At 57.5% G+C, this 226,483-nt stretch carries 224 protein-coding genes, 1 tRNA gene, 1 pseudogene, 3 riboswitches and 1 other annotated feature (2 of these 230 cut by a window edge); of the genes and pseudogenes, 174 read left to right on the plus strand and 52 right to left on the minus strand.

Annotation, left to right across the window (positions count from 1 at the left end; all coding sequences use genetic code 11):
- The 4 genes from MJO47_RS10980 to MJO47_RS10995 form a co-directional block, all read left to right on the plus strand.
- On the plus strand, positions 1-1,138 hold the 3' end of the coding sequence (locus MJO47_RS10980; protein WP_253961167.1) for an AsmA family protein. 1,262 nt of this gene lie to the left of the window's left edge; the window shows 1,138 of its 2,400 coding nt (coding positions 1,263-2,400); its start codon lies beyond the left edge, outside the window; it ends in the stop codon at positions 1,136-1,138.
- A gap of 56 nt (positions 1,139-1,194) precedes the next feature.
- Positions 1,195-1,686: a ferritin family protein gene (locus tag MJO47_RS10985; protein WP_253961168.1), complete on the plus strand. Its 492-nt coding sequence runs from the start codon at positions 1,195-1,197 to the stop codon at positions 1,684-1,686.
- A 154-nt stretch (positions 1,687-1,840) separates the two neighbouring features.
- Positions 1,841-2,467, plus strand: a complete 627-nt coding sequence (gene upp, locus MJO47_RS10990) for a uracil phosphoribosyltransferase (protein WP_253961169.1) — start codon at positions 1,841-1,843, stop codon at positions 2,465-2,467.
- Between the two features lie 41 nt (positions 2,468-2,508).
- Positions 2,509-3,795 (plus strand): uracil-xanthine permease family protein, encoded by a 1,287-nt coding sequence (locus MJO47_RS10995; RefSeq protein WP_253961170.1) that lies wholly within the window; start codon positions 2,509-2,511, stop codon positions 3,793-3,795.
- A 76-nt stretch (positions 3,796-3,871) separates the two neighbouring features.
- On the opposite strand, the gene MJO47_RS11000 is transcribed toward MJO47_RS10995, so the two are convergent.
- The 5 genes from MJO47_RS11000 to tmk all read right to left on the minus strand — a co-directional run bounded on the left by MJO47_RS11000 (position 3,872) and on the right by tmk (position 9,654).
- The gene (locus MJO47_RS11000; protein WP_253961171.1) at positions 3,872-5,263 is read right to left on the minus strand and encodes a TatD family hydrolase; all 1,392 of its coding nucleotides are present in this window, start codon (positions 5,261-5,263) and stop codon (positions 3,872-3,874) included.
- An 86-nt stretch (positions 5,264-5,349) separates the two neighbouring features.
- Entirely contained in the window at positions 5,350-6,882 is a 1,533-nt protein-coding gene (metG, locus tag MJO47_RS11005) for a methionine--tRNA ligase (protein ID WP_253961172.1), read from the minus strand.
- A gap of 17 nt (positions 6,883-6,899) precedes the next feature.
- Entirely contained in the window at positions 6,900-7,934 is a 1,035-nt protein-coding gene (ricT, locus tag MJO47_RS11010; RefSeq protein WP_253961173.1) for a regulatory iron-sulfur-containing complex subunit RicT, read from the minus strand.
- Between the two features lie 107 nt (positions 7,935-8,041).
- On the minus strand, positions 8,042-9,010 hold the full coding sequence (gene holB / locus MJO47_RS11015) for a DNA polymerase III subunit delta' (RefSeq protein WP_253961174.1): 969 nt from the start codon (positions 9,008-9,010) through the stop codon (positions 8,042-8,044).
- On the minus strand, positions 9,007-9,654 hold the full coding sequence (gene tmk, locus MJO47_RS11020) for a dTMP kinase (RefSeq protein WP_253961175.1): 648 nt from the start codon (positions 9,652-9,654) through the stop codon (positions 9,007-9,009). The genes holB and tmk overlap by 4 nt, the downstream gene beginning before the upstream one ends.
- Positions 9,655-9,839: 185 nt before the next feature.
- Here tmk and rnc point away from each other — a divergent pair, with 185 nt between their 5' ends.
- The 21 genes from rnc (at position 9,840) to holA (ending at position 30,985) form a co-directional block, all read left to right on the plus strand.
- Positions 9,840-10,541 (plus strand): ribonuclease III, encoded by a 702-nt coding sequence (gene rnc, locus MJO47_RS11025; RefSeq protein WP_253961176.1) that lies wholly within the window; start codon positions 9,840-9,842, stop codon positions 10,539-10,541.
- A gap of 11 nt (positions 10,542-10,552) precedes the next feature.
- On the plus strand, positions 10,553-11,578 hold the full coding sequence (locus MJO47_RS11030) for an elongator complex protein 3 (protein WP_253961177.1): 1,026 nt from the start codon (positions 10,553-10,555) through the stop codon (positions 11,576-11,578).
- Positions 11,575-12,477, plus strand: coding sequence for a GTPase Era (gene era / locus MJO47_RS11035; RefSeq protein ID WP_253961178.1), 903 nt, complete (start codon positions 11,575-11,577; stop codon positions 12,475-12,477). Before MJO47_RS11030 ends, era begins: the two co-directional genes overlap by 4 nt.
- A 39-nt stretch (positions 12,478-12,516) precedes the next feature.
- Positions 12,517-13,842, plus strand: coding sequence for a ribosome biogenesis GTPase Der (gene der / locus MJO47_RS11040; protein ID WP_253961179.1), 1,326 nt, complete (start codon positions 12,517-12,519; stop codon positions 13,840-13,842).
- An 84-nt stretch (positions 13,843-13,926) separates the two neighbouring features.
- A complete protein-coding gene (locus MJO47_RS11045) occupies positions 13,927-15,192 on the plus strand; it encodes a DUF4388 domain-containing protein (protein WP_253961180.1) in 1,266 nt (421 codons plus the stop codon).
- A gap of 60 nt (positions 15,193-15,252) precedes the next feature.
- Positions 15,253-15,621 (plus strand): response regulator, encoded by a 369-nt coding sequence (locus tag MJO47_RS11050; protein WP_371926670.1) that lies wholly within the window; start codon positions 15,253-15,255, stop codon positions 15,619-15,621.
- A gap of 9 nt (positions 15,622-15,630) precedes the next feature.
- Positions 15,631-17,697, plus strand: coding sequence for a chemotaxis protein CheA (locus MJO47_RS11055; RefSeq protein WP_253961181.1), 2,067 nt, complete (start codon positions 15,631-15,633; stop codon positions 17,695-17,697).
- Complete coding sequence (locus tag MJO47_RS11060; protein WP_253961182.1) at positions 17,690-18,496, plus strand: ExeA family protein; 807 nt, start codon at positions 17,690-17,692, stop codon at positions 18,494-18,496. The genes MJO47_RS11055 and MJO47_RS11060 overlap by 8 nt, the downstream gene beginning before the upstream one ends.
- A gap of 21 nt (positions 18,497-18,517) precedes the next feature.
- Entirely contained in the window at positions 18,518-19,225 is a 708-nt protein-coding gene (locus MJO47_RS11065) for a chemotaxis protein CheW (RefSeq protein ID WP_253961183.1), read from the plus strand.
- A gap of 18 nt (positions 19,226-19,243) precedes the next feature.
- Positions 19,244-19,615 (plus strand): response regulator, encoded by a 372-nt coding sequence (locus MJO47_RS11070; RefSeq protein WP_253961184.1) that lies wholly within the window; start codon positions 19,244-19,246, stop codon positions 19,613-19,615.
- Positions 19,616-19,626: 11 nt separating this feature from the next.
- Positions 19,627-20,151 carry a chemotaxis protein CheW gene (locus MJO47_RS11075; RefSeq protein WP_253961185.1) on the plus strand — a complete coding sequence of 175 codons (525 nt, stop codon included), beginning with the start codon at positions 19,627-19,629 and terminating at the stop codon, positions 20,149-20,151.
- A gap of 45 nt (positions 20,152-20,196) precedes the next feature.
- Positions 20,197-21,099 (plus strand): response regulator, encoded by a 903-nt coding sequence (locus MJO47_RS11080; RefSeq protein WP_256502621.1) that lies wholly within the window; start codon positions 20,197-20,199, stop codon positions 21,097-21,099.
- A gap of 19 nt (positions 21,100-21,118) precedes the next feature.
- Entirely contained in the window at positions 21,119-23,140 is a 2,022-nt protein-coding gene (locus tag MJO47_RS11085) for a HEAT repeat domain-containing protein (RefSeq protein ID WP_253961187.1), read from the plus strand.
- Between the two features lie 4 nt (positions 23,141-23,144).
- A complete protein-coding gene (locus tag MJO47_RS11090; RefSeq protein ID WP_253961188.1) occupies positions 23,145-24,029 on the plus strand; it encodes a protein-glutamate O-methyltransferase CheR in 885 nt (294 codons plus the stop codon).
- On the plus strand, positions 24,026-25,096 hold the full coding sequence (locus MJO47_RS11095) for a chemotaxis response regulator protein-glutamate methylesterase (RefSeq protein WP_253961189.1): 1,071 nt from the start codon (positions 24,026-24,028) through the stop codon (positions 25,094-25,096). Before MJO47_RS11090 ends, MJO47_RS11095 begins: the two co-directional genes overlap by 4 nt.
- 86 nt (positions 25,097-25,182) lie before the next feature.
- On the plus strand, positions 25,183-26,010 hold the full coding sequence (locus MJO47_RS11100) for a GAF domain-containing protein (RefSeq protein ID WP_253961190.1): 828 nt from the start codon (positions 25,183-25,185) through the stop codon (positions 26,008-26,010).
- 14 nt (positions 26,011-26,024) lie between these two features.
- A complete protein-coding gene (locus tag MJO47_RS11105; RefSeq protein WP_253961191.1) occupies positions 26,025-26,405 on the plus strand; it encodes a response regulator in 381 nt (126 codons plus the stop codon).
- Positions 26,406-26,535: 130 nt separating this feature from the next.
- Positions 26,536-26,754 carry a translation initiation factor IF-1 gene (gene infA / locus MJO47_RS11110; protein WP_225072229.1) on the plus strand — a complete coding sequence of 73 codons (219 nt, stop codon included), beginning with the start codon at positions 26,536-26,538 and terminating at the stop codon, positions 26,752-26,754.
- A 158-nt stretch (positions 26,755-26,912) separates the two neighbouring features.
- The gene (gene leuS, locus MJO47_RS11115) at positions 26,913-29,468 is read left to right on the plus strand and encodes a leucine--tRNA ligase (RefSeq protein WP_253961192.1); all 2,556 of its coding nucleotides are present in this window, start codon (positions 26,913-26,915) and stop codon (positions 29,466-29,468) included.
- Entirely contained in the window at positions 29,465-29,977 is a 513-nt protein-coding gene (locus MJO47_RS11120; RefSeq protein ID WP_253961193.1) for an LptE family protein, read from the plus strand. The genes leuS and MJO47_RS11120 overlap by 4 nt, the downstream gene beginning before the upstream one ends.
- A 15-nt stretch (positions 29,978-29,992) precedes the next feature.
- Positions 29,993-30,985: a DNA polymerase III subunit delta gene (holA, locus tag MJO47_RS11125; RefSeq protein ID WP_253961194.1), complete on the plus strand. Its 993-nt coding sequence runs from the start codon at positions 29,993-29,995 to the stop codon at positions 30,983-30,985.
- 78 nt (positions 30,986-31,063) lie between these two features.
- Here holA and rpsT read toward each other — a convergent pair whose 3' ends face one another.
- Positions 31,064-31,327, minus strand: coding sequence for a 30S ribosomal protein S20 (gene rpsT / locus MJO47_RS11130; protein WP_253961195.1), 264 nt, complete (start codon positions 31,325-31,327; stop codon positions 31,064-31,066).
- Between the two features lie 269 nt (positions 31,328-31,596).
- Between rpsT and murJ the strand changes: the two genes are divergently transcribed.
- From murJ to MJO47_RS11145, 3 genes are read left to right on the plus strand one after another with little or no spacing between them, the layout of a single operon-like run.
- Positions 31,597-33,168: a murein biosynthesis integral membrane protein MurJ gene (gene murJ / locus MJO47_RS11135; RefSeq protein WP_253961196.1), complete on the plus strand. Its 1,572-nt coding sequence runs from the start codon at positions 31,597-31,599 to the stop codon at positions 33,166-33,168.
- Positions 33,165-33,698: a methylated-DNA--[protein]-cysteine S-methyltransferase gene (locus MJO47_RS11140; RefSeq protein WP_253961197.1), complete on the plus strand. Its 534-nt coding sequence runs from the start codon at positions 33,165-33,167 to the stop codon at positions 33,696-33,698. Before murJ ends, MJO47_RS11140 begins: the two co-directional genes overlap by 4 nt.
- A 24-nt stretch (positions 33,699-33,722) precedes the next feature.
- Complete coding sequence (locus MJO47_RS11145) at positions 33,723-34,370, plus strand: DUF2238 domain-containing protein (protein ID WP_253961198.1); 648 nt, start codon at positions 33,723-33,725, stop codon at positions 34,368-34,370.
- On the opposite strand, the gene MJO47_RS11150 is transcribed toward MJO47_RS11145, so the two are convergent.
- The 4 genes from MJO47_RS11150 to MJO47_RS11165 form a co-directional block, all read right to left on the minus strand.
- A complete protein-coding gene (locus tag MJO47_RS11150) occupies positions 34,363-34,839 on the minus strand; it encodes a tRNA (cytidine(34)-2'-O)-methyltransferase (protein ID WP_253961199.1) in 477 nt (158 codons plus the stop codon). The genes MJO47_RS11145 and MJO47_RS11150 overlap by 8 nt on opposite strands.
- Positions 34,840-34,848: 9 nt before the next feature.
- Complete coding sequence (locus tag MJO47_RS11155) at positions 34,849-35,733, minus strand: lysophospholipid acyltransferase family protein (RefSeq protein WP_253961200.1); 885 nt, start codon at positions 35,731-35,733, stop codon at positions 34,849-34,851.
- 173 nt (positions 35,734-35,906) lie between these two features.
- Positions 35,907-37,193, minus strand: coding sequence for an O-acetylhomoserine aminocarboxypropyltransferase/cysteine synthase family protein (locus MJO47_RS11160; protein ID WP_253961201.1), 1,287 nt, complete (start codon positions 37,191-37,193; stop codon positions 35,907-35,909).
- Between the two features lie 206 nt (positions 37,194-37,399).
- Entirely contained in the window at positions 37,400-38,683 is a 1,284-nt protein-coding gene (locus tag MJO47_RS11165; RefSeq protein ID WP_253961202.1) for an O-acetylhomoserine aminocarboxypropyltransferase/cysteine synthase family protein, read from the minus strand.
- A 198-nt stretch (positions 38,684-38,881) separates the two neighbouring features.
- Between MJO47_RS11165 and MJO47_RS11170 the strand changes: the two genes are divergently transcribed.
- The 10 genes from MJO47_RS11170 to MJO47_RS11205 all read left to right on the plus strand — a co-directional run bounded on the left by MJO47_RS11170 (position 38,882) and on the right by MJO47_RS11205 (position 45,501).
- On the plus strand, positions 38,882-40,552 hold the full coding sequence (locus MJO47_RS11170; protein ID WP_253961203.1) for an NFACT family protein: 1,671 nt from the start codon (positions 38,882-38,884) through the stop codon (positions 40,550-40,552).
- Between the two features lie 79 nt (positions 40,553-40,631).
- Positions 40,632-40,718 (plus strand) — tRNA-Leu (locus MJO47_RS11175).
- Positions 40,719-40,816: 98 nt separating this feature from the next.
- The gene (locus MJO47_RS15655; protein WP_371926671.1) at positions 40,817-41,008 is read left to right on the plus strand and encodes a DUF6538 domain-containing protein; all 192 of its coding nucleotides are present in this window, start codon (positions 40,817-40,819) and stop codon (positions 41,006-41,008) included.
- Positions 41,009-41,115: 107 nt separating this feature from the next.
- Positions 41,116-41,766 carry a nucleotidyltransferase domain-containing protein gene (locus MJO47_RS11180; protein WP_253961204.1) on the plus strand — a complete coding sequence of 217 codons (651 nt, stop codon included), beginning with the start codon at positions 41,116-41,118 and terminating at the stop codon, positions 41,764-41,766.
- Positions 41,744-42,166: a hypothetical protein gene (locus MJO47_RS11185; protein ID WP_253961205.1), complete on the plus strand. Its 423-nt coding sequence runs from the start codon at positions 41,744-41,746 to the stop codon at positions 42,164-42,166. The genes MJO47_RS11180 and MJO47_RS11185 overlap by 23 nt, the downstream gene beginning before the upstream one ends.
- 250 nt (positions 42,167-42,416) lie before the next feature.
- Entirely contained in the window at positions 42,417-42,596 is a 180-nt protein-coding gene (locus MJO47_RS15660; protein WP_371926673.1) for a DUF6538 domain-containing protein, read from the plus strand.
- Positions 42,597-42,839: 243 nt separating this feature from the next.
- The gene (locus tag MJO47_RS11190) at positions 42,840-43,496 is read left to right on the plus strand and encodes a Crp/Fnr family transcriptional regulator (protein ID WP_253961206.1); all 657 of its coding nucleotides are present in this window, start codon (positions 42,840-42,842) and stop codon (positions 43,494-43,496) included.
- Between the two features lie 154 nt (positions 43,497-43,650).
- The gene (locus MJO47_RS11195; protein ID WP_253961207.1) at positions 43,651-43,983 is read left to right on the plus strand and encodes a nitrous oxide-stimulated promoter family protein; all 333 of its coding nucleotides are present in this window, start codon (positions 43,651-43,653) and stop codon (positions 43,981-43,983) included.
- Between the two features lie 119 nt (positions 43,984-44,102).
- Positions 44,103-44,888 (plus strand): ATP-binding protein, encoded by a 786-nt coding sequence (locus tag MJO47_RS11200; protein ID WP_253961208.1) that lies wholly within the window; start codon positions 44,103-44,105, stop codon positions 44,886-44,888.
- Between the two features lie 157 nt (positions 44,889-45,045).
- A complete protein-coding gene (locus tag MJO47_RS11205) occupies positions 45,046-45,501 on the plus strand; it encodes a hypothetical protein (protein WP_253961209.1) in 456 nt (151 codons plus the stop codon).
- Position 45,502: 1 nt separating this feature from the next.
- On the opposite strand, the gene MJO47_RS11210 is transcribed toward MJO47_RS11205, so the two are convergent.
- Complete coding sequence (locus MJO47_RS11210; protein ID WP_253961210.1) at positions 45,503-45,886, minus strand: hypothetical protein; 384 nt, start codon at positions 45,884-45,886, stop codon at positions 45,503-45,505.
- 201 nt (positions 45,887-46,087) lie between these two features.
- On the opposite strand from MJO47_RS11210, the gene MJO47_RS11215 reads away from it, so the two are divergent.
- The 6 genes from MJO47_RS11215 (at position 46,088) to cmoB (ending at position 49,427) form a co-directional block, all read left to right on the plus strand.
- On the plus strand, positions 46,088-46,468 hold the full coding sequence (locus MJO47_RS11215; protein WP_253961211.1) for a hypothetical protein: 381 nt from the start codon (positions 46,088-46,090) through the stop codon (positions 46,466-46,468).
- A 12-nt stretch (positions 46,469-46,480) separates the two neighbouring features.
- Positions 46,481-47,032: a nitroreductase family protein gene (locus MJO47_RS11220; protein WP_253961212.1), complete on the plus strand. Its 552-nt coding sequence runs from the start codon at positions 46,481-46,483 to the stop codon at positions 47,030-47,032.
- A complete protein-coding gene (locus tag MJO47_RS11225; RefSeq protein WP_253961213.1) occupies positions 47,029-47,334 on the plus strand; it encodes a rhodanese-like domain-containing protein in 306 nt (101 codons plus the stop codon). Before MJO47_RS11220 ends, MJO47_RS11225 begins: the two co-directional genes overlap by 4 nt.
- A gap of 89 nt (positions 47,335-47,423) precedes the next feature.
- Positions 47,424-47,699, plus strand: a complete 276-nt coding sequence (locus tag MJO47_RS11230) for an antitoxin (protein WP_253961214.1) — start codon at positions 47,424-47,426, stop codon at positions 47,697-47,699.
- A gap of 23 nt (positions 47,700-47,722) precedes the next feature.
- On the plus strand, positions 47,723-48,463 hold the full coding sequence (gene cmoA / locus MJO47_RS11235) for a carboxy-S-adenosyl-L-methionine synthase CmoA (protein ID WP_253961215.1): 741 nt from the start codon (positions 47,723-47,725) through the stop codon (positions 48,461-48,463).
- Positions 48,456-49,427 carry a tRNA 5-methoxyuridine(34)/uridine 5-oxyacetic acid(34) synthase CmoB gene (cmoB, locus tag MJO47_RS11240; protein WP_253961216.1) on the plus strand — a complete coding sequence of 324 codons (972 nt, stop codon included), beginning with the start codon at positions 48,456-48,458 and terminating at the stop codon, positions 49,425-49,427. Before cmoA ends, cmoB begins: the two co-directional genes overlap by 8 nt.
- A 41-nt stretch (positions 49,428-49,468) precedes the next feature.
- Here cmoB and MJO47_RS11245 read toward each other — a convergent pair whose 3' ends face one another.
- From MJO47_RS11245 to MJO47_RS11255, 3 genes are all read right to left on the minus strand, one after another.
- Positions 49,469-50,173: a response regulator gene (locus MJO47_RS11245; protein ID WP_253961217.1), complete on the minus strand. Its 705-nt coding sequence runs from the start codon at positions 50,171-50,173 to the stop codon at positions 49,469-49,471.
- A gap of 255 nt (positions 50,174-50,428) precedes the next feature.
- Positions 50,429-50,659, minus strand: a complete 231-nt coding sequence (locus MJO47_RS11250) for a hypothetical protein (RefSeq protein WP_253961218.1) — start codon at positions 50,657-50,659, stop codon at positions 50,429-50,431.
- A gap of 44 nt (positions 50,660-50,703) precedes the next feature.
- Complete coding sequence (locus MJO47_RS11255; RefSeq protein WP_253961219.1) at positions 50,704-50,919, minus strand: hypothetical protein; 216 nt, start codon at positions 50,917-50,919, stop codon at positions 50,704-50,706.
- Between the two features lie 403 nt (positions 50,920-51,322).
- Between MJO47_RS11255 and MJO47_RS11260 the strand changes: the two genes are divergently transcribed.
- Positions 51,323-51,724 carry a PaaI family thioesterase gene (locus MJO47_RS11260; protein ID WP_253961220.1) on the plus strand — a complete coding sequence of 134 codons (402 nt, stop codon included), beginning with the start codon at positions 51,323-51,325 and terminating at the stop codon, positions 51,722-51,724.
- Positions 51,721-52,425 (plus strand): MgtC/SapB family protein, encoded by a 705-nt coding sequence (locus tag MJO47_RS11265; RefSeq protein WP_253961221.1) that lies wholly within the window; start codon positions 51,721-51,723, stop codon positions 52,423-52,425. Before MJO47_RS11260 ends, MJO47_RS11265 begins: the two co-directional genes overlap by 4 nt.
- A gap of 69 nt (positions 52,426-52,494) precedes the next feature.
- Here the strand turns inward: MJO47_RS11265 and MJO47_RS11270 are convergent, their stop codons facing one another.
- Positions 52,495-52,812, minus strand: a complete 318-nt coding sequence (locus MJO47_RS11270) for a cytochrome c (RefSeq protein ID WP_371926696.1) — start codon at positions 52,810-52,812, stop codon at positions 52,495-52,497.
- 85 nt (positions 52,813-52,897) lie between these two features.
- A complete protein-coding gene (locus MJO47_RS11275; RefSeq protein ID WP_253961223.1) occupies positions 52,898-53,170 on the minus strand; it encodes a cytochrome c3 family protein in 273 nt (90 codons plus the stop codon).
- A 329-nt stretch (positions 53,171-53,499) separates the two neighbouring features.
- Here MJO47_RS11275 and rsgA point away from each other — a divergent pair, with 329 nt between their 5' ends.
- From rsgA to MJO47_RS11320, 9 genes are all read left to right on the plus strand, one after another.
- The gene (gene rsgA / locus MJO47_RS11280) at positions 53,500-54,411 is read left to right on the plus strand and encodes a ribosome small subunit-dependent GTPase A (RefSeq protein ID WP_253961224.1); all 912 of its coding nucleotides are present in this window, start codon (positions 53,500-53,502) and stop codon (positions 54,409-54,411) included.
- Between the two features lie 201 nt (positions 54,412-54,612).
- Positions 54,613-55,020: a thioesterase family protein gene (locus tag MJO47_RS11285; RefSeq protein WP_253961225.1), complete on the plus strand. Its 408-nt coding sequence runs from the start codon at positions 54,613-54,615 to the stop codon at positions 55,018-55,020.
- The gene (gene cobO, locus MJO47_RS11290; RefSeq protein WP_253961226.1) at positions 55,017-55,559 is read left to right on the plus strand and encodes a cob(I)yrinic acid a,c-diamide adenosyltransferase; all 543 of its coding nucleotides are present in this window, start codon (positions 55,017-55,019) and stop codon (positions 55,557-55,559) included. The genes MJO47_RS11285 and cobO (MJO47_RS11290) overlap by 4 nt, the downstream gene beginning before the upstream one ends.
- A gap of 23 nt (positions 55,560-55,582) precedes the next feature.
- Entirely contained in the window at positions 55,583-55,987 is a 405-nt protein-coding gene (locus tag MJO47_RS11295) for a cobalamin B12-binding domain-containing protein (protein WP_155876404.1), read from the plus strand.
- 122 nt (positions 55,988-56,109) lie between these two features.
- A complete protein-coding gene (locus MJO47_RS11300) occupies positions 56,110-57,264 on the plus strand; it encodes an acyl-CoA dehydrogenase family protein (RefSeq protein WP_253961227.1) in 1,155 nt (384 codons plus the stop codon).
- Positions 57,265-57,289: 25 nt separating this feature from the next.
- The gene (gene meaB / locus MJO47_RS11305) at positions 57,290-58,243 is read left to right on the plus strand and encodes a methylmalonyl Co-A mutase-associated GTPase MeaB (protein ID WP_253961228.1); all 954 of its coding nucleotides are present in this window, start codon (positions 57,290-57,292) and stop codon (positions 58,241-58,243) included.
- Between the two features lie 197 nt (positions 58,244-58,440).
- Positions 58,441-59,085: a flavodoxin family protein gene (locus tag MJO47_RS11310; RefSeq protein WP_253961229.1), complete on the plus strand. Its 645-nt coding sequence runs from the start codon at positions 58,441-58,443 to the stop codon at positions 59,083-59,085.
- Positions 59,086-59,238: 153 nt separating this feature from the next.
- Positions 59,239-60,150, plus strand: coding sequence for a DUF362 domain-containing protein (locus tag MJO47_RS11315; protein ID WP_253961230.1), 912 nt, complete (start codon positions 59,239-59,241; stop codon positions 60,148-60,150).
- Positions 60,150-61,685 carry a 4Fe-4S binding protein gene (locus MJO47_RS11320; protein WP_253961231.1) on the plus strand — a complete coding sequence of 512 codons (1,536 nt, stop codon included), beginning with the start codon at positions 60,150-60,152 and terminating at the stop codon, positions 61,683-61,685. The genes MJO47_RS11315 and MJO47_RS11320 overlap by 1 nt, the downstream gene beginning before the upstream one ends.
- Positions 61,686-61,769: 84 nt before the next feature.
- Here the strand turns inward: MJO47_RS11320 and MJO47_RS11325 are convergent, their stop codons facing one another.
- The gene (locus MJO47_RS11325) at positions 61,770-62,195 is read right to left on the minus strand and encodes a MerR family transcriptional regulator (protein WP_253961232.1); all 426 of its coding nucleotides are present in this window, start codon (positions 62,193-62,195) and stop codon (positions 61,770-61,772) included.
- A gap of 321 nt (positions 62,196-62,516) precedes the next feature.
- Here MJO47_RS11325 and MJO47_RS11330 point away from each other — a divergent pair, with 321 nt between their 5' ends.
- The 23 genes from MJO47_RS11330 to MJO47_RS11440 all read left to right on the plus strand — a co-directional run bounded on the left by MJO47_RS11330 (position 62,517) and on the right by MJO47_RS11440 (position 86,900).
- Complete coding sequence (locus tag MJO47_RS11330; protein ID WP_253961233.1) at positions 62,517-64,076, plus strand: acetyl-CoA hydrolase/transferase C-terminal domain-containing protein; 1,560 nt, start codon at positions 62,517-62,519, stop codon at positions 64,074-64,076.
- Positions 64,077-64,080: 4 nt separating this feature from the next.
- On the plus strand, positions 64,081-64,806 hold the full coding sequence (locus MJO47_RS11335; protein WP_253961234.1) for a hypothetical protein: 726 nt from the start codon (positions 64,081-64,083) through the stop codon (positions 64,804-64,806).
- Between the two features lie 80 nt (positions 64,807-64,886).
- Complete coding sequence (dctP, locus tag MJO47_RS11340) at positions 64,887-65,870, plus strand: TRAP transporter substrate-binding protein DctP (RefSeq protein WP_253961235.1); 984 nt, start codon at positions 64,887-64,889, stop codon at positions 65,868-65,870.
- Positions 65,867-66,394, plus strand: a complete 528-nt coding sequence (locus MJO47_RS11345) for a TRAP transporter small permease (protein ID WP_253961236.1) — start codon at positions 65,867-65,869, stop codon at positions 66,392-66,394. The genes dctP and MJO47_RS11345 overlap by 4 nt, the downstream gene beginning before the upstream one ends.
- Positions 66,395-66,404: 10 nt before the next feature.
- A complete protein-coding gene (locus MJO47_RS11350; RefSeq protein ID WP_253961237.1) occupies positions 66,405-67,718 on the plus strand; it encodes a TRAP transporter large permease subunit in 1,314 nt (437 codons plus the stop codon).
- A 37-nt stretch (positions 67,719-67,755) separates the two neighbouring features.
- On the plus strand, positions 67,756-68,223 hold the full coding sequence (locus MJO47_RS11355) for a universal stress protein (protein ID WP_253961238.1): 468 nt from the start codon (positions 67,756-67,758) through the stop codon (positions 68,221-68,223).
- Between the two features lie 13 nt (positions 68,224-68,236).
- On the plus strand, positions 68,237-68,782 hold the full coding sequence (locus tag MJO47_RS11360; RefSeq protein WP_253961239.1) for a DUF6125 family protein: 546 nt from the start codon (positions 68,237-68,239) through the stop codon (positions 68,780-68,782).
- A 37-nt stretch (positions 68,783-68,819) separates the two neighbouring features.
- Entirely contained in the window at positions 68,820-72,071 is a 3,252-nt protein-coding gene (gene icmF / locus MJO47_RS11365; protein WP_253961240.1) for a fused isobutyryl-CoA mutase/GTPase IcmF, read from the plus strand.
- Positions 72,072-72,130: 59 nt separating this feature from the next.
- Positions 72,131-72,664: a nitroreductase family protein gene (locus MJO47_RS11370; RefSeq protein ID WP_253961241.1), complete on the plus strand. Its 534-nt coding sequence runs from the start codon at positions 72,131-72,133 to the stop codon at positions 72,662-72,664.
- A 12-nt stretch (positions 72,665-72,676) separates the two neighbouring features.
- Complete coding sequence (locus tag MJO47_RS11375) at positions 72,677-73,843, plus strand: Xaa-Pro peptidase family protein (RefSeq protein ID WP_253961242.1); 1,167 nt, start codon at positions 72,677-72,679, stop codon at positions 73,841-73,843.
- Positions 73,844-74,020: 177 nt separating this feature from the next.
- Positions 74,021-75,202 carry a thiolase family protein gene (locus tag MJO47_RS11380; protein ID WP_253961243.1) on the plus strand — a complete coding sequence of 394 codons (1,182 nt, stop codon included), beginning with the start codon at positions 74,021-74,023 and terminating at the stop codon, positions 75,200-75,202.
- A gap of 14 nt (positions 75,203-75,216) precedes the next feature.
- On the plus strand, positions 75,217-76,062 hold the full coding sequence (locus MJO47_RS11385) for a 3-hydroxybutyryl-CoA dehydrogenase (RefSeq protein ID WP_253961244.1): 846 nt from the start codon (positions 75,217-75,219) through the stop codon (positions 76,060-76,062).
- A gap of 16 nt (positions 76,063-76,078) precedes the next feature.
- The gene (locus MJO47_RS11390; protein ID WP_253961245.1) at positions 76,079-76,861 is read left to right on the plus strand and encodes an enoyl-CoA hydratase/isomerase family protein; all 783 of its coding nucleotides are present in this window, start codon (positions 76,079-76,081) and stop codon (positions 76,859-76,861) included.
- A gap of 30 nt (positions 76,862-76,891) precedes the next feature.
- Positions 76,892-78,031 carry an acyl-CoA dehydrogenase gene (locus MJO47_RS11395; protein ID WP_253961246.1) on the plus strand — a complete coding sequence of 380 codons (1,140 nt, stop codon included), beginning with the start codon at positions 76,892-76,894 and terminating at the stop codon, positions 78,029-78,031.
- A 57-nt stretch (positions 78,032-78,088) separates the two neighbouring features.
- Positions 78,089-80,068, plus strand: a complete 1,980-nt coding sequence (locus tag MJO47_RS11400) for a (Fe-S)-binding protein (protein WP_253961247.1) — start codon at positions 78,089-78,091, stop codon at positions 80,066-80,068.
- A 2-nt stretch (positions 80,069-80,070) separates the two neighbouring features.
- Complete coding sequence (locus MJO47_RS11405) at positions 80,071-80,847, plus strand: electron transfer flavoprotein subunit beta/FixA family protein (protein WP_253961248.1); 777 nt, start codon at positions 80,071-80,073, stop codon at positions 80,845-80,847.
- Between the two features lie 25 nt (positions 80,848-80,872).
- On the plus strand, positions 80,873-81,787 hold the full coding sequence (locus MJO47_RS11410) for an electron transfer flavoprotein subunit alpha/FixB family protein (RefSeq protein ID WP_253961249.1): 915 nt from the start codon (positions 80,873-80,875) through the stop codon (positions 81,785-81,787).
- 9 nt (positions 81,788-81,796) lie between these two features.
- Complete coding sequence (gene cobO, locus MJO47_RS11415; RefSeq protein WP_253961250.1) at positions 81,797-82,321, plus strand: cob(I)yrinic acid a,c-diamide adenosyltransferase; 525 nt, start codon at positions 81,797-81,799, stop codon at positions 82,319-82,321.
- Between the two features lie 31 nt (positions 82,322-82,352).
- On the plus strand, positions 82,353-83,078 hold the full coding sequence (locus MJO47_RS11420; RefSeq protein ID WP_253961251.1) for a 4Fe-4S double cluster binding domain-containing protein: 726 nt from the start codon (positions 82,353-82,355) through the stop codon (positions 83,076-83,078).
- Positions 83,063-83,878: a CoA transferase gene (locus tag MJO47_RS11425; protein ID WP_253961252.1), complete on the plus strand. Its 816-nt coding sequence runs from the start codon at positions 83,063-83,065 to the stop codon at positions 83,876-83,878. The genes MJO47_RS11420 and MJO47_RS11425 overlap by 16 nt, the downstream gene beginning before the upstream one ends.
- Positions 83,879-83,932: 54 nt before the next feature.
- Positions 83,933-85,093: an acyl-CoA dehydrogenase family protein gene (locus tag MJO47_RS11430; RefSeq protein ID WP_253961253.1), complete on the plus strand. Its 1,161-nt coding sequence runs from the start codon at positions 83,933-83,935 to the stop codon at positions 85,091-85,093.
- A 21-nt stretch (positions 85,094-85,114) separates the two neighbouring features.
- Entirely contained in the window at positions 85,115-86,083 is a 969-nt protein-coding gene (locus MJO47_RS11435) for a CoA transferase subunit A (RefSeq protein ID WP_253961254.1), read from the plus strand.
- A 1-nt stretch (position 86,084) separates the two neighbouring features.
- Positions 86,085-86,900, plus strand: coding sequence for a CoA-transferase subunit beta (locus MJO47_RS11440; protein ID WP_253961255.1), 816 nt, complete (start codon positions 86,085-86,087; stop codon positions 86,898-86,900).
- 112 nt (positions 86,901-87,012) lie between these two features.
- Here the strand turns inward: MJO47_RS11440 and MJO47_RS11445 are convergent, their stop codons facing one another.
- Positions 87,013-87,495: a transcription elongation factor GreAB gene (locus tag MJO47_RS11445; RefSeq protein WP_253961256.1), complete on the minus strand. Its 483-nt coding sequence runs from the start codon at positions 87,493-87,495 to the stop codon at positions 87,013-87,015.
- A 56-nt stretch (positions 87,496-87,551) separates the two neighbouring features.
- The gene (locus tag MJO47_RS11450; protein ID WP_253961257.1) at positions 87,552-87,797 is read right to left on the minus strand and encodes a hypothetical protein; all 246 of its coding nucleotides are present in this window, start codon (positions 87,795-87,797) and stop codon (positions 87,552-87,554) included.
- Positions 87,798-87,928: 131 nt separating this feature from the next.
- Here MJO47_RS11450 and MJO47_RS11455 point away from each other — a divergent pair, with 131 nt between their 5' ends.
- The 5 genes from MJO47_RS11455 (at position 87,929) to MJO47_RS11475 (ending at position 93,468) form a co-directional block, all read left to right on the plus strand.
- On the plus strand, positions 87,929-88,597 hold the full coding sequence (locus MJO47_RS11455; RefSeq protein WP_253961258.1) for a class I SAM-dependent methyltransferase: 669 nt from the start codon (positions 87,929-87,931) through the stop codon (positions 88,595-88,597).
- 3 nt (positions 88,598-88,600) lie between these two features.
- A complete protein-coding gene (locus MJO47_RS11460) occupies positions 88,601-89,563 on the plus strand; it encodes a DUF808 domain-containing protein (protein WP_253961259.1) in 963 nt (320 codons plus the stop codon).
- A gap of 54 nt (positions 89,564-89,617) precedes the next feature.
- Entirely contained in the window at positions 89,618-91,255 is a 1,638-nt protein-coding gene (locus MJO47_RS11465; protein ID WP_253961260.1) for a sensor histidine kinase, read from the plus strand.
- Positions 91,255-91,953, plus strand: a complete 699-nt coding sequence (locus tag MJO47_RS11470; RefSeq protein WP_253961261.1) for a response regulator — start codon at positions 91,255-91,257, stop codon at positions 91,951-91,953. Before MJO47_RS11465 ends, MJO47_RS11470 begins: the two co-directional genes overlap by 1 nt.
- A gap of 189 nt (positions 91,954-92,142) precedes the next feature.
- Positions 92,143-93,468, plus strand: a complete 1,326-nt coding sequence (locus MJO47_RS11475; RefSeq protein ID WP_253961262.1) for an anaerobic C4-dicarboxylate transporter — start codon at positions 92,143-92,145, stop codon at positions 93,466-93,468.
- 74 nt (positions 93,469-93,542) lie between these two features.
- On the opposite strand, the gene dmeF is transcribed toward MJO47_RS11475, so the two are convergent.
- The 4 genes from dmeF to MJO47_RS11495 all read right to left on the minus strand — a co-directional run bounded on the left by dmeF (position 93,543) and on the right by MJO47_RS11495 (position 96,903).
- Entirely contained in the window at positions 93,543-94,514 is a 972-nt protein-coding gene (gene dmeF / locus MJO47_RS11480; RefSeq protein ID WP_253961263.1) for a CDF family Co(II)/Ni(II) efflux transporter DmeF, read from the minus strand.
- Between the two features lie 87 nt (positions 94,515-94,601).
- Positions 94,602-95,090, minus strand: coding sequence for a hypothetical protein (locus MJO47_RS11485; RefSeq protein WP_253961264.1), 489 nt, complete (start codon positions 95,088-95,090; stop codon positions 94,602-94,604).
- 2 nt (positions 95,091-95,092) lie between these two features.
- On the minus strand, positions 95,093-95,632 hold the full coding sequence (locus tag MJO47_RS11490) for an FMN-binding protein (protein WP_253961265.1): 540 nt from the start codon (positions 95,630-95,632) through the stop codon (positions 95,093-95,095).
- Between the two features lie 68 nt (positions 95,633-95,700).
- Entirely contained in the window at positions 95,701-96,903 is a 1,203-nt protein-coding gene (locus MJO47_RS11495; protein ID WP_253961266.1) for a porin family protein, read from the minus strand.
- Between the two features lie 298 nt (positions 96,904-97,201).
- Here MJO47_RS11495 and MJO47_RS11500 point away from each other — a divergent pair, with 298 nt between their 5' ends.
- Both MJO47_RS11500 and MJO47_RS11505 read left to right on the plus strand, forming a co-directional pair.
- Positions 97,202-98,974 (plus strand): copper resistance system multicopper oxidase, encoded by a 1,773-nt coding sequence (locus tag MJO47_RS11500; RefSeq protein ID WP_253961267.1) that lies wholly within the window; start codon positions 97,202-97,204, stop codon positions 98,972-98,974.
- A gap of 23 nt (positions 98,975-98,997) precedes the next feature.
- Positions 98,998-99,846 carry a copper resistance protein B gene (locus MJO47_RS11505; RefSeq protein WP_253961268.1) on the plus strand — a complete coding sequence of 283 codons (849 nt, stop codon included), beginning with the start codon at positions 98,998-99,000 and terminating at the stop codon, positions 99,844-99,846.
- Positions 99,847-99,884: 38 nt separating this feature from the next.
- Here MJO47_RS11505 and MJO47_RS11510 read toward each other — a convergent pair whose 3' ends face one another.
- Positions 99,885-101,897, minus strand: a complete 2,013-nt coding sequence (locus MJO47_RS11510) for an LTA synthase family protein (protein WP_253961269.1) — start codon at positions 101,895-101,897, stop codon at positions 99,885-99,887.
- A gap of 200 nt (positions 101,898-102,097) precedes the next feature.
- Here MJO47_RS11510 and MJO47_RS11515 point away from each other — a divergent pair, with 200 nt between their 5' ends.
- From MJO47_RS11515 to MJO47_RS11595, 17 genes are all read left to right on the plus strand, one after another.
- Complete coding sequence (locus MJO47_RS11515; RefSeq protein ID WP_253961270.1) at positions 102,098-102,361, plus strand: GSU3529 family protein; 264 nt, start codon at positions 102,098-102,100, stop codon at positions 102,359-102,361.
- Positions 102,358-102,990, plus strand: coding sequence for a methyltransferase domain-containing protein (locus MJO47_RS11520; RefSeq protein WP_253961271.1), 633 nt, complete (start codon positions 102,358-102,360; stop codon positions 102,988-102,990). Before MJO47_RS11515 ends, MJO47_RS11520 begins: the two co-directional genes overlap by 4 nt.
- Positions 102,991-103,253: 263 nt before the next feature.
- Positions 103,254-104,102: a cation transporter gene (locus MJO47_RS11525; RefSeq protein WP_253961272.1), complete on the plus strand. Its 849-nt coding sequence runs from the start codon at positions 103,254-103,256 to the stop codon at positions 104,100-104,102.
- Between the two features lie 231 nt (positions 104,103-104,333).
- Complete coding sequence (locus MJO47_RS11530) at positions 104,334-104,858, plus strand: Fe-S-containing protein (protein ID WP_253961273.1); 525 nt, start codon at positions 104,334-104,336, stop codon at positions 104,856-104,858.
- A complete protein-coding gene (locus MJO47_RS11535) occupies positions 104,858-106,045 on the plus strand; it encodes an FtsX-like permease family protein (RefSeq protein WP_253961274.1) in 1,188 nt (395 codons plus the stop codon). Before MJO47_RS11530 ends, MJO47_RS11535 begins: the two co-directional genes overlap by 1 nt.
- Positions 106,046-106,066: 21 nt before the next feature.
- Complete coding sequence (locus tag MJO47_RS11540) at positions 106,067-106,774, plus strand: ABC transporter ATP-binding protein (protein ID WP_253961275.1); 708 nt, start codon at positions 106,067-106,069, stop codon at positions 106,772-106,774.
- A 7-nt stretch (positions 106,775-106,781) separates the two neighbouring features.
- Positions 106,782-107,063, plus strand: a complete 282-nt coding sequence (locus MJO47_RS11545; protein ID WP_253961276.1) for a zinc ribbon domain-containing protein — start codon at positions 106,782-106,784, stop codon at positions 107,061-107,063.
- The gene (locus tag MJO47_RS11550; protein WP_253961277.1) at positions 107,047-107,349 is read left to right on the plus strand and encodes a hypothetical protein; all 303 of its coding nucleotides are present in this window, start codon (positions 107,047-107,049) and stop codon (positions 107,347-107,349) included. The genes MJO47_RS11545 and MJO47_RS11550 overlap by 17 nt, the downstream gene beginning before the upstream one ends.
- A 26-nt stretch (positions 107,350-107,375) precedes the next feature.
- Positions 107,376-108,515: a nitrogen regulation protein NR(II) gene (locus MJO47_RS11555; protein ID WP_253961278.1), complete on the plus strand. Its 1,140-nt coding sequence runs from the start codon at positions 107,376-107,378 to the stop codon at positions 108,513-108,515.
- Positions 108,516-108,842: 327 nt separating this feature from the next.
- Positions 108,843-109,067 (plus strand): DUF2061 domain-containing protein, encoded by a 225-nt coding sequence (locus MJO47_RS11560; protein ID WP_253961279.1) that lies wholly within the window; start codon positions 108,843-108,845, stop codon positions 109,065-109,067.
- 22 nt (positions 109,068-109,089) lie between these two features.
- Complete coding sequence (locus tag MJO47_RS11565; protein ID WP_253961280.1) at positions 109,090-109,800, plus strand: phosphoadenylyl-sulfate reductase; 711 nt, start codon at positions 109,090-109,092, stop codon at positions 109,798-109,800.
- Positions 109,801-109,848: 48 nt separating this feature from the next.
- A complete protein-coding gene (cysD, locus tag MJO47_RS11570) occupies positions 109,849-110,754 on the plus strand; it encodes a sulfate adenylyltransferase subunit CysD (RefSeq protein ID WP_253961281.1) in 906 nt (301 codons plus the stop codon).
- Positions 110,754-112,574 carry a sulfate adenylyltransferase subunit CysN gene (gene cysN, locus MJO47_RS11575; RefSeq protein WP_253961282.1) on the plus strand — a complete coding sequence of 607 codons (1,821 nt, stop codon included), beginning with the start codon at positions 110,754-110,756 and terminating at the stop codon, positions 112,572-112,574. Before cysD ends, cysN begins: the two co-directional genes overlap by 1 nt.
- A 61-nt stretch (positions 112,575-112,635) precedes the next feature.
- Positions 112,636-113,931 (plus strand): nitrite/sulfite reductase, encoded by a 1,296-nt coding sequence (locus MJO47_RS11580; protein ID WP_253961283.1) that lies wholly within the window; start codon positions 112,636-112,638, stop codon positions 113,929-113,931.
- Positions 113,932-113,966: 35 nt separating this feature from the next.
- Positions 113,967-114,920: a cysteine synthase A gene (gene cysK, locus MJO47_RS11585; protein ID WP_253961284.1), complete on the plus strand. Its 954-nt coding sequence runs from the start codon at positions 113,967-113,969 to the stop codon at positions 114,918-114,920.
- Between the two features lie 78 nt (positions 114,921-114,998).
- A riboswitch (SAM riboswitch) is annotated at positions 114,999-115,123 on the plus strand.
- Positions 115,124-115,233: 110 nt separating this feature from the next.
- Positions 115,234-116,391 carry a PLP-dependent aspartate aminotransferase family protein gene (locus tag MJO47_RS11590; protein WP_253961285.1) on the plus strand — a complete coding sequence of 386 codons (1,158 nt, stop codon included), beginning with the start codon at positions 115,234-115,236 and terminating at the stop codon, positions 116,389-116,391.
- Positions 116,392-116,430: 39 nt separating this feature from the next.
- Positions 116,431-117,579 (plus strand): PLP-dependent aspartate aminotransferase family protein, encoded by a 1,149-nt coding sequence (locus MJO47_RS11595; protein WP_253961286.1) that lies wholly within the window; start codon positions 116,431-116,433, stop codon positions 117,577-117,579.
- A gap of 115 nt (positions 117,580-117,694) precedes the next feature.
- Here the strand turns inward: MJO47_RS11595 and hcp are convergent, their stop codons facing one another.
- From hcp to MJO47_RS11610, 3 genes are all read right to left on the minus strand, one after another.
- A complete protein-coding gene (gene hcp / locus MJO47_RS11600; RefSeq protein ID WP_371926697.1) occupies positions 117,695-119,308 on the minus strand; it encodes a hydroxylamine reductase in 1,614 nt (537 codons plus the stop codon).
- A 326-nt stretch (positions 119,309-119,634) separates the two neighbouring features.
- Positions 119,635-119,886, minus strand: a complete 252-nt coding sequence (locus MJO47_RS11605) for a DUF3820 family protein (protein WP_256502630.1) — start codon at positions 119,884-119,886, stop codon at positions 119,635-119,637.
- A gap of 89 nt (positions 119,887-119,975) precedes the next feature.
- Positions 119,976-120,434, minus strand: a complete 459-nt coding sequence (locus MJO47_RS11610) for a peptidylprolyl isomerase (protein ID WP_253961288.1) — start codon at positions 120,432-120,434, stop codon at positions 119,976-119,978.
- 206 nt (positions 120,435-120,640) lie between these two features.
- On the opposite strand from MJO47_RS11610, the pseudogene MJO47_RS11615 reads away from it, so the two are divergent.
- The 8 genes and pseudogenes from MJO47_RS11615 to MJO47_RS11650 all read left to right on the plus strand — a co-directional run.
- Positions 120,641-120,829 (plus strand): annotated as a pseudogene (locus tag MJO47_RS11615) (Rdx family protein); the annotation flags it as partial.
- 137 nt (positions 120,830-120,966) lie between these two features.
- Positions 120,967-122,214 carry a tetratricopeptide repeat protein gene (locus MJO47_RS11620; protein WP_253961290.1) on the plus strand — a complete coding sequence of 416 codons (1,248 nt, stop codon included), beginning with the start codon at positions 120,967-120,969 and terminating at the stop codon, positions 122,212-122,214.
- 12 nt (positions 122,215-122,226) lie between these two features.
- On the plus strand, positions 122,227-124,920 hold the full coding sequence (locus MJO47_RS11625; protein ID WP_253961291.1) for a heavy metal translocating P-type ATPase: 2,694 nt from the start codon (positions 122,227-122,229) through the stop codon (positions 124,918-124,920).
- 3 nt (positions 124,921-124,923) lie between these two features.
- Positions 124,924-125,400 (plus strand): TIGR00725 family protein, encoded by a 477-nt coding sequence (locus MJO47_RS11630; protein ID WP_253961292.1) that lies wholly within the window; start codon positions 124,924-124,926, stop codon positions 125,398-125,400.
- A gap of 6 nt (positions 125,401-125,406) precedes the next feature.
- Positions 125,407-126,444: a bifunctional oligoribonuclease/PAP phosphatase NrnA gene (locus MJO47_RS11635; protein WP_253961293.1), complete on the plus strand. Its 1,038-nt coding sequence runs from the start codon at positions 125,407-125,409 to the stop codon at positions 126,442-126,444.
- A gap of 80 nt (positions 126,445-126,524) precedes the next feature.
- The gene (locus MJO47_RS11640; protein ID WP_253961294.1) at positions 126,525-127,604 is read left to right on the plus strand and encodes an N-acetylmuramoyl-L-alanine amidase; all 1,080 of its coding nucleotides are present in this window, start codon (positions 126,525-126,527) and stop codon (positions 127,602-127,604) included.
- A complete protein-coding gene (gene rph / locus MJO47_RS11645) occupies positions 127,601-128,335 on the plus strand; it encodes a ribonuclease PH (RefSeq protein ID WP_256502631.1) in 735 nt (244 codons plus the stop codon). The genes MJO47_RS11640 and rph overlap by 4 nt, the downstream gene beginning before the upstream one ends.
- A 1-nt stretch (position 128,336) precedes the next feature.
- Positions 128,337-128,933 (plus strand): XTP/dITP diphosphatase, encoded by a 597-nt coding sequence (locus MJO47_RS11650; protein WP_253961295.1) that lies wholly within the window; start codon positions 128,337-128,339, stop codon positions 128,931-128,933.
- A gap of 75 nt (positions 128,934-129,008) precedes the next feature.
- Here the strand turns inward: MJO47_RS11650 and MJO47_RS11655 are convergent, their stop codons facing one another.
- The 17 genes from MJO47_RS11655 to MJO47_RS11735 form a co-directional block, all read right to left on the minus strand.
- Positions 129,009-130,247, minus strand: coding sequence for an Ig-like domain-containing protein (locus MJO47_RS11655; protein WP_253961296.1), 1,239 nt, complete (start codon positions 130,245-130,247; stop codon positions 129,009-129,011).
- Complete coding sequence (locus MJO47_RS11660; RefSeq protein WP_253961297.1) at positions 130,244-130,726, minus strand: hypothetical protein; 483 nt, start codon at positions 130,724-130,726, stop codon at positions 130,244-130,246. The genes MJO47_RS11655 and MJO47_RS11660 overlap by 4 nt, the downstream gene beginning before the upstream one ends.
- 5 nt (positions 130,727-130,731) lie before the next feature.
- Positions 130,732-132,969, minus strand: coding sequence for a putative Ig domain-containing protein (locus tag MJO47_RS11665; protein ID WP_253961298.1), 2,238 nt, complete (start codon positions 132,967-132,969; stop codon positions 130,732-130,734).
- A gap of 153 nt (positions 132,970-133,122) precedes the next feature.
- Positions 133,123-133,206: riboswitch (cyclic di-GMP riboswitch) on the minus strand.
- A 347-nt stretch (positions 133,207-133,553) separates the two neighbouring features.
- Positions 133,554-134,144, minus strand: a complete 591-nt coding sequence (locus tag MJO47_RS11670; protein ID WP_253961299.1) for a methyl-accepting chemotaxis protein — start codon at positions 134,142-134,144, stop codon at positions 133,554-133,556.
- A gap of 8 nt (positions 134,145-134,152) precedes the next feature.
- Positions 134,153-134,686, minus strand: coding sequence for a cytochrome c3 family protein (locus MJO47_RS11675; protein ID WP_253961300.1), 534 nt, complete (start codon positions 134,684-134,686; stop codon positions 134,153-134,155).
- Positions 134,687-134,743: 57 nt separating this feature from the next.
- Positions 134,744-135,640, minus strand: a complete 897-nt coding sequence (locus MJO47_RS11680; RefSeq protein ID WP_253961301.1) for an NHL repeat-containing protein — start codon at positions 135,638-135,640, stop codon at positions 134,744-134,746.
- A 2-nt stretch (positions 135,641-135,642) separates the two neighbouring features.
- On the minus strand, positions 135,643-136,917 hold the full coding sequence (locus MJO47_RS11685; RefSeq protein ID WP_253961302.1) for a cytochrome c3 family protein: 1,275 nt from the start codon (positions 136,915-136,917) through the stop codon (positions 135,643-135,645).
- Positions 136,918-136,927: 10 nt separating this feature from the next.
- The gene (locus MJO47_RS11690) at positions 136,928-138,907 is read right to left on the minus strand and encodes a cytochrome c3 family protein (RefSeq protein ID WP_253961303.1); all 1,980 of its coding nucleotides are present in this window, start codon (positions 138,905-138,907) and stop codon (positions 136,928-136,930) included.
- 71 nt (positions 138,908-138,978) lie between these two features.
- Positions 138,979-141,021: a peptidyl-prolyl cis-trans isomerase gene (locus MJO47_RS11695; protein WP_253961304.1), complete on the minus strand. Its 2,043-nt coding sequence runs from the start codon at positions 141,019-141,021 to the stop codon at positions 138,979-138,981.
- Positions 141,022-141,094: 73 nt separating this feature from the next.
- Positions 141,095-144,505: a hypothetical protein gene (locus MJO47_RS11700; protein ID WP_253961305.1), complete on the minus strand. Its 3,411-nt coding sequence runs from the start codon at positions 144,503-144,505 to the stop codon at positions 141,095-141,097.
- Positions 144,477-145,052: a GNA1162 family protein gene (locus MJO47_RS11705; RefSeq protein WP_253961306.1), complete on the minus strand. Its 576-nt coding sequence runs from the start codon at positions 145,050-145,052 to the stop codon at positions 144,477-144,479. Before MJO47_RS11705 ends, MJO47_RS11700 begins: the two co-directional genes overlap by 29 nt.
- A gap of 74 nt (positions 145,053-145,126) precedes the next feature.
- Positions 145,127-147,283, minus strand: a complete 2,157-nt coding sequence (locus MJO47_RS11710) for a hypothetical protein (RefSeq protein ID WP_253961307.1) — start codon at positions 147,281-147,283, stop codon at positions 145,127-145,129.
- A gap of 8 nt (positions 147,284-147,291) precedes the next feature.
- On the minus strand, positions 147,292-148,695 hold the full coding sequence (locus MJO47_RS11715) for a YncE family protein (protein WP_253961308.1): 1,404 nt from the start codon (positions 148,693-148,695) through the stop codon (positions 147,292-147,294).
- Positions 148,696-148,740: 45 nt separating this feature from the next.
- Positions 148,741-149,916 carry a cytochrome C gene (locus MJO47_RS11720; RefSeq protein WP_253961309.1) on the minus strand — a complete coding sequence of 392 codons (1,176 nt, stop codon included), beginning with the start codon at positions 149,914-149,916 and terminating at the stop codon, positions 148,741-148,743.
- A 155-nt stretch (positions 149,917-150,071) separates the two neighbouring features.
- Positions 150,072-151,223 carry a hypothetical protein gene (locus MJO47_RS11725; RefSeq protein ID WP_253961310.1) on the minus strand — a complete coding sequence of 384 codons (1,152 nt, stop codon included), beginning with the start codon at positions 151,221-151,223 and terminating at the stop codon, positions 150,072-150,074.
- A 32-nt stretch (positions 151,224-151,255) separates the two neighbouring features.
- Positions 151,256-151,340, minus strand: a riboswitch (cyclic di-GMP riboswitch).
- Positions 151,341-151,459: 119 nt separating this feature from the next.
- Positions 151,460-152,506, minus strand: coding sequence for a 6-bladed beta-propeller (locus MJO47_RS11730; RefSeq protein WP_253961311.1), 1,047 nt, complete (start codon positions 152,504-152,506; stop codon positions 151,460-151,462).
- 348 nt (positions 152,507-152,854) lie between these two features.
- The gene (locus tag MJO47_RS11735) at positions 152,855-153,580 is read right to left on the minus strand and encodes an energy transducer TonB (RefSeq protein WP_253961312.1); all 726 of its coding nucleotides are present in this window, start codon (positions 153,578-153,580) and stop codon (positions 152,855-152,857) included.
- Between the two features lie 315 nt (positions 153,581-153,895).
- Here MJO47_RS11735 and MJO47_RS11740 point away from each other — a divergent pair, with 315 nt between their 5' ends.
- Positions 153,896-156,358, plus strand: a complete 2,463-nt coding sequence (locus MJO47_RS11740) for a TonB-dependent receptor plug domain-containing protein (protein ID WP_253961313.1) — start codon at positions 153,896-153,898, stop codon at positions 156,356-156,358.
- On the opposite strand, the gene MJO47_RS11745 is transcribed toward MJO47_RS11740, so the two are convergent.
- On the minus strand, positions 156,355-159,477 hold the full coding sequence (locus MJO47_RS11745; protein WP_253961314.1) for an LVIVD repeat-containing protein: 3,123 nt from the start codon (positions 159,475-159,477) through the stop codon (positions 156,355-156,357). The two genes, MJO47_RS11740 and MJO47_RS11745, sit on opposite strands and share 4 nt — an antisense overlap.
- Positions 159,478-159,534: 57 nt before the next feature.
- Positions 159,535-161,982: a response regulator gene (locus tag MJO47_RS11750; RefSeq protein ID WP_253961315.1), complete on the minus strand. Its 2,448-nt coding sequence runs from the start codon at positions 161,980-161,982 to the stop codon at positions 159,535-159,537.
- Positions 161,983-162,168: 186 nt separating this feature from the next.
- On the opposite strand from MJO47_RS11750, the gene MJO47_RS11755 reads away from it, so the two are divergent.
- Positions 162,169-163,671 (plus strand): SDR family oxidoreductase, encoded by a 1,503-nt coding sequence (locus MJO47_RS11755; RefSeq protein ID WP_253961316.1) that lies wholly within the window; start codon positions 162,169-162,171, stop codon positions 163,669-163,671.
- A 131-nt stretch (positions 163,672-163,802) separates the two neighbouring features.
- Complete coding sequence (locus MJO47_RS11760; protein WP_253961317.1) at positions 163,803-164,111, plus strand: hypothetical protein; 309 nt, start codon at positions 163,803-163,805, stop codon at positions 164,109-164,111.
- Positions 164,112-164,308: 197 nt separating this feature from the next.
- Here the strand turns inward: MJO47_RS11760 and MJO47_RS11765 are convergent, their stop codons facing one another.
- The 3 genes from MJO47_RS11765 to MJO47_RS11775 all read right to left on the minus strand — a co-directional run bounded on the left by MJO47_RS11765 (position 164,309) and on the right by MJO47_RS11775 (position 166,086).
- Positions 164,309-164,641 carry a type II toxin-antitoxin system RelE/ParE family toxin gene (locus tag MJO47_RS11765; RefSeq protein WP_253961318.1) on the minus strand — a complete coding sequence of 111 codons (333 nt, stop codon included), beginning with the start codon at positions 164,639-164,641 and terminating at the stop codon, positions 164,309-164,311.
- Positions 164,638-164,907 carry a type II toxin-antitoxin system ParD family antitoxin gene (locus MJO47_RS11770; protein ID WP_253961319.1) on the minus strand — a complete coding sequence of 90 codons (270 nt, stop codon included), beginning with the start codon at positions 164,905-164,907 and terminating at the stop codon, positions 164,638-164,640. The genes MJO47_RS11765 and MJO47_RS11770 overlap by 4 nt, the downstream gene beginning before the upstream one ends.
- A 225-nt stretch (positions 164,908-165,132) precedes the next feature.
- Positions 165,133-166,086, minus strand: a complete 954-nt coding sequence (locus MJO47_RS11775; RefSeq protein WP_253961320.1) for a L,D-transpeptidase family protein — start codon at positions 166,084-166,086, stop codon at positions 165,133-165,135.
- Between the two features lie 197 nt (positions 166,087-166,283).
- On the opposite strand from MJO47_RS11775, the gene MJO47_RS11780 reads away from it, so the two are divergent.
- From MJO47_RS11780 to MJO47_RS11970, 39 genes are all read left to right on the plus strand, one after another.
- A complete protein-coding gene (locus MJO47_RS11780) occupies positions 166,284-168,050 on the plus strand; it encodes an autotransporter assembly complex family protein (RefSeq protein ID WP_253961321.1) in 1,767 nt (588 codons plus the stop codon).
- On the plus strand, positions 168,044-172,201 hold the full coding sequence (locus MJO47_RS11785) for a translocation/assembly module TamB domain-containing protein (protein WP_253961322.1): 4,158 nt from the start codon (positions 168,044-168,046) through the stop codon (positions 172,199-172,201). The genes MJO47_RS11780 and MJO47_RS11785 overlap by 7 nt, the downstream gene beginning before the upstream one ends.
- Positions 172,202-172,313: 112 nt before the next feature.
- Complete coding sequence (gene ndk / locus MJO47_RS11790; protein ID WP_253961323.1) at positions 172,314-172,727, plus strand: nucleoside-diphosphate kinase; 414 nt, start codon at positions 172,314-172,316, stop codon at positions 172,725-172,727.
- Positions 172,728-172,861: 134 nt separating this feature from the next.
- Positions 172,862-173,899: a 23S rRNA (adenine(2503)-C(2))-methyltransferase RlmN gene (gene rlmN, locus MJO47_RS11795; protein WP_253961324.1), complete on the plus strand. Its 1,038-nt coding sequence runs from the start codon at positions 172,862-172,864 to the stop codon at positions 173,897-173,899.
- A gap of 48 nt (positions 173,900-173,947) precedes the next feature.
- Positions 173,948-174,811 carry an S-methyl-5'-thioadenosine phosphorylase gene (mtnP, locus tag MJO47_RS11800; RefSeq protein ID WP_253961325.1) on the plus strand — a complete coding sequence of 288 codons (864 nt, stop codon included), beginning with the start codon at positions 173,948-173,950 and terminating at the stop codon, positions 174,809-174,811.
- 50 nt (positions 174,812-174,861) lie between these two features.
- Positions 174,862-175,770, plus strand: coding sequence for a PfkB family carbohydrate kinase (locus tag MJO47_RS11805; RefSeq protein WP_253961326.1), 909 nt, complete (start codon positions 174,862-174,864; stop codon positions 175,768-175,770).
- 58 nt (positions 175,771-175,828) lie between these two features.
- Positions 175,829-176,578 (plus strand): lipopolysaccharide assembly protein LapB, encoded by a 750-nt coding sequence (locus tag MJO47_RS11810; protein ID WP_253961327.1) that lies wholly within the window; start codon positions 175,829-175,831, stop codon positions 176,576-176,578.
- A gap of 23 nt (positions 176,579-176,601) precedes the next feature.
- On the plus strand, positions 176,602-177,429 hold the full coding sequence (locus MJO47_RS11815) for a purine-nucleoside phosphorylase (protein WP_253961328.1): 828 nt from the start codon (positions 176,602-176,604) through the stop codon (positions 177,427-177,429).
- A gap of 142 nt (positions 177,430-177,571) precedes the next feature.
- The gene (locus MJO47_RS11820) at positions 177,572-177,973 is read left to right on the plus strand and encodes a response regulator (protein ID WP_253961329.1); all 402 of its coding nucleotides are present in this window, start codon (positions 177,572-177,574) and stop codon (positions 177,971-177,973) included.
- Positions 177,974-178,005: 32 nt separating this feature from the next.
- Complete coding sequence (locus MJO47_RS11825) at positions 178,006-178,455, plus strand: universal stress protein (protein ID WP_253961330.1); 450 nt, start codon at positions 178,006-178,008, stop codon at positions 178,453-178,455.
- Between the two features lie 193 nt (positions 178,456-178,648).
- Positions 178,649-179,392, plus strand: coding sequence for an isoprenyl transferase (locus MJO47_RS11830; protein ID WP_253961331.1), 744 nt, complete (start codon positions 178,649-178,651; stop codon positions 179,390-179,392).
- A gap of 7 nt (positions 179,393-179,399) precedes the next feature.
- Positions 179,400-180,188 (plus strand): phosphatidate cytidylyltransferase, encoded by a 789-nt coding sequence (locus MJO47_RS11835; protein WP_371926698.1) that lies wholly within the window; start codon positions 179,400-179,402, stop codon positions 180,186-180,188.
- Between the two features lie 12 nt (positions 180,189-180,200).
- Positions 180,201-181,358, plus strand: coding sequence for a 1-deoxy-D-xylulose-5-phosphate reductoisomerase (locus MJO47_RS11840; RefSeq protein ID WP_253961333.1), 1,158 nt, complete (start codon positions 180,201-180,203; stop codon positions 181,356-181,358).
- A gap of 11 nt (positions 181,359-181,369) precedes the next feature.
- Positions 181,370-182,698, plus strand: a complete 1,329-nt coding sequence (gene rseP / locus MJO47_RS11845; protein WP_253961334.1) for an RIP metalloprotease RseP — start codon at positions 181,370-181,372, stop codon at positions 182,696-182,698.
- Between the two features lie 2 nt (positions 182,699-182,700).
- Positions 182,701-183,420 (plus strand): tRNA (adenosine(37)-N6)-threonylcarbamoyltransferase complex dimerization subunit type 1 TsaB, encoded by a 720-nt coding sequence (gene tsaB / locus MJO47_RS11850; RefSeq protein WP_253961335.1) that lies wholly within the window; start codon positions 182,701-182,703, stop codon positions 183,418-183,420.
- A gap of 73 nt (positions 183,421-183,493) precedes the next feature.
- Positions 183,494-183,712, plus strand: a complete 219-nt coding sequence (locus tag MJO47_RS11855) for a YdcH family protein (protein WP_253961336.1) — start codon at positions 183,494-183,496, stop codon at positions 183,710-183,712.
- 216 nt (positions 183,713-183,928) lie between these two features.
- Positions 183,929-185,779, plus strand: a complete 1,851-nt coding sequence (gene ilvD / locus MJO47_RS11860; RefSeq protein WP_253961337.1) for a dihydroxy-acid dehydratase — start codon at positions 183,929-183,931, stop codon at positions 185,777-185,779.
- Positions 185,780-185,848: 69 nt separating this feature from the next.
- Complete coding sequence (gene ilvB, locus MJO47_RS11865; protein ID WP_253961338.1) at positions 185,849-187,546, plus strand: biosynthetic-type acetolactate synthase large subunit; 1,698 nt, start codon at positions 185,849-185,851, stop codon at positions 187,544-187,546.
- Positions 187,547-187,581: 35 nt separating this feature from the next.
- Positions 187,582-188,076 (plus strand): acetolactate synthase small subunit, encoded by a 495-nt coding sequence (ilvN, locus tag MJO47_RS11870; protein ID WP_253961339.1) that lies wholly within the window; start codon positions 187,582-187,584, stop codon positions 188,074-188,076.
- A gap of 114 nt (positions 188,077-188,190) precedes the next feature.
- Positions 188,191-189,207: a ketol-acid reductoisomerase gene (gene ilvC, locus MJO47_RS11875; RefSeq protein ID WP_253961340.1), complete on the plus strand. Its 1,017-nt coding sequence runs from the start codon at positions 188,191-188,193 to the stop codon at positions 189,205-189,207.
- A 76-nt stretch (positions 189,208-189,283) separates the two neighbouring features.
- Entirely contained in the window at positions 189,284-189,928 is a 645-nt protein-coding gene (locus MJO47_RS11880) for a phosphatidylserine decarboxylase family protein (RefSeq protein WP_253961341.1), read from the plus strand.
- A gap of 140 nt (positions 189,929-190,068) precedes the next feature.
- Positions 190,069-190,297, plus strand: a binding site (T-box leader).
- A 145-nt stretch (positions 190,298-190,442) separates the two neighbouring features.
- The gene (locus MJO47_RS11885; protein ID WP_371926699.1) at positions 190,443-192,020 is read left to right on the plus strand and encodes a 2-isopropylmalate synthase; all 1,578 of its coding nucleotides are present in this window, start codon (positions 190,443-190,445) and stop codon (positions 192,018-192,020) included.
- 131 nt (positions 192,021-192,151) lie between these two features.
- The gene (locus MJO47_RS11890) at positions 192,152-193,432 is read left to right on the plus strand and encodes a 3-isopropylmalate dehydratase large subunit (protein WP_253961343.1); all 1,281 of its coding nucleotides are present in this window, start codon (positions 192,152-192,154) and stop codon (positions 193,430-193,432) included.
- A 35-nt stretch (positions 193,433-193,467) separates the two neighbouring features.
- Positions 193,468-194,004, plus strand: coding sequence for a 3-isopropylmalate dehydratase small subunit (gene leuD, locus MJO47_RS11895; RefSeq protein ID WP_253961344.1), 537 nt, complete (start codon positions 193,468-193,470; stop codon positions 194,002-194,004).
- 268 nt (positions 194,005-194,272) lie between these two features.
- Positions 194,273-195,361 (plus strand): 3-isopropylmalate dehydrogenase, encoded by a 1,089-nt coding sequence (gene leuB / locus MJO47_RS11900; RefSeq protein ID WP_253961345.1) that lies wholly within the window; start codon positions 194,273-194,275, stop codon positions 195,359-195,361.
- Between the two features lie 59 nt (positions 195,362-195,420).
- The gene (asd, locus tag MJO47_RS11905; protein WP_253961346.1) at positions 195,421-196,518 is read left to right on the plus strand and encodes an aspartate-semialdehyde dehydrogenase; all 1,098 of its coding nucleotides are present in this window, start codon (positions 195,421-195,423) and stop codon (positions 196,516-196,518) included.
- A 63-nt stretch (positions 196,519-196,581) separates the two neighbouring features.
- On the plus strand, positions 196,582-197,583 hold the full coding sequence (locus tag MJO47_RS11910) for an aspartate-semialdehyde dehydrogenase (protein WP_371926700.1): 1,002 nt from the start codon (positions 196,582-196,584) through the stop codon (positions 197,581-197,583).
- A 74-nt stretch (positions 197,584-197,657) separates the two neighbouring features.
- Positions 197,658-198,467: a tRNA pseudouridine(38-40) synthase TruA gene (gene truA, locus MJO47_RS11915; protein ID WP_253961347.1), complete on the plus strand. Its 810-nt coding sequence runs from the start codon at positions 197,658-197,660 to the stop codon at positions 198,465-198,467.
- 41 nt (positions 198,468-198,508) lie between these two features.
- Complete coding sequence (locus MJO47_RS11920) at positions 198,509-198,961, plus strand: universal stress protein (RefSeq protein WP_253961348.1); 453 nt, start codon at positions 198,509-198,511, stop codon at positions 198,959-198,961.
- 130 nt (positions 198,962-199,091) lie between these two features.
- Entirely contained in the window at positions 199,092-199,520 is a 429-nt protein-coding gene (gene rplM / locus MJO47_RS11925; RefSeq protein WP_253961349.1) for a 50S ribosomal protein L13, read from the plus strand.
- A gap of 21 nt (positions 199,521-199,541) precedes the next feature.
- Positions 199,542-199,934 carry a 30S ribosomal protein S9 gene (gene rpsI / locus MJO47_RS11930; protein WP_253961350.1) on the plus strand — a complete coding sequence of 131 codons (393 nt, stop codon included), beginning with the start codon at positions 199,542-199,544 and terminating at the stop codon, positions 199,932-199,934.
- Positions 199,935-200,020: 86 nt separating this feature from the next.
- On the plus strand, positions 200,021-201,055 hold the full coding sequence (gene argC / locus MJO47_RS11935) for an N-acetyl-gamma-glutamyl-phosphate reductase (protein ID WP_253961351.1): 1,035 nt from the start codon (positions 200,021-200,023) through the stop codon (positions 201,053-201,055).
- 162 nt (positions 201,056-201,217) lie between these two features.
- The gene (locus MJO47_RS11940; RefSeq protein ID WP_253961352.1) at positions 201,218-201,958 is read left to right on the plus strand and encodes a TlyA family RNA methyltransferase; all 741 of its coding nucleotides are present in this window, start codon (positions 201,218-201,220) and stop codon (positions 201,956-201,958) included.
- Positions 201,958-202,737 (plus strand): SAM-dependent methyltransferase, encoded by a 780-nt coding sequence (locus tag MJO47_RS11945; protein WP_253961353.1) that lies wholly within the window; start codon positions 201,958-201,960, stop codon positions 202,735-202,737. Before MJO47_RS11940 ends, MJO47_RS11945 begins: the two co-directional genes overlap by 1 nt.
- A gap of 11 nt (positions 202,738-202,748) precedes the next feature.
- Entirely contained in the window at positions 202,749-203,870 is a 1,122-nt protein-coding gene (locus tag MJO47_RS11950; RefSeq protein ID WP_253961354.1) for a metallophosphoesterase, read from the plus strand.
- Between the two features lie 9 nt (positions 203,871-203,879).
- The gene (locus MJO47_RS11955; RefSeq protein WP_253961355.1) at positions 203,880-206,099 is read left to right on the plus strand and encodes an ATP-binding protein; all 2,220 of its coding nucleotides are present in this window, start codon (positions 203,880-203,882) and stop codon (positions 206,097-206,099) included.
- Positions 206,074-206,421, plus strand: a complete 348-nt coding sequence (locus MJO47_RS11960; protein ID WP_253961356.1) for a histidine triad nucleotide-binding protein — start codon at positions 206,074-206,076, stop codon at positions 206,419-206,421. Before MJO47_RS11955 ends, MJO47_RS11960 begins: the two co-directional genes overlap by 26 nt.
- Before the next feature lie 89 nt (positions 206,422-206,510).
- Positions 206,511-207,956 (plus strand): HD domain-containing protein, encoded by a 1,446-nt coding sequence (locus MJO47_RS11965; RefSeq protein ID WP_253961357.1) that lies wholly within the window; start codon positions 206,511-206,513, stop codon positions 207,954-207,956.
- The gene (locus MJO47_RS11970) at positions 207,949-208,989 is read left to right on the plus strand and encodes a polysaccharide deacetylase family protein (RefSeq protein ID WP_253961358.1); all 1,041 of its coding nucleotides are present in this window, start codon (positions 207,949-207,951) and stop codon (positions 208,987-208,989) included. Before MJO47_RS11965 ends, MJO47_RS11970 begins: the two co-directional genes overlap by 8 nt.
- A 22-nt stretch (positions 208,990-209,011) precedes the next feature.
- Here the strand turns inward: MJO47_RS11970 and MJO47_RS11975 are convergent, their stop codons facing one another.
- Complete coding sequence (locus MJO47_RS11975) at positions 209,012-209,923, minus strand: glucosaminidase domain-containing protein (protein WP_253961359.1); 912 nt, start codon at positions 209,921-209,923, stop codon at positions 209,012-209,014.
- A gap of 121 nt (positions 209,924-210,044) precedes the next feature.
- Here MJO47_RS11975 and MJO47_RS11980 point away from each other — a divergent pair, with 121 nt between their 5' ends.
- From MJO47_RS11980 to MJO47_RS11990, 3 genes are all read left to right on the plus strand, one after another.
- Positions 210,045-210,461: a secondary thiamine-phosphate synthase enzyme YjbQ gene (locus tag MJO47_RS11980; RefSeq protein WP_253961360.1), complete on the plus strand. Its 417-nt coding sequence runs from the start codon at positions 210,045-210,047 to the stop codon at positions 210,459-210,461.
- A gap of 7 nt (positions 210,462-210,468) precedes the next feature.
- Positions 210,469-210,633, plus strand: a complete 165-nt coding sequence (locus tag MJO47_RS11985) for a hypothetical protein (protein ID WP_253961361.1) — start codon at positions 210,469-210,471, stop codon at positions 210,631-210,633.
- A gap of 141 nt (positions 210,634-210,774) precedes the next feature.
- Positions 210,775-211,203: a hypothetical protein gene (locus MJO47_RS11990; protein WP_253961362.1), complete on the plus strand. Its 429-nt coding sequence runs from the start codon at positions 210,775-210,777 to the stop codon at positions 211,201-211,203.
- 17 nt (positions 211,204-211,220) lie between these two features.
- Here the strand turns inward: MJO47_RS11990 and MJO47_RS11995 are convergent, their stop codons facing one another.
- Both MJO47_RS11995 and mazG read right to left on the minus strand, forming a co-directional pair.
- Positions 211,221-211,616, minus strand: coding sequence for an FxsA family protein (locus MJO47_RS11995; protein ID WP_253961363.1), 396 nt, complete (start codon positions 211,614-211,616; stop codon positions 211,221-211,223).
- Positions 211,617-211,880: 264 nt separating this feature from the next.
- The gene (mazG, locus tag MJO47_RS12000) at positions 211,881-212,576 is read right to left on the minus strand and encodes a nucleoside triphosphate pyrophosphohydrolase (RefSeq protein WP_253961364.1); all 696 of its coding nucleotides are present in this window, start codon (positions 212,574-212,576) and stop codon (positions 211,881-211,883) included.
- 199 nt (positions 212,577-212,775) lie between these two features.
- Here mazG and MJO47_RS12005 point away from each other — a divergent pair, with 199 nt between their 5' ends.
- The 19 genes from MJO47_RS12005 to MJO47_RS12095 form a co-directional block, all read left to right on the plus strand.
- Positions 212,776-213,324, plus strand: coding sequence for a DUF177 domain-containing protein (locus MJO47_RS12005; protein ID WP_253961365.1), 549 nt, complete (start codon positions 212,776-212,778; stop codon positions 213,322-213,324).
- 76 nt (positions 213,325-213,400) lie between these two features.
- Positions 213,401-213,580 (plus strand): 50S ribosomal protein L32, encoded by a 180-nt coding sequence (rpmF, locus tag MJO47_RS12010; protein ID WP_253961366.1) that lies wholly within the window; start codon positions 213,401-213,403, stop codon positions 213,578-213,580.
- An 18-nt stretch (positions 213,581-213,598) separates the two neighbouring features.
- Positions 213,599-214,615 carry a phosphate acyltransferase PlsX gene (gene plsX / locus MJO47_RS12015; RefSeq protein WP_253961886.1) on the plus strand — a complete coding sequence of 339 codons (1,017 nt, stop codon included), beginning with the start codon at positions 213,599-213,601 and terminating at the stop codon, positions 214,613-214,615.
- A 47-nt stretch (positions 214,616-214,662) separates the two neighbouring features.
- Complete coding sequence (locus MJO47_RS12020; protein WP_253961367.1) at positions 214,663-215,643, plus strand: beta-ketoacyl-ACP synthase III; 981 nt, start codon at positions 214,663-214,665, stop codon at positions 215,641-215,643.
- 30 nt (positions 215,644-215,673) lie between these two features.
- The gene (fabD, locus tag MJO47_RS12025) at positions 215,674-216,600 is read left to right on the plus strand and encodes an ACP S-malonyltransferase (protein WP_253961368.1); all 927 of its coding nucleotides are present in this window, start codon (positions 215,674-215,676) and stop codon (positions 216,598-216,600) included.
- Positions 216,601-216,608: 8 nt separating this feature from the next.
- A complete protein-coding gene (gene fabG, locus MJO47_RS12030) occupies positions 216,609-217,346 on the plus strand; it encodes a 3-oxoacyl-[acyl-carrier-protein] reductase (RefSeq protein WP_253961369.1) in 738 nt (245 codons plus the stop codon).
- A gap of 68 nt (positions 217,347-217,414) precedes the next feature.
- Positions 217,415-217,648: an acyl carrier protein gene (acpP, locus tag MJO47_RS12035; protein ID WP_155876248.1), complete on the plus strand. Its 234-nt coding sequence runs from the start codon at positions 217,415-217,417 to the stop codon at positions 217,646-217,648.
- 154 nt (positions 217,649-217,802) lie between these two features.
- Positions 217,803-219,035 (plus strand): beta-ketoacyl-ACP synthase II, encoded by a 1,233-nt coding sequence (fabF, locus tag MJO47_RS12040; RefSeq protein ID WP_253961370.1) that lies wholly within the window; start codon positions 217,803-217,805, stop codon positions 219,033-219,035.
- A 21-nt stretch (positions 219,036-219,056) separates the two neighbouring features.
- Positions 219,057-219,512: a ribose 5-phosphate isomerase B gene (gene rpiB / locus MJO47_RS12045; RefSeq protein ID WP_253961371.1), complete on the plus strand. Its 456-nt coding sequence runs from the start codon at positions 219,057-219,059 to the stop codon at positions 219,510-219,512.
- A 109-nt stretch (positions 219,513-219,621) separates the two neighbouring features.
- Complete coding sequence (glyA, locus tag MJO47_RS12050; RefSeq protein ID WP_253961372.1) at positions 219,622-220,875, plus strand: serine hydroxymethyltransferase; 1,254 nt, start codon at positions 219,622-219,624, stop codon at positions 220,873-220,875.
- Complete coding sequence (locus MJO47_RS12055) at positions 220,872-221,345, plus strand: cytidine/deoxycytidylate deaminase family protein (protein ID WP_253961373.1); 474 nt, start codon at positions 220,872-220,874, stop codon at positions 221,343-221,345. Before glyA ends, MJO47_RS12055 begins: the two co-directional genes overlap by 4 nt.
- Before the next feature lies 1 nt (position 221,346).
- Positions 221,347-221,814, plus strand: coding sequence for a transcriptional regulator NrdR (gene nrdR, locus MJO47_RS12060; RefSeq protein WP_253961374.1), 468 nt, complete (start codon positions 221,347-221,349; stop codon positions 221,812-221,814).
- A 53-nt stretch (positions 221,815-221,867) separates the two neighbouring features.
- Positions 221,868-222,992 carry a bifunctional diaminohydroxyphosphoribosylaminopyrimidine deaminase/5-amino-6-(5-phosphoribosylamino)uracil reductase RibD gene (ribD, locus tag MJO47_RS12065; protein ID WP_371926676.1) on the plus strand — a complete coding sequence of 375 codons (1,125 nt, stop codon included), beginning with the start codon at positions 221,868-221,870 and terminating at the stop codon, positions 222,990-222,992.
- Positions 222,977-223,627, plus strand: coding sequence for a riboflavin synthase (locus tag MJO47_RS12070; protein WP_253961376.1), 651 nt, complete (start codon positions 222,977-222,979; stop codon positions 223,625-223,627). Before ribD ends, MJO47_RS12070 begins: the two co-directional genes overlap by 16 nt.
- Positions 223,628-223,660: 33 nt before the next feature.
- Complete coding sequence (locus MJO47_RS12075; protein WP_253961377.1) at positions 223,661-224,866, plus strand: bifunctional 3,4-dihydroxy-2-butanone-4-phosphate synthase/GTP cyclohydrolase II; 1,206 nt, start codon at positions 223,661-223,663, stop codon at positions 224,864-224,866.
- A 43-nt stretch (positions 224,867-224,909) separates the two neighbouring features.
- Positions 224,910-225,374 carry a 6,7-dimethyl-8-ribityllumazine synthase gene (gene ribE, locus MJO47_RS12080; protein ID WP_253961887.1) on the plus strand — a complete coding sequence of 155 codons (465 nt, stop codon included), beginning with the start codon at positions 224,910-224,912 and terminating at the stop codon, positions 225,372-225,374.
- A gap of 4 nt (positions 225,375-225,378) precedes the next feature.
- Complete coding sequence (gene nusB / locus MJO47_RS12085; RefSeq protein WP_253961378.1) at positions 225,379-225,843, plus strand: transcription antitermination factor NusB; 465 nt, start codon at positions 225,379-225,381, stop codon at positions 225,841-225,843.
- Complete coding sequence (locus MJO47_RS12090) at positions 225,840-226,292, plus strand: M17 family peptidase N-terminal domain-containing protein (RefSeq protein WP_253961379.1); 453 nt, start codon at positions 225,840-225,842, stop codon at positions 226,290-226,292. The genes nusB and MJO47_RS12090 overlap by 4 nt, the downstream gene beginning before the upstream one ends.
- A gap of 52 nt (positions 226,293-226,344) precedes the next feature.
- Positions 226,345-226,483, plus strand: partial view of a homoserine dehydrogenase gene (locus tag MJO47_RS12095; protein ID WP_253961380.1) — the 5' end (the start) only. 1,172 nt of this gene lie beyond the right edge of the window; only the first 139 of its 1,311 coding nucleotides appear in the window; the start codon lies at positions 226,345-226,347; its stop codon lies beyond the right edge, outside the window.

Consider the following 226,483-nt stretch of genomic DNA (forward strand, 5'->3'; position numbering starts at 1 on the left):
CAAGGGGGATACCGTCGATGCCCAGCAGCTTGAGGTGAAAATGGGGGACACCACGGCTGCCATTGACCTGAAAGTCACCAACCTTTTCGGTAAACCGCTGCGCATTGAAAACAGCCTCACCGCAGACCGACTGCTGCTTGATCCCTTGCTGCAGGGTGGGAAAGAAAAAGAAGCGACCGCCGGCGCCGGTGGCACGGCTGCCGGGAAGGCAGCTAAGGACCAAACAGCCGATATCGGCCCCTTCGATTTGCCGCTAGACGTTACCGGCGAGGCGCGCATCGGCCAGACGGTCTATCGCGGCATGAAAATTGAAAACTTGTTCGCCCAATATCATCTGAAGAACAATGTTTTTACTCTGGAAACTCTTACCGGGGATGTGGCTGGTGGAACCTTTACGGAAAAAGCCGTAGTTGATCTCGGGCAAAAAGGCCTGGCCTATGATTCGGCCTTTCGCCTGCAGGGGGCCCAGATGAGTCCCATCTTGACGGCGTTTTTGCCCAAATCGGCCGATACGGTTCATGGTGGCCTTGATCTTAATCTCACTTTGAAAGGCAAAGGGGTCTCTTCGGCTGACCTGCGTCGCAATCTCTCGGGTGCGGGTGATTTTCTTTTTAAGGACGGTAAATTGTCAGGCGGCGCCCTGGTCAAGGGTCTGTCTGATTTTTTGGCTATTGAGGAACTGCGAGAGCTGAACGTGCGCGAATCCGCCGGCAGTTTCACCATTGAAAAAGGCAAGTTTCTGATTCAAAGCACTTTGGCCGGGAGCAACGCGCGGTTTAGCCCCAAGGGATCTTTGGGCATGGATGGTTCCCTGGATCTCTCCCTTGACCTGCGTCTTTCCCCCGAGTTGTCGCGCAAGCTGGACAGCAAGGGGACGGTCAGTCAATTCCTGACCGATGCAGACGGTTGGGGACTCGTTCCCCTGCGGCTGGCCGGGACACTCGACAAGCCACGCTTTGGTCTTGATACCTCCGCAGCCAAGGAACAGGTTAAAGAAAAAGCCGCCCAGGAACTGCAACGCCAGTTGGAAAAAAAGCTGTTTAAAACGGACGACACCGCCGAGGGCGAAGCCGATCCGGCCAAGGATGCCGGCAAGAAGGTGCTGGAAGACACCATCCGCGGTTTGTTTGGCCGTTGACAGGCTGCCGCCATCATGTTAGAGACCTGAAAAAAAGACAGGAGATCCTTATTAAGATGACTGGACTGGAAGAATTCAGCGGTTTTGAAGTAATTCGCGCCGCCATGGAAGTGGAAAAACAAGGGCATCGGTTTTACTCCACCATGTCGGCCAAGGCCAAAAGTCCCCTCGCCAAGGAAATTTTCACCTGGCTGGCCCAGGATGAAGTCGGGCACCTGAAAACCCTGGAGGATCTGGCGCCGAAATACGAGGATGGCGCCTTCTGGGAGAGCGAGGAAGTATTTCTCCCCTACCTGCGCCGGTTCTCCGCCAGCGAGATATTCCCTTCGCCGGCCCGCCTGGAAGAGGTGCTGAAAAAAGACGATTCCGACCTGGAAGCTTTGGACCTTGCCATTGAAGCCGAGGAACGTTTTGCCGAATATTTCCACAAGGCTGCCACTCAGGCGCGCACCGAGGACGGTAAGGAAGCTTTCACCTGGCTGGCCGCCGAGGAGGATCGCCACGCTCGCGTCCTCAAGGAGCGCAAAGCCAAAATATTGGGCCAATAGGCGCTTTGATCATCCTGTTTTTCAAAAGCACCTCCTCCGGGAGGTGCTTTTTTGTTATCGGCTGCCACATATTCTTGACCCCTTGGCCGCATTGCAATATTCTCTGTCCCCGAAAAGATGATGTTGACGAGCATAGCGATTCAAGGAGGCACCCGTGGCGGTTATTGAAGTGACCCATCCCCTCGTTCGGCACAAACTGGGGCTCATGCGCAGAAAGAATATCAGCACCAAGGATTTCAGGGAGCTCGCCTCGGAAGTGGCCCGCCTGATTACCTATGAGGCCACTAAAGACCTGGAGACGGAAACGGCGGTCATTCAGGGCTGGGCCGGGCCGGTCGAGGTAGAACAGATTAAAGGGAAAAAAATTACCATTGTGCCTATCCTGCGAGCGGGGCTGGGGATGATGAACGGGGTCCTCGATCTGATTCCCGGTGCCAAGGTGGGGGTCATCGGCCTTTACCGGGACGAGGAAACCCTGTTGCCGGTCAGTTATTATCAGAAATTTACCCGCAAAATGGCGGATCGAACAGCCCTTGTCCTCGATCCGATGCTAGCCACCGGCGGCAGCGTCGTGGCCGCTATCGATATGTTGAAAAAATCGGGCTGCCAGAGAATCAAGGGACTTTTTCTCGTCGCCGCCCCGGAAGGCATTGAGCGCCTGCAAACCGCCCACCCCGATGTGGACATCTATGTGGCTTCCGTCGATGAAAAACTCAATGAGCAGGGCTATATTCTCCCCGGACTCGGCGATGCCGGAGACAAAATCTTCGGCACCAAATAGATTTCTTCTCCTCTATTTCACTCTTTAACAGGAAGGTCAGGATGACTGAACGAACCTCTTGTTCGGATTATAATTTCCGACTCAAAGACAGCCTGCTCGGCGCCCAGATGCTATTTGTCGCCTTCGGAGCCCTTGTTTTAGTGCCCTTGCTGACCGGTCTCAATCCGAATGTGGCTCTTTTTACCGCCGGCGTCGGAACCCTGCTTTTCCAATGGATCACCGGGGGCAAAGTTCCCGTCTTTCTGGCTTCCTCCTTCGCCTTTATTGCGCCGATCATCTATGGCGTGCAGACCTGGGGGATTGCCTCAACCATGTGTGGTCTGGTGGCCGCAGGGGGCTTTTATGTGCTGCTCAGCCTGTTCGTGCGCTGGCGAGGAACCCGGGCCATCGCACGCATTTTCCCGCCCATTGTCACCGGGCCGGTGATCATGGTCATCGGACTCATTCTGGCGCCTGTCGCCGTCAATATGGCTTTGGGCAAGTCCGGTGATGGCGCCATCGTTCTGGTTGAAGGCTCGACGGCCATGATCGTCTCCATGACCTCTTTGGGGGCCACGCTCCTGGCCTCCCTCTTTGGCCGGGGCGTCGTGCGCCTCATCCCCATCTTGTGCGGGCTGGTGGTTGGCTACCTGTTGGCGCTTTTCTTCGGCATTGTCGACTTTTCCCGGGTCGCCGAGGCGGCCTGGCTGGCGATGCCCGCTTTCGTCCTGCCCGAATGGAATGCCGCGGCGATCCTGTTCATGATCCCGGTGGCTATCGCGCCGGCGATTGAACACTTTGGGGACGTGTTGGCCGTCAGTTCGGTGACGGGTAAAAACTATCTGAAAGATCCCGGTGTTCACCGCACCCTGCTCGGGGATGGTTTAGCCACTTCCATGGCCGCCATGCTGGGTGGACCTCCCAATACCACCTATTCGGAAGTGACCGGGGCCGTCGCTTTGACCAAGGTCTACAATCCCGCCGTTATGACCTGGACGGCTCTGGTCGCCATTGTGCTGGCTTTTGTCGGCAAGGTAGGCGCCCTTCTGCAGTCGGTTCCCGTGCCGGTCATGGGGGGCATTATGTTGCTGCTGTTTGGCGCGATCATGGTCGTTGGTCTCAACACCCTGGTTCGGGCCGGACAGGATCTGCTGGAACCACGCAATCTGGCCATTGTCTCTCTCGTGGTTGTCTTTGGGGTAGGGGGGATGAGTATACCCCTGGGTTCGGTCACTCTTTCAGGCATTGGTCTGGCCGGGATTCTCGGGGTGCTGCTGAATCTCATCCTTCCCCGGGGGGATAAAACTTCCGGTGAGGATGGGGCACGGGGGCCGGCGGTACCCCATTAGATTCGGCCGCCTCAAAAAAAATGAGCCTGTCAGGTGCCTGACAGGCTCATTTTTTTTGAAGTCGATGGGGTCGAGATCAGCCGAGATCGTTGTAGGGTCGCGCCCTGAATTCGACCCCCAGGTCTCGGGCCACGTCGGCGCAGGCCTCCATGTCGATACCGGGCATGGCGACGGCGCTGGCCGTCACCGAGGGGATATGGGCTAAGGCCTCGTGCAGAAAGGCTTTGACGCCCTCATAGGCCGGCAGGCCGAATTGGGAGTGACAGATGCGCTGGTAGGTTTCGGCGTCGGCTGCGTTGAGGGAGACGGAAATGGCGTCCACCAGGCCCTTGAGCTCGGGCAGGATGTTGCGGCCGTACACCAGGTTGGCTTGCCCGTCGGTGTTGATGCGCACCTTGGCGCCACGGGCCTTGAGCCAGGCGGCCACTTCCTTGACCGTCTCCAGGCGGATGAGGGGTTCGCCGTAACCGCAGAAGACGATTTCACTGTAGCCGGCCGGGTCACCGATCGCCGCGATAATCTCCTCTGCGGATGGCTCGTGATCGAGTTGCAGACCATGGCCTTTGACGGTGAAGTCTCTAAATTTGGCGCAGAAGGCGCAGCGGTTGGTGCAGCGATTGGTGATGTTGAGATAGAGGGCGTCGCGGATGCGGTAGGCGATGCGGCTGGCCGCATCGGACTCCCCGATGCCGAAGAGCCGGAAGGCGTTGAGATTGGTCACTCGACAGACGTCCTCAAGAGATAATCCCTTGATTTCCGCGATCGTTGCGGCGGTATGTCGCACCAGGGCCGGTTCGTTTCTCTTCCCCCGTCGGGGCTGGGGAGCAAGGTAAGGGCAGTCGGTCTCGACGAGAAAATGATCTACCGGAATCAGCCGGATCAGATCGCGAACTTCCTCGTTTTTCGGATAGGTGATGGAGCCTGGAAAGGAGATGAGAAAGCCCAGGTCGATGCAGGCGCGGGCCATGGCCAGATCGCCGCTGAAGCAATGGACGACGCCGCCAACCTCAGTGGCCTGCTCCTCCCTCAGGATCTGCAGCACCTCGGCGTGGGCATCCCTGTCGTGAACGATAATGGGCTTTTTGAGTTCGCGGGCCAGCCGGATCTGCTGGCGAAAGGCCAGACGCTGAATATCCCTGGGGCAGCGATCGCGGTAGAAGTCCAGGCCAATTTCACCTACCGCCACCACGCGGTTCTTCTCCAGCACCCAGGTTCGCAGCTGCGCCAGCGCCTTCTCGTCCAACTGGGCGGCATCGTGAGGATGGATGCCGACGGCAGCGTAGATGAAAGGGTGTTTTTCGGCTATCTGAAGATTTTGTAGCGAACTGTCCAGGTCGCAACCCACGGTGAGGATGTAACGAATGCCCTCTTGGCGGGCCCGACTGATGACTTCCTCCCGGTCGTGGTCGAATTGTCCGTTGTCCAGATGCGCGTGGGTGTCGATGAGCCAAGGTTGCTGTTCGGTCATAACCATCTCTCTTGAAAAGCAAGGGGGCACCAAAAAGCGCCCCCCGGGGATAACCTGCGAAGTTGTCGGTGAGCCAATCGGAGCGATTAATCCTGTTCGATACGGGGGAACAGAGGGGTCGCTTTCTGGATACGGGTGCCGGGGCGCAAGCCGCCCCAGGCGCCTTTTTCTTCCAGGGACTGGCTGGCCGGATCGATCCCGAGGATTTCCACCATTTTCTGGGCCGTATCGGGCATGAACGGTTCGATGAGCAGGGCAACGAGACGCTGAATCTCCATGAGATTGTACATGACGGTGCCAAGGCGGGGCCGGAGGCTCTCGTCCTTGGCCAGGGCCCAGGGCGCCGTATCATCGATGTATTTGTTGCCGGCACTGATGAGGTCCCAAATCAGCTGCAGGGCCTTGTTGAAGGCCATGGCGTCCATGTGGTCGTCGACCCCCCGCAGCGTTCCGGGGATGCGGTCGAGCAAGGGTTTGTCCATGTCGTCAGCGGCTGTCGGCTCGGGAAGGATACCATCAAAATACTTGTTGACCATGGCCGAACTGCGACTCATCAGGTTGCCGAGATCATTGGCCAGGTCGGAGTTGATGCGATGGATGAGGGCGGCGTGGGAAAAGTCGCCGTCGAGCCCGAAGGGAACCTCGCGCAGCAGGAAGTAGCGGATGGCGTCAACCCCGTACTTGTCGATCAACATGTTGGGTTCGACGACGTTGCGCAGACTCTTGCTCATCTTCTGCCCCTCGACGGTCCACCAGCCGTGGGCGAAGACCTTTTTAGGCAGAGGCACGCCGGCGGCCAGTAGAAAGGTCGGCCAGTAGACGGTGTGGAAACGCAGAATGTCCTTGCCGATGACGTGGGCGTCGACGGGCCAGAACTTGGCAAAGTTGCCGTCGGGGTCGTGGGGATAACCCAGGGCGGTGATGTAGTTGGTCAGCGCGTCGAACCAGACATAAATGACGTGCGCGTCGTTGCCCGGTACGGGGATGCCCCAGGAAAAAGTCGTGCGGGAGATGGAGAGATCGCGCAGTCCCTCCTTGACGAAGTTGAGTACCTCGTTGCGCCGGCTTTTGGGCTGGATGAAGTCAGGGTGCTCCTCGATATGGCGGATCAGCTGCTCCTGGTATTTGCTCATGCGGAAGAAATAGGACTCCTCCTTGAGCTTGTCCGTAGGACGTCCGCAGTCCGGGCAGTTGCCATCGAGAAGCTGGGTCTCGGTCCAGAACGTCTCGCAGGGGGTGCAGTACCAGTCCTCATATTCACCGAGGTAGATATCTCCCTTGGCTTCGATACGGCGGAAGAGTTCACGGACCCCCTCTTTGTGCCGTTCCTGGGTGGTGCGGATAAAGTCGGTGTTTTCGATGTTGAGTTTTTCCCACAGCGACTGGAAGCGTTTGACGACGCGATCGGCCAGTTCCAAGGGAGTTTCCCCGGCCGCCTGGGCCGCTTTCTCGACCTTCTGCCCATGCTCATCCGTACCGGTCAGAAAAAACACCTCATACCCGCGGGACTTTTTGTAGCGGGCAAGCACATCACAGGCTAGGGTAGTATAGGCGTGGCCGATGTGAGGGACGTCGTTGACGTAATAGATGGGGGTTGTTATGTAGAAGTTTTTGCTCATGTTTGACGCTCCTGAGGTTATTTCTTTTTGGGACGACGACGGCCTCTGCGGCGTTTGCGGGGGCTGGCGGCCCCTTCTTCACCGGCGGGCTTGGATGGTTCCGCAGCCTGAGGTTTCCGGCCTTCCGGCCGGGGTTGTGAGGGCTTGCTCTCGCCGGCCGGGCGAGGCTTACGATTTCTGGAGGAGTCCCGACGGCCTCCTTCCGGACGCCTTCCTTCCTTGGCTGGAGGCGGGGAGGGCAGGGTCCCTGATTTTTCTGCCTGATCCAGATCGTCGGCGGTCACTTCGCGGGTCTGTCCATCACCGAAACGAATGGTGACTTTCTGAGCCAGAATATTCTGGTCGATTACTTCGCCTTCCTGACCATCCACCTGGATCTTGCGCCCGCATTTGGGCAACTGCTTGCGCAGGGAGCAGTAGGTTTCGAATTCATACCCCAGACAGCAGAGGAGGCGGCCGCACTGCCCGGAAATTTTGCTGGGATTGAGGGCCAGACCCTGCTCTTTGGCCATACGCACGGAGACGGGGGCGAAGTCGGTCAGGAAGGTACAGCAGCACAGTTCCCTTCCGCAGATGCCCAGTCCGCCAATGAGTTTGGCTTCATCGCGCACGCCGATCTGGCGCATCTCGATGCGGGTGTGAAAGTGATGAGCCAGATCCTTGACCAGTTCGCGGAAATCGATGCGACCATCGGCGGTGAAGTAAAAGATGATCTTGGATCCGTCGAAGAGATATTCGGCCCGTACCAGTTTCATCTCCATCTTGCGCTCGCTGATGCGGGCGGCGCAGATGCGAAAAGCCTCCTTTTCCCGGTCGGCGTTGGCTGCCGCCAGCGCCAGATCTTCATCGGTGGCAATGCGGATGACGTTTTTAAGCTCCTTGGCGGCCTCTTTTTCGTCGATCTCCCTGGGAGCCTGCACGACCGTACCGAGGGCGCGGCCCCGGTCTGTTTCCACCACCACGCGCATATTGGCTTCGAGGGGGAGGTCCTGGCTGTTGAAATCGTACTGCTTTCCCGCCGTGCGGAATTTAACCGAAGTAATTCGGATCATGGTTCTCTGTCGTTTCCTCAATGTGGAAGGTGTGGCGCAAGATGCCCATAAATGACGGGTCCATTTGCATAGAACGGATCTCAGCCGGTCGTGAATGGCGCCTTGCCTCAGGCAGCCAGACGCATGAGCAGAACCTCCATGGCCAGCAGTTTGTTGACGTTACGATCGGCTTGCCGCCGACTGACGGCGATGGCTTCCAGTTTTGCCAGCAGGGTGGCCGTGCTTTCACGTTTCGCTACCCGCTGGATCTTTTCCAGCAGGTCGATGTTGACCAGTTCGCTTTCAGGCATCCCCTGCTTGTACAGAAGCAGGTCGCGATAGAAGGCCTGAAAGAGTTCAAGAATCTCCTGAAAACGTTCCTTCTCGCCGGCAATTTCTTCGGCCAGTTTGAACAGGGCGATAATGCTCCCGGGGGATAAGGCGGTAAGAGCCTTAAGCAACTCCCGTCGCTGATCGAGAAAAAGATCCTTGTCCTTGCCCAAGGCTTTTTTGAAGCTCCCTTCCGAGAGGGCTGCCAGAATATGTCCCTGAGACTCGTTCAGCCCCAGCTTCTCCTGCAGGGCCTGCTGCAGAATGGCTCGCGGTACAGCATAAAAGGGAATCTGCTGACAGCGTGACCTGATGGTCGGCAGCACCCGTTCTTTCTGGGAGGACAGCAGGATGAGGAGGGCCTCCCCCTTGGGCTCCTCCAGAGTTTTCAGGAGGGCGTTGCCGGCGGCGGGATTCAATTTTTCGGCCCCGTCGATCAGGCAGATTTTTTTCAATGCTTCCAGCGGACGAAAGGACAGCTCCTTCTGGATCATCCGCACCTGTTCAATTTTAATGGTGGCCCCATCGGGTTCCAGAATGTGGAGATCCGGGTGATTGTGGTGATCCACCTTGCGACAGGCGGTGCACGTGCCGCATCCCGTGCCGTTCTGGCAGAAAATGGCGCGGACAAAAGCCAGGGCCATCAAGCGTTTGCCGATGCCATCTGCCCCGTGGAACAGATAGGCATGGGCCAGGCGACCCGAGGCGATGGCTCGTCGCAGCAGGTCTTTCTGTCTGTTGTGCCCAAGCACCTGACCGAAAGTCATGACGGCATACTCAGAATCTGTCGTTGTCCCAGCGCTTCACCGATCCGCCTGGCGACGGTTTCCTGCGAACCGAGAGCATCGATGACCAAAAAACGGTTTTGCGTGGTGGCCAACTCCAGGTACCCCTGCCGGACGCGGCGATGAAAGGTGAGGGATTCCAGCTCGAAGCGGCCCTCATGTTCGAGCGTCTGCACGGTGTTGCGGCTTTGCGCCCGCCGCAGGCCTTCTTCGGCCGGCATGTCCAGCAGGATGGTCAGGTCGGGACAGGTCTCAGCCGCCGCCAGCTCATTGAGGCGGTGAATGAGCGTTTTGTCCAGTCCCCGCCCATATCCCTGGTAGGCGCAGGTGGCATCGGTAAAGCGGTCACACAGGACGGTCTTGCCTGCTTGCAGCGCCGGCCGGATGACCTCATCGACATGCTGGGCCCGGGCCGCGGCATACAGCAGCAGTTCCGACCGGGGCACCAGGGCCTGGTTGCCGGGATCGAGCAGAATCTGGCGGATGGCATCCGCGATGGGACAACCGCCAGGTTCGCGCGTAGTGACCACATCGACCCCCTGTGCGGCCAGATTTCGGGCAAGCAGGCGCAGCTGGGTGGTTTTTCCGCAGCCTTCGATGCCTTCGAAAGTGATAAAGAGGTTCATGGTATCCAGGCTGATGACAAGAATATCTTTTAAAATTCGACATTATAGTGAATGGAACCGCGCGGAATCAAGGAAAAGATTCCATCCTCAGGGTAAACATTGATAAGACCATGGGAATTTAGTATACTCCGAGCCGATTTGACCACTTGGAGGGCCCGTGCGGGTTCTTTTTGAAACGAGAAACGATGCAGCTTCGAGAATGTGAACAGCGCCTGTGCCAAAAGCTGGACTACCGTTTTGCCCGGGCCGACCTTTTGCGTGAGGCTCTGACGCACAAGTCCTACAGCAACGAACAGGCCAGGATCGACCTGCCTTTCAGTGAACGTCTCGAATTCCTCGGGGATGCGGTGCTTGATCTGGCGGTCAGTGAACATATTTTCAGCCGCTATTCCCACTTGCCGGAAGGAGAGATGACTCGGGTGCGGGCCGAGGTCGTGCGCGAAAAGGGCTTGGCGACCATCGGCAGAAAGCTGGATATCGGGTCCTGCCTATTGCTCGGGAAGGGGGAAGAGCGCAGTGGCGGTCGACAGAAGGACAGTCTGCTTGCTGATGCCTTTGAGGCGTTGCTGGGGGCCATCTTTACCGATGCGGATTATGTCGCCCTCAAGCCGATTGTCGATCGCCTGTTTGCCGAGGAGATCGCCCGGTCGGTAAAATGCAAGACCGGCGTCGACCATAAGACCCGGCTGCAAGTTTTACTGCAGGGACAGTACAATCGGACGCCGTCCTATTTTCTGGTCAGTGCCGAAGGACCTGATCATGAACGCCTCTATACGATTGAGGTCCGCTTCGACGACCAGACCATCGGGCAGGGGAGCGGGCGGACGAAAAAAGCGGCGGAACAAGAGGCGGCCCGGGAGGCCCTGTTGAGAGTGGAAAGCCCCTAGACGCTGAAGGTATGCAGGTTTTTCCTTTCTTTATACCCCACGAAGGATGTCCGCATCGTTGCCTCTTCTGCCAACAGGAAAAGACTTCCGGTCATAAGGCGGCCCCGGTGCCCCTTGGCGTGGCCGATGCGTTGAACCGACTGCTGCCTCCCGTCGGCGACGGGGATATCGCCTTTTACGGCGGGTCCTTTACCCTGCTGCCAGCGACGCGCCAGCGGGATTACCTGGAGGTCGCCGCCCGATTTGTCCGGGCCGGACGCGCCGGGGGGATTCGCATCTCGACCCGGCCTGACGGTCTGGAAAACCGCCATCTTGATGTTCTGGACGGATTTCCGCTGCGCACGATTGAAATCGGTTGTCAGTCCTTTAACCACGAAGTCTTGGCTCGCTCTGGCCGAGGCCACTGTGCCGAAGCGGCGGTTGGAGCCACGGCGAGAGTCCGGCGCGCCGGGCTGGCGGTGGGCTTGCAGCTGATGCCCGGGCTCCCCGGCGGCGATCGAGCCGAAGCCCTCTCATCCCTGCAAAAGGCTTTGGGGCTGCGGCCAGATTTTCTGCGCATTTACCCGACCGTGGTCCTGGCCGGCAGCGCCCTGCAGACACTATTTGACCGCGGACAATTTCAGCCGCTCGGTCTGGATGAGGCGGTCGAAATTTGCGCGGAGATGCTCTGGCGCTGCCGGCAGGCCGCAGTGCCCGTGATTCGCCTGGGCCTGCAGCCGACCCGGGAACTCGACGGCCCGGCGGGGGTAGTGGCCGGCCCCTATCATCCCGCCTTCGGACAGCTCGTGTGTTCGCATCTCTGGCGGAGAGCGTTGCTGCGGGTGGTGGAAGAGACTTCGGAACAGGTGGTCTTTGTCTGTTCGTCCGAGTTGTCGGATGCCCTGGGGCAGCGTCGCCAGAACCTGGAATTTATTCGAACCCGCAGAGGGGATTTTGCCATTTCCGGGCAAAAGGACATCCCCCGCGGGACACTGCATGTTGGCTCCGAGTCATTTTCCCTTATGGAACTGGCCGCTTACGAAGGATTTTGTCATTGAACACGGAACAGCCTACCTTTCGCTCCGGTTTCGTCTCGATTATCGGGCGTCCCAATGTCGGCAAATCGACTCTGTTGAACCGGATACTTGGACAGAAGATCGCCATCGCCTCGCCCAAGCCCCAGACGACCCGCAACCGGATTCTCGGTATTCACAACCTCGATGACGGCCAGATTCTCTTTCTGGATACTCCGGGTATTCATCGTGCCACCGGCAAGCTCAATCGCTATATGGTCGATCAGGCCATGGCGGCCTGTGCTGATGTCGATGTCGTGCTCTTTCTGATCGAGGCGACGGATCGACCCGGGGGAGGGGATGACTTTATTCTTGATGTCCTCTCGCGCAGTTCGGTACCCGTTATTCTGGTCATCAACAAGATCGACCAGGTGGCGCCGGAGGCCTTGCTGCCTCTGATCGAAATTTATGCGCAGAAGCGCGATTTCGCTGCCATTATCCCCATCTCGGGTTTGAAGGGCCGCGGGGTAGACGCTCTGGTCAAAGCCACGTACGACCTGCTGCCGCCCGGGCCGCGCTACTATCCCGAGGACATGGTCACCGATTTGCCCGAGCGCTTCATCGTCGCCGAAATGGTGCGCGAGCAGATCCTCAAGCAGGTGCGGGACGAGGTGCCCTACGGCGTGGCCGTCGTGGTTGAAAGCTTTACCGAAAAGCCGGATAAGGATCTCGTGGTCATCGCCGCGGCGATTCTGGTGGAGCGGGAACCTCATAAAAAAATCATCCTCGGCAAAGGCGGCGAGAAGATTCGCGCCATCGGCAAGGCGGCCCGGGTCGATATCGAAAGGATGCTGGGAACCCGCGTTTACCTCGAGCTGTTTGTCAAGGTACAGAAAAACTGGACGGAATCCGACAAGCTGTTAAAAGAGTTCGGCTACGAATAGCACCTGAAGTCATTTACGGAAAGAACGGAAAACACAGACATGAGTCCACTCGTTGCAATCGTCGGCCGCCCCAACGTCGGCAAGTCCACGCTCTTTAACCGCATTCTCGGGCAGCGTAAAGCCATCGTCGAGGATTTCCCTGGCGTCACCCGGGACCGCAACTACGCTGAAGTCACTAAATACGCCGCGCCCTTTATCCTCATGGATACGGGCGGTTTCGAGCCGGCCAGCGAAGAGCGGCTGCTGGTTCAGATGCGTGAGCAGTCGCAACTGGCCGTGGAAGAGGCCGATGTGATTCTCTTCGTCCTCGACGGACGGGAGGGGCTTACTCCCTCCGATGAGGAAGTTGCTACCATGCTGCGCCGCGTCGACAAACCTGTGCTCTATGTGGTCAACAAGGTCGATGGTCCCAGGCAGGAGGAGGCCATGGCCGAATTCTATGCGCTGGGACTGGATGAACTCCACCCTGTTTCGGCTGAACACGGCCTGGGGGTAGGGGATCTGGTCGATGCGGTGCTGACCCATCTTCCCCCGCCAAAAGCGCCGGAGCCGGAGACGGAGGAAGTGCGTCTGGCGGTTATCGGTCGTCCCAACGTCGGCAAGTCTTCCCTTGTCAACCGCCTGCTGGGGTACGAGCGCGTCGTGGCCAATCCCCTGGCCGGCACCACCCGGGACAGTGTCGATACTCCCTTTACCTACAATCAGAAACGCTATGTCCTGATTGATACGGCCGGCATCCGTCGCAAGGGGAAGGTCAGCCAAAAGCTGGAAAAGTTTAGTGTTATTCAGGCTCTAAAAGCCATGGACCGCTCTCATGTGGTTCTGGTGGTCATTGACGCCGAAGAGGGGGTTACGGATCAGGATCTGACGGTGGCCGGTTATGCCTATGAAAAGGGCAGGGCCGTCATCCTGGTTGTCAATAAGTGGGACAAAATTGAAAAAGACAACAAAACCCTGCGGCAGTACACCGAAAAACTGCGGATGAGCTTCAAGTTCCTCCCTTTTGCGCCGATTCTTTTCGTTTCGGCTCTGACCGGTCAACGGGTGGCGAAAATCATGGGTGAAGTCGAGGCTGTGTCTGCCGAATTCAACCGCCAGGTTCCCACCGCCGCCCTGAACCGAATTCTTGAAGAAGCGGTGCGCAGTCATGCGCCTCCCATGATTCAGGGAACGCGGCTTAAATTCTTCTACATGACCCAGACCCAGGTGCGGCCGCCCACCTTCGTGGTTTTCGCCAATAAGGCTGAAGGGATCCACTTCTCTTACGAACGTTACCTGCAGAATAAACTCCGGGAGGCTTTCGGTTTTGAAGGCGTTCCTATCCGGCTGATTTTTCGAGACCGCGAACGCAAAGGCCAGGGGTAAAAAGCCTTTACTTGGCCCAGGGGCTGGGATATATTGTTTTCTATTTAATTTTGAACCCTTACGTCAATTCGGCACTGGACCGCCATGAGTTTAGTCGGAAATCTTGAAGACCTGGGCCTGGGAGAAATTCTCCAGATTGTCAGCCTGAGCCGCAAGTCAGGGGTGCTCTCGCTGAACAGTCGCGGCCGGCAAGGTTCGATTTATTTCAAAAATGGGCAGGTCATCCGGGCGGTATCCAGTACCGTTCCGGAAAATCTCGGCGATCTCCTCGTGCGATCCGGGGTTGTTCCCCTGGATACGCTCCACGCGGCTCTCGAGCGCCAGCGACAGAGCGGCGGCACCCTGCGTTTGGGCGCCATCCTTGCTGAGCATTACGCCGTGGCCGCCGTGGAAATCGAAAATGTGGTCCGCCAGCAGATCGAAAAGCTGGTATACGGGTTTTTTGGCTGGACGGAGGGGACTTTCGCTTTTGAACTCCGGGAGCCGGAGTCTTTGGGCGGGACACGGGTTGACCCTTTGCAGTTTATGCTCGACCAGGGGCTCAATCCCCAATGGCTGGCCATGGAAGGAAGTCGACTGCTAGATGAAAGGCGTCGACAGGAGCAATCGGCTCAGGCGAAGGATGAAAATTTTCTTTGGAGTGTCGACTCGGATTTGCCACCGGCGGGAACTTTGCCGGGGATGGCCGGCTCTGCCTTCGCGACAGACACGATGAAGAGGGAAGAAGGTTGTCCGGGGGGCAAAGAACCTGCCACTCTGGTCAACTTTGGTGCCGAACTGCTGGCCGAATTGGGCGAAGAATCTCTCGGGATGCCCGTCAAAGGGCCCGAATCCCCTGGGCTTCGTCTGCTCAAGGGCATGCTGCAGGAATTGAGTAATCCGTCTCTCGGCGGCGGGGTTATTCTGCTGGTACTACGATTCGCCAGTGAGCTGATGAACCGGGCTGTCATTTTCCTGGTTAAAGAGAAGGAAATCGTTGGCCTGGGGCAATTTGGCATCGCCGCCGGTGAAAGCGCGGATTTGAGAGTGCGGCGCATGAAAATTCCCCGGTCCGAACCTTCGGTTTTCCACCGGGTCATTGAAGAGAAGACGGTGGAAAAAGTTCCCTTGGGGACGGGATATTGGGACACCTACCTGAAAGACCAGCTGGGCGGAGACAGTCCGGTCGACGTTTTTCTTGGCCCGATTATCAGCGACGGTATGGTTGTTGCTGTTCTTTACGGTGACAATCTTCCCGAGAAGAAGCCGATCGGCAACACGGAAGCCCTCGAAATTTTTCTGTCTCAGGCCGGACTGGCCATGGAGCGGACCCTGACGGACAGACGAGGGTATTCAAGAAGCGCGGGCTGATTTTGCAGGCGACGCTGTGGTGTCCGCTGATTTTATACCTCGTAATGTGAGGCTTGTAACGTGCCAAAGAAAATACTGATTACCGAAGACTCGCCGACCATGCGCTCGCTCATCGTCTCCACCATCGAGGCGATTGGCGACTTTGAGGTGATCGAGGCGTCCAACGGGTTTGAGGCCCTGCGGGTCCTGCCCCGCGAAAAGGTGGATCTGGTCGTCACCGATATCAATATGCCGGATATCAACGGTCTGGAACTGGTCAGTTTTATCAAGACCAATCCCAACTACCAAGCCACCCCCCTCATCATTATCAGCACCGAAGGGAGTGAGCGGGACCGGGAAAAAGGGATGGCTCTCGGGGCAAACGAATATCTGGTCAAGCCTTTTTCCCCTGAGCAGCTGCAGGAGTTGATTCGAAAATACCTGGGTTAGGAGGGGATTTTGTCCGGCAATTCATCATCGCGCGCCATTAAAGACTTTCTCGCGGAGGCCGAGGAGATCATCGAGAAGCTGAGTATCGATCTCATGGCTCTCGGTGATGGAAGCGACGGGCGTGAAACGGACCCCGATCTGCTCAACAGCATTTTCCGCAGCGCCCATTCCATTAAGGGGCTGGCGGGCATGTTCGGTTTCGATGATATCAGCTCACTATCCCATACCATGGAAAATCTCCTTGACCATCTTCGGCTGGGCAAGGTTTCCCTGTCTCCCGTCCTCGTCGAAACGCTTTTTGAGGGGCTCGACCTGCTTCTTCGATTAGTCAACGGCAAAGGGGAGTCGGAATCCTTCGCTCTGGACTGTGCCCCGGTCCGGGAGCGTATCGAAGCGCTGCTGAAGGGGCCTCCACCCAAGGCCGCTGATCCTATCCAGACCCTCTCCCTGGATCCAGCCGTTCTCAATGTGCTCACCGAATACGAGGAACACCGCCTTCGCGACAATCTCGAAAAAGGACGTCACATCTTGTTGGTCAAGGTGGCCCTTGCCCTGGCCAGTTTTGATCAGGAACTGGGTGAGATTTCCGACCTACTCAAAAATAGCGGCGAAGTTGTCAGCACTTTGCCATGCGCCGGGGATATTTCGGACAAAATCGCTTTTCAGATTCTGGTCGCCACGCCCCTCTCCCACGCCGAGCTCCGCGAAAAGCTCGACCGTCCCGATGCCGACATCGACATCGTTAGAGATGCATCCTCAACTGCCCCCCGACCTCCGGCAGCGATCCCGGCGTCGCCGCCGGCGGTCAGTCCTCCCGGAAAGGCCGAAGTCATTCCGGAGCCTGCTGCTGAGTCGGAGGGGACCGGGGCGTCTCTGCGTTCGATCAGCCGAACTGTGCGGGTCGATATCGATAAGCTCGATTACCTGATGAATATTGTCGGCGAACTGGTTTTGTCCAAAGGGGCGGTCTCCATGTTGTGCGATCAGCTCAAGGCCGAGAACAGCCCGATCGCCGGCGAATTGCAGAAGGTCACCCGGGTGCTGGAGCGGCGTCTTCACGATCTGCAAAAAGGGGTCATGGATGTGCGCATGGTCCCCGTGTCACAGCTCTTTGAAAAGGTCATCCGGATTATCCGGCGGGTGGCCAACGAGCAGGGAAAAAAGGTCGAAGTGGATATGCGGGGCGCCGATACCGAGCTGGACAAGCTCATCGTGGAAGATCTTTCTGACCCCCTCATGCATATCATCCGCAATGCCGTCGACCACGGGATAGAGTCGCCGGAAGAGCGTCGGATGGCGGGAAAACCTGAAAAGGCCTGCATTTGCCTGTGGGCCTCCCAAAAAGGGAACCACGTCGTCATAGAAATTCGTGATGATGGACGGGGTATCGATCCCGACCGGGTGCGGATAAAGGCTCTGGAAAAAGGGCTGATCAATGCCGAGGCCGAATTGTCGCGGGAAGACGTTTTCAATCTTATCCTGACTCCCGGTTTTTCTACGCGCGATGAAGTTACCGACTTGTCGGGCCGCGGCGTCGGCATGGATGTGGTCCGGAACAACATTGCGGCCCTCTCCGGCATGCTCGAACTCGACAGCACCTTCGGCCAGGGCACCACAGTTACCATCACTCTTCCGATCACTCTGGCCATCATCAAGGCCTTGGTTGTCAAGGTCAGCGGCAAGGCCTATGCCATCCCCATCAACTCCGTCATGGAGACTCTCCTGGTCGAGTCGTCCTCGATCCGCACCATCGAGCGCCACGAAGTCATTGATCTGCGGGAGCATACGCTGCCTCTGATGAGACTGAGTCACCTGTTCCGGCTGCCGAGTCAGGAAAGTGTGTCCAGCAAGCTGTTCGTGGTTGTGGTGGGGCTGGCCGATAAAAAGATGGGGATTGTGGTCGACGATCTGTTGGGCCAGCAGGACGTCGTCATCAAGTCCCTGGGCAACACCCTGTCTTTTGTTCGGGGAATTGCCGGTGCCGCCGATCTCGGTAACCAGAAGACCGTGCTGGTCCTTGATGTCGGTGGTCTTATGAGCGAGTCCCTGCGAGGAGATTCTTCTTTCTATGTATGAAGACTTCTACGGGTTTTCCGAACGACCCTTCAGCAAGACGCCCGATCCGCGTTTTCTCTATCTGAGCCGGATGCATCGCGAGGCACTGGCGCGCCTGACCTACGCCGTGGAGGAAAGAGATCTCGTGCTGCTTACGGGCGGCATCGGCTGCGGCAAGACAACCCTTTCCCGCGCCCTGATGGATGAGCTGGGAGAGGGCTTTCGGGTTATTCTTTTTATTAATCCGCGTCTTACACCCATGGAATTTCTCCGCTCTCTGGCCCTGCGCCTCGATATTGCCGAACCTTCCCGCTTTAAAACCGATCTCCTCGAAGAGATCGGCGCTGCCCTCTACCGTTTTTATCAGGAGGGGGTCTGCCCGGTTCTGGTGATCGACGAGGCCCAGCTGGTTCCTCACAAGGAAACTTTCGACGAGATTCGGTTGTTGACCAATTTTCAGCTGGACGATCAGAATCTGATGAGTATCGTCCTGATGGGGCAGCCGGAATTGAAAAAGCGGCTGGCCCACCGGTCCTTTGAACCGCTGCGTCAGCGCATCGGCATGCAGTTTGATTTACAGCCCCTGCAGCTGGAAGACACCAGGGCTTACCTCGATTTCCGGCTTGCCGTGGCCGGCGGTTTGCCTGGCCTTTTCGCCGATAACGCCGTGCAGCTGATCCACCAGGCCTCGGGCGGGGTGCCGCGAAAGATCAACCAGATCGCCTCACTGGCTCTGCTGGAGGGGTTTGGTCGGGAAGCCCGCCCTATCGATTCCTCGATTCTGGAGTCGGTAATGAACGAGCTGGATCTTCTCATCTAGGCAGAACAGGAATCTGTGCGTATGGATCTCGCTGATATCCGAAAAAAAGCCAAGGCCCGCAAGGCCGAAAAAGACAGGTCCGCCTCTTCGCCCGGCGCGGCGGAGGTGAAAAAGGCACGTCTTCCGGCGATACAGGTTCAGGGTGTTCCCGCGCCGCCGCTTGACTGGGCTTCCCAGGAGGGTGCAGAACCGGCGGAAGATCCCCTGGAAGCCCTGTTTAATTATTGCCCTGAAATCGACCTGGCTACCGAGGAAGCCTATGCCGAAGGGCTGGCGGCGTTGTCGAGGGAGGACCGGGAAGAGGTTGAGCAGTGGCTTACCTTTCCGGTGGGTAACGAAGAGTATGCCTTAGACATCGACCACGTCAGTGAAATCATCAAATGGCGCCAAGTGGAAGAAATCCCCCGGGTCCCCGATTTTGTGCTGGGGATCATTTCACTGCGTGGACAGGTCGTCCCCGTGTTTGATCTGCCCAGACGCATGAAGCTGGGTGCGGTTGAAGTTTCTCCCGCTTCCCGTATTATTGTATGTCAGAAGGGGGAGCGCCATGCCGGTCTGTTGGTCGATGGGATCAATCAGGTCGTTAAAATGCCTGTCCGTAAAACGGAACCTCCCCCAGCGATGCTTTCGGGCCTCGACAGGGATATGGTCAAGGGAGTGGGCCGTTATCAGGATCGCATGATATTTATGTTGAATTTAGACCACGTTCTCGATGCAGAACGTAGCTGACGGGAAAGGAGCACTCTCGTGTCCAAAAAAAGGATTCTGATCGTTGAGGATGAAGAAAGTCTTCTAAAGCTTGAAAGCATCCTGTTGACGTCGAAGGGATACGACGTCACGGGGGTGACCAATGGGCAGGCTGCCCTCGATTCCTTGGCCGAGAATCCTTCGGACCTGGTGCTTCTGGATATCATGTTGCCGCAGATAGACGGGTTTGAAGTCTGCAGAAGGATCAAGGAGAATCCCCAGACCCAGCATATCCCCGTTATTATGCTCACGGCCAAAAAGAGTCGTGAGGATATGGCGCGGGGCGAAAAGGTCGGGGCGGACTGGTACATCACCAAGCCCTTCAAGTCAGTTATGGTCATTGAAACCATTCAGCGCTTTTTGGCCAAATGAGTCATAGGGTTTTGCCTCAGTCTGCCGGTTCCGCTGACGGAGAAAGGGAGCTTCAGGAGATCCAGCTGGCCTGTTTCAGGGTAGGGGAGCAGATGTACGCCCTGGACATCCGGCGCATCAAGGAAATCATCCGCCCCCCCAGATTGACCCCCATTCCCAAGGCGCCACCCTTTATTGAAGGCGTCTTTACTCTACGCAATGTCGTTATTCCCGTGCTGGATTTGCGCAAACGCTTCGGCCTGACCGTCGCAGACGGTCTGAAGAAAGAGCGCCTTCTTGTGTGCGCCCTCTTTGGCAAAATCCTCGGACTTCGGGTGGATGAGGTCACGGAAGTCCGTCGCTACACCCGCAAGGAAGTCTATCCTTCGCCTTATTTTCTTAAGGGGCCCGGCACCGAGTTTTTTGCTGGAGTCTGCCGTTATGACGATGACCTGCTGATGATTCTCGATCTGGAAAAGGTGCTTTCCTCCCGGGAAAAACTCGATCTGGAAAAAATCCCTCAGCTCCCCGATGATCCGTTTGAAGAGATGGAATGACCCGCCGGTTGTTCCTCCCCGTTCCCGATTATTCAAGGGGTTTTCATGATAATAACCTGCCCCGCGTGCTCGGCCCGGTTTCGATTGGCCGAGAACCGGTATATCGACAAAAAACGTTTGACTCTGCGGTGTGCCCGCTGCCAGAAGGTATTCCAGGTTGATATTTCAACCCGGCGGAATACCGATACCCCTGACCTCTCTTTGCTCAGAATTCTGGTGGCTCATGGGGACCCTCAGCTTTGCGCCACCATCCGGGAGGTCTTGAATCGTTCGGAGATGGCCTGCCGTGTCTGTTCCGACGGGGACCAGGCTTTGTCCCTCATGGAGCAGGAAGCCCCCCATATCGTTGTCCTCGATGTCGCTTTGCCTGGTCTTTACGCCTTTGAAGCCGTCGAAAAAATTCGCCGTCGCCCCGGGCTTGAGCACGTTAAGGTGCTTTTGGTCTCTTCTGTCTACAACAAGACGGCCTACAAGCGAACGCCGGTCTCGCTCTATGGCGCCGATGGCTATATCGAAAAACATCACATCCCCGGCGATCTGGTTTTCAAAATCTCCCAGTTGCTGGCTGGTGAGAGGCACCCGTCTTCCTCTTCCGCAACTGAAGTCGCCGGGAGTGACCGGAAGAGCCCATCCGTGGCTGCCTCCTTTGTTGAGCGGATGAAAGACCGGATCCATGACCTTGAAGAACAAGAGGGTGGGGAGACCGAGTCAGAAAAAGCCCGACGTTTTGCCCGGATCATCGTGGCGGACATTGCCCTTTACAGCCAACCGAAGGTCGATGCGGGCGTTGTAAACGGCAATTTTTTCGAGGCCATGGCGCCGGAGATCGCCGAAGGGCGGAGGCTGTTCGAAGAACGCTTCAGCAGCGCGGCCGGACAGCAGGTTGAATTTTTTCAACAGGCTTTATCTGATTTTGTCGCAAGCCGCGAGAAAGAGCTTCTTCCCTGATCTGATGAGAGGCAAAAACGTGCATTCCCAAGTAACCCCTGAGGATATCAGGCAAAATCTCAATTCTTCCCTGGAGGAAGAGCGTCTTGATGGCCTGCGGGCGCTGCGCGGATCCTTTGGCGAGGAGTGGCTTCCCCTGTTGTACAGGGCCATGGGCGATTCGAGTTGGCGGGTCCGTAAAGAGGCTGTTGAAATTTTTTTGGCGCAGTCCGAGGCGCCGAACCATATCCCTGGTGTCATCGCTCTTCTTCACGCCGATGACAACGCGGGGGCGCGCAACGCCGCCGTCGAAATTCTCACGCGGCTGGGACGCCAATCGCTGTCTTGCCTCTTTGCCGAAATGAATACAGAGGACCGCGATGTTCGCAAATTCATCCTGGACATCCTGGGCGAAATCCGCGATACGTCGGCGGTCCCGCTGATGATCGAAGCTTTGTCCGACAGCGATGGTAATATCAGGGCGGCGGCGGCGGAAAACCTTGGGAAAATAGGCTCTCCGGCAGCTGTTGGGCCGCTTCTGGAGTTGATGGAGGAGGCCGATCTCCTGTTGCGCTTTACCATTTTACAGGCCTTGGGACAGATCGGGACCGACGTCCCTGCCGCGTCCCTGCTGAAATGGAGGCAGGAGCCGCTTCTGCGCAAGGCGCTTTATGACTGTCTCGGACAATTGGGTGGCGTGGAGGTCGTTGATGAGCTGGTGCAGGGGCTTTTTGACGACAGGCCCAATGTGCGGCATTCGGCCCTGCTGGCTCTCGAAAAGGTGGAGAGGCGTCATCCGGGTGAATTAACCGCCCGACTGCCGGCGCTCATGCGCAAAAAACTGGCAGAAGCTCTAGCCCCCCTTCTGGAGGATAACCCCGATCGGCTGAGGCGGTCCGCTCTATATCTTGTTGGCGCGTTAAGAAATGAACAGACCGCATACCGGCTCCTTCCTCTCCTGGCCGAGGAAAGTCTGCGTGAGGCCACCACCAGGGCGCTGATTTCCATGGGAAGAAATGCCGCCGCAGCGTTGATGGATCACTGGCCGCATGCCGAAGCGTATCAGCGGCCCTATCTGGCCTATGTCGTCGGAATGACGGGTTGCGTTGAAGGACTGAACCATCTTCTCTCCGCCGTACAATCCGAAGATGCCGACCTGCGCGCCGTATCTGCTCAAGCTCTCGGGGCGCTCGGGGTTGAACAGGCTGTCTCGCCGCTGGTGCCGTTACTGGAGGATCAGAGCCAGGCGGTACGAGCCGCTGCCCTGGAAGCTCTTTCGACCCTTGGGGGCAAATGTCCGGAAAAGGTCTATGGCGCCCTGCAGAAATTGCTTGGCTCGGATGATTTCCAGTTAAGGACCGCCGCCGTTACGGTGATCTCGCGTCTCGACGTCCCCGCAGCTGAATCAGCTCTCGTTTTCGCTCTTAAGGATGAATCCTCCCAGGTGAGACAGGCTGCCGTGAAGGCGCTTGGGAAATGCTGCGGCGGCCGGCACCGCGATAGTTTGCTGCTGACTTTGACCGATGAAGATCCCGAGGTGCGACGCATGGCTGTCGATGTTTTCGCCCGATCGGCGGGGCGGGATGCTTTCGAACCCCTCTCCCTGGTTGTGCAGGACGAGGATCTTTGGGTCCGGGTTTCGGCCGTCCGTGGGCTGGGCGCCACTGATCATCCTGAGGCCCAAAGTCTGCTGGTCCGGGCCCTGAACGATCCGGTCGGTCTGGTGGTGATTGCTGCCCTGGAAACCCTGGCCGAACAAAACCCGGAACAGGCCACGCCCTTTTTGGTGAAAGCCTTATCTCATCCGGACGCAGAGGTTGTTTGCGCCAGTCTCAAAATCCTGGCCGCGGCCGGTCGACAGCGGGAGATCGAATCGGCGCAGTCCCATCTTTGTCAGCATCCCGCTTCGGAGGTTCGTCTAGCCTATGCCCGGATTCAGGCCGAAGAGGCAGGGGGGCGGGCGATTGCTGTTCTGCGCGAAATGAGCAGGCAGGAAGGGGACGATCTCGTCCGCCGTCAACTCGAGACGTTACTGGAAGATGTTGCAAGGGGGACACGCTAGGATTATGTCATTTTTGTTCTCTTCTCCCAGCATCGCCATGTCGATGGACGAGTTCCAGTTGATCCGGGATTTTGTCTATCATTATTGTGGTCTGAACTTTTCAGAAGATTCCAAATATCTCCTGGAGAAGAGGCTTGGCAAACGACTTCAGCATCTGCAACTGGATAGTTTCAGGGACTACTACTATTATCTTCGCTACAACAAAGATAAAGATCAGGAGTTGACTGAACTCATCGATTTGCTGACGACCAATGAAACCTATTTCTTTCGGGAGGATTTTCAGCTCAAGACGCTGACCGAAGAAATTTTGCCCGAAATTGCCCGCCAGAAGGAAAAAGACAAAGACAGACGTATTCGGATATGGAGTGCCGGATGTTCTTCCGGTGAAGAACCGTACACCATCGCCATGCTACTGCTCGACAGCCCCCTCCTGGACGATTTTCAGGTAGACATCATCGGCACAGATATCAGTCAGCGCGTTTTGCAGCTGGCTCGCAAGGGCGTTTACGGGACCTCTTCATTCCGTGCGACCCCTCCTGATTATCAGCAGCGTTTCTTTGACGCCGCTGACGGGAAATTCCGTATCAACGATCGGGTCAGGAATCTGGTGACGATCAGCCATCTCAACCTTTTTGACGCGCCTCGCGTTGCTCTTCTCGGCCGGATGGACATCATTTTCTGCCGGAATGTCATTATTTATTTCGACATGGCCGCCAAAAAAAAGGTGGTAGACAGTTTCTTTCAGCGTCTCCGACCTGGAGGCTTCTTGTTGCTGGGCCATTCGGAATCGCTGATGAACATTACCAACGTCTTCACCCTGCGCCATTTCACCCATGATATGGTGTATCAGCGACCGTCCCAACCGGGTTTTGAAGGGGGCGGGGCATGAATAATCAACCTGTTCGCGTCCTTGTTGTGGATGATTCGGCTTATAATCGGCGGGCCATCACCAAAATGCTCGAAGATCTTCCGGGCGTCAAGGTAGTGGGCTATGCCTGCGATGGAGAAGAGGGGTTGCGCAAGGTCTTCGATCTGAAACCGGACCTGGTTACCCTCGACCTCGAAATGCCGCGGATGGATGGGTTTTCTTTTCTCCGCATCATCATGCAGAACAGGCCAACGCCGGTTATTGTTGTTTCGGCCCGAACCGATGATGAAAACGTCTTCAAAGCCCTGGATTTCGGTGCCGTCGATTTCGTTTCCAAGCCTACCGCCCGCATCTCCACGGAATTGCTTTCCATTAAAGAGGACCTGCATCGAAAGGTCCGCGCGGTGGTTTTGACGGATATGCGCAAAGTGCTTCGTCGGCCGCTCGGGCAGGGAAACCGCCCGGTCCCGGAGGAGGCGCCAATCAGGCACCGTCGGCGCAATGCAGGCAGTCCCTCTCTCACCCAAATCGTTATCGGCGCTTCAACAGGAGGTCCGCCGGCTTTGCAAGCCATCCTGTCGCAGATCAACGAAAAGATTCCCGTCGGTATTGCTATTTCCCAGCATATGCCGGCCGGGTTTACCCATGCTTTTGCCGAACGCCTGAACAAGGTTTGTGCGCTCGAGGTCAGTGAAGCGCAGACCGGGGATGTCATGGAGCCGGGCCGCGTGCTGATCGCGCCGGGGGGACGTAACCTGACCTTTGTTGAAGACGCCGGACGTATTCTGGCTCACGCGCGCGACCCCGGTGCGGACCAGCGCTATGTTCCCAGTGTTGACGTCATGTTCGAGTCGGCGGCTCGTGTTTATGGCCCGAATCTTCTCGCTGTCGTGCTGACGGGTATGGGCAATGACGGGGCCAAAGGTGTTGTCTCCGTCAAGGAAGTGGGTGGACAGGCCTTGGCGGAGGCGGAAGAGAGCAGTGTCGTTTTCGGCATGCCCAAAGAGGCCATAGCGACGGGTCGGGTCGATAAGGTTGTCCCTCTTCCGCTTCTATGTACTGAAATTCTAAGGCGTTGTGGACTCTAGTTCTCGCAAGGAAATGCTGGAAATTTTGGCTGGGTGCTGGTAGGATGACCCCAATCTGAGGGTCAGCCTATTTTGGGGAGTTTGCCATGAGCGAAACCATGGACGATAAAGGTACAGTCAAAAAAGCGGAAGAATTTCTTCAGGTCTTTAAAAAGGGGGCGGAATTTACCCAGGAACTGCTGCGTGAAAACGAGCGTCTGCGCTACCAGATTCTTCAGCTTGAAGCCGGCAAGGGGGAAGGAGGCCATAGTGGAGAGGCTGAGGAAGAGATACGCAGACTCCGTCAGCGCATCGAGGATCTGGAAGCGGAAAAACTGATGATCCTGGATCGGATCAAGCAGGTTGAAGAGGAAAACCACGATTTCGCCAACCGCTATGTCGAGGTGGAGACCGAGAACAACAATCTGGCCAATCTTTATATCGCTTCCTATCAACTCCATTCCACGCTGGATTTTAAAGAAGTTCTGCAGATTATTATGGAGATTGTCATCAATCTCATTGGGGCCGAGGAATTTGCGGTTATGCTCCTTGATGACAAAAGCAATACCCTGCAGGCTGTTGCTTCCGAAGGCATGGAAACGCAGGACGTGCCGATCATCTCCATTGGTGATGGCATCATCGGTCAGATGGCAAAAACCGGCGAGAATTATTTTATCGAGGATATGGAAAACTATTCCCGGGACCTGCATCATCCCATTGTCTGTATCCCTCTTAAAATCAAAGAGCATGTGATCGGCGTCATCGCCATTTACAAACTCCTCGTGCAGAAAAGGCGTTTCGCCGAAGTTGATTACGAACTCTTTACACTGCTCGCCGGTCATGCTGCCACAGCTATATTCTCATCCAAGCTTTATTCTGAATCCGAGCGCAAGCTCTCCACGATTCAGGGTTTTCTTGATCTATTGACCAAATGATGGGGGAGGGTTCCATGTCAACCTATAAGGTGCTCGTCGTTGAAGATTCGCCGACGATGCGGCAGCTCATCGTATTTGCCCTGAAGCGGATGCGAGGGCTTTCGATAGTCGAGGCCAGTGATGGCGTGGATGGTCTCAAAAAGTTGTCCGTCGAGAAATTCGACCTGATCTTCACCGATATCAATATGCCGATCATGGATGGGTTGAAACTTGTCAGTCTGGTTCGCAACGATCCCGGCTACAAGAGTGTTCCCATTGTCATTATCACCACCGAAGGGGCGCATGAAGATCGTGAGAGGGCGCTCGCCTTGGGGGCCAATGAATATATCACCAAGCCGATTCAGACCACCAAGATCATCGATTCAGCCAAGCGTTTGCTGAATCTTGCCGGATAAGTCTGAGGCCAGGCTATGGGGCCTGGTCCCCGGGGATGGGACTTGACAACGCCTGTTGTCTTTATGTTAAATAGCCGGGTTTTGGTACGACCTTTTCACTGTTTTAATTAATTTTTAGATGGAGGCCGTTTTGGCGAAGGAAGAAGCAATAGAAGTCGAGGGATCGGTCATCGAACCGTTGCCTAATGCCATGTTTCGGGTCAAGCTGGATAACGGACATATTGTCCTGGCACACATTTCCGGAAAGATGCGCAAATTTTATATCCGCATTCTGCCTGGTGACCGTGTCACCGTAGAGCTCTCGCCCTACGACCTGACCCGTGGCCGAATCACCTATCGCGAAAAGTAAGCCGTTTTCGCCATCCTCTTGTGGGCAAGGCGGTTTCTCTGCGGCCCGTGCTGGCGCTCTGCGCCAGTGCTGAGCCGTGGTTATTGATTGAAGACAACCATACCGGCGCATGCCGGTATTCCTGTTTTTTCCCCGTGAAGTGACATTTCGGAGGCACTATGGAAGAGCGCTACAACGCCACGACCCTGGAAGGCAAATGGCAGAAGATATGGGAAGAGGAAAAGACCTTTAAGGTCGGAGAATTCTCCGACAAGCCCAAGTATTATCTCCTGGAGATGTTCCCTTATCCGTCGGGTCGTATCCATATGGGCCATGTGCGCAATTATTCTATCGGGGACGTTGTCGCCCGCTTCAAGCGGATGCAGGGGTTCAATGTTCTTCATCCCATGGGGTGGGATGCCTTCGGCATGCCGGCGGAAAACGCCGCCATCCAGCATGGTACCCATCCGGCCAAGTGGACCTATGAGAATATCGCCAACATGCGTTCCCAGTTGAAAAAAATGGGTCTTTCCTACGACTGGGACCGCGAGCTGGCGACCTGTGATGTCGATTACTACAAATGGGAACAGCTCGTCTTTCTCAAGATGTACGAAAAGGGGCTGGCCTACAAAAAGAGTTCATCCGTCAACTGGTGTCCCGAGTGTCAGACGGTTCTGGCCAACGAACAGGTGGAAGAGGGGTGCTGCTGGCGCTGCGACAGCGAGGTGGTGCCCAAGGAACTGGAGCAGTGGTTCTTCAAGACCACCGCTTATGCTCAGGAACTGCTCGACTGCATCGAAGAACTCAAGGGCTGGCCTGAGCCGGTGCTGACCATGCAGAGAAACTGGATCGGCCGCAGCACGGGTTGCGAAATCGATTTTCCGCTGGAAGGATCGCTCAAGAAGATCCGTGTCTTCACCACCCGGCAGGACACGCTGTTCGGGGCGACCTTCATGAGTCTGGCTCCCGAGCATCCGCTCGCTCTTGAGATCGCCACTGCTGACCGGCGTCAGGATGTCGAGGCGTTCATCGCCCGCATCAAGAAGCAGGACAAGATCAAGCGCACCAGCGACGATCTGGATAAAGAGGGTGTTTTTACCGGCGCCTATTGCATCAACCCCGTCAGCAAGAAACGCATGCCGGTCTTTTTGGCCAATTTCGTGCTGATGGATTATGGCACCGGGGCCGTCATGGCCGTTCCCACCCACGACCAGCGCGATTTCGAGTTTGCCCAAAAGTACGACCTCCCCAAAGTCGTGGTCATTCAGCCGCAAGGGGACGCGTTGGCGGCCGAGACCATGACCGAGGCCTGGACTGGTCCGGGACTGATGGTCAACTCCGGTGCTTTTGATGGGCTGGAGAACGAAGCCGCCAAGGAGAAGATTGCCGATTATCTGCAGCAGGAAGGCATTGGCCAAAAGACGGTCAACTATCGTCTCCGCGACTGGGGGGTTTCCCGGCAACGCTACTGGGGTACCCCCATCCCCATCATCTACTGTGACGTCTGTGGTGTTGTTCCCGTGCCCGAACAGGATCTCCCGGTGGTGCTGCCTACCGACGTTGAATTTACCGGCGAGGGGGGAAGCCCTCTGGCCAAAAGTCAGGATTTTGCCCGCGTGACCTGCCCCCAGTGCGGTGAAGTGGCACGGCGGGAATGCGACACCTTCGACACCTTTGTCGAGAGTTCCTGGTATTTTGCCCGCTACACTTGCCCCGATTTTCCTTCCGGTCCCGTCGATAGAGCGGCGGCGGAGTACTGGCTGCCGGTTGATCAATATATTGGCGGAATCGAACATGCGGTCATGCACCTCCTGTACGCCCGCTTTTTTACCAAGGTCCTTCGCGATCTCGGCATGATGAAGGTGGACGAACCCTTCACCAACCTCCTGACACAGGGGATGGTGTGTATGGAAACCCGTTCCTGCCCTGAGCATGGCTGGCTTTATCCTGAAGAAGTCGTCGAAGACAGGTGTACCCGCTGTCAGGCCGAAGCCGTGACCGGCCGCAACGAGAAGATGAGCAAATCCAAAAAGAACGTGGTCGACCCCGACAACCTCATCAGCCGTTATGGCGCCGATACGGCCCGCCTCTTTACCCTTTTTGCCGCTCCTCCCGAAAAAGATCTGGAATGGAACGATCAGGGGGTCGAAGGGTGCTATCGCTTTTTGGGCCGGGTCTGGCGTATTGTCTATGAAAACCATGCCCTGCTGGGCGCTGCCTCCATCGCTCCCGAGCAGGATGGCGCCGCCAGAAATCTGCGCCGGGCGACCCACCGGACGATCAAAAAGGTGACGGAGGATATCGACGGTCGCTTCCACTTCAACACGGCCATTGCCGCTGTCATGGAGTTGGTCAACGCGCTGTACGGCTTTGAGGAAAAGGCGAAATATCCTGGCGCCGTACGTGAAGCCATCGAGGCTGTCCTGCGCCTGCTGTCGCCGTTTGTGCCTCACATCACCGAAGAATTGTGGAGCCTCATCGGTCATCGGGACCGACTCAGTGAGGCGGGCTGGCCCCAGGTAGACGCCGAGGCTTTGGTGGAGGATGAAAAGCTCATTGTCGTGCAGGTCAACGGCAAGGTGCGGGGCAAGATCACGGTCGCGGTAGACGCCGGGGAAGAGGCGATCAAGGCGGCGGCTATTGAAGAGGAAAACGTGGCGCGCTTCATTGAAGGCAAGACGATTCGAAAGATCGTCGTGGTGCCTGGCCGTCTCGTCAGCGTGGTGGTGGCATGAGGTCCGCTCTTCCTTTGCTGGTCCTTTGCCTGCTGGTTCTGGGCGGGTGCGGCTACCAGTTTTCTGAAAAAACCAATCGCTTTTCGGAAGGGGAAAACAGACTATATATCGAACTGTTCGGCAATAAGACAGCTGAGCCTTACCTGGAAGACCTGGTCACCAACGCCGTGGTGACCAGGTTTGCGCGCAAACCCGAGATGGAGATTGTCGAAAGCTGGGATGGCGCCGATGTCGTTTTGACGGGGACAGTGACGGGGTATTCGTCCTCGGCGGTATCCTATGGTCCCGAAGACAGAATCCTTGAGTATCGCGCTACACTTTCCGTTCAGGCGACCCTGCGGCAGGCTGCCGATGGCAAGGCCTTGTGGAAGGGCCGGGTTGTCTGGGATGATGAATACCGCACAAACCCGGACAAAGGAGTCCAGGAAGACCGGGAAAGCGAAATCCAGAGCCTGATCGCCGAACGCGTGGCTGAAGAGTTGTACTTTCGCATCCTTGAAAACTTTTGACCGGGATGAAAAGTTATGACTCATGTTGAACTTTTGCGGGCGGTAGACGATGGCAAGGTGCCCCCACTGATTTTTCTCTATGGGGCGGAAACCTATTTGCGCGACCGCTGCCTGGAGACCCTGCGAGATGCCCTTGTCCCGGCCGAAGCCCGTGATTTCAATTTGACCGTTTATTATGGCAAGGACGCCCCCGTCGAAAATATTCTCGATGCTGCCCAGACCTTCCCGGTTTTTGCCGCCCGTCGTCTGATTATCATCAAGGATGCTCAACTTCTGTCTGCAGCACAACTGGACCTTTTTCTTCCCTATCTGCAGGATGCCGTCCCTGAAACCGTGCTGATCTTCGTCGCCGACAAGATCGATGCCCGGCGAAAGTTTTTCCAGGAATTTAAAAAACACGGTGAGCTGGTTGAATTCAAGCCACTCTACGACAATCAAATCCCGGCCTTCGTCAAGAACCACGTCAGGGAAGCGAAAAAGAGCTTCACGGAAGAAGGATTAGCCCTCTTCTGCCGCCGGGTAGGCACCAATCTTCAGGAAATTGATGCCGAATTGAGCAAGCTTTACGGGTATGTCGGGGAGGGTCGTTTAATTGATGTGGCCGAAGTGAAGGCGGTTGTCTCCGATACCCGGGTGGACACGGTCTTTGATCTGGGCAATGCGCTGGGAAAACGCCAGACTGGGGAAGCCCTGCGATATTTGCGACGTCTGCAAGAGGATGGCGTCGCTTCTTTAGTCCTGTTGACCATGTTGGCGCGTCATTACAGGAACCTCTGGAAAATCAGGGAGCTTCTTGACCAGAACGTGCCGCGCCGGGATATCCCCCGACAGGTAGGCGTCAATCCTTATTTCGCCGATGGCCTGATCGCCCAGGCGGGCTTTTTTTCCGCGGGACAATATCGTCGCATATTTGAACTGTTTCTACAGACGGATGTGGCTCTTAAATCAAGTGGCGCCAATGCGGAAGCACTTATGGAAGAGCTGGTGCTTAACGTGATGGGGGCCTGAGTATCAGCATAGCGCATAAAAAAAGGGGGGGCTAAGGCCCCCCCTTTGGGTTTGATCTGCACACGGGCTGGTCTTCTCTTAGCCCATGGTGTTGACAAGCTTGCTCAGACGGGAGATCTTACGGCTGGCTGTAGCCTTATGAATGACCCCCTTGGTGGAGGCTTTGTCGATAAAAGGCACGGCCTGTGCCAGGGCTGCTTTGGCCGCTTCCGCATCACCGGCGGCTACAGCTTCACGGACCTTCTTGACAAAGGTTCTCATGGACGAGCGGATGTGCGTGTTGCGGGCGTTGCGGACGGCGTTCTGACGATTTCTTTTCAGCGCGGACTTGTGATTTGCCAAGGTTCTATCCTCCAGTGATTCTTTTGTATTAATGTTGCTTGCGAAGGCCCGTTTATAGCACTCTCTATGACGGGATGTCAATATAAAAAATAGTTAATGTAATTAACAAAATGCCAGTATATCAAGTGGTTGTGTCTGTAAATCTTTGGATTAATAAAAAATAATACCTGCTGTAGCCTCTTTGTGGCAGTATGAGACCCCTCGGGAAGGCAGGCCCAGGCCTGATACGGACGCCCTGGGAGATGAACGACGACAGACAGGCGAGCATCATGTCAGAAAAAAGACACATTTCCAGGGCAACGGGGATTATGGGTCTGGCTACCGGCCTGAGCCGTATCGGCGGGTTGGTGCGCGATATGGTGGTAGCCGGCTTTTTCGGAGCGGGATTCGCGACCGACGCCTTTTTCATGGCCTTCACCATCCCCAATCTGCTGCGCCGATTTTTCGCCGAAGGGTCTTTGACTGCGGCCTTTGTCCCCACTTTTTCCGATGTTCTGCATAGGGAAGGGCCAGAAGAAGCCCGGCGTGTCGCCTCTATCTGCTGGACGCTGCTGCTGCTCGTACTCACCCTGGTGACCCTGGCCGGTGTGCTTGGCTCTCCCTATATCGTACGCTTTATCGGCTTCGGGTTTGGCAGCATCGAGGGAAAACTGGCCTTGACCGATTACCTGAATCGGATCATGTTCCCCTATATCTTTTTCGTCAGTCTGCTGGCGTTGCTTACCGGGATCCTCAACGTCCACGGCCGCTATTTCTGGCCCTCCGTCTCGCCGCTGGTGCTCAATATCGCCATGGTTCTGAGCGCGATCTTCCTCTCCCCTCTGTTCGAGGTGCCTATCACCGCCCTGGCGGTCGGGGTTCTACTTGGCGGCCTGCTACAGCTCCTCATGCAGTTCCCGGCCCTCAAGGCGACGGAGATCCGCCTGCGCCTCGATTTCTCTTTTTCCCATCCGGCGGTACGCCGTATCGCCTCGCTGATGCTGCCGGGAATAGCCGGGGTGGCCATCTATCAGATCAACGTCGTCCTCACGCGTCTGCTGGCCTCCTTCTTGCCTGAAGGAAGCGTCTCCTACCTTTATTATGGTCAGCGTCTTTTTGAATTTCCGCAAGGGATCTTTATTGTTTCCCTGGCCCAGGCCGTGCTTCCTTCCATGAGCCGTCAGGCCTCCCTTGGGGATATGGACGGACTCAAGGAGTCGCTGCGATTTGCCCTCATCCTGATCGCCCTGTTTACCCTGCCGGCGGCGGTCGGTCTGCTGTTGTGTGCAGTGCCTGTCTTCAGCCTGTTTTTCATGTCCGGCGCTTTCGGTTTCGAGGAAGTCCGCCAGTCTGCTCTGGCCCTGGCCTTTTATGCACCGGGGCTCTTTTTCCTCGGCATTAGCCGTGTGGTGGTTCCCGCTTTCTATGCCATGAAGAATACCCGCACCCCCGTCTGGATATCCTTCTGGACCCTGCTGGTCAATGCCGGCCTGGGCCTGGCTCTCATGGGGCCTTTCAAGCACCTCGGTTTGGCACTGGCCCTGACCCTTTCCTCTGTTTTCAACGGTGCTCTGCTGCTGTGGATGCTACGGCGGGTGGCCGGTCCGCTTGGATTGATGCCTGTTATCACGAATTTGCTGCGTCTGATTCCCGTTACGCTGCTCATGGGAATCGTGGTCTGGAGCATTTTACAATTCGGTCCCTGGACTGAGGCTGGCCGGCACGGACTCAAGGCGGCGGTTCTCTTCGCCGCAGTAAGTACAGGGATGTTGGTGTACGGAGTCGGTTGCATGGTGGTACGCATACCCCAAGCCGCCGAGGCCTATGCGTTGATTCGGCGCAAGCTTGGGAGGCGAGTATGACTCTGAGAAGCGAAAATATCTTTTTTGCTCTGATGAACTCCCCGGTGGGAGTGATTGGACTTGTCGAGGATCAAGACAGCCTTGTGGAGATTGTCTTTCAATCAGACCCGGCTATCATAAGGGAGCAGATTCTCCGCCAATACCCTCAGGCCAGAGAACAAGAAAGTGCGCTTTTGCAAAATGCGAGAGAACAGCTGCACGACTATTTTGAAGGACGTCGGCGGCATTTTGAGTTGCCTCTCGATATGGCGAATCTGCCGGCCTTCACCCGCAAGGTGTTGACCCTGTTGTCGGGGGTGGACTACGGTCGCACCCTGACCTACGGCGAACTGGCGGCGCTGGCCGGCTCTCCCCAGGCGGCGCGGGCCGTCGGGCGGGCCATGGCCACCAATCCTTTCCCCATCATCGTCCCCTGTCATCGGGTCGTCGGAGGGGGCGGCAGGCTGACAGGCTATTCGGGGGGGCAGGGCTTGAGTACGAAGCAATGGCTGCTCGAGTTTGAAAAACAGCAGGCCGGGGAAGAGGGGTAAATCGTCTTTTGGGCAGGAGCAGCGATGGCGACGTCAACCAGAGACAGGGTCCTTCATCTTTTTCTGCTAGCCAGTCTGCTGGCTCTGCTGGTTTGGTCCGTCATCGAGCCGGCCGACATTTTTATCTGGATTCTCGAAGCCTTTCCGGCCATTGTCGCCCTGATCGTCCTTCTTTTGACCTATCGCACCTTCCGTTTGACCAATCTCGCCTATGTTCTTGTCTGGCTGCATGCCGCCATCCTGATTGTCGGCAGTCACCACACCTATGCCGAGGTGCCCCTGTTCAACTGGCTGCAGGACACCTACGATCTGCAGCGCAACTACTACGACCGTGTCGGGCACCTGGCCCAGGGCTTCGTCCCGGCCATTGTGGCCCGGGAAATCCTCCTGCGTACCTCGCCCCTGCGGCCGGGTGGCTGGCTCTTTTTCCTGGTCACCTGCGTCTGTCTGGCTATCAGCGCCTTTTATGAGCTGGTCGAATGGTGGATGTCCGTCCTTACCGGCACCGCCGCCGACGCTTTTCTCTCTCTGCAAGGGGATATCTGGGATACACAGTGGGATATGTTCTGGGCGTTGGTGGGGGCGGTCGCGGCTTTGCTGTTGCTGTCCCGCTGGCATGACCGGGCGCTGGCCCGCCTGGGCCGCGGTGAGGAGAAAAGATCCGTCAGCTGAGGCGTCCCGCCTGCCGCAGGGCCTCGTACAGTACGATCCCCGCCGCTGTCGACAGGTTCAGACTGCGCACATCCGGCGAGAAGATCGGGATGCGAAGGGTGTTTTCGCTGTTTTGTTCGAGCAGTTCCTCCGGCAGTCCTTCCGTTTCTTTTCCGAAAACAATAAAATCTCCGGGCCGGAACTCGGCCTGCACGTAGGAGCGTGTCGCCTTTTTTGAGGTGTACCAAAAGCGGCCCTCGGGGAAAGCCTGCTGCAGGTCCGCCAGCGCTGGCCAGCGCTGCAGCTTGACGGCTGGCCAGTAGTCGAGACCGGCTCGCTTGAGGTACTTGTCGTCAAGGGAAAAGCCGAGCTTGCCCACCAGATGCAGGTGGGTGCCGGTGGCCGCGCACAGGCGGGCGATGTTGCCGGTGTTGGGCGGAATTTCGGGCTCGATGAGCACAATATGAAAAGGGAGGGGCGGTGCAGTCATAAGGATGGCTCAAGCCCGCCAACGCTTATGGACCCAGAACCACTGGGTGATCTTTTTGCGCACGGCGGCTTCGATGTGGTCGGTGAGAATCTGGGTGTTGCGCCGAGCCGCCTCTTCGCTATTGTCCTTGTCGAAGAGCAGCATCGGTTCGAAGACGATGTCGTAGTGATTGTCGTCCTTGCGATAGGAAAAAGCCGGTACCACCGGGGTTCCCAGCTTCATGGCGATCTGGCTGATAATCGGGGTGGTATAGGCCGGCCGCCCGAAAAAGTCGACCTTGATGCCGGCGGGGGGGGAGATGTGCTGGTCCAGCAATATAGCGACGGCCCGCTGTTCTCCCAACGCTTTGACGATGCGGCGGGCACCGTGCTTGGCCTCGATCACCTGGCCGCCGCCAGCCTCGCGGAGCCTTCTGAAATAGGCGTCGATATACGGATTTTTCATCTTCTTGGCGACAAAGTCGACGGGAACGCCGAGGCGGGGCAGAAAGAAGGTTCCCACTTCCCAGAACCCGAGATGGCCCGTGAGGATGAACAGCCCTTTCCCTAGCGCCTGCGCTTCCTGCAGATTTTCCAGCCCATGGAACGTGAAATATTCTTTTACATCCTCGTCGGTGCGGAACTGATCGAGCTGCAACATCTCCATGCCGCTTTTGCCTAAATGGCGAAACATATCGTCGATCGTCTGCTGCAGGTCGGCCGCGGACATGTCGGGGAAGGCCTGAAGCAGATTGTCCCGCGCCTGCTTGGCGCGCTTGGGCAACAGATACTGGCTGAGCCAGCCCAGCTGAGCACCCAGACCCAGCGCGACATTGCGGGGAAGCACCCGGGCCAGAAAGGCTAGGGGGAGAAAGAGAATATACTCAAGGCGATTTTTGAAAAAACGTTTTTTCATAGGCCGTTGCATCAGGGAATTGAGGGGATAGAAGCGGCAGGGAGCTTAGCATGGGCGGGCGAGATTGGCAATAAAAACGGGGTAGGGTGGCAGGTGTTTCGTGGGTTCGCCGGCATCCTGCCCATTGTCCTGTCAAGGCAGGATGCCGGTGATTGGAGCAAACCGCCTCACCGCTAGGTGCGGGCCGCTTGCAGGGCCTGGTCAAAGTCGGCCAGGATATCCTCAATGCTTTCGATGCCGACGGAGACCCGGATATAATCGGACGTCACCCCGGCGGACTGCTGTTCTTCGGGGGTAAGCTGCTGGTGGGTGGTTGAGGCCGGATGGATCACCAGGGTTTTGGCGTCGCCGACATTGGCCAGGTGGCTGGCAAGCTGCACATGATCGATAAAGCGTGCCGCCGCCTCTTTGCCCCCCTTGATGCCAAAGCCGAGGATGGCGCCCTGGCCCTGGGGCAGGTACTGGCGGGCGCGTTCATGGTCGGGATGGCTGGGCAGTCCCGGATAGTTGACCCAAGCCACGTCGGGATGCTGCTCCAGGTGGCGGGCCAGGGCCAGCGCGTTTTCACAGTGGCGCGGCATGCGCAGGTGCAGGGTCTCAATGCCCTGGAGAATCTGAAAGCTGTTGAACGGTGAGATGCTGGGCCCCAGGTCACGCAGCAGGGTCAGGCGCATCTTCAGGATAAACGCTTGTGCTCCCAGGGCGGGGTAATAGGCGAGGCCGTGGTAGCTCGGGTCGGGTGTGGTGAACTCGGGGAAGCGTCCGTTGTCCCAGTCGAAATTGCCCAGATCGACGACGGCGCCGCCGATGCTGGTGCCATGGCCGCCGATGAACTTGGTCAGCGAATAGCAGACGATGTTGGCTCCATGCTCGACGGGACGGAAAAGAACCGGTGTCGCCACCGTGTTGTCGACAATCAGGGGAACGCCATTTTCCCGGGCGATGGTGCCGATGGTCGCGAACTCAATGACGCAATTTTTGGGGTTGGGGATGGTCTCCAGAAAAATCCCCCGCGTCCGTTCATCGATGAGAGCCGGCAAGGTCTCGGGGGTGGCCGGGTCGAAAAAACGCACACCGATGCCGAAGCGGCGCAGAGTGTGGTTGAACAGATTGTAGGTGCCGCCATAAAGGTGACTGGAGGCGATGATATTGTCGCCGGCGCTGGCCAGATTGAGGATGGTCAGGCTGATGGCCGCCGAACCCGAGGCCATCGCCAGGGCACCGCTGCCGCCGTCCATCTCCGCCAGTCGCTGTTCCAGCACGTCGGTGGTGGGATTCATGATGCGGGTATAGATGTTTCCCTGCTGCTCCAGGGAAAAAAGCCCGGCGGCATGCGCGGTGGAATCAAAGGTGTAGGATGTTGTCTGGTAAATCGGCACCGCCCGTGAGCGGGTGGTGGGATCCGGTTTCTGGCCGCCATGCAGGGCCTGTGTGCCAATTCCTCTTTTGATCTCGGACATTTCAACCTCCAGGCAAAATGGTCTGGGCCAACAGCGTATGAATCCCTGAAATATTACTTCGTTTCGGGGCGCTGTAAACCCTATGGAAACGATAAAGAATGTCTGGATAAATATCAGAAAAAATATCGGAAAGCAAATGCCCAGTGAGAGAACAAAAAAAACGGGCCCGTAAAGGCCCGTTTTAAAGAAAACATGAGGAGGAAAGCTTATTTTTGGCTGGCCTGCAGGGCCTGTTCGACATCGGCAATAATGTCGTCGATGTGTTCAATGCCGACGGAAAGGCGGATGAGGTCGGGGGACACACCCGAAGCCCGTTGCTGTTCCGGGGTGAGCTGACGATGGGTGGTGCTGGCGGGGTGCAGGACACAAGAGCGGGCGTCCCCGACGTGTACGACCAGGGCGATAAGCTTGGTGCTCTCCATGAATTTGATGCCGGCCTCTTTCCCCCCCTTGATGCCGAAGGTCAGCACGCCGCTGGCTCCCTTGGGCAGGTATTTCTGGGCTCGGCTGTAGCTGGGATGGCTGGGTAGACCGGGGTAGTTGACCCAGGTGACGTCAGCATGCTCCTCCAGGTACTGAGCGAGTTTCAGGGCATTGTAGCTGTGCCGTTCCATGCGCAGCGCGACGGTTTCGAGGCCGAGATTGTTCAGAAAAGAATTCAGCGGTGCCGGCGTGGTGCCGATGTCGCGCATCAGTTGCGCCCGAGCCTTGATGATATAAGCCAGCGGACCGAACTTTTCCACGTAGCGCAGACCGTGGTAGCTGGAATCGGGCTCCGTCAGTTCCGGGTATTTTCCCGAGCTCCAGTCGAAGGTGCCGCTGTCTACAATGACGCCGCCGACGCTGGTGGCGTGGCCGTCGATATATTTGGTGGTGGAGTGGATGACGATATGGGCGCCGTGCTCGAAAGGGCGGCACAGGTAAGGGGTGCCGAAGGTGTTGTCGATGATGAGAGGAACCCTCATCTCCTTGGCCAGGGCGGAGAATTTTTCGAAATCGAGCACATTCAGGCCGGGGTTACCGATAGTTTCGGCAAAGATGGCACGGGTTTCGGCGCGGAAGTGCTTCTTGAGTTCGTCCAGGGGCGCCTCGGGGTCGACAAAGGTGACCTCAATCCCCATCTTGGGCAGGGTGTTGGCAAAGAGAGAGTAGGTGCCACCGTACAGGGTGCTGGCCGAGATGATGTGCTGGCCGGACCGGCAGATATTGAGGATGGAGAGCGTCGAGGCGGCCTGGCCAGCCGAGGTCGCCAGCGCGCCGACGCCTCCTTCCATGGCGGCAATCTTGCCTTCGAAGGCCGACGTCGTCGGGTTGCCGAGGCGGGTGTAAAAAGGATCGGCGGCATCCAGATCGAACAGTTTGGCCACATGTTCGGCGCTGTCGTATTTAAAAGTCGTGCTCTGCACGATAGGGACGATACGCGGTTCCGTAGCCTTGGGGCTGTAGCCCGCCTGAATGGCCAAGGTCTCTAGTTTCCAATTTTTGTCCATAGTGGACCTCCCTTTTACGAAGATGGGTCTGATGTCAGGTAATGCGCAGGTCGGATATGATAGCAGATTGAGAGTGTTTTTAAATGAAAAACTTGAGTGCCCTGGGTGACTTGGTTATCCTCAGTGCAACGGCTCTAGTAACCAGGTGGTCAAAGCCCGACGGCTCATCTTCCGGAAAAGGCGGAATACGACGTGAACATGGATAATTTTGCCATCGCGGCCATGGTGCGGGAATTGGAGGAACTCCTTCCCGGCGCCCTGATTCGTAAGATTTATCAGCCGGATGCCGAGAATATCATCCTGCGGCTCTGGAACCGACACGGCGACCGGCGCCTTCTCCTTTCCACCGCCCCTCGCGTTAGTCGTCTGCATCTTACCGAAAAAACCTTCCCCAATCCCGCCTCACCGCCGCGTTTTTGTCAGTTGCTGCGGGCGCGACTTCGCCGGCTGCTTGCCATCGAGCAGATTCCCGGCGAACGGGTGGTACAGCTGACCTTCGCCGGCGAGGAGGACAACCCGTATCGGCTGATGGCCGAACTGCTGGGCGGGCGCAGTAACCTGATTCTGGTCGATGCTCATGATTGCATTGTCGATTGTCTTAAACGCGAAACCCGCGCTGTCGGCGAGCGCGCACTCATGCCGGGAAATCCCTACCATCTGCCCGAAGCCCGTCCGCGTACGCTGCTGGCCGATGTATCCCTGCAGGTTCCCGAGGCTTTTTGGCAGGCCGATGAATTTGAGGGTTGGCTCAAGCGGGAAATCGCCCCCATGACCCCTCTGGTGGCACGCGATCTGGCGGCGGGAGTCCGTCTTGGCTTGCCCGCCAAGGAGGTTTTGGAGTCCTTTCGTCAGCGCTGGCTTTTGGCGCCGCTTGTCCCCCAGATAGTGGAGATCGAAGGCCGCTCGTTGCTGCTTCCCTTCGATGTGCAATTTTTGGAGGTGAGCCGCCAGCGCCCCTTTGCCAGCTTTGCAGCCGCCGCCGACTGTTTTTATGGCGAGCTGGAAGGTGCCGAGGGAAACGCCGGCGGCCAGGAAGAGATGCAGGAGGCGCTGCGGCGAGGGCTTCGGCGCGTTGACAGGCTCTTGCAGAAACTCGAGCAGGAAAAGGAGAGTCTGGGCGGGCTTGAGCGGCAACGGCAGCTCGGCGAACTGTTGGTAGCCAACCTCTATCGAATCCGGCGTGGCATGGAAACTGTTACCGTGGAAGATTATCACGCCGAACCACCCCGTCCGGTTACCATAGGGCTTGATCCTTTACTCTCGCCGCAGGAAAATGCCGAGCGTTATTTTCGCCGCGTTAAGAAAGGCAAGCGGGGGGAAGTTCATCTTGTGCGGCGACGGGAAGAAGCCCGACAGCAAAAAGAGTGGCTGCAGGAAATGCTCTATGCTCTCGAAGAGGCGGATACAGCCGAGGAACTCACCGCTATCCGTGCGGAATTGGAAGAGGCCGGGGTGATTCGGCCCAATGAACGCTGGCGGGCCAGCCGTCGCCCCGGCGACCCCAAGGAGCAGGTGCGTCGGCTGCAGAGTCCCGGCGATTTTACCATCTGCTGGGGGAAGAACAACCGCACCAACGACTATGTCAGTCGTCACCTGACCGCCGCCGACGATCTGTGGTTTCATGCCCGGGATATGCCGGGCGCCCACGTCGTTCTCAAAAGGGGACAGCATGCTGGCGATATTCCGACGGAAGACCTGCTTTTCGCCGCCCGTATCGCCGCCGGCTATTCACGAGGCAAAGACGCCATTAAAGTCGAGGTGATGGTCGCCGAAGGGAAGGCTGTGCACAAACCGAAAGGCGCGCGCCCGGGACTGGTGACGGTCAGCCGTTTTACCTCCGTGCTGGTGCCCCCTTTGCGGCCTCTATAGTTTTTCGGCCGCCCTCTTTTTTTGTGTTTTTTTTTGTTGCATTGGCCAAATCCTTTTGTTATAAAAGCGCACGTTTCAAGCCGAAGTGGTGGAATTGGTAGACACGCTAGGTTCAGGGTCTAGTGGGAGTAGTCCCGTGGGAGTTCGAGTCTCCCCTTCGGCACCAAGTAATAATTAGCTTGTTAAATCAAGCATTTATAAATCCAACTCATCATGTGTGATTCCAGTTGTGATACTGCTGGTTACCCTTGGAGAGTTGGATTTATGCTTTTGTACCTGTGGAAACGTAACAGTACTTACTATTACCGCATCAAGATCCCTTCTGACCTCTCGCAGTACTTCCCCATAAACCTTCTTAGAATATCTTTCAAGACCAGACATTTCCGATGCAGTAAAAACTGCAGCGCTAACGTCCACCCCCCCTGTTCAGAATACGTTTGTTCTCTAACGTACTGAAGCTCTACCTCCAGAGAGGATAAATGTCCTGATAGCGTCACACCGTGCGCTCAATGATGCAAAGGCTTTGCGAACAGGTTCGCTGTCTGAGTCCATGAAATATTTTCTTGCCAGAACCCAAAATGGGAACTATAGTACCCAATATGGGAACGAAAAATGATGAGACATACAGTCTGGGTGATGTGCTCTTCTCCAAGACACAAAGGCAGATACTGAGTCTTTTGTTCGGACGACCCGATAAGAGCTTCTATGCCAAGGAGATAGTGCGCCTGGCGGGAGTTGGGACTGGGACTGTCCAGCGGGAACTGGAAAAGTTTTCAGCAGTGGGGTTGCTGACTGTCGAGCAGATCGGCAACCAGAAGCATTATCGAGCCAACGATCAGGCGCCAATTTTTGAAGAGTTGCGAGGCATTGTCCAGAAGACGTTTGGTTTGGCGGATGTACTTAGGGAAGCCCTTGCAGGTTACGCTGACAAAATAAAGCTGGCCTTTATCTACGGTTCGGTCGCCAAAGAAGCGGACCACGCCAGCAGCGATATCGACGTCCTGGTCATCTCAAACGAGCTGTCTTACTCTGAGGTTTTGGATCTATTTGATTTTGCAGAAATAAGGCTAGGGCGGAAAGTCAATCCGACGATATACAAGATTGAAGAGTTTCAGAACAAGCTGATGTCAGACAATAACTTCATCAAGCGCATCATTGACCAGTCGAAAATATTCGTGATCGGATCAGAAAATGACATCCCTACAACTCGATAATCTGGTCAGAACGAATAAACTGAAAGCCGAACCCGGCGATCAGGGTGAATTCGATGGGTTGGTCAAGTCCGGGCGTGCTCGTCTGCACGACGCACGTAACGAAAGCCTGGCCCTCGAGAGTCGATTTGACCTGGCATATAATGCGTCCCACGCGCTTTCTCTGGCCGCACTACGCTGGCAGGGTTACCGGTCGGATAGCCGGTATATCGTCTTCCAGTGTTTGACACATACCTTGGGGCTAGAAGCAAAGGTCTGGAGGGTGCTGGACCATTGTCATCACATGCGCAATCGTGGTGAATACGAGGGGTATCTGGACATCAATAAACAACTGGTCGATGACCTGATCAAAGCGGCAGAGGTCGTTCTCGCCGAAGTTGATAAACTGGGGCCTGTTTGCTAGGCTCAGGTCAAATCGGTCGATAGGCCACAGGGGAGCGTTATTGCCGCCTGCCAGGCATGTCTGGAAAATAGCGGAAAATGGTTGCAAATCAGGGTAATTTCGCTGCAATTTGATATGTGGTTGCATTTATAAGTTTCTGGAATTGCAAAAGAAAATATTGTAGGCAGAGTCTCTCTTTTTGGCGCCAAGTAAGAATTAGCTTGTTAAATCAAGAAGTTATGAATCCAACACATCATGTGTGACACCAGTTGTGACATCTCTGGTTAGCCTTGGAGAGTTGGATGTATGCTTTTGTACCTCTGGAAACTACTACCGCATCAAGATTCCTTCAGACCTTTCCCAGTATTTCCCCAGCGAACAAATCCGGTTATCTCTCAAGACAAGACCTACCGATGCTGCGAAAACCGCAGCAGCTAACATCCACCCCTGAGGTAGGCTAACAAATTGGTGTCCACTTTTTCCAGCCTACCTCACAAAAACATTTCCAAATAGTTAATGTTTCATTTCGAGTCCCCCCTTCGCACCAACAAAGAAAACCTCCTGCATCTTCAGGAGTCAGAAATCCAACCCAAGACAGGCACCGCCTGGGGTTGGATTTTTTTATTTTCTTTTGCATCTTGTTGTCCACCGCCCTCTCTGCTACTATCCGCCTGCTATGGATATCGATGCGATTTTGAAAAAATGCCCTATCTTCGCCGGTGTGACCGAAGAAGACTTGTCTTATCTGCAACAGGTCGGCAAGGTGCGCCAGCACGCCAAGGGCGAAGTCCTTTTTGCCGATGGGGAGCCAGCGCTGGGTTTTTATGTCCTGCTCAGCGGCAAAGTGAAGATCTACAAGCTTTCGCCCGAGGGAAAAGAGCGTATCCTGCACATCATCCACCCCGGCGGCACCTTTGCCGAGGCGGCCATCTTTGGCAACGGCCTCTATCCTGCCTATGCCGAACCGCTTCAGGCCAGCCAGGTCATCTTCTTTCCCAAGAAGGAATTCCTCACCCTCCTGCACGAACATTCGCGTATCGCCATCAATATGATCGCCGGTCTTTCCCGCTTTTTGCGCCAATTCACCACGCAGATCGAGGAGCTGACCTTCAAGGATGTGCCTGCCCGGCTGGCCCGCTATCTGCTCGAAGTGGCCGGGGATGAGGACAGCCGCATCGAATTGGAGATTTCCAAGACCCAGCTGGCCTCCAATCTCGGTACGGTGAGTGAAACTCTCTCACGCACCCTGCGCAAGCTCTCCGACGACGAGCTGATTGCCGTCAATGGCAAGGTTATCGACATTCTTGACCGTGACCGTCTCGAAGATCTCGCCCAGACCTATAAAGAATAAGCGTCTGCCGACACTCCCGCTCGTTTCACTTTCCCATCGTTTTTCCCCTTCTGGCCTAATCTTCGGCAAAATTTGACGGCCGTCAAAGAATGACCTCGCCTTTTGGCTTATGCTTTGTTCGACACGTCATTCACCGCTCCGGGAGATTGGAACCATGACCCGCAAAGAAAAAAAAGATCTGCGCGTTTTAGCACTTTTCACCTCGGTATACTGCCAAGCTCACCACGAGGGGGAGAGGACATCGCCGGTTTTTGCCGGCATGGATCTCTCACGCTTTACTCTTTGTGCTGAATGTCAGGAGTTTCTGGAGTACGCTTTTAGCCGGCGTATCAAGTGTCCTCTCGACCCCAAGCCGGATTGCAAGGGGTGCCATATTCACTGCTACCGGCCTGGGCATCGGGAGAAGGTGCGGGAAATCATGCGTTTTTCCGGGAAAAGACTCATCATGCGGGGACGTCTGGATCTGCTCTGGCATTATTTTTTTTAAAAAGACGGCGGCAATCGCGTTTTTTTGATGCCGGTCAAGGCGACGGCACCGAGAATTTTATAAGGTGGAAACCATAAAAGGAAAACAATCTATCCTCTCAATAATGAACGGAGCGCATCATGATCAGGGAAATTGTCAAAATCGACGAAGAAAAATGTGACGGCTGCGGCCTCTGCGTCCCCGCCTGCGCCGAAGGAGCGATCCAGATCATCGACGGCAAGGCGCACCTTTTGGCCGACAATCTGTGCGACGGCCTGGGTGCCTGCCTGGGCGACTGTCCGCAGGGGGCCATTACGATTGAAAAGCGTCAGGCCGACGCCTTTGACGAAGAGGCCGTCGAGGAACATCTGCAAAAGTCCACCCCAAAACCCGCAGCGCCGGCCCAGGGTCAAGGGCACGGACATGGACATGGGGGCGGCTGCCCGGGATCGCGCGTCATGACGATAACACCGCCTGCCGGCGGAGGGTGCCCCGGTTCTGCCCTGCGCAGCTTTTCCGCGCCTAAAGACGACGCGAATACCGAAGCGGGCACGCGTCAGTCCCAGTTGCGTCAGTGGCCGGTGCAGATGCACCTGGTGCCGCCGACCGCCCCCTTTCTGCAAGGGGCCGAGCTGGTCTTTGCCGCCGACTGCGTACCTTTTGCCTACGCCGACTTCCATAAGGATTTTCTGCAGGGCAAAGCCTTGCTCATCGGCTGCCCCAAACTCGATGACGGCCAGGCCTATCTGCACAAGCTTACCGAGATGCTGATGAAAAACGATATCAAAAGCCTCACCGTCCTGCACATGGAAGTGCCCTGCTGTTCCGGGCTGGTCGCCATCGTCCGGCAGGCGCTGGCCGCCAGCGGCAAGGACATCCCCCTGCAGACCATCAAAATTGGTATTCAGGGCGGCAGGCTGTCCTGATCCGACACCAGCTAAGTTTCTTTCCAGCCCGCCGGGTAACCCCTCGGCGGGTTTTTATTTGAAGAATGAACCGTCTGAACTGGCGCCTTGTTGACTGATGGAGGAAGATGGCGTAACGTCCTGGCTTTAAGCGTCTTCAGGCAACTTAAGAGGAGGGATGATGGCTGAACGGCTATTGGCTGGATGGGAGCTGATCCGGGAAAAATCGGAACTGCCGACGGGGGTAGCGGTGCGTGAGCACTTTGCCGATGAAACCTGGCTTCTGCGTCTGGAGGGAGCCAAATACGGCAAATCCTTCAATCTGGATCTCTTCTCCACCTTTTTGACGGTGGAACAGCAAATCCCGCCGCAGCAGCGCACCCTGCTTGTCGTCGCGCCCAAAAAGACCCGCAAGTTTTCCGCCGAAGACTTCGTCACCGGCCTCCGATCCATTATGCCTGACCGTAATCAGGAGATTCTGGCGGCGGTGGAGGAGGAGTTTCTACAGCCCGCCACACCCCTAAAAAGACTCTACGGCAAAACCTATCCCCCGGTGGCGGCGGTTCTCATCTTCCTGGGCATTCTGGTCGTATTGTATATGGTCGGCGTCTTGATCTGGGCCCTTTTTCAGTAAATCACTTTTTACTGCTGTTCTCTTCTACCCGCTCAAGGCGCCAGCCTTTGCCTTTCATGCAGGCCTTGAAGATATCGTCGCGGTAACGGAAGTAAAAGTGGGAGGAGAACCCCCAATAGCCGGGATAGTGATAGCTGAAGCTATGGGGATAATAAGGATGGCGATGATAGGGCCAGTACATATCCCCGTACGGGTCGCCCCATAAAAAGGGATCGTCGTAGTAGTACGAAGGGGGGATCGCCTGGTTGGCGTAGCGGTAGCATTCCTCTTTGTCCTGTTCGAGGACTGTCTGAGCCAGTCCCTGCGGATGGCGCCATTCATAGGTGGGAAAGCTGCAGGCGCACAGCAGCAGAAGCGCTCCTGCGGTTATCCATGTCTTTTTCATTTCTTGTTTCCTCCTTTATTTGACCTGCCTCTTTCAATGGTGGTTCTGTCCCTCTCCTTACATGCATATCGCGGCGATGCCATAATGCAAGGCAAAACCGCTCTTCGAAGGAATTGACAGCCTTCCGTCCCAGGAGTTATTCTGTCGCCATTTGTAGGCCATCACCCGCGTTGAAATGGTGTGCCGGCAAGGAGGCTGGTTTTGAATTTTTTAGCCGAAGGCAGTTTTTCTCTTCCTGTTGTGGTTCTGGCAGTGGCCGGCGGATTGGCCGGCATGCTGTTGCTCTGGGTTCTGTACAAACGCTGGAAGTATCGTCGTTTTGTCCATCAGTTTGAGGTGTTGTGGGATCGAAAAATTCGCCCTTTCTGCCCGCACTGCCGGCGTAAGCTCACGGATTGGCGTCAGTTCGACAGCGTTAAGTTTCAGAAGGATGCCCAAGGGCGAACGGTCAACGTCCCGGCGACCTACTGGGCTTTTCATTGCGACCATTGTCAGCGGAACCTGCGGCTGGTGGATGTCGACGGCTATGAATTGAGCCTGGAGCAGGCTCAGGAGCAGGTTGTTTTTAACCCCGTACGATAAGAGGAGTCTCTTTTGAACCAAGTCCCCATGCTGCTCTCCTTGCTGCAGAAGCGTCGAAGTATCCGCGTGTTTGAAGACAGGGCCGTCGAACCCGCCAAGGTCGCCCTGCTAACCGAAGCGGTGCTGCGCACCTATTCGTCTCGTGGGAACGACCCCTGGGAATTTCTGTGGGTCACCCGACCCGAGCTGCTGCAAGGGCTCTCGCGAGCCAAGCAGCATGGTTCGACTTTTCTTGCCGGCGCGCCCCTGGCCCTGGTCATCTGCGCTGACGAGAGCAAAAGCGATGTCTGGATCGAGGATTGCGCCATCGCCGCCACTATTGTGCAGCTGACGGCCGCATCCCTCGACCTGGGAAGCTGCTGGGTGCAGATTCGGCTGCGTCCCCACGACGAGCAGAAAAGTGCCGAGTCGGTTGTCCGGGAACTCCTCGATATTCCAGAAAACTACCGGGTGGAGGCAATTATCGGACTTGGTTATCCGGGGGAAGAAAAGGCCGGCCATCCGGCGTCGAGCCTTAAAAGCGAGCGTATTCACATCAATCATTTCGGCGGGGGAAGTGAATGAAAGCTGCCGACCTGAACAAGAGGCTGCGCGGTCAGCAGCCACCTTGCGTCGTCGATGTACGTAGCGGCTTCGAATACCGCAGCGGCCATATTCCCGGCGCCCTGCATGCCCCCCTGTGGAAAATCATATTTCGTTTGGCCCGGCTGCCCCAGGACCGGCAGGTTCTCGTTGTCGTGGTCTGTGAACACGGGCCGCGGGCCGAAATGGCCCGCACGTTGCTGGTCAAACGAGGCTATCGGGCCGAACTTCTCGACGGGCAGATGGCCGCCTGGCGAAAAGCAGCTCTCCCCCTGGAAAAATAAGCGGGACAACCCCATGCGATTGCAGACTGGACCACAGAGGGGAGGCGCGCTTCCCCTCTGTTTCTTTTGCCTGCCTGAAAAGGATGATGATGGATTATCAGGAACTCTATCGGGCCACCCTTGCCAAGTGGGGGGAAGAGGCCCAATACGATCAGGCCGTGGAGGAATGCGCCGAGCTGATTGCCTCCCTCAAGCATCTCAAGCGGGGCAAAGTCGAAGAAGAGGTCATTATCGAAGAATTGGCTGACGTCACTCTCATGGTCGGTCAATTGACCTACATGTTTGGTGAAGAGCGGGTACAAAAGGCTGTGGAACGCAAAATCGCCAAGCTGCGGGTCTTGCTCAAAAGCGACGACGGCATGTGACCGGCGTACGTCAAGGATACAAAATGAAGCAGGATAAGGTTTTTGCGGAAAAAAAAGGACAGGTCGAGCCCTTTGCCTTCAATGAGCAGGTCGTCCGTGTTTTTGATGATATGATCGGCCGTTCGGTTCCGCTCTATCGCGAGAACATTCGCCGACAGGCCCAACTGGCCGCCCGCTACTACCAGCCGGGCAGCCATATCTACGACCTCGGCTGTTCCAACGGGAATCTGGGCCTCTGTCTCTGCCAGGAGCTGGCTGCGGTGCCCTTTGACATGATCGCCGTGGACAACTCAGCCCCCATGCTTGACGCCTACCGGAACCGTCTGCAGGATCATGCCCGGCAGCAGGATGTGCAGCTGCTGCTTGGTGACGTGCGCGAGATTCCTTTGGCTAACGCCTCGGTCATCATCGTCAACCTGACTTTGCAGTTTCTGCCTCTGGCTGACCGTACGGCCCTGATCGGTCGGATTTACGAGGCGCTGAGGCCGGGAGGCATCCTGCTGTTGACCGAGAAGGTCGTCCATGCTGATGCTGCCTTTGATGCCATGCAGCAGGAATTCTACTATCGCTTTAAAAAGGAAAACGGCTATTCGCAGCTGGAAATCAGCCAGAAGCGCGAAGCTCTCGAAAACGTGCTGATTCCCGAAACGCTGGAGGATCACGTGCAGCGACTGCGCGCGGCGGGCTTTGTCCGTCTGGACGTCTGGCTCAAGTGGTTTAATTTTGCCTCCCTCATCGGCCAGAAGGAGGATGGGCATGCATGATCTCGTCCGCGACATCGAGGCGCTGGAACTGACCCCTTACGCGGGAGCGTTGGCCGAACTTCTGGATCGCAAGGAAAAGTACATCGGCCAGGTGGATGTCAAAGGGCAGCGCTACCTGCGCACTTTTGCAGAACTGCCGGAGCTGACCGCCTCTTCTGTCGAATTGAACGCCGACGCTGTCCGCATCGGCACGGCAGCAGACCTGGATGAAGCCGCCGCCGGTCTGCTGTTGGAGGCCCTCAAAAGTTACAGCCCCTGGCGCAAAGGACCTTTCTCTCTCTTTGGCATCGATATCGACAGTGAATGGGTCTCGTCTTTAAAATGGGACCGGGTCAAGGACCACCTCGCTCCTTTGCGTGATCGCAAAGTCCTTGATGTCGGCAGCAGCAGCGGCTATTACATGTACCGCATGGCCGGGGAGGGCGCCCGCTGCGTTATCGGCCTAGAGCCCTATCTCACCTTCTACTTCCAGTTTCGCCTGCTTCAGCACTACGCTCGCGTCCCCAACGTCTATGGTCTGCCTGCCAAGTTTGAGGAAATGCCCCTGCTGCGGCGCTACTTCGATACGATCTTCTGCATGGGTATTCTCTATCACCGCCGCTCGCCCATTGATGCCCTCATGGAGTTGCGCCACAATCTGCGTCGGGGCGGCGAGCTGGTGCTGGAAACGCTGATTATCGAGGGGGAGGGAGACATGGCGCTCTGTCCTGCCGAGCGTTACGCCAAGATGAACAACGTCTATTTCCTGCCCACGGTCACCTGTTTGACCCACTGGCTGCAGCGGGCAGGCTTTGAAAACATCCGCTGCATCGACATCACCCCGACCACCGTCGCCGAGCAGCGCCGGACCGAATGGATTCAGACGGAGTCGCTGCAGGACTTTCTCCATCCCCGTGAGGCGGGTAAAACAATCGAGGGGTATCCCGCCCCCATCCGTGCCATCCTGCTTGCCAACGCCCGTTAGGTCATTTGCTGGCCAGCAGCTGCATGCTGTTTCCTTGGGGCTTATTCGGGGCTGGTGCGTAGAAAATGCCTGATCATCTCCTGCGAAGACGGAGGCATATCCACAAATTGAACGGCCAGGCCCGGCGGGGCATCGGCTTTGTGCAGCCAGTTCTTGTGGTTGGCCCAGGCTACACGGCCGCGGCAATGGATGGGCTCGCCGGCGCCGGGCAGGGTAAATTCCAGATGGATCTCGGTATCACGGCGCAGCAGGCGATCCGTCTCGATAAACATGCCGCCGGGGCTCAGATCAATACTCCTGCGCTGCACCATCTGATCCTGATCCGGTCCGTACAAAACATTCAGGTTCACCTTTTGACGGCGAATGTCTTCATCGGCTATTTTTAGAAAACGGTAAGCCGTGGTCAAAAAGATATTGCGATCGATCGGCTTGTTGATGTAATCGTCGCAACCCGCTTTCTGGCAGCGTTTCTGGTCTTTTTCGTCCTGACTGTTCGTGACCATGACCACCGGGATATGGCGCAGTTCCGGGTCGGATTTAATGGCCTGACACGCCTCATCGCCATCACCGTCGGGCATGTAAAGATCCATGAAAATCAGGTCTGGTTTTTCGGCTTTCGTTTTTTCGAGAGCCTCCCTGGCACTGCGGGCAGACAGAAGGACGCAGTTTTCCCGGCGCAGGTATTCTTTTTCCATCGCGATAAAAAGCCCGATATCATCCACCAGCAGAATCTTCTTTTGCTCCACCTCTTTCTCCTTTGATTGTCATATAGCGGTTTGTGGATGCCGTTATTTCCCGGAGACAATGTTTCCGTCACCCTCAAGATGCCCAGAAACACGCTTCCGGTACGATTTCAACTTTCACCGGGCAGATGATAGCAAAAAGAAGGCCATGAAATTAAATTTTATTTTTGTTCGTGAAGTATTCGGAGGGCAGGGGGCAGGTATGATTCCTGTCTCAGGCGGTCGCAGCGCCTGTGCAACCGCCTGAGATTTGCAGGATCAGTTGGTTTGTGAAGCTTTTTCAGTGGTACCGACCAGACCTTTGACCATGCCCACTGCCAGCAGGATGGCCGGGAGGAGTTGGGCGACGACGATCAGGGCGCAGAATCCGAGGAAAACCCACACGACGATGCCGCTGTTGTCTTCGCGCAGGCCGGAGGCGGCCAAAACCGAGGAAGCGGAACCAAACAGGATTGTTGCTGCGATGGCGATACGGGACATGGTTTTCATAGCGTCCTCCTTTTCATTTTTGAACGGTTATCAGGCTCTGCCGTTCAGTTTACCCGGCGCTTAATCGAAGAGTGACTTACTCCTTTGAACAGAGAGGTCAACCGAAGCAGACCCGGGACGAATTGGTTGAGAAGTATCAAGGCCGCGAAGCCGATAAACAACGGAATTAAAATGCCCTGGCTTTCAATAGCCGGACCTGCCGCAAATGCAGAGCCGGTGAAAATCAGAAGACTCAATATGGCGTTGTATAGGTTTTTCATAATTCCTCCTGCGGGCTGTTTCTATCCCTTTTGATCTATAGTAAGAGCATGCTCTGTGCCAAAAATGAAAAATCAGTAATGTAATTCCTATCCTATTGAAATCAGAAGATAAAAGTACCAGGCCCAGTGATGTTTTGTTGGCTGAGTACCCCGGCCCTGTATGAATGGAATATTCACCCTGAAATACGAGAGCGGGTTGCCTTTTTGATCTTTGATTTCAACTCACCGAAATTTCAAAGAAAAAATTATTTCAGGCGATGAATGATTTTTTTATCCATGGTATATTGCCGCAGGTAGCCGCGGCTTGATAAGGTTTTGTCCAGCCCGGTCGGCGAGAGAGAAAAGAGTGGAAGCGGCTGTCCCGGTTTGATCAAAATGGCGGGCTGTAGAAAAAGGGGAGGGTATGGAGATTCTGGATGATGGGCAATGTTTTGTGTGCGGCGCCGACAACCCAATCGGCCTGAAAGTCCACTTTTCTATCGATAAGAAAGAGCGCCGTGCGGTTGGCAAGGTGAGTATCCCTGCCGCCTTTCAGGGATGGCAGGATATCGTTCATGGCGGCATCATCGCCACTTTGCTGGATGAAACCAGCATTTACGCCTGCCGCTCCATTGGCGATCATTTTGTTACCGCAGAGATCGCCGTCAAATACCTGCGACCTGTCCCAACCCAGCGGGAAGTTGTGGTCACGGCGGAGGTCACTGAAGAGAAAAAGAGGATTCTCCTGGTCCAGGCTGAACTGAAGATTGAGGACCAGGTTTACGCCAAGGCGCAAGCCAAGGTTTTTCGCGTGGAGCAGCCATGACCTGGTTATCTGCCCTGCACCTGGGCCATTATGAACTGGATGTGATCGCGAAAATCCTTTTGGCCGCCTTGGCCGGCGGACTCATCGGTCTGGAGCGTGAAAAACACGGGCGTCCCGCTGGTTTGCGGACCCACCTGTTGGTCACCGTCGGCTCTTGTCTCATGATGGTGGTGTCCGAGGCGTTTTTTATCAAATATGGGGACATCCCGGGGACCTCTGTCGTTCGCCTTGACCCGGCCCGTGTCGCCGCACAGATTGTCACCGGCATCGGCTTTCTCGGCGCCGGGGTCATCCTTAAAGAGGGAATTTCGGTTCGTGGCCTGACTACGGCGGCCTGTCTGTGGCTTGTCGCCGGCATCGGCATGTCTATCGGTATGGGCCTTTACTTCCCGGCTATCCTCAGTACGATTCTGGCTTTGCTGAGCTTGATGTTTCTCAAGAAGCTTGAACCTTTTATTGGCAAGGATCGCTATCTCAAGCTCAGTGTTCTCGCCTGCAACCGAGCGGCGTTCTGTGACGATCTGGAAGCTTTGTTTGCTGAGATGAAGCTTCGGGTGAGCGACCTGGAAATGGTGACGGATCTGGAGCATGACGAGGTGCGGATCGATGTGGTGGTGACCAATCATCACCGGCGCATCGGTAAAGAGCTGACCGCTGTCATCAGCAAGATGCCAGGGGTGAAAAAAATCAGTTTTCGGTGATAGACCGAAAAAAATGGGAGCGGCTTGGGGCCGCTCCCATTTTTAATTGAATCTTTGTGCGTCAGGCGATTAGCCGCAGGTCTGGGGCTGGGGGCCGTCAGCGGCATGGTCATAGAGGAACTGCTGAATGTCGAGCAGGTCCTTCTCGCTGATGCCCTCAAAAGCTTCGGGCTTGGCAGCATGCTTGTCACGCTCGAAGAAGCGGTCCCACTGGGCCATGGTCTTGCTCAGAGGAGTCAGGTTGCCGCCTTCAACACCTTCGGTATGGCAGGACTTGCAGTTTTTCTTGTAGAGATATTTCCCCTTTTTGGGGTTCCCACCGGTTACGGCCAGGGCAGAAGTGGCAACGAAAGCGACCAGAAGACAAGCGGCCAGTACTTTAATCATGTTACGCATCAGAAAACCTCCGTGTTGTTTTCAGGCTGTTTTTCATGGACAGCCTTTGTTAAAAATCGCATCACTATATAACGAATTACTTATGATGGCAATCATTACATTTCGTCGGACCACTTTTTTGTTCATGGCAGGTCTTGCACAGCGCATGAGCCGATTTCATATCGAATTCGATTTTTGCGGGTTCCCCGCTGCCGTGGCAGGTGTCGCAGCTGCTGGATTCGCTGTGTGCCTTGTGGTTAAAGGTGACCGCTCCCCGTTTGTTCTCCAGAACAACGGTGTCGTTCGCCGTAGCGATGACGGCAATGGAAAGCAGGGCGATGGCGGACAGTAACGCGAACATTTTTTGCATGGCAGATTCCTCCTTTGGTTGTTTTTCGTTTGTGGTGTTTTCGTGTGACATCACTATAGGTGGGGTCGCCCGAAGTTTCATTCGATATCTATCGTCATTTTGCGCGATGTCTGGTATTGATCACCTGATATCAATTGGTTGGATGTGTCTATGTCGGGTTTTATGGGGTGCTGAAATCGTTGAATGAGGACTAAAAAGGATCAAAGGCTGAAATTTAACCCTTTCGCCGTGTAGTGTTTATTCTTTGCCGGTGGCCTGGAAAAATCTATGCTCTCACCCGCCACTGAAACCGATGAGCTTCAGCGGCTCATTTAAGCGAGGAGATGTCGTTGCCGCAACCTAAAGAAAAGCTTTTAAACGAAGAGGGTCAATCCGGCGTCATCGTGTCCCATTACGGGGTCGCCGTCGAAGTGCGTTTTGCCGATGGCCGTAGCTGTCAGGTGCGGGTCAAACGACAATCTGGTCATGTGGTGGGGGACGAGGTCCTCGTCTGTGGCGAGATTCTGCATCGTCAGCCGCGTCGTACAGAGATGCGACGCCGGGATGCGCGCGGCAAAATCCGGCTGGTTGCTGCCAACCTGGACGTGCTGGGCGTGGTAGTCTGCTGTTCGCCGCCTGCTCCCCGGCATTACCTTGATCGGGCCATTGTTGCTGCCCGGGCCGCCGGCATTGAACCCTTCATCGTGGTCAACAAGGCCGATCTGCCAGCCACCGCCGAGCTGCTTGATTCCCTGCAGGCAGTCTATGGCGGGCTGATGCCGGTTTTTCCAGTCAGCGCCGCCAGTGGGGCAGGGCTGGACCAACTGCGCCATTTTCTCGCCCAAGGACACCGGGCTGTTTTTGTAGGCACTTCAGGGGTCGGCAAGAGTTCTCTTCTGAACGCGCTGGTGCCAGGTATCGATCTCCTCATCGGAGACTTGAGTGAAGATACTGGCCTCGGACGCCACACCACCACCGTTTCAACCTTACATTCGCTGGCCAGCGGTGGCGAACTGGTCGATACCCCCGGCTTTCGCGATTTCGGTCTGGTCGATATTTCCGAACAGGAGTTAGCCCACTTTTTCCCCGGATTCGAAGAAATTCAGCAAACACCCTGTCGCTTTCGCAATTGTCTTCATCGCCACGAGCCGGGCTGTTTGGTGCGAAGCGGTCTGCAAGGAGGAACGATCCCTGCCGAACGCTATGACTCCTATCTGTATGTCCTCGAAAATCTACAGGGAGACGATCCCGGCTGGCGCTAGCCGTTGGCGTCATTTTCACGTAAATCAAAAGTTGTTATAGATTTCCCTGAACCTTCTTGACACCCTTTTTTGTGATTGCTATATTTTCGGCCTGTTAAATCTTTTTAGCGCGCTTAAAAGCGTTTCTTTTCATGCCAACCGCTGTTTCACCCCTTGTGCTCTCCGGGTTCCGGGCTGATGGGGCTGCCGTAAAAGGATGCCATGACTACCACCACCTGCCGTCTGACCGTCCGCTATGCTGAAACGGATGCTCAGGGAATTGTGCATCACTCCAATTATCTTGTCTGGTTTGAAGAAGGTCGCTCCGATTTCCTGCGGCAGCGCGGCCTCAACTACACCGATTTTGAAAAGTCCGGCTATTTCATTGTGGTGGCTGAAGCACAGGTAAAATACAAGGCGCCGGCCTATTACGAGGATGAAATCACTATCGAGACGACCCTGGACCGCTTCAAGGGGAAGGTGCTGGAATTCAGCTATCGCGCCTTGAATCAGGAGGGACGGCTGCTGGCTGAAGGGCGTACGGTGCACGTCGTTATCGGGCAGGATCGCCGGCCGGTGGCCCTGCCGCCGGAAATGCTCGCCAAAGCGACCTCAGGAGATAGTCGATGAGCCCAGAGCATCCTCTGAAAAAAGGTCTGATTCAGGTCTATACTGGCAATGGGAAAGGCAAGACGACAGCCTCCCTCGGGCTGGCCTTCCGGGCGGCCGGGCATGGTTTCAGGGTGCGTATTCTGCAGTTCATGAAGGGAAGCACGGTTTATGGCGAACTGGAATCCGCCAAACGGCTCGCTCCCGAAATCACCATCGAGCAGGTTGGCCGCGACACCTTCGTGTCGAAATCCAATCCCGACCCGGTGGATGTGGCTATGGCGCAGGCCGGTTTTGATAAGGCCCGGGATATCCTGCTGTCAGGGGACTACGATCTGGTCATCCTCGACGAACTCAACTGCGCCGTCGATTTCGGCCTCGTCCCAGTCGAAGAGGTCAAAGAACTTATCCGCCGGAAACCGGCGCACACCGAACTGGTCATGACCGGACGTGGCGCTCATCCCGACATCATCGCTTTAGCCGATCTGGTGACTGAAATGAGGGAAGTGAAGCATTATTACAACTCAGGACAGCCCGCCCGCGAGGGGATCGAATCATAGAGGCAAAAAAAGGAGAGAACTCAATGGCAGAAAGAAAACTCAGATTGCTGGTAGCCAAACCCGGACTCGACGGGCATGATCGCGGCGCCAAAATCGTCGCCCGCGCCTTTCGCGATGCCGGTTTTGAAGTCATCTACACCGGCCTGCGCCAGACCCCCGAACAGATCGTCAACACCGCCATTCAGGAAGATGTCGACGCGGTGAGCCTTTCCATTCTGTCCGGGGCGCATAACACCCTGTTCGCCAAGGTCATCGAACTGCTCAAGGCCAAAGGGGCGGACGACGTGCCCGTCTTTGGCGGCGGCATCATTCCAGAAGACGATATCCCCGGCCTGAAAGCGGTGGGCGTCAAGGAAATTTTCACCCCGGGCACCAGCACCGAGGACATCAACGCCTGGGTGCGGGAAAACATCAAGCCCCGGGCCTGATCTCGACGGTTTCTAAGTCAACATGTACGTATGCGGGCCCTCCATGCCGGGGGCCCGCCTTTTTAGGGCGGCTGCTAGAAAGGCCGCCCTGTCTTTTCTATCCTTCCGCCATGGCCTGGAACATGATTTTTGACCTGAATGACGAGCAGAAGAAGTTGCGTGACCGTATCCGTCAGTTGGCGCAGCAGCACATTGCCCCCCAGGCGGCCCGGTGGGACGAAGAGGAAATTTTTCCTCGCGCCGCGATTGATGCGCTAGCTGCCGAAGGCCTGTTGGGCATGGCCATCCCGCGTCAGTATGGCGGCCTGGAGCTCGACCTGCTCAGTTATGCCATTGCCCTGGAGGAGATCGCTCGCTATGATGGCGGCACGGCCCTGACGCTGACGGCGCACAATACCCTGGCCGCTGGGCACCTTAAGATAAGCGGGACCTCAAAACAGAAAGAGCGTTATCTGCCTGCGCTGGCGAGCGGCGAAATGCTGGGGGCCTGGGCGCTCAGCGAGACCACCACCGGCAGTGACGCCGCCTCTCTGCAGACGCAGGCGGAACGCACGAGGGAAGGGTGGCGTCTGAACGGCAGCAAAATGTTCGTCACTCTGGGTTCCGTTGCCGGTCTTTTTATCGTACTGGCACGCACTTCCAGACAGGAAGACAAGCGGCACGCTGGCATCAGCGCCTTTCTGGTGCCAGCGGAGGCTGCCGGGGTCAAGCGTGGCGCCAAACTCAAAAAGATGGGCTGCCGGTCCTCCGATACCACTTCGCTCCTGCTGAAGAATGTCCAGCTATCTGATGAGGCGCTGCTTGGCCGCGAGGGCAAGGCCTTTGCCGACATCATGGCCGTGCTCGACCGGGGGCGTGTCGGTATGGCCGCCATGGCCGTCGGTATCGCCCGTGCCTGTCTGGAAGAAGCTCTGGCCTATGCCCGCCGCCGAAAGCAGTTTGGTCAGCCTATCGGCAAAGCCCAGGCTATCCAGTGGATGTTGGCCGACATGGCCACCGAAATCGACGCCGCCCGGCTGCTCGTATGGCGTGCCGCCGCCAGGATAACCGCCGGGGAGCAGGGCACCCGCGAAGCCGCCATGGCCAAGCTCCACGCTTCCGAGGTGGCCACACGTGCCGCCAACACCGCCTTGCAGATTCACGGGGGTTACGGTTATCTGCGGGATTTCCCCGTTGAGCGCTACCTGCGTGACGCCAAAGCCTGTGAACTTGGTGAAGGCACCAGTGAAATGCAGCGCTTGGTGATCGCCCGCGAACTTCTCGGTCCCTTGTCTTAAATCACAACAAAGGAATCCTTTCGTCATGTCACTTGCCGACAAAATCCTTCAAGGCGACATTCGCTCCGCCGCCCGCCTCATGCGCGATATCGACGACGGCATGCCCAGCGCCACCGAAGAACTGAAAAAGCTCTACCCCCATACCGGGCGCGCCTACATCATCGGCATTACCGGTCCGCCCGGCGCCGGCAAATCCACCCTGACCGACAAGGTTATTGAGGCCTACCGCCATAAAGGTAAGACGGTGGCCGTGGTCGCCATCGACCCGACCAGTCCCTTTACCGGCGGCGCCATCCTCGGCGACCGTATCCGCATGAACCGACACTCCTCCGATGACGGCGTCTTTATCCGCTCCCTCGGCACCCGGGGTCACCTCGGCGGCCTGTCCAATTCCACCGCCGACATCGTCAACGTCTTCGACGCCATGGGCTGGGAGATCATTATCGTCGAGACCGTCGGCGTTGGTCAGGATGAAGTGGAAATCGTGCGCACTGCGCATACTTCCGTGGTGGTGAGCGTACCGGGCCTCGGCGACGACATTCAGGCCATCAAGGCCGGCATTCTGGAAATCGGCGACGTTTTTGCCGTCAACAAGGCCGACCGCCCCGACGCCGATCGCACCGTTCGCGACCTCGAAGTCATGATTGAAATGAATCATCCCCCTGAAGGAAAATGGTGGCCGCCCGTGGTCAAAACCATTGCCGCCCGCCAGGATGGCATCGCCGAACTCATCGACAAGATAGAGGCCCACCACGCCCATCTGGTGCAGAGCGGTGAGTTGGCACATTTTGAAGAAAATAAAAGCGCGACCCATTTCACCGAACTGCTCAAAGACGCTCTTTTCCGCCAGGTTTACAGCCACCTGCATGCCGATAACCGCCTGGCTGAGACCATCCAGGCCATCGCCCGGCGCGAGGTCGATCCTTACAGTGCCGTCGAGCAGATTCTGCAGCACAGTCTTAAGCTGGATACTGAATAAACGGTTGACACTTTCGGTCTCAAATTGCTATAAAGACCACCCTACAAAGGGCGTTTAGCTCAGCGGGAGAGCACTGCCTTCACACGGCAAAAATCAAGGGGTTAGCGATAAGTCGCTAGCCCCTTTTTTTGTGGTGGATAAACCCGATCTTTTTGTTAACTGTTTTAGGAAGATAAAAACTTAAGCGGAGGTACCACATGAAAATTTTCGCCATCAACGGCAGCCCACGAAAAACCTGGAATACCGCGAAGCTTCTGCAAGAGACTCTGAAAGGAGCCGCCTCGCGGGGCGCGGAGACCGAACTGATCCATCTCTACGACCTTGATTTCAAGGGGTGCATCAGTTGCTTCGCCTGCAAACTTAAGGGGGGCAAGAGTTACGGCAAGTGCGCCATGCGCGACGGGTTGACCCCGGTTTTGGAAAAGCTGGCGGAGGCTGATGCCTTTGTACTTGGCTCGCCGATTTACTTCGGCACGGTGACGGGGGAGATGCGCTCCTGCATGGAGCGGTTGCTCTTTCCCTATTTCGTCTATGCCCAACAGCCCCAGTCGCTCTTCCGCCGCAAGATTCCGACGGCCATGCTCTACACCATGAATATCTCGGAAGAGATGATGAGGGCCGTTCAGTACCCGGTTCATATGGGGGCGAATCAGAATTATCTTGAACGCATCTTCGGCCAAGCCGAAACCTTCTACGCCTGCGAGACCTTGCAGTTCGAGGACTACGGTAAAGTCGTTTTCGACTACTTCGATCCGGTGGAGCGCCGGGAGAAATATGAAAAGAACTTCCCGGAGGATTGCCGCAAGGCCTTTGAACTGGGGGTCAGATTGGCCGGAGTTTGATCTTTGTTGGAATAATGGGAAAATTTAACGGTCGTTAGGTGACGAGAGTCGCTACTAGCGGGATGACGACTGGAGTCATGTTTTCTCCATCGCCTCGCCCAGCATCAGCCGTATTGCTCCGCGAAAAAGGCTTATCTTTCGAAGGAGGTGGTCATGGACAGACGCGAATTCATCCGTCAGACCCTGCAGGCCGCCCTGGCGGTCACCGCTGTTGGCAGTGTTCCGGTCCTTTCCTGGCTGCCCCGGCCGACTCTGGCGGCAGCCGGTTCGACCGTCGCCGCACGCAAGGGGCAGGATATCTCTTTGCTGGTGCGGCAGACGTGCGACGCCCTGGGGGGCATGTCCCAGTTCGTCAAAAGGGGTGAAACGGTGGTGGTGAAGCCCAATATCGGCTGGGACCGGACGCCGGAGCTGGCCGCCAACACCAACCCCCTGGTGGTGCGAACAGTGGTGGAGCTCTGTCTGGAGGCCGGGGCCAAGCAGGTGCGGGTGTTCGATCGGCCCTGCAACGACCCGCGGCGCTGCTATGTGCAGAGCGGCATTCAGGGGGCGGTGGAGTCGATTCGATCCGATCGGGTGAGGATGGAGCATATGGACCGGCGCGGCTGGCAGGAGTTGGATATCGCCCAGGGGGTGGAGCTGCGGCGCTGGGAGTTCTACCGGCCGGCGCTGGAGGCCGACCGTTTCATCAATCTGCCCATCGCCAAACATCACGGCCTCTCTACCGTCACTCTGGGGATGAAGAACATCATGGGAGTGATCGGCGGCAACCGCGGGCGCCTGCACCGACAGATCGACGAGGCCCTCTGTGACATCAATCTGATCGTCCCTTCTGACCTGACTCTCATCGACGCCACCCGGGTCCTGGTCGCCAACGGGCCGCAGGGGGGGAGGGTGGAAGACGTGCGTCGTCTCGACACCCTCGTCGCCTCAGCCGACATCGTTGCCGCCGACAGCATCGCCGCGACCCTCCTGGGGCATCAGCCCGACGCCATTCCGACCCTGGTGACCGCCAGCCGACGTGGGCTGGGCATCGCCGACCTCGCCCGGATAAGGCGGGTCTGATGCGCTTCCTGACCCGTCGTGGCCTGCGTCGCAGCGTCCAGGTTCTGGCCCTGCTCGGTTTTTTGTGGCTGTTTCTGCAGACCGAATACCGCGGCGTGGACGACCTTCCCTGGCCGGTCAGTCTCCTCTTTCGCCTCGATCCCCTGGCGGCGCTGGCCGATGCCCTGGCACCGGGGCCCTTCCACTGGCGGCTGTTGTGGCCGGCCTTTGTTCTGCTGCTGCTGACCTTTGTTCTGGGACGCTTCTTCTGTGGCTGGATCTGTCCGCTGGGCACCACCCTGGACGGCCTCGGCTCCGGTATCGGTCGCGGGACCCGGGTGGTGTCTCCGGCCTGGCGGCGGGTGAAATACTATCTCCTCTTCGCCCTCGTTGCGGCTGGTCTTTTTGGGGTGCAGCTGCTGGGCCTCTTTGATCCCCTGGCGATCTTTCTACGCACCCTCACTCTGGCGGTCTATCCAGCCTGGAATCTGTTCTGGAACGAGGGCTTCACCGCCCTTTACGAGCACCGGGTGCCCCTGTTGTCCGACGGCGCCGATGCCATCTGGCCCTTCTTCCGCGACACTCTGCTGGCCTTTCATCCGCCGGCCTTCACGCTGGCTCTTTTCACTCTGCTGGTTTTTGTCGCGATCCTGGCGCTCGAGCGTCTGGAGCGGCGTTTCTGGTGCAAGAATCTCTGTCCATTGGGAGCCCTGCTCGGCCTCTGCTCCCGCCATGCCCTGCTGCAGCGCACCCCGTCGGGGGCCTGCCCTGACTGTCGTCTCTGCCTGCAGGCCTGCCGGATGAAGGCGGTCGAAGAGGAGGGGAGGCGATCCGAAGAATGCGTCCTCTGTTTCGACTGCGACGGATTCTGCCCGCAGGAGCGCGTCCATTGGCGTTTCGGCTATCGCCGACCGTCGACGTCGGTCGACCTCAGCCGGCGGGGCATGGTGACCGCGTTGGCGTCTGGCCTGCTGGTCGCACCGATGTTTCGCCTGAGCCCCAATCCCGGTCGTCATGGGTTTCTGCTGCGACCGCCCGGGGCCGTGGCGGAGGAAGAATTCCTGCGGCGCTGCGTGCGCTGCGGTGAATGTCTCAAGGTCTGTATCGGCGGCGTGCTCCATCCCGCCTTTTTGCAGGCGGGCCCGGCCGGCCTGTGGACGCCGCTGGTCGTGCCACGCCTGGGTTATTGCGAATACAACTGCACGCTCTGCGGCCAGGTCTGTCCCACCGGGGCCATCAGACGCCTCGGTCTGGAAGAAAAGCGCCGCACGGTCATCGGTCTGGCCGTTTTCGACAAGGACCGCTGCCTGCCCTTTGCCCGTGGGAGTGAATGTCTGGTATGCGAAGAGCACTGCCCGACGCCGGAAAAGGCCATTGTTTTTGAGGAAAAAGAAGTCCTCTTCGCGGGAGAAACCCGTCGGCTCAAAATACCTCGGGTCGTGGAGAATTTATGTATCGGCTGCGGCATCTGCGAGACCCGCTGCCCCCTGGAGGGGGCTGGCGCCATTCGCGTGGTCAGCGAAGGGGAGAGTCGGCGGCGAGGCTGGGTACGGTAGGGAGTGCGGCGGTTAAAAAAGAAGGGTCATTGACGGGGGATGTCAATGACCCTTTTCTTTTTCCAGGGAACCAGCCTGAGGCGATCAGGAATCGGCCGCCTCACGTTGCATAGCTTCTTTCAGTTTGGTCAGCATGCGTTCGCGGTACTCGACGATGTCCGTGCGCAGGGCGTTCAGCTTGGCGACCCTGTCGTCGATCGTGTGGATGTGCTGGTCGAAGATGCCGATCAATTCGGGGATCAGGCGATCCGTCTTTTTGGCGTTGCCGTAAACTTCGTACAGGTGCTGCATCTCCTTGATGGTCAGTCCCAGATCCCGCAACCTGATGATGAACTTGATTCTTCTGACCATATACGGCGTATAGCCACGGTTGGCACGGTCGAGACGTTCTACCGATTCGATGATGCCGACCTCCTCCCAGTAGCGCAGCGTCCGCGTCGAAATTCCCAGATCTTTGCACAACGTCCCAATCGGGATGATTTCCTCGGTTGTTGGTCTGTCTTCACTCATGGTGTTCCCTCGCGTTGGTGTTGTTTTGCTCGAAATTATGACATTGACGTAAATAAAATGGAACTTAAATCTTTAACCGCCTCAGTCATATTTAAAAAAACGAACAATGTTATACATAAAAAATTCAAACAAAACCAGCATCTTATGTGATGGTAATATTTGTGAAAAATGTAAAACAAAATAACGTTCAAAAAATCGTTGACATGCACGTAAATGCAAAATACAAATAAGGACAACAGGGGGCGGCTCTGGCCGTTTCTGTCGGGGACCCCGTGCCGGCGGGGACATGTCATTCAAAGGAAATGCAAAAAGGAGGAGGGTATGTCGGAATTTCTCAGCCGAATCAGGAAGAAGAGCCTGCACGCCAGAATCATGCAGCCGGAGGACACCATCCCGTTTTTCAAGAACGGCATGGATCTGGGCTGGTCGGGGTTTACTCCGGTGGGATACCCGAAGGTGGTCCCTCTGGCGCTGGCCGACTATGTCGAGCAGAACAACCTGCAGGGCAAGATGCGCTTCAACCTCTTTATCGGCGCGTCCATCGGCCAGGAGGTGGAGGACCGCTGGGCTTCTCTGCAGATGACGGACAAGCGCTGGCCCTATCAGACGGGCAAGGTAATCCAGAAGCAGGTCAACGACGGCACCGTGCGCATGGGGGACAAGCATCTGTCACTCTATGCCCAGGATCTCGGTTACGGCTACTACACCAAGGGCAGGGGAGGCGGTTTCGATCTCGGTCTGGTGGAAGCCTCGGGCATTGCCGAGGACGGCAGCATCATCCTGGCCGGTTCCATCGGCGCGGCGACGGAGGTCATTCAGCACTCGGACAAGCTCATCATCGAGATCAATACGGCCATTCCCTCCTTCGAAGGGCTGCACGATATCGTCATGCTCGACAAGCCCCCCCACCGCAAGCCCTACCTGATCAGCCGCGTCGATGATCGCATCGGCACCCTGCATGTCCCCTGTGATCACGACAAGATCATCGCCATCGTCGAATCGCAGAAACCGGACCGCGGGCGGCCGTTGGGCCCTCCGGACGAGATTTCCGAGCGCATCGCCGCCAATATCCTCGATTTCTTTGGTGTCGAAGTGAAAGCGGGGCGCTTGCCGAAAAACCTGCTCCCCCTGCAGTCGGGGGTCGGCAATATCGCCAACGCCGTGGTCGGCGGCCTGGTGAATGGTCCCTTCAGCAATCTCAAGGTCTGGACCGAGGTCATCCAGGACACCATGCTCGACTTTTTCGATTCGGGCAAACTCGACTTCGCCTCGTCCACCTCCCTCTCCCTATCGGAGCCGGGTTTTGAGCGCTTCTACCAGAACTGGGACAGGTACGCCAGCAAGGTCATTCTGCGCCCCATGCAGGTGAGCAACAATCCGGAGCCCATCCGCCGTCTGGGGGTGATCGCCATGAACACCCCGGTGGAATTCGATATCTACGGCCACGCCAATTCGACCCTGGTGGGCGGCACCCGTATGGTCAACGGCATCGGCGGTTCCGGCGACTTTCTGCGCAACGCGGCGCTGTCCATCATGCATACCCCGTCGACCCGTCCCTCCAAGACCGACCCGACGGGGATCACCTGTGTCGTTCCCTTCGCCACCCACGTCGATCACACCGAACACGATCTCGACATCCTCGTCACCGAGCAGGGTCTGGCCGATCTTCGCGGCCTCTGCCCCCGCGAGAGGGCGCGGGAGATCATCGCCAAGTGCGCTCACCCCGATTACCGGCCGATTCTGACCGAATACTACGAGCGCGCCGAAAAGGACTGCTTTGCCCGCGGTGTCGGCCACGAGCCCCACATGCTCTTCAAAGCCTTCCGCATGCAGGAGGCTTTGGCCTCCAAGGGAACCATGAAGATCGACAGCTGGGAGTAGGACTATGGCAGCGGGCGCCGGAAAATTCACCCATAAGTACGAGATGCAGAATGTCCAGTTCGTGCTGGATATCCTCCATCTGCTGACAGTGTCGCCTTCGGGCGAGAAGCTGACGACCTTTGTGGAGAAAATGACCAGCGCCAGCAAATACAAGGTCTTTCGCATGCTGCACACCCTGGAGACCAAGGATTTTGTCGTTCGCAACAGCGCCGGCGACTATCACCTGGGACCGGCGGCATTCAGCCTGGCCCGGGGCATCCTCTCCGATCAGGGCAAGGCCTCGAAGCTGCGCCCCGTGCTGGAGGATCTGGGGGCCGCCACCGGCGAGGCGGTCTACCTGGGCCGGGTGAAGGAGGCGGAGGCGATGCTCATCGATGTGGTCGAAACCCGGCAGGTGGTGCGGGCCATCAGCTGTCTGGGGTCGTCGTTTCCCGTAACCGGTGGTCGCCTGTTGGAAGAGTCCTCCATCTGTCGCATCTATGGTGCGGAAGAAACGCTGCTGGCTGATGTGGCCACGCTCTCTGCCGTCTTTGCGCCTCAGCATGAACTGCGGCAGACGGCCCTGGTGGTGGCGGTGCCTGCCTGCCGTTTCAACGAGGCCCGCCTGGCCGGGGAGCTGCTCCCTCTGCTTTCCCGCTGCGCCCGGGAGCTGGGCGAGATGTACGGCTGGCAGGAGAGCCGTCTCTTCGACCGGCAGACACGGAAAAAATACGCGTACTTATTGGGTTGAATAATGGACCTCATCGCGCTCGGATTGAGGGGATGGGGATTTGTCAAGCGGATTCACCAACCAAGAATGGAGTCGTCACGATGAAAAAAAACAGGTATGTGGGATTGATCGCTGTGGTCTTTATGGTTCTGACTTTTTCGTCCAGCACCTTTGCCGCGCAGCTGCGCATGTTGTCCGCTTTTCATGAAAACTTCATCTTCAATGTCGGCGCTACCGCCAAGATGATCCAAAACCTCGAAGAGATTTCCGGGGGCAAAATGAAGGTGGCCTTCCACGGTCCCGATGTCATCCCGACCTTCGAGCAGTTCCAGCCCCTGCAGGCCGGCATCTTTGATCTGTCCTTCACCCACGCCACCTACCACGCCGGCACCATCAGCGTCGGCGTCGGCATGGACGCCACCCTGGCCGATCCGACCAAGCGCCGTGAGTCGGGCCTCTTTGACTTTCTGGACAAGGAGTACAACAAACTCGGCGTCAAACTCGTCGCCCTGCCTCCCGTCGCCCCCTACCATTTTATTACGCGCAATCCCTTGAGCGGCAACAAGCCGAGCCTGGCCGGCCTGAAGATGCGCAGCAACCCGAGCCTGCAGAACACCATCCTGGCCCTTGGCGGCTCGCCGGTGACCATGGCCGGCGGTGACGTCTACACCTCCCTGCAGCGCGGCGTCATCGACGGCGCGGCCTGGACCCTGGTCGGGGTCAAGGATTTCAAATGGCAGGAAGTGGCCAACTACATGGTGCGCCCGACCTTCGGTTCGATCTCCATGATGATCGCCATGAACCTGGATAAGTACAACTCGCTGCCGCCGGAACAGCAGCGCTGGATCGACGAGGCCGGCAAGAAGACCGAACTCGACAGCCTGGAATTCTTCAACAATCTGATCGAGGAGGAGATCGCCTTTTTGCAGAACCAGGGCATGAAAGTGACCAACATGCACCCCGAGGATAAGGAACAGGTCGAAATCTACTGGAACAATGGCCTCTGGGACATGGCCAAGCAGTCTTCGCCCGCCGCCGGCCCCAAGTTCCGTGAACTGGCCATCGAAAAAGGTATGACGCGATGAACAATGGGAGTCTGAACCATTCCCAGCCGGCCATCCTGAAAGGGATGGCCGGTACCCTCGACCTGTTGACGCGGGCGAGTTATGTCCTGAGCGGACTGGCCCTGACCGGCATGGTGTCCCTGATTCTCTACGAGGTCTCCATGCGCTATTTCTTCAATGCCCCGACCAACTGGTCCAGTGATGTCAACCAATGGCTCTTTGCCCTGACCGTCATGCTGGCGCTGCCCGAAATCACTCGGGCCAACGGCAACGTGGCCATCACCATTGTCATCGAAAAACTGCCGCAGCAGAGAAAGCTGCTCATTTATCGCGGCATCGCTTTCCTCGGTTTTCTGGTGTGTATCGCCGTTTTCATCATTGCCGGCCTGGAGTCCTTTCGCCAGTTTCAGCGCGGCATTGCGACCATGTGGGTCAACCCGATTCCCAAATGGTGGATATCTTCGGTCATCCCCCTGGGTTTTCTGCTGAGCGGGTTCCAGTTTCTGCGTGAAGGCTTCAAACCCAACCCCCCTGGCGAAGTATAGGAGAGATCTCATGGATTGGGGCGTCACCTTATCGATTGCCATTGTCGTGCTGCTGACCTTGTTCGCCATCGGGATGCCGGTCTTTGTCGCCTTCCTGGTGGTGAACGTCGCCGGCGTCTTCCTGCTGTTCGGCAGCAGCGGTTTCGGCATGTTTGCCAACAGCATCTACCAGACCATCACCCAGGAATCGCTGATGGCCATTCCCCTCTTTATTCTCATGGGGGAAATCCTTTTTCGCTCCAATGCGGTGGAGATTCTCATCGATTCCATCGATAAGATGGTCGGCAACGTGCGCGGGCGCAACTACGTCCTCGTCACCTCCCTGTCCACGGTCTTCGGTGCCCTGAGCGGTTCGGCGGTGGCGGTGGCCGCCATGCTGGGACGCTCGGTGATGCCGACCATGGACGCGCGGGGCTACGATACCCGCCTGTCCATCAGCGCGATCCTCGGCGGCGCCAGCCTGGCTCCCATCATCCCGCCGAGCCTGCTGGTCATCATGGTCGGCTCCATGGTGGATGTCTCCATCGCCAAGCTGCTCATCGCCGGCATCGTGCCGGGCATCATGATGGCGGTCATCATGGTCATCTACGTCTATATCCGTCTGCTGCGCAACCCGAATCTGGAGCCGGCCGGCGATCGTGGCGTCCGCGAGAAGGTGAGCCCCCGCGAGTTCTTCACTGCCCTGGCCCGCACCCTGCCGTTTCTCATCGTCATCTTCTCGGTCATGGGGCTCATTCTCATGGGGATCGTGACGCCGACAGAATCGGCAGCCACCGGGGTACTCGGCGCCATGCTGGCGGCGGCGGTTTTCCGCAAGCTTTCTTTCAAAATGCTCTACGAGGCGGTGCTGGGCACCTGCTCGGTGAGCACCATGATCCTGGTCATCATGGCCAGCTCCATGCTCTTCGGTCAGCTGCTGTCCTTCACCGGTGCATCGAGCGGCCTGGTCCGGATGGCTTCCGAACTGGACCTGCCCCTGGTGGGAACCTTTATCGTGCTGATGCTGGTCCCCTTCATCCTCTGCATGTTCGTCGACCTCTTCGCCGTCATGCTGGTGGCCATCCCGATCTACGACCCCCTGCTGCAGGTCTACAACTTCGATCCCGTCTGGTTCTGGATGCTCTTTCTCATCAACCTGACCCTGGGGAGCCTGACCCCTCCCTTCGGCTACACGATCTTCGCCCTTAAGGGGGCCATGCCGGAACTGACCCTGGACGACGTCTATGCGGGAGCCTGGCCGATGGTGGGACTTTTTGTCCTGGGGATGGCCATCATGTATGTCTTCCCCGCTATCGTGACGTTCCTCCCCGCGCTTATTGGCTGAATACCGGAATGCACAGGACCACGAAAGGGACCCGCCGATGACACCGAAAATCAAAAAAATACTCTATGCCACGGATCTTTCTTCCAACGCCAACTACGCCTTCGGCTATGCCGTGAGCCTGGCGCTGAGTCATGGAGCCAAGATATCGATCATCAATGTCTATGAAAAACTCACCAACAACCGCAATATCCAGATGCGTTCCGTCGACTTCGCCACGGCCAAGAACAAGCTGACGGAGAAAATCAAGGCGCAGCTTACGCTCTACAGCAAAAAGGAGAATGTGGAGGAGTGCCTGTTCACCAAGCTGGTGGAGGGCATCCATGTCACCGCCGGCATGCCGGTGGAGGCCATTATCGCCCAATCGAAAAAAGAGGCGTGCGACCTGATCGTCATGGGCACCCACGGACATACCTGTCTGTTCCGGGCCCTGATCGGCAGCACGGCCCAGAAGATGGTGCAGGAAAGCACGATCCCGGTGCTGGTGGTACGCATCCCTGAAAACTAAAAGGAGACAGCTTATGTCAAGCGCGGCCCGGGCAGGCGATGAGGGTATCCGCCTGCTGTACAACCTGAGCAAGGAAGACCTGGTGAAAATCATTGTCGATGACGCCAAGAACTGGCTGGCCCATGACGGCCTCTGGTTTCAGGCCATCGAACGACGCTACGGTATGGAGGTGGCGGTGGAGGCCGATATCGAAGCCTGGCGTTATTTCACCGTCATTGAAGCCAGGCGCATCATGGAACGGCTCGGTCTGCAGCCGGGTGGCGGCATCCCCGCCCTGGTGGAGTGTCTCAAGCACCGCTTCTATGCCCGCCTGAACCTGCAGGAATGCATCGAGCAGACAGAGACCCGGGTGGTGTTCCGCATGCTTGACTGCCGTGTGCAGTCGGCCCGCAAACGCAAGGGACTGCCGGATCATCCCTGCAAGTCGGTGGGCCTGGTCGAGTACGGGGAGTTCGCCAAAACCATCGATCCGCGCCTGACCACCCGGTGCCTCGCCTGTCCGCCCGACCCGCATCCGGAGGATTTCTGGTGCGCCTGGGAATTTACCCTGCAGGACTGATCTGACTGATTTGATTTGCGACCAAAAGGAGGGGACCATGCACAACCGGATAGAGCCCTACAAGAGCCAGCATAAACTGCGTTTCGTGACCGCCACCAGTCTCTTCGACGGCCACGACGTTTCCATCAATATCGTTCGTCGCCTGCTGCAGGCTTCCGGGGCCGAGGTGATCCATCTGGGCCATAACCGTTCCGTCGACGAGATCGTCACGGCCGCCATTCAGGAGGATGCCCACGGCATCAATATCAGCAGCTACCAGGGCGGCCATGTCGAATTCTTCAAGTACACCATGGATCTGCTGCGGGAGCGCGGCGCCGGTCACATCAAGGTCTTCGGCGGCGGCGGCGGCGTCATCATCCCCGAGGAAGCCCAGGAAATCGAGGCCTACGGGGTGACCAAGATCTTTTCGCCGGAAGACGGTCGCCGCCTGGGACTGCAGGGGATGATCAACTTCATGCTGCAGCAGTGCGATTTCAGTCTGACGCGCGATCCCGACGAGGAATTGCAGAAGCTGGCCGCTCAGGACATCCGGGCCATCAACACCATTATTTCCCTGGCCGAAGACTCGGTCCATGCCGGCAGTGAAGGCGGTTATGCTCGGCTGCGGGATCAGGTCAAGAGCAGGGTGCGTGCGGTACCGGTGGTGGGAGTGACAGGCACCGGCGGCGCCGGCAAGAGCTCGCTGTGTGATGAGCTGGTGCTGCGTTTTTTGCGGGACTTTCCCGACAAGAGCGTCGCCATCCTCGCCGTCGATCCGTCCCGGCAGCGCACGGGAGGGGCGTTGCTGGGGGATCGTATCCGCATGAACTCCATCGCCGGCAAGCGCGTCTACATGCGCTCGCTGGCCACGCGCGATTCGCGCTCCGAGTTGTCCCTGGCCATCCAGGATGCTCTCGACGTGGTGCGCGCCTCCGGCTTCGACCTCGTCATCGTCGAGACCTCCGGCATCGGCCAGGGCGATGCTTCCGTGGTGCCCATCTGCGATCTTTCGCTCTACGTGATGACCTCCGAGTTCGGGGCGCCGACCCAGCTGGAGAAGATCGACATGCTCGATTTCGCCGATCTGATCGCCATCAACAAGTTCGAACGCAAAGGCTCGGAAGACGCCCTGCGCAACGTCAAGAAGCAGGTGCGGCGCAACCGCAATCAGTTCGAGGTCCCGGACGAGGCCATTCCCGTCTATGGCACCATCGCCTCCCAGTTCAACGATCCCGGCGTCTCCGTCCTCTACCTGGCCCTGCTGGAGCAGCTCAATGAAAAGCGTCAACTGGACTGGCGGTCGAAGCTGCAGGTTGTCGACGGCGACAGCCTGAGCAAGACGGTAATCCCCGCCGACCGTATTCATTATCTCGGGGAGATCGTCCAGACCGTGCGAGGCTATCGCCAGAACGTCGCGCAGCAAAGTGAGGTGGCCCGCACCCTCGGCCAGCTCAAAGCGACCCTGGCCCAGCTGCCGGAAGGGCTGGCGGCGGCCGAAGAGGTGGCCGGGCTGATCCAGAAGACGGAAGCCCGGCTGCATGAGGAGCCGCGCCAGCTGCTGGAGTGCTGGGACGAGCTGAAGCAGGCCTACCGACAGGACGCGCTGGTCACCCGGGTGCGCGACCGGGAAATCCGCACCGAACTTTACAGCACCAGCCTCTCGGGCACCCGCATCCCGCGGGTCAGCCTGCCGCGCTACACCGACCAGGGCGACATCCTGCGCTGGCTCATGCTGGAGAACCTGCCGGGCTACTTCCCCTACACGGCCGGCGTCTTCCCCTTCAAGCGGGCTGAAGAGGATCCCAAGCGCCAGTTCGCCGGGGAGGGGAGCCCCGAGCGCACCAACCGGCGCTTCCACTATCTCTGCCAGGACGACGGCGCCAAGCGGCTCTCCACCGCTTTCGACAGCGTCACCCTCTACGGGGCCGACCCCGACACGCCGCCGGATATCTACGGCAAGGTGGGTGAGAGCGGGGTCTCCATCTGCAATGTCGAGGACATGCGCAAACTTTTCGACGGCTTCGACCTGTGCGCGCCCTCGACCAGCGTCTCCATGACCATCAACGGCCCGGCCCCGGCCATGCTGGCTATGTTCTTCAACGTGGCCATCGACCAGCAGGTCGAGAAATTCGTGACAGAGCAGGGGCGGCAGCCGACTGCGGACGAGATGGCGCAGCTCAAAGACGCCACCCTGCAGAACGTGCGCGGCACCGTGCAGGCCGACATCCTCAAGGAAGACCAGGGCCAGAATACCTGCCTCTTCTCCATCGACTTCGCTCTCAAGATCATGGGGGACATGCAGCAGTACTTCATCGACCAGAAGGTGCGCAACTACTACTCCGTCTCCATCAGCGGCTATCACATTGCCGAGGCGGGGGCCAACCCCATCACCCAGCTGGCCCTGACCCTGTCCAACGGCTTCACCTACGTCGAGTACTATCTGTCGCGGGGGATGCACATCGACGAGTTCGCCCCCAACCTCTCTTTCTTCTTCAGCAACGGTCTCGACCCGGAGTATTCGGTCATCGGCCGGGTGGCACGGCGCATCTGGGCCGTGACCATGCGGGAGAAGTACGGCGCCAATGAACGCAGCCAGAAGCTGAAATACCACATTCAGACTTCGGGGCGCTCCCTGCACGCCCAGGAGATGGACTTCAACGACATCCGCACGACCCTGCAGGCCCTCATCGCCATCTACGACAACTGCAACTCCCTGCACACCAACGCCTACGACGAGGCGGTGACGACGCCGACGGAGGAGTCGGTGCGGCGGGCCATGGCCATCCAGATGATCATCTCCAAGGAGTTCGGCCTGACCAAGAACGAGAATCCCGTGCAGGGCTCTTTCATCATCGAGGAGCTGACCGATCTGGTGGAAGAGGCGGTCATGCTGGAGTTCGAGCGGCTCGATCATCGCGGCGGGGTACTCGGGGCCATGGAGACCCAGTATCAGCGCAGCAAGATTCAGGACGAATCGATGCTCTACGAACACAAGAAGCACAATGGTGACCTGCCCATTGTCGGCGTCAATACCTTCCTCAACGCTCGCGCCGATGAAGAGGGCTACGAGATCCCCGGTGAGCTGGCGCGGGCAACCCCCGAAGAAAAGGAGCGGCAGATCGCCAACCTGCGGGCCTTCCAGAAGAAGCACCGGGAGGTGGCGCCGGCAGCGCTGGAGCGCCTGAAAGACGTGGCCGTGGCCGGTGGCAATATTTTCGAGGAGATGATGGAGACGGTCAAGGTCGCCTCCCTCGGCCAGATCACCCAGGCCCTTTTCGAGGTCGGCGGGCGCTACCGGCGCAATATGTAGGACTACTTTGGGGGCTACGGCCCCCAAAAAAAGTACCGTTTTGCCAAAAGGAGAACAGCATGGACATTTTTGAGGTCATTCGCGACCGCCGCAGCATCCGCAAGTACAAGGACATCCCCGTCGCGCCGGAGCAGATCGAGCAGATCCTCGACGCGGCCCGGCTGGCGCCGTCCTGGAAGAACATGCAGTGCTGGCGCTTTCTGGTCCTGCGGGACCCGGCCCGACGGGCGGCCCTGCTCGAGGCCATTCCCGACGACAACCCCGGCAAGAAGGCGGTTGCCGCCGCCCCGGTGACCATCCTGGTCTGTGCGGATCCACGCGAATCGGACGTGGAAAACGGCATCCCCTACTACGTGGCCGATGCGGCCATCGCCTTTGAACACCTCTGCCTGGCCGCCCACGCCCTCGGCCTGGGCACCTGCTGGATGGGGTGGTACGACGAAGCCAAAATCAAACAGGCCCTGGCTATCCCCGAGCCCCTGCGCGTGGTCGGCTTTACCCCCCTGGGAGTACCGGATCAGGAGCCGAAGCCACGCCCCCGCAAGGAGCTGAAGGATATCGCCTACTTCGACACCTGGCCTGCCAACGGATAGGAGAATACCACCATGATCGACCTGACCGAATTGCAGCAGCGCACAACCGCCATGCAGGCGCTGCTGAAAAAGAAAGAACTCGACGGCGCCCTCTTCATCTACCCCATCGACGTCTACTACTTCAGCGGTACACGTCAGAACGCCACCCTGTGGATGCCGGTGGAAGGGACGCCGGTGCTCCTGGTACGCAAGAGCCTGGCGCGGGCTCGGCAGGAAAGCCCTCTGCCCGATATCCGTCCCTTTCCCTCCAGCCGTGACTTCGCCGCCGTGCTGCCGGCCGAAGCCGTCAAGCTCGGGCTGACCTATGACGTTCTGCCGGTGCAGCAGCTCAACTTCTACACCAAACTGCTGGCCGGGCGGGAATTCGTCGACATCTCTCCCCTCAATCGCGAGGTGCGCTCGGTGAAGACCCCCTTTGAGGTCGAGCTGCTGCGGCGCAGCGGCGCCAGCCTCAGTTCGGTCTTTACCCAGGTGCCCGAGTTCCTGCGGGCGGGGATGCGCGAGCTCGACCTGTCGGCCGAATTCGAATGCCGTCTGCGCAAGACGGGCAACGAAGGCTACGTGCGCATGCGCGCTTTCAACCAGGAACTCTTTCAGGGACTGGCGGTGTCGGCCGGTGGCCCCAGCTACGGCTTTTTCGACGGGGCCGTCACCGGCAGGGGGCTGTCCAACGCCTCGCCCCACGGGGCCTCGCTGGACCTCATCGAGAAAAATGTTCCCATCCTCCTCGACTACACCGGCGTCTTCGAAGGCTATATCACCGACATGACGCGTATCTTCGTTCTCGGCGATCTTGACGACGAGCTCAAGCACGCCTTTGCGACGTCTCTGGCCATTCAGGATTTTCTGCAGCGCTCTCTCAAGCCGGGCGCGGTCTGCGAGGAGCTTTTCCTGCAAGCGGCCGAGATGGCGGAAGGGGCGGGGCTGGGCGACTGCTTCATGGGTATGCCCGGCGAGCAGGCCCGCTTCGTTGGCCATGGGGTCGGCCTGGAGCTCGACGAGTTTCCGGTCGTCGCTCAGGGCTTTAAGGTGCCCCTGCAGGAGGGGTATGTCATCGCAATAGAACCGAAGTTTGTCATGCCGGGCAAGGGGGTGGTCGGCATCGAGAACACCTTCGTTGTCACGGCCGCCGGAGGGGTGAAACTCACCGATATTCCAGACGCCATTACTTATCTTTAGATTGATAAGGCAACCCCTCGGGCCTGGCCATGGACGCGAATTTCCCTTTTTTTTCGCGTCCATGGCGGGCCGGTTTTTTTGGTTTTTTGAATAAAATAAAAAAGAGTTTTATTTTTAATTGACATGCACGTAAATGCAAACTATGATCACGGTAAATTTTTTCAGGAGGTGGCATCCATGAGTGCTGATGTTTATGTGGTCGAGGCCAAAAGAACCCCTTTCGGCTCCTTCGGAGGGGGCCTGGCCGATGTGCCGGCGGCGTCTTTGGGGACGACTGCCATGAAAGGCGTGCTGCAGGCGGCGTCCCTGGCGCCGGAGGCGGTCGACGAGGTCATCGTCGGCCAGGTTCTCGGTGGCGGCTGCGGTCAGGCCCCGGCCCGTCAGGCCATGCGCGGGGCGGGTATTCCCGATACGGCCGCCGCCCTGACCATCAACAAGGTCTGCGGCAGCGGGCTGAAGGCGGTCATGCTCGGGGCCGATTCCATCCGGCTCGGCGAGTCGCAGGTCGTGGTGGCCGGCGGCATGGAGAGCATGTCCCTGGCCCCTTATGTGCTCGGCAAAGCCCGCGCCGGGTATCGCATGGGGAACGGCGAGCTGATCGATCTGATGGTCTTTGACGGCCTCACCGATCCCTACACCGGTCGCCACATGGGGGAGATCGGCGAAGCGAGCGTGGAGCGCCACGGTCTGAGCCGTCAGGAGCAGGACGAACTGGCGCTGCGCTCCTACCGACTGGCCCAGGCCGCTGTTGAGGGCGGGGTCTTCGCCGAAGAGATCGTCCCCGTGGTCAAAAAGGGCAGGGGGGGAGAAACGGTCATCGAGCAGGACGAGGAACCCTTCAAGGTGGATTTCGACCGCCTGACCGGGTTGCGGGCCGTCTTCAAAAAGGACGGCACCATCACCGCCGGCAACGCCTCCACCATCAACGACGGCGCCGCCATGCTGCTGCTGGCCGGTGAAGAGGGACTCAAGCGGCACCAGTTGAAGCCGCGGGCCCGGATCCTGGCCCAGGCTACCGAGAGTCGCCATCCCGACCAGTTCCCCGAAGCCCCCATCGGCGCCATCGCCAAGGTCTGCGCCAAGGCCGGCCTGTCGGTGGCCGATATCGATCTCTTCGAAATCAACGAAGCCTTCGCTTCGGTGGCCCTGCTGGCCATCAAGGCCCACAACATTCCCCTCGATAAGGTCAACGTCCATGGCGGCGCCTGCGCCATCGGGCACCCCATCGGCGCCAGCGGCGCCCGTCTGGCGACGACCCTCATCCGGGAACTCGAAAAGCGTCAGCAGCGCTATGGGCTGGCGACGTTGTGCATCGGCGGCGGTGAGGCCGTGGCTGTCATCTTTGAACGCATCGTCTAGGGAGGAACACGCACATGATTAAAACGGTTGGCGTACTGGGGGCGGGACAGATGGGCAACGGCATCGCCCACGTTTTTGCCCAGTTCGGATACGAGGTGGTGCTGTACGACATCGCCCAGGCCCAGCTTGACAAGGCGGTGGCCACCATACGGCAGAACCTGGAGCGCCAGGCGAAAAAAGGCGCCATTGCCGACAGCCTGGTGGCCGAATCCCTCGGCCGCATCCGGACCACGCAAAAGATGGAAGACCTGGCGGCAGTCGATTTCGCCGTCGAGGCCGTCACCGAGAACGAGCCCCTCAAGCTGGAGATCTTCCGTAAGCTCGACGGCATCGTCAAGCCCGAAGCCTTTCTCGCTTCCAACACCTCGTCCATCCCCATCACCAAGATCGCGGCCGTCACCGGCCGGCCCGAGAAGGTCATCGGCATGCATTTTATGAATCCGGTGCCGGTGATGAAGCTGGTGGAGGTCATTCGCGGCCACGCTACCAGCGACGAGACCTTCGAGGTGACGGCGGCCCTGGTGCAGAAACTGGAGAAGGAGATGGCCGTTTCCCAGGACTACCCCGGCTTTATCGTCAACCGGGTGCTCATCCCCATGATCAACGAAGCGGTGTTCGCCCTCTATGAGGGGATCGCCACGGTGGAGGACATCGACAAGGGGATGAAGCTCGGCACCAATCAGCCGATGGGGCCGCTGACCCTGGCCGATTTTATCGGTCTCGATACGGTGCTGGCGATCGCCAATGTCCTTTACGACGGCTTCAAGGACCCCAAGTACCGCCCCTGCCCGCTGCTGGTGAAGATGGTCAACGCCGGCTATATGGGACGCAAATCGGGCCGCGGATTCTACACCTACTAAGTCAAGGGAGACGATCATGGACACCAGCCTGCTGCTGATCGAGAAAAACGACGGAATCGCCCTGCTGACCATCAACAGCCCCAAGACCCTCAATGCCCTCAACAGCACGGTCTTGAGCGAGCTTGAAGGCGCCCTCTATGAGCTGGATCGCGACGATGCCGTCAAGGTGGTGGTGCTCACCGGCGCCGGCGACAAGGCCTTCGTGGCCGGCGCCGATATCAAGGAAATGGCCGCCATGAACGCCTTCGAGGGGCAGCAGTTCGGCCTCAAGGGGCAGCGGGTCATGCTGACGATGGAAAAGATGCGCAAGCCGGTCATCGCTGCCGTCAACGGCTACGCTCTCGGCGGCGGCCTTGAACTGGCCCTGGCCTGCGACTTCATCTATGCCTCGGAAAAAGCCCGGCTCGGCTTTCCCGAGGTCACCCTCGGTATTATCCCCGGCTTCGGCGGCACCCAGAACCTGGCCCGGCGTATCGGCTCGGCCCGGGCCAGTGAACTCATTTTCAGCGGCCGCATGATCGAGGCGTCAAAAGCCTGTACCTGGGGGATCGTCAACGAGGTCTTCGCACCCGAGGAACTGCTGGCCAAGGCAATGGAGACGGCAGCGGCTATTGCCGCCGTCGGTACTCTCGGCGTCGCCTATGCCAAGAACGCCATCGTCAACGGGCTCAACATGGGCAAGGAGGACGGCTTCCGCTACGAGGCCTCCCTCTTCGGGGTGCTCTTCGCCACGGAGGATCAGAAAGAGGGGATGGGCGCCTTCGTGGAAAAGCGCCAAGCGGTATTCAAGGGGAAGTAAGCCATTTTATTGAGATGAGGGAGGGACGTCATGAATTTTGAACTTTCACAGGATCACCGGGTGCTGCAGGACAGCGTACGGGATTTCGTCAACAAGGAGATCAAGCCGTTGGCCGCGAAAATCGACGAGGATCACGCCATTCCTGACGCTCTGGTGAAACAGATCGGCGAGATGGGCCTGCTCGGCAGCTACCTGCCGGAAGAGTACGGCGGCGCCGGCATGGACATGCTCTCCTACGCCATCGTGGTGGAAGAGGTCTCCAAAGCCTGCGGTTCCAGCGGCGTGCTCATTTCGGCCCACACCTCCCTCTGCTCCGGACCGATCTACACCTTCGGTACCGAGGAGCAGAAACAGAAGTGGCTGCCGGCCCTCAACACGGGCGAAAAGATCGGCTGTTTCCTGCTGACCGAGCCCGATGCCGGCAGCGACGCCGGCGGCACTGCCACCATGTACCGGCGCGAGGGGGATGAATTCGTCATCAACGGCAGCAAGACCTTCATCACCAACGGCGGCTATCTGGGCACTGGCGTGCTGCTCGCTTCCCATGACCGCAGCCTCAAGCACAAGGGGATCTCCGCCTTTATCATCGATCTCGAAACACCGGGGGTCTCCATCCTCAAGAACGAGAACAAGATGGGTATCCGCGGCAGCTACACCACCGCCTTTGCCTTCGACAACGTCCGCATCCCGGTCGAAAACCTGCTGGGGCAGGAAGGCAAGGGGTTCAACGTCGCCATGGACACCCTCAACGGCGGCCGCATCGGCATCGCCTCCCAGGCTCTGGGCATTGCCGAGGGCGCCTTCGAGCGGGCCCTGGCCTATTCCAAGGAACGCAAGCAGTTCGGTCAGGCTATCTGCGAGTTTCAGGCCATCCAGTTCAAGCTGGCCGACATGAAGACGCGCATCGAAACCAGCAAACTGCTGACCTATAAGGCGGCCTGTCTCAAGGATGCCGGCAAGAACTACACCATGGAATCGGCCATGTGCAAGATGCACGCGTCCGAGACGGCTACCTACGTGACCAAGGAAGCCATCCAGATCCACGGCGGCTACGGCTACATCTGCGACTACGAGGTGGAGCGCATGTACCGCGATGCCAAGATCACCGAAATCTACGAGGGAACCAACGAGGTGCAGCGGGTGGTCATCTCCAAGCTGCTGCTGGGCTAGGGCCGGACCAATCCCACTGACGCAAGCTGCGAGGCTGGAAAGGAAGAAGGAAGCGGTATGGAAGCCACCCGTGAAATCTACTGGAACGTCGGCCATGGCGTGGTGCTGCCCATGTATCTGCTGGCGCTGGCGGCCTTCGGTCTGCTGGCCTGGGGAGTCAGGCAGCGGCTGGCCCACTGGCGGCAGGGCAAGGCGCTCAACCGGTTCGACCGGCCGCAGGAGAGGCTGCGGCGCATGGTCGCCGAGGTGCTGGCGCAGAAGAAAGTCGCCCGTGTCCGCGAGGGCGGCGTCTATCATGCCCTGTTCTTCTGGGGCTTTGCGATCCTCTTTGCCGGCACCCTGCTGGTAATGCTGCAGGCCGACCTGCTGACCCCGGTGTTCGAGGTCAACCTGCTGCAGGGTGGCTTTTACCTGATTTTTTCCCTGGCCCTCGATCTGGCCGGCGCCCTGGCCATCCTCATGCTGGCCGGCCTCTTCGTGCGGCGCTTCCTGGTCAAGCCGGCCGGCCTGGAGACCAAACCCGAAGACCTCTGGCTTCACGGTCTGCTCTTCGCCATCCTCCTCACCGGCTTCTTCATCGAGGGCGCCCGCCTGGCCGCCACCGAACTGGTCTGGAATCCTGAGCTGGCCCGCTATTCTCCCGTCGGCCTGCTGGTGGCCAAGAGCATGGCGGGGCTGTCGAGCCAGGGCCTTTCCACCCTGCACGTCTTCCTCTGGTGGCTGCATCTGCTGCTGGCCCTCGGTTTTGTCGCGGCGCTCCCCTTCACCAAGCTGAGGCACATCCTCTACACCAGCGCCAACGCTTTTTTTGCGCCCCTGGAAGCCAAGGGCACCCTTGCCACCCTCGACCTCGAAGACGAAGAGGCCGAGCAGTTCGGCGCCGCTACCCTGGCCGACCTGACCTGGAAAGACCTCTTCGACGCCGACGCCTGCACCAGCTGCAAACGCTGCCAGGATCGCTGCCCGGCCCATGTCACCGACAAGCCGCTCTCCCCCATGAGGCTCATTCAGCAGCTCGGCGAGACGGCGCCCGACAAGCCCCTGGCCCAGGCGGTGGGGGAAGAGGCCATCTGGGCCTGCACCACCTGCCGCGCCTGTCAGGATATCTGCCCCGCCAACAACGAGCACGTCAACAAGATCATCGAGCTGCGCCGCCATCTGACCCTGATGGAAGGCGCCTTCCCCGGCGACGAGGTGCGCACGGCCATCAGCAACCTGGAGGTGAACGGCAATCCCTTCGGCATGGCTTTTGCCGGGCGCGGCGACTGGGCCGAGGGGCTCGACCTGGCTCGGGTGACGGCGGGGGAGGAGGCCGACATCCTCTACTTTGCCGGCTGCTATGCCTCCTTTGACCAGCGCAACCGCGAGGTCGCCCGCAACTTCGTGCGCATCTGCCAGGCCGCCGGCGTCCGCGTCGGTATCCTCGGCAAGGACGAGAAGTGCTGCGGTGAGCCGGCCCGCAAGCTGGGCAACGAATATCTCTACCAGATGCTGGCCCAGGAGAATGTCGAGACCCTTCAGACGAGCGGGGTGGCGCGCATCGTTACCACCTGCCCGCACTGTTTCAACACCCTGAGCCGCGATTACCGGGATCTGGGTCTGCTGGTGGAGGTCGAACACTACAGCACCTACATCCACCGCCTTCTGCAGGACGGCCGTCTGGCTCTGACCCCGGGGGAGGAGCAGGTCTGCACCTACCACGACTCCTGCTACCTGGGACGCTACAAGGATATCGTCAGCGAGCCGCGGGAGGTGCTCCAAGCGGCGGGCTGGCAGGTGACGGAGATGGCCCAGGCCGGCGTCGACAGTTTCTGCTGCAGTGCCGGTGGCGGCCGCATCCTGGCCGAAGAAAAGCTGGGGTCGCGCATCCATGTCGAAAGGGTGCGGCAGGCGGCGGCCACGGAGGCGCCGATTCTGGTCAGCAACTGTCCCTTCTGCCTGACCATGTTCGAAGACGGCATCAAGACCTCCGATTGTGAAGACCGACTCAAGGTACGCGATTTAGCCGAAATTGTGGTGGAAAGGATAGGAGGATAGCCATGAAATTACTCGTATGCATTAAGCAGGTTCCCGACCTGGAGTCCCGCTTCAAGCCGGCCGCCGACGGTCTCTGGTTCGACGACAACGATCTGGCCTGGCGCCTGAACGAATACGATGAATATGCCGTCGAACAGGCCGTGCAGCTCAAGGAACAGCTGGGGGGCGAAGCGGAGCTGACCGTCCTCTCCATTGGCCCCGACCGGGTGGTGGAAGCGATCAAGAAGGCCCTGGCCATGGGGGCCGACAAGGCGGTGCATGTGCAGGACAGCGCCGCGCATCAGAAGGATCCCTGGCAGATCGCCTCCATCATTGCCGCCTATGCCCGCGAGCAGGGGTTCGACCTCATTTTCACCGGCATGCAGTCGCAGGACCGGGGCTCGGCCCAGGTCGGCGTACTGGTGGCGGAATTGCTCGGCCTTGCCAGCGCCACCACCCTGGTCGGTTTTTCTTACGCCGATGGCGTCGTGCAGGCCAAGCGGGAACTCGAAGGGGGACTCAAAGGGCTGGTCAGCCTGCGTCTGCCGGCTTTGGTTACCTGCCAGCTTGGCCTGAACACCCCCCGCTATCCGACCCTGCCCAACATCATGAAGGCGAAGAAAAAGGAAATCCGGCCCATTCCCGTCGCCGACCTGTTGAAGGAAGAGTCCCTGGCGCCAACCACCTCGTTTTATGCGCCGGCCCGCAAGGGAGGCGGCCTGGTGCTGGAGGGCGAGCCGAGCGAGACGGCGCTGAAGCTGGTGAACATCCTCAAAGAGAAGACTGCGGTGCTGCGCTAGCAGCCGGAACCAAGAGGGAGATTCTATGAAAGCACTACTGGTCTGTGAAGTTCGCGAGGGCAAACTCCTCGATGCGAGTTATGAGTTGCTGACCTTTGCCGACAAACTGGGGGCCGAGAAGGTCGCCGTGCTGGTCGGCAGCGACGGCAGCGTTCCCCAGTTCGACGGCCGCGTCTATCTGGCCGATGCGGCGACGCTGGGCGAGTACAATCCGGCCGCCCACAAGGCGGCGGTGCTGGCGGCGGTGGAAAAGGAGCAGCCCGATGTCGTCGTCCTCTGTCATTCGTCCTACGGTTGGGATCTCGCTCCGCGGCTGGCCGCGGCCTTGAAGGCGGGTCAGGTGACGGAGATCGTCGCCCTGGTCGACGGCGGCTTCGAGGTCGGCTGCTGCAACGCCAAGATGCGCCGGCAGGTCAGACCGGCCGGCGGCAAGGCGGTACTGACGGTGCAGGCCGGGGCTTTTGCCGCGGCAGCGCCGCAGGGGACGCCCCAGGTCGAAAGGATTGACGTCGCGGCTGACGGGCAGGGGCTGACTTTTGGCGGCTATGAACCGGCCGAGGCCAAAGCCGTCGATCTGGGCCGGGCCGAAATCATCGTCAGCGCCGGCCGCGGCATCGGCAAGAAGGACAACGTCGCCGTCATTGAAGCGCTGGCCAAGGCGTTTGGCGGCGAACTGGGCGCCAGCCGTCCGGTGGTGGACGCCGGCTGGGTCGACCACAGTCGCCAGGTCGGTACCACGGGGCAGACCGTCTCGCCCAAGCTCTACGTGGCCTGCGGCATCTCGGGCGCCATCCAGCATCTGGCCGGCATGAAGAAGTCGGATTTCGTCGTCGCTATCAACAAGGACAAGGACGCCCCCATCGGCGAAGTGGCCGACGTGCTGGTGGTCGCCGATGTCCTGCAGTTCGCGCCGGTGCTCACGGCGGCGCTGCAGAAATAGGCGCCCGCCATGGAACAGGGACGGGTACAGGTCTATACGGGCAACGGCAAGGGTAAGACCACGGCGGCGCTGGGGCTGGCCCTGCGGGCCGTCGGGCGCGGCTTCAAGGTCTGCATGGTGCAGTTCATCAAGGGGGGCGGCGAATACGGCGAACATGAGGCCGCCCGCCGCCTGGCGCCCCTGTTGACCATCCACCAGACGGGGCGCGATAACTGGATCTTCAAGGACAAACTCGACCCCGAGGATATCCGCGTCGCGCAGGAGGCGCTGGTGCTGGCACGGCAGGCCCTCACGAGCGGCGACTACGACCTGGTCATTCTCGATGAAATCAACGGTGCCGTCTGGTTCGGTCTGCTGTCAGTGGAAGACATTCTGGACCTGATGGCGGCGCGACCCGCTTCCGTCGAATTGGTGCTGACGGGCCGTAGTGCCGACCCCCGCGTCATCGAGACGGCGGACCTGGTCACGGAGATGACCGAGATCAAGCACTACTACCAGCAAGGGGTGCCGGCCAGAATCGGCATCGAGAAATAGGAACCTGACCAGCAAAAGAGGGGAAAGCGCGGTGACCAGAACAGAGAAAATCAAGGAACACGCCAGAAATCTCGGCGCCGACCTGGTCGGTGTCGCCGATCTGGCCCTGCTCGAAGGCATCGACACCGAGCCCGCCGACCTGCTCGGCCCCTACCGCCACGCCCTTGCCCTGGCGGTCAAGCTCCCCAACGCCGTTTTCGAACAGCTGCCGGGCCGGCCAACGCCGCTCTACGCGCAGGTGTACCTCAACGCCAATGCTTTGCTCGATCAGATTGCCCTGCGGCTGTGCGCCCATATCGAGGGGCAAGGCTACGCGGCTCTGCCCATACCGGCCTCGCAACCCCTCGACATGACCGTATTCCGCTCCCACCTCTCCGCCAAGGCGGTGGCCAATACCGCCGGGTTGGGCTGGCAAGGCAAGAGCCTGCTCATCGTCACGCCGGAATACGGCCCCCGGGTCCGTCTGGTGACCGTGCTGACGGACATGCCCCTGCAGGCGGACAAGCCGCTTAAAAACCGCTGCGGCTCCTGTACCTGCTGCACCGAGGCCTGCGTGGCCGGGGCGATCCGCAACGTCTCCACCGATTTCCACTATGCCAGCCGCGAGGAGGCCCTCGATTTTCAGAAGTGCGCCGACAAGCTGGTGAACGAATTCAGCCCGATGGAAAACATCGGTAAGCCGATCTGCGGCATCTGCATCCAGGTCTGTCCCTGGGGACGGAAGCTGAAGGGGAGGGGTGCATGCTCCGAGGTCTAAGGATTGTCAACCTGGCCGTCAATCTGCCGGGACCGGCGGCGGCCCAGCGCCTGCAGGCTCTGGGCGCCACCGTCGTCAAGGTGGAGCCGCCTGGTGGCGACCCGATGGCGCTCTACAGCCAGCCATGGTACGCCGACATGATGGAAGGGCAGCAGGTCCATCGGTGTGATCTGAAGGATCCGCAGGGTAAGAAATCGCTCTTTGCCTTATTGGAAAGCGCCGATGCCCTCATTACGGCGACGCGGCCAGCCGCCCTGAAACGGCTGGGCCTCGATTTTGACTCACTGCACCCCCTGTTCCCTGATCTGTGCATGGTGTCCATTATCGGTTATCCGGCCCCCGACGACGACGAGGCCGGGCATGACCTGACCTATCAGGCCAGGATGGGGCTCCTCGATCCTCCGCACATGCCGCGTACCCTGATTTCTGACCTGGCCGGCGCCGAGCAGACCGTTTCCGCTGTTCTGGCTTTGCTGGTTCAGCGTGGACGAACGGGCGAGGCGGGCCAGGCTGTGGTGCCCCTCTCCGAAGCCGCGGCATTTTTTGCCGAGCCGCTGCGCTACGGCAGCACCGTCGCCGGCGGCATCCTGGGAGGTGGTCTGCCCGAATACAATATCTACCAGGCCCGTGACGGCTGGGTGGCCGTAGCCGCCCTTGAGCCGCATTTCAAAAGCAGGCTGGAACAGCTGCTGGATATCCGCAGGCAGGAGGATTATCAGACTGTGTTTGCCGGCCAGACAACCGCTTACTGGAAACTGTGGGCACAGAGCCATGATCTGCCATTGGAAACAGTTGTTTAGCGATCATACTTAAAGTGAATTATCGTTTAGATTCACTAAGGCGAGGAGGGGGAAATGCATATTGAACTGACAGAAGAACAGAAGCTGATCCAGGATACGGCCCGGGATTTTGCCCGCAACCAATTGGAGCCCGTGGCTGCCAAGCTCGACCAGGACAAGGACCGTGACACGCTGCTGGGCAATCTCAAGCAGCTGGCCGAACTCGGCTTTATGGGACTGAACGTCAAGGAAGAGTACGGCGGCTCCGAGGCCGGCGTGGTTGCCTTCAGCGTGGCCATGACGGAGATCGCCCGTGCCTGCGCCTCGACGGCGGTGACGGTGTCGGTGAACAACATGGTCTGCGAGGTCATCCAGGCCATCGGTTCCGAGGAGCAGAAGCAAAACTACATTCCAAAAATCTGCAGCGGGGAATACGCCGCCGGTAGCTTCGGTCTGACCGAGACCTGCGCCGGTTCCGATCCTTCCGGCATGGTGACCCAGGCGGTGCGGGACGGCGATCATTACGTCCTGAACGGCTCCAAGATTTTCATCACCAGCGCGCCCTATGCCGGGGTCTTCGTGGTCTGGGCGGTCACGGACAAAGAGGCGCCCAAGGGTAAGGGGATCAGCTGCTTCCTGGTGGAGGCCGGCACGCCGGGCCTGCTCATCGGCAAGGAAGAGGAGAAGATGGGCCAGCATGCCTCGGCGACCAACGAGTTGATCTTTCAGGATTGCCGGGTGCCGGCCTCGGCCCTGATGGGCAAGGAGAACGACGGCTTCCGCATCGCCGTGGCCGAGCTGGCCGGCGGCCGCATCGGCATCGGCTCCCTCGGCCTCGGCGTCGGTCTGGCGGCCATGGACCATGCCTCGCGTTATGCGACGGAAAGGGTCCAGTTCGGGCAGAAGATCAGCAACTTTCAGGCCCTTCAGTGGATGATCGCCGACGCCTACACCGAGCTGGAGGCGGCCCGCCTGCTGCTGATGAACGCGGCCTGCCGCAAGGAGCAGGGCCGATCCTTCGCCAAGGAAGCTTCCATGGCCAAGCTCTTTGCCACCGAAGCGGCCAACCGGGCCTGCTATCAGGCCATGCAGATGCTGGGGGGCTACGGCTACACGAAGGACTATCCCATCGAACGCTACGCCCGCGACGCCCGCATCACGACGATCTACGAGGGTACCAGTGAAATCCAGCGGCTGATTATTTCCCGTGAAATTCTGCGAAATCTGGCCGCCTAAATCACCTTACGGAGGGGAACTATGAGCAAAAGCAAGCGCATCACGGTACAGCAGGCCGCCGAAATCATCAAAGACGGCTCCAGCCTGACCTTCTCCGGCTTCACCATCTGGCGCCGACCCTTTGCTGTCGTCTTTGAACTGATTCGGCAGCAGCGCCGGAACCTGCACCTCATCGAGGTCAACGGCGGGCCGCAGACGGAGTTTCTGGTGGGGGCGGGTTGCGTGGATATCTGGGAATCCTGCTGGGTGGGGCACGAGCTCTACGGCAAGTACGGCGCCAACCTGTCGCGCAAGGTGGCTGAGAAGCAGATCCTCGTCGAGGACTACAGCCATGCCGAGATGATGTTCCGGTTCGCCGCCGCCGCGGCCGGGGCGCCCTACGCGGCCACGCAGACCTCCCTGGGCACGGACATCCATAACCCGGCCTACGACACCCTCGGCCAGGCGGGCCGACGCGACGGCAAGCGCATCGCCAAACACAAGTATCTCTTTACCGAGGATCCCTTCTTCGATGGCGGCCAGCTGGTGCAGGTGCCGGCGGTGAAGGTCGACGTGGCCCTGCTCTGCGTGCAGCAGGTGGGGGAAGAGGGGACCGTGCGGGTCAGCGGGCAGTACTATTCCGACCCGGAGGCCGCCCGCGCCGCCGATATCACCATCGCCGTGGCCGAAGAGATCGTGCCGGAGGAGTACCTGCGCCGCCATGCCGACCAGAACACCATCCCCAGTTTCGAGGTCGACTACATCGTCGAGTGTCCCTTTGGCGCCCATCCCACCGGCATGTTCGGCCGGTACGATGTGGACGGGGCGTTTCTGAAGAATTTCTACAACGGCACCCGCACCCAGGAAGGCTTCGACGCCTTTGCCCAGGAATGGATCCACGGCCTTGATCACACCGGCTATCTGGAGAAGCTCGGCTGGCCGCGCATGCTCAAACTGCGGGCCAACACCGCCATGAATTACAGCCCGCGCGAGAAGAAGGGAGGGAATTGATATGAGCGACTTTGCATCCCCCGGCGAATACGGGCTGGCCGACCTGCTGTGCTGTGCCGCCGCCCATGAGGTGCAGGATAACGAAATCGTCTTTGCCGGCACCGGCCTGCCCATGGTCGCCATCATGCTGGCCCAGCAGACCCATGCCCCCAACCTGAAGCTGATCTTCGAAGCCGGCACCCTCGACGGCCGCCCGCCGGAAATCCCCACCTCCGTCGGCGACGCCCGCTGCGAAATGGGCGCTTCCCGCGCCTCCGGCCTCTATGACGCCTTCAGCATCGCCCAGCGCGGCTACGTCGATCTCGGTTTCCTCGGCGGCGCCGAAGTCGACCAGTACGGCAACGTTAACACCACCTGCATCGGTGACTACCTCGACCCCGAACTGCGGCTGACCGGCAGCGGCGGCAACCCCGACATCAACTCCTTCGCCAGCCGCACCGTCTTCATCATGGTGCACGAAAAGCGCCGTTTTGTCGAAAAGGTGAGCTACATCACCAGTCCCGGCTGGCGCGTGAAGAAGTGGCCCGGCGGCGAGTTCGTCCATCGGCGCGAATTGTATGGCGCCGCCTACCGTGGCGGCCCCTCGGCCATTATCAGCACCCTGGGCGTGTTCCGCTTTGACGAGGAGGACGGCCACATGTATCTCGACACCTGTCACCCCGGCAGCACGCCGGCCCAGATTCAGGAGCAGTGCCAGTTCGACCTTGACGTGTCGCGGGTCAAGGGCGAAACGGCGGTGCCGACTCGGGAAGAGCTGCGCCTCATCCACGACGTCCTCGACCCGGACGAGATCTTCATCCCCAAAGCCAAAAAATAAGTTGACGCGATGGCCTGACGGGGAGCTCACCGATTACCGGCGCCCCACCAGCCCATGCCCCTTTGCTCCTTCTTCGGAAGGAGCATTTTTTTTGGTCCTAAAATAACGTTCTTTAGCGCACCTCTTCAATACTCAGGCTTTTCCGCACCCCGGCTGACCCCGTTTGAACCTCATCCCCCACGCATTTGCCGATCAGGCTTCGGCCCATTGGTGAGGCTGGGGTAATCACGACGATTTCATCGTCACCGTCTGAAATCTTGAGACCACCGGCTTCGGGGCCGATAAAAACCTGCCGGCGGACACCGTCCTCTCCCTCAAGAGTGACCAGGGCCGTCAGGCGGATCGGCGTATTGTCGTCAAAGGTCCTTAGTTCCAGCTTGCTGTAAGTGGCCAGAGCTGAGCGGATGTCCTGGGCACGGTTCGCCTGTCCCTGAGCGATGTACGACGCCTCCAGGGCGGTGGTGTCATATTTGTTGTCCGGCTGGCATTCTTCATGGGTTGCCGCCGCATGGGCCGCGCGGGCGGCATGGGAAAGCACGGCGAGATCCGCATGCAGGGTCGCGATGATCTGCTGCAAAAGCTGATGCTTGTTCATGGGCTTTGACTCTTTGCTTTGGGGGCGTTCTGGTGGAGGAGAGGGGATAGATTAAATCAGTGAGATGTTTTGTGGCCGCAGTCACAACCACAGCCACACCCCGGTTTGGCCTGCACCATTTCATCAATGGTCTGTTCGAAAGCCTGCTCCAGATCCTGGACAATAGAAGCGAATTGATTCTCTGTCAGGCCGCCGCCGCAGGCGGGGCAGGTGAAGTAGGGCTGCTTGAACCAGTTCAATGGACGGTGAATGGTGTCACGGCAGTAGGGGCATTCGAGCGCAACAAGTTCTTGGTTTGTCACAGGATTCTCCTGGCAGTTTGGTGAGCGATTCCGGTGAAGGATAACAGAGTTCGGGAAATTTTGCATCGCGCCTGAGATGGAGCAGGTATAATATCGGTTTAATCCATCGAATTCCAGCCAATGTAGATTGTATGAAATTTTACAACAAACATATTCTACCGAATCTGGTGCACTTTGCCTGCAGCCTGAAACCCGCCATGCAGCTGCGCGAAAAGGTGGTGCCCCTGGCTCGCGGCCAGGTGCTGGAAGTCGGCATCGGTACGGGCCTGAATCTTCCCTATTATGATGCGGCCAAGGTGACCCATCTCTGGGCGCTCGATCCTTCCCCCGAAATGGTCCGAAAAGCCGAACTGAAGGCACGAAAAGTGACTTTTCCGGTCGAGTTCCTTGATCTGCCCTGCGAGGACATCCCGTTGGAGACGGCGAGTGTTGACGCGGTGCTGGTCACCTACACCCTGTGCACCATCGTGGACGTGCAGCAGGCGTTGCGTGAGATAGGGCGGGTACTCAAACCGGAGGGCGAACTGATCTTTTGTGAGCATGGCCTGGCTCCCGATGTGCGCATCCGCCGCTGGCAGAACCGTCTGGCTCCCGCGTGGAGATGCCTTGGGGGCGGCTGCCATCTGAACCGCGATATCCCCAGGCTGATTGAGGAGGGCGGGTTTCGGATTCAGGAGATGCAGTCGGCGTATATATCAGGTTGGGGCCCGGCGTCCTACAACACCTGGGGGGTGGCAACCTGGCTCCAGCGTCCGCAGGTTTCGGTGGCCGAAATATCTCAGCCAGAGAGGGGAGGATAGCCCATGGCTGGCAGCAGTTTACTGACCCTTCTCGATGATATCGCCACCCTGCTGGACGATATCTCGGTGATGACCAAGGTCGCCGCCAAAAAGACCGCCGGTGTGCTGGGGGACGACCTGGCCCTCAACGCGGAGCAGGTCACGGGCATTCGCGCCGATCGGGAGCTGCCGGTGGTCTGGGCGGTGGCCAAGGGGTCCTTTAAAAACAAGCTCATTCTGGTGCCGGCGGCTCTGCTGATCAGCGCCCTGGCGCCCTGGGCCATTACTCCGCTGCTGATGGTCGGCGGGGCTTACCTCTGCTACGAGGGCTTCGAGAAGCTGGTTCACAAGTTCGGGTCTCACAAAGGGGACAAGGAGACCGAACACGCCGAGAAGCTTCGCGCCCTGAGCCATCCCGAGGTGGATCTGGTGGCTTTGGAGAAGGACAAGATCAAGGGGGCCGTGCGCACCGACTTCATCCTTTCCGCCGAGATCATCGTGATTGCCCTTGGCACCGTGCAGGGCAAAGCGCTCGGGTTGCAGGTGGCGGTGGTTTCGACGATTGCCCTGCTGGTCACCGTCGGGGTCTATGCGCTGGTCGGGGGCATCGTCAAGATGGATGACGCCGGCCTCCACCTGATTCGTCGGCAAGGCCCCGCTTTTTCTGACCGCTTCCGTCGCATGATCGGCGCGGCCCTGTTGCGGCTGGCGCCCCTGTTGATGAAGTTTTTGTCGGTTGTCGGCACCGCCGCCATGTTCCTGGTCGGTGGCGGCATCCTCATGCATGGCCTGCCTGGCGGCGCCGCTGTGGCCCACGCCGTGGTTGAATTCGTTCATGGCTTCGGTTCGATTGGCGAGGTTCTCGCCATCGTGACGCCCCTACTGGTGGACGGTTTGGGCGGCATGGTCGCGGGCGGCCTGGTGCTAGGAGCGATTCAGCTTGTTAGGGCCCTAGTGAACCGTTTCAGGCCTGTCGGACAAAAGTGAGAACCATCAGGCCATTGCTGCCCCGAAGGTGTCCAGAAAACGAAGAGGACCACCATGGATTTTGACCCGGACCAAACGTCCTTGCTGGAACGTATCGACCGCCTGCTTCCCAGGAGTCTGCAGCTTAAGCTCAGTCTGCTGGTCACCGGTCTGCTGGTGCTGCTGATCAGTCTGGTGGGGGCGCTCTTCTCTGACTTTCTGCGCCACAGCCTGCTGGAGGAGATTGGCGCCAAAGCTCTCGATGTCGCCCATGCCGTCTCCTACGATCCTGAAGTTCTGGAGGGGCTTCTCACCCAGGATTCTGCCCGGACGCAGGCCGTGGCCGAAAAGATCCGGCAGGCGACGGGGGCACAATACGTGGTGATTGGTGACAGTCGCGGTATCCGCTATTCCCATCCGGACCCCTCGCGAATCGGCCATCCTTTTGTCGGTGGAGATCTGGGACCGGCCCTGCAGGAAGGGCGTGCCTATGTCTCTCGGGCTGTCGGCACGCTGGGCGAGTCGCTGCGTGGTATCGTGCCTTTACGGGGCGAGAATCAGGACGTCATCGGCTTTGTGGCCGTCGGCTACCTGCTGCGCGATATCGACGTCACGGTCAGGGCGCAGCAGCGGCAGATCTATGGTTACATCGCCATCGTGCTGATGTTCGGCGTTTTTGGCGCTGCTATTATCGCCCGCGGTCTCAAGAGCGCCATCTTCGGGCTGGAACCCCACGAAATTGCGGCCCTGTACCAGGAGCGCAGCGCCATTATCGGTACCATTCGCGAAGGGGTAGTGGCGGTGGACGGGGCAGGGCAGCTGACCCTGGTCAACCAGGCGGCGCGCCGGTACCTCGGCCAGGAGGGGAATGACAACCTGCGTGGCCGTCAGCTGGCGGAGGTTTGTACCAATTCCGAACTGGAACAGATGCTGACCGGCGGCCAGAGCGTGCTCGACCGCGAGATGCGGCTCAAGGGGCGGACCATGATCGTCAATGTGGTGCCCTTCAGTGGGCCGCCCCGGGGGGCGGTGGCGAGTTTCCGGCCCAAGGATGAACTCGACCGCCTTGGGCGTGAGCTGTCACAGATGCAGGAATACTCCGAACTGCTGCGCTCCCAGAGCCATGAATACTCCAACAAGCTGCACACCATCGCCGGTCTGCTGCAGATTGGTGCTCAGCAGGAGGCGCTGGATCTCATCATGACGGAGGCCAGCGGCTACGAGGAATTAATCCGGACCCTGACCAAGGCGGTGCCGGATCCGGTGGTGGCGGGACTCATTATCGGCAAGTTCAACCGGGCCCGGGAACTCAAAGTCCTTCTCTCGCTGGACCCCGACAGCTCGTTGGCCGATGTGCCGGCTCCTATCGACCGCCAGCACCTGGTCACCATTCTCGGCAACCTGCTGGACAATGCCTTCGAGGCGGTTCGGGCCGGCGACCGGTCCCCGGAGGTACGCCTGATTCTGACCGATCTGGGGGATGATCTTATTCTCGAAGTGGAGGATTCCGGACCGGGGGTATCCCCGGAGGTGGCCGAAACCCTCTTTGACAAAGGGGTGACGACCAAGGGTCAGGCCGGGCGCGGGTACGGCCTGTACCTGCTGCGTCAGGCGGTGACGGCGCTGGGAGGCAACATCACTTACGGCCAGGGAGAGCTGGGCGGAGCGCTCTTTACAGTTAGTATCCCCAAGACGGGCAGGGAGGAAGCCTGATGACCGACACAACGCTCAGGGTGCTTATCGTCGAGGATGATCCGCGTATTTCGGAACTTCACCGACGTTTCGTGGAAAAAATCCCCGGCTTCGAGGTGGTGGCGGTGGCCAACACCCTGGCCGAAGGCGAGGAGATGGTGGAAGTGCTGGGGCCCGATCTGGTTCTGCTTGACCTGTTCTTTCCAGAAGGCCATGGACTCGACCTCCTGCGCCGTATGCGGAAAGGGGAGACCCAAAGCGATGTCATTCTCATTACAGCCGCCCGCGAGATGGCCTCTTTGCAGGAAGCCTTGCGCGGCGGCATTTTTGACTATATTGTCAAACCCGTGTATTTCCCCCGATTTCAGGAGGCGCTTGAAAAGTTTCGCCGTTACCGGCTCCGTCTCGATTCGGGCGGCCAGCTGGAACAACAGGAAATCGACCGGTTGCTGCATTCGTCGGCTACCAAAACATCCGAGCCTGACGTCGATATGACTCCCAAGGGCATCGATCCGCTGACCTTGAAAAAGGTGCGACAGGTCTTCGACGATCCTGCGGTCGCCGACCTCAGCGCCGACGAGGTCGGTCAGCGCATCGGCGCCAGCCGTTCCACCGCCCGCCGCTATCTGGAGTTTCTTATCACGGAAGGTTATCTCAAGGCCGATCTCATCTACGGTGTGGTGGGCCGGCCTGAACGCCGCTATGTGCGCAACCGCTGAAAACCCGAACGGACAGCGCGATGAACACAATGCACAAAATGCCCGTAAAGAAATAAATTCTTTTTAAAATCCAAATATTTACACGAATTTGTCCTGGATCTATCCTTGAGCCGTATTGAGGGTGAAAAACGGGGATGACGCGGATTGGCGCGGATTTCCCGACACCCTCCCAAGCCAAGGAGAAGGTCCATGCTCTACATTCAATTTCTCTTTCTGCTGATGATGCTCTACATCGGCAGCCGTTTCGGCGGCATGGGGCTGGGAGTGGTTTCCGGCATCGGCCTGGCCATCGAAGTCTTCGTCTTCAAGATGCCGCCGACCAGCCCGCCCGTCACCGTCATGCTCATCATTCTGGCCGTGGTTACCTGCGCTTCGGTGCTCGAAGCTGCGGGCGGCCTCCGCTACATGCTGCAGATTGCCGAGCGTCTGCTGCGTTCGCGGCCCAAACTCATCACCCTGCTGGGCCCCCTGGTCACCTACACCATGACGGTCATGCTCGGCACCGGCCACGCCGTCTATTCCATCATGCCGATTATCGGCGATGTCGCCCTGAAAAACGGCATTCGTCCAGAACGCCCCATGGCGGCAGCCTCCGTGGCCTCGCAGCTCGGCATCACTGCCAGTCCCATTTCGGCCGCCGTCGTCTTTTACCTGACCCAACTCTCCGGTCTGGCTCCCGACCTGACGCTGCTCTCCATCCTCGGGGTGACCATTCCGGCGACCTTTATCGGTCTGCTGGCCATGGTGGCCTACAGCATGCGTCGCGGGGTCGAGTTGGACAAGGATCCCGAGTACCAGCGCCGCCTCCAGGATCCCCATTGGGGAGCTGAAATCAAGGCGAGCGCCGCCACGACCCTCGGGGAGAAGCTGCCTGCCGCCGCCCGTAATTCGGTGCTGCTCTTTTTGCTGGCTCTGGTCTCTATCGTCATCATTGCCATGGTGCCGGAAATCCGCACCCTGCAGCCTGGCGGCAAACCGATCAAGATKGATGTCATTATCCAGATGATGATGCTCGCCTTTGGTGGCATCATCCTGCTGGTGACCCGCATCAAGGCCGCCAAGGTTTCCGACGGCGTCGTGTTCAAGCAGGGGATGGTGGCGGCCATCGCCATCTTCGGTATCGCCTGGATGAGCGACACCTATTTCCAGTTCGCCATGCCCAGCTTCAAAGCGGGCATCACCGAGATGGTCAACAATTTCCCCTGGACCTTCGCCCTCGCCATGTTTGCCGTCTCGGTCGTCATCAACAGCCAGGCCGCGACCTGCATCATGATGCTGCCGGTGGGGCTGGCTCTTGGATTGTCGCCGGCCCTGCTCATTGCCATCATGCCATCGAGCTACGGCTACTTTTTCATCCCCAACTATCCCTCCGATATCGCCACCATCAACTTCGATATCTCGGGAACGACGAAGATCGGCAAATTCTACTTTAACCACAGTTTCATGATGCCGGGGTTTTTCGCGGTGGTGACGGCCTGCATTGTCGGCTACGGCCTGGCGATGGTGCTGATCTGATATAGCCACCCGCAGGACGCAACATCAAAAAAAGCAAGGGCCGCTTCTTTTCGGGAGGCGGCCCTTTTTTGTGCTCAGGCAGTCGGGGAACAGGAGCAGTCGGGGTCTTCACAGGGATGCACCTCGACACTCACATGAATAACATGAGGCAGGGTTTTTAATCGATTCTGATAGTCCTCGGCGGTGTGTCCGCAGCCGGTGACGACGGAGGCGACCAGGGCGAGGTCCCGGGAGCCGATGGGCCAGAGGTGCAGATCGATGACGCGGCTTTCCTGGTCGGCTTCGATCAGTTCCCTGGCCCGGGCTTTCAAGGTATCGGTAACGCCACCATCGAGGAGGATCACGGCAGTTGTCTTGATCAGCTGGTAGGCCCACCGGCTGATGAGTAGGCCGCCGACGATGCCCATGACGGGATCGAGAGCCGTCCAGCCCAGAAAGCGGCCGGTCAGCAGGGCCACCAGGGCGAAGATGGAGGTGAGCGCATCGGCAATGACGTGCAGGTAGGCGGCCCGGTAGCTGTGATCGTGCTGACCGCCCTGCGCGGGCTCATGCGGGCCGTCAGCATGGTCGTGCTGATGGCCCTCTTCGGCAGTGTGCAGGATCATGACGCTGGCGACATTGACGATCAGGCCGATCAGGGTGATGCCGATTGCTTCATTGAAAGCAATGGTCACGGGGTTCAGCAGACGCTGGATCGATTCAACGATCATCCAGAGACCGGCCAGGCCCAGAAACAGGGCGCTGGTGTAGCCGGCCAGCACGCCGAATTTGCCGGTGCCGAAGGAGAAATATTCGGAGTCGCTGTGCCGTCGGGCCAGCCGATAGGCGGCGTAGGTGATCCCCAGGGCGAAGGCGTGGGTGCCCATGTGCCAGCCATCGGCCAGCAGGGCCATCGACCCTGTCAGATGGCCGGCGACAATCTCGACCGCCATGGTGACAAGCGTCAGCAGAATGACCCAGAGGGTTCGTCGCTCATTGCCTGGATTGATCTCGGTGTATTCATGGGAGTGGGCCAGACGCTCGGCGGTCTGTTCGTGTCGATTCATTTCCATCCTCATGCAGCGTGATTGGTATGGCAGACGGTCGACCTCGGATCAACCTGCCCACAGGATTAACATGCCTGACCAAATGCGTCAACTATTGACTGGCGGCCGTCTTCGAAACAGGGCCGCCAGCAAACCGAGGAGCAATATCAGCGATACCCCCTGCAATGTCCAGAAAGACGCAAGTTTCAGCCAGGCAAAGGGGGCGGCGACATAGCGGATCAGCCAGGGGGAGAGGATGTCCAGCAGCAGGCTCAGCCCCAGTAGCCAGGTCAGTATGGCCTTGACGGGCGCCCCAAAGGGACAAAAGAGCAGCAAGTGGCTGAAGACCACAAAGAACAGGCCCATGGCGAAGAGGTGAAAATGAGTCACTTCCAGAAGGCCAATAAAACTGCGCGGATTCATGAACTGTTCGGGGTCGCCCAAAAAATAACGCACCACGCTCTGATAGCTGGAGCCGAGCTTGTGGTGAAACATCAGGATGCCGGTGACCCAGTGCAGCACAAAGTAGACATAGAAAAAAGCCAGGATGACTTTGGATAAGGGGCTCTGGCCAGGACCGGTCATCATCACGCGCATGCTTATTTCTCCGCTAAGAGGATGGAGCCCACCGCTGCGATCTTCCTGACCTGTCTGGTGATCGCTTCGGCGGACAGGGTGGCACCGGAAATCGCCTGGATATCGCCGCCGACGCGCAGGTCGGGCGAGAGCTGGATGCCGCTGAACTGATCGAGCCAGCGTTTGGCGGGCAGATATTCCGGCGGTTCGAAAAAGGCCAGAATCTCCGTGAAGCGGACGGTTCCATCCGCGTTGAGCACCACCATCACCGTTTCCGGCAGGGTGCGAACGACACCGGCCTCGATGGCTGCATAGCCGGTCGTCTGTTCTGCCTTCTTGCCCACATAAAAGGTGAAGATGGGGGAGTCAGGAAGAAGGCCGGAGAGCTTTTTGACCTGTTCCATTTCTGCCGTCGACAGGAAGAGATTGACCGTCTCGACCCGGTCGGCATCGGGAAACGCTCGTTTGAGAGCCTCGGACTTGGACATGAAGGCCTTGGCTAAAGACAGATCGGGAAAGAGCAGGAGAAGAACCAGACAGAGTGAGGCAATGGTTGTTTTCATGGGGTGCATCCTCAAAAAAGGCCGGAGAGGTGGAGGCTGCCCCTCTCCGGCCACATCACAACGGTTTGTTAGAAAATGTAGCCGAAGCCGATGTTGAGCTCGTCGGCGCGGACGCCGTCCTTCTTGTCGAAGTTGCTGTAGTCGGCCTTGATAACCACGTTGGGGATCGGCTTGTAGCTGAGACCCGTCACCAGCAGTTCCACATCCTCGTTGTTGCCGTCGTAATCGAGATTCTCGTAGCGCACGAAAGGGGCGAGGTAATGGCTGGTGCCCTGGACGAGGTGGGGCAGAATATTGTAGGCGGCCTCCCCGTAATAGGCGAAGATCTCGTCGGGGACATCGGCTCCGACGGCCTCGGCGTCATCGATCTTGACCTGAGAGGCGAGGGCCTTGAGCTCAAGGCCGCGCACTTTGTACTGTGAGTGAATCTCGTAGATCTCGGTGAAGACATCGGCCTCACGGTTGCTGAGGTCGACAACCTGCCCCTGACCCGAATCGCCCAGGTAGAAGCTGCCGCCAATGTTCAGGCCGAGGATGGGTTCGTAATCGAGGCGGCCCACCAGGGCCCAGTCTTCTGCCTTGGTTTGGGAAGCTTTCTGGCGTCCGCCGCGCAAACCCTGGGCGGTAAAATCCTGCCCGTCAAAACCGTTCATGACATAGAGCTTGTAATCGATTTTGTCCGTCAGGCTGCCGAAGGCACCGACGCCCATCTCCCGCCAGGTGGACGGAATAACCTGTCGTTCGACCAGCGGACGATCCACGCCATGAAAGAGGGTGGGTTCGTGCAGTTCGTTGGTGAGGCCCACCGGCGCCAGCAACAGGCCGCCGCGCAGGTTGATCTTGTCATGCAGCAGAAAATCGAGGCTGGCCATTTCGACATAGATCTCGTCAGCGTGTTCAATCTCGATTTCCGTGTTCAGGATGATATTGTCGGTGAATTTGTAGCCGAAATAAAGAATGGCGCGCAGCATATCCGCCTGATCGATTTTGTCTCCCTTGTCGCTGGTGTAGTTTTTGAACTGGCCTTCGCCATAGCCACCAATGGAAAGGCCCTGGTTGAGCTTGTACACTTTGGAGGCCGCCGGCCCATAGCCGAAGGTCGAGCTGTATTCGGCGTCTTCTACGGCCGATTCGTTTTTGAGTTTCTGCAGCTCTTCGGTGATCAGGTCCAGGCGACGCTCCAGCTCTTCGTTGCTGGCGGCAAAGCCGCTGACCGGAATAAAGGCCAGAAGCAGGGCAAAAATAACAGACAGGCGGACTAAAGGTTTCATCACAGGTCATGCTCCTCAGGTTTAGGGGTTGGGTTGCAAGGGACCGGAATCCGCGGTGCCCTTGTGCGGAAATGAAAATCGTTTTCAGAAAATAGGGAAGCCGGCCTCGGCTGTCAAGAAGAAAATGAAAGCCATTATCAAAAAATAAAGTGGGAGAGGGGTATCGACGAGAAGGCGGCGAATTTTTCGCAAGTTTGCATTCCCAGGTTGACTTGTTAGCCTTGAAAAGGGTGCAAGGCAGACCTTGCTCCCTAAGTGGGAATACTAAAAGCGGAATTCTTCGTTTAAAGGAGATGTCATGAGCCAGGGAAACTATGTATCTCGCCGCCGTTTCATTCAGGGGGTGGGGTCCGCCTTTTTTCTTGCCGGGTTGCAGGCCACCTGGCCGCTTCCCCTCTGGGCCCGACCAAACCACTGGGGTCTTGATGGCCTGCCCTCGGCGCGGGACCGCTACGATCTGACCATTGGTTATTCCCCGATTGTCATCGACGGCCGCGAAGGGACGGCAACCGGCATCAATGGCACGGTGCCTGGTCCCCTCGTGCGGCTGCGTGAAGGGGATGAGGTCACCCTGAACGTCACCAACGCCCTGATGGACACGGAACACTCCTCCATTCACTGGCACGGGATATTGGTGCCCTTTCCCATGGATGGCGTGCCGGGGGTCAATTTCGCCGGCATTCCGCCTGGGGAGACCTACACCTATCGTTACAAGCTCGTCCAGTCGGGAACCTACTGGTATCACAGCCACTCCTTCCTGCAGGAACAGTCGGGCACCTACGGCCCCCTTATCATCGATCCCAGGGACGGCGAGCCCTGGCCCTATGATCAGGACTACGTCGTGGTGCTTTCCGACTGGTCCTTTGAGAAGCCGGAGACACTCTTCCGGAATCTCAATCTGCTGGGCCACTATTACAATTATCAGCAGCGCACCCTGGGGGATTTGACCCGGGACATTCGTCAGGGCGGTTTCAAGGAGACCATGGACGAACGCCTGGCCTGGGGGAAGATGCGCATGAGCCCGGTGGATCTGGCCGATGTGACGGGAGCAGCGTACACCTACCTGATGAACGGCAACAGCCCGGATATGAACTGGACGGGACTGTTCAACCCCGGCGAAACGGTGCGTCTGCGTTTTATCAACGCCTCGGCCATGAGCAACTTCGATGTGCGCATCCCCGGCCTCGACATGGACGTGGTCATGGCCGACGGCAAGGCGGTCAGGCCCGTGACCGTGCAGGAATTTCGCATTGGCGTGGCGGAGACCTACGATGTGCTGGTACGCCCTCGGGAAGATCGTCCCTTCACCCTCTTCGCCGAATCCATCGATCGCAGTGGGTATGCCCGCGGCACGCTTTCACCGGAGCCTGGTCTGTCGGCGCCGGTGCCACCGCTACGCAAGCGGCCCGTGCGCCGACTGCAGGATATCGGCATGGGTATGATGGTCGGTGAGATGAAGAACGGTGCGATGGGTGGAGGGCATGGAGGCCATGGCGGGCATGGAGAAATGGGCACAAAAGAGGATCCGCGCATTCCCGGACCGAACGGACCGCAGCCGTTTGTCCCCGACCGAAAGACCTCCGTCAATGTGGCCATGACCATTCCCAATCCCCGCTACCGCCTCGACGAACCTGGACTCGGTCTCGGTCACGATGACTGGCGGGTTCTCACCTATGAAGACCTGACCTCTGACGAGCCGCCGGCATATGCCGATACGCCCGAGCGGGAAATGACCATCCATATCACGGCCAACATGGAGCGCTACATGTTCTCCTTCGATGGCCTGAAATACTCCGAACATCCCGGTCCCTATCTGTTCCGTCACAACGAACGCCTGCGCCTGTTTCTGGTGAATCACACCATGATGGATCATCCGATTCACCTGCACGGTATGTGGATGCAGCTGGAAAACGGGGCCGACCGGCTGCCTTACAAGCACACCATTCTGGTTAAGCCGGGTGAAGTTGTCTCCGCCCTGATCACGCCCATTGAAAAAGGGGACTGGGCGTTTCACTGTCATCTGCTTTTTCACATGGAAGCGGGCATGTTTCAGGTTGTGCGGGTGAGCTGAGGTAAGACCGGAGAGGGGATACCATGAAAAGATTCGTTTTATTGTTCGTGTTTGCCTTTTTGCCCGCTTTAAGCCTGGCCGCCGATGAAAAATCAGGAGAGCCCGTAACGGATTATTTTCCGTCGGATTATTCGGAGGCACCTTCTGCGCGCCCGGAAGGGAAAGGGATTGTCAAATATGCGGAAGACGGTGACTCGAAGGGGAATTTCGGCCGACAGCCGGTACACGACAACCAGCTCTTTGCCACCTTTAAGGCGGACCGTTTCGAACATCAGTGGAAAGAGCACGATGTCGAACTTTTTTTGTGGGATGTGCAGGGCTGGATTGGGGAGGACTACAACAAGCTTTACCTGAAAAGTGAGGGTGAGGTCCTGCTCGAAGACAGCCATCCCGTGGAGGAGGCTGACCTGGAGCTGCTGTACAGTCGCTCCCTTTCAAAATTCTGGGATGTGCAGTTCGGCTTCCGCCAGGACTTCCGGCCGCGGCCACAGCGAACCTTCGCCGCCTTGGGAATCCAGGGACTGGCCCCTTACTGGTTCGAAGTGGACGCCACCGCCTACCTGAGCGAGGACGGTGACCTGTCGGCTGCTCTGGAGGCCGAATACGAGGTCATGCTGACCCAGCGACTCCATGTCATCCCTCGACTGGAGATGGGGCTGTCGTTGCAGGATGTCCCCGAGTACGAGCAGTGGCAGGGGATAACGGATCTGACCCTCGGTGCCCGTCTCAGGTACCAGATCAGTCGGAAACTGGCCCCTTATGTGGGCGTTACCTGGCACCGCAAAATCGGCGAAACGGCCCATAACCTGAAAAAGGCGGGAGAAGATGTCGATGACCTGGGCGCCGTCGCCGGGGTGAGGTTCTGGTTCTAGGACCGAAATCCATTGAGAAAGGGGATTATCAAGTGCGGTCACCCATGCCGGGAGGGTGGCCGTACGTTTTGGCGGTCACTACCGGCGTAGGGGGACTTCGACGGTTCCATCGGCTGGATCCGATAGCGCCGTTCCCGGTAGGCGATAGCAGGCCACAAGGCTTCGGCCAGGGCGTCTCGAATCAGCTCGGGTTCTTCCGTGGCCTCTTCCAGGCGGCCCTGGCGATAGACATACTGGCGGGCGGGCTTGTCGGGCGTGTGAATCACTACCTTTTCTCCGACCATATACGCCTGGTTGTTGCCAAACTGCATGATAGCCCGTCCGGGGTCGTCGCCGGGCAGCTGCAGCAGATCACGGCCGGGCATGGGGTGACTTGACTCGATACCCATGAGAGAGAGCAGGGTGGGAGGAAGGTCGAGTTGGCTGGCCACCTTGTCATAACGGCCGGGGACGATATCGGCGCCGAGGATCAAGGCCGGGATATGGAAATATTTGATGGGAACCAGCTCGTCTCCGAAAACCCGGTCCTCGTGGTCGGCCACCACCAGAAAAAGGGTATTGTCCCAGTAGGGAGCCTGCCGGGCCTTGGCCAAGAACTGGCCCAGGGCATAATCGGCATATTTGACGGCATTGGTGCGGGATTCTTTCGGCTGCTCGTACAATTCGATGCGGCCGTCGGGAAATTCGAAGGGGGAATGGTTGGAGACGCTGAAGACGAAGGTGAAGAAGGGTTGGTCCCCGTGAGCCAGCAGTTCCTCGTGGGTGCGCTGGAAGATGTCCTCGTCGCAGACGCCCCAGGATCCGCGAAAGGTCCAGTCGGTAAACTGTTTCTCGTCGATGACTCGGTCGAAGCCGTTGCCGAGGAAGAAGCTGCGCATATTGTCAAACTGGCTGTCGCCGCCGTAAATGAACTCGGACGTGTAGCCCTGTGATTTCAGCAGGCGGGCCAGAGTGAAGAAATTCTGCTGGGCCAGACCTAGTTTGACCACGCTGCGGGCCGGCGTGGGCGGAAAACCTGTGACGACCGCTTCGACGCCCCGGATGGAGCGGGTGCCGGTGGCATAGAGCTGGCTGAACCAGAGTCCCTTGGTGGATAGCTTTTCCAACTCCGGTGTCAGTGGCAGGCCGCCAAGAGACTGGACATAGCTGGCCCCCAGGCTTTCTTCGAGAATAATGACCAGATTGAGCGGTTTTTGGCGTATTCTACCGGGAAGCTGACGATGGAGGGTGGGGATCTCCGGGCTGCTGAAAGCCGTTTCCGGTAGCCCCATGGCCTGGTGTACGCGGCGGAAGACCTCCTCTTTGGGCATCTTGCCATAAAAGCGCACGGAGTCTGATTCATCCTGCAGGCGGGAAACAGCGTAACCCAGGGAATAGGCGGAACTGACGCCCAGCTGATTGACCAGCGGGTCGTTGCAAAAAGCCACCGTGCTCAGGTTGGCCGGGCGATGGCTGAAGCTGGAGCGGGCGCCGGCCAGCAGCACCAGGGCAATCAGCGGCATGACGGCCAGCCGTCGCCACAACCCCCAGGGATGGGACTTTTCAACCAGTCCGCGGCTCAGCGACCAGGCTCCCCAGGTCAGGAGGATCACCGCAACGGCCGCCAGCAGGAGGGGTAGTTTATAGGCGGCCCAAAGGGTCGCGAAGACCTCTTTCGGATGGTCGAGATACTCGAAGAAGAGGCGGTTGGGACGGCTGTCGTACTGATCGATGAAAGCCGGTGTCGCCGCCTCCATAAAGACGATGATCACCGTGTAGACCGCCAGCCAGGTCGGCAGTATTTTTCTCCAGACCTGCAATACGGTTTTTCGTCCGGGTAAGAGCAGGGCGACGAGGGTCGGCAGTGAAACGGCGTAGCAGAGCAGGACGACATCCATGCGCAGGCCGTAGCCGAGAACGGCCCAGAGACCGTCGACGGCCATGAGGCGTTCCCATTTCCAGGCCATGAGTCCAAGCCGGGTCAGACTCAGAAAAGATAAAGCAATCAGGAAGAAAACGGCGATCGGCAGAAGTGGCCCCAGAAGCTTGACGAAGCGATCGGTTCGGGACATTCGCGCGGGCTCCTTGGCTGGAGGATATGCAGAAAAACTTGTAGTGGTAGAGTGGCAGGAGGGCGATGGCTAATCTGAACTGCCATCTCATAATCCGAATACTATAATCCTTCCGATTTATTGATGACAAGCAAATTCTTGAGTCAGTGGCTGGCTTTTTGTTTCTTTGATGTTTTTATGATGCCGCAAGGGGGAAAGAGATGGATGTTATGAACAGCCTGCAGCAGGCCGTAAAGCGGGCTCAGGACCAAAACGAGCTGCCGGATTTCCTGGCTGCAAGAATTCTGCGTATAGCCGGACAGCCAGACCGGTACAGGGCGCTGCAGGCCGATATAGAGCGTCTCATCGATCAGTTGGCCGATTACGATACCTACGGGCAGACCGGCTACTTGGGCATGGGGGTCAACAACGTCATCCTGGAAAAAACCATCGAGCGGCTGGAAGAGAAGGCGGCCAGATCATGAAACAATACGCCCCCGGACGCGATGATGAGGTGACGTCCCTGCATGAGGAACGCCTGGAAAAGATCGTGCAGGTTCTACGACAGCACCGGGCCGAAACGGTGCTGGATTTAGGCTGCGGCGCGGGCGAACTGCTGGCCCGACTGGCCTCGGAGCCAGCCTTCCGCCAGATAGTCGGTCTCGATATTTCGCCGGCAGCCCTAAGCACCGCCCGGGATTTGCTTGAGCGTCTCGGCCATCCGGCCGATGGCAGGCGCCTCAGCCTCAGTCATGCCTCCTTTACCGAGGCTTCGGATGATTTCCGTGGTTTCGATGCCGCGGTGATGCTCGAAACCCTTGAACATATCGACCCCCAGCGACTCTCCGTTCTGGAGAAGGCGGTCTTTGGGCATTTTCGTCCCCGGCTGGTCATGGTGACCACGCCCAACCGGGAATACAATGTCCTGCATGGGCTGCCCCAGGGCACCTTGCGGCATCGCGACCATCGCTTCGAATGGGACCGGGCCAGATTTCGCCAGTGGGCGACGGGCGTCGCCGGTCGCCACGGGTACCAGGTCACTTTCGACGCCATCGGTCCGGTCGATCCCTTATACGGCAGCTCCACCCAGATGGCTGTCTTTTCCTGCCACTAGTTCATCTCTCGAACCCTTTCGGGCCGCATCCCGGGCTTGTAGACTATTCTGCATCCGCAGAAGCATATTCCTCACTTCTCAGGGCATTCCTTCAGCCCCTTCCCTTGCTATGCAAATTAAATCAATTACTTAAAGGCTATAAGCGTGCATGGCACGACTTGTGATACGTGCTTGTCCCATACGCCTCCTTTTAATGTCGTCCTGAGCAGGACATAAAAAGGCTCCTTTTTTCCCGTTTTTTGCCTTTTCAAGGAGTTTTTCCGATGAAATTTCGTGTCGCTCTCCTAGCCGTCACTCTGACCGTCCTGGCTGCCACCGCCACCATTGCCTTTCGTCCCTCTTTGTTCCCTAAACATGGAGCCCTGGCCGAGTATGCCGTTTCCAATCTCACGTGCGGTTCCTGCGTTGAAAATATTCGCAACGCCTTGAGTCAAACCGAGGGGATTGAAGAGGTCGAGGTCAGTGTGGCAACGGGCCGCAGCCGCGTCGTTTTTGACCCGGATGAAATCGAACCGGTGCGGATTGCGGAGATCATGGGTTCGGCCGGTTATCCGTCCAAACTGCAATATGTGTTGTCTTCTGACGAATACGAGGGTCAGCAGGAAGAAGAGGGTCGTTTAGCCGAGCGCTTCGTTGCCCGCATCGGCGATCGGTTGATCCCCCGGGCGGAGTTCCAGGCTGAGCTGGACCTTCTTGGCCAGTCACGACCCGATGGGGAAACCCAGAGCCTTGGCCAGGTCGCCTGGGAAAGGCTGCTGCAGAGAGAAGTTCTGCTCGCCGAAGCTGAACGGCAGGGCCTTGTCGTATCCGACCAGGAAGTCAGCCTCGAAGTCGACGGGATGAAGGAGAAGGTGGACAACTTCGAGGCCTTGATTCTGAAGCGCTACGACAGCCTGGAAGCATTCCAGAGCGCGGTCAAGAGGAATCTCCTTTTCGAACGTCTGTTCGAAAAGGCTGTTCCGACCGCTAATAACGATCCTGCGGCACGCAATCTTGCCCTGCAGAAATGGTACAGCGAACTGCTCGCCCGCTGCCCGGTCACCATTTATGACTCTAGTCTCAAGAGCACTGCCCAGAACGCCGGCGGCTGCGGCGGGGCCTGCTGTGGTTGAGCCGTTTTACTCCCTGCCGCCTTTTCCCAGTACACCTGCCTGAGGAATATTCCTCAGACGTCGAACACTTTTCAACGACAAGACCCAGGGAAGCAGAGGGTGTAATCGAATTAGTCCTGGAAAATGTTTGAATATCAAGTGCTTGTGTCAGCCATTTGATTTGGCACACCCCGTGTAAACCGGTAAACCTGAACAGGCTTTTCCATCCCATTCAACAAGGAGAAATCCACCATGACCGAGCAGGACAAAAAACAACAATTTGAACAGCCGGCCCAAAATAAGCTGCCGCGCCTTGTCATCATCCTGACGATTCTGGTCGCGTTGGCGACCGCCGCCTGGACGGTAATTCCCGGCGGTGCTGCAGGCAGTAAATTGCTGAAGGCCGAAGGGGGCGTGGTGCAGATTGACCAGGCCGATCTTGCCGACGGGCAAGCCCGGTACTATCGGGTACAGGGGGCGGACAACGAAATCAACTTCTTTCTGGTCAAAAGCAAAGATGGAGAAATCCGCTCGGCCTTTGATACCTGTGACGTCTGTTTCAGGGCCAAAAAAGGCTACCGGCAGGAAGGGGACTCCATGATCTGCAACAACTGCAATCAGGCCTTCAAGACGGAACTGGTCGGGGTGATCAAGGGCGGCTGCAACCCGGCGCCCCTTGCCAAAGAACTGCGTGACGGCAAGGTGATCATTACGCTGGCGGACCTGGAGCAGGGGAGTTGGTACTTTGCGGGTCAACCGCAAAAAGGGTCCATGTAATGAAACTTGAAACGATTGCCTTCAATAACATCCGTCGTCGCAAGGGGCGCATGGCCTTTCTGCTGGCTGGCCTGCTGCTCGGCATCGGCACCGTGGTGACTCTGGTCTCTCTTTCGCGCTCCCTGACGGCCGAAGCCCAGCACAAGCTGGAAAACTTCGGCGCCAATATCCTCATCACGCCACGCAGCGACCAGCTTTCCCTCTCCTATGGCGGCGTCAGCCTGGGTGGGGTGACTGTGGAGGCCGAGGAAATTCGGCAGGACGATCTCGCCCTGCTCAAGACCATCCCCAATGCCCGCAACATCGCCGCCGTGGCCCCCAAGCTGCTGGGTTCGGCCCGGGTGGGCGCGGAACGCGTCCTGCTGATGGGGGTGGATCCGGAGCTGGAGTTTGCTCTCAAACGCTGGTGGTCCGTAAAGGGTGAGCCCCTTAAAAAGGACGACGAGGTGGTGGCGGGCAGCAACGTGGCCCGGCGCCTTGATCTGCAGCCGGGTGACCGCATTGAGCTGTACGGACGGCAGTTTACCGTCAGTGGCATCCTCGAGCAGACCGGCGGCCAGGACGATCATCTGCTGCTGGCCTCGTTGGGCGTCGTTCAGCACCTGTTGCAGAAGCCGGGGATGATTTCCCTGGTCGAGGTCGCCGCTCTTTGTGGGGACTGTCCCGTCGAGGACATGGTGCGGCAGATCAGCGCTGTCATGCCGGAGGTCGAGGTCAATGCGCTGCAGCAGATCGTCAAGACCCGCATGCACGCGCTTGAACAGTTTGAGCTCTTTTCCTGGCTGGTCGCGGCGGTTGTGCTGCTGGTAGGCGCCCTGGTGGTTTTCGTCACCATGATGGGGGCGGTCAACGAGCGCACACGGGAGATCGGCATCTTCCGCGCTCTCGGTTTCCGCCGCAGTCATGTCATGCGTCTGATCCTGGTGGAATCGGCCAGTGTCAGCCTGGTGGCCGGAATCCTGGGTTATCTGGCCGGCACGGCGGCCTCGCGAGCGGTGTTGCCCTTCTTTCGCGAGGGCCAGGGCGCCCACGGCGCTCACGGCGACCACATGGAGTTGATTCTCTGGAGCCCTGAGCTGGCGGTTGGGGCCGTGGTGCTGGCCGTGGTCGTTGGTTGTCTGGCTTCCTTCTATCCGGCTCTGCATGCCAGCCGCATGGATCCCAACGAGGCCCTCCGGGCTCTTTAACGCAGAAACAGAGGATACATAATGGCTCTTATCCAGATACAAAATTTGGGAAAACGTTACGAGAGCGAGGGCGACTGCGTCGAGGCGCTGAAGCATGTTGACCTCACCATCGAAAAGGGGACCTTTCTCGGCGTCATGGGGGCATCCGGTTCGGGAAAAAGCACGTTTCTAAGCCTGCTGGGCGGCCTCAGCAAGCCGAGTACCGGCACGATTCACATCGACGGCATTGACATCTACAACCTGTCGGTGGAACGGCTGGCCGATTTTCGGCGGGAATACCTCGGATTTGTCTTCCAGTCCTTCAACCTGGTTCCCTATCTGACCGCCATGGAAAACGTCATGCTGCCCCTGGCGGTCAAGCCGCTTTCCAAGGCCAAGAAGATGACCATGGTCGAGAAAGCGCTGGCGCAGGTCGGCCTCTCGCATCGCCAGCGGCACCTGCCCAACCAGCTTTCCGGGGGGGAGCAGGAGAGGGTCGCCATCGCCCGCGCGCTGGTCAACGAGCCGCCGCTCATTCTGGCTGATGAACCGACAGGCAGTCTCGATTCGGAGACGAGCCGCGGCATCATGCAGCTTTTTGCCGACCTCAATGCGGCCGGCCAGACCATTATCATGGTCACCCACAATATTGAAAATCTCGACTATTTCGACCGCACCATTCATCTGCGGGACGGTCGGATAGTCGAGGATCGTCCCCGACGATTCAACGGACAGAAGAAGGCGGTCTGAAGACGTCATGATGCTCCTCTTCCTATTACTTTTCGCTTCTCTCGCTCTAGCGGTTGTTCGCCAGGTGGAGCGCCTCGATGCGGTGCCTGAGCCGCCAGGCGGCTGCTGTCCCGGCTGTGGGAACGCGGTGGAGGCGGACTGGATGATCTGTCCGCGCTGCAAGGAACTTCTGCAGAACGTCTGCCCGGGATGCGGCAGAAGCCTGCCGGTCTTCCACCGCTTCTGTGCTGATTGCGGAAGCCCGCGGGCCAAAGACTACGGGGGAGGGGAACATGACCAAAAAAGTTAAGGGGATACTGCTGCTGGCGGCTGCCGCCGTCGCTGTGGTGCTGATCTACAATATCTGGTCCTACAGCTGCGGTCACTGTACTTTTCGCTCCATGACGACCCTGGGTACGCCGGGCTATCTGCTGCTCCAGCTTAACGCCGCCCTGCTGGCGGCCCTGGTGATACTGAAGCTGCTGTCGACCCTGCAGACGCGTAAAAGACGATGCTCCTGTGGTGGACGCCTGCTGCCGGGCTGGCATTATTGCCCGGCCTGCGGGAATAAAGCAGGATGCCAGAGAGGTCTCTGACCAGGGTGGTACGGGAGAGCGCGATTATGACGGACGGGTTAGGGAGCTTGCCGAGAGAAGGGCGCTGGCGCTGGGCCGTGGTTCTGGGGCTGGTGATTGCCATCTCCCTCGGCCACTACCTGGTCGACGTCGACCAGCACCATTATCACGACATCTTTCGCCGCAGCTACTACCTCCCCATCATCCTGGCGGGTCTGTGGTTTCAGTTGCGGGGCGGACTGGCGGTCGCCATTCTGGTTTCCGTGGTCTACGCTCCTCATGTGGTCTTCCAGTGGGGGGCCCACCCTGAAGCGCAATGGGAGCAGTACCTGGAGATTCTGCTCTATCATGTCATCGGGGGCGTGACTGGCCTGCTCTCCCTCAAAGAGCGATCGCAGCGTTTAAAACTCGAAAAAACCGCACGCCGACTCAATGCGAGCTATCAGACCCTCAAAGACCAGGCCAGCCAGATTCTCACCTTTGAAGAACATCTCGTGCGCGCCTCCCGCTCCACCGCCCTGGTGGAACTGGCGGCCGGGCTGGCTCACGAGATCCGCAATCCCCTTGGCTCGATTCGTGGCACCGCCGAAATCCTCAAGGATGAGACAATTAGCTCTGAACAGCGCAGCGAATTCGCCGATATTCTGCTGCGGGAGGTGGACCGTATGAACCACGTTGTCGCCGATTTTCTTCAGTTCGCCAGGCCCGTCGAACTCGGTAAAAAACCCTGCGACCTCAATGCCCTTCTGTGGGAACTTGTGATTTTTACCACCGAGGAATGTCACCGTGCGAAGATATCCGTCCGGTTTGACCCGGGCGACATCCCCTCTGTGCCGGTCGACTCCGATCAGACTCGCCAGGTTTTTCTGAATCTTCTCCTCAATGCGGTCCAGGCCATGGCCGATGGTGGTGCCTTGCGTATTGCTACGCATCGGCTCGATGACAGCCTCGTTGTGCGCTTTGTCGACAACGGCCCCGGCATCGCTCCGGAGATGCTGCCCAAAATTTTCAATCCCTTCTTCACCACCAAGCAGACGGGCACTGGCCTCGGCCTGGCCATTTCCCAGCGCATCATCCAGGTTCACGGCGGCCACATCAGCGTGCAAAGCCGGGTAGGGCAGGGGACAACCTTTGAAGTACAGCTCCCCTTAGGAGATGAGGCGTCTTCAGGTTCTACCACCGGATAATTCACCACCTCATCCTTACTGCCTTCTCCCCCTCTCCGTCTTTTGTTTCATCTCCCCAAGTCGGCAAGTCCTTTCCCGCTAGATAGTCAAACTCTCCAAACTGCATATATCTCCTGATTAAGAGCTTTGGTGAGTAAATCGCCAAGGAGCAAAATTCTATTAAAAATAAACACACATAAAGAAGTGTAAAATATAAAAAAGAAAAAAACAGTAAAAATTGTAAAAAGAAAACATTTAAAGTTGACAATAGCGCTAAGCTTTACTAGTCTAAGCCTCAATGGATTAAGCAGACACTGTGGAGTTTTTAGTCATTAAAAGAGGACGAAAATGGAGAGTACCCGCCGCAGCATTGCCAAATCACTGTCCTGGCGCATTCTGGCCACCCTGATCACCTCGGCTGTCGCCTATGCTGTTACCGGCAGGGGGGAGTTTGCCGCCACCATCGGCCTGGTTGATACCGGGTTCAAATTCTTTATCTATTTCGGCCACGAAAGGCTCTGGAACCGGATTCCCTATGGCCGACTTGAAAAGCAGCCTGAGTATTTTATCTGACCTGCTGAGAAAGGATTTCTTCATGACGCCAACGATTGTCACCGACACCCTGCCATGGCTGGATCCCGCTGCCGGTCCGCTGGACATTCTGCGCCAGGGGTTGAAGATCGCGGGCGGTCCGGTTAGCTTGGCCTGTTCTTTCAGTGTCGAGGATGTGGTGCTGATCGACCTGTTGCAGCAGGCCAACCTGCCTGTTGGCATATTTGCCATCGATACCGGCCGCCTCAATGAGGAGACCTACGAGGTGGCCGAGGCCGTCCTGCAGCGCTATGGTGTGCCTATCGATTGGTATTTCCCTCAGCGGCAGGCCGTGGAAAGGTTGGAAAGGGACAAGGGGTTGTTTTCCTTCCGTGACAGCCTGGACAACCGGCATGAGTGCTGTGGTATTCGCAAGGTGGAGCCGCTGGGCCGGGCGCTGGCCTGCCTGTCCGGCTGGATCACGGGACTGCGCCGGGGGCAGAGCGTGACCCGTACCGAATTGACGGCCCTTGAGGTTGACGAACTCCATGGCGGCATTCTCAAAATCAACCCGCTACTGGCGTGGAGCGAGGCGGATGTCTGGTCCTACGCCGAGGGCAATCGTCTGCCGGTCAACCGTCTGCACCGGCTGGGCTATCCCTCCATCGGCTGTGCGCCCTGTACCCGTGCCGTCGAACCTGGCGCGCACCCACGCAGCGGTCGCTGGTGGTGGGAAGACCTCGAACACAAGGAATGCGGTCTGCATCGACGCTAGGGGCGCTCCCCCGGCTTTGATCCGCCCCTAAACGACAAGGAGTACACCATGAACACCAGAATGACCCATCTTCGCCAGCTCGAAGCGGAGAGCATTCATATCATCCGGGAAGTGGTCGCCGAATTCGACAATCCGGTCATGCTCTATTCCATCGGCAAAGATTCCGCCGTCATGCTGCATCTGGCCCGCAAGGCCTTTTATCCCGGAACGCTGCCGTTTCCCCTTCTGCATATCGACACCACCTGGAAATTTCGCGAAATGATTGCGTTTCGCGACCGCGTGGCGGCCGAGTACGGCCTGGAGCTGCTGGTGCATGTCAACGAGGAGGGAGTGCGCGAGCAGATCAGCCCCTTTACGCACGGCAGCGCTCTCTATACGGACATCATGAAGACGGAAGGGCTCAAGCAGGCTCTGGACAAATACCGGTTCGACGCGGCGTTCGGTGGCGCCCGCCGCGACGAGGAGAAGTCCCGGGCCAAGGAGCGCATCTTTTCGTTTCGCAGCGAAAACCATCGATGGGACCCGAAGGCGCAGCGCCCCGAACTGTGGAATATCTACAACACCCGCGTGAGAGCGGGGCAGAGCATCCGCGTCTTTCCCCTGTCCAACTGGACGGAGCTCGACATCTGGCAGTACATCACCAAGGAGAACATCCCTATTGTGCCCCTGTATTATGCGGCGGTGCGGCCCGTGGTCGAGCGCGGCGGCCAGTGGATCATGGTGGATGACGACCGTCTCCCTCTGCAGGCGGGAGAACAGGTGCAGCACAAGTCGGTGCGTTTTCGCACCCTCGGCTGCTACCCCCTGACGGCTGCGGTGGAGTCGACAGCGGATACCTTGCCCGCCATCATTCAGGAGATGCTGCTGACGCGCACCTCCGAACGCCAGGGTCGCCTGATCGACCACGACCAGTCCGGATCCATGGAAAAGAAGAAACAGGAAGGATACTTCTGATGGCTCACCAATCCGATTTGATCGCTGAAGATATTCTCGCCTATCTGAAGACCCAGGAAGAAAAATCGATGCTGCGATTCATCACCTGCGGGAGCGTCGACGATGGCAAAAGCACCCTCATCGGCCGACTGTTGTGGGACGCGAAGATGGTCTTTGAAGACCAGTTGGCGACTCTGGAGGCGGACAGCAGGCGCATCGGCACCCAGGGGCAGAACATCGATTACGCCCTCCTGCTTGACGGCCTGCAGGCCGAACGGGAACAGGGGATCACCATCGATGTCGCCTACCGGTTCTTTTCCACCGATCGCCGCAAGTTCATCGTAGCTGATACGCCCGGTCACGAACAGTACACCCGCAACATGGTCACCGGGGCGTCCACCGCGCAGGTTGCGGTCATTCTCATCGATGCGCGCAAAGGGGTTTTGACCCAGACGCGACGGCACAGTTACCTCGTCTCCCTTGTCGGTATCCGTCATGTTGTCCTGGCTATCAACAAAATGGATTTGATCGGGTATGATCAGAGACGATTTGACCTTATCCGCGCCGACTATGAGGCCTTTGCCGCCGCCCTCGGCTTTGAGGAGATTACGGCTATCCCCTTGTCGGCCCTGAACGGTGACAATGTGCGGGACCACAGTGACAAGACCGCCTGGTATGACGGGCCGACCCTGCTGGAGCATCTGGAGACCGTGCAGGTGCCCGATGACGCCGAACGCAAACCCTTTCGATTGCCGGTACAGTGGGTCAATCGCCCCCATCTCAACTTTCGAGGTTTCAGTGGCACCATCGCCAGCGGGACGGTGCGTCCGGGCGATGAGGTGGTGGTACTGTCTTCGGGCCGGAGGAGCCGGGTTGAGCGCCTGGTGACCATGGATGGCGACCTGCCTCTCGCCGGGTCTGGAAGTGCCGTGACCCTGACGCTGACGGACGAAATCGATATCAGCCGGGGCGATGTGCTTGCCGCCGTGCAGAATCTGCCCAACCACGCAGACCGCTTTGAGGCCAAGGTGGTCTGGTTGCACGAAGAGGCGCTGACTCCGGGTCGACCTTATCTACTCAAGTCCGGTGCGGCAACCGTGCCGGCAAGGGTTGGCGAACTGCAGTTCAAGATCAACGTCAACACCCTCCAGCAGGAAGATGGCGATATTCTGGAGCTCAATGAAATCGGCATATGTCGCCTCGATCTGGACAGGGCGATCAGCTTTGATTCCTATCGTGAGAACCGCACGACCGGCAGTTTCATTCTTATTGACCGTCTCAGCAACGCCACCGTGGCGGCCGGCATGATTCATCAGCCGCTGCGCACCAGCAGCGGTGGTTGGCAGGACCTCAAACTGGATCGCTCGGCACGGGGAGAGCTCAAGGGGCAAAAACCCCAGATTCTCTGGTTCTCCCTTGAAAAGGGGGACGAGAGTTCCGAACTGGCGGCTCTGGTCGAGCGCAAGCTGCACAGCCTGGGCCGCCACCCCTTTCTGCTGACGGCAGCATTGCTGCGAGGCGGCCTCAACGCCGACCTGCCTGACCTGGGTGACCCTGGCCAGGAGGAACTGCGGCGTTTTTATGAAACAGCCCGATTGTGCGCCGACGCCGGTCTGATCGTGGTCGCCCAGCCTCCCGCCGTGGCGCCGTCGCCTCGACTCAGGGAGAGGATCCAGGCCGATAGCGCTCTTGTCGAAATACGCGTCGGGCCTTCCCGGCTTCTTCGAGGGGAAGAGGGCGCCAGGATAGTGATGGTCGATCCCGGGTCGGCCTCGCTGCCGGAGCTTGCGGAACAGATTGTGGGGCAGATCCGTCAAGGGTGGCCCCAGGCCGAGAACTGAAACATTTTCCCTCAGCCTTAACGGCCGACACCCAGGGACAATCTGCCAGGAGAAAGTCACCATGAACATCGATTATCAGAAACTGCGCCTCGACGGCATCTACCAGCAGGATCAGCAGGGCAATCTGATGCTGCGTATCAAGATTCCCGCCGGGGTCCTGTCCTGCCAGCAGGCTGAAGCCGTAAGCGATATCGCCGCCCAGGTTGGTACCGGCATTCTTCACCTGACCACCCGCGGAAGCATCGAATTGCACGGACTGCGCCATGGGCAGCTTGCAGAAGTCTTCCGGCGACTGGCCGCGGTCGGCCTGAGCAGCCGGGGCGCCTGTGGCGGCGCCGTGCGGGGGATCTCCTGCAGTACCACCTTCAGTCCCGCCTTCGCCGTTTGTCAGGCTGTCGCACGAAACCTCAACCGGCACTTTGCCGGCAACCCATATTTCGAAGGATTGCCTAAAAAGTTCAAAATCGGCATCGACGGCGATTACACCGGCTCCCGCCACCTGATTCAGGATGTCGGCCTGGTTTGGGTCGGGCAGGACGAGGAAGAGCAGAACCTGTTTGACGTCTGGTGTGCCGGCGGTCTGGGACGCGAACCGCAGGCAGGCTTCCTGCTTGAAAATGCGGTACCCGAGGCGCGGCTGATCGGCTTGATCGAAGCCATTGTTGCGGTCTACCGCGACAACACGCCGCCGCCCAAGCGCCTCAAGTTTTTGCTGGGGCAGGTGGGAGAAGAGGGATTTCGTACGCTGCTGGCCAAGGCCATGGCGCAGGTCGCTACGGTGCCGCGGCAGGTCTCGCTGGCAGGGCCTCTGACCCAAACCCGGGGAAAGATCGTCGAGGCCGTGGTCTTTGCCGGTGAACTCACCGTGGCCCAATTCCGTCGGCTTGCCGCCATCGCCCGCGACGAGGCTGGCGGTTTCCTGGCGCTGACGGCGGATCAGAATGTGGCTTTTCATCTTGCACCCGGGGCGAATTATGGCAAAGTATACGAACAGTTGGGGGCCCTCGGCCTGGCTGGGGAGGCGCCTGAGCAGCGGGTGTGTCTGCGCGTCTGTCCCGGCAGCCATGAGTGCCGCATGGGGCTGTCGGCCACGCGGGACGTTTCCCGCCAGCTGGTGGGCGCTCTGAGCGAGAAGGGACGCTCCCGCCGTTATGCCGTTTCGGGGTGTCCCAACTCCTGTTCGCAGGTCCAGTTGGCCGATGTCGGCATTCTCACCAGCCGGCAAATCAAGGACGACCTCGGCCAGCGGCGGCCCCTTTTCACTCTTTACCGCCGGCAGGGGGAAGGCCTCGGGGTTCCCGTTGCTGAAAATCTGTCGCTCGAAGAACTTTTAAACAACATCCAACGAATCGAATAACCGCCTTTTCAAGGCATTATCGAAAGGAGCAGCCCATGTCCCGCATTTATTCCGACAACAGCCTGTCCATCGGCCGGACCCCTCTGGTGCGCCTGCAGCGCCTGGCCCCTGAAGGCGTCACCATTCTCGCCAAAATTGAAGGGCGCAATCCGGCCTATTCGGTCAAATGCCGTATCGGCGCCGCCATGATCTGGGACGCGGAAAAGAAGGGGCTGCTCGGGCCCGGTAAGGAAATCGTCGAGCCGACCAGCGGCAACACCGGCATTGCCCTGGCTTTTGTGGCGGCGGCGCGTGGTATCCCCATTACGCTGACCATGCCGGAGACGATGAGCCTGGAGCGGCGCAAGGTGCTCAAGGCTTTCGGCGCCAACCTGGTGCTTACGCCGGGGGCCAAGGGAATGGGTGGGGCCATCGCCGCCGCCGAGGAGCTGGCCGCTTCCGATCCCAACCGCTACGTGCTGCTGCACCAGTTCAAGAATCCGGCTAATCCGGCCATCCACGAGCAGACCACCGGGCCGGAAATCTGGCAGGACAGTGACGGCGCCATCGATATCCTGGTCGCCGGCGTCGGTACCGGCGGCACCATTACCGGCGTCTCGCGCTATATCAAGAAGACGGCGGGAAAGCCGATCCTGTCCGTCGCCGTCGAACCGGTCGAGTCGCCGGTGATCAGTCAGAAGCTGGCCGGAGAAACCCTGCAGCCTGGCCCCCATAAAATCCAGGGCATCGGGGCCGGTTTTATTCCGGATACCCTCGATCTGGACCTGGTCGATCAGGTCGAGCAGGTCAGCAACGACGAAGCCATCGCTTTTGCCCGCCGACTGGCCCTCGAGGAAGGCATTCTCTCCGGCATCTCCTGCGGGGCCGCCGTCGCCGCCGCCGTGCGCCTGGCGGCTCGCCCCGAACACCAGGGCAAGACCATCGTGGTGATCCTGCCCGATTCGGGGGAGCGCTATCTTTCCAGCGTGCTTTTTGAGGGAATAGTTTAGGGCGGCGTCTTTTGTTCTTGATAAAAAGAGTTGACAAACAGGGCTCGATTATTTAGAGTTCACCCCAACGCAGCAGCGTCTTTATCACGAGTGGTGGAGGGACAGGCCCGACGAAGCCACAGCAACCGGTCCGCAGGTGCGGATGCCAGGTGCTAAATCCTGCCTGCCGTATGCCATAGCGGATGCGGCCGGAAAGATGAGGACGGTGCTTCCCGGTTATCCGTCCCTTTGACTGGCCCGGCGAAGCCCCTTCTCATCCCCGAGAGAAGGGGCTTTTTCTATGCTGCCCACTGACTTTGACGAGGGATGACCTATGAATTCAGCAAACGCCAACTGGACCGTCGAGAGCACCCTGGTGCAGGTCGGCGTCGGCCGCGACCAAGCGACCGGCGGCCTGAGCTTTCCCATCTACCCGAGCGCTACCTACCGCCATCCGGCTCTGGGGGAAAGTACGGGATATGACTACACCCGCTCCGGTAACCCCACCCGCCAGGCGCTGGAGGAGGCCGTCGCTCAGCTTGAGGGGGGCGCCCGCGGTCTAGCCTTCGCCTCGGGGATGGCGGCGCTGACCACGCTTCTGCTCCACTTCTCGGCCGGGGACCATCTGCTTGTCTCCCGCGACCTCTACGGCGGCACCTATCGCCTGCTCGATCAGATCTTTGCCAAGTTCGGGCTGGACGTTTCTTACGTCGATACCACCGACTGTGACGCGGTCGAGGCGGCGCTGCGCCCGCACAGCAGAGCGCTGCTCATCGAATCGCCGGGCAACCCGCTGCTCGGCGTCGCCGACCTGGCGCAGCTGGGCGCCCTCTGTCGTGCCCACGACCTGCTTTTCATCGTCGACAACACCTTTTTGACCCCGGTACTGCAGCGCCCCTTCGATTTTGGCGCCGACATTACCGTCTATTCGGCCACCAAGTACCTCGGCGGTCACAACGATCTCTGTGCCGGCCTGCTGGTGGCGCGCACCGCCGAACTGGGCGAGCGCCTCTACTTTCTGCAGAACTCCACCGGCGGCGTGCTGCCGCCGCAGGACTGCTGGCTGTTGCTGCGCTCTTTGAAGACCCTCGCCCTGCGGCTGGAACGCCATAACGCCAATGCACAGGAAGTAGCGGTCTGGCTGCAGGAGCATCCGGCCGTCACCGCCGTCTACTATCCCGGCCTGGCGGATCATCCGGGCCATGCGGTAGCCAAACGGCAAAGCCGCGGCTTCGGCGGCATGCTCTCCTTCCGCGTCGGGACGCCGGATAAAGCCGCCCGGGTGCTGCAGCGGCTGCAGTTGATCTCTTTTGCCGAAAGCCTCGGCGGCGTCGAGTCGCTGATGACTCTGCCGGCGGTGCAGACCCATGCCGATATCCCCGAAGCGGATCGTCTGCGCCTGGGTATATGCGGCTCCCTGCTGCGATTATCGGTAGGGATTGAAAGTGTCTGTGATATTCTGGCCGATCTGGAACAGGCCTTGAGTGATTGAGGAACACCTGCTGACGAGTAACCGCAAAGGAATGACACCATGACGCAGCCCCATCATTACCGTACCGCGACCCTGCTGGTTCACCAGGGCCATGATCGCGACCCGGCCACCGGCGCCGCCGCTATCCCCATTTACAATGCCTCCACCTACCACCACCCGGGCGGGCAGGGGGGGACTTACGACTATTCCCGCAGCGGCAATCCCAGCCGTCAGCAGGTGGAGGATGCCATCGCCCTGCTCGAAGGCGGCGTCCGCGGCTTTGCCTACGCCTCCGGCATGGCGGCGATTGCCGGCGCCCTGTCGCTGCTCAAAAGCGGCGATCATCTGCTGGCGCCTCTCGACCTCTACGGCGGCAGCTACCGCTACCTGAGCCAGGTGCTGCCCCAGCAGGGCATCACGGTCGGTTTTGTCGACACCACCCGTCTGGAACAGATCGAAGCGGCCATCCGGCCCTCCACCCGCGCCATCTTTCTGGAGACGCCTTCCAACCCCCTCTTCACCATCACCGACCTGCGCGGGGTCGCCGCACTGGCCAAAGACAGGGGACTGCTGACGATTCTCGACAACACCTTCATGACCCCCCTGCTGCAGAAACCCCTGGCCCTCGGCATCGACATCGCCGTGCACAGTGCCACCAAATTTCTGGGCGGGCACTCGGACCTGCTGGCCGGGCTGGCCACCACCGCCGACCCTGAGCTGGCCGGTCGTCTCAAGCACTACCAGAACGCCAGCGGCAATGTCCTCTCCCCCTTCGATTCCTTCCTGCTGTCCCGCGGCATCAAGACCCTGGGCGTGCGCCTGCAGGCGGGACAGCGAAGCGCCGGGATTCTGGCCGAGCGCCTGCGCAGTCATCCCGCGGTCGCCGCCGTCTACTATCCGGGACTGGACGACTTTGCCGGTAAAACTCTGCACGAGGCCCAGGCCTCGGGGCCCGGAGCGGTCCTCTCCTTCGAACTGAAGGCGGCGGAGGCTGTGCAGCCGCTTTTGAACACCATCCGCCTGCCGATCATCGCCCCGAGCCTGGGGGGGGTCGAGACCATCCTCACCCACTGCTGGAGCATGTCCCATGCGGCCATCCCGGCGCCGGTGAAGGAGCGTCTCGGTATCCGCCAGACCCTGCTGCGCCTGTCCGTCGGCCTTGAGGACGTCGAGGATCTGTGGGACGATCTGGCGGCAGCGCTGGGGTAGAAAAACGACAACGTATTCGCCTACGACAAAGGGCCACCCGACGCAAATGTCGGAGTGGCCCTTTGTTTTATGCGGCAGGGGTTGTCGTCAGGGACAGCCCCTTTGGTTCACATGACTATCCAAGAATGGCTTTGAGGTCTTCCTCGGCCGTGGTGATGGGGCCGATGTTGTAGTTCTCGACCAGGAAGTTCAGCACGTTCGGCGTCACGAAAGCCGGCAGGCTGGGGCCAATCTTGATGTTCTTGATGCCCAGGTGCAGCAGGGTCAGCAGGATGGCCACGGCCTTCTGCTCGTACCAGGAAAGTACCAGGGACAGGGGCAGGTCATTGACGCCGCACTCGAAGGCGTTGGCCAGGGCCACGGCGACCTGGATGGCGCTGTAGGCGTCGTTGCACTGACCGACGTCGAGCAGACGGGGAATGCCGCCGATGTCGCCGAGGTCGAGCTTGTTGAAGCGGTACTTGCCGCAGGCCAGAGTCAGGATGACGGTGTCCTTGGGGGCCTTCTCGGCAAACTCGGTGTAGTAGTTTCGACCCGACTTGGCGCCGTCGCAGCCGCCGACCAGGAAGAAGTGCTTGATGTCACCGCCCTTGACGGCCTCGATGACCTTGTCGGCGACGCCGAGGATGGCGTTGTGACCGAAACCGGTGAGGATTTCCTGACCGGGGTTGTCCTCGAAACCGTCACACGCCTGTGCCTTCTTGATCACTTCCGAGAAATCCCAGCCGTCGACGTGCTTGACGCCGGGCCACTGAACCAGACCCCAGGTGAAGAGGCGGTCCTTGTAGCTCTCGGCCGGTCTCTGGATGCAGTTGGTGTTGAAGATGATGGCGCCGGGGAACTGGGCGAACTCTTTATGCTGGTCCTGCCAGGCGCCGCCGAAGTTGCCGACCAGGTGCGCGTACTTCTTCAGGCCGGGGTAGCCGTGAGCGGGCAGCATCTCGCCGTGGGTGTAGATGTTGACGCCGGTCCCTTCGGTCTGCTTGAGCAGCTCTTCGAGGAACTTCAGATCGTGGCCGGAAACCAGGATGGCCTTGCCGGCCTTGGTGCCGAGCTGGACCGGGGTCGGCACGGGATGGCCGTAGGCCTCCACATGGGCCTGGTTGAGCAATTCCATGGTGACATAGTTGATGCGACCGGTCTCCAGGGCCAGGCCGACGTTGGTGGTGAGGTCGAGGCTGTCGTCGAGCAGGGCGGCCAGGGCCTTGTGGGTGAAGGCGTAGATCTCATCCGACTCCTTGCCGAGGATGCGGGCATGATCGGCATAGGCGGCGTAGCCCTTGAGGCCGTAGGTGATCAGTTCACGGACGCTGTGAACGTCCTCGTTGACGGTGTAATCCTTGACGCCGTGCAGCTGGCCGAGTTTGACCTGCTCGTCGATGGCAGCGGGCAGAGTCCAGTTCTGGGCGGCGGCGGGAATGGTGCCATCGACCTGGCCGGCGAGAGTACGGGCCTTGTCGCGCAGACGAACGCCCTCGGTCACCAGTTGGGAGACGGCTTCGGCATCGAAGTCGACGTTGGTGACGGTGGTGAAGAGGCCGTCGATCATGAAGCGGTCGATCTCCTGATCCTTCTTGCCCTGAACGCGGGCTTTGTCGGCCCAGAAGGCCACCCCTTTGAGGGTGTAGACGAGCAGGTCCTGCAGGGCGGCGACGTCGGGCTTCTTGCCGCAGACGCCGATGACGGTGCAGCCTCCATTGGCGGCCTGTTCACACTGGTAACAGAACATTGACATGGCATTCTCCTTGTTTGTGTGTTGGGTGGTTTGAGATTCCTTTTTGCCAAATCCTAAAAAATCCATGATTCCCATGATGGTCTTTCCCTTTCCGTGAGAGGTGGTATGAGCGATGAACCTGAAAGTGCGGTTCCGGTTTCTTCTGAAGATGGTCCCGACTATAGGCGAGCTGGCCGGGACAAAACATGACCCAGGTCAAATTCGGATATTTTTTGTCATTTTTTTATCGGCACCTCCGGTTTTTTGGGAAAGCCGATAGAAATGTGTAATTTTAGGTACTTGGATTTGCTGAGGGAGAAGGGGAGGGTTGGAGGGTGCGGTCAGCGCAGGGGCTCAAAGAGAAATTCGAGGCCGTTGACCTTGATTTCGTAGACAGCGCGCAGGCGGCGGCCAAGGAGGCCGGCTGGAAACCCCTGGCCGGCCATCCATACCACATAGGGTTCGGGCAGGTCGATCAGGCGCCAGCCGGCATACTTGCCGAAAGGCATGCGCATGGCCGCCAGTTCCAGGAGTTCCTGGTGGTCGAAAGAGGGTTTGGGAGGGGCCTGGTCGGGATTGGCGTCTGGAGACAAGGGTAGGGACTTTCTGGGCAGGACCGATCTGGGTGGGCGTGACCCTGCCCCGGGAGAAATTTCGCCGGGGCAGGGTCATCAAGGACAAATCAGAGTATTTCCACCAGTTCGATTTCGTAGGTCAAATCTTCACCGATGAGGGGATGGTTGGCGTCGAAGGTCACGGAGTCGTCGGTGACTTCCAGTACGGTGACGATCTCAATTTCATCGTCTTCCGTGGTCAGTTCGAGCTCCTGCCCGACTTCGGGAACCATGTCGCCGGGGATCTCGTCCCGACTGACGGTGAAGACCTTGTCGTCGTCATAGTCGCCAAAGGCGCTCTCCGCCGAGATCTTGACGACTTTTTTCTCCCCCGGCGACATGCCGATCAGGGCATCCTCGATTTCCTGGAAAAATTCGCCGTCGCCCAGGGTCAGCTCCATGGGGCCCGATTCGCAGTGGTCTTCTTCACACTGGCCGTCATCGAAGGTGGTGTCGAAAATAGAGCCATCGTTGAGCTTGCCAATAAAATCGATGCTGACGCGGTCGCCTTTTTTTGCTTTAGCCATCCGGTTGATCCTTCCCTGTCTGTTGCGGTATTATGTTAGAAAATGCTTTATGGTAAGAGGGACGAGGCGGTCCGTCCAGAAAAAAATGCGGTTCTTTTTACTCTGGGCGTAAATAGCGGCAAGTCCTTGTGTTTATATTACCTTTTCAGGGAGACGAGACAATGAAGATCACCATTGAATACTGCGGGAGTTGAGGGTATTTCCCCCGTGCCGTCAGTTTGGCGGAAAAAATTAATCGCGAGCTGCAGGAAAATCCTGACCTGATCAAATCGATGGGCGGCGTCTTTGAGGTCAAAGCCGATGGCAACCTGATCTATTCCAAAAAGGTCACTGGCGTCTTCCCGGTCGAGAATGCGGTTATCGACAGTCTGCGCCGCCTGAAGTCCGCGGGCTGACCAAACGTTTTTAGAGCCCGATCTTAGATGCGTGCAAAGCCCTGGCCGAATTGGGTGCATCGAGGCCTGATTTCTGGTATGATGCCGCCGGCAGATGGCACCTCGTTCATCTGCCATTTCCCCTGACCGGAGTTTTCATGCAAGATATTTTTGACGATACAGAAGCCGTCTTTGAAGAAGACGATCTGGAGATGGCTCAAGAGGCCCTGCACCGGGGCGACAGTCGGGCTGCCCTTGAGCTGGCCCAGGAGTTTCTCCTCGAAAATCCTCTTAACGTCGAGGCCCTGAACCTGTGCGCCATCGCGGCCTCGAAGGAAGAGGATGAGGACAACGCCTATCTGCTCTTTCGCAAGGCCCTCGCCCTGGAACCCCATAACGGCACGATCCATCATAATTTTGCCGCCCTGCTCGAGCGTCTCGGCCGCTTCGAAGAAGCGCTCGAACATATTCGCTTCGCTCTGAAGCAACAGCCCGACTTTCCGGAAATCTACGTCAATATGGGCAATGCCCTCGACGCCCTCGGCCGTTCGGAGGAGGCACTGGCTGCCTACGATGAGGCTCTGACCCGCCTGCCCCAGTCGCCGGACGCGCAGTACAACAAAGGCTACGTGCTTAACCGGTTGGGACGTTTCGAGGAAGCACTTCGCTGCTTCGAACAGGTGCTGGTCGATTATCCGGGGGATCAGGCCACCCTGAACAGCCTGAGCTATTCCCTCGCGCATCTGCCCGACCAGGAGGAGGCGCTGGCCTACTGCGACAGCGCCCTGCGGCGAAATCCCCGTGTGGCCGTCTTCCATTTCAATCGCGGCCTCGCCCTGGGGAGGCTGACCCGCACCGACGAGGCTCTCGCCAGCCTGGATCGTGCCATCCGTCTCGATTCCGGTTTTTTCGAAGCTTTTATGGAGAAGGCCAGCCTTCTCATCGAAGCCGGGCGCTACGCTGAGGTTCTCTCTACCGTCAGCCTGGCGGAAAAGGTCGAACCGGATCATCCCGAACCACCCTTTTACCGGGGGATCGTACTGGAAAAGCTTGGAGATCTCGAGGGCGCCCTCTCGGCCATCGATGAGAGCCTGCGGCGGGATCCCGACTCCATCTATACCCTGAACAACAAGGGGAATGTGCTGATCGACCTCGGGCAGCTGGAGGAGGCGCTGGCCTGTTTCGATGCCATTCTCGAACGCACGACCCGCTATCCCCTGGCCCATTACAATCGTGCCTGCGTTTTTGCCCGACTCGGGAAAGTCCGGGAAGCGGTCAAGGCCTTGAGCTGTGCTTCCGCCCAGGAAATGCAATTTCTTGAGGATGCTCTTCATGACCCGGATTTTGATGGCATCCGCCATTCCCGATCCTTTAAGCGTCTTTATAAAGACAAAAAGACGGATTAAGGCCATCTGCTCATGACCGATTCCATCGTTTTTCCCGTCCATGGCATGAAATGCCAGAAGTGTATGGGACGCGTCCGTGAGGCGCTGTCCTCCCTTGACGGTGTCACCGAAGTCGAGGTTTCCCTGGAGGAGCGCCAGGTGCAGATTACGGTGGAATTCGGTCACCTGCAGCGCGAGGCGCTGGTTGAGGCCGTCCGCCAGGCCGGATTCCAGGTGCCGGAAGAGGGAGACGAGGCGGTTTCGCCGGCAGAGGTACCTTCCCGGGCTGCGACGGATTCGGCCGCCAGGAAGAACCCCGGTGAGACCGAAAGAGTGACCTTGAAGATTGCCGGGATGACCTGCGCCAACTGTGCCCGGACTATCGAAAAAGGGGTGGGGGGCATGGCCGGCGTCCAGAGCGCTGTGGTCAATTTCGCCGCGGAGAAACTGCGGGTTGACTTTTGGCCGGAACAGACCGGCGTCGAGGCCATCCGGAAAAAGGTGGAGGCTCTCGGCTACCGCGCCTCCCTGCCGTCCGGAGAGACCTCGCCTGGTAAAATCTCTTTTGCGGTCCAGGGCATGCACTGTGCCGCCTGTTCGCAGACCGTCGAGAAAAAACTCTCGCAGCTCGAAGGCGTCCGCTCGGCCAGGGTCAATTTCGCCCGCGAGAAAGCGACGGTCGATTTCGATCCGGCCCTTATCGACCGGCCGGGTATTTTCGAGGCGGTACGCCGGGCTGGCTATACCCCTGTGGCCGCCCAGGATCAGGATGACGCGGAAGAGGGGAAGAAGCAGCTGCGCTGGCTGATTTTCTCTGCTGTCTTCACGGCTCCGATCATGCCGCTGATGTGGCTGCATCCCTTCGGGGAGGCCACCCTCTATGTGATTTTCGCCCTGGCCACCCTGGTGCAGTTCACGGCGGGGCTGACCTTTTACCAGGGAGCCACTACCTCGCTCAGAAACGGCGCCGCCAACATGGATGTACTGGTGGCCATGGGGATTACGGCGGCCTACGGCTATTCGGTGCTGGCTGGTTTCGGCTGGTTCGGCCTTTCCGGCGAGGTCTTTTTTGAAACCGGCGCCATGCTCATCACCTTCATTCGTTTCGGCAAATGGCTGGAGGCCCGCGCCAAGGGGAAGGCGGGGCAGGCGCTCAAGAAACTGCTCCACCTGCAGGCGGACCGGGCCCGCATCCTGGTGGATGGCGAGGAAAAAGAGGTGGCGGCCGACAGCATCGAGGTCGGTGATGTCTTCGTTGTGCGCCCTGGCGAAAAGATCGCTACCGACGGCGTGGTCGTCGACGGCGGCGCGGCCGTGGACGAGTCCATGCTCACCGGCGAGGCGGTCCCCGTGGACAAGGGCGTCGATGACGAGGTTACCGGCGCCACCATCAACCGGAGCGGTCGGCTGGTCGTACGTGCCACCCGCGTCGGCGAACAGACGGCGCTGGCCCAGATTGTACGCATGGTCGAAGACGCGCAGGGGGACAAGGCACCCATCCAGCGCCTGGCCGATACCGTCTCCAATTACTTTGTGCCCACCGTCGTGGTGATCGCCCTGGCAACCTTTCTGCTCTGGCGTTTGGCCTTGGGGATGGAGTTCCTCTTCGCTTTCAAGATGGCCATCAGCGTCCTTGTCATCGCCTGCCCCTGCGCTCTCGGTCTGGCCACTCCGACGGCCATCATGGTCGGCAGCTCCGTCGGCCTCTCCGAGGGAATCCTGTTCAAGCGGGCGACGGTACTCGAAAATATCTCCAAACTGCAGGTCGTGCTCTTCGACAAGACGGGGACTCTGACCCGCGGCGAATTTACGGTGATCGATGTCCTCCCTGCCGAAGGAATTGAGGATAACGAGCTGCTGCGAATGGCGGCGGCCGCCGAGGCGGAAAGCCACCATCCTCTAGCCCGGGCTGTCGTTCATGCCGCCAAAGAGCAGAACCTGGACTGGCCTCAGGCTGCCGAAGTGGAAGAGCGCGGCGGCCACGGGCTTCTCTGCACGGTAGACGACCTTCACGTGGCTGTCGGCAACGAACGCCTGATGGAGGAGGAGAAGGTCTCCCTCGGAGGTCTGGCCGAACGGGCTCACGAGCTGGCTCGCTCCGGCAAATCCATCGTGTTTGTCGCCGCTGACCAGAAAGCCCTCGGCCTGCTGGCTCTGGCGGATACGCCGAAGGAAGGCGCGGCAGAAACCATCGCCCGCCTGAAGGATCTTGGCCTGCGCACGATCATGATCACCGGGGACCGGCTGGCGGTGGCCGAGGCGGTCGCCGCGGAGGTGGGCATCGACGCCGTCGAGGCGGAGGTTCTGCCCGAACACAAGCAGCAGGTGGTTCGTCGTTATCAGGATGAAGGCTACCTCGTCGGCATGGTGGGCGATGGCATCAATGACGCGCCCGCCCTGGCCCAGGCCGATATCGGCATCGCCATCGGCAGCGGTACCGACGTGGCCAAGGAGACCGGCGAACTCATTCTGGTCAAGGGCGATATTCGCGATGTGGAGCGCGGCATTCGCCTGGGGCGAAGGACCCTGTCGAAGATCAAGCAGAATCTCTTCTGGGCCTTTTTTTACAACGTGGCGGGCATTCCTATCGCCGCCGGCGTGCTCTATCCGGCCTTCGGCCTGGTTCTCAAACCCGAATTCGCCGGCCTGGCCATGGCTTTTTCGAGCGTGTCGGTCGTCACCAACAGTCTCTTGCTCTGGCGCTACCGCCAGCGTCTGCAGGAATAGCGCATGACACCGATCGTAGGAGTTATCGGCGCCGGCACGGTGTCGACGGCAGGCTATGAGGCCGCCCGCCGGGTCGGACAATTGCTGGCCGAGGCCGGACTGGTTCTGGTCTGCGGCGGGCTCGGCGGCGTCATGGAGGCGGCCTGCCGTGGCTGCCAGGAAAAAGGTGGCATCTCCCTCGGGATCCTGCCGGGAGCCAGCCGCCAGGATGCCAACCCCTACGTGAGCTTCCCCGTCGTCACCGACATGGGGCACGCCCGCAACGTCATCATCGCGCATACCGCACAGGTTCTCATCGCTGTTGAAGGGGAATACGGCACGCTCTCTGAAATCGCCGTCGCCCTCAAGCTCGGTCGACCCGTCATCGCCCTCGGCCACTGGCAGCAGGTCGAAGGCGTTCTGAAGGCTTCCTCCCCGGAACAGGCCGTGCGTCTGGCTCTTGATTGCCTCGCGGACCATCCTTCACGACAAGGAGAATGATCGGATATGCCCGTCGACTTAAATCGATCCCTCGAATTTTCCCGGCAACTGGTCGATTGGGTGCGCGGCAAAGGGCGCATTCTCATCTTTTGTCACGACAATCCCGACCCTGATTCCCTGGCTACTGCCTATGCGCTGCAGCATCTTTTTCTGGTCAAGGCCGGGCAGGAAGCGACCATCGCCTTTGGCGGCATCATCGGGCGGGGGGAAAACCGTACCATGGTACGCCTGCTGGAGATCGATGCCGTCAAGGTGCAGGATCTGGACCTTGATGAATTCAACGTTTTCTGCGCGGTCGATACCCAGCCGGGGACCGGCAACAATTCCATTCCGGCCGGAGTCCGCCTCGATGTGGTGATCGACCATCACCCGCTGCGCGAGGCCACCGCTCTGGTTCGCCTGGCTGATGTCCGGGAGGATTACGGGGCGGCGGCGACTCTGCTCTTTGAATATCTCAAGGCGCAGGAGATCACCATCTGCACCAAGCTGGCGACCATCCTTTTTTACGCTATCAAATCGGAGACCCAGGATCTGGGTCGGGAGTGGGCCAAGGCCGACCGTGAGGCCTACCTCAGCCTGGTTCCTCTGGTCAACAACCACATTCTGTATGAGATTACCCATCCGCAGGCGCCGCGGGGCTATTTCAGCAGCTTTAACAAGGCCATCGAGAGCGCCCGCACTTACGGGGAAGTTCTTGTTTTCAATCTGTATGATATTGAAGTCCCTGACATGGTCGCTGAAATGGCGGACTTTCTGCTGCGTGTGGACGATGTGGCCGTCGTTATGGGGATGGGCCGTTACAACGGTATGGGTGTTCTCTCCCTGCGCACGCTACGCGAAGACCTCAATGCCGGCGATCTCATCCAGGAGGTGGTACAGGGCATCGGCACGGCCGGCGGACACGGCATGATTGCGGGGGGACAGATCCGGCCTTTTCCTGAAAAGCAGGCCCAGCAGCATGAATTGGAAATCACTCTGACAGGGCGTCTGCTCGAAGCCCTCGGGCTGGAAAAAAGCCCGGGTTTGAGCCTGCTTACCAGCTGAATCCCTTGCTGCCTTTCGAGCGTTGACTCCATGCGCGCATCCGGGCTATAAACACATTCCTTTGCCTGATCGAGGTCATTATGGTTCGTTTTCTTTTTATTGCACTCTTCTGGCTGTTGGCCTGTCTGCCGGCGGTCGCGTCCGTCGAAATATCCCTGGGGGGAAGCAGCCCCGTCACCATAGAGGAAGTCTACCGCCGGGATGGGACCTCTTTTCTCCCGGTGGACGAGGTGCTGCGTGCCGTCGGCCTTTCCGGGCGCTGGATTTCCGTCGAGCATATCTACACCTTCAAGACCCCCCGCGGCACGGCCACCATCTCCCCCGGCAGCCAGTTCATCCGCGTCGATGGCGATTTCATTCCTCTGAGCCACCGTCCCCGCTTCATCGACGGCAAACTGCGCGTCCCGGAAAATTTCGTGACCGGCAATCTCCGCACTCTGCTCGGCCAGACGGTCTACTATCGCAACCTGCAGCCGGTTGTCGACGAGGATCCCGAGGGAGAAGAAGGTACCCTCGACCGCCTCTTTGCCTTCTTGCTGAATAAAAAGAAAACGGCCGCTGCTCCCGGTATTCGCGGGGTGGCGATTGATCCGGGGCATGGCGGCGAAGATCCCGGCGTCATCGGATTGGATGGCGTCAAGGAAAAGGATGTGACCTTAAGTGCCGCCCGCCGCTTTGAGAAACTGATCAAAATGCGCCTGGGAATCCCCGTTTATCTCAGTCGTGACGGTGATTATGCCCTCAGCTGGCAACAACGTTTCGAACCGGCCCTGCGCAGTGACGTGGACGCCTTCATCACCCTGCACGCCCAGGGCGCTTTTTCCCCGGGACCCCAGGGCTTGACGCTTTTCATCCGCCCTCAGAACGGCATCGACGAGAACAAGGGCGAAGGGGAGCGACCCGACCTCAGCCTGAAGCTGGCCCGGGAACTCAAGGTTTCCCTGGAAAAACAGGGTCTGCCGGTCCTGGATATCGTGCAGGCGCCCTTGCTGCCTCTCGGTCGGGGCGATCTACCGAGTGTGCTGGTGGAGATGGGGTATCTGACTAACAGAGAAAATAAAAAGCAGCTGGTAGAAGATGCCGGACTCGACCGTATGGCCGAGGCCCTCTACGGCGGCTTCAAGGTCTTTGCCGATAAACAAAAGGAGAACATGAATTGAACCACCATCCGACTCAACGTAAAGACGGACGCGCCGTTGAAGCCCTGCGTGACGTGTCCTTTGACCTGCATTTTACCCGTTATGCCGAAGGCTCTGTGCTGGTTTCTTTTGGCAATACCCGCGTTTTATGCAACGCCACCGTGGAAGAGAAGGTGCCCCCCTTCATGAAGGGGGAGGGCCGCGGTTGGGTCACCGCCGAATATGCCATGCTGCCGCGCGCGACCCATAGCCGCTCTCCGCGGGAATCCACCCGGGGGAAGGTCGGCGGCCGTACGCATGAAATCCAGCGCCTGATCGGACGTTCCCTGCGGGCCGTCATGGATATGGAAGCTCTGGGCGAACGGACCATTCAGATGGACTGTGACGTCATTCAGGCGGATGGGGGGACGCGCACTGCCTCGATTACCGGCGCCTATGTCGCCATGGCGCTGGCCGTCAACACGCTGCTCGAAAAAGGGCTTATTGACCGATCTCCCATCAAGGAAAGCGTTGCCGCCGTCAGCGTCGGCATCGTCGACGGCCAACCCGTGCTCGATCTGAATTATGACGAGGATTTTCAGGCGTCCGTCGACATGAACTATGTCATTACTGAGTCCGGTCGTTTCGTCGAGGTGCAGGGGACGGCAGAAGAGGAGCCTTTTACCCTGCAGGAACTGGACGCTCTCCGGGACCTGGCCCTGGTCGGCTGCCGCAAACTGGGTGAACTGCAGAAAAAGGCGCTGGAGGGCTAAGATGGATCTGGTGGTCGCGACGCGCAATCAGGGTAAACTCAAGGAAATCCGCCGGCTGCTGATGGATACCGGCGTTGAGGTCCGGGGACTGGACGAATTTCCCGGAGTCCCCGAAGTCGAGGAAGATGGTGACAGCTTTGAGGCCAACGCCCGCAAGAAGGCGGAAACGGTGGCGGCGGCGGTCGGGCTGTGGACCCTCGCCGACGATTCCGGGCTGACGGTGGACGCTCTCGGCGGCCGGCCCGGGGTGCATTCCGCCCGTTATGCCGGACCGGAGGCCACCGATGCCGACAACAATGCCAAACTCATTCAGGAATTGGCGGAGGTTTCACGGGTTCAACGCAAAGGAGCCTTCAACTGCTGTATGGCCCTGAGTCGGCCGGGGGAACCGACCCGCGTCTTTCACGGCCGGATTGAGGGTCTTCTTCTCGACGAACCGCGGGGGGAAGGGGGGTTCGGCTATGATCCGCTCTTTCTGGTGCGGGAATACGGCAAGACCATGGCCGAACTGGCGATAGAGGTTAAAAACCGTATCAGTCATCGCGGCCAGGCCTTGCGCCAGGCGCTGGGCTGGATCAAGGACAATCTGCTGGGATAGCAAAAAAGGTTTGCCGGAAGATGGCAAACCTTTTTTGCTTGATAAGTCCTTTTTTGCTGGTTGGCCCTAGAAGACCTAGAAGACGGGCGGGGCCGGCGGGGCAATATTGAAGAGCGTTTCGAACTCCCACGAAAAAGTTTCCGCCAACGCATTGCCAAACCGGTCCGCCAGGCCGGGATTCAGTCTGGCGGTGTAACGGGTGTAAGCGAAAAGGGGCTGGCTCGGCTGGAACGTGAGGCGACGGCTCAGGGGGTCATAGGTGAGCGTGCCCGGCACCGAACCGCTGGGGGACTGCAGGTGAATGCTGTCGGCAGTCAGGGTGCTTTCGTCGATATCCTCATTCAGAATCAGACTGATTGCCATGTCGACAGGCACCGTCTGGCCGATTTGGGGCACCAGGGACGACAGGGTGGGCGGCGTGACATCCCAGACCTCGTTTTTCTCCAGCAGTCGTTGATCGTACAGGGCCACGCGGTCCACGTCGATCTGCTCCATGGGTATATGGGAAAGCAGTTCGGCGGCGAGAGCCTCGGCCTCGGCCTCGGTCAGGCCTTGCGTTCTATCACCAATCCCCTCGACCAGAAGGCTCTCTTTCTCCAGAATCGCGCTGCTCGCAACCAGCAGGGCCGCATCGTATTGGGTCGCCGGAATGCCCCCGGCGAAAAGCACCTCCATCTCCGTCAGCAATTCTCCCATAAGGCGGGTCAGCACGCGGGCGGTATTGTGCGCCTGGACGGCGGCCGCCCTCCGGTCCGCATCCGCCGAAGAGAGGGACTGCGCCACATAATCCTCCAGCAGGCTGAGATCCTCGGCAAGGTTTAACGCGTTCCGTACACGCACTTCGGCTTCCGGTACGGCCATCTGAGGGGCCTTGTCGAGTTCATGCTTGATCAGGGTCGAAAGGGGCGAGATGAAGGCGTGATGGCCCGTCGGGGACTCCAGGGTCATATTGAAGGCCACCGGTTCCCCGACGTTGTCCTCGTCGATGGTCTCGCCGGCCTGGATCTGTACTACCACGGGATAGCGGTCGCCGTCTTCTTTTGTTACCGACAGGCTGTAATACCCACGCTCGCCGGACCGGGTCATCGGCTCGTCGGCATCGTGGCGTTTATTGCCGTTGCGATCCAGAAAGACCAGGGCGTTACGCAGATAGCCGTCAGCTACGTGTCCTTCCAGCGAAGTGGTGGAGGCCGACAGGTCGGGCAGCGAAGCCGGATCGCCGGACATCGAACTATCTCCTCCACTGCCGCCGCAACCGGCCAGCAGTAAAGCGCCGATCAACAGCAGCGCTCCGTTAAGTCGTATCTTCATCATTTATCTCCTTGCGGTTTTATCCTGATCATGAATTCCCGTTTTGAACTGCCGGGATAGATATAGGTTTCTCTTTCCAGCATGTCGGTGACGACGGCCTCTTCCATATCGACCAGTTCAATCGACCGATTGGCGGGGAAGGCGGTATGGTCCCAGGTCAGCACGATGGGACTGGTTGGGTTCTCCGCCCGTATGACCAGCCGCCATTGGCCATTCTCCATTTCCGTCAGCCTGTGAATGTCCCGCCAGTACTGTCCCGGTCCGGTCAGAAAATGAGCCTGCAGCGTGCCGTGGGGCAGGGCGGGTACCGTCGGTCTCTCGTCCGCCTCATCCATCGCCTCGACCTTCTGCCCGAAATGGAGCTGTACTCGGGCTGGGCCGGCCACCACATTCAGGGAGGCTTCCCAGTCCCTTTGAGCATGGGCACTGATGGCGGTAGCCACCAGTAACAGGCTGATCAGCAACAGGATGAGACTGGACATGGACATCAACTCCTTCCTGGGCGAGGGATGATGAGAGTGACCGGGGTGTTTGGCTCACTGACGTAGATCCAATAGCCAATCCAGGGCACCATGGCCGCTTTTTCCGGGGTTCCGGCACTGATGAAAGCGTAGGTGTCCGTACCCTTGTAGCGGTAGAGGGCGTTGGCGACCAGATGGCGAGCGGCGGCGTCCAGCCAGGCGATGGGGGGTTCCCCTCCAGCCTGCACGAGGATGTCTTCGAGAACGATCTGGCCCTGATAGGGGTTCGATATCAGGTTCCAGCCGGCCTGCAACGGCTGGGTGAAGGTGGCGGTTTCGATGTCGGCGAAGGCGCTGAAATCGGGCAGCGCAGAAGAGGCGGTCTTTTTGATGAAGACCCCTTCGCCGACTTTGGCCGGGTTGGCGCTGTTGATGGGGCTGTAGGAACCGTCATTGCTCGTGCTGGTGACCCCTTTGGAGATCCAGCGATAGGCCTGATTCGTCGCGAAGGCTTGAGCGGCGGTCAGGGCGGCGCCGTCAATGTTCTTGGGGATACCCACTACGTTGACGCCGGGCAGCAGCTCGATGGTCGGCCCGGCCAACTCGCCTGCGGATGGATAGGCCCAGACCAGGTCGTTGCGGCTGTCGCGCACTTCAAAGTGAAAACGGTGATCAGGCGCCGGTCCCAGTTCCAGGGTGCGGGAGAATACGGCGCCCGTGACAACATCGCCTTGTGCCTGGTTCATGAGGTAGGGGGAGCCGTTGAGGACGAGAAGCACGTCGAGGTCGGCGCCGCCCAGACTGTCGCGCAGCACGACGTTGAAGCGATATTGCAGCTCGGCGGTGGGGACGCCATCGATGAGGTTGTCAAGGGCGCTGCCGCCGTCCGTCCGTTCCACGCCGGGGAGCTTGGCAGAATCTGTGGACAGGCTCAGCCCGTCGGGGATGGCGGCGAATTCAGCCTGGATCTGGTGATGCTGCTGAACTGCGCTGAACCGGTATTCCGGCAGGGGGCCCTGGGACTCTCCATCCACGAGGACATCGGCGATCATGAAGCCCTTTTGGGGCAGGATGACGAATTTCTGCTCGCTTCCGTAGGCGATTTCCACCTCGCCCGTCGGGGAGATGATGCCGCCTTCCAGGGCGGTGGCGGTGACCACCCAGTCGGTTCGGGCGCTCTCAAGGGGGAAAGCATCCTGACTGTCAGCGACGCCGTCATTGTCGTCATCGCTGTCCGCGTTATTGCCGATGCCGTCCTGATCCGTATCGACCGATTCGGTGGGGTCCTCGGGGAAGGCGTCTTCGGCGTCCACGACGCCATCGCCGTCGCTGTCCTGGGGGCCGTTGGCGGCGACGCTGATGGAGAAGGCCGGCAACGAGGCGCTGGCCTGGCCGTCACTGACCGAAATGACGATAGCCGCAAAGGTTTGAACATCCTGGCTTCCAGGCGTGCCCTGCAGGGTGCCGGTGGCGCTGTCGAATGCGGCCCAGGCCGGCTTGTTGGCGATGGAAAAGGTCAGACGGTCCTCGACATCCTGGTCTTCAGCCGTGGGCGTAAAGGCATAGAGCGAACCTTCTTTGGCGCTGATCGCCGGTGTGCCGCTGATAAAGGGCGCCCGATTACTGTCAACCACCGTGATGGTCACAGTTTCGCTGTCGCTGAGCTTGCCGTCGGAGACGCTGAGGGTTACGGCGTAGGTTCCCGCCTGCTCAAAAGTCGGGGTCCAGCTGAAGGTGCGGGTGGCGGCGTTAAAGGTGGCTCCGTTCGGCAGGGCGCCGGCGCTGAAGGTCAGGCTGTCTCCCTCGGCGTCAGTGGCGCTCAGGGCGAAGGAGAGGGTGGAGTTCTCCGACACGGATCTGGCGCCGATAGCAGCCAGAACCGGGGCGCTGTTCACGGGAATGAGAACAGGAACCTGCACGGAAATAATATTGGATATGGGACTTTCGTTGCCGGCGGCGTCATAGGCGGTGACGGTGAAGTAGTAGCTCTGTCCTTCCGCCAGACCGGTAAGACTGGTGGTCAGCGTGCCGCCGACGTCCACGGGGGAATTCCCCTGATCGGCACCGGTGCCTGTGAAAGGGAGGGTGTCCGAGCCGGCCTGGTAATGCAGACGATAGCCTACGACCTCGGCAGACGGACTGGCATCCCAGGCCAGACTGACCTGGCCCGCATAGGCCGGCATGGCGGTCAACGTCCAGCACGCCAGGGTCAAGGCAAGGCGCACCAGGGTGAAGATTCCTTTTTTCATGATGGTCTGTGTCATGTTGCCTCTTTTTCATTTGGTGTCCGGTTTTCACCGGCACGGATAGGACGGTTGGGCGAAGGTCCAAAAAAAAACGCTCACCTCCTTGCCGAAGGTGAGCGTTCGATCCCTGTCTCCTGCTGTGATGGCAGGGAAAAGGGTGCTGACGTTCTCTTCGGTAGCCCGGCTGTCCTCGCCTGGTGAGGAGGACCCGTGGCTTTGCGTCCCCAGATCGCTCTGGGTTTGCCTTTGTCGGAGTTAGATTTTTAAATTCCCGGTTTGTCTTTGTGGCGATGACTGGCCATGGTTTTTTAAGGAAAAGTCAAAAAGCCTCAGCCGTTCAATCCCTTATGAGCATAAGCCGTGCCAAGGTAATATCAAGAAAGGTTGAAGGAGGGTTGGCGGAAGTGTTGCCGAAGGAGAGAAAAGGATATTTGCCTGTTATTTCAACAGGTAGGAGAGACCTTAAAATGGCGGAAAAACCGGGGGTTGAGAGAAAGTAATTGAGGTTTCACTTGAAAATTAATTGTCAACGGGGGGAAGTTCTCAGCCGGGATGACAGATATTGTCATCCCGGCAAGCGATTTGAACCTGACAAAAGAAGATCAAGAGGAGTGGTGCTCATGAACATGGTAGATGGCCAGTTCAGCCAGAACCTCCCGGCGACACTTTTCCATGCGCTCCAGATGCTTTTCCAGAGAATCATTTGGCCCGCCGCTCTCCTGGATGGGGAGACGTTCCAGGGTCGCACGGATGCTGAGCACCTGATCGTGAAATTGCTGAACCAGGGTGTTGACCTGGTCTGCCAACTCCTTAACCTCATCCCCTTTTCGCAAGGTAATCCGTTTGCGCAGGTCGCCTTCCCGAATCTGTTTCAGGTCCTGTTCGATGCGGTAGACGCTGCCGGCGTAATTTTTGGGAAAAAAGAGGCTGGCGATGAAGCCGACCACCAGGCTGAAGACAAAGGAATAGGCGACCGTGGGCAGCAGCATGTCGAGAAAGCTGCGCGCCTTGATGTGGAACAGCTTGAAGGACGAGGTGATCTCCACATTGGCGAAATGGTAATAGACGGCGCTGCTCAGCAGCAGGCAGATAAAGAGGATGCTGCTGATGCGGACGATCATGCGCCATTGCATGGCGCTGTGGATGCTCAGGTTGAGAAGCTTGCGTTTTTTCAGTGACGTATCGGGATTCATGGCTCTCCTCAAAACATGGTCGCCGGGGACGAGTTTTTGAAACGGATATGGCAGGTGACGCACAACTTGGTTTTAACGATTTCCCTGACCAGCTGGCGGGCGGGAGCGCCGTGGGGTCCGTGACAGGTCACGCAGGTCATCATGCCGTCCTCGATGGTCGGCAGTTCTTCGGGAATAATGGTGCTGCCCCGGCGCGCATAGAGCCGCACGGGATGCGAGGCCCCGAGATCCGTGTCCGAATGGCAGCTCAGGCAGACCTCGATGGTCAGATCCTGCGGTTCACGCAGGCGAGCATGGAGGCCCGCTTCTCCGACCGGTATGCCCTGCCGCGGCGAGCCGCCGGCCAGGTGGCAGCGGCGGCATTGCCTTTCGAAAAAGGGCGGATGGGTGAATTTCTGCGCCATCCCCTCGTTGAAGGTGTCGACATGACACCGGATGCACTGGTCGTCTTCGCTCTCCTCGGGCAGAACCCAGGTGGAAGCGGAAAAAGCCCCGAACAGCACCCCGGCGAGCAGCAGCACCGCTGGTAAAAGATATTTCATCACAGGCAACTCTCTGTGGCATGTTGCAGGGGGGAGCGGGTCCCCCCTTTGAAGTCTTTATTCCACCACAAGGAACTGCTGAACCCGGTTGTTCTCCCGATCGGCAATGAAGACGTCACCCTGGTCGCTGATGCTCATCCCCTCCGGATAGAAGAGCTGGCTGTCGTTCCAGCCCATTCCCAGTTTGCGCCCGAGAAAAGAGCCGTCTATGCCAATGACCGCCAGACCGCTGCCATACTGGTCGACCAGGTAGATATGCCCCTGGTTGTCGACTTCCAGGGTCGAGGGGAAATTCATGTGCTCCTTCAGGCTGCCGGTCAGGCGGGCAAAACTGTCTTCTCCTTTTTTGGCCAGGTAGACCACGGCCGTGACGCTGTCGATCAAAAAGACGTTGCCCTGGCGGTCGACGCTGAGGTCGGAGATAAAGCCGTAGTCCGCCGGAAAGGGGAGCTGCCCCTGTACGACCCCGGATTCATCCACCCACAGCACGCGCTCGGAAAAGATATCCAGAATGGCAATCTTGCCGTCGGCAGTGATGCGCAGGCTGCGTGGCACCACCTTGCCGGATACCGCTCCCTTGATGTCCAGATTCCCCTTGAGGGCGCCATCGGCACCGAGACGGACAATGCGGCGATCCTTGCCGTCAAGCACGAACAGTTCCCCGTTGCTGCCGATCTGCACCTTGATCGGATAGATGCGGTCCACCGGCAGGGTGGCGCCGGGGGTGACGACCCCGTCCTTGAGGGTGAAGCGCAAAAGGCGGCGGTTGTCGCTGTCCGTTACCACGACGGCATCTTCCTTCACGGTTACCGCGGAAGGCCCGTTCATGGGCTTGCCCACAGCGTCGGCGTAAAGGGTCTGAATATGTTTGAGTTTTACGGTACCGGCAGCCGAAGCGGCCATCGGCAGCAGAAACAGCATCAGAGTCAGGATGGCGATCCTCGCTGGTTTCATGATTACCTCCGATACTTGGTATGACACTGAATACACAGGTCGTTGATGGTTTCATAGTAGAGGAAGTGCTTGTACTGGGTCCCGTGCGTGCGGTGACAACTCAAGCAGTCCAGGGTCAGGTTGCGGTTGCGCGGATCGACCACTTCGCTGCCGATGGGATGGGTCGAGTGGGTCTGCCAGTCGTGACACTGGCCGCACAAATCGACGGTGTTCGGCTCGTTGAGAATGAAACGGTTGTTTGAGCTGTGCACGGAATGACAGGAGCCACACTCGCCGTCGGCGATGGGCTGATGCTTGGTCTGGCTGCGATCCTGGCGAGCGATGGTGTCCGCATGGCAACTGCCGCAGACGTTGAGCATGGGGCCCGCCATCAGGTTGGCTTCCGACGAGGCGTGGGGTGCATGGCAGTTGATGCAGCCCTTCTTGTCAGCCAGGGGCCAGTGCAGACGGTCCTTGTTGAAGGTTTCGTTGAGCATCTCGTAGTGACAACCCTGGCAGAGCTCGTATCCCGGTTTCAGGGTGGCGAAGGGGGTCGCCGAGGAGGGATCTTCGTGGCACTGCTTGCACATTCTCTTCTTCAGGGGCTCGTGCACGTTGTCATAGAGAATGGATGGACTGTTCGAGCCGTGGGGATTGTGGCAGGAGGAACAGTTGGCGGTCTGCACCGGGTAGTTGAGGTGCTGGCTCTTGAAGGTGCCCTTGTTGGGGTCGTGGCACTTCAGGCAGAGTTCCGGCGCTTTTTCCTTCAGCAGGGCAGAACCCGTTTGGGAGGCATGCGGGTTGTGGCAAGTGAGGCAGTCTTTCTCCACGGGGGCATGTTTCACCTTGTTCTGGGCCATGGTCTGGCCGAGTTCGGCATGGCACTCGAAGCAGAGGGCGCTGCCGGCCTGAACGAGGTTGTTGCGGTTGTCGGCCGAATGGGGGTCATGGCAGAGGGCGCACTTCCCCTCGGCGACGACCTGGTGAATGCTCTTCGAGCCGTCCGGGATCAGACCGTCGTGACACTTGCTGCAGATCCGGCTCGGCTCCGCCGCCATCAGTTTGCCGTGGTCGGCGGCGTGGGGGTTGTGGCAGCCAGTGCAGTCCCCTTTTTTCAGGGGTGTGTGAATATGGGGCTTCTTCATCTTGTCCTTGAAGGCCTCATGGCAGGTCAGGCAAAGATCGCCCCGGGCGCCCTTGGCCAGCTTGAGTTGCGCGTCGGTGGCACCGAGCGCGGTGGAAGCCGTCAGAACAAGGACCGCGAAAAGAGTCAGAATCAGGTTCGTTTTCAGGTTCATATCGTCCCCCTTACTGCTCGACAAGGTGGCAGGGTTCACAGGATCGTGCCGCAAAGGGCGCATGCATGACATCCTTGAAGTATTGCGGGTCTTTGGAGGCGTGCGGATTATGACAGGTGACGCAGTCCATGACCTCGGTGGCGATGCCGGCGTGTGCCTTGCGGAAGGAGTCGACATCCGTCTCATGACAGGCGGCGCACAGGCTGTGCTGGGGCTCTGTCAGCAAGCGGTTCTGCTCCGACAGGTGCGGTTTGTGGCACTGCAGGCAATCCTGCGCGGCCGGAGAATGGGCCCGCTCGCTGCCCATCTTGTCCTTCAGAGTCGTGTGGCAGCTAAGGCAGAGGTCCGGGCCGGTGGTGAGCAGCAGGCCGGGCAGGGCCGTTTTGTGCGGACTGTGGCACTGGCTGCACTCGCCGTTGGTAACGGGGGCGTGCTGACTCTTCGCCGAGGCCAGTTCATCGGTAAGATCACTGTGACAGGCCGCGCACACGGTTCTCTGCGCGTCGGCGAGCATGCCGCCGTAGGGGCTGGCATGGGGATCATGGCAGATGAGGCAATCCCGATCCTTGAAGGGGGAATGCTCCAGTTCCTTGTTCGGGTTGTCCATCAGCGTCTCATGGCATTTCACGCAGAGATCGGCGCCCTGGGCCCGCAGGAAGCGCGCATCCGAGCCGCCGTGGCCGCTGTGGCAGAGGGTGCAGCTCCCCGATTTGACCGGCTGATGGATGACCGTCTGCAGGAACTCGCCCTCCAGCTCGGCGTGGCACTGGTAGCACAGGCTGTCGGCCCGCTGGGTAAGCATGTCGGGTGCGTTGGAGCCGTGGGGGTTATGGCAGGTGCTGCACATCTCTTCCGTGGCGGGCTGGTGAGGTTTCGCCAGCTTGGCAATGGCGGTCTTGACGTCCGCATGGCACTCAAGGCACTGCTGGCCGTCCGGTTGGGCGAGCAGCCCGTCGTGCAGGCCGGCATGGGGTGAATGACAGGACAGACACCCCCGTTCCGAATCGACCGGCGCGTGAGGGCTGGTGAACTTGGCGTTTTTCTCGGCATGGCAGTCGAAACACAGCTGATTGCCTTTGGCCGTGAGCAGCACGGCATTGTCCGAGGTGTGCGGGGCGTGACAGGAGAGACATTCGCCCCCCTCAAAGGGCGAATGGAGCACGGTACCGCCGCCCTTGAGCGCGTCGGGATCATGACAGTTCTGGCACAGTTCGCTGCCGGTCTGGGCCAGGCCGAAGGGTTCGGCCGAGGTGGCGCCGTTGTGGCAGGCCTCACAGCTGGCTTCCGCCACCGGCGAGTGAACGCTGCCTTTAAGGAGGCTGCCCAGATCGCTGGAATGGGGATCGTGGCAGAGGGTGCAGGACTGCTGCTCCACCGGATAATCCCCGTGGGCCTGGCGGAAGGCTTTATCTCCGGGGTCGTGGCAGGTGAGGCAGAGCTTCAGCGGATTCTCCGTCAGCAGGTTCGGTTCAGGGGAACCGTGGGCCATGTGACAGGCGCGGCAGCCCTGATCCTGGATGACGCCATGTACCTCCTTGCGGGAGAAGGGGGTCTTATCGTGACACTGGAAACAGATATCGCTGCCGCTCGCGTTCATCATGAAGGGGTTGTCCGAGGCGTGCGGGTTGTGGCAGGTCGTGCATTGCCCCTTGCGCACGGCGCTGTGAACGCCCTTTTTGTCCAGGCCCAGATCCTCCTGGCTGTGGCAGGGGAAGCAGACCTTGTTCCCCGACTCCTTCAGCAGCAGCTTGGGGATGATGCCGTGAGGCAGGTGGCATTCCTCGCATTTCTGGTCTTTGACGATGGCGTGCACATGCTTTTTGGACAGGTATTCCTTGTCAAAGTCCTTGTGGCAGTCGATACAGCCCTGGCGGCTGAAGGAACGCTTGGCCGCCTCGGCCTCCCCGGTAGTAAGGCCCGCCAAGAGGACGATGACCGCCGCCGAAAAGAGAGCCGTCCAAAATTTGTTTTTTCCTGACGATAAGCTCATGGTCCAACCTCGCTCAGAAAACAACCTTGTCAATGAGTGTCTCGTATCAAAACTCTTACCCTTAAAATCTCTCACGAAGCCTGCCCGCTCAGATAAATGCGGGTGTCGTAGGCTTCCCTGAGTTTGCCGATCCACATCTCCAGGGTTTCCTCCACTTTGTTCTGGAAAATGATCTGCCGGATCTCCTCCCGGACCTGATCGTAAGGCTTCGGCTCGGGCGGATAGACCTTTTCAAAATAGAGTACGTAGAAAAATTTACCCGGATCGTCGAAGACAATGGCGTCGCCGGTGCGATAGCTTTCGCCTTCCTTCTGCAGATGGGCCGGCAGGGAGGTCAGGCTCAGGATGCTGTTGCCGAAGGTGAGCAGATCCTTGTTCTCTACGGGGACCAGACCGGAGGAGTTGGCGGCCACCCATTTGAAATCGCTCCCCCCCTGCAGTTTCTTCAGGGCGTCGCGGGCATCGTTCTCGCGGTAGAAGGGGAGGGATTTGACCCGCAGCATGGTCGGGGTGGAATACTTCTGCAGGTTGTCATCGTAATATTGGCGAACTTCTTCTTCGCTGATGGTTACATCGGGCACGACGGCCTTCTGCACGAAGTTGTCGAACAGGGTCTTGCGCTCGAACTCCTCGACCTGCAGGCGATAATCCTGTTCCTTGTCCAGGCCAAGGTTTTTTGCGACCAAAGTGCCGGCCCGGCGGAAGAGGATGTCGTTGAGAATCTGGTCCTTCTTGCCCTCCACCTCCTTGACATCCAGGGGGATGTCGGTGCCGTGATAGAACGTGCTGTTCAGTCGACCGGCAAACTCGGCCACCGTGAGGATCTCGGGCTCCGCCCCCTTGACGGTGGCAAGCACGCGCTTGTCTGTCAGCAGGGGAGCCAGAGCCTCGCCGAGCTTGATCTCCGGGTTTTTCTCCTTGATTTTCGCAAAGTCGATAGCGGCCTCCGCCTCCTTGTTGAATATGGCCTTTTCATCAACCAGCTTGGAGACGTACTTCTCTCCCTGGCTGGCCACCTGCCCGTCCCATACCGCTTTGCGGGCGAACTGCAGGGCAGCCGGATCTTCCATAAAACGTTTGTCGACCAGGCGGAAGATGAGGAAGCCATCCGCCTTCGTGTAGATCTTACTGATGTCCCCCGCCTTCATCTCCTTGGCATCGGTGGCGATCTGGGGGAGCAGATTCTTGAAGGAGGTGTATTCCGCGTCGGGCTCTTTGACGGCCTTGCCCTGGGCGATGGCTTCTTTGATCAGGGCGTCGAAGGATTTCTTCTCTTCCAGAGCCTTGAGAAGCGCGACTGCATCCTCCTGCTTGGAGAAGCGGTAGCTTTCGAATTTCCCTTCCAGGGAAATATCCCGATAGAGTTTGTTTGCTTCTTTCTCGTCGACGGTCAGGCCGGCCAGTTGCTTGTTGAGCAGAGCATATAGCAGGGTCTTTTCGGCAAAATCATCGACCTGCTTACGGATCGTGGCGGTCTGGTCCAAACCGATGTTCCGTGCCTCCAGCGCGACCAGCCGAACAGCAATCAGGCGGTCCAACAGGTGCTGTGCATTTTCGGTGAGGGTGGCATGGTGGTTCTCTTCGGTCATATCACCATAAGAAGCCTTCAAATCCCGTGAAAACTCGGCCATGACGATAGGCTCCTGATTCACCTCGGCTACGGGCGTTTCGCCGAACCAGAGCGAAGAGAGGGGCACGTTGATCTGCAGGTTTCGATCCTTGTCGATGCCCCCGGCCGTCAGACGCTCGACGCTCACTTCGGTCTTGCCCTCTGAGCGCTCGGCGATCACCTTGTCGAGTTCACGGTTCATCGTGTTGGTCAGAGCTTTGGCTGCGCCCGACGTCGGCAAGGGCATTTCTTCGTGAACAGGCGTCAGGGCAGGTGTCAGCTGGCCCAGCAGGACCGGATGCTTGTTGACGAAAGCGACGGGAGTGCCCGCAAAGCTGGGGGAAAAAACAGGAACCTGCAGGCTGAGGGTGGCATTGTCGTCGAGAACGACCTGGTTGGCCCGGTGTTCCTCAGCATGCTGGGCATCACCGAAGGCGAAGGCGGAGGCCATGGGAGCGAGGCTGATCATCAGTGCGAGAGGGATAAGGCGAAACATTTTTTTCATGAAATAACCTCTTGGTCAGTGGTTGACGTTAAAGGACTGATTCTAATGAAAGCGAAAAACGTACCAGTTTGGCTCAATTGTCTTTGAATAGATGGGTGGTAATGTTGCCGGTCAGGCCTTGGGTTAGGCTGTGAGCGGAAAGAACCCGCCCCACATCAAAAAAATAAACGCCGTCGTCTCCCTGGGCGGTGCTGCGAGACCACCAGATGACCTGGCGATTTGCCCCATCAAACACCTGGGCAGAAAAGTCAACCTTGGCATCTCCCAGTTGATCCTGGTAGTCGAAGACCTGACCGGACAGAATAAGGTCGGCGCTGAGGGACGAGGAACTGGCCAGAATGTCGGAGACGGCCAGCGAAGGGCCGGCCTGCATGATCAGGCGGTATTTGAGCAGATGTTCCCGCACCAGACCCGGCTCGAAGACCCGCACGTTCTCCAGGGCGTGCAGATTCTGCAGAAAATGCAGAGGGAGTACAAAGCCGGCGTTCTTGCGGGCATATTTGTTGAGAAAGGGCACAACCGCCACCGTATAGCTGGCCTCCGGGTCGAAATCGGGGGCACGGAAGCGCTCGGCCGGCCGGTATTTGCCCTTGCTGGCCGGCTCTTTGATCGGTTGGCCGGCCCGGTAGGCATCGAGGGAGTCAAGCAAGTCTTTGACGGCATCTTCCAGCAGCTGTTCCTGAGAAGTGATGCGCCCCAGCCCTAATAACCCAGGCGCGTCATCACCGGTGCGGGCGTCGCTGTCCATCCAGGCAATTTCTGGTATATCGCCGCAGCGCACGAGACGGGCCGACAAGGCCAGGCGAGGCGGCGCCGCATCCTGGTAGCTTTCCAGGGAGGTGATAAAAACGGCCTGCGTCCCCGTTTCCGCCGCCAAGGCGCGGGACAGCTCCTCGCCGATGCCGCCGGTGTAGCGCATGCGGTGGGTTTTCATGAAGTCGGCGAGGGCTTGCCCGGGCAGCAGCCGGTAGCCACGCTGGCGAAGTTTTTCTTCGATGAAGGCGCCGATAGTGTCGACGGGTGCCTTGACGCCGGTCAGGTTTTCCACGGGCAGCACGGCGATGAGGGAACCCTGGTCAATCGCCGGGGTGATGAGCACTTCGGCCGACCAGGGGCTTTCCTCCCGGTTGCCCTCGCCATCGATAGCGATCACTTTGACCTGGTAGGTTCCCGGTTTGTGTGGGGCCCAGCGCAGTTCAGGCGAAGCGCCCTTCTGAATGACCTGTTCCCTGCCATTCTTGAGTGTTCTGAACTCGTAGGAAACCGTGCCCAGACCGCCGGAGGCCATCGCCTTCCAGACGAGTGGTTCACCCAACGCCGGCCGTGAAGCAGGCGCGGCGGAGGTTAGAGACTGCAGGGAAAGAGGAGGGACGACCTCCTTCCAGGGCGACCAGGGACTTTTTTCCTCGTTGCCCAGCTGATCGACAATATCCACCCGCACGCGGTAGTAACCCGGCTCCTTCGGGTTCCAGACCCAGGAAGTCGCCCGGCCGGACTGCACCTTTTCCACGCCGCCATCGCGTTTTTCCAACCAGACGCTGGTGGTCAACCCACCGACGCCGCCGCTGGTTTCCACCGTCCAGGTGACGGGCTGGTGCAGCTCATATTGGTCCGAGACGTTGTCGGGTTGGGGAATCGAGACGTGCAGGGGCGGTGCGATGTGGAAGGCGGGCGACCAGTCCGTCGCGGTTTCGTTGCCGAGGGCATCAATGGCTCGCACCCGCAACTGAAACTGGCCGGCTTCTTCCGGCTGCCAGGTCCAACGGGGCTCAGGTCCGGTCTGCACCGTCAGCACGTGGCCTTGCTGATTCTTCAGCTCAAAAACCGTATCGATGGGGGCAACGCCGCCGTTGACGGCAACGGACCAGACCACCGGGACGGTCTGCGCCGCCTGCGGAGAGGGCTTGTCAGCGGCCAAGGCAGTCAGGGTGAGGGGTGGTTCCAATCGGATCGGATCGGTCCATTCGCTGACCGCTTCGTTGGAAAGACTGTCCGTCATCCGCGTTCGCAGACGATAATCTCCCGGTTGTTGCGGCTCCCAGATCCAGCGCGGTTCCGAGGCAAAAGGGGTCACGGTAGAGTTTCCCTCTTCATCCTGCACCTCAAAGGCGAATCGCCGCTTACCGACGCCCCCTGTGCCTTCGGTTGTCCAGGGAACGGTCAGGGTTCCAGCCACCTGCGGGAAGGGGACAGCGGTCCAGGGTTTTTGGACGACCAGCGGCGGCACGATGGCATAGGGATCAGACCACTCGCTGAGCGCCTCGTTGCCATGCGAGTCCGTCACTTTGGCCTGAATCCGATACGCCCCCTTTTCCGCCGGCCACCAGAACCATTCAGGTCCTGTAACGGTTTCGGCCTGGCCGGTGGTTTCCTCGTCGCGGACCAGGGTAAAGGTATAGGTCTTGGGGCCAACCCCACCGATGGCTTTCACGGACCAGGCCACCAATCGGGTCATGGCCGCCTGTGGGGCCGGGCGGGAAGGCTGTGGCTTTTCGATGCGCAGGGGCGGAGCGATGCCAAAAGGTTCCGACCAGTCACTGACGGATTCATTCCCCTTGGCGTCGGTTACGGTGACCCGCACCTGGTGAGGGCCGGGCACCTCCGGTGTCCACAGCCATTCGGGTTTGGAGCTTTCCTGCATGTCGACGATTTTGCCATCGGGAGGACGCACCGCAAAGGTATAGCCCTTGCCGTCAAAACCGCCCTTGGCCTGAACCGTCCAGGGGACCTCCACGCTACCCAGCATCCGGGGTGGTACGATAACTGTATCCGGGCGGCTCACTTCGAGAGGGGGTACAATGCGGTACAGGGTGGTCCAGGGGCCGGTGCGGCTGTTGCCCTGCTCATCAAGGGCCACGACCCGCACCTGATAGGACCCTTCTTCCTGCGGCTGCCAGCGCCAGGTGGTTTCAGCGCCGCTCTGCATGGTTTGGGGCGCTTCCCCGTTACGGAGCAGTTCAAAGGTCAGGTCAAGATTGCCGATACCGCCGGTCGCCCGTACCGACCAGACGATGGGGAAGCTGCGGGCCGCCTGGGGCGGTTCACGGTCAGGGCGGGGGAAGTCGACCACCAGAGGCGGGGCGATGCGAAAGACGCGAGACCAGTCGCTGGTGGCCCGGTTGCCCAGGGCATCGACAGCGAGGGCGCGCACCCGATAGTCGCCAGCCGTCTCCGGACGCCAGATCCAGCGGGTGTTCAGGCCCGTATCCACCCGCTGCACCGTGTTGCCGTCACGGGACAGTTCGAAGGACAAATCGATGGGGTCCTTGCCTCCCTGCGCCGTCGTGCTCCAGGTCACGACACCGGTGCCGACGGCCAAGGGAGAGACTTCCCCCGTTTGCGGGGAGGACAGTCGCAACTCTTCAACGCTCTCCGCCGGGACAGCGGCAGCGGGCGGCTCCTGTGCGAAAACGGTGGACGCCAGCAGCAGCAGGGCGGCCACAGCGGCACGAAGCTTATTGGAAGAGCTGATCGAGCAGATCATTGACTGCCTCTTTAGTCACTTCGTTCATGGGGTCGCCGGCGCCGCCGAAGAGGCGGTCGGAGAGGGTAATGCCGCCCTTGGTGGCAGCACCGGACCAGACGACCGTGCCTGTTTCGACTTCCATCAACTGCAGACTCAGCGAGATGATGTTGGCCTGGGTCTGACCGGAGCGAACCTGGCCGTATTCCCGCAGCACGCCGGTAATGACGGCGTCGACGCCGAGGATTTTACCAATGGATTGGATCTTGTCCGCCGGGGGTTGGGTCGGCTGTGGAATGCCGGCGCGGTCGATCCCCCGCTGCACCTCGCCGGGTGGCTGCACGTACATGGCTTCCGTCGCCAGCAGCATGCCCATGAAGGTGTCGCGCACCCGGGCCGAAGCGTCGTCGTCCGTCGTCAGATTTTCAAAGGGGAGCACGGCGACGCTTTGGACGGCGCCAAAGTTCATGGTGGCGTTTTTGTAGGTTGCCTCCGAAGAGGCGCAGGCAGCCAGAGAAAGCGCCAGCAGCAACAAGGGGAAAATTCTGGACAGTGTGGAGAGTTTCATGGCAATCCTCTTCATTTGGTGAAACGGATCAGGTCGATATGGGCCGTCCGGCGGCCGTCCTGAAAAACCGACAATCAATTGGTATAGATGCGAAAATTCACCATGACGGATTGGTAATCCGTCATTTCGTCACGGACTTCCTGGCGGCCGATATTATACAGAACCCTCAGGGTGGCCGCCTCGGTAACGCTCCAGACGAGGCTCGGTGTAAAGGTGCGACGCCAGTCTTCGTCTGTGTCGCCGTCCTCGTAATACGCCAGATTAAGTTGCAGGGTGCCGTCGCGCAAGGGGAGCCAGCCGGCCCCGTACTCCCAATAGGTGTAGATGTCCTCTTCACTGCGTCTATGCCGTACCTCGCCGTTGAGGCTGAGCGTATCCGTCGGGCTCCAAGTGGCCCGCACGCGGCCTGTCTCTCCCCGCTCCGTCGGTTCGTGCTCCCGCTGCTCCCAGCGGATAGAATAGTCGGCGATCAGGTTGAAGCGGGGATGCGGGATAAGGCTGTTTTGCAGGCGCACAAAAAAGGCGGAGGTGTCCTGGCCGGTAATGGAGTCCTGCCAGTTGTAGCCCTGGTCGAAGGAGAGGTCCCAGCCGGTATACATCTCGGCGTTGGTGCGCAGGATGATGGCGTTACTGACGCTTTTGCCCTCTGGTTCCTCGGTGCGCATGCCGCTGTAGGTCAGGCTCTGGTTCAGGGTTGGCAGATAGCGCCCTGATAGCTGGGCGCTGTAGTTGGTGGTGGCGGTGTCATGCTTCCACTGCTCCCAGGCATCGCTGCGCAGCAGGCGGGCCGTACCGGAAAAAATCGGATTAAAGCGATGGATCAGGCTGAGGCCGTTGCTCAAACGCGCGCGGGTGTCGTCAAAAAGATCGGTTTCGCGGTACTGGTAGGTGGCGTCGTACAGAAGCTGGGTTTTGTCGGTAATCTTCCAGGACAGGCCGGCGTTAAGGTTCTGATAGGTCGAGGTGATTTCGGTGACATCGGCAGGTGGAAAGACGAAAGCCCGCATATCGATCACCAGAATATCCGCCGTGATGCCCGAGGACGCCGGCAGGGCAAAGGTCGTCACCTTGATAAATTCTGTGCTGACCTGGCTGGCGAGATCGATGCGGTAGAGGCTGTCCAGCGAATCGAGTACCTGGGTAGCACCGACCTCCGTCCAGTTTTCCTGATCGTCGCTGATGAAAACTCGAAAGTCGAAAGAGGTGGATGTCAGCCGATCCAGGGTCAGGTCGTCCGTCTGCAGGCTGACCTCGATAACGTCGACCTGGATTTGTTCGCCAAAATCGAGGCCCAGGCTGATGGGGGTCTGCGGTCCTGACGGACTGAGATCGATGGCATCGATGAAAGGTATCTCGCTGGTTGGCGTATAAGGGGTCAGAGCCAGGTCGGTATCCGTGGGGTCAGTGTCATTGATCAGGAAAAAACCTTCTCCCCTGGAGATTGTTGGGATTTGCGATACTCCGCCCTGAAATTCAATCGTGGAACGTTCCATGCGGGCGCCGGCACTAACAGCCAGACGGTTGTCGTAAAAATTGCGGGCGTAGCGTACCCGGCCGTTATGGGTCTGTGTCAGGGCTTCTGTGCCAGCCAGCTTCTGCTCTTCGTCACTGCGCAGATAGCTGTAAAGAAATTCCAGGTCCTCCCAGCGGTATTTGCTGCTCAGTCGATAAACCTTACTTTCATTGTCGCGAGTCAGAGGCTCGTCGTAGCGCAGCGTATGAGCGTAGTTGAGCTCGAGGGTGGGCAGCTCGACAGGACGCCAGAAAAAGCGGGCGGTGGTGGTTTCCATGAAGTCCCGCTGAGTGTCGCTTCCTGTTGTTTTCGTCTTGGCCTCCCGCTCCTCATAGCCGCCCGACAGGGTGTAGAGGGGCATCAGCCATTGCAGATCGACATAAGGCCGTACGGTGGAACCTTCCGTACGGGTTTTCGTGAAACCGGTTTCGGTGGAAACCGTTTCGTTTCGCAAATCGTTGTCTTCGAGTTGGGCTCCTCCATTTAAAAAGAGGGTGGGGCCGAGTTCCTTGGACAGGTCGAGCCGGTAAATCTGACTGAAGCGCTGCGATTCCGAATCGGTGCGTTCCTGCTCACGGCGATCATTCGTGTCCGAGCTGGTGCTGGTATAAGTCCAGTCGCCGAGCAGTCGCAGGCTGTCGGCGTAGCCGGCGGCAGGCGTCAGGAACCAGGCTAGCGCAATCAGTAGGAGGCAGTTGAGGGAAGCGGTTCTGGTCATGATGGCGGCTAGTCACCCATGAGTACGGCAGCATAGCTGCCGGCCTCAGCCTCAAGCAGGCCGAGTCGTTTTTTGCTCACCAGATCGTATTTGGCTACTCGATTGTGGCGAGTGGATACAACGAAAAGAGCATTTTCTTCCAAGTCGACATGGAGCCAGACGGCTTCTTCGTCCCCTTGCAGGGTGTCAATGGGCAGGCTTAAAGCCGGGTCAATAAAGGCGATTTCGCCGGATGCCATCCCCACGTAGACCAGGCCGCTGTGGGGATGGACCGCCAGTGAGCGGGCCCCGTAACCGACCAGGATGCGGTCGGTTACCCTGAGGGAGGCAGCGTCCAGCACCAGCAGGTAGGGCGAGTCGTCCGTGATCAGGTAGAGTGAGCGTCCATCCGGGCTGGCGGTTCCCCGGATGGGGCTGAACTCCAGGTTCGCCGAGGCGATGATGTCCTGCCGATGGGTGTCCACCAGGGCAAGCGTGTTAATGTCGGGCTGCAGCAGGTACACCAGAGTGCTGGCGGGGCCGAAAAAGACCGAGCCGGGCGCTGTCGTCAAGAGCAGGCGGCCTTGCTCGGCGAGGGGGGAGGTGCTGACGATGCTCAGGCTGGCCGTCGCCGCATTGGCCGTCACCAGGGTGCCGCCATCGGGGGAAATAGCCAGTTCACTGGGGCCGTCGCCGGCGCGCAGGCGCAGTTTGTCCTGAACTTTCTCATTGATTAAGTCGATAGCGGCAAGGCTGTCGTCCCCGGCCAGGGCGACGTAGGCCCGGCGTTGGCGGGAATCGAGTGCCAGGCCCTTAGGTTGACGGCCGACGGTCAGAACACCCACTACCTGGGACGATCTCTTTTCAAAGACGCTCAGGGTGCCGGCATCGCTGTTGCTGATCAGGCCTTTGAGCTCAGGCAGGGCCGGTCGTGACTTCCACAGGCTGAAAAGCGGCGTCAATCGATAGCCATCCGTTACCAGACGCTGGGGTTCCAGGGCCAGAAAGAGGGCCAGGGCGCTGTCCGGTAATACACGAAAATCTTCCTTGAGTACGAAAGGTTCTTCAGAAACGAGCAGGGAGATCATCCCCTCGTCCGTGCGCAGTTCGGCATTGGCGACGCGCAAACTTAACCCCTGGTAATCCCCGGGCGGCAGGGGGGTAGCCAAGAGGCGTTTTTGCATCTCCATCATCCGGTTTCCGTCCAGTTTTAGGGGCGACGTCGTCAAGGGAACGGGCACCCCATCGGCGCGGATAGCGGCGAAATCCGCCAGGGTCAGGGTCAGATTCTGGGCTTCCTGGGGCAGAGGCTGTACATAGAGGCGCAGACCGTAATCCGGCTGGCTGACTGCGGGGGAGGGGATAACGGGCAGGCTGCAGGCCATCAGCAGAAAGGGCATCAGCAGCACGTTAAGTAAAAAAAGTCTATTCACCTTCAGCTCCTTGTGTCCGCCCTAAGATGAGGATGGACTGCCCATTCAGGGGGTTCCCTGCGGATGGCATTTCTGGCAGAACGACCCCTGGCTGCTGCCGAATTCAAGGGAAATGTTTCGTCCGTAAGTGCTGTTGCTGACATCGGTGACGGTGGCGCCGCTGTCGCCGATGGCCGGGTGCGAATTCGCCAGCAGGTTGGCGGTAAAATCCCAGCGCCCGGCGTACATGAAGGCCGAAGCGTGGGCGCGGTGGCAGGTCAGGCACATGACGTTGGCAGTGGCATCGGGTCCTTGGGTGCTGGTGGGGTCGAGCAGGGCCGTGCTGGTGGTTCCTCGTTCAAAGGGAACAAACTGCAGGTAGGCCATGGCCGCGATGCCGCTGAGATCGCCGGTACGGATATAACTGTTGTAGTTGGCGGCGATGTCCGCTTCTAAGCGCGCATCCACGCCGATGGGGTGTTCAAAGGTGCCATTCCCCACCTGATGTTCGTTTGGCAGCATGGCGCCATGGCAGTTGCCGCACCATTCGCTCATGCCGGCCCCGTAATCGACATGGGAATCGTCTGATTCGGCAAAGGGACGGGACGGATTCTGTCGCGCTATCGGGGCATCGTATGTAAAGGCAAAGCCATTGGTGACATAGTCGGAACCGCCGAGCAGGCGGTAGTTGCCGGCACGCGTGCCCGCAGCCGGGTCTTCCCCATAGGAGCCGGAAACAGAAATGGGAGCGCCGGTGCCGTTGAGTCGGCCGCCATGGGGGTCATGGCAGCTGATGCAGGTCAGCGCCGCGGCGGGGTAGGAACCGCCCGGCGCGTTGACTTTGTTGGGGTCGGCCGTAAGACCGAAGTCGCTGGCGATTATGTTGTGACCGTGACGGGCGGCGGGGCTGGTGCCGCCGGCCCAGCTGAAGGTTTTGGTGACCCAGTAAAAGTCGCCACCGGGAGTGAGCGCCGAACCGTCGAAGCTGTAGACGGCAGCCGAAGTCGGGCCGCCGGGGCCGGCATGGCAGTTCAGGCAGAGGGAGCTGGCATCCGAGGCCCGCAGCAGCCAGGTACCGGAGCCGGTTGACAGGGGCAGACCATCTTCCGAGTGGTGCATGCTGTGGCAGCCGTTGCACGAACCGGCACCACCTGTATGAAAGGCGGCGGTCGCCTCGACCGGAAAGGCAGCGAGGAACAGGGTGATCATGGCGACCAGAGATGTCAGTATGGGCTGGGACATGGTACCCACCGAGAGAAGCACAGCTGTCAGATTAAGAAGTCGCTGTTCATAAAGCAGGGATTGTGCGTCGAAAAAGAGGGCTGGCGACTTAAAAAACCGCCAGCCCTTTATAAAGTATTACAGGTAAAACATCTTATGCCAGAGTAGACCGGCGATTAATCCTGTACGTGACACTTGTTGCACAGGGAACGCTGATAGTGACCGTAGCCGTTGGTGAAGGGGGTGCCGGCCGGGTCAAAAACGGCCACGTCAACTTCGACACCGTGTTTGTAGTATTCCTTGGCTGCTGCTGTGGGCAGAACGGCGCCCGTACCCGTCAGAGTTGTCCAACCTTCAGCGATAAAGGCTTCGGTCTGGTCCCAGCGCAGGGCGTTGGGGAAAGCCGAGGCATGGGCGCGATGGCAGGAAAGGCACATAACCTTGGAGCTGCCGTCAACACCAACGCCAGCCGTCAGGGCATCGGTCGGATCAGGCAGGTCAGAAGAAGCGGTGGTCACGCCGCGCTCGAAAGGCACCAGGGGATCGTAAGCGGTAGCGACGGTGCCGGTGTAGTTACCGGTAGCAACATAGCTGTTGTAGACGGTGGGTACGGTGACGTCGGTCGGGTGCATGCCGCTGGATGCACTCTGGCTGTAGAAGGCGCCGTGACAATTGGCGCACCAACCGGACATGCCGCTGCCGTATTGGGTGGAAGCACCGTCGTAGCTGTTGGCGCGGGCGATAGGAGCGTCTTCGGAGAAGCCGACCTTGTTGCTGTCATAGAGGATGCGGTAGTTACCAGCGATGGTGCCTGCTACAGGAACGGCGCCATAGGAGCCGGAGACAGAGATGGGCGCGGCGCCACCGATGGTGCCACCTTGGGCCTGGCCGTGGGGGTCATGACAGCTGGTGCAGGAAAGGTTGGCGGCCAAGTAGGAGCCGCCAGGGGCAGCGGTCAGGTTGGTGTCCGCGGCGATGCCGAAGTCGGCGGCGATGACGTTGTGGCCCATGTTGCTGTAATCGACAACTTTAACACCACGCTGGTAGTAGGCATACCCGTTGTCTTTAACCCAGTGAAAATCGCCGCCTTCGTTCGTGTTGCTGCCGTCGGCGCTGCTGACGTGATAGCGGGCGGCGCCATCGTGGCAGTTGAGACAGGTGGAGCTGGCGTCGGAGCCCTGCTGCAGGGACGGGCCGCTAGCGGCGCCGCCGTGCATGGAGTGACAGCCGTCGCAGTGGGCGACGCCGCCGTCATGGAAGGCCAGGGCCAACCCGCTCATGGCGAATGTAAACAGAATGGCAGAACAGATAACAAAAAACTTCTTCATTTTGATCCTCCTGAAAATCTTTTAGATTGGGTCCGAACAGCCCAGCCATCCCCTTCACCTTGAAGTGGATCTGTGACTTTGTGTCCCCACCTCGCGATGGGTTTACCTTTTTCGGAGGATGTGTGGATAGCCGCCTTATGGCTGGTATCCGTGGTCTTGCGGGTATTGCTTTTAGGTTCACCTCCTTTCGTCAAAGGGCTGTGGCAGAGCCCCGAATTGGTTGGCAGCCCCAGCGATCAGTTCGTGTCAAATTGGAGCTTGTACACACTGACCCCCAGGTTGGCTGCCTGAGACACATACACCGTGTCGTTTTGATCGTTGATGGCAACATCGTCGGGAACAATGAGGTTTTGCGGTGCAGCCCCGCGATAGCCAAATTCGGTCACAAACTGAAAATCCTTATCGAAGACCAGCACTACGCAGCGCAGGCGATCCGACACATAAATACGGCCGGCAGCGTCCGCCTCGATGCCGGAGATGACGCCGAACTTGCCTACGGCGCCGCCTGATACGCCAAACTGACCCAGGGTACCGTCCAGGTTGTAGCGGAAGGCGGAAAAGAGGGTGGCGGCAGTGAAGTAGATCTCTCCCTGATTTCCCACGGCGAAACCGTTAATCTCGGCGCTGCTCAAGGCTTTCAAGTCATCTTGCAGCTTGCGTTCCTGTGAGGTGCGCAGGTCGGCCTGGCTCAGAGCTTTGTTGATCTGCTCTGCTAGCAGTTGCCGCAGGTCGATGTGGTGCTGGTATTGCCCCTCGGCGGAAAGGACGAGCACCTGCATGGCTTCAGAGTCGGCCAGGTAGAAGTTGCCGTTTTTAAGAATGATGAAGTTACCCTGAAAGCCGCGAACGGTATCGGGCAGGTCGCGAGGCATGATCTCGCCTAAAGGAGCCCCTTTGTAGTCGAGGTGCAGGATGCGGTTGAGGGGATTTCTGTAGAGCACGTAGAGATCGCCATTCTGACCCGAGGTGATATCCAGGGCGGAAGAGAGCCCCAGTTCTTCGCCGAAACCAAAGATCTGCATGGCCTCATTGTTGTAGATCTGAATGGCGGAATCTTCACGGTTGAGGGCGTAGACTTCACCCAGTTCCGGGTTGACCGCCACCCGGGCCCACAGGGAGGGTACTTCGCCGCTGAAGTCGGAAAGTTTGTACATGTAGGTGGCCTTGGCGTCGCAAAGGCCCATCGAAGGGGACAGCGACAGAGCTGCGGCGAAACAGCCACCAAGGAGGCACTGCAGCAGCGCCGGTGATTTGGTCCTTGTGTGGTTGAATGCTCGCATCATGGTTAGCTCACCCAATGTGTTTTGAAAACCGGATTGGTGTCGCGTTGGCTTTCTAATGAGCATAAAGAATGCCAATTGCCATGCCACCTGCTAAAGATTGCACCTTATGGATTTTTGTATGATGGCGAGAGGACAAGGGTTTGGGGGTGAAAAGAAATATTTAGTTGGCGGGTAGGAAATGGCGGCAGGCGAGAAGAACGCTGTTTTGAAATGAGTTGCCTTTAATTTCAAGAAGTTTGGCAATGTGTTAAATGCCATACCGAGGTGTGGCATTTAACGAATGGTGGGGGTTTTCACCCACCGAGATTGGGGATCTGGCTAGGGTGAAAGGTTGCTAATGTTTGGGGGTTAGGAGGGTTGCAACTGGAAGCGAACCGGCAGGCGAACCTCGGCTTCGACGGCCCGGTCGCCCCGGTGGGCCGGACGAAAACGCCAGCTTTTCACCGCCTTGACGGCGGCACGATCGAGCAGGCCATATCCCGAGGACTCTTCCACCTGAACATGGAGGACGCGACCACCTCGACTCACCCTGGCCCGCAGCAGCACTTCGCCCTGCCAGCCTCGTTCCCGGGCCAGGCGAGGGTAGCTGGGGGGTGGGTTTTCAGCATAGACCGGCACCGCCTCGACCAGGGCGTTGGCGGGAGCAGACGGAGGTTTGTCTGCCTCTTTGTTGACCCTTGGCGGTTGAGTCGCCACGAGGGTGTTGTCGGTAGCCTCCTTGGCAGATTCCGTCGATGGTTCTGGCCTGGGCTGGGGGGCTGGGGCCGGTTTCGGCTTGGGAAGCACCGACTTTTCAGCCACCTCATTTACAGGCAGAGGCTGCGGTGCGGGAGGCTTGATGGCTGGCTTTTTCGGAGTCAGGGCAGGGGGCTGGGGATCTGGTTCAGGAGCTTCGGGGTGAACCTCGGCCGCCGGGGTCGGCTCGCTCACCACCGCGACCGGCAGGGTTTGAAAGGCGACCTCGATATTGTCCTCCAAGGGCTGCACCCGCGAGATGGGGGGCGGAACCAGCAATAGGGCGGCGTGAAGCGCCAGGGCAACACCTGTCCAGAATATCAAGGCTGTTTTGCTCATGTATTTCATGAGATGTTTGCAAAGGCTGGATGAGTGAAAAATATCATTCGAAAATAATGGGTTCCATGGAAATATTTATATTTTAGATTAACTATTCTAGATCAGGTAGGCTTGCTTTAATAAGTAGATCCAGCTAATAAGGCCTGCCATATGAGGGATAAATAATCATGCCTGTGAGTGTTAATCCTTTATCCAAGGTGCCTTATTGTATACGATAAGTCCTTGTTTTGTAAGCTGAAAGAATGCAAATCTTGATTTTTGTGTTTAGGGGGATTGTACGTGGAGACGAATAGCCTTTTAAGGATAGTCACTTCGTTGGGTATTGCCTTGTTTTTAACTCTGGCCATGGGGACTTCCAGCCTGTGGGCCCAGGCCGCTAGTGCCGATTCTAGTCAAGCCGAGTCGACCTCGAATGAGCCTGTCGCTGATGACGCTATACCCGAACTTTCACGGGTGACCGTGATCGGTGTGGCCGTGGCTCCTGTCGAGGCGGGCACGACGACTCTGGACAGTGAACTTCTGGAGAACCTCCCCACCGGCGATGGCACCCTGACAGAACAGTTGCGCATCCTACCCGGAATCCAGTACAGCGAAGAAGCCAATTCATCGTTTACTGGCGGTGAAATCGCTCCGCCAAAAGTCTCCATCTCCGGCGGGCGGCCTTACGACAATAATTTTCAGATTGACGGATTGGGGAACAACAGTCTGTTGGATCCTGAGTTTTTATTACCAAACAATATTACGAATGTTCCCGGGCATCCCCAGGAACTCTTTCTCTCTCCCCGTCTGCTGGAGTCCGTCACCGTGCATCGCAGTAATGTGTCGGCTCGTTACGGTGGTTTTACCGGCGGCGTGGTGGAAGCGGAAACCCGGGATCCGGCCAAGGAGTTCGGTGGGGATCTGTATTATCGCACTACCCGGTCGGCCTGGACCGAATTTCACCTGGATCCCGCTGACGCAGAAGATTTCACCCAATCCACCTCGGAAGATATGCAGCCGCGTTTTTCCAAGCACGAAGGGGGCTTTTCCCTGGACCTGCCGATCAACAGCCGGATGGGGCTCCTGGTTGCCTACCAGCAGGCCTACGCATCGATTAATCTGACCCACCTTGCGGAACCTGAAAAGCAATACCGCAAAAACGAAAATTTCTTTCTCAAATACGCGCTGGAGATATCCCCCGAAACCATACTGTCTCTTACGGCGACTCACGCCCCCTATGAAGCCGATTATTTTTTGAAAGACACCCGGGACAGCAGCTATACGATAAAGGGGGGTGGCTCGGGACTTTCAGGCACGCTGGAGAGGATCTTTGCTTTTGGCGGGCTGGAAATCAACGCGGGCTATCGGTCGAGTCGCAACAGTCGTCGGGCGCCTCGAGACTGGTTCAACTGGTACATGACGGAGCCGACCAAGGATTGGGGCAGCCTGGTTGGATCCAATTTCAGTAAAGAAGGCGGCAATGGAGATATCGACACCGTTCTGGATACCTGGGAAAGCAATGCACATCTCGCCTTTGAGCCTTTCCGCCTCTTGGGGACCACACATTATAGCGCCATCGGTCTGGGCTTTTCCCATAGTGCCGCCGAGTATGATCGTCCTGACACCACTACCCGCTACACCTTTAGCCGTGTCAACGATCAGGTCGTCTGTCTAGAGGGCCAAGTAGACTGCGTCACTGGCGAACAGTTCATGATCAATAAAAACATTTACGAACAGGATCATGTCCGGGCCAGCCTCAACCAGTACTTTTTTTACGCTGAAGATGAAATGGTTCTTGGCCGCCTGGCTTTCCGACCGGGCGCGCATCTCTCCTACAACGATTATCTGGAAAACTGGGACCTGGGTCACCGCCTGCGTTTGAAGGTAGATGTTTTCGGGAAGGGGCAGACGATTCTTTTCGGTGGCCTTAACCGTTACTACGGTCAGACCTTTCTGACCCATAAACTGGCGGCAGGTAAGAAACCCAGCACCGCCTGGACCCGCAGCACCACGCTGGACGCCGATTTTCATCCGCAGGAATGGATATTTAAAGAGCCTACGGTTATTCCCGCCACACAGATTTCCCATCTGGATACTCCCTATGTCGACGAGTGGACGGCCGGTATCGATCAGGCTCTTCTCGGCGGCAGGCTGCTGCTGGAATATCTGGAGCGCAAGGGGCGGGACTTGCTGGCATTGACCATCAACTCCAAGGATGAAAACGGCTATGTCTATTCCGAATGGAATAACAACGGCCGCAGCTTTCACCAGGAAGCGAGCCTGGCCTGGGAACGCTGGTGGGGTCGGGATTATCTGAACTTCAATATGACCTGGCAGGACAGCACTTCGAGTAATGAAAGCTATGGGGACCGATTTGAAGAGGATGACGCCTATGAGAAGGTGCTGTACAACGGGGATGTCCTGTTTCTCTGGGAGCTGCCCAGGGCAGATTTCAACCGTGAATGGGTGGGCAACCTGACCCTGGTGAAGACCCTGCCCGCCGGTTTCACCTTCACCAACGTCACCAAGTACCGCAGCGGGTATGTGGGACGACAAACCACCAGCTTTCCAGAGGGGGCGCCGCCCGAGGTGGTGGCGGTCTACGAAGACGTCAAACGCCCGAGTTCGACGATTTTCGACTGGAAAATAAGCTGGCAGACGGCCGTATCCGAGCAGCAGACTCTGGTGTTCAACCTGGAGGCCTACAACGTGTTCGATAAAAAGGTCTACGTGGCAGATGCCGAGGACGAATACGAACTGGGCCGCCAGATCTGGGCGGGGATCGAGTATCTTTTCTAGGGAGCGGAAAGATCGGCCCTGAGGACAGGGGCTGCCGAAGCTGTTCCCGTCAATTCGAGGCCTCCGTGCAATTCGGAGAAAGACCCGCGGTTGTAGGCGCGCAGAGTGTAACGGCCTTCTTTGCCCGGATACGGCAAGGTCAGCTTGGCGGTGTTTGGGTTGATAATCTGCGTTTTCAGTGGCGAGGCCGGAAGCCGCGCCCTGATCAGACCGGCTTCCACGCTGGTGAAAAAGCCCTCGTTCTGTCGTATGACACCGTTTCTGGCATTTCCTGGGAGGTCTATGGTACCGGTGCTGACAGGATTGTGAGGATCTGACACATCCAGAACATGAATGCCGGCTTTATTGTCGGCCAGGTAAGCCCTCCGATCTTTTACGGTCACCCAACTGGAAAAACCCTGCGTATTAAACGTGCTGACGATACGAGGTTTATCGAGGCGGGATATATCCACCACCATCATGCCTTCCGGGCCATTGGCCACATAGGCAAAAGAGTCCTCCAGTGCCACACCCATGGCGAAGGCAAACTCCCGCCGCGGCCAAGGGAGCTTGACGGAGGAAACGACCTGTGGATTCAAATGGTCGCTCACATCGACAATCAGCAATCCTTCCGAACTGTCGGCAATAAACGCGTGGTCGCCGCTAACAGCAACGCCCGAGGCTTGCCCCGGTGTCGATAGGGTGCTGACCACCCTGATTTTCTCCAAGTCCGAGACATCCAGAATCAACAGGCCTTTCTCCCGGTCAACGATATAAAGCCATTGTTTCTCCACGGCCATTTCGACAGGAGTTTCAAGCCATAAAGGAACTTTTTCTTTTACTCGCAGGTGTTCAGGGTTGCTGATATCGACCACCACAATTCCACCCGTTTGGTAGAGAAGATAGACGAGGTCGTTTTGGGCAACGATTCTCTTGGAAAGCCTTAGGGCTGAGTGGGAAAACAAGAGATCCCCCAGGTTTTTCTCGTTGATATCGAAAGACTGGATTCCCCAGGTCGCATCCCCCATGAAAAGATTTGTTTCATTCCTGGCCAGGCAGGTGGAACTGAAGGAGTTGGCGGGAATCAATAGACGTGATATCTCCTCAAAATGGGAATTCAGTTTGAGGCACAACAGGTGGTCGTTTCTTTCAAAGTTTTCGCCAGCGACGTAAATGTTAGGCCAAACCACGGCCACAGACAGCGCCTGACCTTTGAAGTTAGTCGGAATCGACTGAAGCAGGCGGGGGCTCACTGGATCATGGACGTCGATAATCTGCAGACCCGCTGACCCGCCGGCCAGAAAAATCGTATTCTCAAAAAGATCCATTTTCATGGCCGCTCCGGGCGTTTTGAGAGTGGCCAGATGTTGTGGTCGGTGGGGTTGACCCATGTCGATAATATGAAGACCCTCGGACTCGACCGTCACATAAAGATATTTCTCCGTAAGGATGAGGTCGCGGATGTTGCCTGGAATGTCAATGGAGGCGATGACTTTTGGGAGGAGGGAGATGCTGATGTCGAGCACCCGTAGGCCAGCCTCGTCAAGGGCCACCACCGCCAAACCCGTTCGGGCGGCGATAGCGGTGGTTGTTCCCAGGGCAAGTGGCGGTCCAATCGCTACAGGAGCTTGGGGATCGGTGACGTCCACCAGCAAAAGTCCGCCTGGGCCGTCAGCCACACAGAGTGTGTGATCGGTCAGCGCCAGGGCTTGCGTCTTGCCCGTCGTCAAAAGCCCGCCGATTTTCTTCAGAGTGCTGGGGTTGGTCGTATCGTAGATGTGGATACCGTAGGTCGGGTCGGCGGCGTAAAGCAGCGAGTTTTGTGCTTTCAGGTCGTTAATAGTGGTGACCAGGTCGGTCTCATAGGCCAGGTGGCCAATGGTCTTAAAGGGGGCAGACCCGCTGGGTGACAACACTTCCAGGAGGTTCTTTCGGCTGCTAAAGAGCAAATGTTCTCTTTGCCCGCCTGATTCGCTTACACTCGCATTTCGGGCGGGATAAACGTCGATCAGGGGTGTCGTGGCGCTATCAATGTCCAGAACCTGAATACCCTCATGGCCATCGGCCAAAAAGGCTGCCCCACCCGCAAGATGTATCTGACGGGTGTTACCCGGTGTGTCCCACCCCCCCTTGAGTTGAGGGTTTCTGGCGTTGGTCACATCATAAATTGTTAGACCGTTGGTCCCTTCACATACAAAAGCTTGATGGCCGAACACCCGGATGCCAAAGGCTGTTCCCCTGGTGTCGGTACTGCTGAGCCACTTGGGATTGACTGGATCGGAAACATCGAAAATATGCAGGCCCGCACGGTTTCCGGCGATAAAGATCTTTCCATCGGCGTAATCCACATCAAAACATTTATCCGGTGTTTCAACCGAATGGAGAAGAATGGGGTTGGCTGGGTTGGTAATGTCGATAATATGCAAAGAATTTTTGTTGTCAGCGATGTAGGCAAAGTGACCATTTATGACGACATCGAAGGCATGACCGGGAAGATCGAGTTGTGCGAGCAGGCGGGGAGGTCGTGAATTGCGAATGTCGAAAAAGTGCAATCCCGCTTTGCCGCTAGCGACAATCGCCAGGTTCGGGGTGGTGGCAATGCCGAAGGTTGGTTCCGGCAGATGGACGACATCCAATGGGATGATCCGGGTTGGATTCTTGATGTCGAATAACTGTATTCCGCCTTTTCCGGCAGAGACATAGGCGATATCCCCAACAAGGGAAAGGTCCCAGGCCGAAGGATTGTCTCCCACAAGGGGAGCGGCTCCCAAGGGCCGCAATTTTGAGGGATTGCTGATGTCGAAGCTCTGCAGCCCCTGTTTGCCGACCGCTACAAACGCCGTATCACCCCGGATGACCAGGGCGTTGGCTGCTCCCCAGGTGGAAGCCGTCCCGATGATAGCGCCTTTGTTGCTGTAGTCCGGATAAAACGAGAAGCGGGTATCTCGGTCGAACCCCCAACCTTTGACGGTGACCTGCAGGGAATCGGCGCCCGCAGGCAGGTCGGCGAGAAGGGCTTCGTCAATCTGAACCGATGCGGACCCTTTCTTGTCGAGGGTCTGTATCGCCAGAACGAGGGGCGCCATCAGAAGGACGCAGACCGCCAGGGTGGAAAAAATCAATTTGGATGTTTTGGCCATGGGGCAAAACTCCGGACCATTTAAAAACACATGAGGTGGATAGAGCGACCCAAAGAATTAAATCCTTGGGATGGCGGAGGCCTCTTTTTCGGCCTGCGCAGCCTCTTCGGGCAGCCATCTGCCGAGAACCTCCAGCAGTTTTGCCTGACGGAAGGGCTTGGCGAGGTAGTCGTCCATGCCGGCTTCTTTGCAGCGGTCGATGTTCTCGATCTGGGCGTCGGCGGTCAGGGCAATGATCGGCGTCTTGATATCCATGGCGCGCAGGTGCCGGGTCGCCGTATAACCATCCATGATCGGCATCTGGCAATCCATGAGGACAAGACTGAAGTCCTGATCGACGAGAGTTTGGATTGCGGCTTCGCCGTTGGGCACGGTGGTGACCTCGTAGCCCATCTTGTTGAGGATGATCTGGATCAGACGTTGGGTCGCCGGCGTATCTTCGGCCAGCAGAATACGCCCCAACGGGTGAACGAGTGGTTCTTCCCCAGGTGCCGAAGAGGCTGTTTGGGGGATGGACTGGTGGGGCATCGCCGTTCTGTCGTGGAGGACGTCATCGATGACCTGCGCGAGGCTCGCCAATTTTACGGGCTTGGAAATGATCGCCTGAAAATAGGTTTCCCAGCGGTTGTCCTGCAGGCAGGGGCTGACGGGAGGGCAGAGCAAAAGAGCCCTGCTTGACTTCAAGGCCGTTTGTTGGCGCAAAAGGCGAATCTGTTCAAAGGTCCCTTCGGTGTCTTTGCCTGAACAGCAGCCCATAATGGTCAGGGTGTAGGGATGTCCCATGAGGGTGCGCTTGGCTGACAGGGTTTTGGCTTCCGCGTGGGTGGCGACCCTGTCCACGTCGCAACCCAGGCTCTGCAGGTAGTGGGTCAGGACGCGGCGCTGGGTCGGGTTGGGCTCGATAACGAGAACCGTTGTATTGTCCGGCAGGTGCGGTAGTGCTGCACTGCATACGTCCAGCCTTTGATCTTCTATATCGAGGTCGAGGGTAAAGGAAAAAGTCGATCCTTGGCCCGGGGCGCTGTCCAGCAGGATTTCGCCGCCCATCATGGCGACCAGTTGCCTGGAAATGGCCAGGCCCAGCCCGGTGCCGCCATAGTGGCGACTGGTGCTGGAATCCGCCTGCGAGAAGGAATCGAAGATCTGTGCCTTGGCGGTTTCGTCGATACCGATCCCCGTGTCGCTGACGCTGAAGCGGATGCCGGTGTTGCCGCCGCGGCCTTTGTCTAGCTCAAGTTCGACCACCACCTCGCCGCGCTCGGTGAATTTGACGGCATTGCCAATGAGGTTGAAGAGCACCTGTCGCAGCCGGGTCGGGTCACCGACAACCCTTTGCGGGAGCGTCATGGGAATAAGGCTGACCAATTCCACCCCTTTGGAATAAGCCTTCTCGGTGAATAATTCCACCGCTTCTTCGATGGCTTCCCTCAGATTGAAATCAATGGTTTCCAGTTCGAGTTTGCCGGCTTCGATCTTGGAGAAGTCGAGAATGTCGTTGAGAATGGCCAGCAGTGTTTCGCCGGAATGATGGACGGTTTGGGCCAGGCTTCTCTGGTTGGCATCCAGCGTTGTACCCAGCAGCAGGTCGGTCATCCCGAGAACGCCAATCATGGGAGTTCTGATTTCGTGACTCATGTTGGCGAGAAAGCGCGACTTCGCCTCGTTAGCGTTGTCGGCCAGATCCTTGGCCGCCTGCAGTTCGGCCGTGCGCTGGCGAACCTGGTCTTCCAACTCTTCCTGGTGTTTAACCAGCTCCGCATTGCGCTCTTGAAGTTGCTGCAGAAGATGACTGAAACCGGCGTCGAGCAGCTTGAGCTCGTCCTTTTTGCGCGTGCCTCCCGGCATGGGATCCATCTGAAATTCAGAGGTCGACCGCATTTTCCCCACCAGATCCAGAACGGGCTGGGAAATGTGCGCCTGCAAATGCGAGGCGATGAAATAGGCCGCCAAAATAGACAGCGCCATCACACCGATACCGGCGATGGCGAACCAGAGCAGGCGGCTGTAAAGGGAATCGAGGTCGGCGAGGAGGTAGATCATGCCGATGCGCGTCGTGTCATGAATGACAGGAGTGAAAGCGGAGAGACCGTTGGACGAAAAGAAGTGGTGAGCCTCGCCCCTTTCGATAGCGGTTTCCAGCCGACGGGTGTGCTGTGGCGAATTTTCGGTGAAGCCGAGAAATTTCAGGCTCTCACGGTCTTTGACAAACTGGGCGACGGGTCGGTTCTTCTGGTCGAAAATATAGGCTTCGCGGATGCTGGCTTCGGAGTCGAGGGCGGCCAGGGTATCATTCAACAGGCGCTGATTCTGATAGCTCAGGGGCATGCGCGCATTGGCCGCGATAATTTCGGCGACGGAAGAAACATTGGCGACAAGTGCCCGCCGGTAGGATACAATTTCCGTGACCATAAAGGCGACGGTGGTCAGCAGAAGGACGACCCCTGCCGTGACCATCATGATCGCGGTCAGTTTTTTCTGGATGCTCATGCCCCGAAAAAACGTCATAGAAAATCTTTCCAGATTTAAAATGTGTGATTTATGCGGCTTTTAGTAGGGGAAGACAGAGGCCTTCGACCTCAGGATTAAAGCGTCTGTATACTATCAGCACGGTCTATTAATGCCAAGACTTTTTACCGGCACCCCCTGTGGCTTAAGCAGACTGAAACTGTGGGTAATCGCGAGGAAAGTGTCATGTCGGGACATAAGGATCAGCGGCCTGTCCTGGTCACGGGAGGGACAGGCTATATCGGTAGCCGCCTGGTGCCGCGGCTGTTGAAAGCGGGCCATCGCGTACGGGTTCTGGCGCGGTCTGCGCAAAAAATAGGGCAGCGCGCGTGGGGACACCATCCGAACCTGGAGGTTGAGGAAGGGGATGTGCTTAATCCGGCGGATTTGAAGCGGGCTCTGTCCGGATGCCGGGCGGTTTATTATCTGGTTCATTCGATGAACCCGAAAGTCAAAAGCTTCGGTTCGGCCGACCGTCTGGCAGCGGAAAATATGGTAGAAGCATCGCGTTTGGCCGGGGTACAGCAGATCATTTACCTGGGGGGGTTGGGAGAAGAATCCGCCGATCTCAGCCAGCATCTTGTCTCCCGGCACGAGGTGGCCGCTATTCTGCAGCGAGGTGACGTACCGGTGACGGTGCTGCGCGCCGCCATGGTGATCGGTTCCGGCAGCGCCTCTTTCGAAATATTACGCTACCTGGTGGATCGATTGCCCGTCATGGTCACACCGCGCTGGATTGATACGCCCTGTCAGCCTATTGCGGTCCGGAACGTGCTCACCTACCTCATGGGGGTGCTTGATAACCCACTGGCTCTGGACAAGACTTTTGATATTGGACAGCCAGAGGTGGTGACCTACCGGCGCCTGATGGAGATCTACGCGGAAGAGGCCGGCTTGCGAAAACGCCTCATCCTGCCCGTTCCTGTTCTTACTCCCCGTCTCAGTTCTTACTGGATTCATCTGGTGACACCGGTGCCGGCGGCCTTGGCGCGCCCCCTGGCCGAGGGCCTGCGTAATCCGGTCATCTGCCGGAATGACGATATCCGAACCCTTGTGCCGCAGACTCTGCTGGATTGCCGTGAGGCGATTCGCCTGGCTCTGGAACGCGTGAAGCAGCAGGCGGTGGAAAGTTCATGGCGGGAAGCTGGCGATATGCTTCCGGCGGAATGGAGCGATCCTGGCGATCCCCAATGGGCTGGGGGAACGTATTACGAAGACTGCTGGCGTGTCGTGGTCGAGGGGAATCCCGATAACCTCTGGCCTTTCATCCGGCGCATCGGCGGCTCTACCGGCTGGTACTATGCTGACTGGTTGTGGGGGGTGCGTGGGATTGTAGACCGGCTGATTGGCGGTGTCGGGTTGAGTCGTGGTCGTCGGAACGATGAAGACATCCTGCCTGGTGATGTGATTGATTTCTGGCGTGTGCAGCGCGTTGATCCTCCTCGGTCTCTGTTGCTGGTGGCGGAAATGAAACTGCCCGGTGAAGCGGTTCTGGAGTTTTCCTTGAAAAGCTTCGGCGATGGGAAGACCGAACTGCGTCAAACCGCTCGATTCCTCCCTCGCGGCATGGGGGGCATTATCTATTGGTATCTGGTCTACCCGTTCCATGTGCCTGTCTTCAAAGGAATGCTCCGTGGCATGGTCGAACGCTCTGGGGCCTCCTTGCTGGAGGGACCGGCGCGCCCCTGATTTTCACCGAAAGAAGCAGGATGGGGTAGGGTTTTTTCAGAAATTAATCTTAATTAGTCATTGACAGGCGCTCAGAACCTGCTTAATTTATAGCAGTTCCATGTAGCCAAAAATTTAAAAGGAGGAATGACATGAACAAGTTCAAAATGGCTTTGGGCGCAGCAGGACTGGGAATGCTTCTCATGACTGGTTGCTCCGCACAACTCTCTCAGGCAGACAAAGATTTGATGAACGAGGCCCTTCAGGCCAGCAAGTCGGCTTCTCAATCGGCACAGACGGCTGAGGCTGCCGCTACCCGCGCCGAGTCCGCTGCTGCCAAGGCTGACGCCGCCGCTGCCCGCGCTGAAGCTGCCGCTACTGCTGCTCAGACCAGCGCCGATCAGGCTAAGGACAGCGCTGACAAGGCTCTGAAAGCCTTCGAAATGGGCCTTAAAAAGTAATTCGGTTTTACTGATTGATTAAAGAAAAAAGCGGAGATCCGTTGCTACGGGTCTCCGCTTTTTTTGATGTTTTTGTCTCATCCTGAAATAAGTTTACATCGAGGAGACTTATTTATAGACACTGCAATGAAAAAGCGGAAGAAAGGTTGTTGCCGCTTTTGAAAAAGGCGACATAAACCCAACTTTTGCTAAGCGTTTTAGTGCCCAGGGTTGCTGTCGCCAGAGTTTTTTTCTGGCAGGATTGTTTCGTAATCCTGGCCGCCGTAGAACACGCCGATAATTGAAACCAGATCGGTGTCAACATGGAAAGCGATCACTGTACGTTTCTTGTAATTGGTTATACGTAAGCCTGGACGCACGTCATCGCGCATTATGCCACGATGTGGGAACGTATGTAGGCTCTCACAGTAGCTCACGATTGCCTCGGTGTATTGCGCTGCAATTTCGGGAGAGGCCGCTTCTGCAATGTAGTGGTACAGGGCAGCAAGTTGATCCACGGCCTCAGGAGTAAAGATGACGCGATAACTCATCGTGTTTTAGTGTACTCGGCGGCCAGTCGGGCACGCGCTTGGTCAATAGTGACGGCACGAGATGGATCGGCCTTCAGCGCATCGTAGGAAGGTCCGACTTGATTGTGCAGCCAGTTCTCAACGGCGCGATCACGTGCCATAAGAGCCCGCAGTCCTTCTCGTATGACTTCGCTGTCACTGGCGTACTCGCCGGCCCGTACCTTTTTTTTCACCATGTCCGCCATCTCGTTAGGCAGTGTGATGCTCATTTTTTGGGTGGTTCGCATGTTCGCCTCCAATTTGCAGGGTAGGATTAAATACTACCATATTGTTCCCACGCTTTTCCAGTCATTAAGAAACTCGTTATGTTGTATAACGGCCTGTCAGGAGCAAATAACCACCTGAAACACCTCATCTCAGGCAGGGCATGAAACCTCCAGAAGAAGTGCATAGAAAAGCCACCTCCAAAAGGGAGGTGGCTTAAGAAAAACCCGTCAATCTTTTTTAGGACGTCAGTAGCTGACTTTAGCGTCCAGAACGAGAGGAGCGAAGGACTCAGCTGGGCTGGAAATTGGGAGAGGAATGCCGCGCGCTTCCTGCAGGGCCTTTTCCAGTTCCGGCCAATCGATAGGGCCTTTCCAGTCGAGAGCGTGCCGCAGGCGAAGGGACTCGTTCAGGGGATCTTCGACTCGTTCAAGAAAGTCGTCGTGGATTTCTGCCAGGAGAACACCGTCATGAACGGCCATCTTGATGGGCTGATAGATGATGCGAACCGGCGTACCGACCTTTACCCGAGGGAACAGGTCTTTGACGTCCTCGGGGTAGAGCCGGATGCAGCCATGACTGACGCGACGACCGACGCCAAGGGGTTTGTTGGTGCCATGGATTCCATAGCCGGGGATGGAAAGACCAATCCAGTAATCCCCCAACGGATTTTCTGGACCCGGCGGTATGGTCAAAGGACCGTCGGGCCGTTCTTCCCGCACGGACGCCGGCGCAGTCCACGAGGGGTTCTGCACGCGGTTTTTGACGGAAAACAGTCCTTCAGGCGTATCGAGGCCTTCAGCTCCAACGGAAATGGGATAGGCCCGAATGCGCAGCTGACGGTCTTCTTCCCAGATGAAATAAAGCCTCAGTTCGGCTAGATTAATAGTAATACCCGGGGTGAGTCCGGCGGGGAGAATCATGCTGTAGGGCAGAGTGATTTCGGTGCCGGGTTTGGGCAGCCAAGGGTCCACGCCGGGATTGGCGTGAAGCAAGGCTTTGTAGCCCAGACCGCCTCGCCATGCCAGCCGGATGAGGTCTTCGTCAGGTCCCAGATAATAGGGCCGATTTTTCCCGACGATCTGGGGGGAATCCAGAGAAGTGATGTAGGAGTCCTCGACCAAACGGGGGTACCAGCTTTGAGCCGAGAGGGGGAAGGCCAGGGTGGTCACCAGCAACAGAAATAAAATTCGCGTCAACATGGCGGCCATTATAGACAAAAAATTTTTTTTGCCTATGGAAAATTGGACAAGGGGCGGGCAGGGCTTTTTGGTGCTTTACGCTGTATTGGCCTTGGTGTATGCATGCAGGGGAGGGTTCGCAGCGGTAAGGCTCGGTGGTGCCCCTTGGATATTCTGACTGGATACGGACAACGGATTTTCTCTTTCTAGGTGTGCGTTTGCGTAGTCGCTTTCATCTAATAGCTGTTCTTCTCTTTTTCTGTCTGCCTTTCCTCTGGCTGCCGAGGCCGGTAGCGGCGGCCGAACCCCTGCGTGTAAAGGTCTCCGGGGTTGAAGGGGAGATACTGCAGAACGTCGAGGCGGCTCTGGCCCTGCCGACGGGCCTGATTCGTAATGGCCAGGTGGATCGGCGCTGGTTGAACCACTTTGTCGGACAGGTGCCGGACAAGGTACGCAAGGCCATGGAGCCCTATGGCTATTACTCGCCGCTAATCACCGCCGATACGGTCGAAGATGACCAGGGCCTTGTTTTGAATGTACGGATCGCTCCGGGGAAACCGGTTCTGGTCGAATCGGTGGATCTGGTGCTGGAGGGGGCGGGCGCCAACGACAGGCGTCTTAAGGAGTTACTGCGCCGATTCCCGCTGCGCCGGGGCGACCCGCTTCGGCATGATCTCTACGAAGAGGGCAAGGGGGCCCTGAAGGCTCGGGCCATTGACAGCGGTTATCTGCAGGCGGATTATCGCCTGCACGAAATTCGGGTCGATCCAACGCGCTATGCCGCCGATATCCGACTGGTGCTCGAAACAGGCCCTCTGACCTATTTTGGCCTGGTGTTTTTTGAAGGCGCCCCCAACTTCCCTGAACGTTTTTTCCACCGCTACTTAGCCTTCAAACCGGGCGACGTATTTTCCTATGAAAAGCTGGGGCAGACCCAGTTGAACTTTCTGGATTCGGACCGCTTTCGGGAGGTGGTCATCACGCCCGGACTGGAAGCGGCGGTGGATCAGCGGGTGCCGGTCAATATCCAACTAACTCCCTCGCCCCGTCAGCGGCTGCGCCCCGGGGTTGGCTACGGCACGGATTCCGGCGCCCGCTTCACGTTGAAATACAAGGACGTGAACAGTCTGCATCTTGGCCATGAACTGAACGCCGATCTGATGATCGCCGAATATAAGCAATTTCTGACCTCGAGTTATACGATCCCCAGCTATCGCAACAAGGAGGCGCACACCGTTTTCCGTCTTGGTGTGGATCGCGAGGATATCGACACCTATACCACGCGCTCCATCTTTGCCGAGAGCGAGCGGGTCTATGCCCTGGGACGAGGACGTCTCGGCTCGGTCTTCCTGCGCCTGTTGCAGGAAGATTACACCATCGGCGGCGAAGATTCCCGCTCCCGCATGGTCATTCCCGGCCTGCGGTATTCAGCCCGTCGCTATGACGATACAGTCAGACCGCGCAAGGGATTTCATCTGCGGGCCGAAATCCGCGGCGCTCACGATAGTTTCGGGTCAGATACCAGTCTGCTGCAGGGGTGGATTCGGGCCAATGTCTTGAGGCCCTTGCCGTTTCGCCTTTCTCTGATTGCCCGGGTAGAAGGTGCGGCAACCTGGCAGAAGGACCCGATTGAGGAGGTACCCGCCTCCCTGCGGTTTTTCGCCGGAGGCGACAACAGCGTCCGCGGCTACCGCTATCAGTCCCTGGGGCCGGTCGATTCGGAAGGAGAGGTTGTCGGCGGCAAGCATCTGCTTGTCGGCAGTCTGGAACTGGAGCGGGCCTTGTTCGAAAATTGGGGCGTGGCCGTTTTTTATGACGCGGGCAACGCCTATGACACCCTTACGGGCATCACCTGGGCCCAGGGCGTCGGCATCGGGGTGCGCCGCTACACTCTCGTAGGGCCTGTGCGGTTGGATGTCGCCCGTCAGGTCGGCGTGGATGACCCCGGTTACCGTTTCCATATCAGTCTGGGGGTCGGATGGTAATGTCGATCCGTAAAAAAGTGCTCCTGTCTCTCGTCCTGCTGCTCATGGCAGGGATTTTGGTGTTCGCCTTCTGGCTGCTTCGTACCACGGCCGGTGCGTCCTGGCTCCTGAGCCTGACCGCCCGTTCGAGCGCGATCGATTTGCAGGTCAAGCACCTTCAGGGCAGCCTGACCGACAACCTGGTCCTTGAGGAAGTTCAGCTGCGTTGGGCTGATGGTGAGATCGAAGCCGCCGCTTTTCAGCTGGACTGGCAGCCCCGTGACCTTCTGGTTGGCCGACTTCATCTGACCACGCTGGCTCTGAAGCAGGCCGTGATCCGATTGCCGGCAGCGGAAAAGGAACGAGTCTCTCCTGATGGCCCTACTGTCCTGCGATGGCCCGATTTCCCCAAACTTTTCAAAAGAGTTAAAGTCCGGATTGACCATCTGGGGTTGCAGGATGTTGCCTTTGAACGCGCCGGACAAGAAATTTTGGCCGGTAGTCTGCGGGCACGGCTGGGGCTGGACAGGGGAAAGGTGGCCCTGGAGCAGTTGGATCTGGATAGCAGCGTCGGCCGTCTCCAGGGTTTTGTCCACGCCGGACTGCTGCAGCCCTCCCTCGAAGGATCTCTGCAGGTGCAATTGCCCCAGCCTGTTCATGAGGTGAACCGCCTGAGTCTTTCCCTGCTGCCCATCACCGTGAACGATGCCCTGCTGGCGGTCCGGCTGGAACTGACCGCCGCCGCTGGCGAGCGGCCTGTCGGGGCGCTGGATGGAAACCTGTCTCTCTTTCCCGACCACCTTCTTTTTGAGGACTGGATCCTGACGCAAGGGGAGCACACCGGTCAGGCCGAGGGGCGCGCCGAACTTCGCTTCGCCGAGAGCGAGCCCTGGCTGGAGACCGATCTGCAGCTGACCGCCTGGGACCTCACGCCGGACCTGGGTTATGCCACTTCCTTGTCCGGCCAGCTATCCCTGCAGGGCTCCCTGTCCGGCTACTCGGGACGGTTTGACCTCGCCAACAACCGGCCTGCCTGGGAGGAGGTTGCCTTGGCCGGCAAGGTGGAAGGCGACACGGAGGGCCTTTTTATTCGTGATCTGCGGGGGCGGTGGCTCGAGGGCGAGGTGGCCGGCGACCTGGCCCTCGGGTGGGGTCAGGGCTTCAGCCTTCGTGCGGAGCTGCAGGCTGACGCTCTCAACCCGGCCAACATCGGGCCATCATGGCCGGCTGGCCCTGTGGAGGTTGACACCCGCCTCGATATCGATAAGGGAAATCTTCAGGCCCTTTTTCTTCGTCTGGAGGGGCAGGGAGCGGACGTTCGCCTGCAGGGAGAGTCTCTGGAACGCATCGATGTGTCCGTGGCGCTCTCGGCAGGGCAGACTCTGCTCCCCGTTGAAATTGAGCAGGGAGGCATAACCGGCTGGGTCGGTTGGCGTGCTGGTCAGCCTTTCGGCACCCTGGCCATCCGGTCTTCTCGTTTGGCAGGCTATGGCCTTGAGGTAGACGGGCTGGACCTTTCCTTGTCCCGCTTCGAACGCGATGCTCCCTTTAACGTCGCCCTGGAAACAGCTCAACTGGCCTATGGAAGCCTGGCTTTCGACGGCCTGCGAGCGACGCTGCAGGGCGATCTGGCCCGGCATGAAGGGCGCGCAGAGCTGCGCTGGCCGACGGGGCAGGGGATTCTGGCTTTGATGGGAAACTATGCCGAGAAACACTGGCGGGCCACTGTTCATCGCCTGGGCTGGGAGGATGCCGAGGCCGGCACCTGGGATCTTGAGGATCGGGCCGAATTTCATTGGTCCAGGGAAGAATTCGGACTCACCCCTCTGGCTTTGACCAGCCCGCAAGGGGGAAGGGTCGAGATCGGGGGAACCGTCGAAGTATCTCCGCTGGTTATTTCGTCTCAGGCGCAATGGCAGAGCTTGGATCTGGCCTTGCTCAATGTCTGGTCAAAGGATCTGGAGCTCGCCGGGAAAAGCACGGGCTCGCTGCGTCTTGAACGCTTCGGTGCGGAGGCGGGCCGTGTCCTTCTGCACACCGAAACAGCCGGAGCGCTGTCACAAAAAGGACAACGGGTGGAGTTTCGCGACATCCGCATCGATGCGGACTGGAACTCCACCGGTCTGCAGGGTGAGGGTCTGGTTCTGCTGCCTGAGGGGAAGGTTTCGGCCCAGATTCGTTCCCGGCAGCCGACAAGCTTTTCGCTACCGTCGGACTATGACTTTACCCTGACCTGGCAGGATGTTCATCTCGACCAGTTTGCTCTGCTACTGAAACCGCTGGAGACGGACGCCATCCTGTCCGGACGTCTGCAGGGGCGTTATGGTGAGGAATCCGGTCTGGTGCTGGACGGCACGAACGATTTTTCCGGCAGCTTCCTGCTGGGCGATCTGCACCTGGAGGCCCGGGCCGCCTCCCTGGGGCTGGTGTGGGATTCCCGCCGCTTCGCTTTTGAGGGCGATGTCCTGTTTGAAGAAGGCGGCAGACTGACCGCTCATCTCGAGTCAGAGCAGGAACAGGCGAGAAAACCATTCACCTTTCCGAGGCAGGGCAAGGTCGCCATCGAGTGGAGTCACCTTGACCTGATCGCGTTGCAGCCCTACCTGCCCCTCGGCATGGACCTGCAGGGCACCCTGTCGGGCGAAGTTCGTGGTCGCTGGTTGGATGGCTGGGAGCTGAACCTGGCGGCCTCGGCGGCCATCCACGATGGTCTACTGCAATATCATGATGAACAGGGACTGGTGTCGGTGCCGCTGCGTGAGTCCCGTTTCTCCTTGACCTGGCAGAAAGAACATCTGCAGGGCGAAGTGTCTCTTGCCCTGGCCGAGCAGGGTCAGGGACACGGCACTTTTCGCATCCCGCTTGGGGCCAGGCTGCCGACAAGCTTGAAAAAGGAAGCGCCCCTGCGGGGAGAATTGGCCGTATCCGCTCGCGAAGAGGGCTTGCTGGCCGCCGTTATGCCCGGGGTGATTCAGGAAACCCAGGGGCAGGTCGAGCTGGACCTGCGTCTGGGCGGAACCTGGCTGGCGCCCCAGTTGACGGGGCAGGTGGGGCTGACAGGAGGTGGAGCCTATGTGCCGGCCGCCGGCATCCAGGTCAAGGATGTGGACCTGCGGGTCCGTTTTGATGGCCGGCGCATAAATATCGTGGCGTTCCGTTGCGAATCCGGGGGTGGCACCTTGGCGGGGGAGGGCACGATTTTACTGGAGCAGTGGCGCCTGGCGGACTATCGCTTTTCGCTGCAAGGTAACCGTTTCGAGGTCATCCGGCTGCCTGAACTTCGCGTGAAGGCCAGTCCCGATCTGGTTGTCACCGGGTCTCAGGGGCGCACTTCCGTCACGGGAGAGGTCCAGGTGCCGGAGATCCTCGTGTTTGATCGGCAGGCGCCGGCTACCCTGCGAGCCAGCCACGATGTGGTCATTGTTGGCCAGGAAGCGAAAGGAAAGGAAATCCGTCCCTGGCAGGTGGATGGCCGGGTCCGGTTTGTTCTGGGAGATCGTGCCCTGGTGAAGGTCGGCGGGGTAGATGCTCGCCTGGAGGGCGCGGTCACGGTTACAATGCAGGGGCTGGATCGGATAACGGCCCAGGGACAGATCTCGGTGGTGGACGGCGCCTACGCCGCTTATGGACTGCGGCTGGATATCGACCGGGGGAGTATCGTGTTCGGCGGCGGACCGGTCGATCAGCCTTCGCTGGATATTCTGGCCCTGCGCCATGTCGGCGAAGTGAAGGCCGGGGTGCAGATCACCGGGACCCCAAGGGCGCCCGTGGTGAAACTCTATTCGGACCCTCTCATGCCGGACACGGATATCCTCTCCTACGTGGTGTTGGGACGCCCCCTGGAGGGTGAAAGGGGCGATTCCAGTGCCCTTATGCTGGCGGCCGGCGCTTTGCTGACCAAGGGGGAGTCCGCCGTACTGCAGGACAAGATACGTCGCCGTTTCGGCCTTGACGTGCTCGATATCCAGGCCGGCAACGGCGATGTGGAGACCTCCATGGTCACCATCGGCAAATATCTCAGCCCCCGCCTCTACATCAGCCTGGGGCATTCCCTTTTTACCCAGACCAACGAGGTGCGTCTGCGTTACGACATCTCCAGGCGCTGGCAGCTGGAAACCGAAATGGGAACGGTCAGCGGCGCCGACCTCTTTTACAAGGTCGAGTTCCAGTGAGACAGGGAGTCGGTGGGTGCCGAAGAGCTGAAGAGCTTGACAGCGGCCAAGGGGAATGCTAAAAGGTCACGTTTTCAGTACCGTCAACAACCCGAATGGAGGAAATACAGACATGGAAAGAACATTCGCCATTATCAAACCCGACGCCTTCGCTGCCGGCAACGCCGGTAAAATCCTGGCCCGCATCTATGCCGAGGGCTTCAAGGTCGTTGGCCTCAAGAAGTTGTATATGAGCAAGGTTGAGGCCGAAGGTTTCTACTACGTTCACAAAGAGCGCCCCTTTTTCGGCGAGCTGACCGACTTCATGAGCAGCGGTCCCTGCGTGGTTATGGTTCTTGAGGCCGCTGGCGCTATTAAGAAGTGGCGTGACCTCATGGGTGCTACCAACCCGGCCGAAGCCGCCGAGGGCACCCTGCGCAAGGAGTTCGGGACCTCTATCGGCGAGAACGCGACGCACGGTTCCGACGCTCCCGAAACGGCCGCCTTCGAGATCCCTTACTTCTTCTCCGGCCTGGAACTGCTCTAATATCCTGATGGTCAACCTTGAGACCGGCTGGCGGCCGGCCCAATTGTTCCTTGTTTAAAAAAAGCCCTTCGGGTACAATCCCGGGGGCTTTTTTTTACCTTGCCGTATCAGACCCAATCTCTTTAAAGAACTTCATGGATAAGCCGCAACGCATTGATATTAAAAGTTTAACCTTTGAGGCCTTGGTCGATTTTCTTTCCGCTTTCGGCAAGGAGAAATTTCGCGCCCGGCAGATCATTCGCTGGATTTACGGACGCGGTGTAACCTCTTTTGCCGAAATGACCGACCTGTCCAAGGATCTCAGGGAGCAGCTGGCCGAAAAGGCCTATATCTCCGACTGGACCCCTGAGGTCACGGAGACGAGCAGTGACGGCACCAAAAAATACCTCTTTCGCCTTGCCGACGGGCAGACGGTGGAATCCGTCCGCATCCCCATGGAAAACGACCGTTCCACCGTCTGTATTTCCACCCAGGTCGGCTGCGCCATGCAATGCGCCTTCTGCCTGACCGGTACCTTTGGCCTTAGCCGGAATCTGGAAACAGCAGAAATCGTCAATCAGGTCTGTGCTGTTGCCAAGGATGGCCCGGTCAACAACATTGTCCTGATGGGTATGGGCGAGCCCCTGCATAATCTGGATAACGTGGTGGACGCTTTAAAAATTCTCTACCTGGATGACGGCATGGGGTTCGGTACCCGCAAGGTGACCCTGTCGACCTGCGGCCTGGTTCCTGAGATGCTTGAACTGGCCAAACGCATTCCCGTCAACCTGGCGGTTTCCCTCAATGCCACCACGGACGAGGTGCGTGATCGTCTGATGCCGGTGAACCGCCGTTACCCGCTGAAAGAGCTGATGGCCGCCTGCCGCGCCTATCCCCTGAAACCCCATCAGCGCATCACCTTTGAATATATTCTGATTCGTGGCGTCAACGACAGCCTCGACGACGCCAAACGTCTGGTCAAGCTGCTGCACGGGATCAAGGCCAAGGTCAATCTGATCCCTTTTAACGAGCATGCCGGTTCGGATTTCAAGGCGCCGATGCCGGCGGAGATCGAGGCTTTCCAGACCTATCTGCTTGATCGCAACATTGTCGCCATCAGGCGAGCCAGCAAGGGACAGGATATCTCGGCGGCCTGTGGTCAGCTCAAGGGGCGACTTGACGATAAAGCCTGATTTTTATTGATTGAAGACGACAAATTATTTCAGCAGAAGGAGATGATTATGACCCAGCCTGTCATCGGCGTTATCGGAGGCAGCGGCCTCTATCAGATGGAAGGGCTCACCAAGGTGCGGAACGTCCGGGTGGAAACCCCCTTCGGCGACCCTTCCCACGATTTCATCACGGGCGAACTCGAAGGCCTCAAGGTCGTTTTTTTGCCCCGGCACGGGGAAGGGCATCGCCTGCTGCCCTCGGAAGTCAACTACCGCGCCAATATCTACGGTATGAAAAAACTCGGCGTCAGTCGCATCATTTCCGTCTCTGCCGTCGGCAGCATGAAGGAGGAGATCGTGCCCGGGCATATTGTCATCCCCGATCAGTTCTTTGACCGCACCCAGGGCAAACGGGCCTCGACCTTTTTCGGCGACGGGGTCGTCGGCCACATTCAATTTGCCGACCCGGTCTGTGGTGATCTGGCCGCCGTTCTGCATCAGGCGTCCGTGACTGTGGGTGCCCAGGTGCACAAGGGAGGCACCTACATCTGCATTGAAGGCCCCAATTTTTCCACCCGGGCCGAATCGAAGGTCTTCCGCAGCTGGGGGGTCGATGTCATCGGCATGACCAACCTGCCCGAAGCCCGTCTGGCCCGGGAAGCGGAGATCTGTTACGCTACGGTGGCACTGGCCACCGATTACGACTGCTGGCATGAGGAGCATGACGACGTTTCCGTGGAGGCGGTGCTGGCCATCGTCAAACAGAACGTCGAGACGGCGCGCAAAATCATCCGGGAAGCCGTGCGGAATCTGGCGGCTGCCCCGACCTGTGCCTGTGGTGAAGCGTTGAAATTCGCCATTATGACCAATAAGGAGATCATTCCGGCGAAGACCCGGGAAAAGCTTCAGGTGGTCATGGGCAAGTATCTTTGAAGTGAATTATTCTCCGGAAATGGAACAGTTTCCGGGTAAAAGAGGTGACAATGAGCATCCTTGTGGTAGGTTCCGTTGCGTTTGATTCGGTGGAAACGCCTTTTGGCCAGGGGGACGATGTCCTTGGCGGCTCGGCGACCTATTTTTCCACCGCGGCCAGCTTTTTTGACGAGGTTCGGCTGGTGGCCGTGGTCGGCGAAGATTTCCCGTCCGAGCACCTTGAGTTTCTGCGTTCTCGCAACGTTGATCTGAGCGGCCTGCAGGTCGTTTCAGGAGAAACATTCCGTTGGAAGGGACGTTACGGATACGATTTGAATGAGGCTCAAACTCTGGAAACCCATCTGAACGTCTTTGAGTCTTTCGCCCCCCAGTTGTCGCCGGTACACCGTGAGGCTGATTTTGTTTTTTTGGCCAATATCGATCCGGAACTGCAGCTTCAGGTGCTTCAGCAGGTCGAAAAACCCCAACTGGTGGCCTGCGATACCATGAATTTCTGGATAGAGGGGAAGAAGGACGCGCTCCTGGAAACGCTCAAGCGCGTCGATATCTTTCTTATCAACGAAGGGGAGGCGCGTCAGCTATCCGGCGAGCCCAACCTGATGAAGGCCGCTGCAAAAATCCTGGCCATGGGGCCCGAGACTCTGGTGATCAAGCGGGGTGAATATGGCGTGCTCATGTTTCGGGAACATTCCGTATTTGCGGCCCCGGCCTATCCGCTTGAGTCCGTCTTTGATCCCACGGGCGCCGGAGATACTTTCGCCGGTGGGTTCATGGGATATCTGGCCTCCACCAAAAACCTGACGGAGTCCGGCCTGCGCCAGGCGATCGTGTTCGGCAGTGTCATGGCCTCGTTCAACGTCGAAGATTTCAGTCTGGACCGTATGCGCTCCCTTCGCTACAGCGACATTGAAGACCGTTACCGCAAGGTGAAGCTGTTGACGGAATTCGAAGGCCTGTGATGGTTTTGGCCCACCGTGCATCGACGGTTTTCGTTGCCGATCCTTTAAGGAGGTTGCATTGATCAAGAAGATCCTTTTAACGGGAATTGTCCTGGGGCTGATTCTGGCTGCCGGTTGCGGCATCAATCCACAACAGAGAGATGAAGCAAAGGCCCATTATATGCTGGGGCTCTCATACTTGCGGGAGAACCGGTTGAGCCAGGCCATGAATGAATTTCGCCTGGCCGAAGAGATCAACCCCAAAGATCCTGAAATTCAGGCGGCCCTCGGGCAGGTGCTCCACATCAAAGAAGCTTATCCCGAGGCCGAACAGCGCTATCTCCAGGCCGTCAAATTGAGCAATGAAGCTCCCCGTTTTCTGAATAACCTCGGCGCCCTGTATCTCGACATGAATCGTTGGGACGACGCGATCCGTTACTTCAAGGCGACCTCCTCCCGGCTTGATTTCGATAATCCCGAGGTTCCGCTTTCGGGCATCGGTTACGCCTATTCTCAAAAAGGGGACTATCTGCAGGCTGTGACCTTCTTCAAGGAGGCCATCGCCACCAATATGAATTATGCTCCCGCTTATCTGGGGTTGGGGGAGGCCTATTACGCTCTGGATAAAACGGCCGAAGCGGTCGCCCAATATCGTGAGGCATTGGCCATCGCCCCCAATTACGCGCAGGCTCACTATCAGATGGGACTGGCCCAGGTCAAGCTGGGGCAAACCGATGCGGCCATTGCCGCCTTTAACGAGGTTATCCGGCTCATTCCCGATACCGAACTGGGCAAGTTGTCGAAAGAACATCTGAAAGTGCTGGAGTGATTTTACCCACTATTGATGGGCCTATGTTCGAGGATTGTCGGCAAATCCAGGAAGCCGTCGCAACAGAAAAGGGCCCAGCGCCCTTTGATCTGGCTGTCGTCCTCGGTTCGGGCCTGGGCGCCTTCGCTAACCACGTCCAGGAACCGGCCGTCTGGCCCTATCGGAAATTTAACTGTTTTCCTGATGCCATGGTTGCCGGCCATTCGGGTCAGCTGGTCGCCGGGACCTTTTTGGGCTGGCGAGTACTGGTTTTTCAGGGCCGTTATCATCTTTATCAGGGACATTCAGCCACTCAGGTGTCCCTGCCAGCCCGTATTGCGCACGTCCTCGGCTGCCCCCGACTGCTGCTGACCAATGCGGTGGGTGGCATCAACCCCGCCTTCCAGCCTGGCGATTTTATGTATATCGCCGACCACATCAATCTCATGGGGGATAACCCGCTCCGAGGAAACTTCCCCAATCCCTTTGTCGATCTTTCGACTCTCTACCTGGATACGCTCTACCGTCCTTTGCGTGAATACGCCACGCAGCACCAGATTCGGCTGCATCGTGGGGTGCTCTGCGCCGTGCAGGGACCCTCTTACGAAACCCCGGCCGAAATCCGCGCCATGAAACTTCTCGGGGCCGATGCGGTGTCCATGTCAACCGTTCCTGAAGCCATCATGGCCAAATATCTCGGCATGGACGTCGTCGGTCTTTCCTCCATCTCCAATCATGCCGCCGGTCTTTCTTCCGCTCCTCTGCAGCACGAGGAGGTATTGTCCGCCGGGAAAAGGGCCGAAGGCCGTTTTGTCGACCTGGTCAGTCGTTTGATCGGCCTCTGGCAAGAAACGGTGCCCACCTCTGCCTGAGGTCCTTCCCCGCGACTCTTTTGTTTTTTGTAACATCCTGTAATTGTTTGGCAATAAATAACTATACGGTGTGCTTCATCGTCTTGACAGGGCAAGAGCTCGTGATAGACTTACCTGCAAAATACGCAGGGGAGCATTTTGGGTGGGATCAAAAATCAAAAGAATTCTAATTGTTGATGATGAAGAGAATACCCGTATTGGCCTGAGCAAGCTGCTCAGTCAGGAAGGGTTTGAGGTCTGCAGCGTTCCCAACGGTCAGGAGGCCTTGGAATACCTGAAGTCCAGTCGGGTGAACCTGGTCATCAGCGATATCAATATGCCTGAAATGAACGGGCTGACCTTTCTCAAGGAACTCAACCGTCTCTACCCCAGTACCCATGTCATCATGATTACGGCCTATGGTGGGGTCGAGTCTTATCTGGAGGCCATGAATCTCGGAGCCTTCGAATACATTCACAAGCCGATCAAAATTGAAGAACTCAAGTCTGTGATGGAAAAAATTCATAATGACGCCAAACAGGCGTCTTCAGTTGGCTCTATGTGATTTGACCTTTTTCTTGAAATCAAGGAGGAAGCATGAAAAATTTCAATACCATCCTTTTTGCCACGGATTTTTCCGAATGTTCTGATCAGGCCTTTCAATATGCCCATATGTTGGCCAAAAAGTGTGAGGCAAAACTTCTGCTGGTTCATGTCATCAACGAACCGGTTGACCTGCGTGGCTTTTACGTCCCCCATATTTCCTTTGACAAACTGGAAGAGGAAATTGAAGAGGGCGCTAAAAAGATGATGGAAAAGTTTTGCCGAACCCACCTTGGTGAGGATATCCGTTACGAGACCTTTATCGTGCCGGGGATACCTTACGATGAGATCATCAAGAAGGGGCAGGAGCAGTCCGCCGACCTCATCATCCTGGGAACCCACGGACGTACGGGTCTCGACCATGTTTTGTTTGGCAGCACCGCTGAAAAGGTCGTGCGCAAGTCTCCGATTCCGGTCATGACGGTTACCAGTAGCGAAAAGTGATTCATCCGGGATACTATCCCGAAAAAACTTATGGGAAGACGGCCTGGCGCTGTCTTCCTTTTTTTATGGGAAATCCGCGAACAGGGACGTGAAAGTGATAGGCCCGTGGGGAACAAGCTTCTTGTTTGGCAGAATGTTTCATGGTAAATTAACGCCCTTTTTAACGTATTGATTTTCTTTCCGGAAGACAGATATGCAGACTCCACAACATCTCGCCATTATCATGGATGGGAACGGCCGCTGGGCTGAACGCCGACAGTTGCCGCGTACGGCCGGCCACAGTCGTGGTGCCGATAACGTGCGTACTGTCATCGAGGAGTGCAGGCTTCAGGGGATTCGCTACCTCACCCTGTATGCCTTCAGCTCTGAAAACTGGGGAAGACCCCCCGCTGAGATAGACGCCCTGATGTCCCTTCTCGCCAGATATCTCGCCAACGAACTCCCCAAAATGTTGGGTGAGGGCATTCGATTTAATGTGATCGGCGAAATCGAGCGCCTGCCTGCCGATGTGCAGGTGTCGCTCAAAGAAGCCATGGAACGGACCGGCAACAACCAGGAAATGGTGCTGACCCTGGCTCTTTCCTATGGTGGCAGAGATGAAATTCTGCGGGCCGTTCGCGGGCTTTGTCGGCAGGTTTCCGCTGGAACCTTGGCGACCGAGGATATTGACGAGGAAGTTTTTTCAGGCGCTCTGGATACCCATGATCTGCCTGATCCCGATCTGCTTATCCGCACCAGCGGCGAGATGCGGGTCAGTAATTTTTTACTTTGGCAGTTAGCTTATGCCGAATTATACTTCACCGAAACACTATGGCCTGACTTCGACGTGGCTGAGCTGCGTCGTGCCCTGGAACTCTATGCCCAACGAGAGAGGCGCTACGGTCTGACGGCTGAGCAGGTTACTCAATCCTCGTCGCCCAAGGAGGGGAATCATTAAGACGCGAATTTTAACGGCCTTGGTTGCGCTTCCTCTGCTGGTGCTTTTTATTATCTATGCCAGCCCTATGGTTTTCAATGTGCTGGTTTTTGGCGTCGGACTTTTGGCTCTTCATGAGTTCTATGGGATGGCACTTAGCGACGGTCGCCAAAAAATCCAGCTTCTTGCCGTTGTTGGCGGTTCTTTTCTCCTTATCCCTTTTGCCTTGGGGAATGTCGGGTATTTCCAGGGCTGGCTTGTTTTCCTCCTTCTCTTTTTCGCTGTGGCTTTTCTGTTCTCCTTTCGCGACCTGACGCGTGTTGTCCAGGAAATGGGCCTTGTCATGCTGGGCCTGCTGTATATCCCCTTGCTTCTGGGGCATCTTATGCTCCTCAGAGACCTGCCTTTCGGGCGGGAATGGATCTTTTTTGCCCTTCTTTGCATTATGGCCTGTGATTCAGCGGCTTATTTTATCGGTTCAGCTCTCGGTCGACGCAAACTCTATCCCGCTATCAGCCCTAATAAAAGTGTAGAAGGGGCTTTGGGGGGAGTGGCCGGAACCTTTGTCGGGGCGGGACTGGCCAAAATCTTTTTCTTTCAGGAGCTTTCGTGGAGTGACGTGGTTTTGCTGGGCGGAGTCCTGGGTGTGCTGGGGCAGCTTGGCGACCTTTTCGAGTCCATGCTCAAGCGCAGCTTCAATGTCAAGGATTCCGGGACCCTCATCCCCGGCCACGGTGGCATTCTCGATCGGTTGGACAGTCTGCTGTTCGCCTTTGCTCCGGTTTACTATTATGCTTTTCTGTTTTTCAAGGGATAGACACCTTTCGACATGAAGAAAATATCTGTACTTGGATCTACCGGATCGATTGGCGTCAGCACGCTGGATATCGCTGCGGCCCATCCCGATCAATTTCAGATTGTTGCTCTGACGGCCGGTGCCAATCTTCACCTGCTGGCCGAACAGGTTCGGCGCTTTCGTCCTTCTGTCGTGGCTGTGCTACGCAAGGAAGACGAGGTTTCCTTGCGCGATATGCTGGGCGCGGCCGCGCCGGAGGTTCTTTCCGGGCTGGAAGGACTCATGGCCTGTGCTGTTCACGACGAGGCTCAGATGGTCGTTTCGGCCATCGTCGGCGCCGCCGGACTGGTCCCCACCATGGCCGCGATCGAGTCGGGCAAGGATATCGCCCTCGCCAACAAGGAGACTCTGGTGACAGCGGGCGCCCTGGTCATGGAGGCGGTCCAGCGCAAAGGCGTGAAGCTTTATCCGGTTGACAGCGAACATTCGGCTATCTTCCAGTCCCTGGAAGGGCATCGCAAGGCTGATGTCCGGCGTCTGATTTTGACGGCCTCCGGGGGACCGTTCCGGGACAAAGCCCTCGCCGAACTGAAGCAGGTTTCTCCCGCCGATGCGCTGGCGCACCCGAACTGGTCCATGGGGAAGAAGATTTCCATCGATTCTGCCACCATGATGAACAAGGGACTTGAAGTCATCGAGGCCCGCTGGCTTTTCGATTTGCCGGCGGACCGGATCGATGTCCATATTCATCCCCAGAGCATCGTTCACTCCATGGTCGAATATGTCGATGGGTCGGTCATTGCTCAGCTTGGCATCCCCGACATGAAAACCCCCATCGCCTATGCTCTGTCCTATCCGGAACGGCTCCCTCTGAATCTTCCCGCGCTGGATCTTTGCGCTTTAGGTTCCCTGAGCTTCTCGAAACCCGACAACCAACGTTTCGCCTGCCTGGAACTCGCCTATGAGGCACTCAGGGCTGAGGGTACCGCTCCCGCTGTCCTTAACGCCGCCAACGAGGTGGCCGTCGAGGCCTTTCTCAACAGGGAACTCGGCTTTTTAGCCATCCCCGATATCTTGCGTCGCGTTCTGGACGCCCATCGCCATGGTGCGCTGACACATATCGACGAAGCCCTGCGCGCCGATCGCTGGGGGCGACAGGCGGCACGTCGTCTGATAGACGCGGCCTTGTAGGGGAAGAATCCATGTTCACTCTGGTCGCCGGCATCCTCATGCTGGGCATACTTGTCTTTATCCACGAATTCGGCCACTTTCTTGTGGCCAAGTTGGCGGGAGTCAAGGTTCTCAAGTTCTCTCTCGGGTTCGGTCCAAGGCTTCTCTCCATCCGTTACGGTGAAACCGATTATATGATCTGCGCCATTCCTCTCGGCGGCTATGTGCAGATGCTGGGGGAAAGTGTGGGAGACCTGGGGGAGGGTGGGGCTGTCACACCTGAGGAACGCAAGCGCTCCTTTGCCAACAAGCCTGTTTCGCGGCGCATGGCGATCGTTGCTGCCGGCCCCATCATGAACCTCCTGCTGCCATTTCTTGTTCTGCCTGTGGCTTATCTGGTTGGTGTCAATGTGCCGGCCTATCTGGAGAGGACCCCTTGTGTTGGCATGGTGACAGCGGGTTCCGAAGCTGAATCGGCCGGTTTTGCCCGGGGCGACTGCATCCAGCGTATCAACGGGGACCGAGTGCCGACCTGGTCGGACGCCAATCGCGCACTGATTTCCTACGCTGGCTATGGACTGGATTTCAGCGTTCAACGGGATGAACAGGTAGTTTCGATCCTGCTGACGCCCGAAGATGGCGGTCTGGAAGGGTTGGAGTCCGTCGGTCTTATGCCGGTCCAGAGGGCTGTCGTGGGAGCTCTCGCTCCCGGCATGCCGGCTGAAAAAGCCGGCCTGCAGGTGGGAGACGAAATCCTGGCCATTAACGATCACCCGATCGTGTCCTGGTATGATTTGAGCCCCATCATTCAGCAGACCGGGGCGGCTCCGGCCGTCTATCGGGTGAATCGGCAAGGGGAGACGCTGAGCTTTTCGGTGCAGACCCAGCGGAGCGAAGAAAACCCCGATGAATACCTTTTAGGTGTCGCACCTCAGCTTGAGACCAGTTTTAAAAGATTTGGCCTGGCTGACGCCATGAACGCCGGGGCGGACAGGGCGATGGAGCTTATTGATCTGACACTGGTTTTCCTGCAAAAGTTATTTGCCGGCCATGTTCCCAGCAAAAATATCGGCGGACCTATTACAGTCATTCAGGTGGCAGGGCAGGCCGCTCAGACGGATCTGGCCAGTATCCTCTCGGTTCTGGCCTTTCTCAGCATTCAGCTGGGAATCCTCAATCTCTTGCCGATCCCGATTCTCGACGGGGGGCATCTGTTTTTCAATTTCTTTGAACTGATCCTGCGCCGGCCCCTTTCGCTCAAGACCCGGGAGATCGCCCAGCAGATCGGCTTGATGTTGCTTCTGGGTCTGATGGTTTTCGCTTTTTACAATGATATTGTGCGTATATTTTTTGGAGGGTAGGTTTGTCTGAAGTCCTTCTTGCCGTGGATACTTCCACCCCTGCTGGGAGCATTGCGATCAGTCGTGGCGAAACCCTCGTCGGTGAACTCTTTCTCGACCTTAAAGCTGCCAATCACACGGATCGACTGCTGCTCAGCATATCGCAGCTGCTGTCCGATTGTGCTATGTCCATCCAGGATATCGCAGCCTTCGGCGTTGTTGTCGGCCCGGGCTCCTTTACGGGGCTGCGGGTAGGGCTGGCTACGGTCAAGGGGCTTGCCATGGCGACCGGCAAACCCGTTGTCGGCGTCTCTTCCTTGAGTGTTCTGGCCGCCTCTGTCCCATTTGCCCGTTATCCGGTCTGTGTCATGGTGGACGCACGCAAGCAGGAGGTCTATTCGGAGCTTTTTACCTGCGAGAAAGGGCATCCTCAAAGCATCGGAACCGCCGTGGTGGCCGATCCTGAAAGGGTGGTGTCCAATTTAGAGGCTTCAACCCTGTTTATCGGCAACGGCGCCGTTCTGTATCGTTCGCTCATTTTGAAACATTTGGGGGCTAAGGCCCATTTCGCCCCCTGGCCTTTTACCGCACCCCGGGCTTCCCTGGCCGCCAGTCTCTTGCTGGAGGCGTATCGGCAGGGGGAAGCCATTCCTCTTGAATCCCTGGCACCCCTTTATATTCGCCTTTCCGAGGCCGAAATTGCCATGGCCAAACGCCAGGAGAATGACTTTATTCAAGGTTGACAACCTCAGGCTGCTTCGCTATCTTAAAACTGTGTTTTCTGGCATATGTAAACTCTTTCCCGGGAGGTGTACGATGCAGCAGGATAGTCAGTCCCTGGTACAAAGTCTTTTCGACCAGAATCCCCGCTTTCGGTTACTTTACGAGGAACATCAACTGCTGGAAAAAGACTTGGAATCACTCACCAGAAAATCTTTTCTGACTCCTGAGGAAGAACTGGAAAAACGAAAATTACAGAAGCTCAAACTTGCCGGAAAGGACGAAATGGAGCGCATCCTCAATAACTATCGTTAGCCTGTTTTGTCAGACCTGCGAATGGAAAAGGGTTCGGGCGACAGCTTGAACCCTTTCATTGTATCTGCTCCCGTTTTGCCGGCCGCAACATTTCTTTGGCTGGACTAGACGAGTTGATCTGGTTTTACGACAGCGGGACAGACTATTCCTATCATAAGTCACTGAGACGATTCCCGTGGTGGAATCGTTTGAAATATATATCGGGAGCATTCATCTATGGCCGGTTTACGATCCAACACGTCGACGCAGGGAAGGAATATGGCAGGCGCTCGTGCTCTATGGCGGGCCACCGGGGTTAAAAACAGCGATTTTGGCAAGCCTGTTATTGCTGTTGTCAACTCATTCACCCAGTTTGTGCCGGGGCATGTCCATCTTCATGCTCTCGGGCAGCTTGTGGTGGCCGAAGTGGAAAAAGCTGGCGGGATCGCCAAGGAATTCAATACGGTGGCGATCTGTGACGGCATTGCCATGGGCCATGCCGGCATGCTTTATAGCCTGCCCTCCAGGGAACTGATCGCCGACTCGGTTGAGTATATGGTCAACGCCCACTGTGCCGATGCTCTTGTCTGCATTTCCAACTGCGATAAAGTCACTCCCGGTATGCTCATGGCGGCCATGCGACTTAACATCCCGGCTATTTTTGTCTCCGGGGGGCCTATGGAGGCAGGCAAAGTCCATATCGCCGGCAAGGAACTTCATGTTGACCTGATTGATGCCATGGTTGCTGCCGCCACACCCGGAGTCAGCGATAAGGACCTGGCGGAATACGAGCGTTCGTCCTGTCCCACCTGTGGCTCCTGTTCGGGTATGTTTACCGCAAACTCCATGAATTGCCTGACAGAAGCCCTCGGGTTCAGTCTCCCTGGCAACGGCAGTCTCGTCGCCACGCACTCGGAGCGTAAAAAGCTTTTCGTTGAAGCGGGAAAACGAATCGTGGAGATGGCCAAACGCTATTATGAACAAGGTGATCAAACGGTTCTGCCTCGTTCTATCGCCGGCTTCGCCGCTTTTGAAAACGCCATGCGTCTGGATATCGCCATGGGCGGCTCTACCAATACGGTTCTTCATCTTCTGGCTGTGGCCCAGGAAGGGGCTGTCAACTTCACCATGGATGACATCAACCGGCTGTCGCTGGAAACTCCCAATTTATGCAAGGTGGCGCCGGCTGTTTCCCACTACCACATGGAGGATGTTCATCGTGCCGGCGGTGTCATCGGCATCCTGGCTGAACTCGATCGTGCCGGACTGATCAATCGCGACAGCCCGACCGTGCATAGTCCGACCATGGGCGAGGCTATTCAACAATGGGATATCATGACATCCGCTGATCCCATAACCCATACCCGGTATGCGGCTGCGCCCGGCAACAAGGTTTCCCTTGAAGCTTTCAGTCAAAGCAATCAGTGGGGGGAACTCGACAAGGACAGGGCCGGTGGTTGTATTCGAGACGTGGGTCATGCCTACAGCAAGGATGGCGGCCTGGCCGTGCTCTATGGCAACCTGGCGCCCGAAGGGTGTATCGTCAAAACCGCCGGAGTCGATCCGTCCGTGTGGACGTTTACCGGACCGGCCCGTATTTTTGAAAGCCAGGAGGCGGCCGTTGACGCCATCCTTGGGGATCGGGTCCAGGCCGGCGATGTCGTTATTATTCGTTACGAGGGGCCCAAGGGCGGGCCAGGCATGCAGGAAATGCTATATCCCACCAGTTACCTTAAATCCAAAGGTCTGGGGAAGAATTGTGCTCTCATTACGGATGGGCGCTTCTCGGGGGGAACTTCCGGACTGTCGATCGGTCATGTTTCCCCTGAAGCGGCAGAGGGCGGACCTATTGGCTTGATTGAAGAGGGGGATCTCATTGAGATTGATATCCCCGGGCGTTCCATCCTGATGAAAGTCGCTGACAGTGAACTGGAACGTCGAAGGAAGAACATGACGGACAAGGGGGGGAGGGCATGGCAGCCCCAAGGACGCAATAGGCAGGTCAGCAAAGCGCTGCAGGCCTATGCCGCTTCAACAACCAGTGCCGCCCGAGGGGCGGTCAGGGACGTCGAGCAGTTGCGTCGTTAGCAAAGATCACGATGAATCAAGAGGGGCAAATCCCCCTATTGGATTGAGAATATCTTTCAGGAGGCCTTGGTGAAAAAGACCGGATCACAGATTCTTTTGGAATGTCTGCAGCTTGAAGGGGTTGACACGGTGTTTGGCTACCCCGGAGGTACTGTTATCAACATTTATGACGATCTGATGGGTTCCCCCATTCGTCATATTCTTACCCGACATGAGCAGGCTGCCGTTCACGCTGCCGACGGTTACGCCAGAGCCACAGGTAAAGTCGGTGTCGCCATTGCGACCAGCGGACCGGGAGCGACCAATACCATTACCGGCATCGCGACGGCCTACATGGATTCCATTCCCATGGTCATCATCACCGGTCAGGTGCCCACCGCTCTGATCGGCAACGACGCTTTTCAGGAAGCAGACATGGTCGGTATCACCCGGCCGGTAACCAAGCACAATTATCTAGTCAAGGATATCAAGGATCTTGCCAGAATAATCAAAGAGGCCTTCTATATCGCCCGTACCGGTCGTCCCGGGCCTGTATTGGTTGATCTGCCCAAAGACGTGCAGATCGCCACTGCCAAATTTGCCTATCCCGAGACCGTCGAATTGCGTGGTTACAAACCGACTTACAGCGGCAACACCCGTCAGATCGAAAAAGCGGTCAAGATGATATTGAGCGCCAAAAAGCCAGTGGTTTACGTGGGCGGTGGTGTCACGCTTTCGAATTCCTCCCATGAATTGAAGGACTTTGCCGAGGCGCTGCAGGCACCGGTGACGACCACGCTGATGGGGATGGCTTCTTTTCCCAAAAAGCATCCCCTGTCTTTGGGGATGCTCGGCATGCACGGCACCTACTACGCCAATATGGCTGTAACCAATTCGGACCTGCTGGTGGCCATCGGCGCCCGCTTCGATGATCGGGTTACTGGGAAGATCGCAACTTTTGCTCCCCATGCCAAAATCATTCATATCGATATCGATCCCACCTCGATCAAGAAGAACGTCAGGGTGGACCTGCCTATTGTCGGCGACGTTCAGGATGTGCTGCAGAAGATGATTGCCAAACTCGCCGAGCATGGCGACGAGGTCAAGGTTCATATTGACGAGACCTCGACCTGGCGGCAGGAAATTGACGGCTGGAAAAAACAGCACCCCATGTCTTACAAGAACTCCAAGAGCGTGATCAAGCCGCAGTTCGTCATTGAGAAAATCCGCGAACTGACCCGTGACGATGCCATCATCACGACGGAAGTCGGTCAGCACCAGATGTGGACGGCGCAATTCTTTGACTTTACCCAACCCCGGACTTTTCTCAGTTCCGGCGGCTTGGGAACCATGGGGTTTGGCCTGCCTTCGGCCCTCGGCGCCCAGGCGGCTTTCCCTGACCGGCAGGTCATCGATATCTCCGGAGATGGTTCCTTTCAGATGAATTCTCAGGAACTCGCCACGTTGGTTCAGTATCGGCTACCGGTCAAAATCGTTATTCTCAACAACAACTTCCTTGGTATGGTTCGGCAATGGCAGCAGCTCTTTTTTGACCGTCGGTACAGCCAGACCTGTATGGAGTTGCCCATTGATTTTGTCAAACTTGCTGAGGCTTATGGGGCGACGGGGTTGAGTACCAGCAAGCCGGAAGAGGTGGAGAGTGTGATTCAAAAAGCGCTTGAGACTCCCGGTCCGGTCATCATGGAGTTCAAGATCGCCCGTGAAGAGAATGTTTTGCCCATGGTTCCGGCCGGAGCCGGTCTTAATGAAATGGTGTTGGCCTCCTAGCAGGCTTTTGAATCGATACTCAGGAGAACGGTGTAATGAAACATACGATTTCTGTACTGGTCGAAAATGAGTTTGGTGTTCTGTCCCGCGTGGCAGGCTTGTTTTCCGGCCGGGGATTCAATATTGAGAGTCTTTCCGTAGCCCCGACGGTAGATCCGAGTATCTCGCGAATTACCCTGGTGACCCGTGGGGATGAACAAATTCTTGAGCAGATCAACAAGCAGCTCAATAAACTGATCAGCACCATCAAGGTGATCGACTTTACCGGGCAGGAGTTTGTCGAGCGAGAACTGGCCCTGATCAAGGTGACGGCCGAAGAGGAAACACGCGCCGAAGTACTTCGTATCGCGGACATTTTTCGAGCCAAAGTTGTCGATGTGACAGCGCGATCCTACACGATCGAAGTAACCGGGGCGCCGGGGAAAGTGGATGCCATTCTCGAATTGCTGCGTCCCATGGGCATCAAGGAACTGGTCCGGTCCGGTCCGGTCGTGCTCGGGCGGGGCCCGAAAAGCTGGAAAGGCGCCTGAGTTTTGCCCGATCCTTGTGGCCTTTGGCCGAAAACTTTTGCAGTAGCCTGCTCTGTGTGCTATAAGACAACGTTATTTTAGGGGTGGTCCCCATAATCAGGAGGTAAGGAAACGATGAAGGTTTATTACGACAAAGACGCCAATCTCGACGTTCTCAAAGGCAAGAAAGTTGCCGTTATCGGCTATGGAAGCCAGGGCCACGCCCACTCCAACAATCTTAAGGACAGCGGCGTCGACGTGATCGTTGGTCTGCGCAAAGGCAGTGCCTCCTGGGCCAAAGCCGAAAAGGCCGGCCTGCAGGTGTTGGAGACCTCTGAGGCGGCCAAGGTTGCCGATGTGCTGATGATTCTCGTCCCTGATGAACTGCAGGGCGACATGTACCGTGAAGAGATTGAACCTTTTATGAAAAAAGGGGCATATCTCGCCTTCGGTCACGGCTTTAATATCCACTTCGGGCAGATCGTCCCCAAAGCCGATGTGAATGTCTTCATGGTGGCTCCCAAGGGACCCGGCCATATGGTGCGTCACGAGTACACCAAAGGGGGGGGAGTTCCTTCTTTGATTGCCATTTACCAGGATCCCACCAAGGACACCAAGGAAGTCGCTCTGGCCTATGCCAGCGCCAACGGCGGCGGCCGGGCTGGTATCATTGAGACCACCTTCAAGGAGGAGACGGAAACGGACCTCTTCGGGGAGCAGGCCGTTCTTTGCGGTGGCGCCAGCGCGCTGGTGCAGGCGGGCTTTGAAACCCTCGTTGAAGCCGGATATGCTCCGGAGATGGCCTACTTCGAGTGTCTTCACGAACTGAAGCTCATTGTTGACCTGATGTATGAAGGGGGTATCGCCAACATGCGTTACTCCATTTCCAACACAGCCGAATACGGGGATCTGACACGTGGGCCCATGGTTGTCACGCCCGAGACCAAAAAGGCGATGAAAGAGATCCTTCGCCAGATTCAGGAAGGCGAATTCGCTCGCGAGTTCATGCTGGAAAACAAGGCTAACAAGCCCGTTCTCTCCGCCTTGCGCCGCAAGGGGGCCGAGCATCCCATTGAAGAGGTCGGTGCCAGGTTGCGCAGCATGATGAGCTGGATCGGAAAAAATAAGATCGTCGATAAAGAGCGTAACTAGAATATTCGGTTAAACTCCTCGAGGGCAGGCTGCGGCCTGCCCTCGTTTTTTGAAGACCTATCACGAGGATGGCAAAATGCGCAATCAGAACCAGATCGTTGCCGTGGAAGGATATCCATTTATCGGGATATTTGCCTTTGTTACGCTGGTGTTCGCTCTACTGGATTGGGGCTTCCTGACCTTTGTAAGCTTGTGCCTGACCCTTTTCACTGTCTATTTCTTCCGTAACCCGGAGCGGCACCTTCCCCCGGACGAGGAGGCGGTGGTGGCGCCTGCCGACGGCAAGATCATCTTTGTTGGCAACGTGATGGAAGAGCGCTTCTTCAAGGAAGAAGTCACCAAGGTCAGCATTTTCATGTCCGTTTTTAACGTGCATGTGAACCGGGTACCTTTCCCCGGCAAGGTGCTTGATATGTTTTACAACAAGGGCGAGTTTTTCAACGCTTCGCTCGACAAGGCCAGCTTGCAGAATGAGCAGGCCGGTATCCTGCTGGAGACCCCTGGCGGCCAAAAACTTCTTTTTGTACAAATCGCTGGTCTGGTCGCCCGCCGCATCGTCACCTATCCCGTCATCGGGTCAATTCTCGAAAAAGGCGCGCGCTACGGCCTGATCCGTTTTGGTTCTAGGGTCGACATCTATTTCCCTCCTGGGGCCGAGGTGACTTCGGTCGTGGGAGACAATACCATCGGTGGCGAAACCGTTATCGGCTATATCCGATAGGTGTCGCACGATAGAGCCCTTTTTCTTCGATGAGGTCAAACCCTGTACAGCCTGAATGAAAAACGACGTTTCAGCTTTGTAAATCATGGGAAAGACCTTGACAAGGACCGGAACCTCTGTTTTATTGTCACCCTATAGCAATAAAGGCGTTGAAGAGGAGTAGTAGACTCTAACTCCAGTTCCAGAGAGCCGGCGGTCGCTGCGAGCCGGTACTGTGGAGAGTCGAACTCGCCTTGGAGCCGCGTTGGTGAATCTTTGCGATAACCAGAGATAGCCATCGCCGTAAGTCCGCGTAAAGGGCCAAAGAAGGGTCTTCCACGGAAGACCGAACCAGGGTGGTACCGCGAAGCCAAGGCTCTCGCCCCTGCAATTGGGGCGAGGGCTTTTTTTGTGCAAACAGGTGGAAAGGGGGTGGTCGTGTGGAAACAGACCTTGGAGACCTAGGCCTATGTTGGATTGAGTCGGGCCGCCATGGCCTAAGGACGAAAATGTACACGAACTGCCCGGACCAGCGATTGGTTGTGGCCGGAACATCAATGAGGAGATGGAAGCGATGAGTGATGCCAAGACCGTTATAATTTTTGATACGACCCTGCGTGATGGTGAACAGTCCCCCGGCGCGAGCATGAATATCGAGGAAAAGCTGCGTATCGCCCATCAGTTGGAAAAGATGAACGTTGATGTCATCGAAGCCGGTTTTCCTATTGCCTCGGAGGGGGACTTCGAAGCGGTAAAGAAAATAGCCCAGACCATCAAGGGGTGTCAGATTGCCGGGCTGTGTCGCGCCAACGACAAGGATATCGACAGGGCCTGGGAAGCCTTGAAGTATGCCGGGGAGCGCGGTCGCATTCACACCTTTATCGCCACCAGCGATATCCACATGAAGTACAAGCTCAAGATGAGCGAAGACGAAGTGGTCGAAACGGCGGTCAAAGCCGTTAAGCGAGCTGCCGCCTACACCCCCAATGTGGAGTTCTCGGCCGAGGATGCCGTGCGCACCCGCCTGCCTTTTTTGGCCCGGGTTGTCGAAGCCGTCATCGAGGCCGGCGCCCGTACCGTCAATATCCCGGACACGGTAGGCTACACCATCCCGTCGGAGTACTCGCGAATTATCACCTACCTTCGGGAAAACGTACCCAATATCGACCAGGCGGTTATTTCCGTCCACTGCCATAACGACCTCGGTCTTGCTGTCGCCAATTCTCTCGCCGCGGTTCAGGCCGGCGCGCAGCAGGTTGAATGCACCATCAATGGCATCGGCGAGCGAGCCGGCAACTGCTCGCTTGAGGAAGTGGTCATGGCCTTGCGCACCAGGCAGGACATCCTTCCGTTTCAGACCAAGGTCGTCACGGAGCACATTTATCCGACCAGCAAGCTCCTCGCCACCATTACGGGAATTACCGTGCAGCCCAACAAGGCGATCGTCGGTGCCAACGCGTTTGCCCATGAAGCTGGCATCCATCAGCATGGCGTGCTGATGGAAAAATCTACCTACGAAATTATGACGCCCGAGTCCATCGGCCTCAACCAGAACAAGCTGGTGCTCGGCAAGCATTCGGGGCGCCATGCCTTTATTCAGCGTCTTCAGGAACTGGGCTACGATCTGGGCAAGGAGGATATCGAAAAAGCCTTTGTGCGCTTTAAGGCGCTTGCTGATCAGAAAAAAGAAATTTTCGATGAGGATTTGGACGCTATTGTGGCTGATGAAATTATCCGGGGACCTGAGAAATTCAAGCTGTTGCAGATGAATGTATCCTCCGGATCCTTTGCGGCTCCCACGGCCACCGTTCAGCTTGAAATCGACGGCAAGATCCGCAAGACTGCTGTCATGGGCGACGGCCCGGTTGACGCCACTTTCAAGGCGATCAAGAAACTGGCCAAAACCAATGCCCGTCTGCTCCATTTTTCGGTCGGGGCCATTACCGGTGGTACCGACGCGCAAGGCGAATGCACCGTACGCCTTGAAGATGCCGGTCGCGAGGTTCTCGGCCAGGGGGCTCATCCAGATATTATCGTGGCAAGCGCCAAGGCCTATATTAACGCCTTGAACAAGCTTTCCAGCGGTATGAGCCGGACGAGGATCCATCTTTAGAAATTTCTTTTCGGCCGGGCGGAGTGATAAAGATTGCTGCGCCCGGCTGTTTTGTAAAATCCGGGTTGTCTTAGCCTTTTTGATGGAATAGGATAGCGTCCCGAAATCAAAAGACCTGTTGAGGAGAATGTATGGGAAAGACCATTACCGAAAAGATTTTTGAAGCGCACCTGCGGGACGAGCCCTTTCCTGGCACCATGGTGCTCGATCTCGATCGGGTATTGTGTCACGAAATTACGACTCCGGTCGCCATTGCCGACCTGGCTTGGCGGGGTAAGGACCGGGTGTTCGACAGTACCAAAATCAAGGCAGTTATCGACCATGTCACGCCTTCTAAAGACAGCAAGACGGCCACTCAGGCCAAGATGCTGCGCGATTGGGCCCGCCGACATGGTATTCGTGACTTCTTCGATGTCGGGCATAATGGCGTCTGTCACGCCCTTTTTCCTGAAAAAGGGTATATCCGGCCTGGGTTTACGGTCATTATGGGAGACAGTCACACCTGCACCCACGGGGCCTTTGGGGCTTTTGCTGCCGGTGTGGGGACGACTGATCTTGAAGTGGGTATTCTCAAGGGGGTCTGTGCTTTCCGCACCCCCAAGACCATCCGCGTGGATCTGGTCGGCCAGTTGCCCGAGGGCGTTTATGCCAAGGACGTTATCCTTTACGTCATCGGTCATCTCGGGGTCAATGGGGCGACCGATCGCGTCATCGAATTCCGTGGTTCGGTCGTTGACGAGTTTTCCATGGAAGCGCGCATGACCCTGTGCAATATGGCGATCGAGGCCGGAGGGACCTGCGGTATCTGCATGCCCGACATGACCACTGTCGATTATCTCTGGCCTTTTATCGCTGGCGAATATGCCTCTCGGGAGGCCGCCTTGGAACAATATCGTCAATGGTGTTCCGACGAGGATGCCGTCTACGAGAAAGTGCTCCAGTTCGATGTTTCAACGCTGGAACCGCAGGTGACCTTCGGGTACAAGCCTGATTGTGTCAAGCCCGTCGCTGAAATGGCGGGTACGCCTGTGGATCAGATCTATATCGGCACCTGCACCAATGGGCGGATTGAAGATCTTCGGGTCGCCGCGGCCATCCTCAAGGGGAAGAAGATTGCCGACAGCGTGCGGGGAATTGTCTCGCCCGCTACGCCTAAAATATTTAACGACGCTCTCCAGGAGGGGATCATCCAGATTTTCATGGATAGCGGATTCTGCGTGACCAACCCGACCTGCGGAGCCTGTCTGGGTATGAGTAACGGGGTGTTGGCCGAGGGGGAGGTCGCTGCTTCCACCAGCAACCGTAATTTTAACGGGCGGATGGGCAAGGGGGGAATGGTCCATCTCATGAGCCCCGCGACCGCCGCAGCCACGGCCCTGACCGGTGTCATTACCGACCCCCGCCAGGCCTGACTTCAACCAGACAACGTCTTTTGTGAGGTTTTCGAATGAATGGTAAAAAAGTTTTTGAAGGACCGGCCATTTTTCTGGATCGGTCCGATATCAATACCGACGAAATCATCCCGGCCAAATATCTGACAGAGGTCACCAAGGAGGCTCTGCAGCCTTACATGCTGGAAGACCTCAAGCTTGAAGGCTTCGATCCCAAGGGCGACAAGCTTCGTAATGCGCGCGTTGTCGTGAGCCGGGAAAATTTCGGCTGTGGGTCGTCGCGTGAGCATGCGCCCTGGGTTTTTGAAGTCAACGGGGTGCACACCATCATCGCCGAAAGTTATGCCCGGATTTTTCGGCAAAATATGTTCAATGGCGGTATGCTGGCCATTGAACTGCCCAAGGCTGACCTTGACCGGCTTTTTGATCTGGAGAAAAAGGGAGAAGTCACCATTTCCGTCGATTTGAAATCGCAGACGATCACCGCGGCGACGGCGGTCACGACGGAAGCCTTCTCGTTTGAAATTTCTCCTTTTGACAAGGCGTTGGTTGAGGCCGGGGGATGGGTTGAATTTGCGGATGCGCGCTATTAAGTGATTTGGCTGCCTGACTGCATGGAGGCCGGGCTTAGCCCGGCCTTTTTTGCGCAGGTGCCCTCGGAGGTCTTTTGGGGGGTGACATGGGTGTGCCGAGTGTGGCATAATTGGTGTGTCATATATGGCTCAAAAAGGTGGCCCGATCCAGGGACTCTCTAAAAAGAGTTTGACAATGAACGGGGGCTACCTATATTTTGCCTTTCGAACCTATCGAATTTTAACTGGTTTTTATTCTGTTGAATATATTTGAAGGAGATTGACGCATATGTCCAAAGAATTCAAAATTGCCGTTTTGCCTGGAGACGGGATTGGTCCTGAAGTGATGGAAGAGGCCCTGAAGGTGCTTGACGCGGTTGAGAAGAAGTTTGAGGTCCGTTTCGAGCGTGCCTTTGCCAACGTCGGAGGTGCCGGCATAGACAACGAAGGCAAGGCCCTGCCCGCCACCACGGTCGATCTCTGCAAGGCGTCGGATGCCATCTTGTTCGGTAGTGTCGGCGGCCCCAAGTGGGAATCGTTGCCGCCGGATGAACAGCCCGAGCGAGGTGCTCTGCTCCCTCTGCGTAAAATTTTCGGTCTTTATGCCAATCTGCGTCCGGCCATCATCTTCCCGGCCTTGACCGGGGCCTCCAGTCTCAAGGAAGAGGTCATCGAGGGGGGCTTTAATGTCCTGGTGGTGCGCGAATTGACCGGGGGCATCTATTTTTCCCAGCCCAAGGGTATTGAGGGGGCAGGGGATGATCGGGTCGGTGTCGATACGATGCGATATTCCGTTCCCGAGATTGAGCGCATTGCGCATGTGGCTTTCCAGGCGGCGCAGAAGCGGGGCAAGAAACTGTGCTCTATCGATAAAGCCAACGTGTTATCTACCTCTGTCCTCTGGCGTGAGGTCGTTATCGGTATCGCCAAGCAGTATCCCGATGTCGAATTGAGCCATATGTATGTGGATAATGCGGCCATGCAGCTTGTGCGCTGGCCCAAGCAGTTTGACGTGCTGCTTTGTGAAAACATGTTCGGTGATATCCTGTCCGATGAAGCGGCCATGCTGACCGGCTCTCTTGGCATGCTGCCTTCGGCTTCGCTCGCGGAAGGCTCCTTCGGCATGTACGAGCCGTCCGGCGGCAGCGCTCCCGATATTGCCGGTCAGGGCGTGGCCAATCCCATCGCCCAGATCCTTTCGGCTGCGATGATGCTGCGTTATTCCTTCGGGTTGACAGACGCAGCAGAAGCCATTGAGTCGGCCGTGGAGAAGGTTCTTGAGCAGGGATACCGTACCCGCGACATTTACCAGAAAAAAGCCAATGAAAAACTGGTCAATACCAAGGAGATCGGTGACGCGATCGTCGCCGCTCTATAGGGCATCCACCCGGAGCGGCAATTGTTGAAACCCTATTTGTTATCAGAAGGAATACTCGTATGAAAGTCGGTCTTATCGGTTGGCGTGGCATGGTCGGCTCGGTCCTTATGCAGCGCATGCAGGAGGAGGATGATTTCTCCGGCATCGAGCCCGTTTTCTTCTCAACTTCCCAGGCGGGAGCGCCCGCTCCCATGGGGGCTGGCACCCTGAAAAATGCGGATGATATCGATGAACTAAAAAAACTCGATGTCATTCTGACCTGTCAGGGCGGAGACTACACCAAGGCCATACACCCCCAATTGCGTCAGGCTGGCTGGAAGGGGTACTGGATCGACGCGGCCAGTAGCCTGCGTATGGAAAAAGATGCGGTCATCATTCTTGATCCCGTCAACCGCAATGTGATCGACCAGGCCCTGGTCAACGGACAGAAAGATTTTATCGGCGGCAACTGTACCGTCAGTCTCATGCTGATGGCGCTGGGAGGACTGTTCCGGGCCGGTCTGGTCGAGTGGTTGACCTCCATGACCTATCAGGCGGCCTCCGGCGCCGGCGCCCCCAATATGCGTGAATTGCTCAGTCAAATGGGCGCTCTGCATGGAACGGTGGCGCCCCTGCTCCAGGACCCGGCCTCTGCCATTCTCGATATTGATCGCCAGGTGACTGCGGCGCTGCGTGACGGCACCCTGCCAACCAAAGAGTTTGGTTATCCCCTGGCCGGCAGCCTCCTGCCCTGGATTGATCGGGAGGTAGAGGACGGGCAAAGTCGCGAGGAGTGGAAAGGCTATGCCGAAACCAATAAGATTCTGGGAACCCAGCAGCCCATTGCGATTGACGGCATCTGTGTTCGTGTGGGCGCCATGCGCTGTCACAGTCAGGCCCTGACGATCCGCCTGACCAAGGATGTGCCGATGGCTGACATTGAAGCCCTCATAAAGAACGACAACGATTGGGTCAAGCTGGTGCCCAACACCAAGGCTGACTCGCTGGAGCAATTGACCCCGACAGCTGTTTCGGGGACCCTGTCCATACCTGTTGGCCGCCTGCGCAAAATGAAGATGGGGCCCCAGTACCTGTCGGCCTTCACTTGTGGCGATCAGCTTTTGTGGGGAGCGGCGGAGCCGCTGCGGCGTATGCTTCGCATTCTTCGTGAACAGTGATTCCGACCGGTGAGTCGACTGACCCTGGACTAAAGGAGAGGACTTATTCCTAAAACATGGAACATCGCCATTGTTGGTGCAACGGGAGCCGTCGGTTCTCAGCTCCTTGAGATTCTTGACGAACGGAAATTTCCGGTTCAGTCCGTGCGTCTGCTGGCCAGTGAGGCGAGTGCGGGCGAAATCCTTGATTTCCAGGACAAGCCTGTGGTCGTGGAGGCGCTGGCGGCGACCTCCTTTTCCGGCACGGATATGGTCTTTTTCGCCGCCAGCCGGGAGCTCAGTAAGGAATTCTGTCCTGTGGCCGTGGAGTCCGGCGCCCTGTGTATCGATCTCAGCGGTTACTGGGGTAGGGATGAAGAGGTGCCCCTGGTCGTTCCTGAGGTCAATCCTCAGGATCTTGGGCATTTTCGGTTAAAGGGTATTGTGGCCAGCCCTGACAGCAGCACCATCCCTCTTGTTATGGCCCTTAAGCCGTTGCAGGCTGCAGGCGGTATCCGGCGAGTTGTGGTTTCGGTTCTTCGCTCCGTCTCCGCTTTTGGTGTCAAGGGCATTGATGAGCTCAGGGGGCAGTCGGGGGAGCTTCTTAACGGTCGGCCGGCAGAGAGCAAGGTCTTCTCTCGCCAGGTTGCTTTTAACTGTTTTTCTCACAGTGCCGGCCTTATGCCCAATGGCTACACCGTTGACGAGATGAGCATCAGCCGGGAAACTAGAAAGATTTTGGCTTCTTCCGATCTTCAGGTCACGGCTACCAGCGTCACTGTGCCGATTTTCTATGGATGCAGTGAAATGGTCAATATCGAGTTGAAAGAAAAGATCGAACCTGGCAAGGTTCGTGAGCTCATGGCGCACGCAACTGGCCTGACAGTTTTTGACGATACTGCCCCGGGGGCCATCCTGACGCTGAACGATGCGGTTGGGCAGGACTCTATTCTGGTCGGTCGCATCCGGGCCGATGAGTCATCTGAATCGGTTCTGAATATGTGGCTCGTATCGGATAACCTCCGCAAGGGGGCGGCAACGAATGCTGTCCAGATTGCTGAGCTGCTTGTGAATGAGTATCTTTGAACTGGATTGAGTAGGACGTTTGAATCGAGAGGGGGCCGCTGGTCCCCTCTCCTTGTTTGGGGAGCTAGGGCGGTATGTCCGCAGGGATGGATGAAACTGAAAAACAGGTCAGGTTGGTCATCGAATATGATGGCACACGTTATGCCGGTTGGCAGGTTCAGCCTAATGGCACGGCCATTCAACAGGTCGTCGAAGAGGGACTTTTTGCTCTGCTTGGGCATCCTGTGCGCCTGGTCTCTTCCGGGCGAACTGACGCTGGGGTTCATGCTTTAGGCATGGTCGCCTGCTTCAAAACTTCAAGGGAGCTGCCAGAGAGAGCTTTTCGGGACGGGCTCAATCGCTACCTTCCGGAAGATATCGTGATTCGGCAGGCCAGTGTTGTCCCTTTGACTTTCCATCCCCGCTTTGACAGTCGCGGCAAATGGTATCGTTACACCCTGCATCTTTCGCCTGTACGCGCGGCTATCAATCGCCACACGTGTTGGACCATCAAAAAACCCCTTGACCTGCAGGCTATGAAGCAGGGCGCCTCTTTTCTGGTTGGGCGGCATGATTTTGCCTCCTTTCGGGCCTCCAACTGTGGGGCCAAAACGACGACTCGCGAAATTTTCTCCATCGATATCGTTCCGGATGAGCCGTTGCTCCATATCGATGTGAAGGGTGGCGGATTTCTTAAGTTCATGGTTCGCATCATCGTTGGCACTTTGGTCGAGATCGGGCTAGGCGCGCGACCCCATGAGGATATCCCTCAGCTCCTGATCCAGGGGAGTCGGGAACGTGCTGGCAAAACCGCCCCGCCACGTGGACTTTGTCTTATGGAAGTGTGGTACGGTAACCTCCCGCACCGTTTGGTGTCCTTGAAAAATACCGGGCCAAAGGTATAGTTTTTCAACGTCCGCATCTGACTGCTACCGGGGAGGCCGCGATGGATAATAAAATCAAAGTTCTGGTTCCCGTCGATTTTTCCAAATACAGCCTCGAAACGATTGATTTTGCGTTAAAACTTCGTCAATGGTCTGACACAGAGTATTGCCTTCTTCATGTGGTTGTGCACGACGATTTCAACAATTTTGCCACCGAGGTTCCGCCGCTACCGCCAAGCTTACAGAAACGCCTGGAAGATGCCTCGGAGGAACTGAGCAAAGAGGTTGAGCGGCTGAAAAAGGAAAACCCGGGGCTTCGCGTGGAAGGCAAAGTCGTCTCCGGCTTCCCTTTCAAGGAGATCTGTCGCATTGCCGAGGAAGAATATTTTCAGCTTATCGTCATCGGGACGCACGGACGGACCGGGCTGGCCCATCTGTTGATTGGCAGTACCGCCGAGCGGGTCGTTCAACATGCCCCCTGTCCCGTTTTAAGTATCAAACCCCGGGTTTTGTAAGTTGGCACTTCGGTGGTACCGGCGCCAGGTTCTGCCTTAAAAAAACATCTTGACAATAATCAGTCTTTTAGATAGCTTGTCGTCTCCTGTGAGCCCCGTAAAATCACAGTTATCCATAGAGAGGAACACGATGAGCACGCAAGTAGCCAAAAAAGAAGAGATTAAACGTAGCTGGTTTGTTATCGACCTCGAAGACAAGGTTTTGGGTCGTGCTGCAACCGAAATCGCCCGGATCCTTCGGGGCAAGCATAAGCCGGTTTTTACGCCCAGCGTGGATACTGGTGATTTTGTGATCGTTCTTAATGCGGACAAGGTGAAATTGACCGGCAATAAAATGGCCGATAAGTTTTACCACCGTCATACCGGCTATCCCGGTGGGCTTCGCTCCGTGAACGCTGAAAAGCTTCTCGCCAACAAGCCTGAGGAATTGATCAAAAAAGCTGTCAAAGGGATGTTGCCTAAAAACAAGCTTGGCCGGCAGATGTTCAGGAAGCTGAAAGTTTACGCTGGTTCTGATCACCCCCATGCAGCCCAACAGCCCAAAGAACTCGCTCTTTAAGGTTCATAGCAGGAGATAATAATGGCCGAGCAGAAATTTTACGCTACCGGTAAAAGGAAAACTTCCGTTGCACGCGTCTGGCTTACCCCCGGCAGTGGCAACATCACTATCAACAAACGTACTCTTGACGAATACTTTGGCCGCGAGACCTCCAAGATGGTCGTCCGCCAGCCTCTCGAACTGACCGACAACGTCGGCAAGTTCGATATCTCTGTCAATGTCAGCGGCGGCGGACCTTCCGGTCAAGCTGGTGCTATCAAGCACGGTATCACCAAGGCTCTTCTTGCCGTTGATGTCGAACTGCGTGGAGTCCTTAAGAAAGCCGGTTTCATTACCCGCGACAGCCGTATCAAGGAAAGAAAGAAATACGGACGGCGGGCAGCCCGTCGGAGCTTCCAGTTCTCCAAGCGTTAAGTCTATTACGTCAAAATTATTTGGCGCGATGTTCAGGGAAAGGAGAGGCCTGCGGGTTTCTCCTTTCTTCGTTTCAGGAGGAAGTTATGGTTAAGGTAGCGGTTGTTGGCGCCAGTGGCTATACGGGCGTTGAACTGATCCGGTTGTTGGCCGCCCATCCGGCCGTTGAGATCAGCTGTCTGACGTCAAGGCAGAATGTCGGGGAAGAGATTGCCTCTTTGTTCCCCTCCCTTATCGATCGAATTGGACAGATCTGCGATCCCGTCGATGTGGGTATTGTTCTGGATAAAGCCGACTTTATCTTTACTGCCCTTCCGCACCAGACCGCCATGGAAGTGGTGCCTGACTTCGTTCGTGCCGGCAAAAAGGTTGTTGATCTTTCGGCCGATTTCCGGCTTCGTGAGGTTGAAACCTACGAAGCCTGGTATCAGGCGCATTCATGTCCGGAACTCCTTGCCGAGGCGGTTTATGGTCTTCCCGAGCTCTATCGTGAAACCATAAAAAACGCCCAACTAATCGCCAATCCCGGCTGCTACCCGACAAGCGTGGCCCTCGCCCTTGCGCCCCTTCTCAAGGAAGGGGTGATCGATCCCTCCACGCTCATTGTTGACAGCAAATCTGGCGCCAGCGGGGCCGGACGCGGGGCCAAGGTGGGCTCGCTGTTCTGCGAGGTCAATGAGGGTTTCAAAGCTTACGGGGTTGGAAATCATCGACACACTCCCGAAATTGAACAGACGCTCACAGAGCTTGCAGGCCGTCCAGTGAGGCTGAATTTCACCCCTCATCTTCTTCCGTTGAACAGAGGCATTTTGTCGACGTGCTATGCCTCATCCACTGTTTCTCAGGCTTCGCATCTTTTGGAACTGTTTCAGGAATTCTACAAGGACGAACCTTTCGTCCGTATTCACCCGCAGGGTCAGTTCCCCGATGTCGCCTATGTTCGCGGCAGTAATTTTTGCAATATCGGGTTGCACGTTGACCCAAGGACGGCCAGGGTGATCGTGGTTTCCGTCATCGATAATTTGGTTAAGGGAGCAGCTGGTCAGGCTGTGCAGAATATGAATCTGATGATTGGTGAAAAGGAGACCCTTGGCCTGGAGGCTTTGCCTCTTTTCCCTTGAACATTCTTGTCCTGGTTTTTCAAGAAACCCAATGGCCTCCCTGTCGGAGGCCATTTTTTTTCACCGAACTGGCCCTGGTAGCCGCCTGTAAAACTGTTGCCGGGGGTTACCACGTGTGGTAGTTTAGCGTGATTCTGACAATGTGCGAGGTAGGTGTTTTTTTTGAATAAAAAAGAGCGTCTTGACAAATTGCTTGTTCAAAAAGGTCTGGTTTCTTCTCGAGAACGGGCACGTTCCTTAATTTTGGCAGGCAAGGTGGTTGTTGGTGACCACGCCGTCGACAAGGCCGGAACTCTAATTCCTGAAAACGCCGCTATCCGTTTGAAGGGAGAAGATATCCCCTATGTGTCCCGTGGTGGCCTTAAGCTGGAAAAAGCCTTGCACTCTTTCAATCTTTCGGTCGAGGGCGTTGTCGCTGTCGATGTGGGCGCCTCTACTGGAGGATTTACGGACTGCTTGCTCCAGCATGGCGCTGCCCGGGTCTACGCGGTCGATGTCGGTTACGGGCAACTGGCTTGGAAACTTCGGGAAGATGCACGGGTCATTAACCTGGAACGGACCAATATCCGTCATCTGGATTCGGCAGACCTGCCAGAACAGCCGGAGCTGGCAGTGGTTGACGCCTCCTTCATCTCTTTGGAAAAAGTTCTACCTTCGACGCTGAAACTTTTAACCCCCAAGGGTCGTGTTGTCGCTCTCATAAAACCTCAGTTTGAAGTTGGGAAGGGGGAGGTCGGCAAAGGCGGGGTTGTGCGCGATGAGCAAAAACAGCTGGGAGTTGTAGAGAAGATCACTCGCTATGTGGAAAACCTCAACTGCGAAGTTCTCGGTGTAACTGAAAGCCCGATTTTAGGCCCCAAGGGGAACAGGGAATTTCTTCTATTCTTCCAAAAAGGTGTCTGATGGTACAGGGACGCGCCTATTTTATCGGTGCTGGTCCTGGGGATCCCGCCTTGCTCACTCTGATGGGGGCCGCAGCTCTTGACCGTTGCCAAGCTGCTTTTGTTGTGCCACCCTATGACCAGACCTATCGTAGCTATCTTGCAGGCAAGACTCTATTTATCCCTTTTGCCTGGGATTTTATTCCGCTGCGCGAGAAAGTTTTGGAGTTGCTGCAGTCGGGCAATGTCGCCTTCCTGGTTCCTGGTGACTTATCCGTTTTTTGTCCCTTTCAGCCTTTGCTGGAAGCGTTGGGTTCTCACGCGGAGGTCATCCCTGGTGTCGCTGTCATGAACGCGGCCTCCGCACTCCTTAAAAAGACGCTGACGGCAGGCCATCGCAATCCGAGGGTTATTCAGCTTTCAACCAGGCTGATGGAGGGGGCTGACCAACCTTTTGGCAATCTGACCGAAGAGTCGACCCTGGTTGTCTATATGAACACCTGGCCGGCAGTGGAGTTGGGACGTCGCCTGCGGCAAGGTTTTGGAAAAGATATCCCCGTCGCTGTATTTCATCGACTGGGGATGCCCGGTGAAACGGTGCTGAAGGGAACTCTCAAAGACCTTGAGTCTCTCGGCGGCCCCTGGTCCTTTTTGCAGGAATTGTCCAGAGAAGAGGCCTCCTTGACCCTCATCATGGCCGGTGCAAGCCTGTCTGCCTGTCCGGATGGGAGCTGGTGGGATCATAAACGCGAACAATCCTGGCGACATCGTTATGGTTCGCCTGAAACCTGCAACTTCTGAGTGGAGCATCTGTGGATCTCAAGCTTCTGCATACCGCCGATATTCATCTCGACGCCTCTTTCCCTTCGCTGGGAAGCAAAGAGAGCATGCGTTGCAAAGATTTGCTGGATTGTTTTGATCGTTTGATCAACCTGGCCATCAAAAATGAGGTGCATCTTTTTGTCGTTGCCGGCGACCTTTTTGATCATCCCCGCCCGGTGGCCGCAGTGGTGGGTAGGGTTCAGGCTGGGGTGCAGCGGTTGTCGGATCGGGGTATCCTCCCTGTTCTGCTGCCAGGAACACATGACCACATTGTGGCTCCAGACAACGTCTACCACCGGGTCAGTTTTCCTGGTGCGGTGGTGCTCGACAACCCCAGGGTGGAGCAGCCTGTTTCCGTCTCCATTGCAGGGCGTGATGTTCACCTTTACGGCTTTGCTTATCATCCCCGCTACTCCGTCGATGCCTTGAGCGGAATGAAGAGGCGTTCACTCCCCGGTGTGCATCTCGGTCTGCTTCACGGTTCCCTCCAGGGGAGTCCTGAGTGGGAGCATCGTCCCAAGGACCTGCCCTTTAGCTTGGCGGACCTTAAGAGCTGGGGATTGGACTATGTTGCCCTCGGTCATTACCACAACTATGCTTTGTTACGGGAGGATGGCAAGACCTTGGCCTGTTACCCCGGCACGCCGGAAGGTCGCCGTTTCGGTGAAAATGGAAGCCGGCACTGTGCACTTGTTTCGCTCAAAAAGGACGAGGTGTCTGTAGAAGGGCTTGTCGTTAATAAGCGGACCCTGCATGAGGAGACCCTTGACCTTACAGGGATGAGCAGTGAAGACGAGATAACTGCTGCCGTACAGGGATTCGCCGACCCCAATCGTATCATGCGACTGACTTTGACGGGGGTTCTGGAGACGCCTATCGAAATCGAGCGTTTGCAGCAACGCTGCGAAGAAGAATTCTTCCATCTGGAATTACGGGATAAAACCGATCTTTTTGATAGCGCTCTGGTGCGGGAACTAGAAGAGGAAGACACGGTGCGAGGGCTGTTTGTCCGGCGTGTCCACCACCTGCTTCAAAAGGTGGCACCCGAGGAGACGCCAGTTCTGGAAGAGGCTCTCCGAGAAGTTCTGGTTCGTTTTTCCCGGGAACGTTGAGGCGGCAACATGATTCTCCGACAGGTAGATCTCAAACGTTTTGGCAAGTTCGATGAACGCTCCTTTGAGTTCCGGCGTGGGCTCAATATCGTTATCGGACCCAACGAAGCGGGCAAGTCCACTTTGATGGAAGCGGTTCCCGCCGCACTCTTCGGAGTTCGTGATAAGGATCGTTTCAAAAAGTGGGGAAGGGCGGCCGATTGCCAGGTTGCCATCGCTTTTGAAAGCGGGGATCGTTTTGTCCGGATTGAACGCAACCTTCTCACCGATAGGGTCCGTCTCAAGGAAACCGATGATCTTTATCAGGTCCTTTATGAATTTGAAGGGAAGGTCTCACCCCTGGGGAGATCTGCAGAGCGGCTTGAGTATTTTTCCCGGCTGGCTCAATTTATCCCGGTTATAGAAAACGATCTTTTTCGTGCCTCCGTTTTTTTTGGGCAGGGGCGTCTGGAACTGGACGGTAAGAGCGGGATTGGAGACCGGATCAAGGCCCTCCTTTCCGGCTATCTCGATATCGACTATGATCGCGTGCTGTCAGGCCTGCATGACGATTATTTCTTTATCACCCGGGAGAACCCCTGGGGAAAAGACAAAACCCTCGACCGTGACCTGGAACAGACCAAGACACGCCTGAATGAAGTCGGCCAGCAGAGGGAAGCCCTCCATAAAATCGTGGCGGATATGGTGGAGATTCGACAGCGGATTCGCGAGATGCAGGACTCCATCCAAAATGACAGGACGAATTGTGTGCGAGGGCAAAAATATCTTGCCTACGTTCGTCAACAATGGCATCTCGACGAACAGCAGCGAAAGTTGCAGGAAGAATATGAGCGACTGAATCAGCAACACGACAAGGTTGTTGCTCTCTCCAGCAAAAGAGACGCTCTGCAGAATGAGCTTGATTCGCTGGGAGTCTCGGCCGAACTCGCCGATTCCCTTCCCATGCTGGTCAAAGAGGGGGAGGAAACCCGGCAAAGGCTTATCCAGTTGCAGGAAGATGGAAATGCGCTCCGACAGGAGTTGCTGGCGTGTGCCCCACCTTTGCGGCGATGGCCGATCCTGCTTACCGCCGTGGCTCTCCTTGCGGGAGCAGGGGGCAGCTGGTTGTTCCCGTTCCATTGGCCTTACGCATTGCTGATATCGATTCTTTTTATTTCCATGGCTTGGGCCTTGTACGTTTGGCGCAGTGGTACGCTAAAGGCCTACACTGAGGGTCTCAAAGGGCAGTTGCGCATCGTCGAACAAGGACGAGAGAAGGCCCAGATCCGGCTTGATGAGATCGATCGTATTCTGGAGGACGCAGGACAATCGCCCTTGAAGAAAGGGCAGGGGGCGCTTGAAGAAAAAGTCAGGCGACACAGTACGCTAAGAAAGGAGCTCGGTCAGGTCGAGGCGGCCCTGGATGTGCTTGAGAGCCTCGATGAACTGCACAAGGAAAAAGGTCGTCTGGCGAGAGAGTTGGCCATTGTGGCACAGCGCCTTGAGGAGAACCGCCCTCTCCGGGGGAAAAATCTCATTCCCCTGGAAGATCTGCCCCACGCCGAAGAGAAACTCAGGAGCCTGGAAAGCGCGGTTAAGGCCAGGGAAGAAGAGATCAAAGGCCTTTTGAGCCAGGATAAAGCCTGGTCAACCCAATTGGAGGAGTTGCCCCGGGTTGAAGCCGATGAAGCCAGGCTTATCAGGCGATATCGTTTTTTGAAGCATCGCAAAAAAGTACTGGCTACGGCGATCGAGCTGTTGTCCTCCTCGGTGGAGGAGTTTAGACGCACTTACCTGGAGCGCTTTCTTGCCGATATCACCAGGTATCTCGGGCTGATTTCCCTGGAGCACTATAAAGAAGTGGCCTGCGATGACAATTTTGAATTTTCCCTCAAGGTTCAGGGGCAGGGCTTCAAGCCTCTTGAGTTCTTCAGTCAGGGAACCCGAGACGCCGTTTTTCTGGCGATTCGCCTGGCGCTGAGTCGTCATTTGGCCAAAGGCAAAAAACTGCCGCTGCTGCTCGACGATCCCTTGGTCAATCTCGATCGCCATCGCCTCACCGACACGATAAAAGCTCTGGAAGCGCTGAGCGTCGAACATCAGGTTATCTTCTTCACCCACGATGAAAGCCTTCTGAAGAGGGCCACCCGTGATCGCTGGAATTGTGTTTCCCTGAATGAAGCCAGAACGGATAGCATAGCGAAAAATCCAGAAAGGAGCGAGAATGTCAACCAACTGTGTCTTCTGTAAGATTATTTCCGGAGAGATCCCCGGTAAAATTGTTTATCAGGACGATCTTGTGGTAGCGCTTCAGGATATCAATCCCCAGGCTCCCCATCATTATCTGCTTATGCCGAGAAAGCACATCGCTACCACTCTGGATTTGCAGGGGCAGGACGCGGAATGGTTGGGACATCTGTATCTGGTCGCGGGCAAACTGGCAAAGCAAGAAGGGTTTGCCGAAGACGGTTTTCGCATTGTCAATAATTGCAACGCCGCGGCCGGTCAGACCGTCTGGCATATCCATTTTCATCTTCTTGGCGGCAGGAACCTGTCCTGGCCACCGGGTTAGATGGGGTTCGGATTGTCAATTACGATGTTATCTGTGATATTCTAGATTAACTTTTCGAATAATTCCTGCAGTCGACGGAGCACCTTTTCTTGAATCAGCAAGAACAACGCATAGAAAAGCGCATGATTAACGAGATCATGGAGCTTCTGGTAACCCATTACGGGGGTGGCTTGAGTGACGAGGAGCTTGATGTAGGCATAGACTCCCTGCAGAAAGCCATTCAAGTCGCCAGAAGCTCCCATGCCGAGCAGGTGCGCAAATCAGGGGAACCTTATTTTTTTCATCCCCTGCGGGTCGCTCATATGGCTTCCCGGCATTGGATGGATTTTTCGTCCGTAATAGCCGCCATTCTTCATGATGTGGTGGAGGACACTCCCGTCACTTTAAACCAGATTGAAGGTGATTTCGGGGCCGAAGTGGCCCTGCTGGTCAACGGCCTGACCAAGGCGGCGGATGAAAAACTCAGTCGGGAAGCGCTTAAAGCAAAGACTTACCGCAAGCAGCTTCTCCTGGCTATGGAAGATGTACGGGTCCTCTGCCTCAAGTTCTGGGACCGCATGGACAACCTGCAGACAATTGCGGCGCTAAAACCCGAAAAACAGTCGCTGATTGCGGAAGAGACCCGCTCGGTGTACGTCCCGTTGGCCCGACATCTCGGGATGGGACATGTTGCGTCCGAGTTGGATGCCTTGTCGCTCGGTGTGCTCTATCCCCGGAGAGCGCAGCGATACAAACGGGCTGTCGAAGTGGTTAAGGCAGAGACCGAGGTTGATCTGAGAAAAATCCGCACTGAAATTATCCACGCCTTTGAGCATAACAAGGCACCCGTACTCCTCAAAGACCGCTGGCGACCTTTTTCCATATCTGGGGCGCAGGCCATAAGTCGAGGGTTCCCGACGGTCTATACCTTGGAAATTCAAGTCGACAAAACCACGGACGCTTATCTGGGGCTCGGTCTGCTGCACGGCCTTTACTATCCGATCCCAGGCAAACTCAGGGACCATCTGAGCGTGCCTTCCCAGTTTGGTTACCAGGCTTTGAAGACAACCGTACAGGCCCATCAGTATCGTATGCGTGTCGAGATCACGACGCGAAAACTGGCCCGATTCAATGAGTCCGGCGTCCTGGCCCCAGGTTTCGAGTTCAAAAAAGGCAATTTCCGCGACTTGATGCGCTCCTTTCTCGAAGGAGAGTCCGCTATTGACACGGATGCCTTTCGTCTCGCTTCTGCCTCCATTCAGGTCTATACTCCCAAAGGCGAGACACGGATTCTTCCCGAGGGAAGCAGTGCTCTCGATCTGGCTTTTGATATCCATGAAGACCTTGGATTGTGTGCTCTTCGAGCACGAATCAACGGAAAAACCCGTCTGCTCAAATCGCGCCTCATGGATGGTGACCAGGTCGAGATTGAACGAAGTGGCAAGCCGCAAGTTCTTCCTAAATGGCTGGAGTGGGCCATTACACCACGAGCCCGCAATGCCATCCGACGTTATTTGAGATCCAGGGTGCTTGAAGGAGGGCAGGGTGATGTCTAAAAGGTGGGCACAGAGGGTCCTGCCCTTGTTGTTTCTGCTGCTTTTTGTCGGACCGCCGCTGGCCTATTCTGCGACGGTTTTCGTTTACCACCGCTTCGGAGATGACCGCTATCCCTCCACCAACATCGCTCTCGATGTGTTCAGGTCCCAACTCGATCTGCTAAAAGCGCAAAGCTATACCGTAATGTCCTTGGGAGAAATCGTGGCTCATCTGGAGCGAGGCGAGGCCCTTCCTGAAAAAACGGCAGGTCTTACCGTTGACGACGCCTACCAGTCCTTTTTGACCGGGGCCTTGCCTCTGTTGCAGGAATATGGGTACAAGGCGACTCTTTTCGTCAACACCGATGCGGTCGGTGCCAAGGGCTATCTTTCCTGGGATGAACTGCGCGATATCTCCGCAGCAGGGATTGAAATTGGCAATCACTCAGCGTCTCACCCCTATATGGTCAACAGGAAAGAGGGAGAATCCGAAACCGCCTGGAAAGAGCGCATTCTTGCCGATATCCGCAAAGCACAAGACAAACTGAAACTTGAACTGGATGCCGAGCCCCAGCTTTTGGCTTATCCCTATGGTGAATATTCGCCGGAAATAATTGAAATCGTTGCCGGCCTTAATTTTAGAGGGGCGGCTGCTCAGCAGTCGGGTGTTATTGATATGGGAGCGGACAGATTTACCCTGCCTCGTTTCCCCATGGGTGGGCCTTATGCCACCCTGGACGGTTTTGCCGAAAAACTACCCATGAAGGCGCTGCCCCTCAAGGTGGTGTCTCCTGCAAGCCCGGTAATTGAGGAAGAGGATCCGCCGCTGCTGATTGTTGATATCGAAGAAGGTGCGATAGACCTGTCAAGGCTGCGCTGTTTTGTCCAAGGACAGCCAGAAGCGACCATCAGGCCCGATCCAGAAGTGACAGGGAGATATCGCATTCAGGCCAGGGAACCTCTGTCGGGACGGCGCAACAAATACACGCTCACGGCGCCAGGTAAAAAAGACGGCCGGTGGTACTGGTTCAGTCAGTTATGGATCAAGAGGTAGCTGCCGGGAATGAAAAGAAAAATCAGGATTTTCTGAGAGTGGCTGTGGATAAGCGGGAAAGACGGTTCAGCCGGATCATGGTTTTAATGTCTTCGATGTAGGCATCGCCCCTTTCAGAGTAGCGCTCCAGGCCTGTGGCCAGATCAATGCCTTTAGGAGAAATCCCAGCGTCTCTCAACTTGGCCCTCTTCTCCCGCAAACTACGGTAGGCCCAATGCGTGTTGATATTGGTCATATACGATTGCAGGGATTCGTATATCGAATCGAAGCGACGTACTTCGTAGGTCGCCCCATCGGGACGATCTTTGGGGATGAGTCCCGTTCCGGGCGTGAAAGTCCATTCACCAAACAGGTTGTTGCCCATTTGGGCGAAACGAGAGGTGCCATAGCCCGATTCGGTTGCCGCCTGAGCCAAAACCAGCGATGGGGGTAGAATATCGACTCTCATCCGCAGATTGTCGCGAGCCTTGCTGCTGGATAAGATGTCTCCCTTGATCTTGTATTTCCGAGCCAGTACCGAAAGAAAATTTTTCTGCTCTTCAGATAAGGGTTGATCTGCGTCCAGGGCCTGATAGATGTCGAGAAGCAATTCCCTTTCCTGGGCAATTTCTTCGTTGATAATCAGCACCATCGGCAAAATGGATAGAAAAAAAAGGCGCTTTTTCTCACGAATGTCCTCGATGCCACTGAAATTATTAGGAATTGTTTTAAGAATAAAAGGTGGAACTCCTTGATCCAGGGTGTCCCAGTGGTAGTTGTTTTTCTCAAAAAAATGGCGCAGTTCCCCATGATCTACCATGGAGAACGTCTGTACATTGGCGGACTTGGGCAGGTAAGCGGAAGGATCAGTTTTCTGGCTTTCTACACATCCGGTTAACAGGATGAAAAAGAGCGGCACAGTTAGATTTTTCGCGATGTGGTGGAATGGAGCCATTGTTCACCTGTTTCATACTGTTATTCAAGACGGCTACATTTAACATAAACTTAACAGTTAAGGCAAGGTGTGCAAGGCTGGCAAGATATCCTAGCCACGACTAAGAGGAGTGCGATTCAAAGTGAAATCCTATCGTCACGAACTGTTGTTTGAGGTCCCCGCCAGGCGCGGATTTGTCAATATCACTCCGTATGTTCGTCAATGTCTTGAAAAAAGCGGGATTAGGGAAGGGCTCTGTCTCGTCAACGCCATGCATATAACGGCCTCGGTCTTCATCAACGATGATGAGAGGGGTTTGCATCAGGATTTCGAAAGCTGGCTTGAGAGGTTGGCGCCCTATGACCCGGCCGGATACAAGCATCATCAAACCGGTGAAGACAACGGCGACGCTCATCTCAAACGTTCTGTCATGGGGCGGGAAGTGACGATTGCTGTTACAGACGGAGAACTTGACTTTGGGCCATGGGAGCAGATTTTTTACGGTGAATTTGACGGCATGCGCCCCAAAAGAGTGCTGGTTAAAATCATAGGAGATTAGGTGGTTTATGGAGACGATTAAAACAGCTTCTTTTGAATATCTCATCGGCCTTGCCAAAAAAGAAACCGATGGGGGATATACCTTTACTCTGGATGGGGAATGTTATCGGATTCAAGATGTCCTCGAAATCTCCAGAATTGCAGAAAAACATGGTTATATAGTTATTTACTGAGACCCTGTTTCCTGTTTTTATCTTGTGATAAAAGCTCTTTTAAGTTATTGCAATATAAATACGAAAAAATATAGAAAAACGTTTTATTGTGTTGTAATATTTAAGTGCGTGCAGGTCAAATCTGTTGGAGAGGAGTTGCGCATGCCCTTTCTTGACAGTGGTTTTTCAAATCCGCAACTCGCTATGGGGATCTTTTCTCTCTATGTGTTCGCGGTATCGTCCGTTCGCTTGATGGCCGATAATGAATTTCCGCGCTTGACGGCTATGAAAAGGTCGTGGGGGAGAACCCATGGCCTTGTAATGCATTTTGTGGGCAATGTCGGCCTGCCCATGATTCTCGGTATTGTTTTTCTCTGTCAGGGTGTCGTTGGGGTTGGGCAAAAGAGGGGGGCGCTGGAGGGAGCTGAAAAAGCCCCCGAGTTGAACCGTCTGCTTGTATCCACTCTCCGGGATTTTTCTTTGCCGCCTGACTTTTTACTGCTCGATCCACGGCTCAATGCCTTGGCATTATCCTCCCTGGCTGAACTCAACCCTTCCGTCCTGGTGCACTGGGCCAGTCTCTGCCCATGATGGGCCCCTTCTGGGGCTCATTGCCTCCTGTAGATCTTTATGTTCCCCTCTGTCATATGGTTCTTTAGGTAGCTCAAAATTTTATTTTTAACAAATTTACGGGTCATCGGTGTCAATAAAATGAAACCGAGAAGGTCTGTGCAGAACCCGGGAGTCAGCAGGAGGATGCCCCCAACGAATATCAAGGCCGCATGGGCGAGGCTTTCGGCTGGCAGACGGTTTTGGTCTAGCGATTGACGAATGTCGACAAGAACCTGGAAACCTTGGGAGCGCGCCAGGTAGGCCCCGGCTATTCCTGTCATGATAATGAGGGCGATTGTTGGTAGAGGGCCAATGAGCTTTCCTGCCTCAAGCAGGACGTAGACCTCCATGATCGGGACAATGATGAAGATTAGCAAAAGCTTTATAAACATATCTCTCCGTTTTTCTCTTTTGATTGTTGAGGTTTGAGGAGGGGGTGATCTTTTGGGGCTCTTTTTGCCAACACATACCTAATGCATCGAAAATAAAGGGAAAAAAGATTGCACAAATAATAGGCAATACGCTATTTAACGGTTGAGTCCATTCACTGGAGGCAATATCCACAGGGGTGTGCACAAGTTGTCCACTGTTTGTGTGGAAAAGAAAGGGACCTGCCTGAAAGCTAAGAGTTTTTGGCAATGATAACCCGATGGGGTCTATTTTAAGCACGAAGACATGTAGCGGTTGGTTGCCATTCTGAGGGCCTCTTCCGGATCTACCTTAGAGGTGTAGCACAGCCTGGCCAAGGAAAAAAGAATCTCACCCAGTTCTGTTTCGGCCTGTTTCGGGTTGCCCTCCCTGTGGGTCGCCTTGAATTTTTCCAGTTTCCGCACCGCTTCGTCCCGGACTCTCACCTGATCCTGTGCCCCAATTTCTTTGGGACCTGTCTTTTCAAGGATTTTTATGGCGCGGGCCAGGGCTGGCAAGCTCGCGGGGATGCCTGAAAACTGGTGGGTGTTTTTATTCTTTTGGGCTTTCTCCTCGTTTTTGATGCGGTCCCATTGTGCTCTCAGGCTGGCGTGGTCTAGTTCCGCGCTTTTTTCGAACACGTGGGGGTGGCGTCGGATGAGTTTTTGGGATATTTCGTTGGCGACGTCCGCCAGGTTAAACAGACGTCTTTCTTCAAATATGCGCGCATGAAAGACGATCTGCATCAACAGGTCACCCAGCTCTTCCCGGATAGCGTCCGGTTCCCCGCTATCGATGGCTTCGAGAACTTCATAGGTCTCCTCCAGGAGAAAAGGTTTCAGGGAGTCAGATGTCTGTGCGGCATCCCAGGGGCAACCCTGGGGGGATCTTAGCGCTTCAATGATAGAGGCAAGGTGGTCGATAGCCTCGGCTGTTCTGGTCATCCGGGTTTGCCTTTCCCTTTAAAAATTAAAGATTCCTCGCTTTTGCCATAGCCTTTTGGGGCTGAATTAAAGGCTTGCAAAAAGAGAGGATATACGCTAATAAAAACTGCTTACTTGCTGCCCTTGAGGACTGTCTTTTCCCTTGACAAACCAAAGGCAGTCTTTATACTAACCGCTTTCTTGCAGCCAGGAAACCTTTTTGCTTATACATATCGACAACATAACTGAAGAGGGCCTTTCTCTTGAGTTTGCTGAACCAGCGGCTTCCTTTCCTGTTTTAGCAGATATGCAGCAGCAAAACGAGGTCTTGTTTCCGGGGCTTGTCCAGACCCGGTTAAATATTGCCTTGCTTGATGGCATGGTCAATGTGTCCGGGACCGTCAATGTAGAAGCTGTCTTTTATTGCAGTCGATGCTTGGGCGAATATAGGGCTCCCATCCATAGTTCTTTCGCTCTGACTTATGTCAAAGATCTCCCTGAGGTCGAAGGAGAGGGGGATGATGTCGAAATCTCTCCGGAAGACATGGGGTTGATGCTTTATTCTGGCGATACTATCGACCTGCGGGAAGCGGTTCAGCAGGAGGTGGTCATGGCATTGCCGCTACGTCCACTCTGTGCCACGGACTGCAAAGGGCTCTGCCCCAAATGTGGCGCCAATCTCAATCAGGAAGTCTGTTCCTGCGATAAAAGCGATTTCAGTCTAAAGTTTTCAGCCTTGAAAAATTTTAAAGTCGATAAAAAAAGTTAGAGGTCTGATCCTGTCAAAAAGGTGCCTTGAGCACGCAAAGAGCCGATGGGCTTGAATACAGAAGGAGAAATTGAAAATGGCTGTACCTAAGAAGAAAACTTCCAAATCCCAACGCGATATGCGCCGCGCCCACGATGCCCTGAGTGCACCTGGAATCTCGATCTGCCCCCAATGCAAGGAGCCGAAACAGCCTCACCGGGTTTGTGGTTCGTGTGGCACCTACAAGGGCAAGACGATCGTTGGTACTGAAGAGTAAGAGGTCTGATTGAAGTCTATTGTCGTAGCCGTTGATGCCATGGGGGGGGATAACGCTCCCCGGGTTGAAGTTGAGGGTGCCGTTGCTGCGGCAAGAAAATTTGGGATTTCCATTATTCTTGTCGGGGAATCGAATAGTCTCCAATCGGAATTAGGCAAGCATTCCGTCGAGGGATTGGATATTCGTATTCAGCACGCCAGTGAAGTTGTCGGGATGAGCGACTCGGCGTCCGATGCCGTCAGGAAGAAAAAAGACTCTTCCATACGTGTCGCTTTCAACCTGATTAAAAACGGTGAGGCCAGTGCTGTTGTCAGTGCGGGCAATTCCGGCGCCACTATGGCGGCCGGGATGTTTGTGCTTAAACGCATCGGTGGGATTGACCGCCCTGCAATAGCGACGATCGTCCCCAACCTTAATGACCAGACTCTGGTTCTGGACGTTGGTGGGAACGTTGACTGCAAACCACAGCATCTGGCCCAGTTCGCCCTTATGGGCGAAGTCTACTGTCGCAGCGTCCTTGGCAAGGAGCGCCCCAGGGTTGGTCTGCTCTCCAATGGGGAAGAGGAAAAGAAGGGGAACGAGTTGTCCCGAGAAGCGCATAAATTGCTCAGGACCGCTCCTTTTAACTATGTTGGATACGTAGAGGGTCGTGATATCTACAACGGCAAAGCGGACGTTGTTGTCTGCGACGGCTTTGTCGGAAACGTCGTCCTTAAGGTCTCCGAGGGATTGGTTGAGGCTGTAGGTACCATGCTCAAGAAGGAGATGACCAGCCGGTTTCTTGCCAAAATCGGCTTCCTTCTGGCCCGACCTGCCTTTAAGGCTTTCAAGAAAAAGGTGGACTATGCCGAATACGGTGGCGCTCCGCTGCTAGGGATCGACGGTGTCGGTATGATTTGCCATGGCGGCTCGAATCCTAAGGCCATTATGAATGCTATCAATATGGCTTGCGAGGCGGTGGCCAGCAAAACCAACGATAAGTTGGTAGCCCAACTTGAAAAAATCGAAATTCAAGCGGACAAAACAGACTTGTAGACAAAACGGTTGGACCCTGGTCATATCGGTGGGGGGGGAAGGTACAAATGAAAAATGTCAAAATCACGGGGACTGGATCTTATGTCCCTGATAAAGTTCTGACAAACTTTGATCTCGAGAAATTTCTGGATACCTCCGACGAATGGATTACCAGTCGAACCGGTATCCGTACCCGACACGTTGCCGCGGAACATGAAACGACCTCCGATCTAGCGACTGAGGCTTCCCGGCGTGCCTTGAGTATGGCCGGTATCCAGCCAGAGGAGATCGACATGATTATTGTCGGTACGATCACTGGAGACTACCCCTGGCCTGCCACCGCATGCGTCGTTCAACATAAACTGGGCCTTCGAAACTGCGCTGCCTATGACGTTTCGGCCGCTTGCAGCGGCTTCGTCTATGCCCTTGATGCCGCAGTTAGCCGGATAAAGTCCGGGGCTGGCTCCAAAGCTCTTGTCATTGGAGCCGAAGTGCTCACCCGCGCCGTTGACTGGGAAGATCGCAATACCTGCGTTTTGTTTGGCGATGGCGCCGGTGCTGTTGTTCTCGAAGCTTGCGATGAAGATAAGGGTATCCTCTCGACCCATCTGCACGCTGACGGTGCCTATGCGGAACTCCTCTATCAGCCTGGATTCGGATCTCGGAACCCAGCTTCGGAAGAGGGATTGAAGGCCCGCCTGCCTTATCTGAAAATGCAGGGGAACGAAGTTTTTAAAATTGCCGTCAGATCCCTGACCGAGGTGGCTTTCGAGGCTCTTGAGGCCAATGGGATGACGGCTGAAGACGTCGATCTCTTTATCCCCCACCAGGCCAATCAGCGCATACTCGATGCGACAGCTAAGCGCATTGGTTTTCGTGATGAGCAGGTTTACGTCAACGTCGATCGTTTCGGGAACACCTCGGGCGCATCGATACCCATTGCGCTGGATGAAGCCAATAGGGGAGGGAAGATACAGCCCGGAGATGTGGTTCTGCTTGATGCCTTCGGGGGCGGACTGACCTGGGGGGCTGCTCTAATCCGCTGGTAATTTCAGTACACAAAGTGAGATTTAACCATTATGGTTGCTTTGATTTTTCCCGGACAGGGATCTCAGTACGCCGGCATGGGGAAAGAGCTGGCCGAAAATTTTCCCGTTGCCAAACAGGTTTTTGAAGAGGCTGATGATGCTCTTCAATTCAAGATCTCTACCCTCTGTTTCCAGGGACCTGAAGAGGATCTGAAGCTTACTGCCAATACGCAGCCGGCGATCCTGACGACCAGTGTCGCCGCTCTTCGGGTCCTTGAGTCCGAACTGCATCTCACTCCGGCGTACCTCGCCGGCCATTCTCTGGGTGAATATTCGGCTCTCGTTGCTTCTGGCGCTCTGGCTTTCGCTGATGCGGTCAAGACGGTCCGTTCTCGTGGAATTTTCATGCAGGAAGCTGTCCCCGTCGGCACCGGCTCCATGGCCGCTATCCTCGGACTGGACGGTAAGGACCTTGAAGACGTCTGCCGTGAGGCCGCGCAGGGGGATGTCGTAGCGCCAGCCAACTTCAACAGCCCTGGCCAGGTCGTTATCGCCGGTCACGTTCAGGCTGTAGATCGTGCTATCACCCTGGCGAAGGAAAAGGGTGCCAAAAAGGCAATGCCTTTACCTGTGAGCGCTCCCTTTCATTGTTCCTTGATGATCCCCGCTGGACTCCGTCTGAAAGAGGTTCTTGATGACGTCAAGGTCTCTGCCATGAAAATGCCCGTGGTCAGCAATGTGGAGGCTCTGCCCAACCAGGATTATGCTCAAATCAAGGATCTTCTTGTCCGGCAGGTGAGTGCTCCTGTTCGTTGGGACGAGTCGGTACTTAAAATGGTTGATCTAGGCGTAGACCGTTTTGTCGAGGTGGGCCCGGGAAAGGTTCTTTCCGGGTTGGCCCGCCGCATTGCCAAAGGGATCCCTGTGGGGAATCTGGAAGACACTGTCAGCCTTAAAAATCTGCAGGCGAACTTCTAGGAGGCTATATGCTCAAAGATCGCGTTGGTATAGTTACAGGCGCGTCGCGGGGAATTGGACGTACAATCGCTCTTGCCATGGCAGCGGCCGGTGCTAAAGTGGTGGTGTCGGCTCGAAGTGCATCGGGAATTGAAGCTTTGTGCCGTGAAATTGAAGCTGGCGGTGGTTCCTGTGTGAGTGTCGTCGGTGATGTCGCTGTCACCGCCGACGCCGATCGTATAGTCGAGACTGCTGTCAGTCATTTTGGCCGACTGGACATCCTGGTCAATAATGCCGGTATTACCCGGGATGGGCTGCTGCTGCGCATGAAGGATGAAGATTGGGATGCGGTGCTTGACACCAACCTCAAAGGTGCTTTTCTCTGTACGCGCGCCGCAGCCAAGGTCATGACCAAACAGAAGTTCGGACGCATCATTAATATTTCATCCGTCGTGGGAGAAATGGGAAATCCCGGCCAGGCCAATTATTGTGCCAGTAAGGCAGGTCTCATTGGTCTTACGAAATCTGTAGCCAGGGAGTTGGCTCGAAGAAATATTACGGTCAATGCGATAACCCCGGGTTTCATTACCACGGACATGACCGAAGCTCTACCGGAAAAAACGCGCCAGGAATTGGCTGCGCAGATTCCGCTTGGCCGCCTTGGCGATGCCTCAGACATTGCGCAGGCTGTTAACTTTTTAGCATCGGATCACGCCGGTTACATCACAGGTCAAGTGCTTGGAATTAACGGCGGAATGTATATGTAGGTAGTCAGGAAGTACAAACACTTGTCCGGTCATCGATCGGCTTGAACAACAAAAAGGAGGAAAAGCAAATGGCTTCTATTGAAGAAAGAGTTAAACAGATTGTTGCTGAGCAGCTTGGTGTTGATGAGGACCAGGTAACCAACGATGCGTCTTTTATGGACGATCTCGGTGCTGACTCCCTCGATACCGTTGAACTGGTCATGGCTCTTGAAGAAGAGTTCGACGTTGAAATCTCCGACGAGGACGCTGAGAAGATCCAGACTGTTCAGGATGCGATCAGCTATATCAGCGAACAGGCCTAAGGTTCAGACAAGGGAGGAGAAAGTATCTCCTCCCTTGCTCTTTGCTCATGTACCAAAAGTCCGGTTTGGTGTCCGCGAAACCAATGCAGGACCCTGACTGCGAAGAACATCCCGCTGGTGGGTATAGTCGCCCTTACGGAGGAAGAGTATCATCATGCGTAGAGTCGTTGTGACAGGTGTCGGGGTTGTTTCCGCTCTTGGAACCGGGGTGGAAAAGAACTGGGATGCTTTGATAAACGGAAAATCCGGCATTGGTCGGATAACACGTTTCGACGCATCCGATTTGCCTACTCAAATTGCCGGCGAAGTCAAAGACTTTAATGCCGAAGATTTTATCGACAAAAAAGAAATTAAAAAGATGGACCTGTTCATTCAGTTCGCTCTGGGAGCGGCTGAACTGGCGATGCAGGATTCCGGACTTCAAATCACCGAGGACAACGCCGAACGCGTCGGGGTCCTGGTCGGAGCCGGCCTGGGCGGACTTCCCGCTATTGAAAAATATCATCAGGCCAGCCTGGAGGGAGGTTATAAGAAAATTTCTCCCTTCTTCATTCCAATGCTGATTATTAATCTGGCTCCTGGTCAGATTTCCATCAAATATGGCGCCAAGGGGCCCAATCTTTCCTCCGTTTCCGCTTGCGCGACAGGAACTCATTCGATTGGTGACGCCTTTCGCATGATCCAGCGGGGGGATGCTGACGCCATGATCGCTGGTGGTACAGAATCCACGATCACTCCGCTCGGGATCGGCGGATTCAATGTCATGAAGGCTCTTTCCACGCGTAATGAGGATCCTGCTGCAGCCAGCCGGCCCTTTGACAAGAATCGTGACGGTTTTGTTATGGCGGAAGGCGCCGGCATTCTTATTCTGGAAGAGTATGAAAGCGCCAAAAAGCGCGGGGCCAAAATTTACGCGGAAATATGCGGTTACGGTCTTACCGGTGACGCGTATCATTTGACGGCGCCCGCTCCGGGAGGCGAGGGCGCCGCCCGCTGTATCAAGATGGCCTTGTCTACTGCGGGCATCTCCGCGGATCAGGTGGACTACATCAACGCGCACGGAACCTCTACGCATTTCAACGATCTCTATGAAACGATGGCCATCAAGTCGGTTCTCGGCAACCACGCCAGCAAGGTTCTGATCAGCTCGACCAAGAGCATGACTGGCCATGCCCTTGGTGCTGCGGGGGGGATTGAAGCGGTTTACGCGTTGCTGGCCATGGAACGCGGGGTTGTACCTCCTACCATCAACTATGAGGAGCCTGATCCTGAGTGCGACCTAGACTATGTGCCGAATGAAGCGCGCAAGGCTGACGTCAAAGTCGCCCTGTCAAACTCTTTTGGATTCGGCGGCACCAACGCGACGCTGCTTTTTAAAAAAATATAACCACCGGGACAATTAACGAAAATGCTCATCATCGCAAGTGATCACGGGGGCCTTGAGCTCAAGGAAGCGGTCAAAACATATCTTAAAAAAAGACAGGTTGATGTTCGTGATCTGGGAACCAATGGTTCCGAGTCCGTTGACTATCCTGATTTCGGGGAAAAAGTGGCCCGGGCTGTTTCTTTGGGAGAAGCAGACGCCGGGATATTGATCTGTGGCACCGGGATCGGAATGTCCATCGTGGCCAATAAGTTTCCGGGAGTCAGGGCAGCTTTGGCCCACGACGAATTCACGGCCCGTATGGCCAAGGAACATAACAACGCGAATGTTCTTGTGCTCGGAGGACGCGTTGAGGCGGCCGACCAGGGTATTGAGATGGTGGCGGCTTGGCTCGACTCCGAGTTTGAGGGGGGACGGCATCAGCGGCGGCTCGATAAAATCGCTGAGCTGGAAAGAGCCATAGGTGCCGGAAAAATTTAGAGGCAAAAAGAAAATGGGCAGGCCTCTGGCCTGCCCATTTTCTTTGCAGCCAATGTAAAACGCCCATTGCAGACCTTAATTTCAGTTATTTAATCGGAGGTAATGTCACATGTCGGAACTGCTGGCCAAATTTGATCCTGAAATTGCATCAGCTATCCAGAAAGAGACTGGGCGGCAGGAGTACAGTCTGGAATTTATCGCCTCGGAGAACTTTGTCAGCGAGGAAGTGCTTGAAGCGCAAGGGTCAGTTCTCACCAATAAGTATGCTGAAGGCTATCCGGGGAAACGGTACTATGGCGGCTGCGAATTCGTTGACGTCGCTGAACAGTTGGCGATTGACCGTGCCAAAACCCTCTTTGGGGCTGAGCACGCCAATGTGCAGCCACATTCCGGGTCCCAGGCCAACATGGCCGTCTATTTTTCCGTCTGTCAGCCTGGAGATACCATTCTGGGGATGAATCTGGCTCACGGCGGGCACCTCACCCATGGTTCCCCTGTTAATTTTTCCGGTAAATTGTTCAATATCGTTCCTTATGGCGTCAAAAAGGAAACGGGGCGAATTGACTATGAGGAGGTGGAGAGGCTTGCCCTTGAGCATAAGCCCAAGATGATTGTGGTCGGGGCCAGCGCCTACTCCAGGACCCTGGATTTTGCTGCCTTTCGGCAGATCGCCGATAAGGTTGGTGCTATAGTGATGGTTGACATGGCTCATATTGCCGGTTTGGTGGCTGCCGGGGAGCACCCGAGCCCTGTGCCTTATGCCGACTTTGTCACCACCACCACGCATAAAACATTACGGGGGCCTCGTGGCGGCATGATCCTCTGCCGTGAGGAACATGCTAAAAAACTTAACAGCAATATTTTCCCGGGGATTCAGGGCGGTCCGCTGATGCATGTTATTGCTGCCAAAGCCGTCGCTTTCAAGGAAGCTCTTGCCCCTGATTTCAAGGAATATGCCCGGCAGGTCGTCAAAAACGCCAAGGCCCTCGCTGCGGCTCTCAATCGTCAGGGTTTTGATATCGTCTCCGGCGGCACGGACAATCATCTTATGCTGGTCGATTTGTCGAATAAGGACATTACCGGCAAGGTGGCGGAAGAGACCCTGGAGAAGGCCGGCATTACGGTCAACAAGAATGCCGTGCCTTTCGATACTCGGTCACCTTTTGTGACCAGCGGTTTCCGGGTCGGCACTCCCGCCACCACGACTCGCGGCCTGAAAGAGCCCGAAATGGAAATGGTTGCTGCCTGGATGGCTCGCGCTCTGGCCCATGTGGATAACGAAGCCGCACTGCAGACGATTCGGCAGGAAGTTAAAGAACTCTGCTTGAAGTTCCCTTTATACGCGCATCGTCTGTCCGCATGAGTCGGCCGACCTGGGAAGAATACTTTATGGAGATCGCCCGTCTCGTGGCCCGGCGATCTACCTGTTTGCGCCGCCAGGTTGGGGCTGTTGTCGTGAAGGAAAAGAATATTCTGGCGACGGGGTACAATGGTACCCCGTCGGGAATAGCTCATTGTTCCGAAGTGGGTTGTTTACGCCAGAAACTGAATGTTCCGTCGGGGGAGCGTCATGAACTCTGTCGCGGGCTCCATGCGGAGCAAAATGCCATCATTCAGGCTGCCAAGCATGGTGTGAACATCAGTGGTGGCACTCTCTATTGCACCAATTCCCCCTGTGTTATCTGTAGCAAAATGCTGATCAATGCCGGCATCTCCCGCATTGTTTATCTGGAAGGATATCCTGATCAGCTCTCCTTGGAGATGCTGGCTGAATCCGGTATAGGTGTTCATTCGTTTGCGGATTTTACCGACGGAAAGGCCCTGGAGCTCTGATATGAAGTGCCCGTTTTGCAGTTTTGAAGACACCAAGGTCATTGATTCCCGACTGGGCAAAGAAGGGAACAATATCCGCAGGAGAAGAGAATGTATTGACTGTGGCCGTCGATTCACGACCTATGAACGGGTGGAGGAGATTCTGCCGTTGGTTGTCAAAAAGGATGGCCGCCGCGAACCTTTTGACCGTTTGAAAATCATTGCGGGCATGCAACGTGCCTGTGAAAAAAGACCTGTTTCCATTGCCACTATCGAAAAACTGGTGGATCAGTTGGAAATTTCTCTGCAGGAAAGTGGCGAAAAGGAAATTGACGCCAGTCGCATAGGCGAGGGTGTTATGGAGGCCTTGAGGAACGTTGATGAGGTTGCTTATGTGCGTTTTGCCTCTGTTTACCGTCAATTCAAGGATATCAACGAGTTCATGGCCGAACTTAAAGAAATCCTGGCCAAAGAGAACAAAAACGCTTAATCCGCTTGCTCTACCTCTTCCGTCATATAATTCCTCTCTTTTAGTTTTTTGATATGGCAAATCCTGCAAAACAATCACCTGAATATTATATGTCCCGTGCCCTCGAACTGGCCCGCCAGGCCGAAGGGCGCACCCGGCCCAATCCGGCGGTAGGAGCCGTGATTGTCCGCCATGGGACAATTGTCGGAGAAGGGTATCATCACCGCGCCGGAGAGCCCCATGCCGAAATCAATGCGCTCCGACAGGCGGGTGAACAGGCTACCGATGCGAATTTGTATGTGACCTTGGAACCCTGTTCCCATCATGGCCGGACGGGGCCCTGCGCAGAAGCTATACTGGCCGCCGGAGTCCGGAGGGTGTTCGTCGGTACGAAAGATCCGAATCCCAGGGTTTCCGGTAGGGGGGTCGCGCTACTTTCAGATAATGGTGTTGAGGTGGTGACTGACATACTGGCAGAGGAGTGTCGCAATCTGATTGCCCCTTTTGCCAAGCATGTGCTTACAGGGAAACCCTTGGTTACCCTCAAGTCCGCCATAACCCTTGACGGGTTCTGTGCCACCTCATCAGGGGATTCCCAGTGGATCTCCAACGAGCACAGTCGTTTGTATGTGCATCAACAGCGGGATAAGGCTGACGCGGTCATGGTCGGCATTGGTACGGTTTTGGCCGACAACCCCCGCTTGACCACGCGTCTGCCGGAAGGGGGAAGAAATCCGCTCCGGGTTGTGGTCGACTCTTTTCTTCGCATCCCCGAAGATTCAGCTCTGGTGACGCTTTCTGCCGATCAGTCCACCCTGGTGGCCACCACCAAGGCTGCCGACCCCGCCAAAATCAACCGGTTACAGGCTGTCGGAGTGCGGGTTCTTACGCTCCCGGAAAAAAACGGGCAGGTCGACTTGAACGCTCTCATGCTCGCCTTGGGCAAAATGGAAATCCAGAATCTGATCCTCGAGGGTGGTGCCGTTCTCAATGGGAGCCTTTTGCGTCAAGGATTGGTCGATAGGGCCATGATTTTTATCGCACCGGTATTGTTGGGGGGAGGAGATGGCCGGGGTCTGTTTGCCGGGCCGGGAGCTGTCCGCCTGGCAGAGGCCTGGCGCCTCAAACACGTTCGTTTCAGATCGTTTGGAGAGGATATCCTTTTGGAGGGAGATGTTTACTCATGTTCACGGGACTGATTCAAGATATCGGAACTCTGCTGAAAATCCAAAAGGGTGAGGAAAGTTATCAGCTTACCGTTTCCACGCGGTTCCCTCAGGATGATCTTCTGCTTGGTGAAAGCATTGCCGTCAACGGCATCTGTCTCACGGTCGTCTCCAAAGGGGGAGGCGCTTTTTCCGCCGATGTCTCCCGGGAGACCGTGACCCGAACCAGCCTGGGGGAGTTGCGGGTCGGCCAGCGGGTCAACCTTGAGCGCGCCCTGCGGCTTGCTGATCGCCTGGGCGGACACATTGTGACGGGCCATGTCGATGGCGTCGGCGTGATTCGGTCACGGCGCCGTGAAGGCAACGCCGAATGCCTCGTCATTTCCATACCGGAAGGGTGCCACCGATATCTTGTCGTCAAAGGGTCCGTGGCTGTCGACGGCATCAGCCTGACGGTCAACGAGGTAACGGAAAAGGATTTTTCGCTGATGATAATCCCCCACAGCCTTTCCGAGACAACTCTTCAGTACATGCGGCAGGGGAGCAGGGTAAATATCGAAACGGACATTCTCGGAAAGTACGTTGAACGTCTTCTGGGGCAGCGCCCAGAAGGGCCAAAGAGCTCGTCCGTGACCTTTGAATTTCTTGCAAACCATGGATATATGTGACATGATTGCGCCTCTCGAAAGGAAGTGCCTGACATGCCTATTGGAAAAATAGAAGCAGCCCTCGAAGACATTCGACAGGGAAAAATGGTTATCCTCGTCGATGACGAAGACCGTGAAAATGAAGGGGATCTGGCCATGGCGGCCGAATTGGTTACCCCTGAAGCCATAAATTTCATGGCGAAAGAAGGGCGTGGTCTTATCTGTTTGACCATGACCGAGGAGAGGGCGGACCTTCTTGATCTTCCCCTGATGGTGAAGAACAATTCATCCTCTTTCGGCACAGCGTTTACCGTGTCTATCGAGGCTAAGCGCGGGGTGACCACCGGGATTTCCGCGGCCGACCGGGCGACCACGATTCAGGTCGCCTTGGCCGACGAGACTACCGCCAATGATCTGGCCCGACCCGGACACGTGTTTCCACTCAGAGCCAAAAAAGGGGGAGTGCTTGTTCGGGCCGGACAAACCGAAGGCTCTGTTGATCTGGCCCGTCTGGCTGGACTCAAGCCTGCAGGCGTCATCTGCGAAATTATGAACGATGACGGGACGATGGCCAGAATGCCCCAACTGAAGGTTTTTGCCCAGCAGCATGGTCTGAAAATCATCACTATCGCTGATCTGGTTGCATACCGCATGCGCAAGGAACTTCTGGTAAGACGTGCGGCCGAGACGATTTTGCCGACACCTTACGGTGGAGAATTCCGCGCGATTGCTTACGAAAATGATGTGGATCATGCCCAGCACCTGGCCCTGGTGAAGGGGGAGATTGATCCCAGCCAACCTGTTCTTGTCCGTGTTCATTCCGAGTGTCTGACCGGCGATGTCTTTGGGTCACTGCGGTGCGATTGCGGTGATCAGCTTCATGCGGCCATGCAGCAGATAGCTCAGGAGGGCAGCGGTGTCATCCTGTACATGCGGCAGGAAGGGCGAGGTATCGGTTTGGTCAACAAGCTTCGCGCCTACGCTCTGCAGGACCAGGGACACGACACGGTCGAAGCCAACGAAGCTCTTGGCTTCAAGGCCGACCTGAGGGATTACGGCATCGGCGCCCAGATTCTTTCTGAGCTGGGCATCCGGCAGCTTCGGTTGATGACGAACAATCCCAAAAAAATCGTTGGCCTCGAGGGATACGGGCTAGAGATCGTTGGACGGGTGCCCCTGGAAGTCGCCCCGACAAACGCCAATCGCCGGTATTTGAAAACGAAACGGGAGAGGATGGGCCATCTTCTGGAAAATCTTTAAGGTGCAGCTTTGCCTGTGAATGGTATCGGCATAGGAGATCATGATGAGCCAGGTTTATGAAGGGAAATTGGACGCCAAGGGACTTAAGGTCGCACTGATTGTGAGCCGCTTCAACAGTTTTATCTGTGACCGTCTGGTAGAGGGAGCGATGGATGCTCTGGTGCGCCATGGGGCAAACGGTGACGATGTTCATACGGTTCGAGTGCCTGGGGCTTTTGAAGTTCCCATTGCGGCCAAGAAAGTGGCGCAAACCAACCGATATGATGCGATCATTTGCCTCGGATGCGTTATCAGGGGAGCTACCCCCCATTTCGAGTATGTCAGTGCTGAGGTTTCCAAGGGGATTGCCTCGGTCAGTCTCGAGTCCGGTATTCCCGTGGCGTTCGGCGTTTTGACGACGGACACCATCGAGCAGGCCATTGAAAGAGCTGGAACCAAAGCGGGCAACAAGGGCTTTGACGCCGCTGTCAGCGCCATTGAAATGGCCAATCTCTTCAAGGCACTGTAAGAGCATGGGTACGCGTAGAAAAGGACGAGAACTCGCTCTTAAAATCATCTACAGTATGTTTGACCAGAATTCCACCGTTGACACTGTTTTGGGGGATTTCTGGCACAACTTCCATTTTCAGGACGATATTCTCGGCGAACCGGTCGAGGGAGCTTCGGACTCCGTGCCATTGGACCAGCGTTCTTTTGCCGAAGAGCTGATTTACGGGGTCGACCAGCATCTGGAACAAATTGATCAGGTTATTTCCAGGCATTCGACCAACTGGTCGCTGGACAGGATGTCCAGGGTGGATCTCTCTCTGCTTCGCCTTGCCGCCTATGAGTTGCTCTATCGGCCGGATATCCCGTCCAATGTGGTGATTAACGAGGCTATTGAAATTGGTAAACGATATGGCACCGTCGATACACCCTCCTTTGTTAATGGCATTCTAGATAAGATATCACGTGAAAGCAGGCCTGTTGTTTCATGACACGCGTGCGGGTTCTTGATCTTCCTGCTGACAAACTGGACGGGGAGGTCATTGTTTCCTTTATCTTTGAGGATCAAAAACCAGTTCGTGGCGCTGCCGCTCTGCTTGATTGGCGTCTTCGCGGTCTTTTGACAAGAAATCTGCTCGATGGATTCATCTGTGGTGAAATGGGGCAGCGCCTGATGGTCCTGAGCGATCATCGTGTTTCTGCTGACTGGGTGATGTTTTTGGGCGGTGGCAGGTCCCAATCCCTGGACACCAGAAAAATGGAAAGTCTTGCACGGCAAGCTCTGGAAACTGTTTATAGAGCCGGGTTCAGGCGCGTCGCCATGGCCCTTATCCCGCCAGCCAAGGAAAGCCAGGAGTTTCTTCAGGGGGCTATTGAACGTCTTCTTACCGATACTTCCCTGACAAACATGGAATGTCTTCTGACCTTTCAAGGGGAGTAGTCAACGTGCCTTTTGAATCAAGGGTCGCATTTTCTGTGGGTGGAGTTTTATTATGCAAAGCATCAATATTGGTCTTTTAGGCTTTGGAACCATCGGGACCGGTGTGGTTCGCCTGGTCCAGAAAAACGCCAAAATCATCGAACAGCGCCTCGGATGCAAGGTGAATCTGGTCAAAATAGCCGATCTGGATA

This window comes from Desulfuromonas sp. KJ2020 (assembly GCF_024197615.1).
Classification (GTDB): Bacteria; Desulfobacterota; Desulfuromonadia; order Desulfuromonadales; family SZUA-540; genus SZUA-540.

Bases quoted from the DNA above. Each gene is read 5' to 3' on its own strand.
- MJO47_RS11920 (WP_253961348.1), top strand. From the start codon at position 198,509: ATGGATAATAAAATCAAAGTTCTGGTTCCCGTCGATTTTTCCAAATAC.
- rplM (WP_253961349.1), top strand. From the start codon at position 199,092: ATGAGCACGCAAGTAGCCAAAAAAGAAGAGATTAAACGTAGCTGGTTT.
- MJO47_RS11270 (WP_371926696.1), bottom strand. From the start codon at position 52,812: ATGATTAAAGTACTGGCCGCTTGTCTTCTGGTCGCTTTCGTTGCCACT.
- MJO47_RS10985 (WP_253961168.1), top strand. From the start codon at position 1,195: ATGACTGGACTGGAAGAATTCAGCGGTTTTGAAGTAATTCGCGCCGCC.
- MJO47_RS11580 (WP_253961283.1), top strand. From the start codon at position 112,636: ATGAACATCGATTATCAGAAACTGCGCCTCGACGGCATCTACCAGCAG.
- MJO47_RS11855 (WP_253961336.1), top strand. From the start codon at position 183,494: ATGCAGCAGGATAGTCAGTCCCTGGTACAAAGTCTTTTCGACCAGAAT.
- MJO47_RS11500 (WP_253961267.1), top strand. From the start codon at position 97,202: ATGAGCCAGGGAAACTATGTATCTCGCCGCCGTTTCATTCAGGGGGTG.
- MJO47_RS11295 (WP_155876404.1), top strand. From the start codon at position 55,583: ATGGCAGAAAGAAAACTCAGATTGCTGGTAGCCAAACCCGGACTCGAC.
- MJO47_RS11665 (WP_253961298.1), bottom strand. From the start codon at position 132,969: ATGACACAGACCATCATGAAAAAAGGAATCTTCACCCTGGTGCGCCTT.
- MJO47_RS11160 (WP_253961201.1), bottom strand. From the start codon at position 37,193: ATGTCCGAGATCAAAAGAGGAATTGGCACACAGGCCCTGCATGGCGGC.
- nrdR (WP_253961374.1), top strand. From the start codon at position 221,347: ATGAAGTGCCCGTTTTGCAGTTTTGAAGACACCAAGGTCATTGATTCC.
- MJO47_RS11230 (WP_253961214.1), top strand. From the start codon at position 47,424: ATGGATTATCAGGAACTCTATCGGGCCACCCTTGCCAAGTGGGGGGAA.
- MJO47_RS11555 (WP_253961278.1), top strand. From the start codon at position 107,376: ATGACGGACGGGTTAGGGAGCTTGCCGAGAGAAGGGCGCTGGCGCTGG.
- MJO47_RS11805 (WP_253961326.1), top strand. From the start codon at position 174,862: ATGAGCATCCTTGTGGTAGGTTCCGTTGCGTTTGATTCGGTGGAAACG.
- MJO47_RS11325 (WP_253961232.1), bottom strand. From the start codon at position 62,195: ATGAGTGAAGACAGACCAACAACCGAGGAAATCATCCCGATTGGGACG.
- ilvN (WP_253961339.1), top strand. From the start codon at position 187,582: ATGAAACATACGATTTCTGTACTGGTCGAAAATGAGTTTGGTGTTCTG.
- holA (WP_253961194.1), top strand. From the start codon at position 29,993: ATGACTCATGTTGAACTTTTGCGGGCGGTAGACGATGGCAAGGTGCCC.
- fabG (WP_253961369.1), top strand. From the start codon at position 216,609: ATGCTCAAAGATCGCGTTGGTATAGTTACAGGCGCGTCGCGGGGAATT.
- MJO47_RS11815 (WP_253961328.1), top strand. From the start codon at position 176,602: ATGTTCGAGGATTGTCGGCAAATCCAGGAAGCCGTCGCAACAGAAAAG.
- MJO47_RS11995 (WP_253961363.1), bottom strand. From the start codon at position 211,616: ATGTTTATAAAGCTTTTGCTAATCTTCATCATTGTCCCGATCATGGAG.
- MJO47_RS11515 (WP_253961270.1), top strand. From the start codon at position 102,098: ATGGATGTTATGAACAGCCTGCAGCAGGCCGTAAAGCGGGCTCAGGAC.
- nusB (WP_253961378.1), top strand. From the start codon at position 225,379: ATGGGTACGCGTAGAAAAGGACGAGAACTCGCTCTTAAAATCATCTAC.
- MJO47_RS11560 (WP_253961279.1), top strand. From the start codon at position 108,843: ATGGAGAGTACCCGCCGCAGCATTGCCAAATCACTGTCCTGGCGCATT.
- MJO47_RS11265 (WP_253961221.1), top strand. From the start codon at position 51,721: ATGACCTGGTTATCTGCCCTGCACCTGGGCCATTATGAACTGGATGTG.
- MJO47_RS11030 (WP_253961177.1), top strand. From the start codon at position 10,553: ATGCAGGTTTTTCCTTTCTTTATACCCCACGAAGGATGTCCGCATCGT.
- acpP (WP_155876248.1), top strand. From the start codon at position 217,415: ATGGCTTCTATTGAAGAAAGAGTTAAACAGATTGTTGCTGAGCAGCTT.
- MJO47_RS11335 (WP_253961234.1), top strand. From the start codon at position 64,081: ATGGCAGCGGGCGCCGGAAAATTCACCCATAAGTACGAGATGCAGAAT.
- MJO47_RS11990 (WP_253961362.1), top strand. From the start codon at position 210,775: ATGCCCTTTCTTGACAGTGGTTTTTCAAATCCGCAACTCGCTATGGGG.
- MJO47_RS11105 (WP_253961191.1), top strand. From the start codon at position 26,025: ATGTCAACCTATAAGGTGCTCGTCGTTGAAGATTCGCCGACGATGCGG.
- MJO47_RS11095 (WP_253961189.1), top strand. From the start codon at position 24,026: ATGAATAATCAACCTGTTCGCGTCCTTGTTGTGGATGATTCGGCTTAT.
- MJO47_RS11000 (WP_253961171.1), bottom strand. From the start codon at position 5,263: ATGACCGAACAGCAACCTTGGCTCATCGACACCCACGCGCATCTGGAC.
- MJO47_RS11440 (WP_253961255.1), top strand. From the start codon at position 86,085: ATGAGCGACTTTGCATCCCCCGGCGAATACGGGCTGGCCGACCTGCTG.
- MJO47_RS11300 (WP_253961227.1), top strand. From the start codon at position 56,110: ATGATTTTTGACCTGAATGACGAGCAGAAGAAGTTGCGTGACCGTATC.
- MJO47_RS11405 (WP_253961248.1), top strand. From the start codon at position 80,071: ATGAAATTACTCGTATGCATTAAGCAGGTTCCCGACCTGGAGTCCCGC.
- fabF (WP_253961370.1), top strand. From the start codon at position 217,803: ATGCGTAGAGTCGTTGTGACAGGTGTCGGGGTTGTTTCCGCTCTTGGA.
- MJO47_RS11375 (WP_253961242.1), top strand. From the start codon at position 72,677: ATGATCGACCTGACCGAATTGCAGCAGCGCACAACCGCCATGCAGGCG.
- MJO47_RS11670 (WP_253961299.1), bottom strand. From the start codon at position 134,144: ATGAATCCCGATACGTCACTGAAAAAACGCAAGCTTCTCAACCTGAGC.
- MJO47_RS11310 (WP_253961229.1), top strand. From the start codon at position 58,441: ATGAAAATTTTCGCCATCAACGGCAGCCCACGAAAAACCTGGAATACC.
- MJO47_RS11770 (WP_253961319.1), bottom strand. From the start codon at position 164,907: ATGCGAACCACCCAAAAAATGAGCATCACACTGCCTAACGAGATGGCG.
- MJO47_RS11490 (WP_253961265.1), bottom strand. From the start codon at position 95,632: ATGAAAACAACCATTGCCTCACTCTGTCTGGTTCTTCTCCTGCTCTTT.
- MJO47_RS11685 (WP_253961302.1), bottom strand. From the start codon at position 136,917: ATGAACCTGAAAACGAACCTGATTCTGACTCTTTTCGCGGTCCTTGTT.
- MJO47_RS11385 (WP_253961244.1), top strand. From the start codon at position 75,217: ATGATTAAAACGGTTGGCGTACTGGGGGCGGGACAGATGGGCAACGGC.
- MJO47_RS11970 (WP_253961358.1), top strand. From the start codon at position 207,949: ATGTCTAAAAGGTGGGCACAGAGGGTCCTGCCCTTGTTGTTTCTGCTG.
- fabD (WP_253961368.1), top strand. From the start codon at position 215,674: ATGGTTGCTTTGATTTTTCCCGGACAGGGATCTCAGTACGCCGGCATG.
- MJO47_RS11315 (WP_253961230.1), top strand. From the start codon at position 59,239: ATGGACAGACGCGAATTCATCCGTCAGACCCTGCAGGCCGCCCTGGCG.
- MJO47_RS11080 (WP_256502621.1), top strand. From the start codon at position 20,197: ATGATAATAACCTGCCCCGCGTGCTCGGCCCGGTTTCGATTGGCCGAG.
- meaB (WP_253961228.1), top strand. From the start codon at position 57,290: ATGTCACTTGCCGACAAAATCCTTCAAGGCGACATTCGCTCCGCCGCC.
- MJO47_RS11255 (WP_253961219.1), bottom strand. From the start codon at position 50,919: ATGAAAAACCTATACAACGCCATATTGAGTCTTCTGATTTTCACCGGC.
- MJO47_RS11565 (WP_253961280.1), top strand. From the start codon at position 109,090: ATGACGCCAACGATTGTCACCGACACCCTGCCATGGCTGGATCCCGCT.
- MJO47_RS11465 (WP_253961260.1), top strand. From the start codon at position 89,618: ATGGATTTTGACCCGGACCAAACGTCCTTGCTGGAACGTATCGACCGC.
- MJO47_RS12070 (WP_253961376.1), top strand. From the start codon at position 222,977: ATGTTCACGGGACTGATTCAAGATATCGGAACTCTGCTGAAAATCCAA.
- MJO47_RS15655 (WP_371926671.1), top strand. From the start codon at position 40,817: ATGCTTTTGTACCTGTGGAAACGTAACAGTACTTACTATTACCGCATC.
- MJO47_RS11165 (WP_253961202.1), bottom strand. From the start codon at position 38,683: ATGGACAAAAATTGGAAACTAGAGACCTTGGCCATTCAGGCGGGCTAC.
- MJO47_RS11060 (WP_253961182.1), top strand. From the start codon at position 17,690: ATGTATGAAGACTTCTACGGGTTTTCCGAACGACCCTTCAGCAAGACG.
- leuD (WP_253961344.1), top strand. From the start codon at position 193,468: ATGAATGGTAAAAAAGTTTTTGAAGGACCGGCCATTTTTCTGGATCGG.
- cysD (WP_253961281.1), top strand. From the start codon at position 109,849: ATGAACACCAGAATGACCCATCTTCGCCAGCTCGAAGCGGAGAGCATT.
- MJO47_RS11890 (WP_253961343.1), top strand. From the start codon at position 192,152: ATGGGAAAGACCATTACCGAAAAGATTTTTGAAGCGCACCTGCGGGAC.
- MJO47_RS11945 (WP_253961353.1), top strand. From the start codon at position 201,958: ATGGTACAGGGACGCGCCTATTTTATCGGTGCTGGTCCTGGGGATCCC.
- MJO47_RS11430 (WP_253961253.1), top strand. From the start codon at position 83,933: ATGCATATTGAACTGACAGAAGAACAGAAGCTGATCCAGGATACGGCC.
- MJO47_RS11380 (WP_253961243.1), top strand. From the start codon at position 74,021: ATGAGTGCTGATGTTTATGTGGTCGAGGCCAAAAGAACCCCTTTCGGC.
- cysN (WP_253961282.1), top strand. From the start codon at position 110,754: ATGGCTCACCAATCCGATTTGATCGCTGAAGATATTCTCGCCTATCTG.
- MJO47_RS11550 (WP_253961277.1), top strand. From the start codon at position 107,047: ATGACCAAAAAAGTTAAGGGGATACTGCTGCTGGCGGCTGCCGCCGTC.
- MJO47_RS12075 (WP_253961377.1), top strand. From the start codon at position 223,661: ATGCCTATTGGAAAAATAGAAGCAGCCCTCGAAGACATTCGACAGGGA.
- MJO47_RS11830 (WP_253961331.1), top strand. From the start codon at position 178,649: ATGCAGACTCCACAACATCTCGCCATTATCATGGATGGGAACGGCCGC.
- MJO47_RS11535 (WP_253961274.1), top strand. From the start codon at position 104,858: ATGAAACTTGAAACGATTGCCTTCAATAACATCCGTCGTCGCAAGGGG.
- MJO47_RS10995 (WP_253961170.1), top strand. From the start codon at position 2,509: ATGACTGAACGAACCTCTTGTTCGGATTATAATTTCCGACTCAAAGAC.
- MJO47_RS11650 (WP_253961295.1), top strand. From the start codon at position 128,337: ATGGATCTGGTGGTCGCGACGCGCAATCAGGGTAAACTCAAGGAAATC.
- MJO47_RS12020 (WP_253961367.1), top strand. From the start codon at position 214,663: ATGAAAAATGTCAAAATCACGGGGACTGGATCTTATGTCCCTGATAAA.
- MJO47_RS11760 (WP_253961317.1), top strand. From the start codon at position 163,803: ATGAACAAGTTCAAAATGGCTTTGGGCGCAGCAGGACTGGGAATGCTT.
- MJO47_RS11735 (WP_253961312.1), bottom strand. From the start codon at position 153,580: ATGAGCAAAACAGCCTTGATATTCTGGACAGGTGTTGCCCTGGCGCTT.
- MJO47_RS11455 (WP_253961258.1), top strand. From the start codon at position 87,929: ATGAAATTTTACAACAAACATATTCTACCGAATCTGGTGCACTTTGCC.
- MJO47_RS11700 (WP_253961305.1), bottom strand. From the start codon at position 144,505: ATGATCTGCTCGATCAGCTCTTCCAATAAGCTTCGTGCCGCTGTGGCC.
- ribE (WP_253961887.1), top strand. From the start codon at position 224,910: ATGAGCCAGGTTTATGAAGGGAAATTGGACGCCAAGGGACTTAAGGTC.
- MJO47_RS11275 (WP_253961223.1), bottom strand. From the start codon at position 53,170: ATGCAAAAAATGTTCGCGTTACTGTCCGCCATCGCCCTGCTTTCCATT.
- leuB (WP_253961345.1), top strand. From the start codon at position 194,273: ATGTCCAAAGAATTCAAAATTGCCGTTTTGCCTGGAGACGGGATTGGT.
- MJO47_RS11765 (WP_253961318.1), bottom strand. From the start codon at position 164,641: ATGAGTTATCGCGTCATCTTTACTCCTGAGGCCGTGGATCAACTTGCT.
- MJO47_RS11170 (WP_253961203.1), top strand. From the start codon at position 38,882: ATGGATAATTTTGCCATCGCGGCCATGGTGCGGGAATTGGAGGAACTC.
- MJO47_RS11225 (WP_253961213.1), top strand. From the start codon at position 47,029: ATGAAAGCTGCCGACCTGAACAAGAGGCTGCGCGGTCAGCAGCCACCT.
- MJO47_RS11150 (WP_253961199.1), bottom strand. From the start codon at position 34,839: ATGACTGCACCGCCCCTCCCTTTTCATATTGTGCTCATCGAGCCCGAA.
- MJO47_RS11620 (WP_253961290.1), top strand. From the start codon at position 120,967: ATGCAAGATATTTTTGACGATACAGAAGCCGTCTTTGAAGAAGACGAT.
- MJO47_RS11690 (WP_253961303.1), bottom strand. From the start codon at position 138,907: ATGAGCTTATCGTCAGGAAAAAACAAATTTTGGACGGCTCTCTTTTCG.
- MJO47_RS11090 (WP_253961188.1), top strand. From the start codon at position 23,145: ATGTCATTTTTGTTCTCTTCTCCCAGCATCGCCATGTCGATGGACGAG.
- MJO47_RS11140 (WP_253961197.1), top strand. From the start codon at position 33,165: ATGACTCTGAGAAGCGAAAATATCTTTTTTGCTCTGATGAACTCCCCG.
- MJO47_RS11880 (WP_253961341.1), top strand. From the start codon at position 189,284: ATGCGCAATCAGAACCAGATCGTTGCCGTGGAAGGATATCCATTTATC.
- MJO47_RS11205 (WP_253961209.1), top strand. From the start codon at position 45,046: ATGATGGCTGAACGGCTATTGGCTGGATGGGAGCTGATCCGGGAAAAA.
- MJO47_RS11470 (WP_253961261.1), top strand. From the start codon at position 91,255: ATGACCGACACAACGCTCAGGGTGCTTATCGTCGAGGATGATCCGCGT.
- rpsI (WP_253961350.1), top strand. From the start codon at position 199,542: ATGGCCGAGCAGAAATTTTACGCTACCGGTAAAAGGAAAACTTCCGTT.
- rlmN (WP_253961324.1), top strand. From the start codon at position 172,862: ATGGATAAGCCGCAACGCATTGATATTAAAAGTTTAACCTTTGAGGCC.
- MJO47_RS11775 (WP_253961320.1), bottom strand. From the start codon at position 166,086: ATGTTGACGCGAATTTTATTTCTGTTGCTGGTGACCACCCTGGCCTTC.
- truA (WP_253961347.1), top strand. From the start codon at position 197,658: ATGTCCGCAGGGATGGATGAAACTGAAAAACAGGTCAGGTTGGTCATC.
- MJO47_RS11100 (WP_253961190.1), top strand. From the start codon at position 25,183: ATGAGCGAAACCATGGACGATAAAGGTACAGTCAAAAAAGCGGAAGAA.
- ribD (WP_371926676.1), top strand. From the start codon at position 221,868: ATGGCAAATCCTGCAAAACAATCACCTGAATATTATATGTCCCGTGCC.
- MJO47_RS11955 (WP_253961355.1), top strand. From the start codon at position 203,880: ATGATTCTCCGACAGGTAGATCTCAAACGTTTTGGCAAGTTCGATGAA.
- MJO47_RS11120 (WP_253961193.1), top strand. From the start codon at position 29,465: ATGAGGTCCGCTCTTCCTTTGCTGGTCCTTTGCCTGCTGGTTCTGGGC.
- MJO47_RS11630 (WP_253961292.1), top strand. From the start codon at position 124,924: ATGACACCGATCGTAGGAGTTATCGGCGCCGGCACGGTGTCGACGGCA.
- MJO47_RS11750 (WP_253961315.1), bottom strand. From the start codon at position 161,982: ATGACGTTTTTTCGGGGCATGAGCATCCAGAAAAAACTGACCGCGATC.
- mtnP (WP_253961325.1), top strand. From the start codon at position 173,948: ATGACCCAGCCTGTCATCGGCGTTATCGGAGGCAGCGGCCTCTATCAG.
- MJO47_RS11960 (WP_253961356.1), top strand. From the start codon at position 206,074: ATGTCAACCAACTGTGTCTTCTGTAAGATTATTTCCGGAGAGATCCCC.
- MJO47_RS11350 (WP_253961237.1), top strand. From the start codon at position 66,405: ATGGATTGGGGCGTCACCTTATCGATTGCCATTGTCGTGCTGCTGACC.
- argC (WP_253961351.1), top strand. From the start codon at position 200,021: ATGGTTAAGGTAGCGGTTGTTGGCGCCAGTGGCTATACGGGCGTTGAA.
- MJO47_RS11530 (WP_253961273.1), top strand. From the start codon at position 104,334: ATGACCGAGCAGGACAAAAAACAACAATTTGAACAGCCGGCCCAAAAT.
- holB (WP_253961174.1), bottom strand. From the start codon at position 9,010: ATGACTTTCGGTCAGGTGCTTGGGCACAACAGACAGAAAGACCTGCTG.
- MJO47_RS11540 (WP_253961275.1), top strand. From the start codon at position 106,067: ATGGCTCTTATCCAGATACAAAATTTGGGAAAACGTTACGAGAGCGAG.
- MJO47_RS11785 (WP_253961322.1), top strand. From the start codon at position 168,044: ATGGTAATGTCGATCCGTAAAAAAGTGCTCCTGTCTCTCGTCCTGCTG.
- MJO47_RS11745 (WP_253961314.1), bottom strand. From the start codon at position 159,477: ATGGCCAAAACATCCAAATTGATTTTTTCCACCCTGGCGGTCTGCGTC.
- MJO47_RS11660 (WP_253961297.1), bottom strand. From the start codon at position 130,726: ATGTCCAGTCTCATCCTGTTGCTGATCAGCCTGTTACTGGTGGCTACC.
- cobO (WP_253961250.1), top strand. From the start codon at position 81,797: ATGGAACAGGGACGGGTACAGGTCTATACGGGCAACGGCAAGGGTAAG.
- MJO47_RS11435 (WP_253961254.1), top strand. From the start codon at position 85,115: ATGAGCAAAAGCAAGCGCATCACGGTACAGCAGGCCGCCGAAATCATC.
- MJO47_RS11705 (WP_253961306.1), bottom strand. From the start codon at position 145,052: ATGAAACTCTCCACACTGTCCAGAATTTTCCCCTTGTTGCTGCTGGCG.
- MJO47_RS11260 (WP_253961220.1), top strand. From the start codon at position 51,323: ATGGAGATTCTGGATGATGGGCAATGTTTTGTGTGCGGCGCCGACAAC.
- MJO47_RS11395 (WP_253961246.1), top strand. From the start codon at position 76,892: ATGAATTTTGAACTTTCACAGGATCACCGGGTGCTGCAGGACAGCGTA.
- tmk (WP_253961175.1), bottom strand. From the start codon at position 9,654: ATGAACCTCTTTATCACTTTCGAAGGCATCGAAGGCTGCGGAAAAACC.
- hcp (WP_371926697.1), bottom strand. From the start codon at position 119,308: ATGTTCTGTTACCAGTGTGAACAGGCCGCCAATGGAGGCTGCACCGTC.
- MJO47_RS11635 (WP_253961293.1), top strand. From the start codon at position 125,407: ATGCCCGTCGACTTAAATCGATCCCTCGAATTTTCCCGGCAACTGGTC.
- MJO47_RS11390 (WP_253961245.1), top strand. From the start codon at position 76,079: ATGGACACCAGCCTGCTGCTGATCGAGAAAAACGACGGAATCGCCCTG.
- MJO47_RS11525 (WP_253961272.1), top strand. From the start codon at position 103,254: ATGAAATTTCGTGTCGCTCTCCTAGCCGTCACTCTGACCGTCCTGGCT.
- MJO47_RS11825 (WP_253961330.1), top strand. From the start codon at position 178,006: ATGAAAAATTTCAATACCATCCTTTTTGCCACGGATTTTTCCGAATGT.
- MJO47_RS11345 (WP_253961236.1), top strand. From the start codon at position 65,867: ATGAACAATGGGAGTCTGAACCATTCCCAGCCGGCCATCCTGAAAGGG.
- MJO47_RS11155 (WP_253961200.1), bottom strand. From the start codon at position 35,733: ATGAAAAAACGTTTTTTCAAAAATCGCCTTGAGTATATTCTCTTTCTC.
- MJO47_RS11680 (WP_253961301.1), bottom strand. From the start codon at position 135,640: ATGAAACCAGCGAGGATCGCCATCCTGACTCTGATGCTGTTTCTGCTG.
- MJO47_RS11755 (WP_253961316.1), top strand. From the start codon at position 162,169: ATGTCGGGACATAAGGATCAGCGGCCTGTCCTGGTCACGGGAGGGACA.
- MJO47_RS11485 (WP_253961264.1), bottom strand. From the start codon at position 95,090: ATGCGCGTGATGATGACCGGTCCTGGCCAGAGCCCCTTATCCAAAGTC.
- murJ (WP_253961196.1), top strand. From the start codon at position 31,597: ATGTCAGAAAAAAGACACATTTCCAGGGCAACGGGGATTATGGGTCTG.
- MJO47_RS11250 (WP_253961218.1), bottom strand. From the start codon at position 50,659: ATGAAAACCATGTCCCGTATCGCCATCGCAGCAACAATCCTGTTTGGT.
- ilvC (WP_253961340.1), top strand. From the start codon at position 188,191: ATGAAGGTTTATTACGACAAAGACGCCAATCTCGACGTTCTCAAAGGC.
- icmF (WP_253961240.1), top strand. From the start codon at position 68,820: ATGCACAACCGGATAGAGCCCTACAAGAGCCAGCATAAACTGCGTTTC.
- rpmF (WP_253961366.1), top strand. From the start codon at position 213,401: ATGGCTGTACCTAAGAAGAAAACTTCCAAATCCCAACGCGATATGCGC.
- MJO47_RS11720 (WP_253961309.1), bottom strand. From the start codon at position 149,916: ATGTCCCAGCCCATACTGACATCTCTGGTCGCCATGATCACCCTGTTC.
- leuS (WP_253961192.1), top strand. From the start codon at position 26,913: ATGGAAGAGCGCTACAACGCCACGACCCTGGAAGGCAAATGGCAGAAG.
- MJO47_RS11495 (WP_253961266.1), bottom strand. From the start codon at position 96,903: ATGAAACCTTTAGTCCGCCTGTCTGTTATTTTTGCCCTGCTTCTGGCC.
- rnc (WP_253961176.1), top strand. From the start codon at position 9,840: ATGCAGCTTCGAGAATGTGAACAGCGCCTGTGCCAAAAGCTGGACTAC.
- MJO47_RS11065 (WP_253961183.1), top strand. From the start codon at position 18,518: ATGGATCTCGCTGATATCCGAAAAAAAGCCAAGGCCCGCAAGGCCGAA.
- MJO47_RS11545 (WP_253961276.1), top strand. From the start codon at position 106,782: ATGATGCTCCTCTTCCTATTACTTTTCGCTTCTCTCGCTCTAGCGGTT.
- MJO47_RS11510 (WP_253961269.1), bottom strand. From the start codon at position 101,897: ATGTCCCGAACCGATCGCTTCGTCAAGCTTCTGGGGCCACTTCTGCCG.
- MJO47_RS11505 (WP_253961268.1), top strand. From the start codon at position 98,998: ATGAAAAGATTCGTTTTATTGTTCGTGTTTGCCTTTTTGCCCGCTTTA.
- MJO47_RS11410 (WP_253961249.1), top strand. From the start codon at position 80,873: ATGAAAGCACTACTGGTCTGTGAAGTTCGCGAGGGCAAACTCCTCGAT.
- MJO47_RS11625 (WP_253961291.1), top strand. From the start codon at position 122,227: ATGACCGATTCCATCGTTTTTCCCGTCCATGGCATGAAATGCCAGAAG.
- MJO47_RS11400 (WP_253961247.1), top strand. From the start codon at position 78,089: ATGGAAGCCACCCGTGAAATCTACTGGAACGTCGGCCATGGCGTGGTG.
- cysK (WP_253961284.1), top strand. From the start codon at position 113,967: ATGTCCCGCATTTATTCCGACAACAGCCTGTCCATCGGCCGGACCCCT.
- MJO47_RS11370 (WP_253961241.1), top strand. From the start codon at position 72,131: ATGGACATTTTTGAGGTCATTCGCGACCGCCGCAGCATCCGCAAGTAC.
- cmoB (WP_253961216.1), top strand. From the start codon at position 48,456: ATGCATGATCTCGTCCGCGACATCGAGGCGCTGGAACTGACCCCTTAC.
- MJO47_RS11695 (WP_253961304.1), bottom strand. From the start codon at position 141,021: ATGAAAAAAATGTTTCGCCTTATCCCTCTCGCACTGATGATCAGCCTC.
- MJO47_RS11285 (WP_253961225.1), top strand. From the start codon at position 54,613: ATGACTACCACCACCTGCCGTCTGACCGTCCGCTATGCTGAAACGGAT.
- MJO47_RS11445 (WP_253961256.1), bottom strand. From the start codon at position 87,495: ATGAACAAGCATCAGCTTTTGCAGCAGATCATCGCGACCCTGCATGCG.
- MJO47_RS11185 (WP_253961205.1), top strand. From the start codon at position 41,744: ATGACATCCCTACAACTCGATAATCTGGTCAGAACGAATAAACTGAAA.
- MJO47_RS11320 (WP_253961231.1), top strand. From the start codon at position 60,150: ATGCGCTTCCTGACCCGTCGTGGCCTGCGTCGCAGCGTCCAGGTTCTG.
- MJO47_RS11595 (WP_253961286.1), top strand. From the start codon at position 116,431: ATGACGCAGCCCCATCATTACCGTACCGCGACCCTGCTGGTTCACCAG.
- asd (WP_253961346.1), top strand. From the start codon at position 195,421: ATGAAAGTCGGTCTTATCGGTTGGCGTGGCATGGTCGGCTCGGTCCTT.
- glyA (WP_253961372.1), top strand. From the start codon at position 219,622: ATGTCGGAACTGCTGGCCAAATTTGATCCTGAAATTGCATCAGCTATC.
- MJO47_RS11975 (WP_253961359.1), bottom strand. From the start codon at position 209,923: ATGGCTCCATTCCACCACATCGCGAAAAATCTAACTGTGCCGCTCTTT.
- MJO47_RS11210 (WP_253961210.1), bottom strand. From the start codon at position 45,886: ATGAAAAAGACATGGATAACCGCAGGAGCGCTTCTGCTGCTGTGCGCC.
- rpiB (WP_253961371.1), top strand. From the start codon at position 219,057: ATGCTCATCATCGCAAGTGATCACGGGGGCCTTGAGCTCAAGGAAGCG.
- dctP (WP_253961235.1), top strand. From the start codon at position 64,887: ATGAAAAAAAACAGGTATGTGGGATTGATCGCTGTGGTCTTTATGGTT.
- MJO47_RS11200 (WP_253961208.1), top strand. From the start codon at position 44,103: ATGATCAGGGAAATTGTCAAAATCGACGAAGAAAAATGTGACGGCTGC.
- MJO47_RS11725 (WP_253961310.1), bottom strand. From the start codon at position 151,223: ATGAAGAAGTTTTTTGTTATCTGTTCTGCCATTCTGTTTACATTCGCC.
- cobO (WP_253961226.1), top strand. From the start codon at position 55,017: ATGAGCCCAGAGCATCCTCTGAAAAAAGGTCTGATTCAGGTCTATACT.
- MJO47_RS11985 (WP_253961361.1), top strand. From the start codon at position 210,469: ATGGAGACGATTAAAACAGCTTCTTTTGAATATCTCATCGGCCTTGCC.
- rseP (WP_253961334.1), top strand. From the start codon at position 181,370: ATGTTCACTCTGGTCGCCGGCATCCTCATGCTGGGCATACTTGTCTTT.
- MJO47_RS11610 (WP_253961288.1), bottom strand. From the start codon at position 120,434: ATGGCTAAAGCAAAAAAAGGCGACCGCGTCAGCATCGATTTTATTGGC.
- MJO47_RS11675 (WP_253961300.1), bottom strand. From the start codon at position 134,686: ATGAAATATCTTTTACCAGCGGTGCTGCTGCTCGCCGGGGTGCTGTTC.
- MJO47_RS11195 (WP_253961207.1), top strand. From the start codon at position 43,651: ATGACCCGCAAAGAAAAAAAAGATCTGCGCGTTTTAGCACTTTTCACC.
- MJO47_RS11045 (WP_253961180.1), top strand. From the start codon at position 13,927: ATGAGTTTAGTCGGAAATCTTGAAGACCTGGGCCTGGGAGAAATTCTC.
- MJO47_RS11425 (WP_253961252.1), top strand. From the start codon at position 83,063: ATGCTCCGAGGTCTAAGGATTGTCAACCTGGCCGTCAATCTGCCGGGA.
- ricT (WP_253961173.1), bottom strand. From the start codon at position 7,934: ATGATCCGAATTACTTCGGTTAAATTCCGCACGGCGGGAAAGCAGTAC.
- MJO47_RS11730 (WP_253961311.1), bottom strand. From the start codon at position 152,506: ATGATGCGAGCATTCAACCACACAAGGACCAAATCACCGGCGCTGCTG.
- cmoA (WP_253961215.1), top strand. From the start codon at position 47,723: ATGAAGCAGGATAAGGTTTTTGCGGAAAAAAAAGGACAGGTCGAGCCC.
- MJO47_RS11460 (WP_253961259.1), top strand. From the start codon at position 88,601: ATGGCTGGCAGCAGTTTACTGACCCTTCTCGATGATATCGCCACCCTG.
- MJO47_RS11360 (WP_253961239.1), top strand. From the start codon at position 68,237: ATGTCAAGCGCGGCCCGGGCAGGCGATGAGGGTATCCGCCTGCTGTAC.
- MJO47_RS12090 (WP_253961379.1), top strand. From the start codon at position 225,840: ATGACACGCGTGCGGGTTCTTGATCTTCCTGCTGACAAACTGGACGGG.
- MJO47_RS11640 (WP_253961294.1), top strand. From the start codon at position 126,525: ATGGTTCGTTTTCTTTTTATTGCACTCTTCTGGCTGTTGGCCTGTCTG.
- MJO47_RS11145 (WP_253961198.1), top strand. From the start codon at position 33,723: ATGGCGACGTCAACCAGAGACAGGGTCCTTCATCTTTTTCTGCTAGCC.
- MJO47_RS11655 (WP_253961296.1), bottom strand. From the start codon at position 130,247: ATGATGAAGATACGACTTAACGGAGCGCTGCTGTTGATCGGCGCTTTA.
- MJO47_RS11520 (WP_253961271.1), top strand. From the start codon at position 102,358: ATGAAACAATACGCCCCCGGACGCGATGATGAGGTGACGTCCCTGCAT.
- ndk (WP_253961323.1), top strand. From the start codon at position 172,314: ATGGAAAGAACATTCGCCATTATCAAACCCGACGCCTTCGCTGCCGGC.
- ilvD (WP_253961337.1), top strand. From the start codon at position 183,929: ATGGCCGGTTTACGATCCAACACGTCGACGCAGGGAAGGAATATGGCA.
- MJO47_RS11330 (WP_253961233.1), top strand. From the start codon at position 62,517: ATGTCGGAATTTCTCAGCCGAATCAGGAAGAAGAGCCTGCACGCCAGA.
- dmeF (WP_253961263.1), bottom strand. From the start codon at position 94,514: ATGAATCGACACGAACAGACCGCCGAGCGTCTGGCCCACTCCCATGAA.
- MJO47_RS11355 (WP_253961238.1), top strand. From the start codon at position 67,756: ATGACACCGAAAATCAAAAAAATACTCTATGCCACGGATCTTTCTTCC.
- mazG (WP_253961364.1), bottom strand. From the start codon at position 212,576: ATGACCAGAACAGCCGAGGCTATCGACCACCTTGCCTCTATCATTGAA.
- MJO47_RS12055 (WP_253961373.1), top strand. From the start codon at position 220,872: ATGAGTCGGCCGACCTGGGAAGAATACTTTATGGAGATCGCCCGTCTC.
- metG (WP_253961172.1), bottom strand. From the start codon at position 6,882: ATGAGCAAAAACTTCTACATAACAACCCCCATCTATTACGTCAACGAC.
- MJO47_RS11590 (WP_253961285.1), top strand. From the start codon at position 115,234: ATGAATTCAGCAAACGCCAACTGGACCGTCGAGAGCACCCTGGTGCAG.
- MJO47_RS11710 (WP_253961307.1), bottom strand. From the start codon at position 147,283: ATGACCAGAACCGCTTCCCTCAACTGCCTCCTACTGATTGCGCTAGCC.
- MJO47_RS11840 (WP_253961333.1), top strand. From the start codon at position 180,201: ATGAAGAAAATATCTGTACTTGGATCTACCGGATCGATTGGCGTCAGC.
- der (WP_253961179.1), top strand. From the start codon at position 12,517: ATGAGTCCACTCGTTGCAATCGTCGGCCGCCCCAACGTCGGCAAGTCC.